General features: G+C 44.4%; 227 protein-coding genes, 1 other RNA gene, 2 riboswitches and 2 other annotated features (1 of these 232 cut by a window edge). Of the genes, 36 read left to right on the plus strand and 192 right to left on the minus strand.

What is annotated here, in order from left to right:
• Positions 1 to 138: 138 nt before the first annotated feature.
• Together EP58_RS10680 and zapA are read right to left on the minus strand one after the other, a co-directional pair.
• Positions 139 to 681, minus strand: coding sequence for a CvpA family protein (locus tag EP58_RS10680; RefSeq protein ID WP_036093279.1), 543 nt, complete (start codon positions 679 to 681; stop codon positions 139 to 141).
• A 1-nt stretch (position 682) separates the two neighbouring features.
• Positions 683 to 949 carry a cell division protein ZapA gene (zapA, locus tag EP58_RS10685; protein ID WP_036077066.1) on the minus strand — a complete coding sequence of 89 codons (267 nt, stop codon included), beginning with the start codon at positions 947 to 949 and terminating at the stop codon, positions 683 to 685.
• A 188-nt stretch (positions 950 to 1,137) separates the two neighbouring features.
• On the opposite strand from zapA, the gene rnhC reads away from it, so the two are divergent.
• Positions 1,138 to 2,064, plus strand: a complete 927-nt coding sequence (rnhC, locus tag EP58_RS10690) for a ribonuclease HIII (RefSeq protein WP_077917911.1) — start codon at positions 1,138 to 1,140, stop codon at positions 2,062 to 2,064.
• 50 nt (positions 2,065 to 2,114) lie between these two features.
• On the opposite strand, the gene EP58_RS10695 is transcribed toward rnhC, so the two are convergent.
• The 9 genes from EP58_RS10695 to EP58_RS10735 all read right to left on the minus strand — a co-directional run bounded on the left by EP58_RS10695 (position 2,115) and on the right by EP58_RS10735 (position 13,329).
• Complete coding sequence (locus EP58_RS10695) at positions 2,115 to 2,789, minus strand: uracil-DNA glycosylase (protein WP_036093281.1); 675 nt, start codon at positions 2,787 to 2,789, stop codon at positions 2,115 to 2,117.
• A gap of 33 nt (positions 2,790 to 2,822) precedes the next feature.
• Positions 2,823 to 3,797, minus strand: a complete 975-nt coding sequence (locus EP58_RS10700; RefSeq protein ID WP_036093283.1) for an HD domain-containing protein — start codon at positions 3,795 to 3,797, stop codon at positions 2,823 to 2,825.
• Between the two features lie 139 nt (positions 3,798 to 3,936).
• Positions 3,937 to 4,524: a VanZ family protein gene (locus EP58_RS10705; protein ID WP_036093285.1), complete on the minus strand. Its 588-nt coding sequence runs from the start codon at positions 4,522 to 4,524 to the stop codon at positions 3,937 to 3,939.
• Positions 4,525 to 4,537: 13 nt separating this feature from the next.
• Positions 4,538 to 4,966, minus strand: coding sequence for a hypothetical protein (locus tag EP58_RS10710; RefSeq protein ID WP_036093286.1), 429 nt, complete (start codon positions 4,964 to 4,966; stop codon positions 4,538 to 4,540).
• A gap of 233 nt (positions 4,967 to 5,199) precedes the next feature.
• Complete coding sequence (locus EP58_RS10715) at positions 5,200 to 8,418, minus strand: MMPL family transporter (protein WP_036093288.1); 3,219 nt, start codon at positions 8,416 to 8,418, stop codon at positions 5,200 to 5,202.
• A gap of 18 nt (positions 8,419 to 8,436) precedes the next feature.
• On the minus strand, positions 8,437 to 8,883 hold the full coding sequence (locus EP58_RS10720; protein ID WP_036093290.1) for a MarR family winged helix-turn-helix transcriptional regulator: 447 nt from the start codon (positions 8,881 to 8,883) through the stop codon (positions 8,437 to 8,439).
• Between the two features lie 100 nt (positions 8,884 to 8,983).
• Positions 8,984 to 11,392, minus strand: a complete 2,409-nt coding sequence (pheT, locus tag EP58_RS10725) for a phenylalanine--tRNA ligase subunit beta (protein WP_036093291.1) — start codon at positions 11,390 to 11,392, stop codon at positions 8,984 to 8,986.
• Positions 11,393 to 11,406: 14 nt separating this feature from the next.
• Positions 11,407 to 12,447: a phenylalanine--tRNA ligase subunit alpha gene (pheS, locus tag EP58_RS10730; protein WP_036093293.1), complete on the minus strand. Its 1,041-nt coding sequence runs from the start codon at positions 12,445 to 12,447 to the stop codon at positions 11,407 to 11,409.
• Between the two features lie 45 nt (positions 12,448 to 12,492).
• Positions 12,493 to 12,727, minus strand: a binding site (T-box leader).
• Positions 12,728 to 13,002: 275 nt separating this feature from the next.
• Positions 13,003 to 13,329, minus strand: coding sequence for a winged helix-turn-helix transcriptional regulator (locus tag EP58_RS10735; RefSeq protein WP_036064644.1), 327 nt, complete (start codon positions 13,327 to 13,329; stop codon positions 13,003 to 13,005).
• 175 nt (positions 13,330 to 13,504) lie between these two features.
• Here EP58_RS10735 and EP58_RS10740 point away from each other — a divergent pair, with 175 nt between their 5' ends.
• Positions 13,505 to 13,849 (plus strand): DUF6054 family protein, encoded by a 345-nt coding sequence (locus EP58_RS10740; protein ID WP_036093295.1) that lies wholly within the window; start codon positions 13,505 to 13,507, stop codon positions 13,847 to 13,849.
• Positions 13,850 to 13,893: 44 nt separating this feature from the next.
• On the opposite strand, the gene EP58_RS10745 is transcribed toward EP58_RS10740, so the two are convergent.
• The 3 genes from EP58_RS10745 to EP58_RS10755 all read right to left on the minus strand — a co-directional run bounded on the left by EP58_RS10745 (position 13,894) and on the right by EP58_RS10755 (position 15,539).
• Entirely contained in the window at positions 13,894 to 14,436 is a 543-nt protein-coding gene (locus tag EP58_RS10745) for a DUF6036 family nucleotidyltransferase (protein ID WP_036093297.1), read from the minus strand.
• Positions 14,433 to 14,699, minus strand: coding sequence for a hypothetical protein (locus EP58_RS10750; RefSeq protein ID WP_036093298.1), 267 nt, complete (start codon positions 14,697 to 14,699; stop codon positions 14,433 to 14,435). The genes EP58_RS10745 and EP58_RS10750 overlap by 4 nt, the downstream gene beginning before the upstream one ends.
• Positions 14,700 to 14,780: 81 nt before the next feature.
• On the minus strand, positions 14,781 to 15,539 hold the full coding sequence (locus EP58_RS10755) for a TrmH family RNA methyltransferase (RefSeq protein WP_036093300.1): 759 nt from the start codon (positions 15,537 to 15,539) through the stop codon (positions 14,781 to 14,783).
• A gap of 146 nt (positions 15,540 to 15,685) precedes the next feature.
• Here EP58_RS10755 and EP58_RS10760 point away from each other — a divergent pair, with 146 nt between their 5' ends.
• Positions 15,686 to 17,032 (plus strand): sodium-dependent transporter, encoded by a 1,347-nt coding sequence (locus EP58_RS10760; protein WP_036093302.1) that lies wholly within the window; start codon positions 15,686 to 15,688, stop codon positions 17,030 to 17,032.
• 44 nt (positions 17,033 to 17,076) lie between these two features.
• Here the strand turns inward: EP58_RS10760 and EP58_RS10765 are convergent, their stop codons facing one another.
• The 6 genes from EP58_RS10765 to EP58_RS10790 all read right to left on the minus strand — a co-directional run bounded on the left by EP58_RS10765 (position 17,077) and on the right by EP58_RS10790 (position 21,033).
• Positions 17,077 to 18,060 carry an NAD-dependent epimerase/dehydratase family protein gene (locus tag EP58_RS10765; protein ID WP_036093304.1) on the minus strand — a complete coding sequence of 328 codons (984 nt, stop codon included), beginning with the start codon at positions 18,058 to 18,060 and terminating at the stop codon, positions 17,077 to 17,079.
• 44 nt (positions 18,061 to 18,104) lie between these two features.
• A complete protein-coding gene (locus tag EP58_RS10770) occupies positions 18,105 to 19,184 on the minus strand; it encodes a M42 family metallopeptidase (protein WP_036093306.1) in 1,080 nt (359 codons plus the stop codon).
• 134 nt (positions 19,185 to 19,318) lie between these two features.
• Positions 19,319 to 19,678 carry a 50S ribosomal protein L20 gene (gene rplT, locus EP58_RS10775; RefSeq protein WP_036062116.1) on the minus strand — a complete coding sequence of 120 codons (360 nt, stop codon included), beginning with the start codon at positions 19,676 to 19,678 and terminating at the stop codon, positions 19,319 to 19,321.
• Positions 19,679 to 19,742: 64 nt separating this feature from the next.
• On the minus strand, positions 19,743 to 19,943 hold the full coding sequence (gene rpmI / locus EP58_RS10780; protein WP_036064633.1) for a 50S ribosomal protein L35: 201 nt from the start codon (positions 19,941 to 19,943) through the stop codon (positions 19,743 to 19,745).
• 21 nt (positions 19,944 to 19,964) lie between these two features.
• Entirely contained in the window at positions 19,965 to 20,480 is a 516-nt protein-coding gene (gene infC / locus EP58_RS10785) for a translation initiation factor IF-3 (protein WP_103035007.1), read from the minus strand.
• 44 nt (positions 20,481 to 20,524) lie between these two features.
• Positions 20,525 to 20,663: a sequence feature (ribosomal protein L20 leader region), on the minus strand.
• A 136-nt stretch (positions 20,664 to 20,799) separates the two neighbouring features.
• Positions 20,800 to 21,033: a hypothetical protein gene (locus tag EP58_RS10790; RefSeq protein WP_036093307.1), complete on the minus strand. Its 234-nt coding sequence runs from the start codon at positions 21,031 to 21,033 to the stop codon at positions 20,800 to 20,802.
• A gap of 132 nt (positions 21,034 to 21,165) precedes the next feature.
• On the opposite strand from EP58_RS10790, the gene EP58_RS10795 reads away from it, so the two are divergent.
• Entirely contained in the window at positions 21,166 to 22,227 is a 1,062-nt protein-coding gene (locus tag EP58_RS10795) for a type I restriction endonuclease (RefSeq protein ID WP_036093310.1), read from the plus strand.
• 51 nt (positions 22,228 to 22,278) lie between these two features.
• Here the strand turns inward: EP58_RS10795 and EP58_RS10800 are convergent, their stop codons facing one another.
• Complete coding sequence (locus EP58_RS10800) at positions 22,279 to 22,674, minus strand: VOC family protein (RefSeq protein WP_036093312.1); 396 nt, start codon at positions 22,672 to 22,674, stop codon at positions 22,279 to 22,281.
• A 109-nt stretch (positions 22,675 to 22,783) separates the two neighbouring features.
• Entirely contained in the window at positions 22,784 to 23,128 is a 345-nt protein-coding gene (gene rplS, locus EP58_RS10805) for a 50S ribosomal protein L19 (RefSeq protein WP_036064629.1), read from the minus strand.
• Positions 23,129 to 23,265: 137 nt separating this feature from the next.
• On the opposite strand from rplS, the gene EP58_RS10810 reads away from it, so the two are divergent.
• On the plus strand, positions 23,266 to 24,030 hold the full coding sequence (locus EP58_RS10810; protein WP_241481017.1) for an MBL fold metallo-hydrolase: 765 nt from the start codon (positions 23,266 to 23,268) through the stop codon (positions 24,028 to 24,030).
• Positions 24,031 to 24,077: 47 nt separating this feature from the next.
• Here the strand turns inward: EP58_RS10810 and EP58_RS10815 are convergent, their stop codons facing one another.
• From EP58_RS10815 to EP58_RS10860, 10 genes are all read right to left on the minus strand, one after another.
• Entirely contained in the window at positions 24,078 to 24,422 is a 345-nt protein-coding gene (locus EP58_RS10815) for a hypothetical protein (RefSeq protein ID WP_036077031.1), read from the minus strand.
• Positions 24,423 to 24,424: 2 nt separating this feature from the next.
• The gene (trmD, locus tag EP58_RS10820) at positions 24,425 to 25,165 is read right to left on the minus strand and encodes a tRNA (guanosine(37)-N1)-methyltransferase TrmD (protein ID WP_036093315.1); all 741 of its coding nucleotides are present in this window, start codon (positions 25,163 to 25,165) and stop codon (positions 24,425 to 24,427) included.
• Positions 25,166 to 25,684, minus strand: coding sequence for a ribosome maturation factor RimM (gene rimM, locus EP58_RS10825; RefSeq protein ID WP_036093316.1), 519 nt, complete (start codon positions 25,682 to 25,684; stop codon positions 25,166 to 25,168).
• 10 nt (positions 25,685 to 25,694) lie between these two features.
• Positions 25,695 to 26,081: a YlqD family protein gene (locus EP58_RS10830; protein ID WP_036093317.1), complete on the minus strand. Its 387-nt coding sequence runs from the start codon at positions 26,079 to 26,081 to the stop codon at positions 25,695 to 25,697.
• A 270-nt stretch (positions 26,082 to 26,351) separates the two neighbouring features.
• Positions 26,352 to 26,582, minus strand: a complete 231-nt coding sequence (locus EP58_RS10835) for a KH domain-containing protein (RefSeq protein ID WP_036072758.1) — start codon at positions 26,580 to 26,582, stop codon at positions 26,352 to 26,354.
• A gap of 14 nt (positions 26,583 to 26,596) precedes the next feature.
• On the minus strand, positions 26,597 to 26,869 hold the full coding sequence (gene rpsP / locus EP58_RS10840; RefSeq protein ID WP_036093318.1) for a 30S ribosomal protein S16: 273 nt from the start codon (positions 26,867 to 26,869) through the stop codon (positions 26,597 to 26,599).
• 78 nt (positions 26,870 to 26,947) lie between these two features.
• Positions 26,948 to 28,594 (minus strand): poly(glycerol-phosphate) alpha-glucosyltransferase, encoded by a 1,647-nt coding sequence (locus EP58_RS10845; RefSeq protein WP_036093319.1) that lies wholly within the window; start codon positions 28,592 to 28,594, stop codon positions 26,948 to 26,950.
• 81 nt (positions 28,595 to 28,675) lie between these two features.
• On the minus strand, positions 28,676 to 30,688 hold the full coding sequence (locus EP58_RS10850; protein WP_036093322.1) for an Lmo1799 family Asp-Ala repeat surface protein: 2,013 nt from the start codon (positions 30,686 to 30,688) through the stop codon (positions 28,676 to 28,678).
• A 583-nt stretch (positions 30,689 to 31,271) separates the two neighbouring features.
• A complete protein-coding gene (ffh, locus tag EP58_RS10855) occupies positions 31,272 to 32,633 on the minus strand; it encodes a signal recognition particle protein (protein ID WP_036093325.1) in 1,362 nt (453 codons plus the stop codon).
• Positions 32,634 to 32,645: 12 nt separating this feature from the next.
• Positions 32,646 to 32,978: a putative DNA-binding protein gene (locus EP58_RS10860; RefSeq protein WP_036093327.1), complete on the minus strand. Its 333-nt coding sequence runs from the start codon at positions 32,976 to 32,978 to the stop codon at positions 32,646 to 32,648.
• Between the two features lie 840 nt (positions 32,979 to 33,818).
• Here EP58_RS10860 and EP58_RS10865 point away from each other — a divergent pair.
• Positions 33,819 to 34,346, plus strand: a complete 528-nt coding sequence (locus EP58_RS10865) for a dihydrofolate reductase family protein (RefSeq protein WP_036093331.1) — start codon at positions 33,819 to 33,821, stop codon at positions 34,344 to 34,346.
• Positions 34,347 to 34,396: 50 nt separating this feature from the next.
• Here the strand turns inward: EP58_RS10865 and ftsY are convergent, their stop codons facing one another.
• The 14 genes from ftsY to EP58_RS10935 all read right to left on the minus strand — a co-directional run bounded on the left by ftsY (position 34,397) and on the right by EP58_RS10935 (position 50,840).
• Positions 34,397 to 35,386 (minus strand): signal recognition particle-docking protein FtsY, encoded by a 990-nt coding sequence (gene ftsY / locus EP58_RS10870; RefSeq protein WP_036093333.1) that lies wholly within the window; start codon positions 35,384 to 35,386, stop codon positions 34,397 to 34,399.
• A 16-nt stretch (positions 35,387 to 35,402) separates the two neighbouring features.
• On the minus strand, positions 35,403 to 38,963 hold the full coding sequence (gene smc / locus EP58_RS10875; RefSeq protein ID WP_036093334.1) for a chromosome segregation protein SMC: 3,561 nt from the start codon (positions 38,961 to 38,963) through the stop codon (positions 35,403 to 35,405).
• Between the two features lie 19 nt (positions 38,964 to 38,982).
• Positions 38,983 to 39,672, minus strand: a complete 690-nt coding sequence (gene rnc, locus EP58_RS10880; protein ID WP_036093337.1) for a ribonuclease III — start codon at positions 39,670 to 39,672, stop codon at positions 38,983 to 38,985.
• A 196-nt stretch (positions 39,673 to 39,868) separates the two neighbouring features.
• Positions 39,869 to 40,102, minus strand: a complete 234-nt coding sequence (locus tag EP58_RS10885) for an acyl carrier protein (protein ID WP_036060159.1) — start codon at positions 40,100 to 40,102, stop codon at positions 39,869 to 39,871.
• Between the two features lie 103 nt (positions 40,103 to 40,205).
• Positions 40,206 to 41,411, minus strand: a complete 1,206-nt coding sequence (locus EP58_RS10890) for an immunity 26/phosphotriesterase HocA family protein (protein WP_077917903.1) — start codon at positions 41,409 to 41,411, stop codon at positions 40,206 to 40,208.
• Positions 41,412 to 41,555: 144 nt separating this feature from the next.
• Positions 41,556 to 42,299 carry a 3-oxoacyl-[acyl-carrier-protein] reductase gene (fabG, locus tag EP58_RS10895; RefSeq protein ID WP_036093342.1) on the minus strand — a complete coding sequence of 248 codons (744 nt, stop codon included), beginning with the start codon at positions 42,297 to 42,299 and terminating at the stop codon, positions 41,556 to 41,558.
• Positions 42,296 to 43,246 carry an ACP S-malonyltransferase gene (gene fabD, locus EP58_RS10900; RefSeq protein ID WP_036093345.1) on the minus strand — a complete coding sequence of 317 codons (951 nt, stop codon included), beginning with the start codon at positions 43,244 to 43,246 and terminating at the stop codon, positions 42,296 to 42,298. The genes fabG and fabD overlap by 4 nt, the downstream gene beginning before the upstream one ends.
• Positions 43,239 to 44,279: a phosphate acyltransferase PlsX gene (plsX, locus tag EP58_RS10905; RefSeq protein WP_036093346.1), complete on the minus strand. Its 1,041-nt coding sequence runs from the start codon at positions 44,277 to 44,279 to the stop codon at positions 43,239 to 43,241. The genes fabD and plsX overlap by 8 nt, the downstream gene beginning before the upstream one ends.
• Positions 44,276 to 44,860 (minus strand): transcription factor FapR, encoded by a 585-nt coding sequence (gene fapR / locus EP58_RS10910; RefSeq protein WP_036093349.1) that lies wholly within the window; start codon positions 44,858 to 44,860, stop codon positions 44,276 to 44,278. The genes plsX and fapR overlap by 4 nt, the downstream gene beginning before the upstream one ends.
• 106 nt (positions 44,861 to 44,966) lie before the next feature.
• A complete protein-coding gene (gene recG, locus EP58_RS10915) occupies positions 44,967 to 47,015 on the minus strand; it encodes an ATP-dependent DNA helicase RecG (protein ID WP_036093351.1) in 2,049 nt (682 codons plus the stop codon).
• On the minus strand, positions 46,999 to 47,898 hold the full coding sequence (sdaAA, locus tag EP58_RS10920; protein WP_036093354.1) for an L-serine ammonia-lyase, iron-sulfur-dependent, subunit alpha: 900 nt from the start codon (positions 47,896 to 47,898) through the stop codon (positions 46,999 to 47,001). Before sdaAA ends, recG begins: the two co-directional genes overlap by 17 nt.
• A 39-nt stretch (positions 47,899 to 47,937) precedes the next feature.
• Entirely contained in the window at positions 47,938 to 48,600 is a 663-nt protein-coding gene (sdaAB, locus tag EP58_RS10925) for an L-serine ammonia-lyase, iron-sulfur-dependent subunit beta (RefSeq protein ID WP_036093357.1), read from the minus strand.
• A 199-nt stretch (positions 48,601 to 48,799) separates the two neighbouring features.
• On the minus strand, positions 48,800 to 50,458 hold the full coding sequence (locus EP58_RS10930) for a DAK2 domain-containing protein (RefSeq protein WP_036093358.1): 1,659 nt from the start codon (positions 50,456 to 50,458) through the stop codon (positions 48,800 to 48,802).
• A 16-nt stretch (positions 50,459 to 50,474) separates the two neighbouring features.
• Positions 50,475 to 50,840, minus strand: a complete 366-nt coding sequence (locus tag EP58_RS10935; protein WP_036093360.1) for an Asp23/Gls24 family envelope stress response protein — start codon at positions 50,838 to 50,840, stop codon at positions 50,475 to 50,477.
• Positions 50,841 to 52,043: 1,203 nt separating this feature from the next.
• Between EP58_RS10935 and rpmB the strand changes: the two genes are divergently transcribed.
• Positions 52,044 to 52,232 (plus strand): 50S ribosomal protein L28, encoded by a 189-nt coding sequence (gene rpmB, locus EP58_RS10945; protein WP_036060116.1) that lies wholly within the window; start codon positions 52,044 to 52,046, stop codon positions 52,230 to 52,232.
• Between the two features lie 198 nt (positions 52,233 to 52,430).
• Here rpmB and EP58_RS10950 read toward each other — a convergent pair whose 3' ends face one another.
• From EP58_RS10950 to EP58_RS11015, 13 genes are all read right to left on the minus strand, one after another.
• Positions 52,431 to 52,934, minus strand: coding sequence for a hypothetical protein (locus EP58_RS10950; RefSeq protein WP_036093367.1), 504 nt, complete (start codon positions 52,932 to 52,934; stop codon positions 52,431 to 52,433).
• Positions 52,934 to 53,293: a DUF1418 family protein gene (locus tag EP58_RS10955; protein WP_036093369.1), complete on the minus strand. Its 360-nt coding sequence runs from the start codon at positions 53,291 to 53,293 to the stop codon at positions 52,934 to 52,936. The genes EP58_RS10950 and EP58_RS10955 overlap by 1 nt, the downstream gene beginning before the upstream one ends.
• 13 nt (positions 53,294 to 53,306) lie before the next feature.
• Entirely contained in the window at positions 53,307 to 53,945 is a 639-nt protein-coding gene (locus tag EP58_RS10960; protein WP_036093370.1) for a thiamine diphosphokinase, read from the minus strand.
• Between the two features lie 737 nt (positions 53,946 to 54,682).
• The gene (rpe, locus tag EP58_RS10970) at positions 54,683 to 55,339 is read right to left on the minus strand and encodes a ribulose-phosphate 3-epimerase (protein ID WP_036093373.1); all 657 of its coding nucleotides are present in this window, start codon (positions 55,337 to 55,339) and stop codon (positions 54,683 to 54,685) included.
• A gap of 1 nt (position 55,340) precedes the next feature.
• A complete protein-coding gene (gene rsgA / locus EP58_RS10975; protein ID WP_036093374.1) occupies positions 55,341 to 56,228 on the minus strand; it encodes a ribosome small subunit-dependent GTPase A in 888 nt (295 codons plus the stop codon).
• 3 nt (positions 56,229 to 56,231) lie between these two features.
• Positions 56,232 to 58,190, minus strand: a complete 1,959-nt coding sequence (pknB, locus tag EP58_RS10980) for a Stk1 family PASTA domain-containing Ser/Thr kinase (RefSeq protein ID WP_036093376.1) — start codon at positions 58,188 to 58,190, stop codon at positions 56,232 to 56,234.
• Positions 58,187 to 58,945, minus strand: a complete 759-nt coding sequence (locus tag EP58_RS10985) for a Stp1/IreP family PP2C-type Ser/Thr phosphatase (protein WP_036093377.1) — start codon at positions 58,943 to 58,945, stop codon at positions 58,187 to 58,189. The genes pknB and EP58_RS10985 overlap by 4 nt, the downstream gene beginning before the upstream one ends.
• 60 nt (positions 58,946 to 59,005) lie before the next feature.
• Entirely contained in the window at positions 59,006 to 60,343 is a 1,338-nt protein-coding gene (gene rsmB, locus EP58_RS10990) for a 16S rRNA (cytosine(967)-C(5))-methyltransferase RsmB (protein ID WP_036093379.1), read from the minus strand.
• Positions 60,340 to 61,284 carry a methionyl-tRNA formyltransferase gene (gene fmt / locus EP58_RS10995; RefSeq protein ID WP_036093381.1) on the minus strand — a complete coding sequence of 315 codons (945 nt, stop codon included), beginning with the start codon at positions 61,282 to 61,284 and terminating at the stop codon, positions 60,340 to 60,342. The genes rsmB and fmt overlap by 4 nt, the downstream gene beginning before the upstream one ends.
• A 12-nt stretch (positions 61,285 to 61,296) precedes the next feature.
• Positions 61,297 to 63,699 (minus strand): primosomal protein N', encoded by a 2,403-nt coding sequence (gene priA, locus EP58_RS11000; protein WP_036093384.1) that lies wholly within the window; start codon positions 63,697 to 63,699, stop codon positions 61,297 to 61,299.
• 1 nt (position 63,700) lies between these two features.
• Positions 63,701 to 64,903 carry a bifunctional phosphopantothenoylcysteine decarboxylase/phosphopantothenate--cysteine ligase CoaBC gene (coaBC, locus tag EP58_RS11005; protein WP_077917912.1) on the minus strand — a complete coding sequence of 401 codons (1,203 nt, stop codon included), beginning with the start codon at positions 64,901 to 64,903 and terminating at the stop codon, positions 63,701 to 63,703.
• A gap of 598 nt (positions 64,904 to 65,501) precedes the next feature.
• Complete coding sequence (locus EP58_RS11010; RefSeq protein ID WP_103035005.1) at positions 65,502 to 66,134, minus strand: nitroreductase family protein; 633 nt, start codon at positions 66,132 to 66,134, stop codon at positions 65,502 to 65,504.
• 1 nt (position 66,135) lies between these two features.
• Entirely contained in the window at positions 66,136 to 66,429 is a 294-nt protein-coding gene (locus EP58_RS11015) for a putative quinol monooxygenase (protein WP_036093391.1), read from the minus strand.
• A 110-nt stretch (positions 66,430 to 66,539) separates the two neighbouring features.
• Here EP58_RS11015 and EP58_RS11020 point away from each other — a divergent pair, with 110 nt between their 5' ends.
• On the plus strand, positions 66,540 to 66,824 hold the full coding sequence (locus tag EP58_RS11020) for an ArsR/SmtB family transcription factor (RefSeq protein WP_036093395.1): 285 nt from the start codon (positions 66,540 to 66,542) through the stop codon (positions 66,822 to 66,824).
• A gap of 46 nt (positions 66,825 to 66,870) precedes the next feature.
• On the opposite strand, the gene EP58_RS11025 is transcribed toward EP58_RS11020, so the two are convergent.
• Positions 66,871 to 67,611: a WxL domain-containing protein gene (locus tag EP58_RS11025; RefSeq protein WP_052164846.1), complete on the minus strand. Its 741-nt coding sequence runs from the start codon at positions 67,609 to 67,611 to the stop codon at positions 66,871 to 66,873.
• 64 nt (positions 67,612 to 67,675) lie between these two features.
• A complete protein-coding gene (locus EP58_RS11030) occupies positions 67,676 to 70,735 on the minus strand; it encodes a pectate lyase-like adhesive domain-containing protein (protein WP_159106224.1) in 3,060 nt (1,019 codons plus the stop codon).
• A gap of 311 nt (positions 70,736 to 71,046) precedes the next feature.
• Between EP58_RS11030 and EP58_RS11035 the strand changes: the two genes are divergently transcribed.
• Positions 71,047 to 71,742, plus strand: coding sequence for a Crp/Fnr family transcriptional regulator (locus EP58_RS11035; protein ID WP_036093399.1), 696 nt, complete (start codon positions 71,047 to 71,049; stop codon positions 71,740 to 71,742).
• Between the two features lie 215 nt (positions 71,743 to 71,957).
• Here EP58_RS11035 and rpoZ read toward each other — a convergent pair whose 3' ends face one another.
• The 3 genes from rpoZ to EP58_RS11050 are packed head-to-tail and all read right to left on the minus strand — an operon-like array spanning position 71,958 to position 73,695.
• The gene (gene rpoZ, locus EP58_RS11040; protein ID WP_036064566.1) at positions 71,958 to 72,158 is read right to left on the minus strand and encodes a DNA-directed RNA polymerase subunit omega; all 201 of its coding nucleotides are present in this window, start codon (positions 72,156 to 72,158) and stop codon (positions 71,958 to 71,960) included.
• Complete coding sequence (gmk, locus tag EP58_RS11045) at positions 72,159 to 72,776, minus strand: guanylate kinase (protein WP_036093401.1); 618 nt, start codon at positions 72,774 to 72,776, stop codon at positions 72,159 to 72,161.
• 43 nt (positions 72,777 to 72,819) lie between these two features.
• Complete coding sequence (locus tag EP58_RS11050) at positions 72,820 to 73,695, minus strand: YicC/YloC family endoribonuclease (protein WP_036093402.1); 876 nt, start codon at positions 73,693 to 73,695, stop codon at positions 72,820 to 72,822.
• 141 nt (positions 73,696 to 73,836) lie between these two features.
• Here EP58_RS11050 and EP58_RS11055 point away from each other — a divergent pair, with 141 nt between their 5' ends.
• Entirely contained in the window at positions 73,837 to 74,274 is a 438-nt protein-coding gene (locus EP58_RS11055; RefSeq protein WP_036093404.1) for a hypothetical protein, read from the plus strand.
• Positions 74,275 to 74,304: 30 nt separating this feature from the next.
• On the plus strand, positions 74,305 to 76,005 hold the full coding sequence (locus tag EP58_RS11060) for an Rqc2 family fibronectin-binding protein (protein WP_036093405.1): 1,701 nt from the start codon (positions 74,305 to 74,307) through the stop codon (positions 76,003 to 76,005).
• Between the two features lie 169 nt (positions 76,006 to 76,174).
• Here the strand turns inward: EP58_RS11060 and EP58_RS11065 are convergent, their stop codons facing one another.
• From EP58_RS11065 to EP58_RS11105, 9 genes are all read right to left on the minus strand, one after another.
• Positions 76,175 to 76,405 (minus strand): hypothetical protein, encoded by a 231-nt coding sequence (locus tag EP58_RS11065; protein WP_036093408.1) that lies wholly within the window; start codon positions 76,403 to 76,405, stop codon positions 76,175 to 76,177.
• A 6-nt stretch (positions 76,406 to 76,411) separates the two neighbouring features.
• The gene (locus EP58_RS11070; protein ID WP_036093416.1) at positions 76,412 to 76,672 is read right to left on the minus strand and encodes a TfoX/Sxy family DNA transformation protein; all 261 of its coding nucleotides are present in this window, start codon (positions 76,670 to 76,672) and stop codon (positions 76,412 to 76,414) included.
• Between the two features lie 84 nt (positions 76,673 to 76,756).
• Positions 76,757 to 78,448, minus strand: a complete 1,692-nt coding sequence (locus EP58_RS11075; RefSeq protein WP_036093419.1) for a phospho-sugar mutase — start codon at positions 78,446 to 78,448, stop codon at positions 76,757 to 76,759.
• On the minus strand, positions 78,445 to 79,512 hold the full coding sequence (locus EP58_RS11080) for a BtaManbiosPhlase (protein WP_036093421.1): 1,068 nt from the start codon (positions 79,510 to 79,512) through the stop codon (positions 78,445 to 78,447). Before EP58_RS11080 ends, EP58_RS11075 begins: the two co-directional genes overlap by 4 nt.
• A 14-nt stretch (positions 79,513 to 79,526) precedes the next feature.
• Positions 79,527 to 80,450: a DUF1861 family protein gene (locus tag EP58_RS11085; protein ID WP_241481018.1), complete on the minus strand. Its 924-nt coding sequence runs from the start codon at positions 80,448 to 80,450 to the stop codon at positions 79,527 to 79,529.
• 11 nt (positions 80,451 to 80,461) lie between these two features.
• Complete coding sequence (locus EP58_RS11090) at positions 80,462 to 81,988, minus strand: alpha-amylase family glycosyl hydrolase (RefSeq protein ID WP_052171444.1); 1,527 nt, start codon at positions 81,986 to 81,988, stop codon at positions 80,462 to 80,464.
• Between the two features lie 12 nt (positions 81,989 to 82,000).
• The gene (locus tag EP58_RS11095) at positions 82,001 to 82,834 is read right to left on the minus strand and encodes a carbohydrate ABC transporter permease (RefSeq protein ID WP_036093426.1); all 834 of its coding nucleotides are present in this window, start codon (positions 82,832 to 82,834) and stop codon (positions 82,001 to 82,003) included.
• Positions 82,821 to 83,699, minus strand: a complete 879-nt coding sequence (locus EP58_RS11100; protein WP_036093428.1) for a carbohydrate ABC transporter permease — start codon at positions 83,697 to 83,699, stop codon at positions 82,821 to 82,823. Before EP58_RS11100 ends, EP58_RS11095 begins: the two co-directional genes overlap by 14 nt.
• Positions 83,696 to 85,018: an ABC transporter substrate-binding protein gene (locus EP58_RS11105; RefSeq protein WP_036093430.1), complete on the minus strand. Its 1,323-nt coding sequence runs from the start codon at positions 85,016 to 85,018 to the stop codon at positions 83,696 to 83,698. Before EP58_RS11105 ends, EP58_RS11100 begins: the two co-directional genes overlap by 4 nt.
• Before the next feature lie 243 nt (positions 85,019 to 85,261).
• Between EP58_RS11105 and EP58_RS11110 the strand changes: the two genes are divergently transcribed.
• Positions 85,262 to 86,266 (plus strand): LacI family DNA-binding transcriptional regulator, encoded by a 1,005-nt coding sequence (locus EP58_RS11110; protein WP_036093432.1) that lies wholly within the window; start codon positions 85,262 to 85,264, stop codon positions 86,264 to 86,266.
• Between the two features lie 59 nt (positions 86,267 to 86,325).
• Here the strand turns inward: EP58_RS11110 and EP58_RS11115 are convergent, their stop codons facing one another.
• The 14 genes from EP58_RS11115 to EP58_RS11180 all read right to left on the minus strand — a co-directional run bounded on the left by EP58_RS11115 (position 86,326) and on the right by EP58_RS11180 (position 102,829).
• The gene (locus EP58_RS11115) at positions 86,326 to 87,570 is read right to left on the minus strand and encodes an esterase/lipase family protein (RefSeq protein ID WP_052171445.1); all 1,245 of its coding nucleotides are present in this window, start codon (positions 87,568 to 87,570) and stop codon (positions 86,326 to 86,328) included.
• A 344-nt stretch (positions 87,571 to 87,914) separates the two neighbouring features.
• The gene (gene pyrE, locus EP58_RS11120) at positions 87,915 to 88,544 is read right to left on the minus strand and encodes an orotate phosphoribosyltransferase (RefSeq protein WP_036093434.1); all 630 of its coding nucleotides are present in this window, start codon (positions 88,542 to 88,544) and stop codon (positions 87,915 to 87,917) included.
• Positions 88,541 to 89,245 (minus strand): orotidine-5'-phosphate decarboxylase, encoded by a 705-nt coding sequence (gene pyrF, locus EP58_RS11125; RefSeq protein WP_036093435.1) that lies wholly within the window; start codon positions 89,243 to 89,245, stop codon positions 88,541 to 88,543. Before pyrF ends, pyrE begins: the two co-directional genes overlap by 4 nt.
• Positions 89,242 to 90,156 (minus strand): dihydroorotate dehydrogenase, encoded by a 915-nt coding sequence (locus EP58_RS11130; protein WP_036093436.1) that lies wholly within the window; start codon positions 90,154 to 90,156, stop codon positions 89,242 to 89,244. Before EP58_RS11130 ends, pyrF begins: the two co-directional genes overlap by 4 nt.
• On the minus strand, positions 90,153 to 90,917 hold the full coding sequence (locus EP58_RS11135; protein WP_036093437.1) for a dihydroorotate dehydrogenase electron transfer subunit: 765 nt from the start codon (positions 90,915 to 90,917) through the stop codon (positions 90,153 to 90,155). The genes EP58_RS11130 and EP58_RS11135 overlap by 4 nt, the downstream gene beginning before the upstream one ends.
• 19 nt (positions 90,918 to 90,936) lie before the next feature.
• The gene (gene carB / locus EP58_RS11140; RefSeq protein WP_036093438.1) at positions 90,937 to 94,140 is read right to left on the minus strand and encodes a carbamoyl-phosphate synthase large subunit; all 3,204 of its coding nucleotides are present in this window, start codon (positions 94,138 to 94,140) and stop codon (positions 90,937 to 90,939) included.
• Positions 94,133 to 95,221 (minus strand): carbamoyl phosphate synthase small subunit, encoded by a 1,089-nt coding sequence (locus EP58_RS11145; RefSeq protein ID WP_036093442.1) that lies wholly within the window; start codon positions 95,219 to 95,221, stop codon positions 94,133 to 94,135. The genes carB and EP58_RS11145 overlap by 8 nt, the downstream gene beginning before the upstream one ends.
• Positions 95,222 to 95,224: 3 nt before the next feature.
• Positions 95,225 to 96,505 carry a dihydroorotase gene (locus EP58_RS11150; protein ID WP_036093444.1) on the minus strand — a complete coding sequence of 427 codons (1,281 nt, stop codon included), beginning with the start codon at positions 96,503 to 96,505 and terminating at the stop codon, positions 95,225 to 95,227.
• A complete protein-coding gene (locus EP58_RS11155) occupies positions 96,493 to 97,404 on the minus strand; it encodes an aspartate carbamoyltransferase catalytic subunit (protein ID WP_036093445.1) in 912 nt (303 codons plus the stop codon). Before EP58_RS11155 ends, EP58_RS11150 begins: the two co-directional genes overlap by 13 nt.
• An 89-nt stretch (positions 97,405 to 97,493) precedes the next feature.
• Positions 97,494 to 98,789 (minus strand): solute carrier family 23 protein, encoded by a 1,296-nt coding sequence (locus tag EP58_RS11160; protein ID WP_036093446.1) that lies wholly within the window; start codon positions 98,787 to 98,789, stop codon positions 97,494 to 97,496.
• A 145-nt stretch (positions 98,790 to 98,934) separates the two neighbouring features.
• The gene (gene pyrR, locus EP58_RS11165; protein WP_036093447.1) at positions 98,935 to 99,477 is read right to left on the minus strand and encodes a bifunctional pyr operon transcriptional regulator/uracil phosphoribosyltransferase PyrR; all 543 of its coding nucleotides are present in this window, start codon (positions 99,475 to 99,477) and stop codon (positions 98,935 to 98,937) included.
• A gap of 624 nt (positions 99,478 to 100,101) precedes the next feature.
• Positions 100,102 to 101,004: an RluA family pseudouridine synthase gene (locus tag EP58_RS11170; protein WP_036093448.1), complete on the minus strand. Its 903-nt coding sequence runs from the start codon at positions 101,002 to 101,004 to the stop codon at positions 100,102 to 100,104.
• Positions 101,001 to 101,468 (minus strand): signal peptidase II, encoded by a 468-nt coding sequence (gene lspA / locus EP58_RS11175; RefSeq protein ID WP_036093739.1) that lies wholly within the window; start codon positions 101,466 to 101,468, stop codon positions 101,001 to 101,003. The genes EP58_RS11170 and lspA overlap by 4 nt, the downstream gene beginning before the upstream one ends.
• Positions 101,469 to 101,545: 77 nt before the next feature.
• Entirely contained in the window at positions 101,546 to 102,829 is a 1,284-nt protein-coding gene (locus tag EP58_RS11180; protein WP_036093449.1) for an NCS2 family permease, read from the minus strand.
• 209 nt (positions 102,830 to 103,038) lie between these two features.
• Here EP58_RS11180 and EP58_RS11185 point away from each other — a divergent pair, with 209 nt between their 5' ends.
• Positions 103,039 to 104,385 carry an MATE family efflux transporter gene (locus EP58_RS11185; RefSeq protein ID WP_036093450.1) on the plus strand — a complete coding sequence of 449 codons (1,347 nt, stop codon included), beginning with the start codon at positions 103,039 to 103,041 and terminating at the stop codon, positions 104,383 to 104,385.
• A gap of 51 nt (positions 104,386 to 104,436) precedes the next feature.
• Here EP58_RS11185 and EP58_RS11190 read toward each other — a convergent pair whose 3' ends face one another.
• The 8 genes from EP58_RS11190 to nadR form a co-directional block, all read right to left on the minus strand.
• On the minus strand, positions 104,437 to 105,345 hold the full coding sequence (locus EP58_RS11190; protein WP_036093453.1) for a metal ABC transporter substrate-binding protein: 909 nt from the start codon (positions 105,343 to 105,345) through the stop codon (positions 104,437 to 104,439).
• Positions 105,342 to 106,181: a metal ABC transporter permease gene (locus tag EP58_RS11195; protein ID WP_036093454.1), complete on the minus strand. Its 840-nt coding sequence runs from the start codon at positions 106,179 to 106,181 to the stop codon at positions 105,342 to 105,344. Before EP58_RS11195 ends, EP58_RS11190 begins: the two co-directional genes overlap by 4 nt.
• A complete protein-coding gene (locus EP58_RS11200; protein ID WP_036093456.1) occupies positions 106,181 to 106,900 on the minus strand; it encodes a metal ABC transporter ATP-binding protein in 720 nt (239 codons plus the stop codon). The genes EP58_RS11195 and EP58_RS11200 overlap by 1 nt, the downstream gene beginning before the upstream one ends.
• Before the next feature lie 443 nt (positions 106,901 to 107,343).
• Positions 107,344 to 107,751 carry a MarR family winged helix-turn-helix transcriptional regulator gene (locus EP58_RS11205; RefSeq protein ID WP_036093457.1) on the minus strand — a complete coding sequence of 136 codons (408 nt, stop codon included), beginning with the start codon at positions 107,749 to 107,751 and terminating at the stop codon, positions 107,344 to 107,346.
• Between the two features lie 12 nt (positions 107,752 to 107,763).
• Complete coding sequence (locus EP58_RS11210) at positions 107,764 to 109,263, minus strand: lmo1851 family serine protease (protein ID WP_036093459.1); 1,500 nt, start codon at positions 109,261 to 109,263, stop codon at positions 107,764 to 107,766.
• 172 nt (positions 109,264 to 109,435) lie between these two features.
• Positions 109,436 to 109,645: a heavy-metal-associated domain-containing protein gene (locus tag EP58_RS11215; RefSeq protein WP_036093460.1), complete on the minus strand. Its 210-nt coding sequence runs from the start codon at positions 109,643 to 109,645 to the stop codon at positions 109,436 to 109,438.
• A gap of 71 nt (positions 109,646 to 109,716) precedes the next feature.
• Positions 109,717 to 110,400: a nicotinamide riboside transporter PnuC gene (gene pnuC / locus EP58_RS11220; protein WP_036093463.1), complete on the minus strand. Its 684-nt coding sequence runs from the start codon at positions 110,398 to 110,400 to the stop codon at positions 109,717 to 109,719.
• Positions 110,366 to 111,640 (minus strand): multifunctional transcriptional regulator/nicotinamide-nucleotide adenylyltransferase/ribosylnicotinamide kinase NadR, encoded by a 1,275-nt coding sequence (gene nadR / locus EP58_RS11225; protein ID WP_052164840.1) that lies wholly within the window; start codon positions 111,638 to 111,640, stop codon positions 110,366 to 110,368. The genes pnuC and nadR overlap by 35 nt, the downstream gene beginning before the upstream one ends.
• Before the next feature lie 143 nt (positions 111,641 to 111,783).
• Between nadR and EP58_RS11230 the strand changes: the two genes are divergently transcribed.
• Complete coding sequence (locus EP58_RS11230; RefSeq protein WP_036093466.1) at positions 111,784 to 112,296, plus strand: YfbM family protein; 513 nt, start codon at positions 111,784 to 111,786, stop codon at positions 112,294 to 112,296.
• Positions 112,297 to 112,351: 55 nt separating this feature from the next.
• Here EP58_RS11230 and EP58_RS11235 read toward each other — a convergent pair whose 3' ends face one another.
• The 11 genes from EP58_RS11235 to EP58_RS11285 form a co-directional block, all read right to left on the minus strand.
• Positions 112,352 to 114,553, minus strand: a complete 2,202-nt coding sequence (locus EP58_RS11235; protein ID WP_036093468.1) for a heavy metal translocating P-type ATPase — start codon at positions 114,551 to 114,553, stop codon at positions 112,352 to 112,354.
• A 23-nt stretch (positions 114,554 to 114,576) separates the two neighbouring features.
• Entirely contained in the window at positions 114,577 to 114,873 is a 297-nt protein-coding gene (locus EP58_RS11240) for a metal-sensing transcriptional repressor (protein ID WP_036093471.1), read from the minus strand.
• A 117-nt stretch (positions 114,874 to 114,990) separates the two neighbouring features.
• Positions 114,991 to 115,863 carry a M15 family metallopeptidase gene (locus tag EP58_RS11245; protein ID WP_103034846.1) on the minus strand — a complete coding sequence of 291 codons (873 nt, stop codon included), beginning with the start codon at positions 115,861 to 115,863 and terminating at the stop codon, positions 114,991 to 114,993.
• A 33-nt stretch (positions 115,864 to 115,896) separates the two neighbouring features.
• The gene (deoD, locus tag EP58_RS11250; RefSeq protein WP_036093473.1) at positions 115,897 to 116,598 is read right to left on the minus strand and encodes a purine-nucleoside phosphorylase; all 702 of its coding nucleotides are present in this window, start codon (positions 116,596 to 116,598) and stop codon (positions 115,897 to 115,899) included.
• Between the two features lie 2 nt (positions 116,599 to 116,600).
• The gene (locus EP58_RS11255) at positions 116,601 to 116,837 is read right to left on the minus strand and encodes a YozE family protein (protein ID WP_036093474.1); all 237 of its coding nucleotides are present in this window, start codon (positions 116,835 to 116,837) and stop codon (positions 116,601 to 116,603) included.
• Positions 116,838 to 116,858: 21 nt separating this feature from the next.
• A complete protein-coding gene (locus EP58_RS11260; RefSeq protein ID WP_052171446.1) occupies positions 116,859 to 117,764 on the minus strand; it encodes a Gfo/Idh/MocA family protein in 906 nt (301 codons plus the stop codon).
• A 199-nt stretch (positions 117,765 to 117,963) separates the two neighbouring features.
• The gene (gene msrB, locus EP58_RS11265; RefSeq protein WP_036093476.1) at positions 117,964 to 118,401 is read right to left on the minus strand and encodes a peptide-methionine (R)-S-oxide reductase MsrB; all 438 of its coding nucleotides are present in this window, start codon (positions 118,399 to 118,401) and stop codon (positions 117,964 to 117,966) included.
• Positions 118,402 to 118,407: 6 nt separating this feature from the next.
• Positions 118,408 to 118,929, minus strand: a complete 522-nt coding sequence (msrA, locus tag EP58_RS11270; protein WP_036093477.1) for a peptide-methionine (S)-S-oxide reductase MsrA — start codon at positions 118,927 to 118,929, stop codon at positions 118,408 to 118,410.
• A 17-nt stretch (positions 118,930 to 118,946) separates the two neighbouring features.
• Positions 118,947 to 119,552, minus strand: coding sequence for a YpmS family protein (locus tag EP58_RS11275; protein WP_236637253.1), 606 nt, complete (start codon positions 119,550 to 119,552; stop codon positions 118,947 to 118,949).
• 15 nt (positions 119,553 to 119,567) lie between these two features.
• Positions 119,568 to 120,359: an SGNH/GDSL hydrolase family protein gene (locus EP58_RS11280; RefSeq protein ID WP_036093749.1), complete on the minus strand. Its 792-nt coding sequence runs from the start codon at positions 120,357 to 120,359 to the stop codon at positions 119,568 to 119,570.
• Between the two features lie 14 nt (positions 120,360 to 120,373).
• Positions 120,374 to 121,210 (minus strand): DegV family protein, encoded by an 837-nt coding sequence (locus EP58_RS11285; RefSeq protein WP_036093752.1) that lies wholly within the window; start codon positions 121,208 to 121,210, stop codon positions 120,374 to 120,376.
• Between the two features lie 234 nt (positions 121,211 to 121,444).
• On the opposite strand from EP58_RS11285, the gene trhA reads away from it, so the two are divergent.
• Positions 121,445 to 122,074: a PAQR family membrane homeostasis protein TrhA gene (gene trhA / locus EP58_RS11290; RefSeq protein WP_036093479.1), complete on the plus strand. Its 630-nt coding sequence runs from the start codon at positions 121,445 to 121,447 to the stop codon at positions 122,072 to 122,074.
• A 42-nt stretch (positions 122,075 to 122,116) separates the two neighbouring features.
• On the opposite strand, the gene EP58_RS11295 is transcribed toward trhA, so the two are convergent.
• Positions 122,117 to 123,205, minus strand: coding sequence for a low temperature requirement protein A (locus tag EP58_RS11295; protein ID WP_036093480.1), 1,089 nt, complete (start codon positions 123,203 to 123,205; stop codon positions 122,117 to 122,119).
• Between the two features lie 157 nt (positions 123,206 to 123,362).
• Here EP58_RS11295 and ccpN point away from each other — a divergent pair, with 157 nt between their 5' ends.
• The 4 genes from ccpN (at position 123,363) to EP58_RS11315 (ending at position 129,655) form a co-directional block, all read left to right on the plus strand.
• Entirely contained in the window at positions 123,363 to 123,980 is a 618-nt protein-coding gene (gene ccpN / locus EP58_RS11300; RefSeq protein WP_103034847.1) for a transcriptional regulator CcpN, read from the plus strand.
• Positions 123,981 to 123,993: 13 nt separating this feature from the next.
• Positions 123,994 to 124,797 (plus strand): pyruvate, water dikinase regulatory protein, encoded by an 804-nt coding sequence (locus tag EP58_RS11305; protein ID WP_036093481.1) that lies wholly within the window; start codon positions 123,994 to 123,996, stop codon positions 124,795 to 124,797.
• A gap of 25 nt (positions 124,798 to 124,822) precedes the next feature.
• The gene (gene ppdK / locus EP58_RS11310; protein WP_036093482.1) at positions 124,823 to 127,459 is read left to right on the plus strand and encodes a pyruvate, phosphate dikinase; all 2,637 of its coding nucleotides are present in this window, start codon (positions 124,823 to 124,825) and stop codon (positions 127,457 to 127,459) included.
• An 825-nt stretch (positions 127,460 to 128,284) separates the two neighbouring features.
• The gene (locus EP58_RS11315) at positions 128,285 to 129,655 is read left to right on the plus strand and encodes an L-cystine transporter (protein WP_036093483.1); all 1,371 of its coding nucleotides are present in this window, start codon (positions 128,285 to 128,287) and stop codon (positions 129,653 to 129,655) included.
• 62 nt (positions 129,656 to 129,717) lie between these two features.
• Here the strand turns inward: EP58_RS11315 and EP58_RS11320 are convergent, their stop codons facing one another.
• The 7 genes from EP58_RS11320 to mntR all read right to left on the minus strand — a co-directional run bounded on the left by EP58_RS11320 (position 129,718) and on the right by mntR (position 137,178).
• A complete protein-coding gene (locus EP58_RS11320; protein ID WP_036093484.1) occupies positions 129,718 to 130,962 on the minus strand; it encodes an MFS transporter in 1,245 nt (414 codons plus the stop codon).
• Between the two features lie 140 nt (positions 130,963 to 131,102).
• Positions 131,103 to 131,396, minus strand: a complete 294-nt coding sequence (locus EP58_RS11325; protein WP_036093495.1) for a hypothetical protein — start codon at positions 131,394 to 131,396, stop codon at positions 131,103 to 131,105.
• The gene (locus tag EP58_RS11330) at positions 131,396 to 131,884 is read right to left on the minus strand and encodes a dihydrofolate reductase (protein ID WP_036093496.1); all 489 of its coding nucleotides are present in this window, start codon (positions 131,882 to 131,884) and stop codon (positions 131,396 to 131,398) included. The genes EP58_RS11325 and EP58_RS11330 overlap by 1 nt, the downstream gene beginning before the upstream one ends.
• An 11-nt stretch (positions 131,885 to 131,895) precedes the next feature.
• The gene (locus EP58_RS11335) at positions 131,896 to 132,840 is read right to left on the minus strand and encodes a thymidylate synthase (RefSeq protein ID WP_036093497.1); all 945 of its coding nucleotides are present in this window, start codon (positions 132,838 to 132,840) and stop codon (positions 131,896 to 131,898) included.
• A gap of 23 nt (positions 132,841 to 132,863) precedes the next feature.
• The gene (locus EP58_RS11340) at positions 132,864 to 134,753 is read right to left on the minus strand and encodes an ABC-F family ATP-binding cassette domain-containing protein (RefSeq protein ID WP_036093499.1); all 1,890 of its coding nucleotides are present in this window, start codon (positions 134,751 to 134,753) and stop codon (positions 132,864 to 132,866) included.
• A gap of 119 nt (positions 134,754 to 134,872) precedes the next feature.
• Positions 134,873 to 136,552 carry a formate--tetrahydrofolate ligase gene (locus tag EP58_RS11345; protein WP_036093501.1) on the minus strand — a complete coding sequence of 560 codons (1,680 nt, stop codon included), beginning with the start codon at positions 136,550 to 136,552 and terminating at the stop codon, positions 134,873 to 134,875.
• A 197-nt stretch (positions 136,553 to 136,749) separates the two neighbouring features.
• The gene (gene mntR / locus EP58_RS11350) at positions 136,750 to 137,178 is read right to left on the minus strand and encodes a transcriptional regulator MntR (protein WP_036078370.1); all 429 of its coding nucleotides are present in this window, start codon (positions 137,176 to 137,178) and stop codon (positions 136,750 to 136,752) included.
• Between the two features lie 259 nt (positions 137,179 to 137,437).
• Between mntR and EP58_RS11355 the strand changes: the two genes are divergently transcribed.
• Both EP58_RS11355 and EP58_RS11360 read left to right on the plus strand, forming a co-directional pair.
• On the plus strand, positions 137,438 to 137,641 hold the full coding sequence (locus tag EP58_RS11355; RefSeq protein WP_036093504.1) for a cold-shock protein: 204 nt from the start codon (positions 137,438 to 137,440) through the stop codon (positions 137,639 to 137,641).
• A 510-nt stretch (positions 137,642 to 138,151) separates the two neighbouring features.
• On the plus strand, positions 138,152 to 138,550 hold the full coding sequence (locus tag EP58_RS11360; RefSeq protein ID WP_077917905.1) for an RNase H family protein: 399 nt from the start codon (positions 138,152 to 138,154) through the stop codon (positions 138,548 to 138,550).
• 19 nt (positions 138,551 to 138,569) lie between these two features.
• On the opposite strand, the gene EP58_RS11365 is transcribed toward EP58_RS11360, so the two are convergent.
• The 10 genes from EP58_RS11365 to EP58_RS11405 form a co-directional block, all read right to left on the minus strand.
• Positions 138,570 to 141,089 (minus strand): MSCRAMM family protein, encoded by a 2,520-nt coding sequence (locus EP58_RS11365; RefSeq protein ID WP_036093507.1) that lies wholly within the window; start codon positions 141,087 to 141,089, stop codon positions 138,570 to 138,572.
• A gap of 294 nt (positions 141,090 to 141,383) precedes the next feature.
• Positions 141,384 to 142,262 (minus strand): 5'-3' exonuclease, encoded by an 879-nt coding sequence (locus EP58_RS11370; RefSeq protein WP_036093508.1) that lies wholly within the window; start codon positions 142,260 to 142,262, stop codon positions 141,384 to 141,386.
• A gap of 66 nt (positions 142,263 to 142,328) precedes the next feature.
• Complete coding sequence (locus EP58_RS11375) at positions 142,329 to 143,633, minus strand: nucleobase:cation symporter-2 family protein (protein WP_036093510.1); 1,305 nt, start codon at positions 143,631 to 143,633, stop codon at positions 142,329 to 142,331.
• Between the two features lie 4 nt (positions 143,634 to 143,637).
• A complete protein-coding gene (locus EP58_RS11380; protein ID WP_036093511.1) occupies positions 143,638 to 144,216 on the minus strand; it encodes a xanthine phosphoribosyltransferase in 579 nt (192 codons plus the stop codon).
• A gap of 114 nt (positions 144,217 to 144,330) precedes the next feature.
• Positions 144,331 to 144,432: riboswitch (purine riboswitch) on the minus strand.
• 95 nt (positions 144,433 to 144,527) lie between these two features.
• Entirely contained in the window at positions 144,528 to 146,048 is a 1,521-nt protein-coding gene (locus EP58_RS11385) for a carboxypeptidase M32 (protein WP_036093513.1), read from the minus strand.
• An 18-nt stretch (positions 146,049 to 146,066) separates the two neighbouring features.
• Positions 146,067 to 147,206 carry a THUMP domain-containing class I SAM-dependent RNA methyltransferase gene (locus EP58_RS11390; RefSeq protein ID WP_036093755.1) on the minus strand — a complete coding sequence of 380 codons (1,140 nt, stop codon included), beginning with the start codon at positions 147,204 to 147,206 and terminating at the stop codon, positions 146,067 to 146,069.
• Between the two features lie 170 nt (positions 147,207 to 147,376).
• An RNA gene (gene rnpB, locus EP58_RS17250) (RNase P RNA component class B) lies at positions 147,377 to 147,761 on the minus strand.
• Between the two features lie 22 nt (positions 147,762 to 147,783).
• Positions 147,784 to 148,116 carry a cell division regulator GpsB gene (gpsB, locus tag EP58_RS11395; protein ID WP_036093514.1) on the minus strand — a complete coding sequence of 111 codons (333 nt, stop codon included), beginning with the start codon at positions 148,114 to 148,116 and terminating at the stop codon, positions 147,784 to 147,786.
• A 415-nt stretch (positions 148,117 to 148,531) separates the two neighbouring features.
• Positions 148,532 to 149,080, minus strand: a complete 549-nt coding sequence (locus EP58_RS11400) for an SLOG family protein (protein ID WP_036093516.1) — start codon at positions 149,078 to 149,080, stop codon at positions 148,532 to 148,534.
• Positions 149,077 to 149,418: a YppE family protein gene (locus EP58_RS11405; RefSeq protein WP_373862722.1), complete on the minus strand. Its 342-nt coding sequence runs from the start codon at positions 149,416 to 149,418 to the stop codon at positions 149,077 to 149,079. Before EP58_RS11405 ends, EP58_RS11400 begins: the two co-directional genes overlap by 4 nt.
• Positions 149,419 to 149,748: 330 nt before the next feature.
• Here EP58_RS11405 and recU point away from each other — a divergent pair, with 330 nt between their 5' ends.
• Positions 149,749 to 150,351 carry a Holliday junction resolvase RecU gene (gene recU, locus EP58_RS11410; protein WP_036093523.1) on the plus strand — a complete coding sequence of 201 codons (603 nt, stop codon included), beginning with the start codon at positions 149,749 to 149,751 and terminating at the stop codon, positions 150,349 to 150,351.
• A gap of 39 nt (positions 150,352 to 150,390) precedes the next feature.
• A complete protein-coding gene (locus tag EP58_RS11415) occupies positions 150,391 to 152,973 on the plus strand; it encodes a transglycosylase domain-containing protein (RefSeq protein WP_077917906.1) in 2,583 nt (860 codons plus the stop codon).
• 85 nt (positions 152,974 to 153,058) lie between these two features.
• Here EP58_RS11415 and EP58_RS11420 read toward each other — a convergent pair whose 3' ends face one another.
• The 17 genes from EP58_RS11420 to EP58_RS11500 form a co-directional block, all read right to left on the minus strand.
• The gene (locus tag EP58_RS11420) at positions 153,059 to 153,553 is read right to left on the minus strand and encodes a YpoC family protein (protein ID WP_036093525.1); all 495 of its coding nucleotides are present in this window, start codon (positions 153,551 to 153,553) and stop codon (positions 153,059 to 153,061) included.
• Complete coding sequence (gene nth, locus EP58_RS11425) at positions 153,546 to 154,205, minus strand: endonuclease III (RefSeq protein ID WP_036093528.1); 660 nt, start codon at positions 154,203 to 154,205, stop codon at positions 153,546 to 153,548. Before nth ends, EP58_RS11420 begins: the two co-directional genes overlap by 8 nt.
• Before the next feature lie 4 nt (positions 154,206 to 154,209).
• Positions 154,210 to 154,935, minus strand: coding sequence for a DnaD domain-containing protein (locus EP58_RS11430; protein ID WP_036093758.1), 726 nt, complete (start codon positions 154,933 to 154,935; stop codon positions 154,210 to 154,212).
• Positions 154,936 to 155,124: 189 nt separating this feature from the next.
• Positions 155,125 to 156,417: an asparagine--tRNA ligase gene (asnS, locus tag EP58_RS11435; protein ID WP_036093530.1), complete on the minus strand. Its 1,293-nt coding sequence runs from the start codon at positions 156,415 to 156,417 to the stop codon at positions 155,125 to 155,127.
• Positions 156,418 to 156,428: 11 nt separating this feature from the next.
• Positions 156,429 to 157,613, minus strand: coding sequence for a pyridoxal phosphate-dependent aminotransferase (locus EP58_RS11440; protein ID WP_036093533.1), 1,185 nt, complete (start codon positions 157,611 to 157,613; stop codon positions 156,429 to 156,431).
• Between the two features lie 29 nt (positions 157,614 to 157,642).
• Entirely contained in the window at positions 157,643 to 158,161 is a 519-nt protein-coding gene (locus EP58_RS11445) for a cell wall elongation regulator TseB-like domain-containing protein (protein ID WP_236637255.1), read from the minus strand.
• An 87-nt stretch (positions 158,162 to 158,248) separates the two neighbouring features.
• The gene (dinG, locus tag EP58_RS11450) at positions 158,249 to 161,026 is read right to left on the minus strand and encodes an ATP-dependent DNA helicase DinG (RefSeq protein WP_036093536.1); all 2,778 of its coding nucleotides are present in this window, start codon (positions 161,024 to 161,026) and stop codon (positions 158,249 to 158,251) included.
• A 60-nt stretch (positions 161,027 to 161,086) separates the two neighbouring features.
• Positions 161,087 to 161,470 (minus strand): aspartate 1-decarboxylase, encoded by a 384-nt coding sequence (gene panD / locus EP58_RS11455; RefSeq protein ID WP_036093538.1) that lies wholly within the window; start codon positions 161,468 to 161,470, stop codon positions 161,087 to 161,089.
• A gap of 1 nt (position 161,471) precedes the next feature.
• Positions 161,472 to 162,317, minus strand: coding sequence for a pantoate--beta-alanine ligase (gene panC / locus EP58_RS11460; RefSeq protein ID WP_036093539.1), 846 nt, complete (start codon positions 162,315 to 162,317; stop codon positions 161,472 to 161,474).
• 1 nt (position 162,318) lies between these two features.
• On the minus strand, positions 162,319 to 163,152 hold the full coding sequence (panB, locus tag EP58_RS11465; protein WP_036093542.1) for a 3-methyl-2-oxobutanoate hydroxymethyltransferase: 834 nt from the start codon (positions 163,150 to 163,152) through the stop codon (positions 162,319 to 162,321).
• A gap of 227 nt (positions 163,153 to 163,379) precedes the next feature.
• Positions 163,380 to 163,802, minus strand: a complete 423-nt coding sequence (locus EP58_RS11470; protein ID WP_036093546.1) for a thioredoxin family protein — start codon at positions 163,800 to 163,802, stop codon at positions 163,380 to 163,382.
• Between the two features lie 17 nt (positions 163,803 to 163,819).
• A complete protein-coding gene (locus EP58_RS11475; protein WP_036093549.1) occupies positions 163,820 to 164,338 on the minus strand; it encodes a GNAT family N-acetyltransferase in 519 nt (172 codons plus the stop codon).
• Between the two features lie 186 nt (positions 164,339 to 164,524).
• Positions 164,525 to 165,499 carry a biotin--[acetyl-CoA-carboxylase] ligase gene (locus EP58_RS11480; RefSeq protein WP_036093551.1) on the minus strand — a complete coding sequence of 325 codons (975 nt, stop codon included), beginning with the start codon at positions 165,497 to 165,499 and terminating at the stop codon, positions 164,525 to 164,527.
• Positions 165,477 to 166,661, minus strand: a complete 1,185-nt coding sequence (locus tag EP58_RS11485) for a CCA tRNA nucleotidyltransferase (RefSeq protein WP_036093553.1) — start codon at positions 166,659 to 166,661, stop codon at positions 165,477 to 165,479. Before EP58_RS11485 ends, EP58_RS11480 begins: the two co-directional genes overlap by 23 nt.
• Before the next feature lie 12 nt (positions 166,662 to 166,673).
• Positions 166,674 to 167,078: a methylglyoxal synthase gene (mgsA, locus tag EP58_RS11490; RefSeq protein ID WP_036078325.1), complete on the minus strand. Its 405-nt coding sequence runs from the start codon at positions 167,076 to 167,078 to the stop codon at positions 166,674 to 166,676.
• Positions 167,079 to 167,095: 17 nt separating this feature from the next.
• A complete protein-coding gene (dapB, locus tag EP58_RS11495) occupies positions 167,096 to 167,884 on the minus strand; it encodes a 4-hydroxy-tetrahydrodipicolinate reductase (RefSeq protein WP_036093555.1) in 789 nt (262 codons plus the stop codon).
• Entirely contained in the window at positions 167,885 to 168,214 is a 330-nt protein-coding gene (locus EP58_RS11500; RefSeq protein WP_036093558.1) for a nucleotide pyrophosphohydrolase, read from the minus strand. It lies immediately after the preceding gene.
• A gap of 147 nt (positions 168,215 to 168,361) precedes the next feature.
• Between EP58_RS11500 and EP58_RS11505 the strand changes: the two genes are divergently transcribed.
• The 5 genes from EP58_RS11505 to EP58_RS11530 all read left to right on the plus strand — a co-directional run bounded on the left by EP58_RS11505 (position 168,362) and on the right by EP58_RS11530 (position 174,718).
• Positions 168,362 to 169,228: a YitT family protein gene (locus EP58_RS11505; RefSeq protein ID WP_036093560.1), complete on the plus strand. Its 867-nt coding sequence runs from the start codon at positions 168,362 to 168,364 to the stop codon at positions 169,226 to 169,228.
• 837 nt (positions 169,229 to 170,065) lie between these two features.
• On the plus strand, positions 170,066 to 170,761 hold the full coding sequence (locus EP58_RS11515) for a response regulator transcription factor (protein ID WP_036093562.1): 696 nt from the start codon (positions 170,066 to 170,068) through the stop codon (positions 170,759 to 170,761).
• Positions 170,761 to 171,741 (plus strand): sensor histidine kinase, encoded by a 981-nt coding sequence (locus EP58_RS11520; RefSeq protein ID WP_036093563.1) that lies wholly within the window; start codon positions 170,761 to 170,763, stop codon positions 171,739 to 171,741. Before EP58_RS11515 ends, EP58_RS11520 begins: the two co-directional genes overlap by 1 nt.
• 240 nt (positions 171,742 to 171,981) lie before the next feature.
• Positions 171,982 to 172,752 (plus strand): ABC transporter ATP-binding protein, encoded by a 771-nt coding sequence (locus EP58_RS11525; protein ID WP_036093564.1) that lies wholly within the window; start codon positions 171,982 to 171,984, stop codon positions 172,750 to 172,752.
• Positions 172,727 to 174,718, plus strand: a complete 1,992-nt coding sequence (locus tag EP58_RS11530) for an ABC transporter permease (protein ID WP_036093567.1) — start codon at positions 172,727 to 172,729, stop codon at positions 174,716 to 174,718. Before EP58_RS11525 ends, EP58_RS11530 begins: the two co-directional genes overlap by 26 nt.
• On the opposite strand, the gene EP58_RS11535 is transcribed toward EP58_RS11530, so the two are convergent.
• Positions 174,708 to 175,826 (minus strand): NAD(P)/FAD-dependent oxidoreductase, encoded by a 1,119-nt coding sequence (locus EP58_RS11535; protein ID WP_036093568.1) that lies wholly within the window; start codon positions 175,824 to 175,826, stop codon positions 174,708 to 174,710. The two genes, EP58_RS11530 and EP58_RS11535, sit on opposite strands and share 11 nt — an antisense overlap.
• Before the next feature lie 132 nt (positions 175,827 to 175,958).
• On the opposite strand from EP58_RS11535, the gene EP58_RS11540 reads away from it, so the two are divergent.
• Genes EP58_RS11540 through EP58_RS11550 form a run of 3 tightly spaced genes read left to right on the plus strand, consistent with a single transcriptional unit; the run spans position 175,959 to position 179,029 of the window.
• Entirely contained in the window at positions 175,959 to 177,593 is a 1,635-nt protein-coding gene (locus EP58_RS11540; RefSeq protein ID WP_036093571.1) for an NAD-dependent malic enzyme, read from the plus strand.
• A 6-nt stretch (positions 177,594 to 177,599) separates the two neighbouring features.
• Entirely contained in the window at positions 177,600 to 178,592 is a 993-nt protein-coding gene (locus tag EP58_RS11545; RefSeq protein ID WP_036093572.1) for a serine hydrolase domain-containing protein, read from the plus strand.
• Positions 178,589 to 179,029 carry a DUF1801 domain-containing protein gene (locus EP58_RS11550; protein WP_036093574.1) on the plus strand — a complete coding sequence of 147 codons (441 nt, stop codon included), beginning with the start codon at positions 178,589 to 178,591 and terminating at the stop codon, positions 179,027 to 179,029. Before EP58_RS11545 ends, EP58_RS11550 begins: the two co-directional genes overlap by 4 nt.
• A 57-nt stretch (positions 179,030 to 179,086) precedes the next feature.
• Here the strand turns inward: EP58_RS11550 and EP58_RS11555 are convergent, their stop codons facing one another.
• From EP58_RS11555 to EP58_RS11690, 28 genes are all read right to left on the minus strand, one after another.
• Positions 179,087 to 180,343 (minus strand): BaiN/RdsA family NAD(P)/FAD-dependent oxidoreductase, encoded by a 1,257-nt coding sequence (locus EP58_RS11555; RefSeq protein WP_036093577.1) that lies wholly within the window; start codon positions 180,341 to 180,343, stop codon positions 179,087 to 179,089.
• Positions 180,344 to 180,397: 54 nt separating this feature from the next.
• A complete protein-coding gene (locus EP58_RS11560; protein WP_036093580.1) occupies positions 180,398 to 181,081 on the minus strand; it encodes a zinc metallopeptidase in 684 nt (227 codons plus the stop codon).
• A gap of 71 nt (positions 181,082 to 181,152) precedes the next feature.
• Entirely contained in the window at positions 181,153 to 181,746 is a 594-nt protein-coding gene (gene lhaT / locus EP58_RS11565; protein ID WP_036093581.1) for a lipoprotein heptaprenylglyceryl N-acetyltransferase LhaT, read from the minus strand.
• Positions 181,747 to 181,844: 98 nt separating this feature from the next.
• Positions 181,845 to 182,378: a ReoY family proteolytic degradation factor gene (locus EP58_RS11570; RefSeq protein WP_036093583.1), complete on the minus strand. Its 534-nt coding sequence runs from the start codon at positions 182,376 to 182,378 to the stop codon at positions 181,845 to 181,847.
• Between the two features lie 30 nt (positions 182,379 to 182,408).
• On the minus strand, positions 182,409 to 183,659 hold the full coding sequence (locus tag EP58_RS11575) for a tetratricopeptide repeat protein (RefSeq protein WP_036093584.1): 1,251 nt from the start codon (positions 183,657 to 183,659) through the stop codon (positions 182,409 to 182,411).
• A gap of 89 nt (positions 183,660 to 183,748) precedes the next feature.
• On the minus strand, positions 183,749 to 184,813 hold the full coding sequence (locus EP58_RS11580; RefSeq protein WP_036093585.1) for a Fic family protein: 1,065 nt from the start codon (positions 184,811 to 184,813) through the stop codon (positions 183,749 to 183,751).
• 118 nt (positions 184,814 to 184,931) lie between these two features.
• Entirely contained in the window at positions 184,932 to 186,206 is a 1,275-nt protein-coding gene (aroA, locus tag EP58_RS11585; protein ID WP_036093588.1) for a 3-phosphoshikimate 1-carboxyvinyltransferase, read from the minus strand.
• A 10-nt stretch (positions 186,207 to 186,216) separates the two neighbouring features.
• On the minus strand, positions 186,217 to 187,317 hold the full coding sequence (locus tag EP58_RS11590; protein ID WP_036093590.1) for a prephenate dehydrogenase: 1,101 nt from the start codon (positions 187,315 to 187,317) through the stop codon (positions 186,217 to 186,219).
• Between the two features lie 13 nt (positions 187,318 to 187,330).
• Complete coding sequence (gene hisC / locus EP58_RS11595) at positions 187,331 to 188,416, minus strand: histidinol-phosphate transaminase (protein WP_036093591.1); 1,086 nt, start codon at positions 188,414 to 188,416, stop codon at positions 187,331 to 187,333.
• 12 nt (positions 188,417 to 188,428) lie between these two features.
• Positions 188,429 to 188,791 carry a chorismate mutase gene (gene aroH / locus EP58_RS11600; protein WP_241481019.1) on the minus strand — a complete coding sequence of 121 codons (363 nt, stop codon included), beginning with the start codon at positions 188,789 to 188,791 and terminating at the stop codon, positions 188,429 to 188,431.
• 7 nt (positions 188,792 to 188,798) lie between these two features.
• A complete protein-coding gene (gene aroB / locus EP58_RS11605; RefSeq protein ID WP_036093595.1) occupies positions 188,799 to 189,884 on the minus strand; it encodes a 3-dehydroquinate synthase in 1,086 nt (361 codons plus the stop codon).
• A gap of 2 nt (positions 189,885 to 189,886) precedes the next feature.
• Positions 189,887 to 191,053, minus strand: a complete 1,167-nt coding sequence (aroC, locus tag EP58_RS11610) for a chorismate synthase (protein ID WP_036093596.1) — start codon at positions 191,051 to 191,053, stop codon at positions 189,887 to 189,889.
• A 245-nt stretch (positions 191,054 to 191,298) separates the two neighbouring features.
• Entirely contained in the window at positions 191,299 to 191,742 is a 444-nt protein-coding gene (gene ndk, locus EP58_RS11615) for a nucleoside-diphosphate kinase (RefSeq protein ID WP_036093597.1), read from the minus strand.
• A gap of 11 nt (positions 191,743 to 191,753) precedes the next feature.
• Positions 191,754 to 192,719, minus strand: a complete 966-nt coding sequence (gene hepT / locus EP58_RS11620; RefSeq protein ID WP_036093598.1) for a heptaprenyl diphosphate synthase component II — start codon at positions 192,717 to 192,719, stop codon at positions 191,754 to 191,756.
• Between the two features lie 9 nt (positions 192,720 to 192,728).
• Positions 192,729 to 193,442, minus strand: a complete 714-nt coding sequence (locus tag EP58_RS11625) for a demethylmenaquinone methyltransferase (RefSeq protein ID WP_036093600.1) — start codon at positions 193,440 to 193,442, stop codon at positions 192,729 to 192,731.
• A 16-nt stretch (positions 193,443 to 193,458) separates the two neighbouring features.
• Positions 193,459 to 194,223, minus strand: coding sequence for a heptaprenyl diphosphate synthase component 1 (locus EP58_RS11630; RefSeq protein WP_036093601.1), 765 nt, complete (start codon positions 194,221 to 194,223; stop codon positions 193,459 to 193,461).
• Between the two features lie 88 nt (positions 194,224 to 194,311).
• Entirely contained in the window at positions 194,312 to 194,878 is a 567-nt protein-coding gene (gene folE, locus EP58_RS11635) for a GTP cyclohydrolase I FolE (RefSeq protein WP_036093602.1), read from the minus strand.
• A 376-nt stretch (positions 194,879 to 195,254) separates the two neighbouring features.
• Positions 195,255 to 195,530, minus strand: coding sequence for an HU family DNA-binding protein (locus EP58_RS11640; protein WP_003720260.1), 276 nt, complete (start codon positions 195,528 to 195,530; stop codon positions 195,255 to 195,257).
• Positions 195,531 to 195,940: 410 nt separating this feature from the next.
• Positions 195,941 to 196,924, minus strand: a complete 984-nt coding sequence (locus EP58_RS11645) for a tyrosine-protein phosphatase (RefSeq protein ID WP_036093759.1) — start codon at positions 196,922 to 196,924, stop codon at positions 195,941 to 195,943.
• 308 nt (positions 196,925 to 197,232) lie between these two features.
• The gene (locus EP58_RS11650; protein WP_036093603.1) at positions 197,233 to 198,252 is read right to left on the minus strand and encodes an NAD(P)H-dependent glycerol-3-phosphate dehydrogenase; all 1,020 of its coding nucleotides are present in this window, start codon (positions 198,250 to 198,252) and stop codon (positions 197,233 to 197,235) included.
• A gap of 197 nt (positions 198,253 to 198,449) precedes the next feature.
• A complete protein-coding gene (gene der / locus EP58_RS11655) occupies positions 198,450 to 199,760 on the minus strand; it encodes a ribosome biogenesis GTPase Der (protein WP_036093605.1) in 1,311 nt (436 codons plus the stop codon).
• A 342-nt stretch (positions 199,761 to 200,102) separates the two neighbouring features.
• Complete coding sequence (rpsA, locus tag EP58_RS11660; RefSeq protein WP_036093606.1) at positions 200,103 to 201,251, minus strand: 30S ribosomal protein S1; 1,149 nt, start codon at positions 201,249 to 201,251, stop codon at positions 200,103 to 200,105.
• 278 nt (positions 201,252 to 201,529) lie between these two features.
• Positions 201,530 to 202,204: a (d)CMP kinase gene (gene cmk, locus EP58_RS11665; RefSeq protein ID WP_036093607.1), complete on the minus strand. Its 675-nt coding sequence runs from the start codon at positions 202,202 to 202,204 to the stop codon at positions 201,530 to 201,532.
• A 22-nt stretch (positions 202,205 to 202,226) separates the two neighbouring features.
• A complete protein-coding gene (locus EP58_RS11670; RefSeq protein WP_036093608.1) occupies positions 202,227 to 203,189 on the minus strand; it encodes an asparaginase in 963 nt (320 codons plus the stop codon).
• 81 nt (positions 203,190 to 203,270) lie between these two features.
• Positions 203,271 to 204,053 (minus strand): LysM peptidoglycan-binding domain-containing protein, encoded by a 783-nt coding sequence (locus EP58_RS11675; RefSeq protein ID WP_236637256.1) that lies wholly within the window; start codon positions 204,051 to 204,053, stop codon positions 203,271 to 203,273.
• Positions 204,046 to 204,639 (minus strand): CPBP family intramembrane glutamic endopeptidase, encoded by a 594-nt coding sequence (locus tag EP58_RS11680; protein WP_036093609.1) that lies wholly within the window; start codon positions 204,637 to 204,639, stop codon positions 204,046 to 204,048. The genes EP58_RS11675 and EP58_RS11680 overlap by 8 nt, the downstream gene beginning before the upstream one ends.
• Before the next feature lie 9 nt (positions 204,640 to 204,648).
• Positions 204,649 to 206,049, minus strand: coding sequence for a RecQ family ATP-dependent DNA helicase (locus EP58_RS11685; RefSeq protein WP_036093611.1), 1,401 nt, complete (start codon positions 206,047 to 206,049; stop codon positions 204,649 to 204,651).
• Entirely contained in the window at positions 206,040 to 207,050 is a 1,011-nt protein-coding gene (locus EP58_RS11690; RefSeq protein WP_036093613.1) for a YpbB family protein, read from the minus strand. Before EP58_RS11690 ends, EP58_RS11685 begins: the two co-directional genes overlap by 10 nt.
• Before the next feature lie 171 nt (positions 207,051 to 207,221).
• Between EP58_RS11690 and EP58_RS11695 the strand changes: the two genes are divergently transcribed.
• Positions 207,222 to 207,470 carry a ferredoxin gene (locus tag EP58_RS11695; protein ID WP_036093614.1) on the plus strand — a complete coding sequence of 83 codons (249 nt, stop codon included), beginning with the start codon at positions 207,222 to 207,224 and terminating at the stop codon, positions 207,468 to 207,470.
• Positions 207,471 to 207,485: 15 nt separating this feature from the next.
• Here EP58_RS11695 and EP58_RS11700 read toward each other — a convergent pair whose 3' ends face one another.
• The 14 genes from EP58_RS11700 to EP58_RS11765 all read right to left on the minus strand — a co-directional run bounded on the left by EP58_RS11700 (position 207,486) and on the right by EP58_RS11765 (position 221,495).
• Positions 207,486 to 208,094: an ECF transporter S component gene (locus EP58_RS11700; protein ID WP_036093616.1), complete on the minus strand. Its 609-nt coding sequence runs from the start codon at positions 208,092 to 208,094 to the stop codon at positions 207,486 to 207,488.
• 249 nt (positions 208,095 to 208,343) lie between these two features.
• A riboswitch (FMN riboswitch) is annotated at positions 208,344 to 208,469 on the minus strand.
• Between the two features lie 64 nt (positions 208,470 to 208,533).
• Positions 208,534 to 209,043 (minus strand): acyl-CoA thioesterase, encoded by a 510-nt coding sequence (locus EP58_RS11705; protein ID WP_373862723.1) that lies wholly within the window; start codon positions 209,041 to 209,043, stop codon positions 208,534 to 208,536.
• A gap of 27 nt (positions 209,044 to 209,070) precedes the next feature.
• Positions 209,071 to 210,852, minus strand: a complete 1,782-nt coding sequence (locus EP58_RS11710; protein ID WP_036093762.1) for a HAMP domain-containing sensor histidine kinase — start codon at positions 210,850 to 210,852, stop codon at positions 209,071 to 209,073.
• 112 nt (positions 210,853 to 210,964) lie between these two features.
• Positions 210,965 to 211,684 (minus strand): response regulator transcription factor, encoded by a 720-nt coding sequence (locus tag EP58_RS11715; RefSeq protein ID WP_036078261.1) that lies wholly within the window; start codon positions 211,682 to 211,684, stop codon positions 210,965 to 210,967.
• Between the two features lie 359 nt (positions 211,685 to 212,043).
• Positions 212,044 to 212,775, minus strand: a complete 732-nt coding sequence (locus EP58_RS11720; protein WP_036093619.1) for a pseudouridine synthase — start codon at positions 212,773 to 212,775, stop codon at positions 212,044 to 212,046.
• A 45-nt stretch (positions 212,776 to 212,820) separates the two neighbouring features.
• The gene (scpB, locus tag EP58_RS11725; protein WP_036093621.1) at positions 212,821 to 213,393 is read right to left on the minus strand and encodes an SMC-Scp complex subunit ScpB; all 573 of its coding nucleotides are present in this window, start codon (positions 213,391 to 213,393) and stop codon (positions 212,821 to 212,823) included.
• Complete coding sequence (locus tag EP58_RS11730) at positions 213,390 to 214,133, minus strand: segregation/condensation protein A (protein ID WP_036093622.1); 744 nt, start codon at positions 214,131 to 214,133, stop codon at positions 213,390 to 213,392. The genes scpB and EP58_RS11730 overlap by 4 nt, the downstream gene beginning before the upstream one ends.
• Before the next feature lie 12 nt (positions 214,134 to 214,145).
• The gene (gene lysA / locus EP58_RS11735; RefSeq protein ID WP_036093623.1) at positions 214,146 to 215,456 is read right to left on the minus strand and encodes a diaminopimelate decarboxylase; all 1,311 of its coding nucleotides are present in this window, start codon (positions 215,454 to 215,456) and stop codon (positions 214,146 to 214,148) included.
• A 211-nt stretch (positions 215,457 to 215,667) separates the two neighbouring features.
• On the minus strand, positions 215,668 to 216,486 hold the full coding sequence (locus EP58_RS11740) for a purine-nucleoside phosphorylase (protein ID WP_036093763.1): 819 nt from the start codon (positions 216,484 to 216,486) through the stop codon (positions 215,668 to 215,670).
• A gap of 32 nt (positions 216,487 to 216,518) precedes the next feature.
• Complete coding sequence (gene xerD / locus EP58_RS11745) at positions 216,519 to 217,412, minus strand: site-specific tyrosine recombinase XerD (protein WP_036093624.1); 894 nt, start codon at positions 217,410 to 217,412, stop codon at positions 216,519 to 216,521.
• Between the two features lie 326 nt (positions 217,413 to 217,738).
• A complete protein-coding gene (gene fur / locus EP58_RS11750) occupies positions 217,739 to 218,194 on the minus strand; it encodes a ferric iron uptake transcriptional regulator (protein WP_036093626.1) in 456 nt (151 codons plus the stop codon).
• Between the two features lie 212 nt (positions 218,195 to 218,406).
• Positions 218,407 to 219,429: a FecCD family ABC transporter permease gene (locus EP58_RS11755; RefSeq protein WP_036093630.1), complete on the minus strand. Its 1,023-nt coding sequence runs from the start codon at positions 219,427 to 219,429 to the stop codon at positions 218,407 to 218,409.
• Positions 219,429 to 220,454 (minus strand): FecCD family ABC transporter permease, encoded by a 1,026-nt coding sequence (locus EP58_RS11760; protein WP_036093632.1) that lies wholly within the window; start codon positions 220,452 to 220,454, stop codon positions 219,429 to 219,431. The genes EP58_RS11755 and EP58_RS11760 overlap by 1 nt, the downstream gene beginning before the upstream one ends.
• A gap of 108 nt (positions 220,455 to 220,562) precedes the next feature.
• On the minus strand, positions 220,563 to 221,495 hold the full coding sequence (locus EP58_RS11765; protein ID WP_036093634.1) for an iron-hydroxamate ABC transporter substrate-binding protein: 933 nt from the start codon (positions 221,493 to 221,495) through the stop codon (positions 220,563 to 220,565).
• A 201-nt stretch (positions 221,496 to 221,696) separates the two neighbouring features.
• Here EP58_RS11765 and EP58_RS11770 point away from each other — a divergent pair, with 201 nt between their 5' ends.
• Complete coding sequence (locus tag EP58_RS11770; RefSeq protein WP_036093637.1) at positions 221,697 to 222,542, plus strand: ABC transporter ATP-binding protein; 846 nt, start codon at positions 221,697 to 221,699, stop codon at positions 222,540 to 222,542.
• Complete coding sequence (locus EP58_RS11775; RefSeq protein WP_036093640.1) at positions 222,526 to 223,524, plus strand: NAD(P)/FAD-dependent oxidoreductase; 999 nt, start codon at positions 222,526 to 222,528, stop codon at positions 223,522 to 223,524. The genes EP58_RS11770 and EP58_RS11775 overlap by 17 nt, the downstream gene beginning before the upstream one ends.
• Before the next feature lie 56 nt (positions 223,525 to 223,580).
• On the opposite strand, the gene EP58_RS11780 is transcribed toward EP58_RS11775, so the two are convergent.
• The 6 genes from EP58_RS11780 to EP58_RS11805 all read right to left on the minus strand — a co-directional run bounded on the left by EP58_RS11780 (position 223,581) and on the right by EP58_RS11805 (position 227,693).
• Positions 223,581 to 224,111: a homing endonuclease associated repeat-containing protein gene (locus EP58_RS11780; protein WP_036093643.1), complete on the minus strand. Its 531-nt coding sequence runs from the start codon at positions 224,109 to 224,111 to the stop codon at positions 223,581 to 223,583.
• A gap of 143 nt (positions 224,112 to 224,254) precedes the next feature.
• Positions 224,255 to 224,860 carry a TetR/AcrR family transcriptional regulator gene (locus EP58_RS11785; protein ID WP_036093646.1) on the minus strand — a complete coding sequence of 202 codons (606 nt, stop codon included), beginning with the start codon at positions 224,858 to 224,860 and terminating at the stop codon, positions 224,255 to 224,257.
• The gene (locus EP58_RS11790) at positions 224,860 to 225,675 is read right to left on the minus strand and encodes an ABC transporter permease (protein WP_036093649.1); all 816 of its coding nucleotides are present in this window, start codon (positions 225,673 to 225,675) and stop codon (positions 224,860 to 224,862) included. The genes EP58_RS11785 and EP58_RS11790 overlap by 1 nt, the downstream gene beginning before the upstream one ends.
• Positions 225,672 to 226,562 carry an ABC transporter ATP-binding protein gene (locus tag EP58_RS11795; protein ID WP_036093652.1) on the minus strand — a complete coding sequence of 297 codons (891 nt, stop codon included), beginning with the start codon at positions 226,560 to 226,562 and terminating at the stop codon, positions 225,672 to 225,674. Before EP58_RS11795 ends, EP58_RS11790 begins: the two co-directional genes overlap by 4 nt.
• A 134-nt stretch (positions 226,563 to 226,696) precedes the next feature.
• A complete protein-coding gene (locus EP58_RS11800) occupies positions 226,697 to 227,128 on the minus strand; it encodes a VOC family protein (RefSeq protein WP_052171447.1) in 432 nt (143 codons plus the stop codon).
• Between the two features lie 16 nt (positions 227,129 to 227,144).
• Positions 227,145 to 227,693 carry an NUDIX hydrolase gene (locus EP58_RS11805; protein WP_036093655.1) on the minus strand — a complete coding sequence of 183 codons (549 nt, stop codon included), beginning with the start codon at positions 227,691 to 227,693 and terminating at the stop codon, positions 227,145 to 227,147.
• Positions 227,694 to 227,897: 204 nt separating this feature from the next.
• Here EP58_RS11805 and EP58_RS11810 point away from each other — a divergent pair, with 204 nt between their 5' ends.
• A complete protein-coding gene (locus EP58_RS11810) occupies positions 227,898 to 228,542 on the plus strand; it encodes a 5-bromo-4-chloroindolyl phosphate hydrolysis family protein (protein ID WP_036093658.1) in 645 nt (214 codons plus the stop codon).
• Entirely contained in the window at positions 228,539 to 229,771 is a 1,233-nt protein-coding gene (locus EP58_RS11815) for a toxic anion resistance protein (RefSeq protein WP_036093661.1), read from the plus strand. Before EP58_RS11810 ends, EP58_RS11815 begins: the two co-directional genes overlap by 4 nt.
• A gap of 61 nt (positions 229,772 to 229,832) precedes the next feature.
• Here EP58_RS11815 and EP58_RS11820 read toward each other — a convergent pair whose 3' ends face one another.
• Both EP58_RS11820 and dinB read right to left on the minus strand, forming a co-directional pair.
• The gene (locus EP58_RS11820) at positions 229,833 to 230,375 is read right to left on the minus strand and encodes a GNAT family N-acetyltransferase (protein ID WP_077917909.1); all 543 of its coding nucleotides are present in this window, start codon (positions 230,373 to 230,375) and stop codon (positions 229,833 to 229,835) included.
• Between the two features lie 74 nt (positions 230,376 to 230,449).
• Positions 230,450 to 230,686 carry the end of a DNA polymerase IV gene (dinB, locus tag EP58_RS11825; RefSeq protein WP_036093766.1) on the minus strand. 834 nt of this gene lie beyond the right edge of the window, so 237 of the gene's 1,071 nt are visible here — the last part of the coding sequence; its start codon lies beyond the right edge, outside the window; the stop codon is at positions 230,450 to 230,452.

A 230,686-nucleotide genomic window follows, 5' to 3' on the forward strand; every position in this document is an offset into this window, starting at 1 on the left:
TAGTTTTGTTCGGTCTTAAAACGAAGTTTTTACTCGAATAACTACTCCTTTTCACTTGACTTACTACCACTAGACTCTAAAAACAAGCAGAAAAGCTGGAACTGAGCAGCCCCAGCTTTTCGCTGACATACATAAAAACTATTTAGGTAGCATTCCCGTCATCCACTTGTAAAATGAATCGGATAACAGCGGTGTATTTTCCAGAATCCACGTAGCGACCGACGAGCCAGTAATCGCATTTTGCGCCCACTCTGCTGGAAAAATCGCGCCGATATACAGAATCAAGAAAATAACCAAGTACGTTTGTAAAACTCCTAACACTGCACCAATCAAGCCATTCACCTGACGTAAAACCGGTACCTTCGTAACGCCTTTAAACAAAGAAGCAATCATGTGCACAACGATAATCGCAACTAGGAAAATCATCAGAAAAGCAATGCTATTATAATACGCATTCTCTGTATGAAGCGCATCAAGTAGCGCATACAAATCACTCGACTTATCCAACTCTGGGTAAGGAATAAATGTAATATGCGGTGCTAACTGTTCGTAATACTTGTACGCCACAAAGAAGCTTAATAGATAACCAATCGTGATAATTAACTGGCGTAAAACACCGTTACGATAGCCGTTGACGAATCCGCCAATCAACAAAATGAGTATAATAGCATTTAAAATCAATTTATTCGCGTCCTTTAATTCGAGCCAGCTCTTTCTCCAACTCTTGATATTTTTCCTCTAATTTCAGATAATCATGTGTGGCATTAACGGCAGTCAACACAGCGAGTCTACCACTGTCTAAGGACCGATTCTGTGCACCAATCTCATGCATTTTTTCATCAACCAGACGCGCAACCAGACGAAGATGTTCGGTAGATTCTACACCAACAATCGTATATTCTCTTCCATATATTGTTGTTGTTAGCTTATTTCTAGTATTATCCGCCATCTGTCTTCCTCCTCATTAATATCCTCAGCACACATTTATCCTACTTGTACCCCATCTTATCATGAAAAGCAACCGAAGAAAAGCGCAAATGTTCTAATCTAGAACGATTTCAGTCTTAAGTATGAAACAATCCCGTGAATTATGGTAAAATAAAAAGCAATGAACCTAAAAGAAAGAAGTTGATTCCAATCGCAAACACCGTTATTCAAGCCACACCAAAACAAATCGAAGCCATGCAAAAAGCTTACTTATCTCATATGTCCGACAAAATACCACCCGGCGCAATTTTTGCTGTGAAAAAAACTGGTCTCTCTATCACCGCTTATAAATCTGGAAAAGTGATGTTCCAAGGCGCAACTGGTGAACGTGAAGCCGCTAAATGGGGCACTGCAACAACACCAAAAGCGAAGTCTACAAAAATAAGCACATCCGTCCTACCAGCAGGTTTCGCGTCAAAAAACGTTGCTGGCTCGGATGAAGTTGGTACTGGTGACTATTTCGGGCCAATGATCGTTGCGGCTTGCTATGTCGATCAGGCAATGATGCCTCTTTTGAAGCAGCTCGGTGTGAAAGATTCGAAAGCGATGACCGATCCAGAAATTTGCGAGATTGCTAAAAAAATCATCCCCGTTGTCCCGCATAGCCTCTTGCTACTGCCCAATCCTAAATACAACGAGTTACAAGCAAAAGGCATGAACCAAGGCCAGATGAAAGCCATTCTACATAATCGCGCATTAGAAAACGTCCTCAAAAAAATAGCACCTATCAAGCCTGACGCGATTCTCATCGACCAATTTGCCGAAAAGAACACCTATTATCGCTACCTTGCCAAAGAAGCCTCCGTCGTTCGTGAAGATGTTTTCTTCGCAACGAAAGCAGAAGGTCTGCATCTCTCTGTTGCCGCGGCATCGATTATTGCTAGATCCCGTTTTGTAGAAGCTTTTCATGAAATGGAGCGAGAACTCGGCTTCCAAATCCCTAAAGGCGCCAGCTCCAAAGTCGATCAAGTCGCGGCGGATATTCTAGATGCCAAAGGAGAAGAAACACTTCAACGCTACACAAAATGGCATTTCGCAAACACTGATAAAGCTCGAAAATTATTGCGAAGAAATTAAATGAATGATATCCTTACCTCGCAATGAGTTGCCAAGTAAGGATATCATTTTTATATGTTCGGAATTTGCCAATTAATCGGCGCGACGCCACTCTGCGTTAAATAATGATTCGCTTTCGAAAAGTGTCGGCATCCCATAAAACCGCGGTTCGCTGACAATGGACTTGGATGTACCGATGTTAATATCAGGTGGTTCGGATTTCGCAACAATGGCTGTTTAGATTTCGCGTTATTTCCCCACAATAAAAACACCACCGGCTCTGTCTTTTGCCCAAGTAACGAAATAATAGTATCCGTCAGCTTCTCCCAGCCTTGATTCGCATGGGAATTTGGCTTCCCTTCCCGAACCGTCAGAACAGTATTTAGCAATAATACACCCTGTTCTGCCCACGGAAGCAAATAACCATTATTCGGTATCACTAGCCCCAAATCATCCGCCAATTCTTTGTACATATTAACAAGTGACGGCGGCGTCTTGACACCCAGCTTCACAGAAAATGACATTCCATGCGCCTGCCCTGCTCCGTGATAAGGATCCTGCCCAAGAATCACAACCTTTACATCTTGATATGCCGTATATTTCAGCGCATTAAAAATATCATACATATCGGGATATACTTTCTGATTCCCATATTCGACTTTCAGAAACGCTCGTAATTTCAAATAGTAATCCTTCATAAATTCTTCTTGTAGTAATGCATCCCAATCATTTCCTAATTGAATCATGTTGTTTCCCCCCACTTATTCTTGATACCACAATTATACATGTATCACTCGAATAAATGAACCGTTTTCATACTTTTTCTGTAAATTTTTAATGCTCGATTTCGCTTCTTCATTTATGGTCGAGATTGGAACAACGCCGTTTATTGTTTGTACAAGCGGATCCACCACTCTCGTTTTTCCTCGCATATGAAAATCGTAATTCTGCTCATTTAGCTCTACCTCAACCTTCGTATGTAAAGCTGCAAGTTCCTTTTGGAGTTTCGCATCTGAAATCCCACTTAATTTCTCCATAACCTCTGCGTCTGTACCTATTTCTAAAAATTTCATGGTTACATAGTCTGAATCTAAGGTATATCGCAAAATCGCCGTCATTTTCCAGGCGCTGTATATATTTTTTTGGTTCAGTAAAACGGCATCGACATACTCTTGATATTTCTGGATATACCAAAGCGCAACATCTTCTGATTGCAACACAAACCGGCCATCCACAACAGACAGGTCATTCAAGAAAAGCGCGACTTCCTCCTCCCTCATATAGCCATATGTCCGCATATCTCTTAAAAAATAATCAATCCGATCGGCACAAAGATGAGGACTTGGCTGTTCTAGCAATTGGTACTGTGCTAGGTTATCCAACGCCAAATCAGTGGTAGCTTCTTTAAGAATTGGAGCAACATCACTATTGCGGATCGTATCTAAAAAAATATGATCATGGTAGCTTTCTGTATTGTCGCCAACGAGATAATCGATGACATGAGAAAAACTAGTATGAGAAATGTCGTGTAGTAGCCCCGCCACTTGTTCTTCTATACTGCCTCCAAAGCGCTGGATAAGCAACATTACGCCAATAGAATGCTCCAACCTCGTTACCGTCCAACCATCATGAATAAGATATGCGGCTCCAGCTTGATGAACGCCTTGAAGTCTCTGCATTGCTTTAGTTGCTATTAAATCTTGCATGACGTTATTCACTTCATACGCCCCGTACAAAATATCATTTCCAATCATTTTCGGACACCTCACCAACAAGAACTTACGTTCGTATTTTATATTAAATTATCATCCATGTCAACTAAAACGCAGACTTGAAATTCGAACTATATCCATTTGCCAAAATAAAAAACTAGCTTCATGGTTTCCCAATTCGCTAGATTTTACTCTTATCAAAAATGATAACCCTCAGTTTTTGAAAAATTGGTTTGCAAAGTCGAAATAATGCGTATCCAATCAATCCGCCACTCACATTCCATATCAAATCATCCACATCAACATATTTGAAAGCAACTTGATAAAATATGTTTTGTAGTAATTGGAGAAGTTCTATAGACACAGACAACGCAACAGCTAACAAAAACATCCTTTTCCAGCTTACTTTATACTTTGAGCATAGTGGATACAGACAGCCCAGCGGTACAAACATAATGATATTCGCCACTACTTGAAAGATACCTTGACTGACATCCATATCTCCACTATACATGTAAATTTCCCAAATAGTCGCAAAAGGGATGATATTAATTCCTGACACACCTTCTCTAAATAATCGAGTATCTTCAATTAACCTACTATTCGTCATAATTGGGAATATTGTATAGCCCACAACCCCTGATATATAAATAAACATACACGATTTAAAAATTATTTTCTCAATTGGCTCTTTCTTCCTAATCCACCGAATTAGAAAGAACGCATAGATAATAAGGGCAACAAGAAGTAGGTCTTTTGCTGTCAGCATATTTTACGCCACCTTATTTATTTTTAATAGTCCCAACACCTTTTGTTGTGTAGTTATTACTCACTTTCTCGGCTTTAATATAAAAATCAGAAGAGGCGCTTCCAACATAATATTCATGTGTCGTCGTTACACTTGCACCACCTTTTCCTTGTATACACGGTCTTACGCCATAATAATCATCTGGACCCCATCTTTCCTTAAAAAGGCTTACATCAATTTTTTCGGTTGATTTTCCTTGTCCGGAAACAGCTAATTTGAGATTAACATACCCTTTACTTAGTTTATGATATTTATTGTTTTTCGCCCCACTAACCACATTATAACTAAACGTAAAGTTTACATTTTGACTAACCGTTGCTTGTACGGTAGCTAATGGTATGGAGATAATCAAAGCTCCCGCCATTAATGAAGTTACTAATCTCCCTAATCTGTTTTTCTTCATAGAATTATTCTCCTTTTTGTTTTCTTTTTAAGCGATTACATATGTTAAATCAAGAGAAGTACTAAGTTGTTCATCCCGTATTTATTTTTCTGCTCATCATAGCCACCCTTTTTTAACATAACTCAACATTATCACACGATTTGTGTTAAATCAACATTTTATTTTACATTTGAATGGATTATTTCTTAACTCCAAAAAGACTGACCAGCTTTTTACACTGCTCAGCCTTCATTCTATTTACGATCTTTCGGGTCGATGTTTTCCTGATGATCATTTTTTCTAGTGATAAACGGCCACCAGTTTGCTTTTCCGAATAGTCGAACCATGACTGGGACGAATAGCGGTAGGACGACGAATGCATAGAGTAGCAGTCCTATGAGCACCACGGAGGCGATTTCTAGTAGGGATAGCACTCCTGCTGGCATCATCGCGGCGAATGTTCCTCCGAGAATAAGTACCGCGGAAAAGATGACGCCACCCATATTTTTCATCGTTAAAATCATGCGTTCGCGAATCGGCATGCCGTGATATTCGTTAAATCGGGTCATCAGGAAGATCGAGTAGTCGATTCCGAGTGCGACAAGTACGACAAATCCGAAGAACGGTGTTGCCCATGTTAGGCCATCATAGCCAATGATTCTGGCGAAGATGATTTCGGCAATCCCAATGGATGCGAAATACGTTAACACGAGCGACGCGATGAGATAAAGTGGCATCACGAGCGAGCGTAACACAACGACTAGGACAATGAATACGCCTGTTAGCACAAAAATTAATACTAATTGGTAATCAGCGCTGGACATGTCTCTCGTATCGTAGTTAATGCTTGTCATTCCGCCAATTCCGATGTTCGCATTTTCGAGCTTCGTGCCTTGTAAACTTGATTTTAGTTGGTCGTTTATGCCATCGATGGTGTCCATTGCTTCATCGGAGTATGGATTTTTTGTTAAAACTAAATTCAGTGAGGCTAATTTGCCATCCGACGACATGTATTGATCAAGTACTTTTTGATAGTCAGCGTTATTTAGTAATTGTTCTGGGATGTAGATGCCTGATTCGTCGTACGGTACATTGGACCAATTTTTCACGAAATCGTTGGCGTCTGTTAAGCCGGTTTGGATTTTGCCTAAGCCATCTGCGCTTTGCTTTAAGCCTGTTGTTAATTGTCCTATTTGACCTGACATTGCGGTGAATCCGGTTTGTAATTGGCCTTGTCCAGCGGCGAGTTGGGAAAGTGCGGATGAGATTTCAGGCATTTTTACCACGACTTGATCTTCGCCTGTCGCTGCTTGATTTAGGCCTGTTTCTAGCTGGGTTAAGCCGGTTTCAATTTGACCGAGGCCATTGTTGAAAGCGCCGAGTCCTTGTGTTATTTCCGCGTTTTTGGCGTTTAATTCGGCCATACTTGAGGCTAATGTTTGGATGCCTTGATTTAGAGCTGTCATTTGTTGTTTCGCTTTTGCCATTTCTTTGTCAATGCTTGCTTGGATTTGTGGCCCTAGCGCTTTCGTTGCTTGACCGAGTTTGGCAAAATCAGCCATGATCGCTTTGAAATCGGGATCGGCCATTGCGGCTGGATGGCTTGCGATGTACGCTTTTAGGGAGCCTTCCATGTTGCTGAACAAGGCGTCTAAAGCAGTTGTGTCAATCGCTGGTTTCGCTGGATTTTGGAAGCTAGATGTTTGATCGGCTACTTTTTGTAAAGCGGTTCCGATTTGGGTATAGCCTGCTTGGATTTGCTTTTGACCATCTTGTAATTTGGCGAGTTGGGCGCGTGCTTCTTGGATCCCTTTTTCTAAATCGCCTGCGCCTGATGCTCCTGCTTTAATGCCAGTCGAAATTTGGGTTAACGCGGCTTGCAGTTGGTCCACGCCATCTTTTGTTGCGACGGTTCCCGCTTGGAGCTCTCCAACGCTTTTAACCGCTTCGTTTAGCTGTGGCTCTGATTTCGCCATCTGTGAACTAGCATCGGATAAGCCTTTTTGAATTGTGCCGACGCCTTGGCCTGCCGTATCTAGACCATCGCCAACTTTGCCTGCTTGGTCTTTGATGTAGATATCATCGAGACGCTTGCCGGTTGGTCTTGAGGCACTCAGAACCATTTCGACGCCGTCCACGTGGGATAAGTCTGTCGAAATTTGTTCGAGTAGCGCCAAATATTCCGTGGTTTTCATGGAATCATCATTTTCCAAATACACGGTGGTTGGCGCGACTTGGCCTGCTCCGAAACTATCGGAAACGACGTCAAACCCTTTTTTGGATGGGTATTTGTCGCTGATTTCGTCGAGGGAGTTGAAGGATAGATTCCCTGTGTGCATGATGATTGGCGGTACGGTGATTGCGGCTACGATGAGAAGGGCGAGAAATGGTCTGGCGAACGCAAATTTGCCTGCTGCGCCCCATAACTTATTTTCTTTGTGCCCAACGTTTTTATTGAGTGGCCAAAATAGCGCCGTGCCAAGCGTTGCCATAAAAAATGGAACGATGGTAAACAGTGCGGCGAGCAACACCACAATGCCGACTGCTACAGCGACTGCCGAGCGGTATAGTTCGAATTGGACAAAGCTGAGTGACGCGAAGGCAACGAGTACCGCGATGCCGCTATAAATAACGGTTTTACCGGCTGTTCGATACGTGGCAAACACGGCTTCTTTCCCTGATAAACCATTGCCGATTTCTTCTTTAAAACGGCTCATCAGTAGAATACAGTAATCTGTTCCGATTCCAAATAGGATACAAACCATGAATATTTGGGTGTACGTCGAAACGGGGAAGTTCCATTGATCGACTAGAAACGCGACCACTGCTTGGCTGGTTAAATAGCTGACTCCAACTGTTAGTAGCGGGATAAATGGCGCCACAACGGAACGGAAAACTAATACTAATACGACTAGAATAAAGACGATGGTGATGCCTTCTGTTTTATGTAAACCGTCTTCGGAACTCTGGACAACATCTTCTTGAATCAAAGCATTACCTGTTAAATATGTGTCCACGCCTTTGATGTCCATTTTTTTATCGATATCAGTGCGGATTTCTTTGACTGGGGTGTCTCCTGCATCCACGTTGAATGTTGCGACCATCGTTTTGCCGTCTTTTGATAGGAATTTATCTTTTAGCTCTGGTTGATTGAAACTATCGACGACGCTCGTAATGTGAAGCGACTTCTTGTTTTTTTCGATATCGCTGAGTGAGTCTTCGATGTTATTTAAGTCTGTCTTTGTGAGTTTTTTATCAGATGTATAGACCGCGATGTAGGCCTGACCTTGTTTATCAGGATTATGTTTTTTCTCCATTTCGGTGGCAAGCGATGACGGATAGCCGTCTGGGAGCTTGATTTCCCCTTTTTCTCGGACTAAATCAGCCATGTTCGGCGCCGTGAAGATGAGCACCGCCATGACAACGAGCCAGGCTGCGACGATAGGCCATCTAAATTTTACAATCCATTTCATTTGATCGAATCCCCCTCTTTATTTTTCGATGACTGACTCCGTGATTTTTTTATACAACGCTAAAAACTGTTCGCTGTCTTCCTCGCCTAGAATTTCAAGCCAGTTAGACACGAGTTCTTCCAATTTCTGTTCGCACGACTGATATACCTTTTCCCCATTATCCGTTACTGTTAACCTAAATCCGCGCTTATCTTCTGCATTTTTCATGCGATGAATGAGATCCTTCTCGAATAGCCGGTTAATCTTCGCTGTGATCGCACTTTTGTGCATGCTGAGCGCCGTCGCCAGGTCGTTCGGACTAGACTCGCCATGCTCCGCTAAATAACGCAATACTAAAAATTGTTCAAATGAAATGCCCTGCTTCCCTAAAATCTGTTCCGCAATCGCATCATGTAGTTGCCGTGTCGCAAATATGTATGTTTCTTCGTAGCTTTTGATTAGTTGCCTTACTTTGTCTTTCTCCAAAAGAAGTTCACCCCCTAAACTATTTATTTACTATACCGCAAATGACCAGTAGGTGCAAAAAAACTGCTCCCCTCCAGTTGGAAAAGAACAGTTTCAATAATTATCGTACTACCGCGTCAAATTTCGTTTCAAGTGCGGTAACAATCGCTTGGTTGGCTTTCGTCACTTCTTCATCCGTCAATGTGCGTTCTGGATCAAGGAATGTGAGCGTGTAAGCCATCGATTTTTTATCTGCACCAAGTTTTTCGCCTTCAAAAATATCGAAAAGTTGGATGTTCGTTAACAGTTTGCCTGCCTGTGCTTTGATTTCATTTTCTAGCGCGGCTTGACTCACTTCTTTGTTCACTAATAAAGCGATATCGCGTGTCATGCTTGGGAACCTCGGAATCGTATGGTACGCCACTGCTTTTTTCGGTGCCGCTAAAAGTTTTGCCGCATCCAGCTCGAACACGTACGTTTCTTTCAAATCAAGCTCCGCGGCAAGAGACGGATGTATTTGCGCTAAATAACCAAGTTCTTCGCCGGCTAGTGAAATGCTCGCAGTTCTTCCAGGATGCAAATCTTGTTTTTCTGTTTGCGTCCATTCCAAAGCGGCCTCAAGTCCAAGTTTTGCAACGACACCTTCGACCATACCCTTTAATAGGAAGAAGTCGACTTTCTTCTCTTGTTTTTGCCAATCGGTTTCCCGCCAGCTTCCTGTGATAAGTCCAGCTAAATGTTCGGTTTCAAGCGGTAAATTATCGCCTTCTGTCGCATAGAAAACCGTACCTAATTCGTATAAAGCGACATTGCTATTTTTACGAGCTACGTTATAGCTTGCGGCTTTCAGAAGTTGTGGTACGATACTTGTTCGTAAATGGCTGTGCTCCTCACTCATCGGCATGGAAAGCGACACGGCTTTTTCTTCTGAAAGCGCTAATTTTGTTGCCGCTTGTTCGGTTGTTAAGGAATACGTTAACGCTTGATTCAGCCCAGCGCCTTCCAAATAGCGACGAATCGTTCTTTTAGCGGCTTGTTCGACTGTCAAATGACCCGCTGAAACGCTGTTCGGCAATGTTGATGGAATTTTATCGTAGCCATAAATACGTGCGACTTCTTCAAAAATATCCGCTTCAATCAGAATATCCCAACGGCGCGATGGAACGGTAATCGTTAACGTATCGCCATCTATAGCCAATTCAAACTGTAATTTTGCGAAAATAGCTTGTACTTCTGTCGGGCTGATTTCGGTTCCTAAAACACGATTAATCCGCGTCAGTGTTGTTTCGATCACGTTATCGGTTTTTGCGCGATTATCAACGGCCGCCAAGCCACCAACAAGCGTCCCACCTGCAAGTTCAGCGATTAACGCCGCGCCATGTTGCAACGCTTTTTCCACCTTCCAAGCGTCGCTACCTTTATCATAACGAATACTCGCTTCGGTTCTCAAATTAAGCTCACGAGACGCACGGCCAACGTAACTACTGCTAAAAATGGCACCTTCTAAGGCAACCGTCGTCGTTGTTTCGATAACCTCAGACGTTTCGCCACCCATCACGCCTGCAATCGCAATCGGATTCGTCCCGTTTGTAATCACCGCGTGCCCAGCATTCAGCGCTCGTGTTTCGCCGTCAAGCGTTACAATTTCTTCTCCATCACTAGCAAGACGAACCACAATTTCCTTACTGCCAAGTCGCGCATAGTCAAACGCATGCAACGGCTGACCGTATTTCAAACAAATATAATTCGTCACGTCAACAACATTGTTATGCGGCCGAATCCCAGCTTTCATCAGCTTCGTTTGCAGCCAAAGTGGTGATTCCCCAACGACAACGTCCTTAATAACGTGCATCCCGTAAAATGGCGTCGTGTCCGCATCCTGCACGCTCACTTGCACATATTCCGATACATCGCCTTGCGTGTCTACTTCCGGAATCGCGTCAAAAACAGGTTTTTGATCCACAATCGCGCCAACTTCATACGCCACACCCGTCATACTAAGCGCATCCGCACGGTTCGGCGTAATCGCCATATCCAAGATTGCATCATCCAAGCCAAGTAGCGCCGTCGCATCCGCGCCAACTTCCACTTCCGCCGGCAATACAAAAATCCCATCAGCCACTGCTTTCGGAATCGTTTTCCCTTCAAATCCTAACTCTTGTAGCGAGCAAATCATGCCTTCTGACACTTCTCCGCGCAATTTCGCACGCTTGATTTTCATGCCACCTGGTAATTTCGCACCAACACGAGCGACAATCACTTTTTGGCCAGCAGCAACGTTTGGCGCGCCGCAAATAATTTGAACAGGCTCCGATTCGCCAACATTCACCGTACATTTATTTAACGTATCCGCATTCGGATGTTTTTCGCATGTGATGACTTCGCCGACTACGACATTCGAGATTTCAGCGTTCAAATGCTCCACGCCTTCTATTTCAATCCCGCCACGCGTAATCCGTTCTCCTAGCTCTTCTGCTGAAACCGCCAGATTTGGAAAATATTCTTTTACCCATTGATATGATACTAACATGCCTCTTCGCCCCCTTATTCTTTCACCGAAAATTGTTTTGTAAACCGCAAATCGTTTGTGTACAGGTGACGAATATCATCCACCGCATATTTCAACATCGCGACACGCTCTGGACCCATTCCAAATGCAAAACCGCTATATTTTTTCGAGTCGATTCCTGACATTTCAAGCACATTCGGATGCACCATGCCAGAACCAAGAATTTCAATCCAACCAGTGCCTTTACACACGCGACACCCTTCACCGCCACATTTGAAACACGAAATATCCATCTCAACAGAAGGCTCCGTGAACGGGAAGAAACTTGGACGCAATCTCACATCGCGCTCTTCGCCAAACATTTTCTTCGCAAGCACCGTCAGCGTTCCTTTTAAGTCGGCTAGCGTAATATTTTCGTCCACAACCAAGCCCTCAATTTGCGTAAACTGATGGGAATGCGTCGCGTCATCGTTATCGCGGCGATACACTTTACCCGGACAAATGATTTTAATCGGGCCATTCGCAAAATCATGTTGCTCCATCACGCGCGCCTGTACAGGAGACGTTTGTGTACGCAATAACGTATTTTCCGTAATGTAAAAACTATCTTGCATATCGCGCGCTGGGTGATCTTTCGGCAAATTCAATGCCTCGAAATTGTAATAATCCTTCTCCACTTCCGGCCCCTCAGCAATCGTGTAGCCCATTCCGATAAACAAGTCCTCAATCTCTTCAATAACTTGCGTCAATAAATGCGCCGTGCCTTCTTTTACAGTCGTTCCAGGAAGCGTTACATCAATCGTTTCATTCGCAAGCTGCTTCTTGATTTCCGCTGCGCCCAATTCCTCTTGCTTCTCTTGAATCGCGCTCGTTAATTGCTCACGAACTTCATTCGCGACGGCCCCCACTTTCGGACGTTCCTCTGCAGACAATTTGCCCATCTGCTTCATAATTTCCGTCATCGGTCCCTTTTTACCTAGATACTTCACACGTAAATCGTTCAACGTCTCTAAACTTTCCACAGCCGCAATTTCCTTCACAGCCTCTTGTTTCAATTGCTCCAACTGATCTAACACACTACTTCACTCCTTATTTTTAGCCAAAATAAAAAACCTTATCCACAAAGGGACGAGGTTATAATCACGCGGTACCACCCTAATAGACAGCCCAAAAAGCCATCCACTTCATTAAAATAACGGCTTCACACCGATCTGTCTTTCATTTTCAAAAATCCCGACAGCGACTCCAGAGCTGAAATGTTCGCACATACGTATCACATGAGGTTATTTGCAGTCTAAGATAACCTCTCCCTAAAAATGAATCCGTAAAGCTACTTGTCTCCTTCAACGTCTTTAAGTATATTTAGTTGATACGTCTCATTATAGTATGTTTGGTTGGAATTATCAAGGTAAAAAAGAAATATGGCGCATAAACATTGTTATGCGCCTTCGAATCTAGCTCCAAAAGCCAACCCCTCGAAATTTTCGTGGCCTCCATAAAAGTCAAAAGCGGACTTTTACTGCGCCTCCTAACAAATAAAAGGTTGGTAGTCTCGCAATGCTCCACTGCCTATTGATTCACTAAATCAAACCAAACAACGGCTTGAAAGTTCATCAACATAGCGGGCTTCCTCAGCTTTTCAATTCAATCCAGTCTTCCGCCCACTCCTGAACTTGAATCATCACTTTCTCCAGGCCTTTACCTTTTTCAGTCAGTACATATTCAATGCGAACAGGTGTCTCTGGGTACACATGGCGCACGACGATTCCGGATTCTTCTAACTCTTTTAAGCGCTCTGCAAGGACACGATCACTCATTTGCGTAATCTCGCCTGCAATTTCCTTAAAGCGTTTCGGTCCATCCAACAAGACATTAATAATCAGACCAGTCCAACGCTTACCAAGTAGCGAAAAGGCATTCTCGAACTTCGGACACATTGTATGCGTTTCTTCTTTCATTGTTCTCACCTCTAAAATTATTATACCATATTCGGAGCTAGAAAGTAACTCATTTAAACTCACTAGCTTACAATTAATAAGCGATTAGATACATTGAAAAATACCTTATTTAAGCGTAAAATAGAGGTATCAGATAAGCTAGCGCAGGAAAACGTCATTGGAGGGATCACAAATCATGACTCAATCCAGGTATGTTGTAAAAAGTAGCGTAGCCGAAACGATGGATTTAATTAAATTATCCCAATCAGCGAACGATCTTAGCTTTGAAGAACTGCGCCAATTCGGTGAGTTCCATCAAGGGATGCTAACCTATGACCAGACATCTTTGCGTCCAGGTAATCATACCGCTTTATTCATCGTCGTGCATGATTTTAACCACGTCACCGAAGTCACGATGATTACGACAGGTGGTTCTGGTACCCTATTTAACATTGATTGGAGTACCGCAAAAGGAATTATGGGCGGTGTCAAATCCGCTTTGAAACCCGTGCTTATTAAAGAAGTGAAGATGCGCGACTAGACAAAAACAGTACGAACCTGATTTTTAGGTTCGTACTGTTTTTCTTATTTCTCAATAATAGACACTCTATCTATATGATTCAATTTTAGGTAAGAATCAATATTATAAAAATTGTAATCCCTATTTTTAGGGTTCAATACAAACGCTTTATAGTCATCTATCATTTCCAGTAATTCGATTATATTACAATGCTTTAAAATTCCAGTCTTCTGCAAGTCTTCCTCATCTTTGACACGAGTACTAAATAGTTTAGTCAAAGCAAAATATTCAATCGTAGGGATATAGACTGTGAGATTAGAAAAACGTAAGACATCCGCAAATTCTATTTCTTCTTTGGGCGGAATTTCCACAACAGTAACCTCATCAATTGAAAATTGGTCTAGCACCTTTCTAAAGCTGTTAGCATCTTCCACTTCCCGTATCATAATATCTATATCAAAAGTTTCTCGAAATTCATCTTGCAAAAGATATTTCCCTAATAAACCGCCTATTAAAATAACGCCCGCACGGACGTTATTTTTAACCATTTCTTTATTCACTTCTTCCAGCAAAGTCTGTAAATATCTATTGGGGCTATTTATCATCATACTGTCAGCTCTTCTTTTGCAACTTTATAAAGTGCATCGTTCTGAACAAGCATATTTAAGTGATTGATATATTTGTTCAGCCAATCTTCATCCCGATCCTGCTTATTTACAGTCAATAATTTACTCGGATGTAGTAAGAGCTTGCGTAAAACCTGCACTTGCTCGCGATATCTCTCCGTATTTTGAGATCCACTTCTTTGTAGATATTTCACCTGCCTATACTGAATAACCAATTTCCGATATGGGTAAACAAATCTGCTCATATCAAATCACTCCTTTCTGCATTATTCTTATTAGTTTCATTATAACACGGTTTAAACAGAACTCGCAATCCAGATAACGGCCTACTTCCTCAACCCATACATCAAAATCCCCGCCGCTACCGCAACGTTCAGCGATTCGCTGGCACCGTATATCGGTATGTACACCTTATGCGTTAGTCGTGTTTGGAGTTCTGTCTGGATACCGTTTCCTTCATTACCAACCATCAAGGCTAATGTTTCGCGCGGCTCCACGTCTTGTAATTTTGTCGCGGTATCGTCTAAAACAGCTCCAAAAATTGGCACGCCTTCTTCTTCCAAGCGCTCAATCCAATTTAACAAATTCGCTTGCAAAACTGGAATATGGAAATGGCTTCCTTGTGTCGATCGAATCACTTTTGGATTGTATAAATCCGCGCTTCCACGACCGAGAACAACGGCGTCATATCCAGCGGCATCGGCTGTACGAATCAAAGTTCCAACATTTCCTGGATCCTGCACGCCATCTAGCAACAAGAATTTCTTACCGAACAGCATCATGATTTCCGGATCTTCCATTTTCACAACGGCGAATATTCCTTGATCGGTGATGGTTTCACTTATGCTTGTCGCCACTTCTTTATTCACATAAAACATAGGGATATTCGTGATATTCCATTCTTCCGGTATCTTCACATCTGGGGCTACAATCAGCTCGGTTACTAAGCCGTCTTGGCGCAACGCCTCTTCCACAAGATGAAAGCCTTCTACCAGATAGGAAAACTCTTGTTGTCTCCCTTTTTTCGTTTGCAATTTACGCCAATTTTTGACGCGGTCGTTTTTCGTTGATTTGATCATTTCCACGATTCATCACGCTCCCATTCCTATCTATTATAGCATAATAATGCATAACTATTCGTGAAAAGCTTATTTTCAGGTTGTTTTCTTCTACGCAAAACTGGTATAATACGTTAAAGATGAAACGCACTAAAGGGGAGATTAAAAGTATTATGCAAACAAATCGGGAACAATGGACATCAAAATTAGGATTTATTTTAGCATCTGCAGGCTCTGCAATCGGATTGGGAGCTCTCTGGAAAATGCCTTACGTGACAGCAAATGCGGGCGGTGGCGCTTTCTTTCTTATTTTCGCTATCTTCACGATATTTATCGGCTTGCCCGTGTTACTTGGCGAATTTGTTATCGGTCGAAACACGCAGAGCGGAACCATTGCGGCCTATCGAAAATTAGCACCTAACACAAAATGGGATTGGACGGGGCGCATCGGTGTTCTCACGTGCTTCTTTATTCTTGCTTTTTATTGTGTGGTTGGTGGTTGGGCGATACTTTACATATGGAAAGCCGCGACCGGAGCACTTCATGGACTGTCTGTGGATGCTTTGACCGAGCTATTTGTAACGACTTCCAATGATCCACTACAGGTTATTTTGGCAACGGTCATATTCATTGCGATTAACTATTTCGTACTGCTAAAAGGGATTACGGCTGGGATTGAGCGCGCGAATCGTTGGATGATGCCTGCCTTATTTCTATTTTTGCTCATATTGATTGTGTACGCATTGACCTTGCCGAACGCGATGGATGGTGTCTCTTACTTTTTACAGCCGAAGTTTGAGGATTTGTCTTCCGATGGGATTTTGCAGGCGCTTGGACAGAGCTTCTTTTCGCTGGCAGTCGGCGTTGGTGGGATGATCACGTATGCTTCCTACTTAAAACGCGATGTATTCTTGCCGAGTAGCGCGCTGACGATTGCCTTGATGAACTTGCTCGTTTCTTTATTCGCTGGACTTGCGATATTTCCAGCTGCTTTCTCATTCAGAATCGAGCCACAAGCAGGACCTGGACTCTTATTTATCGTCTTACCAGCGATTTTCAACCAAGTCCCGTTCGGCATTGTGCTCCTACTATTATTCTTAGTTTTATTCCTATTCGCGGCACTGACATCCAGCTTCAACTTGTTCGAAGTGCCAGTCACAGCCTTCCTCGAAAAACGACCAGAAGCCAGAAAACGCGTACTTCTCATCGTTGTTGCGATTGTAACGTTGCTTGCTGTCCCAACGTCACTAAGTACTGGCGTTCTAGCCGACGTCACACTTTTCGGGAAAAATTTATTCGGTATTGCGGACTATCTTGCATCGAATATCTTACTCCCAATTGGCGCTTTCTTAATCGCTATCTTTGTCGGATTTCGGATGCCACGCCAAGTTTTACTGGATGAAATTACATCAGGCGGAGCGTTTCGATTCAAACTTTTCGCGGCTTGGTTATTGATTTTAAAATATGTATGCCCTATCGCGATTTTCCTTGTATTCTTACAGCAGTTAGGTATCCTATAAACGCAAAAACGATGATGCGCAATCTTGGCATCATCGTTTTTCTATTAAAGAGTCGTAAAAACTTCTTGAATTGCTTTTTCTACATTGTCTGCATGGTAGTCGAGCACGTCTAGCGCCTCGATTGGATTTACGTAAAGCGCTCGTGTTAATAGTTCTGTGTAGGCTACTGGTTCAAAACCTGCCTCGCGACCTGCTAGCTCAATCTCATGCGCCTCTTTCCTTGCTACTGCTTGAAATTCGCGCAATGTTAACGTCTTAATTTTGATATCTGATTGCAACGCGCGTTTGGCTTGCATCAAGAAAGCCTCGTTTGAGATATTGCGCCAACCTAGCGTATAGCTTTTAGGCACGACATCCTCACTCGCCGCTCCAACAAGCGCCTGACCGACCTGTTTTGCCGTCATATAGCACGAACCACCTGTCGCCTTGTTATGATGATCAACGTAAAGCGGAAACTCCCTGCGTTGCAAGCGTTTGGCGTACGTTTGCCAAGCAGAAACACGACCAGGAACTAGCCCCACGACATAAGGTAAGCGCAGCGCAATCGTTTCCAAGCCATTCCCGTTCTCAGCCAACAGACGCATCTCCTGCTCCACACTTGCATAAATATACGGATGAAGCTCTGTCAACTGCATATCAGGCCACAGCGCATGAAAATAATTATAAAACGATGTACAGAGAATAAATCGAGATACCCCAGCCTGTCGCGCAAGTTGCGCCAAATGTTGCACAGGCTCCACATTCGCCTGAAAGAAAAACGCTTTCGCCGGCTTTTTCGGAATATAATGCGCGTTTACCCCACCTGCAAAGATAAAAATATCCTGCCCTTTTAAAAATTTCACAATCTCAGCATCAGACATCTCATTTATATCACCAAAATGATGTTTTGCACGCGCGTCTAGAACGCCATCTTCCGGTACCGGCGGCAAGGAGAATGTCGTCACGCGATAGTCCTCCGTGTCTAGAAACGCTTTTGTTGCGGCGTAACCAATCAAACCTGTTCCGCCAAGAATACATACGGATTTCACTGTTGTAAACCCTCCCAGCTCATCTGTTGTGATGCTAGCTTTTCTTAACCTAAACGAATCTCTTTTACTTTATCCGCATCTAAACGTTTCACAACTTCCGTAATCAGTTTCACCGCATTTGTAAAATCATCACGGTGTAACATGGATGTATGTGAGTGAATATAACGCGTCGCAATCGTGATTGAAAGCGATGGAATCCCATTTCCAGTCAAATGAATCGCACCTGAATCCGTTCCACCAGCAGCAATCGCCTCGAATTGATAAGGAATCTCCAGTTCATCCGCCACATCTGTCACAAAATTCCGCAATGGCGCATGACTGATCATCGACGCATCATAAATAATAATCTGCGGACCCTCACCCATTTTGCTGACTGCTTCTTTCGCCGTCACGCCTGGTGTATCGCCTGCAATCCCAACATCGACACCAAAGGCGATATCCGGCATAATTTGGTGCGCCGACGTTTTAGCACCACGCAAGCCGACCTCTTCTTGCACAGTTCCAACACCATAGACGATATTCGGGTGTTTTTCGCCTTGTAGGTTGCGCAACACTTCAATCGCGATCGCAAGGCCAATCCGGTTATCCCACGCTTTCGCAAGGAGATATTTCTCATTTTTCATCACGGTAAATTCGAACGCAGGAACGATCATATCGCCAGGTTTAATGTCCCAACTCACGACCTCCTCTTTATCCGCCGCACCAACATCGATAAACATATCTTTAATGTCAAAAGCCTTTTGACGCTCGGCTGCACTCATCAAATGTGGCGGCTTCGAACCGATAACCCCTGTAATTTCTTCTCCAGAACGCGTCACAATCGTTACACGCTGCGCTAACATCACGGAACTAACCCAGCCACCGATTGTTTGGAATTTGATAAAACCTTTGTCATCGATTTGAGTCACCATGAATCCAACTTCGTCTAGATGACCCGCAATCATGATTTTTGGACCGTTCGCGTCTCCTGTTTTTGTTGCAATCGCACTGCCAAGTCCGTCCGTTTCAAACGTGTCTGCAAGTGGCTCTATGTAATCCTTGAAGACCTCGCGCACCGAACGCTCATTTCCTGATATTCCTTTCGCGTCAGTAAGCTCTTTCAACATCTCTAACTGTTTATCCATCTTTCGTTCCTCCTCGAAATTACATCTTTTCCTTCTATAGTATACGCGATTTTTTCTGGCAAAACCACTTCTAGGCATAAAAATAAGCGGCGAACAAGAATCAAATTCTCTGTTCACCGCTTATGCAATGTGTCTTATTTAGCTAACGCGTCTTTTGCTTGTGTCGCGATTTGCGTGAAAGCTGCTTCATCGTGCACCGCAAGATCTGCTAGCATTTTACGGTTCATGTCAATACCGGCTAATTTCAAACCGTGCATGAATTTGCTGTAAGAAAGATCATTCAAACGAGCTGCCGCATTGATACGTGCAATCCATAATTTACGGAAATCACGTTTCTTTTGACGACGATCCCGGTAAGCGTATTGGTAAGATTTCATTACCGCTTGGTTTGCTACTTTATATAGTGTATGCTTCGAGCCGTAATAGCCCTTCGCTAATTTAATTACTTTTCTCCGACGTTTGCGTGTTACTGTTCCGCCTTTTACGCGTGGCATATAAATTACCTCCTAATGGGTTTTCACAAAAATAGATTCTGTGTTTTTCCGAATTAAAACTTGCTTATTTCATTTTAGCGACCATTTGGCGAATACGCTTGAAGTCACCTTTTGAAACTAACGCACTTTTACGTAGTTTACGTTTTTGTTTTTGAGATTTGTTTGCGAACATATGACTTGTGTAACCGTGCGAACGTTTTAATTTACCAGAACCTGTTCTTTTGAAACGCTTAGCAGAGCCACGGTGAGTTTTCATTTTTGGCATGAATTTTTCCTCCTCAGAACTTTACTTCTCTTGAATTGGCGCTAGGACTAAGAACATTGAACGTCCGTCCATTTTTGGTCTTTGCTCAATTGTACAAAGGTCTTCGCACTCTTTTGCAAAACGGTCAAGCACCTTTTGACCGATTTCTTTATGGGTAATCGCACGCCCTTTAAAGCGGATAGAGCATTTTACTTTATCGCCTTTTTCAAGGAACTTGCGCGCGTTACGTAGTTTCGTATCGAAATCGTGTTCGTCAATCGTAGGACTTAAACGAACTTCCTTCATTACGATGATTTTTTGATTCTTGCGAGCTTCTTTGTCCTTCTTCTGTTGCTCGAAGCGGAATTTACCATAGTCCATAATACGAGCTACTGGCGGTTTCGCTGTCGGTGCAACTAGAACAACATCCAAATTGGCTTTCTCCGCAATTTCAAGTGCTTCAGCTTTTGTTTTGACACCAAGCTGTTCGCCGTCTTGATCAATCAATCTTAATTCACGTGCACGAATCCCATCGTTTACCAACATGTCTTTGCTAATGGTGAGCCACCTCCATAAATTATTACTCATAACAAGTGAAAGTACGCATAAAAAAAGCGCCGGTTTCATTACAAACCCGCACATCAGAAAATTCACATACGTCATACGTGAATTATAATTCCAATTCTTTGCCTGCAAAAATACATTTACGAGGCGAGAAGCGGGATGCTCCTTCTTTCTTGTCATTCATTAACCAGAAGTTATTGTACCACGGCTAGACTGCATATGTCAAATCACCTACTCATTCGACTACGAGATTTATCATATCAAAGTTTCGTGTGCTTTTCAAGGACTTTCTGAAACTTTTTCAAATTCCCGGCTAGGCGAACAAGATTTTGAATGGGCTGTGGATTGTTTGTTGCATGATTTGCGTCATGATTTCGTCTTTTTCAAGCTGAGAGATTGGCGTGATTTCGTCCGCTTTATGCCAGTTTTGAATCGATGTTGGGTCTGCGATGAAGCCTCCGCGGACGAGTTCACCGTTTAGTTGGAAGTGTTGACCTAATTGGTTTTCGACGGTGATGTGGTTGTTGTGCCCTGTTAATATATACATTTTATTTCTCTCCTCCGCCTAAGATATGTAAAAATGTGTATTCCATGATATAATTGTACTAGCTTTTATAATGAATAAGGAGGCCTTACATAGCACTTTTCGAAAATAGATTGAAATAGGGAGCGAATAAAAATGGAACAAGACCAATTTACCGCAAATGTAAAAGTACTTGGAGACCGTATCACGCAACTGAAAGAATCAATTATCACAGAAGAAGCTACGAAAACCTCATTGATTATGCCATTTTTTCAAATACTTGGTTATGATGTTTTTAACCCTCTTGAGTTCACACCAGAATTTATTGCAGATGTAGGCATAAAGAAAGGTGAAAAAGTTGACTATGCTATTTTGGCTGACGGTAAACCATTAATTTTAATCGAAGCAAAGTCTATTAATGAGAAACTTAAAAAACATGATTCGCAACTTTTCAGGTATTTCGGTACAACATCGGCAAAATTCGGGATACTGACAAATGGTGACGAATATCGTATTTATACAGATTTGGAAGCGCCTAACAAAATGGATCCTACACCTTTCTTCACGTTCTCACTCACTGATTTACAAGATGTACAGATTCCTGAAATCATTAAATTTCATAAAGAAAATTTCGATGTTGAAGCGATTGCTAAAAATGCCTCCGATTTAAAATATTTAGGTCACATAAAAAAATTCATCGAGCAAGAAATTGATAATCCAAGTGAAGAGTTTGTAAAATTCGTCATTAATGAGGTCTATGAGGGTATGAAAACAAAAGCCGTTATTGATAAGTTTACACCTGTCGTAAGGCGCGGTTTCCGTCAATATATTTCTGACCAAGTCAACAACAAGCTGAGTGCCGCACTAAACAATAACGTTAGTTCTTCCGTAGAGGTAGAGGAAATTTTGCAAGATTCCTTAGCAGAAGAAGTTGAAATTGAAACAACACACGAGGAACTCGAAGCATTCACAACTGTAAAACTCCTTTTAAAAGATAAAATTGATACAAGCCGTATTTTCTTTAGAGATAATCGTTCGTATTTCAATATTATACTAGACGATAATATCCGCAAATGGATACTTAGATTACATGTAAACAATAGTCGGAAGTTCATCACGTTAAATGATGAAGCGAAGACAACCATTGATATCAATGAGGTTCTGGATATATATAATCATGCGGATAAAATTATTCCAATACTGGATAACTACCAATAACCATAATATGCAAGGCTTGAATCTCATAAAACGGATTTAAGCCTTTTCTTGTCATTTCTCCCAGTTTAGTTCCCAACTAAATCCAAATTTATCGATAACCTTCGCGTGTACGGCGCCCCAGAAAGCTTCTTGGAGTTCCATTTCGATTGTGCCTTCTTCGGCAAGCGCTGTGTAGATATTGGTAATCTCCTCTTCCGAATCAAATTCTAAACCTAACATGACACTGTTTCCTTCTGTGACAGGCGTTTGGAAAATATCATTGAGATAGAGCGCCAAATTTTCGTTAATGACGATTTCTGCGTGGAGGACTTTATTCGGATATTGTTCAAAACCAGGAATGCCATCTGACATTTGAAAATTTTTAATTTCCCCTCCAAAAATGGCGTGATAATAGTCTACCGCTTCTTTACAGTGGTCCGTTGTTAAATAAGGAATGAGCTTTTTCATCGTTTCGACTTCCTTCCATTATTTGATAGTATCAGAATACGCGATTGGTTCTTTTTTGCAAGCGATACATAAAAAGACGATCAGCGCGATGCCGACCGTCTTTTTATAATTAACGAATTTCTTTAATACGAGCTGCTTTACCACGTAGATCACGTAGGTAATACAATTTCGCACGACGTACTTTACCACGACGTAATACTTCTAATTTAGCGATACGCGGTGTGTGTACAGGGAATGTACGCTCAACGCCAACACTATAAGAGATTTTACGAACTGTGAAAGTTTCGCTGATTCCTGCTCCACGGCGTTTGATTACAACACCTTCAAAAAGCTGAATACGTTCGCGAGTTCCCTCGACAACCTTCACGTGAAGGCGAACAGTATCACCAGGACGGAAGCTAGGTACGTCTGGATTTAATTGACTTTTAGTAATTTCATTGATTAACAAATTCATTACATTTCATCTCCTTCCAACAGACATTCTTTCATTCAACATATGTAATGAAGCGGAACATCGTTATAAAACTGGATCTGTCCAGTTACTAATCTAATTTATCACATTTATCATGGTGTGTAAAGGGTTTTTTCTTGATGGCTAAAATATGGTATGATGATGCTATCTATTCCAAGAAGAAAGGACGTGTTCCAAAGATGAAATCGGTGACGCAAAATAACCTCACACAACTCACCACATTGCCATTCCTATTTCCGGTAAACTGTTATTTGATGAAAGATGAAGATTTCCTCACGCTGATTGATACAGCCTTGCCGATGAGCGCTAACAAAATTTTAAAGCAAATAGCAGCCATTGGTTTACCGCTCCGATATATCGTTTTAACACACGCACACGGCGATCATATTGGGTCGCTACAGACGATTGCAGAAGCTCATCCTGATGCGAAAATTATGATTTCTGACCGCGAATTACAGTTAATCAAAAATCCTGTGCCGTACGCGTTTGAAGCGCAGAAACCAATCAAAGGTTCCTATCCGAAAACATTCCCTGTCAACGTTGACAAAACAATCGTAGAAGGCGATATGATTGGCTCCTTATCTGTGATTGAGACGCCTGGTCATACACCTGGATCCGTTTCCTTTTTTGATAATCGGACGAAAGCTGTCATTGTTGGTGATTTACTACAAACACAGGGCGGCATCGCAGTCGCAGGCGATACGCGTCCACTCTTCCCTTTCCCGACGATGGGCACGTGGGATTTGGAAGCTGGTATTGCTTCCACGGAGAAAATAATGCTACATAATCCGCGCATTCTCGCTGTTGGACATGGAAAAATGATTCTGGATCCGATGCCGTTCCTCGAAAAAGCAGTGACGCGCGCGAAAAAACGCCTCAACTAAACACGAAAGGAGAACCATCACGCATTGGCTCTCCTTCGTTTTTTCTATTAAAATCTCGTAATTTTCGTCATGACTACCGTGCCATAACCGACTTGACTCATGAGTAATTTGCCATCTTCTTCTCGAATGAACTGCTCCTCGAAATGGCAGTTAAGTACCGCATCTCCGCCGAGCTCGTGGGCCTGTTCTTGCAAACCTCGAACGATCCCTGAGAAATCAGATGTCGCGGCCCAGCCTACTTTCGCCTCCGCTTGCACGTAATTACGAACAAAAACAACCTGCACAACATCATGGTTTACCGCTGTCGGGCCAGTCGATACAAGCACCGATTCCACGTCACGATTCAATACATCATCGCGATTTTCAGCCTCTTCATTTTTAAAAATCCCCATGCCTAATCCACTCCTTTTTGTATCTCCTCCAACCATTTTTGCTGCTGGTCAGATAAAGTATAACTTTCAAGTAAGTCTGGTCGGCGTTCCCATGTACGGCGCAATGACTCACGTTCCCGCCATTCTTCGATCAATTTATGATTCCCATTCAAAAGTACTTCCGGAACCCCCATATCGCGAAACTGCGCTGGTCGCGTGTAGTGCGGGTGCTCGAGCAGGCCTGTAGAAAAAGAATCCGTCACAGCCGAATCCGCGTTCCCAAGCGCTCCAGGAAGCAGACGAATCACGCTATCCATCATCGCCATTGCCCCAATTTCGCCACCCGTTAAAATATAATCACCAATCGAAACCTCATCCGTGACCAAAAACTCGCGAATCCGCTCATCATAGCCTTCATAATGCCCACAAATAAAAATCAAATGTTCCTCCTGCGCAAATTCCTCCGCCAATTTCTGGTCGAATCGTTTGCCAGCTGGATCCATCAAAATAATCCGTGGCTTCGTATCTGGCGTTCTTTCCCGCAACGCTTCCACTGCTGAGAAAATCGGTTGTGCCTTCAAAAGCATCCCAGCGCCGCCGCCATATGGATAATCATCGACCGTTTGATGCTTTCCTTCTGCATATTCCCGAAAGTCCGTAATAGAAACATCCACGAGTCCTTTTTCAATTGTTTTTTTGATAATCGAATTCCCGGTCATGCCATCAAACATCGTTGGAAAAATCGACAAAACATCCATTTTCATTTAGTCAAACAATCCTTCCATGACAGAAATCGTGATTTTCTTATCCTTGATGTTGACCGATTGCACGACGTCCGCGATATACGGAATCAGCTTGTCTTTCTGGCCCTTCGTCTGCACAACCCAAACGTCATTCGCGCCAGGCGTCAAGATTTCACTAATTGTTCCGAGCAATTCGCCTTCCTCCGTGTACACCTCGCACCCAATAATCTCGTGGAAATAATATTCGTTTTCCTCCAAATCACCAAGCTGCGATTCCGGCACTTTCAGCATCCCTTCCCTCATTCGCTCGACATTATTAATACCAATAATGCCCTCAAACGTCAACAAGTCAAAATTCTTATGCTTCCGATGCGTCTTGATAATTAGTTTTTCAGGCTTCTTGCTACCTTTTGCGAATAAAAATAATTCATTTCCTGGGGCAAAGCGCTCATCCGCAAAATCCGTCTGCGAAATAACGCGAACTTCTCCCATTAAACCGTGTGTATTCACTATTTTTCCTACATTAAACATCTGCTCCATGCTTTCACCTCTAGCGTATTTCTATTATAACATCATCTTTCACTACAATCGTTTTCGCAAAAATGGTCTCGTCCCAAGCATCGCCAACTGCAACATCTAGGATTGCTTCCAACTCGCGCTCTTTGATTTCACTTCCAATCGGTAAAATTTCGAGCTGTTCGACTTGGAATTCAATAATTTTTACTTTCTCATGTCGCATTTCAATTTCTTTCTCGAAGTAACTATTCACCGATTCTTGATTGAACTTATTTTTGTGCTCCATCTTTTTTTGTTCAAAATGGAGTTGATCGCTTTCTTTTTGTAACGTTTGCCGTTGTTCTAAGTAGAATTGAAATAATTTCTCCTTACTTTTCTCTGTAAGAATTTGTTTCACAGTGACTTTTTGGATAATTTTCATGAGGCACGCTCCTTATCCGTTTGGGGTGTTTGTTTTATTGTAACATATGAAGAGCTGAGGAAGGCAGTTTCATTATATTCCACTGCAACAAAGCTGGATTAGGGCAATATATCAATCGTGATTCACTTATAAGTCCGATCTCTGCGTCCAGTACCAGCCATTGATGGATTACCTGCTCGCTTCGCTCTCATGCATATTGAGGTTCTAATTCAGCATACTACGCTTCATAAGAACCACAACAAAAACCACCTCACAAATACTGTGGGGCGGTCATTCAATGATCTCGAGACGTACTTTCTTCTCGCTACGGTTGCCTGATGCGTAGACAAGCGTACGAATCGATTTCGCGATCCGTCCTTGCTTGCCTATCACGCGGCCCATATCATCTTTGTTTACTGATAACTTATAAAGAAGGCTTGTAGCGCTCTCTTCTACCGAGACAACAACGTCATCTTGATGATCAACAAGAGGCTTTACGATGGTTAGAATTAAATCCTCCATAGCCATGACCTTTATTACTTACCTAGTTTTGAATTGTGGAATTTTTCCATAATGCCTTCATTTGACAACAAGTTACGAACTGTGTCAGATGGTTTCGCACCGTTATGCAACCATTTTAAAACTGCTTCTTCATCGATTTTCACTTCTGCTGGGTTCAATAGTGGATTGTATGTACCCACTGTTTCGATTGAACGGCCATCACGTGGAGAACGAGAATCTGCAACTTGAATACGGTAGAAAGGTTTCTTGTTAGAACCCATACGTTTTAAACGAATTTTAACTGCCATTTATATATACACCTCCATAAAGTCTTACACAAGTATATATATTACCAGTAAAGGATTTGTTTGTAAAGTGTTTTTTCTTTACAGCTTCATTTTTTCTTTCTTTTTATCTGGCAAATCCGCTGTGATTCGGTGTAAATAGCGACAGTAGCCGGAAATATTATGTTCGACATCATCAATGCGAACGCGGAACGAATGGTGGCGAATGAAGAAACTGTGCCGAATACGTGCTGGATTTTTGTAATACATCGCAAGTTCTGGATAGAAAAAACCATTCAGTTGATAGTCCGCGCGTTTTTCGATGGTGCGCTCTAATTTTTCACGATGAAAGCCTTCTAGCAAATACGCTTTGTTTTCCGCTTCAATCCGTTCGCACATATCATGCGTTGCCACAGTCAACTCTAAAAATGTCGGGAATGTCGTTTCGCGGTCATGAATAAAATCCAGACGTCCGAAAGCATTTTTTAGACCGAATTCAAAATAGCGATCTTCCGGCAAGTATTTCGTTATTTCATTCGTACAATAGCTGAGCCAGTGATCATGATTTTTCCAGTACTCGTTTTTAATAAAATGATCAAACGCTTTCGTTGCAACGTCCAGCCAACGTGAATCGCGATCGAGTTCATATAACCGCAGCAAGCCTAAAACCGCTTCTCCATCGTAATAGATAATCCGGAAAGCGTCTTTTACTGCAAGCGTTGGGTATTCAAGAACATGAATAAACCGGCCATCCTCCTGCTGCTGGTCACAAATCGCATGCGCCAGCTTTTGAGAAAGCGCTAAATAGTCGTTATTTTTAGTCACCTGCATATATTTTGAAAAAGCCAAAATCGCCGCTGCATTCGCGCCGAGCTTAACCTCATTGTTATCGCGCTCAATGACATACGCACGGTTTTCCTGCTCCCGAATCAGATCAATCGCCAGAAAACGCAATGCTTTTTCGGCAGCTCGCAAAATTTTCAGATCGCCAGACACTTCATACGATTCCAGCATCGAATACGTGGAACTCGCATGACGCAGACTATTGTAATGTTTTATTTTCTTATCAAAACAAGAGAAGTAACCATAGATAAATTCACCATCCGCACCAACCTGATCTGCCAAATACGCACCAGATTGCTGGATAAGCTCCTCCACTTCTGAAGGCTCCAATTGCGAAATAATGCGTCGCCCATGATTTAACTCCCCACGGTAAAGCGGCCAGACAACATCTCCATCGAAGTAAAACCCAATCGTATCAAAAACAATCACTTCGGAATTCGCCTCGATTTCTAATTTGCCATGTTCCTTATGCGACTGTATCAAATACCGATTCAAGTTCTCCACATTTAGCGCCAAACCATCTTCTTTTGGCTGTATCATTGCATTTCCGTTGACCTCTTGCTCCAACAAAGCCGTACGGAATCCCTTATCAAACGAAACACCGAGACGGCAATAATTCTTCTTCGTATGTAGCGCCATATCGTTCCATTCCGAAAAAAGCATCACCTCGAACTGGTAAGCCACGTCAATTTTAAAATTAGCAGTGTGTTTATTCGTTTCTTTTTTTATTTGCTTAAAAATATAATCGAGTGACGCGTTGCTGTAATTGATAACCGTCGCGCGTTTTGTAAAATGTTCCAGTGATAGGAAGACTTTCCAATTTCCGAGCCAACTCATATTTCCAACTTGTTTTGCCTCATTTTCAATCGCTTTTTTAATTTCCAAAACAGCATCTATACTTTGCATAACCGCCCACTCCTTATTTAGCCTCCCTATTTCCGAAAAATAAGGAGGCCTATTATTGTTACCTGACGTGAAAAACTCGAATTATTCTTGTGGTTTTTTTCTAAACAATCTTAGTAAGAATCCACCAGCCAAAGCGAGCAATCCAGCGCCGAACCATTGCGCAGTAGTGGAATCCTCATCACCAGTAGACGGTAACGATGAGCCGTCAGAGCCAGACATGGAAGTATCTGCACTTATCATACTCGTCGTTCCAGTACCTGTAGTCCCTGTACTAATAGGCACGATCACCGAACCAGTACCGCCCGTACCACCAGTTCCACCTGTGCCGCCAGTTCCTGTATTAATTGGCGTATTAGGATCTGTATCACCATCGGCATCCGCATCGGCGTCAGCATCTGTATCATCGACTAAAGGAAGTACCTCTGTTGAGGCAATGGCGCTAGTTTTAGTAGCTTCTCCTCTAGTTGCAGTTAGATAGGCCGTAATAATATCACCAGCATCCAACTCATGACCAGAGACATTGACAACATAATCCCCATCATCATCTAACGTTACATCACCAATAATAGTACCATCTGGAAGTTGTAGCGTTAACTCCAAATCCGTTCCTTCTGGAAGTTCTGGAGCTAAAGCCTGAGCTCGTTGAATCAAACTATTGATAGGACTAGGCGCATCATCATAGAGCCCATCACCACGGATAAACGTATCACCTTCATGAACAGGATTGATGAGCGGTCTATCGACAATATAGCTCATCCAATCAATGTCCCCGTCGGAATCTGCATCAGCATCGGCATCAGCGTCGGCGTCAGCATCGGCATCAGCGTCGGCATCCGCATCTGCATCAGCATCAGCATCGGCATCCGCATCAGCGTCAGCATCGGCATCAGCGTCGGCATCAGCGTCGGCATCAGCGTCAGCATCCGCATCGGCGTCGGCATCCGCGTCAGCATCCGCATCCGCGTCGGCATCCGCATCTGCATCGGCGTCGGCGTCAGCATCGGCATCTGCATCGGCGTCAGCATCGGCGTCGGCGTCAGCATCGGCATCCGCGTCAGCATCCGCATCCGCGTCAGCGTCAGCATCGGCGTCAGCATCGGCATCTGCATCGGCATCTGCATCGGCGTCAGCATCCGCATCCGCGTCAGCGTCAGCATCGGCATCTGCATCGGCATCGGCATCTGCATCGGCGTCAGCATCGGCATCCGCGTCAGCGTCAGCATCGGCGTCAGCATCGGCATCGGCGTCAGCATCGGCATCGGCATCGGCGTCAGCATCGGCATCTGCATCGGCGTCAGCATCCGCATCGGCGTCAGCATCCGCATCGGCGTCAGCATCCGCATCCGCGTCAGCGTCAGCATCCGCATCGGCGTCAGCGTCGGCGTCGGCATCCGCATCGGCATCCGCATCAGCGTCGGCATCATCCAACGAAACAATAAACGCCGAAGCCGAATTAGTCCCCAACAAATCAATATCCAATAATCCATCTCCAACACGCGCAAAGAAATCCAAGTCATTATCGCCCAGACCTGCTGGTAAAGCAAGCGTCCCAATCGCTGCCAAATCAATTGTCAGCGTAAACACCGATTGCCCACCAACCGAAAGACGTAATCCATTAGATATATCTGCACCAACCGTCCCACCTGTTGGATTCAGTTTTAAAGCACTTCCCGTAACCGTTCCCGTATTATGCTTCGTTGAAAACCCCTGTAAATATGGGATATCATAATCAATTCTTGTATTAGCACGTATAGAAGGATGTGACAAAAGAGGTTTCAATTCATCAGCCAATTTAAAATATGGATGATAATGTTTCCCAATCGCAATATTCACTAATTGATTCCCAGTTATCGTCAAAATCAGCTTACCACCTGAGTAACTCGCATTCAGATTAGCTGAATTCAACAAACTAACCGATGCCGCATCTACCGAAACACCATTTAGCTCTAATCCCCGATCTAGAGCACTATAGTTAATCGATACCGGTGCAGCAACAATAGTTGCCGCTGTAAAAAGAGTCGCTAAAACTTTCGCCTTTTGATTATGCTTACTGTTCATTCTGCGCTTATAATCCACCTGTTGTTTCCCCATCATTATTTCCCCCTCAAGCTTCGGCCTAAACCGAGCTGAAATTAATACAACAAGTTCCATTACTGCCCAACGTCTAAGCTAACCACACAACCTTCTAATTCGAAATATCAACAAAAACTGATTTCTCATCACCTACTTTCTCAAAAAACTGAAAAATAAACATCTTCCAGATTTAGGGATTCATAAAGGTCGAAACTAAATGTTTGTAACAAATGTAATAATAACGTAATAAGTCTCAACCTAACCTCGTATGTAAGACCTTCGACGCATGAAACTACTATACCCAATAAAAAAATATATTATACAAAAAAAGCGAAAGTAACTACATTTGAATATAATACAACGAATAATTCCTAAAATTAGGTTATTATACCTCTTTCTGCATACCGTTAAGAAAAAAATAAAATATTTCTAAATAAAATTATTTTTTCTAATTATTATTACTACTTACCCCAATGACTTTCTTGTTTCTTTATTAACAAACCTATTTTCCGTAAAAAAGGACTATCGAACTGAATGGGATTTATTCACAAAGAAATCCACAAAAAAACACAGCTTTTTCGCTATGTTTTTTTGTAGATATTTTTTAAAACGGCATTTTAAAATTACCTAATCCGCCACGTTTTTTCTTACCTTTTCCACTTCCGCCCATACCAGACATCTGTTTCATCATTTTTTTCATTTCATTAAACTGTTTCAAAAGTCGATTGACCTCTTGAATCGGTCGTCCAGAACCACGTGCAATACGCTTCCGACGATTCGCATTAATGATATCTGGATGGTCTTTTTCCGCTTTTGTCATCGACTTAATGATTGCCTCAATATGCGTCAACTGCTTCTCATCGACGTTCATATTATCGAGACCTTTCATTTTATTTGCACCCGGCATCATTTTTAGAAGCTCATCAAGCGGCCCCATTTGGCGTACTTGTTGCAACTGCTCCAAGAAATCATCCAGCGTCATCGACATATCTTTTACTTTCTGCTCAAGCTCGCGCGCCTTGTCCTCATCGACAGAAACCTGCGCCTTCTCAATCAGCGAAAGCACATCGCCCATGCCAAGAATACGCGACGCCATCCGGTCTGGGTGGAAACTTTCGAGTGCTTCCATCTTCTCGCCCATACCAACAAATTTGATCGGTTTCTGCGTTACGGAACGGATGGAAAGCGCCGCACCACCACGTGTATCCCCATCAAGTTTCGTTAATACAACACCGGTAATATCTAATTGCGCATTAAAGCTTTCCGCTACATTGACCGCGTCTTGCCCCGTCATCGAATCGACAACGAGTAGAATTTCAGATGGATTCGCGATTTCCTTCACCGCTACCAACTCATCCATTAATTCCGTATCGATATGCAGACGACCCGCCGTATCAATCAAAACATAATCCAGATGCTCCTCTTTCGCCTTCGCAATCGCTTGTTTTGCAATCTCGACAGGACTGACTTGATCTCCTAAAGAAAAGACAGGCATATCCAATTGGTTGCCCAGCGTTTCCAATTGTTTAATCGCTGCTGGACGATAAATATCAGCCGCAACAAGAAGTGGTTTACGATTATATTTTTTGCGTAGTAAGTTCGCCAATTTTCCGGTAGTTGTTGTTTTACCCGCCCCTTGAAGCCCCACCATCATCACAACAGTCGGTGGCTTATCGGCAACTGCGATCTTACTTTCCTCGCCGCCCATCAATGCTGTTAGTTCTTCTTGTACAATTTTGATGACTTGCTGACCTGGCGTTAGGCTCTTCATGACCTCACTGCCGACAGCACGTTCACTCACCGTTTTGATAAATTGTTTCACGACTTTAAAGTTAACATCCGCTTCCAGTAAAGCAAGTCGGACTTCACGCATCATTTCTTTTACGTCCGCCTCATTCACTTTCCCTTTTCCGCGGATTTTGTTCATCGTTTCTTGTAATCGGCCGGCTAATCCTTCAAATGCCATGTGCGCCGCCTCCTAATCCATATTTTTAAGTTGTTGAAGCAGACCAGCCACTTCATTGTCTAACACTTGTTCTTCCTGTAATCGCCGTTCCAGACGTTCAATTAATTGCTCACGCTCCTGATATTTCTTTAAAACGCCGAGCTTTTCTTCATAGTTCTCGAGCACTGCCTCGGTCCGCTTAATATTATCATACACCGCCTGCCGACTCACTTCATACTCCTCAGCAATCTCACCAAGCGACAAATCTTCCAAATAATAAAGCGAAACATAGGACCGCTGCTTCTCTGTTAAAAGCGAATCATAGATATCAATCAAAAAATTCATTCGCGTCGTTTTCTCAAACATATCCGCATCGTTCCTTCCCTAGCTAAAACCCGCTTATACTATATAAGAATACGTGGAAAAATGGGGGATGTCAAGCATTGAAAGGCTGAAACGGCTCGTTCAACTCCGAAAAAAACTGGAGCGGCCGCAATAAAAAACCGTACTTGTTTTTTATGGAGGGCGTGAAGTTTTCGAGGAGTTAGCCGTTGAAGCTAGATCGGAGGCACAAGCCATGACGAGTGCAAGGAACGAATGCTCACTCTGTTCGCACTCGTATTGAGGCTCTAAATCAGCGAGTAATGCCTCATAAGAGCCACAACATAGGGGCCCGCAGTGAAAATCCTCTTTTGATTTTTGCGGAGGCCACGAAATTTCCGAGAGGCTGGCTCTTGAAGCTAGCCCGACCATGAAGCAACCGCCAAACGAACGCAGAACATGATTTCCGCTACACTAGGAATAGTATTTGCTCTTTATGGAGACCGCCCCAGTTTTCGAGGAGATAGCTAAAAGGAGGGCAGTTTCATTACATTCTACTGCATATTGAGGTTCTAACAAAGCAAACGACGCTTTTCAAGAGCCACAACAAAGCTAAATCGGAGGCGTAAAATATGACGCTAGGCATGATTAGATGCTTTAAAATATGGCGTTTCAATATTTGAGTTGTGATGGTTTAGGGCTTGGCGGATAAGAGCCACCGATGGATTACCTGCTCACTGCGTTCTCATGCATATTGAGGCTCTAAATCGGCGAGTGATGCCTCATAAGAGCCACAACAAAGTTAGCCCGAGCGTGAAGAAACCTCCAACACCAAACATCTGTGCTATAATAAAACCTATCAACGCGAAAGGAGCGATGCATAACATGAGAAAAGTAGTTTTTTACGGCGCCGTTACGCTAGACGGATACCTTGCCGACCAAGACAATAGCTTAACCTGGCTATTCGAAACAGACACAGGCGAGGGAACAACCTATGAAAAATTCATCCAAAATATTGATGCTGTCGTCATGGGCCGCGTCACATATGAGGAAGTTCTAAAGCTGCAACAAGACGAACCATTTTATCCAAATCAAGAGGTGTATGTTTTCACGCGAGACACAACGAAATCATTTGAAGACACACATACGATTCACGAAAACCCTGTTTCTTTTATCAACAAATTAAAAGAACAAGATGGAAAGCCCATTTGGATTGTAGGTGGCGGCAACTTATTAAAACCACTTCTGGAAGCCAATATGATTGATGAGTGGTGGATTCAGATTACACCGATCCTGCTTGGTAAAGGAAAGCGTTTATTCGAAGATGGCGACTATTTAGAACGCCTAGAGTTAGTTGATACCACTACTTTTGGACAATTTGTCGAACTACATTACCAAAAAATCGAGGAATAGCGAAGAACCCGTTCACCAGAAAAATGATTCTGATGGATGGGTTCTTTTCATTATTCTTTCGCGCCGTCAATCACGTCTGCGAATAGTCCGTAAACATATTCATTCGCATCGAAGGCTTGAAGATCATCCATTTTTTCGCCTAAACCAACGAATTTCACCGGGATGTGTAGCTCATTACGAATCGCAATCACGATACCACCTTTTGCTGTGCCATCTAATTTCGTTAGCACAATCCCGCTTACATCCGTTGCTTCTTTGAACTGCTTCGCTTGCACAAAAGCATTCTGTCCCGTTGTCGCATCTAAGACAAGCAACACTTCATGTGGCGCATTTGGCACCTCACGCGTGATGACACGTTTCACCTTTTCCAGCTCATTCATTAAGTTTACTTTGTTTTGCAGGCGTCCAGCCGTATCACAGAGCAAAATGTCTACGTTACGCGCTTTGGCCGCTTGTACCGCGTCAAACATCACAGCAGCAGGATCACTGCCCTCCGCTTGCTTGATAACGTCCACGCCGACGCGCTCTCCCCAGACATCTAGCTGATCAATTGCCCCAGCACGGAACGTATCGCCAGCCGCCAGAAGTACGCTCTTGCCTTGTGCTTTCAAATGATGTGCCAGTTTTCCGATTGTTGTCGTTTTACCGACACCGTTCACGCCGACAAACAGAATCACAGTCAAGCCTTCTGATTGGATATTTAGCTCTGGCAACTCTTCCTCTTCGCCGTGATAAATCGCGACCAGTTTTTCCACAATAACTTCCTGAACCTCTTTTGGATCTTGAATATTGCGCAACTTCACCTCTTCGCGCAACTGCTCGACAAGCTCCATCACCGTTTCAAATCCAACATCCGCCTGAATCAGAATTTCCTCCAACTCTTCAAAAAATTCCTCGTCCACTTTACGATAACGCGCCACAAGTTCATTCATTTTGCCTGAAAAATTGTCACGTGTTTTCGTTAAACCTTCTTTAAATTTTTCCGTTACAGAATCGGTTTGTTGCGTTAATTTATCTTTTATTTTCTTGAAAAATGTCATCGGGTTTGCAACTCCTCTATTTGATTAGTTCTGCGGTTTCTTCTAAGCGTACCGAAACGAGCTTCGAAACACCGGATTCCTGCATTGTTACACCGTACAACACGTCCGCTTCCTCCATCGTGCCTTTGCGGTGGGTAATGACGATAAACTGAATATTCGTCTCAAATTTCTTCAAATAACGACTGAAACGCGTCACATTTGCCTCATCCAGCGCCGCCTCCACCTCATCCAAAATACAGAATGGCATCGGTCGCACGCGAATAATGGCAAATAATAAAGCAATCGCAGTTAGCGCACGCTCTCCACCCGAAAGTAGACTCAGATTTTGCAACTTCTTGCCTGGTGGTTGCGCTTCGATATCAACGCCTGTCGTTAAGACCTCATCCGGATTTTGCAAAATAAGTCTTGCCTGTCCACCACCAAAAAGCTCGGGGAAAACAATCGCAAATTCAGCTTGAATCGCGGTGAAAGACGCTTCAAATCGTTTCTTCATCTCTTCGTCCATCTCGTCCATCACTTGGAATAACGTGGATTTAGCTTCGAGTAAATCAGCCTGTTGCCCATTTAGGAAATCAAAACGTTCTTTAATCCGCTCAAATTCATCGATGGCGCCAATATTGACCACGCCAAGCTCATCAATCGAGCGTTTTAATAGACGGACTTTGGATCGTGCGTTATCGATATCCATATCTTCCACCATGCGTTCTTTAGCCGCCTCAAACGTGAGCACATAAGCTTCTGATAGGCGCTCTAAACGATTGTCTACATCTGCGTCTAAACGGCTTAGGCTGACCTCTGCGGTTGTTTTTTGCTCCATGTAGAAACTTGCCTGATTATGTTTTTGCTGTAACGCTTCTTCTTGAACTGCCAAGCTCTCTTGTAATGCCGTCCGTTTTTCGCGTAATTGGTCGCGTTTCGTCGCGGCCTGTTCTTTCTCGATACGCGCATTATCAATGATTTCTGCTAGCTCTTCTGTACTCGTATGCACCGTTTCCAGATTCGATTGGAGCATCGCCAGCTTCGACGTGATCGCTTCTTTTTGGTTATAGTAATCAGCCATATCGGTTTCCAGCGTCAACAGAGCTTGTTCCGCCGTCTGAAGCTGTTCACGACTGACTGCCACACGGGATTTCAGCGTAGAATAGCTCTCCTGATCGCTCGCACGATTATGTTCTTGTTCTTTACTTTGCTTCGTCATCCGCTGAATCTCTTCGTCTTTATCGATAATTTCCAGCGCCAGCACCGTCAACTCTTGTTGCAATTTCTCTTTCCGTTCGGTCAATTGTTGATGCTCTGATGTGCCTTCTTCTTTCTCCATATCGTAAATTTGAAGCTGTTTGTTCGCGACGGCTAAGCGTTCTTCCGCGCGTTCTTTTTTACCGAGCAATTCCGTTTCCTGTAAACGCAACGATTCGCCGATAGATCTAGCTTCTTCCAACTGCTCTCGTTTTCCTTTTACTTCTTCTTTCAATGCCGCAAATTGTTTCTCCGTTTTCGCAACAGATACCGTCATTTGTGCAATCGTTTTACTCAAGTTTTCCAATTCATGTTTTCGCGTCATGATCGATGACTTGCCTTGCGCTGTTGCTCCACCGGTCATGGAACCGCCAGCATTCACGACATCGCCTTCCAACGTCACGACACGATAGCGGAAGTTTACCAATTTGGCGAGTACGTTCGCGCCTTTTAAATCCTTCGCCAAAATGGTGGTACCAAGCGCGTTCAAAATCACGTTTTCCACTTGGGCATCGTACGTCAACACATCACTTGCCAATGCGACAAACGCTGGTTGTTGCTCTAAACTGTGCTTTGTTGCCATTGGAATTTGGCGTGGTTGAATCGTTGTCAGCGGTAAGAACGTCGCCCGTCCAGCCCGCGTTTGTTTCAAATAGCTAATCGCTTCACGTGCCGCTTGATCATCACGCACAATGATATGTTGGGCGTTCGCACCAAGCGCAATCTCAAGCGCCTTCTGGTAATGCTCCGGAATCTCGACCAATTCCACAAACGCGCCCATAATCCCGTTCAACTTCTTCTTCGCCTTCAAAACTTCACGAACACCTTGGAAAAATCCAGCGTAATCATCCGCAAGCTCCGCCAATGTTTCCTGACGCGATTTCGCTTGTTGAATCGTTTCATATTGCCGATACATATCACGCTCTTGCTTCGTGAACACCGCTTCCTGCTTCGCCAATTCCTGCTGAATCTCCTGATAATGCGTCATCTGATCCGCCAGTTTAGTCCGCATTTCGTCCACATGCTTCTTCAAAATTTCGACATTCGCAATAATTTCGTTCCGTTCTGTAATATGTTGCTGATTCTCATGATCCAGTTTCTCCGAACGACCTTGCATCTGCGACAACTGACGCTCCAAATAACCAATATCATTTTTCATCGTTGTTTGCGTGTGGCGTAACTCGATATAATCGCTTTTCATGTTCTCGATTTTTTCTTCCGACAAGTTGCTATACTCCGCCAATTTGGCCTCCAGCACTTTCTTTTCTTTCAGGAAAACTTCGAGCGCGGTTTCTTTTTCTAGCTTATCTTGCAAAAGCACTTGTTTCTGCGCTTCAAACGTCTTGATTTTCGCTTCGAGTTGCTGCAGGTTTTCATGCATCGCCTGCTCGTTCTCATTGCTATGTTTCTTCCGCTCTAGCGCCACGTTTCGCTTCCCTTCCAGTTGTTCCAAGCGTTCCGTCACAACGAGAAGTTCCGCTTGCGTCGCGTCCATTTGCGCATCCATATCCGCGAGCATCTGCTTCTGCGCGAAAATCTGCGCTTCTTCCTGCTTAATTTCCGCTTGCATCGCCGTCAAAATCTCGCCATTCTTCGCAAATTCTGCTTTTTGGACCGCGATTTTTTCCGTGAAAGCTTCAATTTCAGCCACGAGTAGCGTCACTTCGTATTTCTCCAACTCTTCCTGCTGGAATAAATAGTCCTTCGCCACGCTCGCCTGCATCTCAAGCGGCTCCAATTGCCCTTCCAGCTCATATAAAATATCCTGCACCCGGTTCAAGTTCTCTTCCGTTTCAAAAAGCTTGTTTTCCGCTTGTTTCTTCCGATGCTTGTACTTCAAAACGCCCGCCGCTTCTTCAAAAATCGACCGCCGTTCCTCTGGCTTGCTATTTAAAATCTCATCAATTTTCCCTTGACTAATAATCGAAAACGACTCGCGTCCAAGGCCTGAATCCATAAACAAATCCACGATATCTTTCAGACGACATGACTGCTTATTAATCAAATAATCGCTATCTCCATTACGGAAAATACGTCTCGTCACCGAAACCTCACTATAATCAAGCGGTAAAAAACGATCTTCGTTCTCAAAAACAAGCGAAACCTCCGCAAAATTAATCGGTTTTCGCGAATCACTTCCAGCAAAAATAACGTCACCCATCCGGCCACCGCGAAGGCTTTTGGCAGATTGCTCCCCAAGTACCCAGCGAATCGCCTCGGTAATATTACTTTTTCCACTTCCATTTGGGCCTACTATCGCTGTAGTGCCCGGCACAAAATCAATTACCATTTTATCAGCAAATGACTTGAAACCATTCATTTCTAATCGCTTTAATAACATGTCCGGACTCCTTCACCGCTTAGTTTTGGCGCAACGCTTGGATAGCGCTTTTGGCGGCATTTTGCTCCGCTTGTTTCTTCGTTTTACCAGTTCCAGCGCCGCGTTTTTCTTGATTGATGGCGACGATAGCTTCGAAAGCCTTGCTGTGCGCTGGTCCTTTTTCATCTAGAATCGTATACGTAATCACGACGTCACGGTCTTTTTGCACAATTTCTTGTAGCTGCGTTTTATAATCGACGGTCTGCTCAAAATAGCCCACATCGATTTTCGGAAACACGACGCGCTCTAAGAAACGCACGACCTTGTCCAGCCCCTGATCGAGGAATAGCGCTCCGATAAAGGACTCGAATACGTCTGCGAGCAAGGCCGGGCGTGTTCTGCCACCAGCGCGCTCTTCCCCGCGTCCAAGTCGCACATACCGCGAGAAGTTCACCATCTCCGCAAAATCGACGAGCGAGGGCTCACAAACGATTGCTGCACGCATTTTCGTCATTTGTCCCTCCGCCATATTTGGAAATTTCGTGAATAAATAATGTGAAACGGTCACCTCAAGCACCGCGTCCCCTAGAAACTCCAAACGCTCATTATCCTCGATTTTCTCCTTGCGATGTTCGTTCACGTAAGACGAGTGCGTAAAAGCCGTTTTTAGAAGATTCGTATCCGTGAATGTAAAACCAACACTTTCCTGTAATTCTTCCCAAAGATTCATCCGTAAAGCCTCCATTTCGATACACCAGAGCTTTATTTTCTAAACATCTTTAAAATAAGAGTCTGCTTAGAAAATAAACTTTAATGTGGAAAAAGAGGATGTCTAGATGCGCGACAGAATTTTTAACCGGAATACCCGTCTAAAACAGTCTGTGCTACCTAGACACCCTCGTTCATTTGTTTAAAACAAGTCGGAATTATGCGTTCGCCTCTATGTATTTCACAGCGTCCCCAACTTTTTCAATATTTGCTGCATCATCGTCTGAAATTTCTACACCAAATTCATCTTCAAGTTCCATAACCAATTCAACAACGTCTAGTGAATCTGCACCTAGATCGTCTTTGAAGGAAGCTTCTAAAGTCACTTTAGATTCCTCGACGCCTAAACGGTCAACGATGATCTTAGTTACTTTCTCTAATACTTCTGCCATTGTTTACTTCACCTCCCTCCAAGTATTATATAGGATTTCTTCGTATTCGTAAACTATTAATTAAAAAATTGTTTAAATTAGCGATATTCCAGGTGCCGCTGAGCTATTTATTTAGGTATATCTCATAGTTTTCCGCGTAGCTTTTCGTTGCATCTAAGCCAAAGTGGGTAAAAATATCCTGTTTTATCTTAGCGTTTTCTGGATGGCGCAAATCACTTTTGTCATCTGCCATATCCAGCTTTCTGCCCAGTAGTTCCGCTCGATTTCGAAACAGGATACTAAAACCAATGGACTCAAATCGATATGGATTGCTACTGTAGTGCATAGCGTCTATTGCCTCGTTTAGATAGCGGTTATAGTTTTTAATATTCGTTTCTAAATAAATCATACCATATTGAAGATAAACCGTATCAGGATCTTGTCCATCAATGCTACGACTATATGAAATTGGAAATTCAAGCTCTGCTGGTTGAAGCGACCTGTTTCCAATAACATTATATTCTCCATAATAGAAAACATTGTCAGCAATAAAATCTGACGGAAAAGCCGGACACGTGGCAAGTTCGTCTAAATCAAAGTTCTCAGTGTCACTGACTTTATTATACACTTTAATGACTATAGGCTTTCCCATCAGATGCAAGCCATAATGCTTTTCTTGTAATATGCCTTTTTCAACCGCTTTTCGAATTGGATCAATAACTAACAAGATTCTGCCTACACCAAATTTTCTTCTCCCTAATTTAAAGGTAAAAAAGTCACCCGCTTGGTATTTTTTACGTTGGCGCTTCATTGATTTAAAGGCATTTAGCTGTTTCAAATCTTTCTCTGTTGAGTCGCGCATCCATTGATTCAACCAGAGTTTTAAATCATCAAAACTCTGCCCTTCCTCTTCATTGCCAAAAGAATTATAGAATGTCGTCTGCGTGGTGAAATTAGCAATTGTAACATAGCCATTGTATCTAAAATAGACACCAACGCCTCGACAATTTTGTAGCGCAGTAAAATTCAATTTCTTCGGTTTTCCTTTTGCTGTCTTTGGAAGCAGGATTGTTCTATTTTCAGAAGTATTTTCATTTAGACTGGTCTCAAAATAGCTATTCTCATGGACATTTATTTGTTTGCATAATGCATCACCATCAAAAAATAGCGTTATGTGTTCATTGAATACGACCCTATCCCAACTATCCTCAATAAGCGTCAGGCCAAGATAGCTCCGCTGTTCATTTGTTAATTCGAACAACATTTTTTCACTCCTAGCTAAGCACTTTTCTGAATTTATTAATTTCACCTTGACTACCTTCCAAATCATCCCCGTACCACCAAACTGCCGGGCGACGAGAAATGCCCAGATTCTAGGCGAAGTCGAGCACCGAAGCGGAGCGTACTCAGGTACGTGAGCATCGGAGCACAGACTTTAACGACGAAGATGGGTATTTCTCGTCGCCCGGCAAGACTACATTGTCATGCCGCCATCAACTGCGATCGTCTGCCCCGTCATGTAGCTTGAAACATCGCTTGCCAAGAACAATACAGCATTCGCAACGTCTTCCACTGAACCGTATTTACCAAGCGGAATTTGTGCTAACATTGCTTCTTTTGTTGCTTCATCAAGCTCATCCGTCATTTCCGTAGCAATGAAACCTGGAGCGACCGCGTTCACGTTAATGCCACGTGTTGCTAATTCACGCGCCGTTGTTTTCGTAAGACCGATAACGCCGGCTTTACTCGCCACGTAGTTTGCTTGACCTGCGTTTCCAATCAAGCCAACAACGGACGTGATGTTAATAATTTTACCGTAGCGCTGTTTCATCATCGTGCGAGAAACGGCTTTTGTGCATAGGAAAACGCCTTTTAGATTCGTATCGATAACCGCATCCCATTCGTCTACTTTCATGCGCATCAATAGGTTATCGCGCGTAATTCCTGCGTTATTGACTAAAATATCGATTCGACCGTATTTGTCGACTGCTTCTTTAAATAAGGCTTGTACGTCTTCCTCCACAGCAACATTTGCTTTCATCGCCGCTGCTTCTCCGCCCGCTGCTACAATCTCGCTAACGATTGCTTCTGCTGCTTCCTGAGAGCCATTGTAGTTAAAAAATACCGTTGCGCCTTGCTTGGCTAGCGTCAGAACGATTTCGCGACCAATGCCGCGCGAACCGCCTGTAACTAGGGCTACTTTTCCTGTTAAAGTCATTGTTTTGCTGCCTCCTTCAATTGTTCCGCTACTTCTTTGACAGAGGCTACATCACCTGCTGCTAGAATCGTTACATCGCGATTAATTTTCTTGATTAGGCCGGAAAGTACTTTGCCTGAACCGATTTCAACAAACGTATCCACGCCTTCTGCTACGAGATTCGTAATGATATCTTCCCACAAAACGGGCGAATAGATTTGTTGTACTAATTTTTCTGGGATCGCGTTTTTATCTGTCGTTGCTTTTGCGTCAACGTTATTCACGACTGGAATCGTGCCGTCTTGGAAAGTTACTTTTTCTAACTCTGCTTGGAATTGTTCGGCCGCTGGAACCATTAATTTAGAGTGGAATGGGCCGCTTACTGCAAGAGGTAACACGCGTTTGGCACCTGCAACTTTTGCTTGTTCGCCTGCTTTTTCAACGCCTGCTACGGTTCCTGAAATCACGATTTGGCCCGGGCAGTTGAGGTTCGCTAGCTGCACGTCATCGCCTTCTGTCGTTACGGAATCCGTTATGGCGCCTAGTGTTTCGCGATCTAAGCCTAAAACTGCTGCCATCGCGCCTTGACCATTTGGCACAGCTGCTTCCATCAATTTACCGCGACGGTGTACTAAATAAATCGCGTCTTCTGCTGACAAAAAACCGCCTGCAACAAGCGCGCTGTACTCGCCTAAACTATGTCCTGCAACGAAATCCGCTTGGACACCATACGTTTCCAATGCTTTTAAAATTGCCACACTCGTCGAAACAAGCGCTGGTTGGGCGTTTTCTGATTTTGTTAAAAGTTCCATTGGACCGTTCTCGATCACGTCGGTGATGGAATAGCCTAATTTAGCGTCAGCTGCTGTATAAACCGCTTTTGCCTCTTGATATTCTGCTGCAACATCTTGCCCCATGCCGACTTTTTGTGAGCCTTGACCGGGAAATACGAATGCTATTTTACTCATCTTTCGTGCCTCCTTCTTGATTTGCTTTATCTTGTTCTGCTTTTAAGTGACCGCTCGCCACTTCGGTTATAATTGTTTCCACGACTTGCTTTTGGACCATATCGCGTGCTTGACGAACCGTTGAAAAAATCGCGTTCGCATTGGATGAGCCATGTGCCTTAATGACTGGGGCTTGGACGCCGAATAAACAAGCGCCGCCGTATTCGCTGTAGTCCATTTTCGCTTTTAGTTCCATCAAATCTTTTTTCAAGAACGATGCAGCGATTTTATTTTTGAAGCCGTTCATTAAGCTCATTTTCATCAGGCTGAAGAATGCGCCGGCTGTTCCTTCGATCGATTTCAACACCATGTTCCCCGTGAAACCGTCTGTTACAATAACATCCGCAACATCCATCATGATATCACGTGATTCCACATTGCCGACAAAATGGTACACGTCTTGATTCTTCATTAACTCAAAAGCGCGCTTCGTCAAATCGTTTCCTTTTGTTTCCTCGGTTCCGATATTGAGCAATGCCACGCGCGGACGCTCGATTTTACGGACTTTCTCCGCGTAAACCGAACCCATTAATCCAAACTGCAAAAGGTGTTCGGGTTTTGCTTCGGAATTCGCACCTAAATCGAGCATCACAAAACCTTTTCCGGTAACGGTTGGCAAAGTTGGTGCAAGCGCTGGGCGATCGATGCCTTTAATGCGGCCAATCACGAACAGACCCGTTGCCATCAAAGCACCCGTGTTTCCCGCCGAAATGCACGCATCTGCCTCGCCATCTTTCACGGCTTGCGCGGCTAAGACCATCGATGCTCTTTTTTTACGCTTCACAGCACGGACTGGTTCATCGTCACTTTCGATTTTTTCGTCCGTATGTATGATTTGAATGCGCGTTTTATCCGCCAAATATTCATTGATTTTCACTTCATCACCAAAAAGGAGGAACTCTACATCTTTATACTGTGCCGCGGCTTTCATAACTCCGAGCACAATTTCTTTAGGCGCATTATCGCCGCCCATTGCATCTATCGCGATTCTCATTTCACGTCACTCCTTTTTTCTTTTGTATGGTACATCTCAAATTTTCCTTTTAAAACCAGTTCATCCCCGACATAGCTGTTAACATCGACAATCGTGATCGACTTACTATCGCGGTCATCACGCACTTTCGCCTTGGCAATCACACGCTCGCCTTCTTTTACGGAATGAATAAAACGGACGGTGGCTTGCGTTGTAAGTGCCAAATCGTTCGGAATAATCGCCGTTGCTAGCGAATTAGCTTGGGCGAACAAATGATGTCCGCGGGCAATTTTATTTCGTTTAAAAACATGTTCTGGACCTACTTCAAAAATCGAAATAGCGCCTTTATTTAATTCAATGTCAATGATTTCACCGATAATTTCTTCGATTGGAAGGGAGCGAACGGCATCTGCGTAGTTTTCGGAAGCCACGTGTTTGATTCGTTCGCGAAGTTCTGGAATCGCGAGTGCGACCCGGTCTAGTCGAACGGTCTGCACGCTGACTTGAAACTTTTCGGCCAATTGTTCGTCGGTGATAAACGGATTGTCTTCAATCGCTTGGACCAGCCGCGTTTGCCTTTCTTTTTTCGGATATTTTTTCATCCGCGTTCCCTCCTTTTCTTTTTTGAATTTTAACACCAGATACTAAGAGTAATATATAAAAAATGCTCTCAACATGCAAGTTATAAGGCTAGGCATGTTTCGGGAATCAGTCTAATTTCTGTTCCCCGAAGACGCCGTTCGCCTCGAAAAAGTCGCGTAATGGAGCGTATTCTGCTTGTTCTAAAAAGCCATCGTGATAAATGATTTCGACGGCGTCTTGGCGGGCAATTTCCAAAACGCGATAGTCATGCACCATATCGGCGACTTTAAATTCTGGGATACCGCTTTGTTTTTTGCCGAAAAAGTCGCCGGGACCGCGGAGTTCTAAATCGCGTTCGCTGACAACAAAGCCGTCATTTGTCTCGGTCATGATGGTCATCCGCTCCTTGCCGACTTCGGTTTTCGGGTCGGCGATGAGGACGCAAAAGGACTGCTCGGCGCCACGGCCAACACGACCGCGAAGTTGATGCAGTTGCGCGAGGCCAAACCGGTCTGCGTCGTAGATAACCATCATCGTTGCGTTTGGAACGTTGACGCCGACTTCGACAACCGTTGTAGAGATGAGGCAATCGATTTTGTGATCGTTGAAGTCCCGCATAATCTGGTCTTTTTCTACCGATGGAAGTTTACCGTGCATCAAGCCCGCCGAGTGCTTGCCTTGCCATTTGCCGTTTAGAATATTATATACGTCAATGGCATTTTGGACGTCTAATTTCTCTGATTCTTCGATAAGTGGGCAGATCACGTAGGCTTGACGCCCTTTCGTGATTTCCTGTTCGATAAAACCGATGACGCGTTCGAGCATTTGATGTTTCACCCAATACGTTTCGATTTGCTTCCGACCGGCCGGCAATTCGTCGATAACGGACACATCCATTTCGCCAAAAGCCGTGATGGCAAGCGTCCGCGGAATCGGTGTCGCTGTCATGAATAGAACATCGGGAAACGCGCCTTTTTCGCGCAAGACACGACGTTGCTCGACGCCAAATCGATGTTGCTCATCCGTGATGACAATCCCTAACTTCTTAAAAATAACCTCGTCTTGAATGAGGGCATGTGTTCCGACAAGAACATCGATTTCTCCTGCTTCCAGCAACGCCAACATTTCGCGCCGCCGCTTGCCTTTGACGCTACTTGTTAGGAGTCCGACGGTGACATCGAAGGGTTGCAATAAATCGACTAACGAATTCGCGTGTTGCTCTGCCAAAATCTCTGTCGGTACCATCAATGCACCCTGAAAACCACTTTTTGCAGCAGCATAGAGAGCGATCGAGGCCACGACGGTTTTTCCAGACCCTACATCCCCTTGAAGCAGGCGGTTCATATGGAAATGCGATTTCATGTCGCCGCATATTTCATTGACCACTCGTTTTTGTGCGCCGGTAAGCGGGAATGGCAAGCTTTCGATATAGTGACGCAGATCATTGACATCATAATCAATCGATACTCCGCCAGTCCGTTCACGCTCTATTTTGCGGAATAGCTGCATTTTCAACTGGAACAACAGGAATTCTTCGTACACCATCCGACGCCGCGCCTGTTTCAGCTCTTCCGGACTTTTTGGAAAATGTAAAAATTGAACCGCTTCCTGCCTTGAAATCAGCTGATATTTTTGCAGCCATTTGTCAGGTAAAATTTCAACGATGGAGTCACTGTACGCGTCAAAAGCAGCGGCCGTGAATTTCAGCAACGTTTTATTTCGAATCGTGCCTTTTAGCCTGTAGACCCCTTCAAGCGCTTCTTCCGAGGTTTGATGTCCCAACTTATATTTACTAGCTGTAATCTGCGCGCGACCTTTATCCCACTTCCCTGAAACCGTCACCGCATCGCCAATCGCCAGTTTACCTTTTATGTACGGCTGATTGAAAAAATCGATTTTCACGACTTGATGCCCCGATGCAACGCGAAAAGACAGCTTCGATTTCTTCCTCCCGTAGTAGGCCAGAGTAGGCTCGGTCAGGACTTCGCCTTGCACCGTCACCCGCTCCTCATGCGCCACTTCGGACAAATCCCGCAACCGATAATCCTCATACCGATACGGAAAATTGAAAAGTAAATCTGCTACTGTCTCTATATCCAATTCTTTTAACGTTTTTGCCGTTTCAGCGCCGACACCCTTCACGTCAGTCACTGGAATATCATTCAGATTCTTCACGTTCCTCTTGCGGCGACAAACCAAAGATCTTTCTTTGTACTGCCCTACCAGTAGGTGTTGCCGCTAGACCTCCTTCGCCGGTTTCACGTAATGAACTCGGCATTTGTAACCCCACGCGGTACATTGCCTCAATCACTTCATCACATGGAATTCTACTTTTGATACCCGCTAATGCCATATCCGCTGAAATCATCGCCTGTGAAGCCCCTAGCGCGTTACGTTTCACACACGGAACCTCAACAAGACCAGCCACAGGATCACAAACAAGTCCTAACATATTTTTCATCGTCATCGCCATCGCTTCAGCTGATTGTTCCGGAGTCCCGCCTGCCGCCTCCACAATCGCAGCCGACGCCATCGCACTCGCCGATCCAATCTCCGCTTGGCAACCACCTGCCGCGCCAGAAATAAAGGCTTTATTCGCCACTACAAATCCGAATGCACCAGCCGTGAAAAGGAAGCGCAACATATCATCACGCGACATGTTCAAACGATCCTTCACCGCGTAAAGCACACCAGGAACAACCCCAGCGCTACCCGCAGTCGGCGTCGCACAAATCACGCCCATCGCAGCGTTGACCTCATTTGTCGCAATCGCTTTAGCCACCGCATCTAAAATCGTCTCGCCGGAGAGCATATTACCTTTCGCGATGTATTCCCGCATGAGAACCGCATCACCACCTGTTAAGCCAGTAGTGGACTCGACGCCGTCCTCCCCGCGCGCAATAGCCTCTTCCATCACAGTTAAATTACGATCCATGACCTCCAAAATAGTTTCACGCGTATTGTTCGTAACGTGCATTTCACGCTCAATCATAATTTCCGAGATTGGTTTATTGTCGCGATTTGCGATATCGATAAGTTCTGCAACTGAATGGAACATTTTCTTGACCTCCTTTACTTTCATGTTTTATTTATAATTTTATAAAACAAAACTAGCCACCTGATAAATGTCTGGTAACCCTTTAATCTCGTCCAAAACAACCTGATCCACGCGCTGGTCTACCTCAAGCACCATCAAAGCTTCGTCGCCTTTTACTTTTCTAGATACTTTCATTTGTCCGATATTAATCTCATGCTTGGCAAAAATTCCCGAAACAGCTGCAATTGCGCCAAACTGATCTTTATGTAACACTAAAACAGCCGGCGACATTCCCGTAAACTCGAGCTCGAACTCATTCAAGCGTACAATTTCGACCTTACCGCCACCGATTGATGCCCCAACCAACGTTGTCTGTTGCATCCCATTTTTAAGCACTAATTTTACCGTATTGGGGTGAGCCGCTTCCTCGCGTTCCTCGATGAAATTAATATGCATGCCCCACTCTTCGGCCAATTTGATCGCGTCCGGCATCCGCTCATCATCCGTCTCAAAACCAAGCAAACCACCAATCAGCGCCACATCCGTCCCGTGCCCCTTATACGTCTTCGCAAAAGAACCATACAAATGAATATCCACCTGCATTGGCATCTCATTAAAAACACTCCGAGCCACAGCGCCAATCCGACAAGCCCCAGCCGTATGCGAACTCGAAGGCCCAATCATCACCGGCCCAATAATATCAAACACACTATTAAATTTCATCTCACTTCACCCCTTCTTAATTAGTATAAAATCTCTCAATCTCTTGTTCCAGTTTGGATACACCGCCAAACCTCAGCGGCGCGGCAAATGTTCATATCCTAGGCAAAGCCGAGCACCGAAGCGGAGCGTACGACTGTACGTGAGCATCGGAGCACAGGCTTTAACGACGGAGATGGACGTTTGCCGCGTCGCTGAGCGACTACTCGACGGAGAAGATGTAAGGGTAGACCGGCTGCCCACCAGAATGAATCTCAAATTCAATCTCAGGATACTGATTCGACACAAGCTCCGCTACTTTTTCAGCATCCGCCTCCGTCACGTCTTCCCCGTAAAGCAACGTCACAATCTCACTATATTCATCGACCATTTCAGAAAGCGTCGCAACTGTAGCTGCTTCAAGGCTTGGATGGCTCACTTTAATGTCGCCTTCCACAATCCCGATATAATCATCTTTCTTAATCGTCACGCCTTCCACCGTCGTATCACGAACCGCTGTCGTCACTTGTCCGCTCGCGATATCTTGAATAGCCGCAATCATCTCATTCGCATTATCCTCAAATGTGAAATCTGCTTGGAAAACAAGCAATGCCGCTAAACCTTGTGGAATCGTTTTCGTCGGAATAATTTTAACCTTATCTTCGCCTAAAATAAGCGCGGCTTGATCTGCAGCCATTTGAATATTTTTATTGTTCGGTAGTACAAAAACTTGCTCGGCATTTGCTGATTCAATCGCCTTCACAATATCTTCCGTACTTGGATTCATCGTTTGACCACCAGAAAGAACGACCGTAGCGCCAACACTTTCAAATAGGCGTTTAATACCCTCTCCAACCGAAACCGTCACGATACCATAAGCCGCTTTTTCAGATGCTTCTGCCGGTGTATCTTTCACGACTTCGCGATGTTGTTCGCGCATATTATCGACTTTCATTTTGATGAGGCTACCGTATTGTTGACCGTAATTGAAAACATTTCCCGGATGCTCTGTATGAACATGGACTTTTGCCACTTCATCGTCTGCAACAACAAGCAAGGAATCGCCCATTTCTGAAAGATCCGCGCGGAATTTCTCTTCATCAAATTTCTTTTGTCCCGGTTTATTTTCATTGATTTGCACCATGATTTCCGTGCAATAACCGTAAACGATTTCTTCTGTTGACATGACATCCTGCACGTGGCGATGATGTTCGGCATTAATAAGCTCGCCCATCGAAGCCGTGTAGTTCGTTATGCCATCTTCATTGCCTGTTAACGCCGCGTAGAATCCCTCATAAATAATAATCAAGCCTTGCCCACCACTATCCACGACGCCAACTTCTTTCAAAACTGGCAACATTTCTTGCGTTTTGGCAAGTACGATTCTACCTTTTTCAAGGATTTGTTGCATCACGAATTCGATATCATCTGATTCATTGGCCGCGATTACACCCGCTTTTGCTGCTTCACGAGCCACCGTCAAAATCGTACCTTCGACTGGTTTCATCACGGCTTTATACGCGGTCTCCACGCCAGCCGTAAACGCAGCTGCCAATTCTTTCGTATTAAGTTCGGTTTTGCCTTCGATAGACTTTGAAAAACCACGGAAAAGTTGGGATAAAATAACACCCGAATTACCGCGCGCTCCCATTAGAAGTCCTTTTGCTAAACTGCTTCCTACTGCGCCAACCGTGCTCATGCTATTTCGACTAACCTCTTGCGCACCGCTCGTCATAGAAAGATTCATATTGGTCCCAGTGTCTCCGTCTGGAACTGGAAAGACATTCAAAGAGTCTACGAAATCTGCGTTCTTTGCTAAATTTTCCGATCCAGCTGCAATCATTGCCGCTAATTTTTCTCCATTCAACTGATACATACTCACGATTACGTATCCTCCCTTATGATTCGTTCGTCACACGGACACCCTGAACATAGATATTCACAGAATCAACTGTGATGCCCAACGTTTTTTCTAATGTATACTTCACGCGCTCTTGTACGTTATGAGCCACTTCGGAAATCTTGGTACCAAAACCAACAATAATATACATATCAATATTTAAACCCTCATCCTCTTGACGAACAATAACACCTTTCGTATAGTTTTCACGACGTAAAATATCAGTCAAGCCATCACGGATTTGATGTTGACTCGCCATCCCAACAATGCCGAAATTCTCCTCTGCCGCACCCCCAGCAAGCGTTGCGATCACGTCTGTTGTGATATCAATTTTGCCAAGTTTTGTTTCCATTTCAATTGTCATCTTTATAGTTCCTCCTTATTATTAAGTAGGTTTTGTGGAAGAAGCCGATTTCTTGCCTGCGCTTCCTGCTATCTTTACTTAAAAAATCACACTAACATTTCTGTTCCTTTCTATTCTACTATAATTAAAGGGGGTTGGGAAGGAGTTTGTTGTTGTGACTCTTATGAAGCGTCTTTTGCTGAATTAGAGTCTCAATATGAGTGTGAGTACAGCGAGCATTCGTTCCATGCCCCTTGCGGAATTAGATTGTCAATATGCATGTGAGCGTAGCGAGCAGGTAATCCATCCGTGGCTCTTAGATGCTGAACTATGATGCTTGCTTAATTAGTATATGAGCTGGAAACTTGGATGAATGAGAATGTAGTGAGCATTCGTTCCTTGTGCTTGGCTAAGAGCATTGCTTTCACTTGAAAAACTTTTCGCCCTGATTTATGCGTGATGCCCAAAACAGCAAGGGCTACTTTCGGCATAGCGTAAGTCATATTCAGCGTTCGTTTGTAGGGTTCTTCACGATTTGTCTAGCTTCAACAGCCAGATCCTCGAAATTTTCGTGGCCTACGCAAAAACCAAGTGCGGGTTTTCACTGCGCCCCCTATGTTGTGGCTCTTATGAGGCATCACTTGCCGATTTAGAGCCTCAATACGAGTATGAGCAAAGCGAGCATTCGTTCCATGTTCTCCACCATCACGTTTTGCACCTTCGGATTCAGCTCCAGAAGCCACATCCTAGAAAACCAAAGGCTACTCTTAACTTAGCATAAATCATGTTCTGCGTTCGTTTGGTGATTGCTTCACGCTCTGTCTAGCTTCAACAGCCAGATCCTCGAAAACTTCACGCCCTCCACAAAAATCAAGGGCGGATTTTTATTGCGGCCGCTCCAGTTTTTTTCGGATCTAACGGGCTGTTTCCGCTTTTCATGGGCTAGCTTCAACAGCCAGCTTCTCGGAAATTTCGTGGCCTCCGTAAAAATCAAAAGAGGATTTTCACTGCGCCCCCTAACAATTTCTGTCGAAGCTAACGGGCTGTTTCCGCTTTTCATGGTGTCAAGTAAAAATTCTTTGCAGGTTTTTCGCTTAAGAGGTTGCAATTGAAGTCTGTTTATGATAAATTATTGTAGTATATGAAAAACAAAAAGCTATTTTTATGCGATAGATGGGTAACTAGCAGCTTTTTTGAAGTAGCTCTGTAAGGAGGGAAATAACGATGGCAAAAGTATGCGTAATCACAGGTCGTAAAACTCGTTCTGGTAACAAACGTTCCCACGCGATGAACGCAAGCAAACGTACTTGGAAAGCAAACTTACAAAAAGTTCGTATCTTAGTAAACGGCAAACCTAAAAAAGTTTGGGTTTCAGCTCGTGCGCTTAAATCCGGTAAAGTTGAACGTGTTTAATAAGAAAATGGATGCAGGTCTTCGGACGCTGCATTTTTTCTTTGTCTAAAAACCGTTCTTGTGAAACGTCCCTAGTCACTTCATTTGCAGTCTTATTCTTACGAAGCTTGAAGCCTAAGTTATCACATCATCCCAGCCCGAACAAAAAAATAGCAGACAAGAACACAATCGTGATCTCACCCACTATTCAACATACTTCTATATCCGCATAAAATTAGCACCACGTTCAAAAATTCGAATATCCTCGCCAGTCCCTTTACCAATCTTATTGTAAATCTCTTTTTCAGTCAGGTCTGTTCCTTTCGTATTCCAAGGAGTAAGCGCCAGCAATTGCCATGCACCATCCACTTTTTGAAGCGTCAATTCTAGTTTTTCCGGCTTTTCTTTATCCATGAATGTGAACAAATAATAAATCTTATCTTTTTGGTAATAGGCGCCATATAAGTAATCTTTGCCCTCAATTATTTCTTTATACGTGCTATTATATGTCGGCAAGTCGAATAATGCATTCCCCACCGTATTTTTCTGGACACTCGTTGCATCTTTAGCAAAAATAGCTTCAATTGTCTGTGTTGCGAGCTTGTCCGCCGCTTCATCCGGACTCGAACTCTTGTTGTCGTTTAAGCCATTGGGAGCTGTCGAACAAGCGGAGAGTGCGAGAAATAAACATACTAATAGCAAGATTTGAAAGCTTTTCTTCATCAGCGTTCGCCTTTTTCTAGTTTATCTACGTTAGAAACGATGACGCCACCAATAAGAATCGCGATTCCAGGGAATGGATTCACAAAAATAGCACATGCGATTCCCGTGATTGTTAACGTTAAGCCAGCTTTGTAATAGCTTTTTTTGATTAGGAAAATCAGTCCAACAACCGCAATAATCATGAAAAAAATCCCAATGTAAGTCATGCTCATCAAGGCATTATATAACGGATTGGTGCTGCTTTTTCCGAGATTAATAAAGGTAGAAATTTGTACGAGAACGCTTAAAATCAATCCGATAATCGTCACAATCAGGGCTATTTTCGATCTTTTTGCGATTAAAGCTGTATTATCTTTCATTGCAATACTCCCTCTAGTCATTACTTTGGATAAATAAAATTAAACCTGTTTGGAATGAAAACGTGCCTTGTTCGTCCAGAAATTCGTTGCTGGAAAGTGCGGCTCCAAATGGGTAGTCGGCTTCGGTTAATGGGTATTTGAATCCTTTTAATGTCAGTTTTGTCACGTCTGCCATCGTTATGAAGGCGGCGTATTTTTTGTCCGGAATTCGAGAAACTGTATATTCGCCTGGCATGTACATTTTGATATAGTTATAGCGATCGATTAGCTCGATTTTAGAGATAACATCCAGATAACGTGGTTGCATGAGCATCATAATGTTCGCAAGTAGGTGATCCAGACGACCACCCGTCGCGCCAAAAATTCGAATGAGGTCTGGTTGTTGAGCGAGCGCCCACTGAAGGCCTATTTCGGTGTCTGTTTCGTCTTTTTCGGCTGGGAATTCGGTTACTTCGGTTAGTGTTTTTAAGTGCGCTAGTTCTGGTTTGGAAAGGGAATCGAAGTCTCCCATCGCGATGATAGGTGTGATACCGCGATTGGTAAGGCGAATGGCACCGCGGTCAACGCCGATCCACGGGATTGTTTTGTCGTATTGTGATATATCAGGGAGTTCCGATTCTGGACCTCCGACCATGATATGTAAGGTTTTCATTGGATTTATCTCCCTCCTTGGTATGCATAGAGATGTTGTGGCTCTTATGAGGCATCATTCGCCGATTTAGAGCCTCAATACGAGTGTGAACAGAGTGAGCATTCGTTCCTTGTACTCCGTCATGACAGGCTCCACTACAAACTTTTCTACAGCTGAACGGCGGACTAATAGTAATTTGGTAGTTATTCATAGTCCAGCAATCTTGTTTGCTGGAACGCTTCGGGTTCTTGACGTATCATCGTTTCCAGATCTAGCTTTGTTGTGGTTCTTGAAAAGCGTTTTTTGCTTTTTTAGAACCTCAATATGCAGTTGAATGTAATGAAACTGCATTCCTTTTAGCCAGCCCCTCGAAATTTTCGTGGCCTCCGCAAAAGTCAAAAGAGGACTTTTACTGCGCCCCCCTATGTTGTGGCTCTTATGAGGCATCATTCGCCGATTTAGAGCCTCAATACGAGTGTGAACAGAGTGAGCATTCGTTCCTTGTACTTCGTCATGACAGGCTCCATTACAAATTTCTCTACAGCTGAACGGCGGACTAGTGATAATTTGGTGGTTATCGTAGTCCAGCAATCTTGTTTGCGGGAACGCTTCGGGTTTTTGACGTATCATCGTTTCCAGATCCAGCTTCAGAAGCCAGCCCCTCGAAATTTTCGTGGCCTCCGCAAAAGTCAAAAGAGGACTTTTACTGCGCCCCCTAACAAATTTTTTCGGGTCTAACGGGCTTCTTCAGCTTTTCGTTATTCCCCCACAATTTCCCGCAGCTTGTCCACGGCTTTCTCTCTGTTCTTATTTCCATAAATATACGATCCTGCGACAAAAACATCGGCGCCTGCTGCTACGCATAGTGGTGCAGTTTTATCGTCCACGCCGCCGTCTACTTCAATCTCAATGTCTAAGCCTTTTTCGTCAATCATTTGCTTCGCGGCTGTAATCTTTGGTAGCACTTCTTTAATAAAACTCTGGCCGCCAAATCCTGGATTAACCGTCATAAATAGTATTAAATCGACTTCTTCCAACACATGCTGAATCATCTCAATCGGTGTCGCCGGATTCAAAACAACGCCCGCTTTCACATCAAATGAACGAATTAACTGCAAAGTACGGTGTAAATGCGGGCATGCTTCTACGTGTACTGAGATGTAGTCCGCGCCAGCTTTTGCAAATTCCGGAATGTATAAATCGGGATTTTCAATCATCAAATGTACATCCAGTGGCAATTTTGTAACCGGTCGAATGGCTTTGACAACACTTGGTCCGAACGTGATATTTGGTACAAAATGACCATCCATCACATCAACGTGAATGTAGTCCGCACCGTATCCTTCCACTTCCTTAATATCTGCTGCTAAATTGGCAAAGTCTGCGCTGAGTATCGATGGAGCTATTTTTCCCATGTTAATACCTCTCTTTTTTGTTTTTGACTTCGGTTAAAATTTGAATGTAATGCTTGTACCGAAAAGCTGCAATTTCACCATTTTCAACTGCGGTTTTCACGGCGCATTTCGGCTCGTTTTCGTGAACGCAACCGCGGAACTTGCATTCGCCGCGACGCCGATCTATTTCTGGAAAGCAAAATTGGAGATTTTCAGTCGTTAATTCGTCCATTTCAATCGAGCTAAAACCTGGTGTATCCGCAATAAAACCGTCGCCGATTGTCATCAATTCCACATGACGTGTCGTATGTTTTCCGCGTCCTAACACGAACGAGATGACGCCTGTTTCAATATCTAAGTTCGGATTCAGTGCATTGAGTAACGTCGATTTCCCAACACCGGACTGGCCTGCAATCACGGCAATTTTCCCAGCGATAACGTCAAGAACAGCTTTTTTATCGATTTCGGTATTCGTCAGCAGCACTTGATATCCCGCTTCCTCATATATCGCTTGGTACTCGGCGATTTCGGCTTTTCGCGCGTCATCCGCCAAGTCCATTTTGCTGATACAAATAACGGGTTCCACGTCTTCCAACTCAATAGCTACCAAGAACCGGTCGGCTAAATTAGCGGAGAAATCCGGCTCCACTGCTGAAAAAACGAGCAATGCTAAATCGACATTCGCAATCGGTGGGCGTACTAGCGCATTTTTCCGAGGAAGTAGGTCTAGCACATACCCTTCTTTTAAATTATCTGCTTGAAAAACGACATGATCGCCGACGAGTGGTGTCAATCCACGTTTTCTAAAATTACCACGCGCGCGACATTGATAGGTTTTGCCCTCGCAATAAACGTAATAAAAACCGCTTAACGCCTTCATAATTTGTCCTTCCAGAAAAGTCACCTTCATTTCTTATGAATTTGGATAATCAATGGTTTCCTCTAAAATAACGGTATTATCGCGAACGACTTTGTAACCGCCTTGTGTGCCTTCTTCAATGTCAAAAGATAGCGTCTCGGTTGTGTCTTTCGTGATATCCATTTCTTTGTAGGCTTTCGTCATACTGTTATTCTTGTCTTGAATATAAATCTGAATATGCTGTGGTACGAGCGGATTCGCAGCTGGATCTTCCGGCTCATACTTGATATTAATGGTTCGTTTGACCGTTTTCACTTCTTTTTCTTTCGGACCTTTACTCATCACAACCGTCACTTTATCGCCTTTATTTAAAGACGCACCTGCTTCTGGTTTTTGCGAGATGACTTGGCCAGCGCCGACTGTATCGGAATATTCTTCACTGCCAACGGAAATAGTAATGTCGTTAGAGCTCGCATAATCGTCTAAGCCGACTTGGTTAAATCCAGATAAGTCTTTTAGCGTTAACGGTTGCGCGCCCTTACTCACCACGAATGAAATCTCTGTATCCGCAGCAACAACCTCGCTTCCTGATGTCGGATCTTGCGAAATAATCACGCCTGAATCGACGGAATCGCTATATTCCTCGGTGTAGCTTACTTTTTTGTAGCCTTGCTGCTCTAATACTTGTTTCACGGTATCGTATGTCTTGCCGGTGTAATCTTCTACCGTGATTTTTTTCGCGCCAATGCTCATGTATAGATTGACTGTTGAGCCTTTTTCTTCGCCTGTCCCAATTTCGGGATCGGTTTCAATGATTTTTCCTTCATCGACTTTATCGCTATTCTTCTCAAACGTTTCTCCGACGACAAAGCCCGCGTCTTGCAGTTTTTGCACGGCGGTTTCTTTCGTATCATTTGCCACGTTTGGAATCTTCACTGTGGCTGGGGGACGACCCATGAGCCAGAGGGCAACGATGATAATCGCGAATAAAAGAACGACGGCGGAAATAATCCAGATTTTCTTTTTGTTGCTCTTTTTCTTTTTCGGTGGTTCGGTAGGTTCTTCTGGTTTTTCAGCGGCGCTGACCACCGTATTATCGAGGTTTTGCATCGCGCTTTTCGTTGCGATAATCGGGATGGTTTTCGTTTCGCCATCGTCCATCGGGAATACGTATTTCGGTTCGTTGCGCCGCTCTGGGTCCAACGCCGTTTTTAAATCTGCTTTCATTTCTTCAGCCGTTTGATAGCGCAAAAATGGATCTTTGGCCGTCGCGCGAATAACGATATTTTCTAAACTTTGTGGAATATCTTGGTTTTGGTCGCGAATCGATGGGATGCTTGCTTGTAAATGCTTGATTGCGATGGAAACCGGCGATTCACCGTCATGCGGGACTTTCCCGACAAGCAATTCGTAGAGGACGATTCCGAGTGAGTAAATGTCTGATTTTTGTGTTGCCATGCCGCCTCGGGCTTGTTCTGGTGACAAATAATGCACCGAGCCGAGTAGCGAATTGGTTTGCGTAATCGATGTTTCAGAAAGGGCCATCGCGATACCGAAATCGGTAATTTTCACAGCGCCGTCATGGTCGATTAAAATATTTTGTGGCTTCAAGTCACGATGGACGATATGTGCACTGTGGGCTACCGCAACGGCTGAAACGATTTGGAGCATGATATCCACAGCTTTTTCGAATGGAATTGGATGGTTTTCATGAATGTACTGCTTTAAATCCATTCCTTCTACGTATTCCATTACGATGTAGTGAAGGTCGTTCTCCTCGCCTACATCGTAAATGCTAACAATGTTTGGATGCACCAGGCTTGTCGCTGATTGTGCTTCTCGCTGAAAACGGCGTATCAAGTTGCTTTCATCTGCTAAATCAATGCGCAATACTTTGACAGCCACATTGCGATCAAGAATCATGTCATGTGCAAGAAAAACATTGGCCATTCCGCCGCCACCGATTGCGCTGACAACTTTGTAACGGTCATTAATTCGCTTGCCGATCATCATGATACATCCCTACCTTTCTCCCTTAAATTCCGCTCCAAAAGCAACACCGTGATGTTGTCCTCTCCACCGTTTGCGTTCGCTTTCGTGATAAAAATGTCCGCTTTTTCTGCGAGCGTTCGTTTGCTTGTGAGAACCGCTTCGATTTCTTGCTCCGTCAGCATATTCGATAAACCATCCGAGCAAAGCAACAGCTGATCCTTCGCTTGAAATGGCAAAATAAAGACATCCGTCTCTACGTTTCCTTCAATGCCTAGCGCGCGTAATAAAATATTTTTGCGTGGATGATTCTCCGCGTCTTCTTTCGTAATCTCGCCTTTACGAAGCAGTTCATTGACGAGCGAATGGTCTTCGGTAAGCTGTTCTAGCACACCATTTTTCATAATGTAACCACGACTATCGCCAACGTTTGCCACGATGATTTGACTATTTGAAAAAACGGCCGCAACAAGTGTTGTTCCCATGCCTTGAAGGGTTGGATCTTGTTTTGCGTGCGCCAAAATTTGCTCGTTCACGGCTTGAATAGCTTCGCGGAACCATGCGTCGATTTCTGCCGCAGACTTCATATCAGCAACATTTTGCCACTTTTCGCTGAGTAAACGAACCGCCATTTCACTAGCAACGTCGCCAGCTCGGTGACCACCCATTCCATCTGCAACGATGACCAGCGGATTTCCGAGTTGATTTTCGAAAATGCCACCGTTATCTTCATTATGATTTCTGATTCTGCCTCGATCTGTTCTAAATTCTGCATGCATATTGCTTACACCTCACACTGCTGGGAAAATTTCAACCATTAAAACCTGTCTTTCCCTTGCTTATTTGTTGGTTATTTTGCGGAATGCGGCGATGAAGAAACCGTCACTTCCTATATCTGTCGGCACTAATTCGAGGTAATCTCCTTGTACGAAAGGACTCATTTTTTCAGGAACCTGTACTTGTTCTAATTGGAATTCCGGGTGATTTTCAAGAAAATTCTCCACAACACCACGGTTTTCCGTTTGGTCAATGGTACACGTACTGTATATTAATATACCATTTTCTTTAAGCAATGCGCCAACCTCAGCTAAAATTGCCTGCTGAATCCGCGCCAAATTCTCGATATCAGACTCCGTTTTACTATATTTAATGTCTGGTTTACGACGCAACACGCCAAATCCGGAACAAGGAGCATCCACCAAAACACGATCAAAGCTTTCTGGTGCAAAAAGTTCACTCGCTTTTCTGGCGTCAAGCACTTCCGTCGTGATGTTCGTCAAATCGAGGCGTTTCGCGGCTTTATTCACTAGTTTCGTTTTATGCGGATGAATATCAAGCGCGACGATTTCGCCGGTATTATGCATTTTTTCAGCGATATGCGTTGTTTTTCCACCTGGCGCCGAACATGCATCGAGCACATGTAAGCCGTCTTCTAGTTGCAAGGCATGCGCGACAAGCATCGAACTCTCATCTTGAATCGTGCAACGACCGTTATGGTAGGCTTGCGTTTCAGCAATCGAGCCGCGTTCCATCATTAAAGCCTCTGGAATATAGGCGTTTTGCTCCGTTTCGATCCCTTGCGCAGAAAGCTCGGCTTGAAGTTCCGCAACCGTCACTTTATTTTCATTAACACGAATGCTTTGCGACGGCGCCTCTAAAAAGGACAACCCAATTTCGCGTGTCTTTTCAGCGCCAAATTGCGCGATCCAACGCTTCACGAGCCATGTCGGCAAACTAGATTCCACAGAGATTTGCGTTGTTTCATCCTGAATGTCCTCGATTTTTGGCACACCTTTACGAATCACATTCCGCAACACGCCATTCACGAATTTCGTCACGCCATCATGCCCACGTTCACGCGCAATTTCGCCGGCTTCATGTAGAATCGCATGCTCTGGCACTTTATCGAGGAACTCCAATTGGTACACCGATAACCGCAACAAATTCAAAACCCAATTTTCAGGTGCTTGTCGCAAAAATGGCGCTAAGTAAAAGTCTAGCGTGATTCGGCGTTGTGTCGTTCCGTAAACGAGCTCGGTTAAAAGTCCGCGGTCCATTGGATTTAAATCGCTATTTTTGAGCGCGTCGTTGATTAGTAAATGACTAAACGACTGGTTATTTTCGATTTTCTCGATTAAGTCCAACGCTATTTCGCGGACTGTTTCTGGTTTTTTCATATCTCACCGAACCTTGTTTCTAGATTTAGATGTTGCCCGGCTCCCGCCATATAGTCAGCAACAGCCATTTTTTGCTTGCCTGCTGGTTGTACGATTTCCGGCACGATGACCGTTTTGTCACCCGTCGCAATCGCAAAATCGTGTTTTGTCGTCCAGACAATTTGTCCAGCTGGGACTTCTTTATTCGTCTTTTCGATGCGCGCCTGCCAAATTTTAAAAGCATTCCCAGCAAGCGTCGTATAAGCAACCGGCCACGGCGAAAGTCCGCGAATCTGGTTAAAAATCGCTCGACCATCACGCGTCCAGTCGATTTTTTCCTGCTCCCGCTTAATATTCGGCGCAAACGTCACACGGCTCGCGTCCTGCGGTTCGGGCGTCAATTTTCCAGCTAGAAGGTCTGGCAAAGTGTCCATCAAAAGCGACGCACCAACCTCGCTCAGCTTCTCAAACATCGTCCCCACATTATCCGCATCCGTAATCGGAATACTGCGGCGCGCCAACATATCGCCAGCGTCCAACTTCTCGACCATGTACATAATCGTCACGCCCGTCTCCGTTTTCCCATCCAAAATCGCATAATGCACCGGCGCACCGCCACGATACTCCGGCAAAAGCGACGCATGCACGTTGATACACCCATGTTTCGGCGCCTCGAGCAACGCATTCGGCAAAATCTGTCCGTATGCCGCCGTCACAATCAAATCCGCGCCAAGTCCGATTAATTCGTCCAATTCCGGCGAACTCCGCAACTTCTCCGGCTGATAAACCGGAATTCCCCGTGCAACCGCAGCTTCCTTCACTGGTGGCGGCGTCAACACACGCTTACGTCCCACCGCACGATCCGGCTGCGTCACAACCGCAATCACCTCATATTTATCCGCGACTTGCTCTAAAACAGGCACCGAAAAAGCCGGCGTCCCCATAAAAATTATCTTCGTCATCCTCATTCTCCTTTACATCATCACAAACGGCTGCACGTCCATCGTAATCGTCAGCCCTTTCACTTGCTCTTTTTGGTAATGCAACAAAATATTTTTCAGTTCGGCCTTCAGTTCCGGCTCCACTTTATATTTAATAATGCACTGATAGCGATATTTATTCTTAATCCGCGCAATCGAACTAGGCACCGGTCCCAGAATAATCGCATCTGGCCCCAACTTCCCTTGCAAAAATTGCGTAATCTCCTGAATCGTCCGAACCGCCTTCATCTCATCCTCGTCGCTCACATTAATCAGCGTCAAATAATAAAACGGCGGATACGAACCAATTTTGCGAACCCGCATCTCGTGGTTGTAAAAACCAATATAATCATGCGTCTTCGCGAACTGGATACTATAATGCTCCGGGTTGTAACTCTGCACAATAACCTCGCCCGTCAACTGATGCCGTCCCGCGCGACCACTCACTTGCGTCAACAACTGGAACGTTTTCTCCGACGCCCGAAAATCCGGCAAATTCAGCATCGTATCCGCATTCAACACCCCTACAAGCGTAATATCCGGAAAATCCAGCCCCTTCGCAATCATCTGCGTACCTAAGAGCACATCCGCTTCCTTATCCCGAAACTGGTTCAGCAGCTTCTCATGCGAACCCTTCTTCGTCGTCGTATCCACATCCATCCGAATCACACGCGCCTCCGGAATCAATTTCGCCAAGCTCTCCTGCACCTTCTGCGTCCCTGTCCCAAAGTACCGAATCTGCTCACTTTCACAGCTTGGACAATGGTTTGGCACGCCTTCCTGATACCCACAATAATGACATTTCATCTGATTATGCGCCTGATGATACGTCAGCGAAATACTGCAATTCGGACATTCCACGACATAGCCACAATCCCGGCACATCACAAACGACGAGTACCCGCGCCGATTCAGAAGCAGCACAACCTGTTCCTTTTTCGCCAGCCGATCCTTGATTTTTTCCAACAACACTTGCGAAAATTCCGTCCGATTCTCGTTGCGCAATTCCTCACTCATGTCGACCACTTCGACCTCCGGAAGCGCCGTATCATTCACACGCGTAGGCAATTCAAGCAACGTATACCGCTTTTTCCCAGCCCGCGCAAACGACTCCAAAGAAGGCGTCGCACTACCGAGCACAACTGGGCAACCATACCGCTTCGCCCGCTCAATCGCCACGTCCCGCGCATGATACCGCGGATTATCCTCCTGCTTATAACTCGTTTCATGTTCCTCATCAATAATAATAATACCGAGCTTCAAAAATGGTGCAAAAACCGCAGAACGCGCCCCAACAACGACCTTGGCTTTCCCCTGCTCAATTTTGCGCCATTCATCATATTTTTCACCCGCCGAAAGCGCGCTATGAAGTACCGCGACAAGCTTCCCAAAGCGGCGTTTAAAGCGCTCCACCATTTGCGGCGTCAACGCGATTTCCGGAACGAGCACAATCGCCTCTTTTCCAGCCGCGAGTACCGCCTCAATCGACTGCAAATAAATCTCCGTTTTCCCGCTCCCGGTCACGCCGTGCAACAAGAATGTCTCCTGTTCTCCTGCCGCGGCCGAAGCCACAATCGCATCCCGCGCCGCCTGCTGATCCGGCAATAATGGCAGCGGTGTACTCGCCTTGAAATCATGATGCTCATAAGGATCCCGCGACACATGCTGATCCACGATCTCAATCAAGCCAAGCGCCGCCACCTTCTGAATCGTCGCATCCGTCGTCTGAACCTTCTCCCGCAACGCTTTCACCGAAATATATTCCTCATCAAAAACCTGGAAAAATTGCAAAATCTTGCTTTGCGCTTTGGCCCCTTTCGAAAGCCCCGCCATCGCGTCCTCCAACTGCTGCACAGACGCAAGCGGTTTGACCACGCGCATCGTTTTTTTCGTCACCTTGTTTTTCACCTGATACACCAATTCGACGATGCCGTCCTTCATCCACTTTTGAAGCGTTGGCAAGGCTCCGAGCTGTTCCGCCCGTTTCCAATCCATCGTTTCATACTCTTCAAAAAGCCGCTGTGCCTCATCATTCGCAGTATCCAGCAAAACAAAATACTTCTCATATTTCGCCCGCAAAGCCGCCGGTAGCATCGCCTGATACGCCGTAATCCGATAAGCCAGCGTCTCCTGCGAAATCCAATCCCCAAGCTCCAAAAGCTCCTCATTTAGAACCGGCGCCAAATCCATCATTTCCCGAATCTCTTTTAATTTCGCGAACTCACTCGTGTCCGACGTACCAACAACAAACCCCTGCAACGCCCGGTTCCCAAACGGCACCGAAACACGCATCCCAGGTCGCACAATATCCTGCCAAGCCTCCGGAATGAGATAATCAAACGGGCGATCAACCTGCATCGCTGGCACATCCACAATCACTTGGGCTACTCTTGCCATCTTACTTTTCCTCCAACAAACGCGCAGCCTGTTCGATAATTTCGCGCGCTACCTCTTGTTTAGACAATAACGGGAAAACCTTCTCCGCATCTTCCTGCCCATAAAAAGTCACCTGATTCGTGTCCACGCCAAAACCAGCACCAATTTGCGCCACATTATTCGCCACAATCAAATCCGCATTTTTCGCATGCAGTTTTTTCAGCGCATTCTCCTTCACATTTTGCGTCTCCGCAGCAAAGCCAATCACGACCTGTTCCGCCTTCTTATTCTGACCAATTTCCGCCAAAATATCCTTCGTGCGCACCATCTCAATCGCGTAATCACCTGGCTGCTTCTTAATTTTATGCTCATGAATCACTTTTGGTGTATAGTCCGCGACCGCCGCGCTCATCACAAAAACGTCCGCCGAATCCTGATGCTTCATGACTTCCTCGTACATCTCCTGCGCTGTTTCAATATAAACCGCCTGAACACCGTGCGGCACCGCAAGTTTCGTAGACGACGTCACCAGCACGACTTCCGCGCCGTATCTAGCCGCCGTTTCCGCGACCGCAAAGCCCATTTTCCCCGTCGAATGATTCGTAAAATAACGCACCGGGTCCAATTTTTCCATCGTTGCCCCCGCCGTCACCACGACTTTCCGTCCAGCAAGCGTCGTATTCTTCTCCGCAAAAAAGCTCGTCAAATGACCCACGATCCGCTCCGGTTCCTCCAAACGGCCACGCCCAACGTACCCGCACGCAAGATATCCCTCGCTCGGCTCAATAAAACGAACACCGTCCGCGTAAAGCTGATTAATATTCCTAACCACGGCCGGATGCGCAATCATGTGCACATTCATCGCTGGCGCTACCCAAATCGGCGCCTCCGTAGCAAGCAGCGTCGTCGTCACCATATCATCCGCAATCCCGTTCGCCATCTTGCCAATCACGTTCGCCGTCGCCGGCGCCACAATCACAAGATCCGCCCAGTCCGCCAAGTCAATATGCGCCACAACACCAGAATCCTTCTCATCAAACGTATCCGTATACACATCATTGCGCGACAACACCTGAAACGAAAGCGTCGGCACAAACTCCTGCGCACTTTTCGTCATCATAACCTTCACATTCGCGCCCGCCTGCGTCAATTTACTCGTAAGCGCCACAGCTTTATAAACAGCGATTCCACCAGAAACCGCGAGTAAGATATTTTTTCCATCCAACATCTAGGTCACCTCTTTCACCTTCCCATCAATTATACCGTTTTAGCGCGGGAAAAAACAGTGCTGGAGGTTAGAAAGGTGAAGAAAAAGCTAGGAATCTCCTTTTGGGTGAGGAATCCTAGCTTTGATATTTTATATTATATACAATGCAGAGCCCCTATCTTTGAGTCTAGATATCAAACTTCTTTCGTAGCGACCGTTATTATCTTGTTGTATTTCTTCCGACGCGTTAATTTATCTGCGTTCTCATTAATAATTTTAAAGGTAAAACTCCTTTTCTATGTATATTTTTAATCTCTGTCTAGCATAAACTTTTACTAATTTCTACGGTAACATAATTATCCAAGGAAAACAATGGGTTCATAGATTATTTTAACATAATCGACTTTATACACAAAAAAACAGGATATCACGAATCCCCATTTTTCTGGGTAAGACGTACATCCTGCTTTAAACAAATCGAGCGAAAGCGTTTGTATTCAAGAGATTCCGTGGAAGCCAGAAGCGGAGCGTACTCGTGTACGTGAGAACCGGAAGTCCGCGGAATCTCTTGAATGCGAGCGCTTGTCGCCGATTTATCTGTCATATGATCCAGACCTTATTTCCAAAATACAGTCTCATCCGTACTCATCCGATACGAACCATACCCCAAGCCGCCTGCTTTCCCAATCGAAACAATCATCACCGGCACATAACGCTCTGTATCCATCCCAAACGCCTCGGCAACTTCCTTCCGCTCAAATCCACCAATCGGATTCGTATCATAACCATAAGCCCGCGCGACCAACATCAACTGCATCGCAACCAGACTACCGTCAATCAACGCCACACGTTCCAATTCCTCACGTGGCGAGTTCGCATAATAAGGTGTCAACGCAGCCATTTGCTTCTCTTTCACATCCGCCGGCATCAATCCTTGCTCCACCGCGCTACTAAAAATTTTCTCCCCATTCTCAAAACTATTCAAGTCACCAAAAATCACAATCATGGCCGACGATGAATCATTTTGCTGCGTATTAAATCGCACAAGCGGACGCAATTTCTCCTTACCTTCTGGACTCTCCACCACAACAAAACGCCACGGCTGCATGTTCACCGATGATGGCGCGCGCATCGCATCCGTCAAGATTTGCTCCATCTCTTCTCTACTAATTTTCACCGAGTCGTCATATGTACGAATCGAACGGCGGTTTTTGATAATATCTTCAAAGTCATTATTTTTATACATAATATTACTTCCTTTCTAATGTGCTGAGTACTTGAATGGTCGGCGGCGCACTCAACATGCTGCCAACACCGGCTTGGAACGCTTGAAAATGCTTGCTTTTATTATGAGCATCAATCGCAGCTAAATCTTCCCACTGCTCGATCATGTAAAACTCGGTCGTATTTTCAACGGCACACGTCAACTTGTAGCTAATGTTGCCCGACTCCGCGCGTGACGCCTCAACCAACGGCTCCACTTCTTTCAAAAAAGCAGCAACCTTATCTTCTTGGACTTCCAACTTCGCTTGAATAACTAGCATTTGTTCGCCCTTCTTCCTTCGATTATATTGTTCGATTTTTTTCGAACTACAATACTTTACCATAACATTTTTTGATAGGCAACTAATATGTAATGTGCTATGATACTTTTATGAAAAATAATAATCCAAATACAGATCAGTTGTTAGTTTTATTCCAAGCTTTAGGTGATCCGATTCGCCTCGATATTTTCCGCTGCTTACTTCAAAAAGGAGAACAGCGCGTGACGAGCGATACCTACGACGTTTCAAAATCCACGATGTCCCACCACATTAAACTGCTAAAGGAGGCCGGTTTAGTCGCCGTTCGAAAAGAAGGCACGACGCATATTTATTCACCCAACCAAGATTTACTCGAACAATATCCAGCCTTTTTCACCATCTTCCACAAAAAATAAGCGATATAACTCCGAATCCCGGAATTATATCGCTTGTTTTTTTCGATCAATCAGGCGTGTCTGTTAATGTCCAAGTCAGTGTTGTCACATATTTCGCATCTTTATCTTTCTTCGTCGCACCTGGAACTTTCAGCGTCACGCTCGCATTTTCAGCATCCGCATCGGCGCCGACCGTATTACCAAACGCGTTCGTCCAAACACCCATTCCAGAATCAACTGGTGCGTTCACAACATCTTGAATCGCGCTATTCCCGTTCAATACAACGTTCTGATTATTCATCGGTTTCGCCGCATTCGCCGAGTTCAATTCCGCATCTTTCAACGTCAATACTGCACCAGTCAACTCGCTCGATCCCGCTTTAAACTGATCATTACTCACTTGCAATTTCCAACCAGCGTTCGTTCCACGATTATCCGTCACTTGCGCAAAAGTCGGTACATATTTTGTGCTACCATCACTTTTCAAAACGACTTCATCATATTTGGCTTTATATGTTGTATCACTACCAGAAATTGTTTGCTCTCCAAAATGAATATTCGATACATAGTCTAAACGAAGCGCACCCGTTGTTGGTGTTGGCGCATCTGGATCTGTTGGCGTTACATCATCACCAGGATTTGTCGGATCGATTGGGTTTGTTGGTGTCGTGCCATCATCCTCTTTAAAAATAATATCACCTTTTGAAGTCGTCGAACCAACCTCCGCCGCGTGTGATGGTGCTGCATAAATCGCCAAACTACTTGCTGCCAAAATACCTACTAGTGCTACTTTACTTAATTTCATCATTTTATATTTCTCCTTCTTGTTTCTAAATTTTTTATAATAAAAGAGTCAAAATTCGACTCGAATATCAGGGGGCATCTTCTAACGTCCATCGAATATTCGTACTGTATTGTTTATTTGCCATAGCAGTTCCTGGTTTCACGTTCATCACTAAGGATGTTTCGCTTGAATTCAAGTCGATTTCCGTTAAACCGCGTTGCATGCGTTCATTAGAGTAGACTGGAATGGCGTGCTCTGTGCTAAGGGGTGTTTCACCTTGTGCGGTCTTCATCGCTAAAGCATCGGTCAAAACTTTTCCGTCAGTCGTTTGTAGTGGTGTTTCAAGTTGCGCACTGACTAGCCAATTAGACGAAACGCTTCTCGTATCACTCACAGAGAGTTGAACGTCATCAATAGGTTTTATCGTTTTTGTCTTAGAAGTAATCATTTGCTCGCCAAACGAAATGTTTTCCGTCACATTTCCGAGCGCTAAAGCACCATCTTGCACCTTCACCTTAATCCGTTTCCCAATACCATCCACAGAAAAAGTGACCGTGTATTCGCCAGGCGTATTCGTTAGGCCGCCCTTATCAACGATAGCGACTTGGCTCGTAATGTCCGTACCACTCGGAATCGCCCAAGCTTTCAAATTAGAACGCTGCCTTATGAGCGTGTTCAATTCCGCTTCGCTCGCTGGATATTCCGCAAGTTGAATCGTGATGTCATTCGCCTGCATCATCGCCTGATCGTTACTAATTGTCCCTGCGTCCTTCACAAAAACTGGCACCGTTATCGGCGTCGTATTTCCGGCCTGATCTTTAAGCGTCATCTCCACAGTCGTATAGCCAACTTTGCTCAAATCAGGCTGTTTGCTGATGGTATAGATGAGGTTATCATCACCATTTCCAGCATTATCATACACATCTGTCAGCAGATCTTTTGCATTCGTCGTAAAAGTGTCACCAACTGTTGCATACTGCGTCACTGGCGTCGCTGTTGGTTTCGTCGTATCCGCTACAATCACGTCTGCCGATTTTTCACTCGTATTTCCCGCAGCATCTGTTGCCACCGCATAACAAGCAATATAAGGCACGATTGGGCGCTCCGATACTGGGACGGCAATGCTATAATGGCCACTACCATCTGCTTTTCCTGTTGCTAAAACAGTATGATCGGCTTTTTTATAAATGGTGACCGTCGCATTCGCTTCTGCATCACCCGCCACGACTGTTGCTTTGTCATTGATGGCATGCAACGTTGGGGCATCCGGCGCGGTTTCATCTTTTACAGTCGTGGTCGCCGTCGCAGATTTACCGTTGAGATAAGAATAGGCAGTGACTTGATTTCCTGCTGTCACGTAACTTCCTGCTGGCAATGTGAACGTATACTTTCCTTCCGCGTCTGCAATAACATGATACATAGTTGCGTCGTTGAAATCTTGAGACGTGATGCTTCCTGTCCCAATCGCTGCGTCACCGGAGAATTTTACGTACGCACCAGGATTAGTGACACCGGTAATCGTATGGCTATTCATCGCCGCCTTGTCATCTGTCAAATCATTGATCGATACCGCCACATCAGGAATTCCTTCAAACAATACCCGTTTAAAATTCTGCGTCCGGAAATTTTGGATAAAGCTCGTTTGCGTCGCCTCATTCACCGAGTTAGCTGTTACCGAACTGACATTGGAGCTACTGTATTTAATATTCATCCCATACATCGGATTCCAAAAATACGTTTGATTCCCGTCTCCGAGCCAATCTGTTCCCGTCCAAGCTTTCACCGATTGCACGTCCACATTAAGTTTTCCAGCAGTGCCGTACATATAAATCAGGCGGCTTCCAGCATTCGTATTGTTCAACTGCAAATTCACTCTTTTAGCATCGGCAAATTGAAAAGTAGACGCGTTACCAATCCGAATCAAATATTTAGAGCCCGTACCATCTGTTTGAACATCAAACGTGCCATCTTTTGCAACGATAAAACTACTATTGTCACCTGTATAAATCGCGGCACCTGTTGATGTTCCAGTATTTTCAGCACGGATATTTAATTTGGCACCGGAATCCACTTTTAACGAGGCACCAGAGGCAATATAAATCGGGTTACGTCCATCTGAACCAGCGCCCAGCGTATTAACGAGCAATTCGGCATTCTTACTAACGTGCAATGAACTACCGCTACTTCCTAATATCACCCCACCAGCCGTACTTCCCGTCTCTGTGCGAATTTGAACATAAGCACCATCATCAATATTTAAATTACCATCAATCCTGAAAGCGCACGTTCCTTCTTCACCAGAACTCCCACCGCGTATCAAGTATACCTCTGCGTTCTTCCCAACCGTCGCTGTTCCTTTATTCCCAAGATTAATGACCGTCGCATTCGTGGTCGATCCAGTATACGTCGAATTTTCTTGAAAATTAATATTCGTTATTTCCAGGTTTACTTGGTTCGTCAAAGCCGCATACGTCACACTATCAAAAGGAGAAACGTAAGAATTCACCGATCTGTTCACGACATTGCCAATAATATTCACGTCTGCCTCATACGAACAAGTAAGTTGGGCGCCAGTATATTCAATATTTTGATAGGTAAGTTGCGTTCCTTTACCCGCCGTTCCCGATAAACGCAGCGGACCCCAGTAATTCCGACCGAACATTTTAATATCCTTGATCACAATATCCACTTTATTCGAGCCAAATGACATTAAATAACCACGACTTCTAAAATCAACCGTATGACCATTTCCGTTTATCGTGATACTTCTCGTTGGAATGCTGAGATTCGATTCCGCCGCACTCCCCGTTGTATAGTTTGAAAAATTGATATCATTCATAATATTGATTTCTGTAACCGTAACATCTTTCATCGCGGCTTCCAGTTGCAAATAATCCGTGACGTTCGCAACATTTGCCGTAGCTTGTAATCGTGATGATTGAAGCCCTTTCCTCTCTTTCGCGACCTCTTGTGTTGCTGATTCAGGCGTCGTTTCCGTTTTCGCTTCGGTTGCTTTTGGTTGCTCTATATTTGCCTCAGCTGCCGTTTCTACCAAGCCCTCTGCACTACTCATGATTGGCGCTACACTCGTTACTACAAAACTACACGCAAGCGTCACTGCCATCGTCCGTCTAAGAAGTTTCATCATTACCACCTCCAAGCCTATCTGGTAAACATCCTGTAAGAAAAATGTGTACCGCTTTTCCATGAACCAATCATACCACGTACCACAATATTCGTTTTTTGCTGGTTTCCGTGATATATTGAACCAAATGAGGGTAAAATAGATACATATAGTTCTATTTTGTGAAAAAATGTTGTTTGTGAACGTCCGAATTGCGTCTTCTTGACAACTTTATGAATTATTATTTCCTAGCTATATCCTGTTTTTAAGTCTTAAAAGCACTCGAAAATCACTATTTTAGGTACATATATACCTGTTTGGAGAGGGGAAAAATCATGTATCACGAATCCGAATTAAACGTTTTTTACTCCGTTGAACAAATTTTAAAATTGTTGCGGAAAAATCCTGTTTTTAATAAATACTGTTATCAGAGGAAGCTAAATAAAGGAGAAGTTATTCGCTTAACACCAACGACTCGCGGTTCTTTTTATATGATCGAAAAAGGAGATTTCTCGGTGTATTATGAATCGAGATTGACCGGGAAAACACTGATTTTCTTTTTTCAGAGGAATGATATGTTTAATTTCCCATTGTTGAAAGAGAGGATGCACCCCGTTTTGGAAGCCGTGGCGTTGAAAGAGGCGCAAGTGTGGATTATTGATTTTAATTTTATGATGTCCACGGTAAAATTGGAGGATCCGCGGAATTATTTGCAACTTAATTTCCTGGCGACAACGCAAATGCAACTCGGTAATGCGTTGATTCGAAAATCGCTAGACTCGAAAAAAAGGATTTTGCACGCTTTGGTGGAATTGACGGAGCATATGGCTTTGTATAATTCGGATAAAGTGCACGAGTTGCCGAGTTTTATGACGTATGAATTGCTTGCGGAAATGGCTGGAACTTCGCGGGGGTATACATCGCGGATTCTGCGGGAATTGCGAGATAGTGATGTGCTGGATTCGTCCAATCGACCGTGGATTGTGAAAAATATAGACTTGTTGAATGATTTACTATATGAAGGAACATAAAAAAATTCCGCGGGGCGACAAGCGCTCATTTTCGTCGTCAAAAGCTCCGTTCCAGTGCTCGCGTATCCTAGTACGTTCCGCTCTGGTACTGCCTTTTTCCTAGAAACTAAAAACTTGTCACCCCGCGGAGGTTTTGAGACACCTCATGAATGGCAATCCTTCTAGAAGCAAAAAGAGTAAGAATTCCAAATCGGAATTCTTACTCTTTTTATCGCTTATTTGTCTTTCCCCATAACCAAATTTCCTGCGTAAATCTCTTCTAGCGCTTTTCCTACCGCTTTGTGCGATTTGAAATCATCCATTGTACCTGGATCGTGGTCTTTTTGCATTTGACGGGCACGACGCGCAGCTACAGTTACTAGCGAGTATTTTGAGTCAATAACTAACAACAAATTATCAATTGATGGATATAACATCTATTCCAACTCCTCCAACATTTTTTCGTATTTATGAATGACGCGCTCTGTTTTTAAGTGCTCGGTCTGAACGATTCCCTTAATTTTTTGAACGGCATTATCTACTATATCATTAACGACGGCATAATCATAGGCGTTCATCATCTCAATTTCACGGCGAGCCTCACTCATCCGCTCCTCGACGACCTCCATAGACTCCGTACCCCGCCCTATAATGCGGTTTTTCAACTCGCTCAAGTCTGGCGGCGTTAGAAAAATAAATATTCCTTCTGGCATCGCCTCGCGTACTTGTAAAGCTCCTTGCACTTCGATTTCAAGAAAAACATCTTTTCCTGCTACCAAAATTTCTTCTACATAATCAAGCGGCGTTCCGTAATAATTACCGACATATTGCGCATATTCTAGCATTTTCCCGTCCGCAATTGCCTGCTCAAATTGTTCTTTCGTGCGGAAATAGTAATCCACACCATCCACTTCGCCTTCCCTGGCTTGGCGGGTTGTCATCGAAATGGAATATTCAAATGAAGTCGTCGGGTCGTCAAAAACTGCTTTTCTAACCGTCCCTTTCCCAACTCCAGAAGGACCAGATAAAACGATGAGAAGTCCTCGATCTGTCATGTTTGCGTTCCTCTTTTCTAATAATTTCATACTGCTTGAAAAATTATTCCACGTTCTGGATTTGCTCGCGCATTTTTTCAAGTGTCGTCTTTAATTCTACCACACGATTCGTAATTTCTAAATGACTAGCTTTCGATCCAATCGTATTTATTTCGCGATTCATCTCCTGAATGAGAAAATCGAGCTTCCGGCCAATCGGTTCTTCGAGTAAGATAATATGCGAAAATTGCTTCACATGACTTCCCATGCGTTCGAGTTCTTCATTGATGTCTGATTTCTCGAGCAAAATCGCAATTTCAGAGAGGACGAGCGCTTTATCGAAATCTTCGCCAACATAGCCAAGCAAGCGGTTTTCGAGTCGTTCGCGGTAGGTCGCTTCCATTTCGGGGACAAACGCTTGAATCTCGTTTAGTAATTTCTCCGTCGTCTCCAAATGATGCTTGAAATGTAGCGCCAACTCGCTGCCTTCTGTCGCCCGCATGTCGTCGAGCCGTTTTGTAGCAGCGGTTGTTGCGCCTATCAGGAGTTCTTCAAGCTCTGAATCCGGTTCATTGCTCTCCACAATTTCTAAAAAGCGCGGATCGAGTAAGAGTTCCTGGATGTTCAACGCGTCTTCCATCTGATAACGTTGCGTTGCCTGGCGCATAAAGCGAATATACTCATCCGCCAAGTCCCAGTTGATAACCAATTTCTCTTTCGTCGCCTTGTTTCCTTCTATTGTAATCGCGCATTCCACCCGGCCACGTTTCACCTGCTCCGCGATGCTCTTTTTTAACTTCGCTTCTAAGTAGGCGAACACCCGTGGCATCCGGAAAACAGTCTCCAAATAGCGGTGATTCACAGCTTTTAATTCTACGGTTACTTTGAAATTCTCTGATTGCTTCCCTGCTCGCCCGAACCCAGTCATACTTTTTACCATTTCGATCAGCCTCTCGCATTCTAATTTCACCTCTTCATTATAACAAAAATAAGGAAATAAAACATCTAAAAGCAAGATTATCAGGCAAGTTTCACCGTTCTTATGGTACAATAAAAGAAAAAATGAAGAGAGGTTCGCAACATGAAGAAGAATGTCTTGATTTTCAGTCTCGTGCTGGTCGCGATTATCGCACTGGCTTTTGTATTACGTTTCGCAGTTTCCGCACCAAAAGAGGATTTTGTCGTCAGCGGAGATAATTATAGTGGCAGCGCATCGTCTGAAATAACGGTTAGCAACGGTGGCAAAGTGGTTGCAACGATTCCAGCGCTGAAAAATGAAACAACGAAGGAAATAAACGTAGAGCCTTTTGACGTGAAATCCGGTGGGTTTGTCATTAGTTACATCGATAAGAGTGGCAAAAAGCATGATGATATTCAATTTGATGTGACATCTGGGAAATCCACGATGAATAGCACGCTTTACATCAGTGTCACCGAGGTAAAAGAGGATGGCACGATGAATATTGACTACAGTTATTCTTCGGTAAACGGGGAAGAAATCTCGAGTCAGACGAACTAAATAATTTTTTTAAGGGAATGAAACAAACGAATGGCATTTGATACAATGTTTTTAAAAGCAATGACCGAGGAACTGACCGAACAGTGCGAAACTGGGCGGATTATGAAGATACATCAACCGTTTGCACATGAATTAGTACTACACGTGCGTAAAAATCGGGAAAACCAACGCATTTTGATTTCGGCACATCCGAGCTACGCGCGCATCCAGATTACGAAAGAAACGATGGAGAACCCTGCGCAGCCGCCGATGTTTTGTATGTTGTTACGGAAGTATATGGAGGGCGCGATTATCGAGTCGATTCGCCAAGTCGCGAATGATCGGATTTTGATTTTTGGGATTCGTGGGAAAGATGAGATTGGCGAAACGCGTTTTTGTGATTTGTATGTGGAGATTATGGGGCGCCACAGTAATGTTGTGCTCGTGGATCGTGAGAAAGAGACGATTGTGGACTGTATCAAGCATGTTTCGCCGGCTTTTAATAGTTACCGGACGCTGTTGCCTGGCGCTTCTTATATTTTGCCGCCGAGTTCGGATAAGTTGGACCCGTGGACGGCGAGCGAGGATGATCTGCTCGCAAAACTGGATTTCAATGCTGGCAAAATGTCGAAGCAAATCGTTTCTGGTGTCGCTGGATTTAGTCCGTTGCTTGCGAATGAGGTTGTTGCGCGAGCTGGATTGGTGAATCGGGAAACGTTGCCGCAAGCCTTTTTTAGTGTGATTGCGGACTGTGCCAAACCGGCGGAACCGGTTTTGTTTACGAAGAATGAGAAAGAGGATTTCTATTTTATGCGTCTTGCGGATACGGACGTGACGGCGGAATCGGATTCACTTGGTGCTTTGTTGGATCGGTTTTATGGCGGGAAAGCAACGCGCGATCGGGTGCATCAAATTGCACATGATTTGGAGCGTTTGCTGGCAAACGAGATTGATCGTGACCGGTTGAAAATGGAGAAATTGGAGCAAACGCTTGTGGATACGGAACGCGCGGATGAGTTTCGGATTTTCGGTGAGTTGTTGACGGCGAACTTGCATTTAGTTTCGCGTGGCATGACGGAGATTGAGGTCCAGAATTTTTATGATGAGAATATGGGAACGGTGAAAATTCCGCTTGATATTCGGAAATCGCCGCCTCAAAATGCCCAGTTTTTGTTTAATAAATACCAGAAATTGAAGAAGGCTGTGAAATTTGTCGAGGAGCAGATGCGCTTGACGGAGCAGGAAATTGCGTATTTGGAGACGGTGCAGCAGCAGTTGGAGGACGCGTCGCCTGAGGACGTTCAGGAAATCCGGATGGAGCTCGCGGAACAAGGATACATCAAGTATAAGCAGAAAAAAGGAAGCCGGAAACCGAATCAGAATCCGACGCTTGAGAAATACACATCAAGTACTGGATTGCCAATTCTAGTCGGGAAAAATAATAAGCAAAATGATTATTTGACGAATAAAGTGGCGCGAAATACGGATTTATGGTTCCATGTGAAGGATTTACCGGGATCGCATGTGGTGATTCAAGATGCGAATCCGGATGAAGCGTCGATTACGGAGGCAGCGATGATTGCGGCGTTTTATTCTAAAGCGCGGTTGTCGGGGTCGGTTCCTGTGGATGCGACGCTGATTAAGCATGTGAAGAAGCCGAGTGGTGCGAAACCTGGGTATGTGACGTATGATAATCAGACGACTTATTTTGTGACGCCGGATGAGGAAACGGTGAAGGGGTTGCGGAATTAGATGAAAAACTGGTTGGCACGGTGCCAACCAGTTTTTCATGTTCCTATTAATCAGACTTAACTATTTTCTTAATATAGTTAGCAGATATTTGTCCCGGATCTGTTTCTTTAACAACTACTGGAGGGCTGAAATAAACTTTAATTTTATCTCCCACGGCTAAATCGCATATTTACATTTTATTCCAATTCTGGTCAAAAATATTAGTAGTACTCTCTAGCTCGTACTTCCCCTCTTGTAAATTTAATTTTTCTCCGCTAATCCATTTTATGTTATCTACACGCAAATTATTAGCATAGATGGTAGCGCTATAGATAGGCGTTTTATTTTGCATTGTTGATGTACTACTGCATGCACCTAGAAATAATAGAATCATCATACACGGGAACATTATTTTTTTCATCGCAGCCTATCGCTCCCCCTCAGATTGATATATTCGCCTTAATTCTCCCCGCTTTTCCTCGGTTAATTCTTTTTTTGGGATATCCTGAATCGCAGCTTCTAGGGCATATAAGAAATGAAGGCAGGCACCGTCATCCACTAGATGTTTGACGCGTAAATAGGCTTTTTCTGTTCCTATGGCTCGTAATTCTTCGGCTGATTGTATTCCGACTGCATTCAGTTTTTCTCCATTGACAGCTCCGAGATTTTTCATATCAGATATTTTCATGTTTGCTGGCCTCCCGAACTTTTTCTTTTATTATAGTAAAACAGTGATGAATAATCTACTTTTAGATTGCTCATCACTGTTTTTTTAGATATTCTTGATTTGATTTAAAACTTGTTTTTCGAGGTTTTGTAAGCGCCCTCTTGCTTCTTCTTCCGTTTCTCCTACACAACTGAAATAGATTTTGCATTTTGGTTCGGTTCCTGATGGTCGGATGCAGAACCATGAGCCGTCTGCCATATAGAATTTCAAAACGTCTGATTTTGGCAGGGCTATTTTTTGTGTTGTTTCTGTCTCTAAGTCTTTCGCCAAGCCGGTTTGGTAGTCTTCTTTTCGGATTGCATCTTCTACTGTTGTTGCGCGCATTGTTTGCATGATTTTCTGGATTTTTGCGACGCCTTCTTCCCCTTTTGCGGTGATCGTGTGCAAAGCTTCTTCGTGATAGCCGAATTCGTCGTAAATCGTTTGCAAGCCTTCGTATAGTGTTTTGCCTTGTAATTGGAAGGATAGCGCGACTTCTGCTGTTAAAAGTGCCGCTTGGATGGCGTCTTTATCGCGGACGAATGGTTCGACGAGGTAGCCGTAACTTTCTTCGTAGCCGAATAGGAATGTGGCTTCTCCTGAGGTTTCCCATGCTGCGATTTTTTCACCGATGAATTTGAAACCGGTTAGCGTATTGTAGGTTTTTACGCCGTATTTGCTGGCGATTTTTTCACCTAGATCGCTGGTCACGATGGTTTTGATGAGCGCGCTGTTTTCTGGCAAGTTCGGCTGGGTGACTAAATAGTGTAGCAATAAAGCGCCCAACTGATTTCCTGTCAAAATTTGATAGGCGCCTTGTTCGTTTTTCACAGCCACGCCAATCCGGTCGGCATCGGGATCTGTTGCCATCAGGATATCGGCGTCACGGCTTGCTTCGATTGCCATCGCGAACGCGGCGTGGTCTTCTGGATTCGGCGACGCAACTGTCGGAAAAGCACCATCTGGAATCGCTTGCTCTGCCACAACGCGGACATTCGTGAAACCTGCCTGTGCCAAACTCTGCGTGACGAGTGGTCCCCCTGTCCCATGAAGCGGTGTGTACACAATGGCAAGCTTTGCGCCGTAATCTTTTGCCAGATCTGGATTTTGCGTCACCGCGCGGACTTTATCTAAATAAGCCGCGTCCGCCTCTGCACCGATTCGAACGAGCAACCCGTCTTCGATGAGCAACGATTCGTCACCTACCGGAATCGCGAACAAGTCGGAGATCCCCGTCAAATAAGCCGTTATTCGATCCGCAACGTCTAGCGTAATCTGGCACCCATCCGCTCCGTAAACCTTGAAACCGTTGTACTCTGCTGGATTGTGGCTTGCCGTAATCACGATTCCTGCCGCCGCGCCCCATTCGCGAACCATGAACGACAACTCCGGGGTTGGGCGTAGCGCGTCGGATAAATAAACCTTGATTCCAGCTGCACCAAGAACGCACGCCGCTTCCAACGCAAATTCCGCTGAAAAATGCCGCGAATCATACGCAATCGCCACGCCATCCGCCTGACGTCCCTGTTCTGCGATATGTGCCGCGACGCCACTCGTGACCCAGCGAATCATGTATGTATTGATTCGATTCGTGCCGCAACCAAGTTCCCCGCGCATTCCGCCAGTCCCAAATTCCAAATAGCGATAAAAATGCTCCCGTTTCGTTTTTTCGTCAGATAATTCCGTCATTTCCTGTTGAAGCGCCGCATCGTCCTTCGACGCCACGCTCCATTTTTGCCAATTTTCCTGCCAAGTCATCGGCTCTCATCCTCCAGCTGCTGCAGAATTTCAGCCAAACTCATCTCGCAACAAGCCATCGACGTATCCGCCACACCGTAGTACATTTTGACAACATCGCCTTCTACAATCGTGCCACAGCCAAAAACAACATCGCCGAAAAAGCCATTTTTCTCATAATCCGCTTCTGGCTCTAAAATCGGCGTTTCTGTCCGCGCCAGCACTTTCATCGGATCATTCAAATCGAGTAGGACCGCTCCCATACAATAGCGATGTTCTTTCGTCGCGCCGTGATACAGCTCCAGCCAACCTTTTTCCGTCTTAATTGGCACGGCACCGCCACCGATCCGGCCGCTATCCCAATAACCATCACGAATGCCGAGCAAATGACGGTGATCGCCCCAACTATGTAAATCAGGTGAAGACGCAATCCAAATATCCAAATTCCCAATACTCTTCAAACTCGGACGATGTAACGCGTAATATTTCCCGTTCACTTTTTCTGGAAAAATCAGAACATCTTTATTCTCCGGTGCAAAAATGTTTCCTTCGTACTCATAACTCACAAAGTCCTTCGTTGAAACCATCGCATCCGCCACGCCCATCTCAGAAACCGCGCTGAAATTCACATAGTAAACGTCGTCGATTTGCGTCACGCGCGCATCCTCAATACCGAATGTTTGATATTCATTAAACGGATACAAAAACGGTTTTTCATCGACCGTAAAGTTGTGCCCATCCTTACTTCGCGCAATTCGAATATAGGAAAGCGACGTCAAATACGTGAAACCTTCCATTTTATCTTTTTCACGAATCATTCGCGGATCTTCAAAGTCATATGTCGGGTCATCCAATCGGAACTCCAAGATATCTAATTCCTTCGTTTCCATATTAAAAATTGGTGCCTTGATAATGTTCGGATCCTCACTAATCGGCTTCTCTGCCACACGTAAAAGCAATAAAGTCTCATCTTTATATTGAGCCACACCCGCATTAAACGCCCCTAAAACTTCAAAATCTGGGCGATGCGGTGCCACATCAGCCGGTGTAATTAATGGATTTTCCTCATAACGATAAATATTCATAATTCCTAATCTCCCTATCCTTCAAATTTCACAAACGGATCACGAATCGTGCGTTTCTGCGCGTCCGCATCACTTATTCCAACATATAAATCAGCTGTTCCAGACACATTCCGAATCAATCCACCGCTGAAAACAACATCTTTCAAATCCGGTCGTTTCGTCGGTCCCGCAAGAAAATCCGCACGTTCGGCGATAATTTCCATTGGGGCCTCGATGGCACCCGTTTTCGGGTCAATCATGCAAATCGCCGCGTAATAATGCCGATCGCCAGCCGCATCAAAATTAGCAATATGGCTGAGCACGCCTAATTTGCCATTTTTCAAAAGGTGCATCTCGTTCGCGCCACCCCATTCGTCTTCCGCAAAATGTGGCGGTAAGAGTGGTGCGCCTTCAATCAAAGCCACCGTCAAATCCTCTACTTTCTGAATCCGACAAAAACCAATTTTGCCACACCCACCTTTTTCACCCTGCGGACGCGTCAAAACGACAATTTCCCCACTCGGCAACTGCTTCAACCGCAAATCCTTCATGCCAACCGGGCCTTCGAAAAACAGCGTCAAATCCGCGATTCCCTTGCCACGATACAAACAAGTCCGCCACGCCAATTTCTCAGGATCTGCTTCACTTGGAAACACTTCCACGCCACCAATAATCAAATCCCCATCGATGCGCGTCATAAACGGATCCTGCAGCGCCAATTTTGGCATATTCGCAAGCCTTATCCACGCCAAGTCCTGTTTTTCAAAAAAGCCGATTTCCGCCATCTCACTGTCCCGCGACTCAATCCGACCCGCAATCACTTCTTTGCCATCCACAACGAACGGCGCCGTAATGTTATACACATCCTTGTCACCAGCGCCAACAAACGCCAGCCGCTCCACTTTTGCAGGCACATTCCCCGCCCGATATTCCTTCAATAAAACCGCAATCTCGTTCATAATAAACTCCTTCATATCTTAAAAATTACCGCCGCAAACGCTGGTAGCATAATCCTATCCGCGTCCACAACCACATCCAAATTCGCTAAAACAGGCGTCAAATCGCCCCACTTGTTCTCCATCTCACGTGCCGCCCCGAAATTAAGGCAAACCAGATGCTCGCCGCGAACATACGTCAACAACTCACCATCCACCTTAAAATCACGATATCCCGGCTCACAAAAATCCGCCGTTTTTCGAAGTGCAATCAACGCTTGATAGAAAGCAAACATCCGCTGTCCACGCGCAAAATCAGGCGTCACTTCACCAATCCAAGCCTCCGTTTTATCCGAAAACCCTTCCGGCCAAGTCATCGGCGCCCTCGCCTTATCCCGCGTCTTCTCCTGCGCCGCGACCAACGCCTCATGCTCCGACTTCCCGTCCTGCAAAGCCAACTCATACGCGTAAACGCCCTGCACATCCCGCATCTCGCGCATCGACTCCGGCACAAAATCTGCCATCCCAATCTCCTCGCCAAAATACACAAATGGAACACCGTGCGCTGTCAACATCAGCATCGAAAGCAACTGCGCCACATCCTCACGCCCGTCCGCCAAACGATTCCACGAACGACTCATATCATGACTCCCGAAAAACAACGTCGGCATCCGACCATCCGCATACACCTGCTGCATCCGCGCAAGCTCCGCCACAATCCCGTCACGGCTCGCCACACTGCCAAAATTAAAGTTAAACGTCACGTCCAGCCCGTCCGACCCAGCGTACCGTTCAATCTCCGCCAAGTTATCCGAACTAATTTCGCCCACCGTGAAATAATCCCCACGCGCACGAATCCGTTCGCCAATCTCCGCCATTTTCGCCATCATGCCCGGCTGATCCTTATCGAAAACGTGCTGTTGCTCACCGTCCACAACCGGATTATCCATAAAGTCCCGCGTCAACGTCAAATTATTAATCACATCGAGCCGGAACCCGTCCAATCCCTTATCCAACCAGAAATCGAACACCTTCCAAATCTCGCGCTCCACCTCCGGATTGGCCCAATTCAGATCCACCTGCTCCGTCGCAAAACTGTGATAATAATACTGCTCCGTCCCCGCGTCCCATTCCCACGCCGAACCACCGAAAAACGATTCCCAATTATTCGGCGCATCCTGCCAAACAAACCAATCCCGTTTTGGATTCGTTCTCGAACTTCGCGATTCCACAAACCACGCGTGCTCCGTCGACACATGATTCACGACCATATCCGCAATCACCCGAATCCCGTGCCGATGCGCCTCAGCCACAAATGCCTCCAAGTCCGCCATCGTGCCATAATCCGGATCCACCGCATAATAATCACTCACATCATAGCCATTATCCACTTTCGGAGACGGGTAAAACGGCGTCAACCAAATCCCACCGACGCCAAGCTCAGCCAAGTAAGGCACTTTTTCAAGCAAGCCCTTAAAATCACCAATCCCGTCCCCATTACCATCCTTAAATGACGGCATATAAATCTCATAAAAAACCGTTTCCTGCCACCATTTCAGCATCTTTCAAACCCCTTATTTCAATGTAAACTGCATACCCTCTTGGAATTTTTTCGAGAAGAATAAAAACAGAATAATCAGCGGTAAAGTCAGCACAACCGACGCCGCATACATCGGACCAGGATACGTTGCGTAAGGTCCAAACATTTGCGATATCAGCACGTTCAGCGTCACCGTCTCATCACTTTTCGTCACGATTAAATCCCATAATAGGTTCGTCCAACGATCCGTGAACAAGAACAAGAAGATAACCGTACTAATCGATTTCGACATCGGTAAAACAACGCGGAATAATATCTTCAAATCGCTTGCCCCATCAAGCTTAGCCGCCTCAATCAACGTATCCGGAATCGCCTTGAAAAAGTTCGTATACATAAAAATCGCCCACATACTCATCATCGTCGGAATAATCATCCCAGCGTACGTATCAAGCAAACCTACATTCGTAATCATCAAAAATTGCGGAATCAATAAAATAATCGCCGGGAAAAACATTTGGAACAAAATCACGTTATTCACGAACATTTTCCCTTTAAATTTCACTTTTGCAAGCGCGTAACCGACCATAATCGCAAATAACAACATCAGTCCCGTCGCAATCGTCGCTACAATAATCGTGTTAATAAACGCTTGAATCCAAGGTGCCGGAGCCGATATCGCCGCATCTCCGAACAACCAACTCCAAGAACGCGTCGTGAACTCAGTCGGAAACAATTTTCGGTCGACCTGATCCCATGCCGCAAACGAGTTGAGTACGAGATAAATAAACGGATAAATCATGACTAATAGAATCAATGTGGTTAACGTATAACGAACCGTCATCCCCCACTTACTTTTACGACCAACCATTTCTCTCGCCCCATTTCTCTAGTCCTTTTTTAATAACACCAATCGATGCAAACGTCACAACAGCCGCCACAAGCGAGATTGCCGAAGCATAGCCTGATTTCAAGTTAACAAATGCTTGGTTATAAATCTCCATTTGCCACGTATTCGTCGCAAAGTTCGGCCCACCGCCAGTTAGCTGGTAAACCTCGGTGAATATCCCGAAACTCACGCCTACCGCCAACACGATTACCGTGAAAAGCGCAGGATACATCATCGGAATAGTAATTTTCCAGAAGGTGCGGAACCTGCCCGAACCATCCATCGCCGCCGCCTCGTAGATTTCTTCGTTAATACTAGATAATCCTGATATCAAAATCAGTGCGTAATACCCTGACATTTTCCAAGCAATCATCAGCGAAATAACGAATAGCGATGTCATCGGCGTTCCTAACCAATCGATATTCAAGCCAAAATTGTCACGCAAAAAGATGTTCAGCGGACTGTTATAAGATAGCAAACCTTTCACGATCAAAGACGTCACAACGCCTGATGAAAGATAAGGCAGGAAAAAAGCAACTAAGTATAAACCTTTGAATTTCGGTAACCCGTTCACAAGTACCGCAACGACCATAGACATAATAATCGCGAGTGGTACGAATACAATCAAGAACTTATACGTCACCCAAAACGAGGCTTTCACCGCTGGGCTTGCAATCGCTTTTGTGAAATTATCCAGTCCAACAAAATTGATATCTGGACTCATCATATTCCAATCTGTCACGGAGAGCCAAATCGCCCAAACGAGCGGAATTAGAAAGAAGATAATCGTGAAGATAACATAGGGGCTGGTGAAAGACCAGCCCAATTTATTGTTTAGCTTCTTCATTTCTGAAGCACCTCATCCTCAGCTTTCTTCATGTCGTTCCAAGCTTTCGCAGGTTTCTTCTCACCACGAACCACTGGATTCCAGGCTTGTTCACCGATGATTTGTTGAATGTCATTGTAATCCGCATTATCCATTGCTGGAATCGCGTACGGTACGTTTTCTGCGTATACTTTTAGCGCTGGGTTTTCTTTGAAGAACTCGGTGAATGTTGCGTTCTCTGTTGCATCATCACGCGCTGGAATTAAGTTTGTTGTTTCGAGGAACTTCAGATCATTTTTATCGTTGCTGTAAACGAAATCTAGGAATTTAACCGCGGCTTTTTTCTCCGCATCTTTCGCTTGTGCGTAGAACACGATTCCTTTTGCATCCGAGTAGGTGTTTACATTCTTCTCATCTTTTAAAGCATCTGGAACTGGCGGTGTGCTAACCGTGTATGTTTCGCCATTTTTTAGCTCTGGGAATTTCTCTGCCCAGTTCGGGAATGACCACGGACCAAGATCAGCCATGATGCTCGTTCCTGTTTCGAATGGATCGGTTGCTTGACCAGCTAATAATAGGTCGTTTTTTTGCAGCTCAGACATGAACGTTAGCATTTCTTTTCCAGCTTTGTCGTCCGCTACAAACTTACCATCTTGTACAAACGGGTTACCTTTTGAAGCCGCATTGTACAGTGGGAAGAAATCAAACCAACGCATCCAAGCTGTCGGATCCGCCAAATCTGCTTTTGCCCAAATCACTTTGTCTGGATATTTCGCTTTTAGTTTCTTACCAGCAGCGAGCACATCACTATATGTTTTTGGCGTTTCATTCACACCAATTTCTTTCAAAATATCAGTACGCCATGCGAAAAGAATCGGGTTAGAGTAAACTGGGAACACATATTGGTTACCATCCGAGAATTTCCAAGCGTCAAGGCTATCAGTCATTTTACGTTTTTCAGCCACTTCTTTCATGCCGTCGATTTCATTGATTGGCACGATGGCTTTACTGTCCGCCAATTGTGCGGCAAAGCTACGATTTATATTTTCCGAAATAGTCGGCGCTGTTTTCGACGCGATAGCCGCTTGCACCGTTGCTTCCGAAGATGGACTTTCTTTCATTTGTGATACTTCTACTTTAATATCTGGATTTTCTTTCTCAAAAGCTGTTGCCATTTCTCCCCAAAACTTCATCTGTGTTGGATTTGGCGCGGCCCAAAATGTTACTTTCGTCTTGCCATCAGCCGACGCGTCATCCTTACTTCCCGAACCACATCCCGCTAGCAAACTCCCTACTAATGCTACGGATAAAACAGAAAACACCACTTTTTTTAATTTCATCTTTCATGTCCTCCTAGTTAGATCATATTGTAATTTTGTAAGCGCTTGAATTACAATTACATTATTGCATTACATTTTTGTAATGTCAACAATTACTTTTTGTATAGAAAGCTTTTAAATACTTCAAGGGCAGTAATTGCACAATTTACAATAACATTACAAATAACATTACTTTTCAATTGCATTCTGTCGCTAATACTCTTATAATGAAATGAGAGAAAGTCCCATCTAGGAGGAAAATGAATGAAAAAAGTCACAATGCAAGATATCGCAGACGCTTTGCAGATTTCAAAAAACTCGGTATCACAAGCCTTAGGGAATAAAAATGGCGTTGGCGAGCAAACAAAGCGGCTCGTTTTACAAAAAGCAGATGAAATGGGATATCAATACAAAAAAGACGTGGTTTACACGCCTACCGACAATCAATTTGCGCTAGTGGCAACCGAATTCGCCCTATCGCAAAAAAGTTTTTTTGGTGAGATTTGTTTGAGTTTAGAGCAGGAAATGACGGCGCGGGGCTTTTATTTAATGACGCTTGCTGTTGGTCCAGAAGCCATTGCTGCGAAACGTTTGCCGCGTGAATTAGAGGAGAAGAATTGGCGAGGAATCTTTATTTTGTCGCATATTAGTGATGTTTTTGTGAAGCAGATTTTGGAATTGGGGATGCCGACTGTGATGATTGACCACCACGATCCACATTTGCGGACGGATACGATTTTATCACAGAATAAAGATGGTGCATTTGTGGCCGTGGAACATTTGATAACGCTTGGGCACGAACGGATTGGCTTTGTTGGCGATGTTGATTTTTCGCCGAGTTATGAGGAACGTTTTGAAGGATATTGTAAGGCGATGCGGCATTACAAGTTGCCGGTGAATTCGCACTATACAATCACGAGTATCAAAGAGGAGCAGGCCGCGTTGTTTCAGGCGTTGGAAGGCTTGGAGGAATGGCCGAGCGCGTGGTTTTGTGTGAACTCAGGACTTGGCTTTATTTTGAATTCCTATTTTCAGTCGAAGGGATTTGCGATTCCAGAACAGGTGTCGATAGTTTGTTTTGATAATACGGAATTCGCGATTTTGGCACAACCACCGCTGACGACGATGTGCACCGATTTGCGATTTATGGGGAGAAAAGCCGCGGAAACAATGGAATGGCGACTGCGAAATCCGAGTGCACCGATTGTGAATGTCGCGATTGGGACGGAGTTGGTTTTGAGAGAATCGACTGGAAAACTGATGGACTAATTCGTTAGTACATAGAACAATAAGGACACAGCGAGTATAAGCCGTGTCCTTATTGCTATTTATTTAGGCAATGCTGATAATTCTTTAGCGATGTCTAGATAAAAGGCATTAACTAGCGAAGAAGATTTATCACCAATACCATTAATGTCTAAGTGGTCCCAGCCTTGTTTAGCCGGATAATAGCTCCACTGGCCTTTCACCGGTTTATTATCTGCTTGTTTTGCCAAAGAATCAAATGGATAGTAGCTAGAAATAACATTGACTAGGCCGTCACTTGCTGCCCAAGAATCGTCTATTTTCATACCATTTGATGCTGTTTTTCTGAAACTGTTCATATATTTTGCGCCCGGAATGATGGCTGGGAACATGGTGAGTACAGGGATTTGTTGTTTGAAAATCGGTGTTTGTGTCGTTGCTTGCCCTGTATGTGAAAAATAGTATACATCGGATTTTGTTTGCATATTTTTTTGATTCGCAATGACGCCTTCCACCGATAAATCGTAACTGGAAATATCTTTTGAATCCCAAATAGAGCTACTGAAAACTCGGTCATGATACGCCGACAAAAGCTCATACGGTTGACGTTTTAGACCAAATTGATCTAATTTGAAATCGTAGACAACCGGATTAAGTATTTTACCACTGAGTGCGCTCATACCAATAATCATATCTTCAATGATTGGCACAAGTGCATTGTTATCTTCGGCAAAAGAGGTGCCATTATTAGGTGTCGCAAGGGTAGTTACACTTTGTACAGAATGCTTTTTGCCAACAAATAATGGAGAAATACCTGCTTCTGGATTTGCTTTATAATATGCTTGTTCTTCTGCGTTTCCCTCTTCCAGCATGCTTGTCAGTTGGCGAATCGTCAAACCTCCCATACTGTGCCCAACCAAATGAATCTTGTTCACATCGCTCCATCGCTGATAAATCCCTGGGTAGGTACGCCCATATCTTGCATGTTTTTCTTTTGCGGCATGTGCCGCGCCATAGTCTACAGTTCCTCCCATGATATACGCGTAGAGCTCTGCTGTACGATCCCAGTTACTAGACACTGGGCCAACTGCGGCTGTATACGTTGGATAACCATTCTGCTTCAATACTTCTTGAATATCGTTTAGTCCGCCCCAATATTTGAAGCCTAATACTTCATTTCGATCCCAGCCAGTCAAACCGTGAACGAGAATAATTGGATAATCGTTTTGTTTTGCCGCTGCTACCGTTTTCTGATTGATCCCTTGAAATGATACACAAACTAGAAATGCAACTACCGCTAAAAAAATAGTGGCTTTACTTTTAAACATGAATTCCCCTCTTTTCTCAAATTTTCGAATTTTTCTCTATTTTCTTTCTAACAAAAACTCCCTTCCTGTTATTAAACTTGGATTATGGTATAGCTTTTGAATATATCTTCATGATGATGCCAAGTAATAACTTTTTATAGTATAAACTGTGTATACATAAAAATCTAGACTTATAAGTATTAATAATCATTAAATAGCGCATTTTTGAGTATAATTTCACTATTTAGTCACAAAATTAGGATATACTTCTTTTTCATGCCCCAATTTGAACATAAATTGAGACAAAAAAAGTAATACCAGACTCGAATATCTAGTATTACGTTTTTTATTAGATTATTTACGTTTTAATTTAACCACTGTTCTGGGGCTTTATTCCATTCTTTCAACGTTGCCATGTCACCTTCTGATACATAGCCTTCGTCCAGCGCGACTTCTAGTAGCGTTTCATAATTCGTAAGTGCCGCAACTTCCACATTCGCCGCGCCAAGCAATGTTCTTCCTTTTTCTAATCCGTATGTAAAAATAGCAGCGATTCCTAGTACTTCGCATCCTGCTTCGCGCAAGGCTTCTACGGCTGTAATCGAGCTTCCTCCTGTTGAAATCAAATCTTCAATCACGACTACTTTTTGACCTTTCTCGATTGGACCTTCGATTTGGTTGCCTTTGCCGTGTTCTTTTGCTTTGGAACGGACGTAAACCATTGGCAGGTCTAGGAGGTCGCTTGCCCATGCGGCGTGCGGGATGCCGGCTGTTGCGGTTCCTGCTAGTACTTCGACGTCAGGAAAGGCGGTTTCGATTTTTTCTGCCAGTGCTTTTGAGATAAATTGGCGTGTTTTTGGAAAGCCTAATGTGAGGCGGTTATCGCAGTAGATTGGCGATTTGATGCCGGATGCCCACGTGAATGGATCGTTCGGTTGGAGGAATACAGCTTTTATTTTTAGTAATTGCTCGGCTACTTGTTTTTCGGTTGTCATTTGTTCCACTCCTTTAAAATGGTTTCGTATGCTTGGTATGGGTCGGTTGCTTTGGTGATGGATCTGCCGACGACGATTGCGGTTGCGCCGATTTCGCGGGCTTGATGTGGTGTTACGACGCGTTTTTGATCGTCCTTTGTGTCGGTGTCTAGGCGAATTCCTGGTGTGACACGTAAAAATTCGGGACGGGTGATTTCTTTAATTTTTCCAGCTTCAAGCGCAGAACAAACGACGCCATCGAGACCTGCTTCGTTCGCGAGATTGCTGTAGTGTAGGACGGAATCCATCAGACTTGCTTGGATGAGTTGGTCAGACTGCATTTCTGCTTCGCTCGTGCTCGTTAGCTGCGTGACAGCGATGAGACGCGGACGGCGGGAAGAGCTGGAACCAATTTCGAGGCCTTCGAGTGCGGCTTCCATCATCGCGCGACCTCCTGCAGCGTGCACGTTGACCATATCGACGCCCATGCGAGCGAGCCCAATCATCGCGCTTTTGACGGTGTTCGGGATGTCATGCAATTTTAGATCGAGAAAAATTTCGTGACCGTCGTGTTTTAAGCGCTCCACCAGGTGTGGACCTTCTAAGTAAAAAAGTTCCATGCCGACCTTGACGGACAGCGTGTCTCCTTTTGGAAATCGTTTTAAAAATGCTTCGACTTGGGCGTATGAGGCGAAATCGAGTGCGATAATTGGCTTTGTCATGCGTTTGTTCTCTCCTTTTTTAAGTCGGCTAATGTCGTGATTCCTAGTTCGTCCATGCGGGCTGGCAGGGCGTCGATTAAGTTCGGGCAAATATACGGCTCGGTAAAATTGAGCGTGCCTACTGCGACGGCATCTGCGCCTGCGATGAGGAATTCGAGGACGTCATCTACGGTTTGGACGCCTCCCATGCCGATGATTGGAATGTTGGAAACGGCGCGTACTTGGTGGATCAGGCGAATTGCGACGGGTTTAATGGATGGTCCTGATAAGCCGCCAGTACCATTTGCCAGTATTGGTTTGCGCGTTTTGAGATCGAGACGCATCCCCAGAAGGGTGTTAATCATCGTGAGTCCGTCGGCGCCTGCTTCTTCGATGGCTTTCGCGACTGGAACGATATCGGTTACGTTTGGCGAAAGCTTTACGTAGATTGGAACACTGGCAACGGCTTTGACTGCTTTCGTGAGTCGATAGGCTACTTCTGGATCGGTGCCGAATGCGATGCCGCCATGCTTCACGTTCGGACACGAGATATTAAGCTCAATCGCCTTGACGTTTGGCGCATCGCCAATTCGCGCGCAAACTTTGACGTAGTCTTCTTCGGATGCGCCGGCTACGTTCGCGATGATTGGCGTGTCGAAGCGCTCTAGCCAAGGCATTTCGTGCGCCATGACGTGATCGAGACCTGGATTTTGGAGGCCAATCGCGTTTAACATACCGGATGGTGTTTCCGCCACGCGCGGCGTTGCATTGCCGTAACGCGGTTCTGGCGTCACTGCTTTTGCCATGATGGCCCCGAGCAGGTTCAAATCGTAAAACTTGCTGTATTCTTTGCCGAATCCGAAACAACCGGACGCGGGCATGATTGGATTTTTTAGTGATAATCCTGGTATTTCAACGGCTAAACGGTTCATATGACTACCTCCCCAGCTCGGAAAACCGGGCCTTCATCGCATGCTTTATAGCTTTTCGTCGGGTCATCGGTGCGCTGACAAACGCAGGCATAGCAAGCCCCAACGCCGCATGCCATCCGTTCTTCTAGCGACAAAAACGTCCGCGGGCCCGCAAATCGTTCGGAAACCACGCGTAACATCGCAGTTGGCCCGCAACTGTACACCGTATCTGGCACAAAATCCAGCGCATCGGTTACCGTCGTTACAAAACCTTGCGTGCCTCGCGTTCCGTCCACCGTTGCGACAAAACAATCTCCCAATTCTCCCATTTCCTTTTCATAAAAAACATCTTTCGCAGAGCTAAAACCTAAGACAAACGTCACGGTCGATCCTTGTGCTACCAGTTCTTTTCCGAGCTGATAAAGCGGCGGAACCCCGATCCCACCTCCGATTAATAAGGCATGTTCGCCAGGTTTCGTTTCCGTCGGTGCAAAGCCATTTCCAAGCGGGGCGATGACATCTAGCGCATCCCCACTTACAAGCTCCGCAAAATCCGCCGTCCCATCCCCGTCCACGCGGTACAATAGCGTGCACTCCTTCGCCTCCTTATCAATCGCACAAATACTAATCGGGCGTCGCAAAAGCAAATCCGCTCGCCGAGGTTTGAGCTGCATAAACTGCCCCGGATTCATCTCCAGAACAATATCCCCTTTTAAAACCAGCTCAAACACCCGATTCGCGATTAACTTTTGACTGACTACTTCCATCTTTGTTTGTCTCACGTTCTTCCACCCCGTTTTCTTAAACTGTTTCGATCACTCGAGCAGGTTGCATAGCTTCCATTTCAAACGACCGTGATTCGAGCACCCGCAAAATTGCTTCTGCTGTATCTAGCGACGTACAAACCGGCACACCGTTTTCGACCGATTCCCGACGAATTTGGAAACCGTCACGCTCTGGTTGTTTTCCAGTCGTTAACGTGTTCACCACAAGCGTTACCTGCCCATTACGGATGTAATCCACAAGCGTTTCTTGATTTTCGCCGATTTTCTTCACTTTAGAAACTGGAATGCCTTGCTCTTCTAAAACAAGCGCTGTTCCAGATGTCGCCATAATCGTGAAGCCGATATTTTTGAAGCGTTTCGCCAGTGCCGTTGCTTCTGCTTTATCACGATCCGCGACTGTCAATAGCACCGTTCCGTAATCGAGCATTTTCACACCACTCGCCACAAAACCTTTATACAGCGCTTTTTCAAGCGTACGATCTTTCCCCATGACTTCTCCGGTCGACTTCATTTCAGGGCCAAGCGACGTATCTACGCTACGCAATTTCGCGAACGAGAACACCGGTACTTTAACAAAAATTTCTTGTTTCTCTGGCGCCAAACCTTCTTTGTAGCCAAGTTCTAACAATGTTTTCCCTAAAATGACTTTCGTCGCCACATTCGCCATCGGAATATCGGTAATTTTGCTCAAGAAAGGTGCGGTACGGCTTGATCTCGGATTGACTTCAATCACGAAAACCTCTTCATCCGCGACAACATATTGAATGTTCAGCATCCCGATGATGTTCAGACCTTTCGCAAGTCGCGTCGTGTAATCAACAATTAGATCCTTGACGTGTTGCGACAAGCTTTGCGCAGGATAAACCGCGATTGAGTCACCAGAATGGACTCCCGCGCGTTCGATATGTTCCATAATACCTGGAATCACAACGTTCACACCGTCACTAATCGCATCCACTTCCACTTCTTGGCCCTGCACATAACGATCGACAAGTACCGGATGTTTCGGATTCACTTTTACCGCGTTGTTCATATAGTAGCGCAACGCTTCTTCTGATTCCACAATTTCCATGGCACGACCCCCGAGCACGTAAGATGGGCGCACCAACACCGGATAGCCGATACTCGTTGCCACCGCAATCGCTTCATCAATCGACGTCGCTGTTTTCCCAGCAGGCTGCGGAATACCAAGTTCCACGAGCGCTTTCTCAAACTTATCACGATTTTCCGCGCGATCGATGTCCTCTAGCGAAGTTCCAAGGATTTTCACGCCGCGTTCTGCCAAACCGTCTGCCAAATTGATCGCCGTCTGACCGCCAAATTGTACCACAACGCCTAGCGGTTTTTCGAGTTCAATCACATGCATCACGTCTTCTAGCGTCAACGGTTCAAAGTAAAGTTTGTCCGAAATACTGAAATCCGTCGAGACCGTTTCTGGGTTATTATTGATGATAATCGCTTCATACCCCGCTTGCTGAATTGCCCAAACCGAGTGCACCGTCGCGTAGTCAAACTCAACGCCTTGCCCAATCCGAATCGGCCCAGAACCGAGCACAATCACGCTTTCCTTCTCCGTACGAATCGATTCATTCTCATCCTCGTAGCTGCTGTAGAAGTATGGCGTTGTTGACTCGAATTCCGCCGCACACGTATCCACCATTTTGTAAACCGGGATAATTTCCGCTTCCTTACGAATATCGTACACCTCAAATGCCGTCATATCCCAAAGTTTCGCGATGGCACCGTCACTGAAACCGTTCCGTTTCGCCGCGCGCAATACTTCCAAATCCCCAACATTCGCCGCGATTTCCGACTCCTGCTTAATGATTTTCTCCAATTTATATAAGAAGAACAAATCGATCTTCGTTTTAGCGTGTAAATCCTCAATTGTCCAGCCTTTACGAAGCGCCGCAGCTAAGAAGAACAAGCGATCATCTTCTGGGAAGCAAATTTTACGTTCCAATTCTTCCAAACTCGCGTTCTCTGCCTCGTCCAAATACAGATGCGTCGTCCCGATTTCAAGCGATCGAACCGCCTTCAAAAGTGACTCCTCCAAATTCCGACCAATCGCCATGACCTCGCCAGTCGCCTTCATTTGCGTCCCTAAACGGCGATCCGCTTTTTCAAATTTATCAAAAGCAAAGCGTGGAATTTTCGACACAACATAATCAAGCGCTGGTTCAAAATGCGCGTAGGTCGTTCCTGTAACCGGATTCTTCATCTCATCGAGCGTCAAGCCCACCGCAATTTTCGCCGCGAGTTTCGCAATCGGATAACCCGTTGCCTTCGAAGCAAGCGCTGACGAACGACTCACACGCGGATTTACCTCAATCACATAATAATCGTAACTATCCGGATCAATCGCGAGCTGCACGTTACAGCCACCCTCGATTTCAAGCGCGCGGATAATTTTCAGCGACACATCACGAAGCATTTGGTACTCGCGGTCCGAAAGCGTCTGGCTCGGCGCCACAACAATCGAATCCCCCGTATGAATCCCGACCGGATCGATGTTTTCCATGTTACAAACAACCATCGCATTGTCATTCGCATCGCGCATCACTTCATACTCGACCTCTTTAAAACCAGCAATACTGCGCTCCAGCAAACATTGCGTCACTGGACTGAGTTTCAAGCCACTCGCCACAATCTCCGCCAAATCCGCGTCATTCAGGCAAATCCCGCCGCCCGAACCACCAAGCGTATAAGCTGGGCGTACAATCACCGGATAGCCAATTTTTGCAACAAAGTTCTGCGCCTCTTCCAAGCTGTGAATAATGTCACTCTCCGGAACCGGCTCGCCAAGCTCATGCATCAAATCACGAAACGCCTCGCGATCCTCCGCCTTCTTAATCGCCACCAAGTCCGTTCCCAAAACTTCCACGCCACACTCATCTAGAATTCCCGCTTCCGCAAGTTCCATCGCCATGTTCAGTCCCGTTTGACCACCAAGCGTTGGCAAAATCGCATCTGGGCGCTCCTTCCGAATAATCCGCGATACAAAATCAAGCGTAATCGGCTCAATATAAACCTTGTCCGCCATCTCCACATCCGTCATAATCGTCGCCGGGTTCGAGTTCACAAGCACCACGCGGTATCCTTCCTCTTTCAAACTCAGACACGCTTGCGTCCCTGCATAATCAAATTCCGCAGCTTGTCCAATCACAATAGGGCCAGAACCAATCACTAAAATAGTTTCAATATCCTCACGTTTAGGCATTTTGTTCCGCTCCCTCCTTCTCCATCATCGCTATAAATTGGTCAAATAAATAATTCACGTCACTCGGTCCAGGATTCGCTTCCGGATGGTACTGCACCGTATAAGCTGGAAACTCCTTGTGCGCCAAGCCTTCCACCGTTCCATCATTCAATTCGATGTGCGTCACGACAATATCTTTTCCAATAAGCGAATTCGCATCAACCGCGTAGCCATGATTTTGCGCCGTGAAATCAACGCGTCCCGTCGCCAGCTCCTTCACAGGATGGTTCGCCCCGCGATGCCCGAATTTCAGTTTAAACGTATCCGCCCCGTTTGCTAAAGCGAAAAGCTGATGTCCCAGACAAATCCCGAACAGCGGCACTTTTCCTTGCAAACCGCGAATCATTTCCACCGCTTCCGGCACATCTTTCGGGTCTCCCGGTCCATTTGAAAGCATCACACCATCCGGATGCATCGCCAGAATCTCCTCCGCCGTCGTATTGTAAGGCACGACCGTAATATCGCAGTCCCGCTTATTCAACTCGCGCATAATGCTACTTTTCACGCCGTAATCCACGAGCACGACGCGTTTTCCTTCACCCGGATTTGTAAATGCCTTGGAACAAGAAACCTCGCGCACTTGATCGACCGGCAAGCGCACCGAACGCAAATGATGCAGTAAATCCTCCCGATTCGCCTTTTCCGGAGCCAAAATCCCTTTTAGCGTCCCTTCCTTACGAATAATCTTCGTCAATTTCCGCGTATCAATCCCCGCGATCCCAGGAATATCTTTTTCCTTCAAAAACTGATCCAGCGTCAATTGGTTGCGCCAGTTCGAAGCAAATTCCGCCGCCTCACGCACCACCACACCTTTTACAGCCGGGTGAATCGATTCAAAGTCGTCACGATTCACGCCATAATTCCCAACAAGCGGATATGTAAACGTGATGATTTGCCCGTAATAACTCGGATCCGTAATCGTTTCCTGATACCCCGTCATGCCTGTATTAAAAACCACTTCTCCGATCGTTTCGCGGTCGCTACCAATGGCCTCACCGATAAAAAAGTTCCCATCTTCCAACATCAAAATCCGTTTTGCCATGCGTTACTCCACCCCTTCTTCAAAAACAAGCGCGCCTTCTGCAAACGTCGCTACTGGCCAACCAACACAACTCCAACCAGTAAATGGCGTATTTCTACCTTTTGATGCAAAATTTTCTGGGTCAATCGTGGCTTCTTTTTCCAAATCAATGACCGTCACGTCCGCAACCCCACCGATTTCAAGCACACCGTACGGAAGATTAAAGCACGCCGCAGGTTTCACCGTCATCCAATCAATCAATTGTTTCAGCGTCCACTCACCCGTCTTCACAAATTGCGTGTAAAGTAGTGGGAATGCCGTCTCCAAGCCAACGATTCCAAACATCGCTTTTTCCATTGGCACGTTCTTCTCCTCTGCCGAATGTGGCGCATGATCCGTCGCGATAAAATCAATCGTTCCATCAAGCAACCCTTCCAACAATGCCGCATGATCTTCCTGAGCGCGCAATGGCGGATTCATTTTCCAATTCCCGTCATTCTCTGGAATATTCGTCTCATTCAAAATCAAGTGATGCGGTGAAACCTCCGCTGTTACGCGAATCCCAGCCCGTTTCGCATCACGAACCGCACGAACCGATTCCTTCGTCGAAATGTGGCAAACGTGATAATGACAGTTCGCCGCTTCCGCAAGCAACACATCCCGTGCAATTTGAACCGACTCCGCAATATTCGGAATCCCAGCCAAACCATGCTCCTTCGCAAAAATCCCGTCATGCACGACCCCACCATACACAAGCGAATTATCCTCACAATGCGCCACAATCGCCATATCAAGCTTCCCTGCTTCCAACATCGCCTCATACATCATGCCCGCCGTCTGCACACCCACACCATCATCCGTGAATGCAAACGCGCCAGCCTCCTTCAAAGCAGCAAAGTCCACCAACTCGTCACCCTTCAAGCTCGACGTAATCGAAGCATAAGGCAACACACGAACCGCAGCCGTTTCCTTAATCCGATCCACAACCTGCGTCATCACTTCCGCCGTATCCGGCACCGGTTTCGTATTTGGCATCGCACACACCGTCGTGTACCCACCACGAGCCGCAGCCGCCGTCCCAGTCGCAATCGTCTCCTTATGCTCCCCACCTGGTTCCCGCAAATGCACGTGCACATCCACGAGTCCCGGTGCGATCAATTTTCCAGCGACATCAATTACGCGCGCGCCTTCACTCGCCTCAATCCCGTCACCAATCGCCGTCACGCGACCATCCTCAATCGCCACGTCCTTCACTACCAAATCCCCAGTTTCCGTCAACACTTTTCCATTTTTCAATACGTACATGTCGTCACCCTCGTTTCTTTGTCTTGGCACACAGCCTCTAAAATTGCCATTCTAATATACACACCATTTGTCATCTGTTCCACAATGCGCGATTTTTCGCATTCTACTAAACTATCTGCAATCTCCACATCCCGATTCACAGGACTCGGATGCATAATAATCGCGCGTTCCTTCATCTTCGCCGCCCGCGCTTCCGTCAAGCCATATTTTTCATGATAATCCGACTTCGTAAAACTCAGCAAACCATCATGCCGCTCCTCCTGCACACGCAAGAGCATAATCACGTCCATCTGCTCCACCAAATCATCCATCGCCATATACGTCCCAAGCTCCGCGCAACTCTCACGCATCCACTCCGGCGGCCCCGCAAAAAACACCTCGGCACCAAGACGTTTGAGCGCCTGCATGTTCGAATTTGCCACTCGGCTATGCACGATATCCCCGACAATCGCGACCTTCAATCCTTTAAAACCGCCAAACTCTTCCTTGATTGTAAATAAGTCCAGCAACGACTGACTCGGATGTTGCCCACAGCCATCGCCACCATTCACAACCGCAATCCCTAATTTGCGAAGTGGCTCATAATAATTCTCGTCCGAATGCCTGATAACCGCTACATCCACACCAATCGCCTGCATGGTCAGCGCCGTATCGTATAACGTTTCCCCTTTTGTCACACTCGATTTAGATGGGTCGAAAGATAAAACATCGATGCCAAGCTTCTTCTCAGCCATTTCAAAACTATTATGCGTTCGCGTGCTGGCCTCAAAAAACATATTTACCGCATACATTTGCTTTTTCGGAGTCCAAATTTCTCCTTGCTTGAAACGCGCTGCTTGCTCCAATAACTCACCAATCTCCGCTACAGAAAGCTCTTCCATCGACACTAAATCCTTCATTCGAACCGCCACCTTTTCTAAAAATTAGATACTATTTATAGGAAAACCTCTAAAAAATTGCGCTTTTTCAGAGGTCTTCGTAGATGTTATTATTTATGTGCTTTAGCCTCTGGTAAGACTAAATTTAAGATTATTCCAAGTAGAGCAGCCATCGCCATACCTTCCAGTTTGAAAGAACCGATTTCAACTAGCAAGCCGCCGATTCCGACAACAAGGACAACCGATGCAATAATCATGTTGCGGTTCACGCTAAGGTCCACGTGACTTTCAATCATCATCCGCAGACCACTCGTTGCGATAACACCGAACAAGAGTAAAGAAATCCCGCCGAGCACCGCTGTTGGTACCGAAGTAATCACCGCATTAATGTAGCCGATAAATCCGAACGCGATAGCCAAAACCGCCGCACCCCCGATAACAAAAACACTGTACACCTTCGTAATCGCCAGCACCCCGATGTTCTCACCGTATGTCGTCACAGGCGGCCCACCAATAAGTGAAGCAATAATCGACGCCGTTCCATCCGCAGCAAGCGAACGATGCAACCCTGGATCTTTAAAAAAGTTACGATTCGTAATTCTGTTCAAAAGTAGCTGATGCCCCATATGCTCCGCCATCGTCACAAAAGCAAGCGGCGCCATCGAAAGCACAACCGTCAGCGTGACAACTGGATCCATATTCACAAACGGAACCGTAAAGTCTGGCACTTGGAACAGGCTCGCATTTTGAATCAATGTATAATCCACTAGCCCAAACGCCATACTCACCAGGTAACCAATGACGAATCCGCATAGTATCGGAATAAGTCCGAAGAATCCTTTGAAAAACATCATCGCGACAATCGTCACGACCAGCGTTATCAGCGCTACCAGCAAGATTTTGTAATCATATTCGCCACCATTATTCGTCCCCATCGCCATCGCCGCAGCGCTCGGTGCCAGTGACAAACCAATAACCATGATAACCGGTCCAACCACGATTGGCGGTAATACGCGCTTAATCCACTCAATTCCCACATAATAAACGAGCAGCGCCACAATCGCGTACACAACCCCAACCGAGAACGTCCCGACCATAACCGCTCCAGGCCCTCCGCCAGATTTCGCCGTGAGTAGCATCGTTATCGGCGCTATAAACGCAAACGATGAACCTAAGTAAGCCGGAATTTTGCCTCGCGTAATAATTAAGTAAGCAAGCGTCCCAAGCCCACTCGATATCAGCGCCACACTCGGATTCAAGCCCGTCACAGTCGGTACAAAGATCGTCGAGCCAAACATCGTGAACAGATGCTGGATACTAAGCACAATCCATTTATTCCAAGCCGGCTTCTCGTGAATATCTAGTACCGGTTTTACGTAATTTTCAGGTGTCGTTTCTTCTGTCATTTTACTCCCTCTTTCCGACTCTAAGTCATAAAAAATACCCCTTGCCAAATTGCGACAAAGAGCAGCTATGTACTGGATTTAGGCTAGACCTATTCTCCATTCATCACCCTTTATCAGCCTCTCTGGACTGCCCATTAAAAGTGTATTATTTAATTATTGTAACAGCATCCGCCGCATGATCGACGTCCGCCAAGTGTACCTCTACCCGTTCTTCACTCGAAGTCGGAATGTTTTTACCAACAAAATCCGCTCGAATCGGTAGTTCTCTGTGTCCCCGATCTGCTAAAACCGCCAACTGAATCCCAGCCGGGCGTCCTACATCCATCAGCGCGTCCATTGCGGCACGCACCGTTCGGCCTGTATACAGCACATCATCGACCAGCACAACCTTCTTCCCACTAATATCAAAAGGAACATTCGTACCATTTAGCGATGGCTCAGAAGACTCATTTTTAAAACTCAAATCGTCTCTGTAAAGCGTGATATCAACGTCACCGACCGGAACCGTCACGTCCTCAATCTCCTTGATACGAGCCTGCAAACGATTCGCCAGGAAAATACCTCGTGTTTTAATGCCGACAAGCGCCAAATCCTTCGTACCCTTATTACGCTCGATGATTTCGTAACTCACCCTTGTAAGCGCCCGTTTAATCGCCGCCTCATCCATCACAACAACCTCTTCTGGCATTCTCTTCCCCTCCCATATCATTTAAACAAAATAAAAACCCTCTGCCAAGAGCGCAGCAAAGGGTATACGTATAGAATCCAATTGGGCATAGAAACTCCCAAATCACGTTACCTTCTTAGCCTCTCTGGACTATGTTAAAGGACTGTTATTTAACTAGGTTCAGTTTATCGTACTAGACTCGGTTTGTCAACTAGTTTTATCTTGTATCGCATAAAGTACAAATATGGGGTTAAAAACCTGTCAAATCAATTAAAATGCGACTTTGGAAATAAGCCCCTTTTCAGGCTATTCCTATGCTATAATAAGCGCACGGAAGTCCTTTGGGCGGATAAGCGTTTCCTCAGAAAGGAGGCGTTGTCATATGACAGTAACGGACATCATTGCGCTTTTTGCGATGCTTTTCACAGGTGGTATATTTCTGCTTGCACTGTTGACATTTTTCTTGCATTTAACGCAAAAAAAATAATCCCCCTAGGCCGCCAAACTTAGTGGATTATTTCTCATCATGAAAGGCTGTCCGCCCTTAAAGCGGATTCCGTACCGTCAGTTGCTTTTCGACTGACGGTTCTTTTATTCACTCTAGTATAACATGGATCTCAAAAAATTAACATCCCAATCACAACTTCATTCTCTTAAACTTTCCAAAGCTTCCTGAAAAACCTCAGGTAACGGCGCCTCAAACTTCATTCTCTCTTGCGTTGTCGGGTGTGTAAATCCAAGCTCTGATGCGTGTAAAAATTGGCCTTCACCTTTAATCGTGTTCTTCAATCCGTATTTTGGATCGCCTGCAAGTGGATGCCCAATATATTTCATGTGTACGCGAATCTGATGTGTACGGCCAGTCTCTAAACGGCATTTAATCAATGTGTAACCTTTAAAACGTTCCAACACTTCAAAATGCGTGCGCGACTCTTTTCCATCATTCACGATACCCATTTTTTGACGATCTTCTTTAGAACGGCCGATTGGAGCGTCAATCGTGCCTTTTTGATGCTTGATAACACCGTGCACGAGCGCTATATACTCTCGATCACTCGTTTTATCGTAGAGCTGCTCGGCCAATGACTCATGCGCTTTATCATTTTTTGCGACCATCAAGAGACCGGACGTATCTTTATCAATACGATGCACGATGCCTGGGCGAATTTTGCCATTGATGCCAGAAAGATCTTTGCAGTGGAAAAGTAAGGCGTTGACAAGCGTTCCAGATGTGTGACCTGCGGATGGATGCACCACCATGCCTTGCGGTTTATTCACGACAAGCACGTCCGTATCTTCATAATAAATGTCGAGCGGGATATCCTCAGCCTCAATATCGAGTTCTTCTGCTTCACGAACGATATACGTGATTTCATCGCCTGTTTTACATTTGTAGTTCGCTTTTGTTTTCTCGCCATTGACTAGAATTGCGTCATCTTTCAGCAGCGTTTGTATGCCAGAACGGGTCATTCCCAATAGTTCTGCGAGACCTTTGTCCAAGCGTTCGTGATTTAGTTTTTCCGGAATAATTACGGTATTTTGCGTCATTTTTTCGTTCCTTTCGATTTGCGATCATCCAAGAACACGTAGACAATGAGTAAAATCACGCCTATCGTCAGACTTGCATCCGCGACATTAAAAATTGGGAAGTAATAATTTCCCCAAATTGTTTGTACAAAGTCAACCACTTCTTGATGGAGAATACGATCGATAAAATTCCCAATCGCACCGCCTAAAACAAGCGCTAAACTTACACCTAAAAGTTTACTATTTTTCGCGTAACGTTGCATGAAGTAAATGAGTACGCCGATCACAACGAGCGTAATCAGATAGAAAAACCACATTTTTCCTTCCAAAACACCCCAAGCAGCACCGGAATTGCGATGCGATGTGATATTTAGAAAACCTGGAATGATTTCCACAACTTCCCTTAGGTCTAAATTTTGCACGATGAGCCATTTGGTGAACTGGTCAATCACGATAATAACAAGTGCGATAAGATAATAATAAATCACATTGATTCCTCTTTTCTTTATTTTATGTAGATAATCTGAGCCTAGAACTGTTTCTAGGCCCAGACCACACTGTATCACTGCACGATAAATTGTATCAAAAATAGCGCGGCAATGATATACATGAGTATCGGGGTACGCGTTCGATTTTTTGAGAATAGTCTCAAAATCGGGTACGCGATAAATCCGACCGCAATTCCGTCGGCGATACTGTAGGAGAATGGGATAATGATGACGATAAGCAGTGCTGCAAAAGTATCCGCCGCGTTGCCAAAGTCCATCTCTTTGATTTCCTGTAGCATCGAAATACCGATAACGATTAGAATCGGAGCAATCGCGCTGTTTGGAATAAATGAAATGTACGGCATTAACACGAGCGATGCCAAGAAAAAGATAGCGACTGTCACAGATGCCAATCCTGTTCGCGCCCCACTTGCCGACATCGAACCACTTTCTAATGCCGAAATTGTCGGGCTTGTGCCAAATAATCCTGACAAGAAAGCTGTAAAACTACTCGCTTGTAGTACGCGTGGCAATTTCTCCATTTGGTCTAGTTGTTTCATTTGACCATGCGTTAAGCCTACCGTTTCAAATACAAGCACCATCGTCAGTGAGAAAACGCTTGTCCAGAACGCGATTTGGCTTACACCAGTGAAATCAGCCTGAAAAAGGACGTCTTTCCAAGGTGCCAAACTGAGCGAATCCTTCGAAACCTCGCCGTGAACACCGAAAAGAACACTGACAACCGTTCCAATCACAAGGCTCCACAAAAAGGCTCCCGGTATTTTTCTGACTAGCAGAATCATCGTGAGTACAAGCGTAATCAACGTGGCCAGCACAAATGGATCATGCATATCGCCAAACGCTAAAATCGAATGTTCTCCACGCGATACGATTTGTCCTTTTTCAAGACCTAGCAATACCAAAAATAGCCCTAATCCGACCGTGATTCCCTGCTTTAAAATCAGCGGGATCGTGTCGTTCAACTTTCTAGCTAACGGTGTAAATGCTAAGATCATGAATAAAAAACCACTGACAACAACGACGGCTAGTGCTTGCTGCCATGACAATCCGAGCGTTTGCACGAAATTGTACGCGAACAGTGCGTTGATTCCCATTCCTGGCATCAAAATAAGCGGTGCATTTGCCCAAAAACCCATCACCAAACAACCTACAACAGCTATAAAAATCGTTGCAAGAATGGCGCCTTGATACGGTACACCCGCTTCTGCCAAAATCGAACTATTGACAACAATAATGTAGACAACGGTGAAGAAACCTATCATTCCAGCTAAAGCTTCCGTTCGAACCGATGTCCGATGCGCTTTCAACTGAAAGATTTTGTCCAAGAATTTTTGCATCATAATTCCTCTTTATTCAATTATCCCTCTCCCAACCCGTAGAGTCTCGCCCCTACCACGAACCCTTATTATAACAGACACAAGCGAATTCGCATAGAGCTTTACTTTCCAGTTAGAGAAAAAGACCTCCACATTTCCGTGACGGCGCACTATTTCCTATGCTATAATCGGGTGTTGAAGTGTTTAAAAAGAGAAAGGGGAGCTCCGTTTTGGAACAAACATTCACGCGCAGTGAAAAATGGCGCCAATTTTTAGTTATTTTCACGCCTGTTGTTATCTCGCAATTGATGCTGTTTTCGATGGCTTTAATTGATACGATGATGTCTGGGCATTATTCCAATGAAGCGCTCGCCGGGACAGCTATCGGGAACTCGTTATGGGGGCCTTTTAACGCTAGTTTATCTGGGTTATTGATGGCCGTGACACCGATTATTTCGCAGCTGATTGGCCGTGGGGAGGGTCATGATATTAAACGAACTGTGAGCAATGGACTTTATATCGCGGTCGGACTCGCCGCCTTGTTATTAGCGCTTAACTTTTTATTCGTTCCTTCGATTTTGAGCGCGATGGGACTTGAGCCTGCCGTTGCCGATATCGCAAAACATTTTTTGAACGGGATTTGTTTCGGTATACCGGCCTTCTTTTTTTATTCCGTTTTGCGTGCGTTTATTGATTCGCTAGGGCTGACGCGAGTTACGATGATGATTACGTTGATTACGGTACCGGTGAATATTTTCTTGAACTATTTATTGATTTTCGGTAATTGGGGCTTTCCTGAAATGGGTGGCGCCGGAAGTGGCTATGCGACTGGAATTACGTATTGGGTCGTGTTGCTTGTGACGATTATTTTGATTCAAAGTCAAAAACGGTTACGCGATTACCATATTTTTTCTGGGTTCGCAAAAGTGGACTGGGGAAAAATACGGGAAATTATCAAACTTGGTGTGCCGAACGGTTTGACGATTCTTTTTGAAGTGAGTATTTTCTCAGCGGTGACGGTGTTTATGGGGCGTTTTGGGACAGATACTATTGCGGCGCATCAATCCGCGATAAGCGTGCCAACATTGCTGTACGCGTTTCCGCTTAGTATCGCGGCCGCGTTAACGATTTTGGTTGGGTTTGAGACGGGAGCAAAGCGCATTGTGGACGCTCGGAAATACCGCCATATCGGAATGATTTCTGCGATCTCTATCGGAGTTTTAAACGGTATACTATTGCTCGTATTTCTTGACCAGATCGCCTTTCTCTACACCTCCGATCCCAAACTCGCAGATTTGATCACGCATTTCTTGATCTACGCTGTTCTTTTCCAATTTGCTGATGCGCTATTGTCACCAGTTCTTGGAGCACTGCGCGGATATAAAGATGTAATGGTGACCTCGGTCGTCGCCTTCATCTCGTATTGGGTGATTGGACTGCCACTTGGATTGATCTTATCGTACACAGATCTCGGACCATTCGGATTCTGGATTGGCCTCAGCGCTGGACTGTTTATCGCCGCGTTCATCCTCTCCATTCGCGTCCGTTTTACAGAACGAAAATTAATGCAACTATAAAAAAGGAATGTGATGACCTCGCCGGTATAGCGATGCATCACATTCCTTTCCTCATTTTTTCAAGCCTTCATGAATCTTATCTATATTCCAACGCATCATTTCCAAATACGAGTCTCCCGTTTCTCCTTTTCTCGCGGTAGAATCTGTGAAAAGTTTAGCCGAAATTGGCACGTCTGTTTCGCTCGACACGCTCTCCATGCTACGCGGATCAACGCTTGTTTCCACGAATAAAACTGGCACTTTCTTCGCGCGAATCGTTTCAATAATCTGCTTCATCTGATTGGGTGTCCCTTGATTCTCCGTATTTATTTCCCAAATATAAGCCGCATTTAGTCCATACGCCGCGCCAAAATACTTAAACGCGCCCTCACTCGTCACCAGCGTCTTATGCTCCAAATCCGCAAATTTTGTCTTCGCTTCTTTGTCGAGCGCGCCTAACTTCGCGATATATTTCTCCGCGCGTTCCTGATAATAATCTGCATTATCCGGGTCTTTCTTCACCAACGTATCCCGTGCATTTTCCGCGTACTTGATCCCATTTTGCAAATCCAACCAAGCATGAGGATCCGTCTCGCTTTCCTTCCCTTTCGCCGTCAAAAACTTCGGCGCCACACCTTCACTCAGCGCTACCGCCTCTTTTTGACCAGAAGAAGCCATCAACCTATCAAACCAGCCATTTCCCGTCTCCAAATTCAGCCCGTTATTAAAAACCAAATCCGCATCCGCCATTTTTTGCACATCTTTTGGCAACGGATCATACTCATGCGGATCCGTCCCAGTTGGCACGATGCTGTACAGATCAATTTTATCGCCACCGACCTGCTTCACAATATCATACAGAATCGAATACGTCGTCACCACCTGCAATTTATCCGAAGCCGCCTTCTTCTCGTTACCGCCACATGCCGTGAGTAAAAAAATGCACAACCCAATCACACTCGCTAAAACCACTTTCTTCATTGTTTCACGCTCCTTCTTCCAAAAATAATGCCTTGTTTCGGCGAAAAGATAAATACGATAATAAATAACGCCGTCGCAGCGAGCACAATCGATGCTCCCGATGCCAAATTATACATGTAGCTAAAATACAAGCCAATAATCGCGCTGACCGCCCCGAACCCCGCCGCCAAAAAAAGCATGACCGACAAGCGATTCGTCAACAAGTACGCCGTCGCAGCTGGTGTAATCAACATCGCAACCACCAGAATAATTCCCACTGTTTGTAGCGATGCCACCGTCACGAGCGTCAACAATGTCATCAGAAAATAATGCAACGTCCGCACTTTTAAGCCATAACTTTCTGCCATCGTCGGATCAAACGAACTCACCAACAATTCCTTATAAAACAGCACCACCAGCAAAATAACCAGCGCACCGATACCAAATGTCATCCACATATCACTGCTCCGAACCGCCAGCACATTCCCGAACAAAATATGATATAAATCCGTCGAACTCTGCGCCAGCGAAATCATAATAATCCCGAGTGCAAAAAACGAGCTAAACACAATCCCAATCGCCGTATCATTTTTAATCCGACTATTTTGATTCACAAAACCTATGCCGAGCGCCGCCACAACTCCAAAAGCCGTCGCCCCTAAGAAAAAATTGATGCCCAACATATAGGAAATCGCAACCCCTGGCAAAACCGCATGAGAAATCGCGTCCCCCATCAGTGACATGCCCCGCAAAATGATAAAGCTACCAATCACGCCAGAGACCACGCCAACAACTACCGAAGTCAACAGCGCCTTTTGCAAAAATTCATATTGCATCAAACCTTCTAAAAATAACATCACTGAACACCTCCCCATCCGAATCCTTGCCCGTATGTTTTTAAAATGTTTGCTTCGGTAAATGTCGCCGCCGTCTCGCCATGTGCCATTACATGCTGATTTAGTAGAATAACATCATCAAAGTACTTGGCCACCTTGTGAAAGTCATGGTGGACAACAATAATGGTCTTGCCGGCATTTCGTAATTTTTTCAATACTGCGACAATCAGTGCTTCACTTGTCATGTCAATCCCGACAAACGGTTCATCTAGAAGAAAGATATCCGCCTGTTGTGCGAGAGCCCGCGCAATGAAAACCCGTTGTAATTGTCCACCTGAAAGCTCACCGATTTGACGTTTTGCGAAATCTAGCATTTCGACCTGCTTCAACGCTGTTCGTGCGATTTCGCGTTCTTTTTTTCTAGGAAGCTTGATGAGGCCGAGTTTCGGATAGGTACCAATGAGGACGGTATCCAGCACTGTGATTGGGAATGTTAAATCCACCGTATTTCTTTGAGGAACGTAAGCGATTTTGGCGCGCATGGCTTCGATGGGCCGCCCTTCCCAAGTTACCGTGCCGGACTCACAGGGGATTAAGCCGATGAGACCTTTTAGGAGTGTTGATTTTCCCGCGCCATTTGGTCCGATGATTCCTGTCATTTTTCTTGGTGATATTTGAAGGGAGATGTTCTCCACGACGCGTTTTTGACCGTATGATATGGATAAATTTTCGACTAGCATTCGTATCACCTTGTTTCTGATAGATTATTTTAGTCGCAACTAAAAATGTTTCCTTAACGCAACTTTATGATTAGTATAGCCTATTTTATTTGGTTTGTAAAGGAGGGAATTTAGAGACAAAAAAAGGATGAGAATCCAGTCTCTCGTTAGAAAGATCGGTTCTCATCCAGGAAACTTATTTTGTTTTTAGAGCCTCAATATGATTGTGAGCGAAGTGAGTATTCGTTCCATACCTTCACCTAGAGGAAGCACGGAGTCCCTTCGTTACTACTCAATGTTCACATTATTTCTAACTCAGCGTTCGTTTGACGCTAGCTCTCAGTGCTGTCTATCCTCAAGAGCCAGCCTCTCGGAATTTTCGTGGCCTCCGCAAAAACCAAGGACGGTTTTTCACTGCACCCCCTAACAAATTCTGTCGAGGCTAAACGGGCTCTTTCGGCTTTTCAGTTTTCAGCTAACTTCTTCAGCAGTTCCTGAAACTGTTCGCGTTCTTCTTCTGTAAAAACGGAGAAGCGGCGGACAATCATTTCTTTTTTCTTCTGCTCAATCGAGGCTACAAAGTCTTTCGCTTCCTCGGTTAACTCAAGCACCACAATACGACGGTCGACTTCGGAGCGGTGTCGTGTGATGAAATTATTCGCAACGAGGGAATCTGTAATCGCTGTGATGTGACTCGCTGATACGTCTAGTTTTTTTGATAAATCTGTCGTGCGATTGATTCCGCTCGAGATAAGACTGAGCACGCGAAACTCGCCACCGGTCAGCTTTCGGTCTAAAATGCCATCGACTTCATGGCGAAAACTGTTAAAAACACGCTTCACAGATGTTTCGATTTCAAGAAAATTATCCATGTAAAGCCCTCCTTACTTCAATTCTTCTTTCACTAACTCAACCGCTTTTTTCTGCTGTGGATCATTGGCTTTTAGTTCTTTCTGAATAGCAGTAATCAAGGCATCTGTGGTTGCACCAGTTACGATACCGTCCACTTTTAACTTGCTTGCTTCTTGGAACGCCTTCACGCCATCTGTTGTATCAGCATCGAATAGACCGTCGACTTTTCCGACATTATATTTAAGTGCAGCAAGCATTGTCTCGATCGTTTTCACATCGTCACCAAAACTGCCTTCTTTATAGGTTTTAGATGCATCTGGAATCGCCATCGTCGCATAGGCTGGTAACGCCACCGCTACGTCAGGTTTAATGCCTTTTTCGTGGATCCATTCGCCGTCTGGTGTTAACCATTTCGCAATCGTGAGTTTCAACAACGAGCCATCGCTAAGTGGTAACGCCGTTTGTACCGTACCTTTACCGAACGATTTCGCACCGACTAGCTTGATATCACCAGATTCACGCGCTGCTGCCGCCAAAATTTCAGAAGCACTGGCGCTACCTTCATCAATCAGCATCGTGACAGGAACCTTCACTTTATAACCATTGTGCGCACTGCTATCCGCTTTAATCGTTTGTTTCGAACCATCTTTCACTTGTTCTTGAACGATCACTTTACCATCTGGCAGGAATAAACTTGCAATATCCACCGCTTGATCGAGTAAACCACCTGGGTTCCCACGCAAATCAATGACTAAGCCTTTCATGCCTTTAGATTCCATATCCTTCAAAGCTTTTTCTAATTCACTGTACGTATTTTCTGAGAAGGTAGTAATTTGAATCGTCGCGATTTTGTCTGCGCCCATTTCTGCATAGACCGTTTCAATCGGAATCTCGTCGCGAACAATTTTCACATCAAACGGTTTATCCGTTCCAGGACGCGAAATCGTTAGTGTAACGCTCGTTCCTTTTTTACCGCGAATTTTCGTTGTTGCTTCGGTGGAAGAAATGCCTTTAATCGACTTGCCGTCCACTTCGATAATTTTGTCATTCGGACGTAATCCCGCCGCTTCTGCTGGAGAGTTCTTGATTGGCGATACAACGGTTATGTAACCATCTTTCTCCTGAATTTCTACGCCAATTCCTGAAAAACTAGAAGAAATCGTATTATCAAATTCCTCTGCTTCCTTCGACGTCATAAACGAGGAATACGGGTCGCCAAGAGATGCCACCATCCCGTTGATAGCGCCTTCCATCATCTTATCTGTATTCACATCTTTAAAATATTTATTCTGAATTTCATCGTACACATCGTAAAGCTTCGTGAATTCCTTGCGTTCAGGAATCGCCACTTTGACATGCTTGTCCCCGCCCACAGACATTACGAGCGCCGTTACTAAAGCCGTTGCAAAAACACAACCGAATAACAGCATAACAAACGGGAATATCTTCATTTTTACCAAGCCTTTTCGAGAGGTAGGCTCTTGCTTCTCTTCGTTTTTCGGCTCATTTGGATTTGTTGGTCCTTGTTCCATTCCTATGTTCACCACTTTCTCACTAAACACCCTAGTTATGATATTTTTAACTTTCCTTTATTCTATCAGCTTTTGCTCCGAATGGGTAGCTTTTGTTGCTATACCCGACAAAAAAGACGAGCCAAGCTGATCCAGCATTGCGGCCTTCCCAGTTCGACTCGTCCTATCTCCTCTACGCAACGACTTCATAACCTGCTTCATCCACGGCTTCTGCGATGGCATCTTGTACATTTTTCCCATCATCATACGTCACTTCCGCCGTGCCCGCTTCGAGTGAAATCACTGCTTTTTCCACGCCCTCGACAGACTCGATAGCCTCACGAACCCGTTTCTCGCAATGCTCACAGCTCATGCCTTCCACTTCTACTACCAACTTAGCCATTTCTCACCACTCCTTTGCTATCTTCTCTATTTTATTATACCCCACCCAGGTAATTATTGCACGATGGATGCCTACGCTTTCTTAGCTTCGGATTCATGCCATTCCAACAACCCATAAACCGCATTAAAAAGGTAAATCGCATATTGCGTCGCGATAATCGGATTTTTCGTATAAATATTAAGCGAAATCACCAAGATATTCATGATAATCCACAAATACCAGTTAAAACTAAACCGCGCAATCATTAAAAATTGAGCCGTCACGCCAAGCGCGAAAATGAAATTATTCAGCATCAATTGATACGGATCATTCGCCACCCCAAGAATCCCCGTCAAATACATATTCACAAAAGAAGCACCAATAATAAACAAAATCGCAATTCCAAAATGGCGTTCCGTCAACTTCCGCGGTTCAAGCGTCGCCTCCGCATCCATATGTTTTTTCCAAGTCACCAGTCCGAAAATATGCGTCACGAAATAGTAAAAACTCGGCAATGCCGCCCCAACATTCCGTCCTAAAAAATTCCCACTCATCTCACTAAACGCTGCCAACATGCCAAACACATTGCCGCTATTCTTCCCTTTTGCCAATAAAATTACGCAAATCAACCCACAGATTGCGCCCACATAAGACAATAAATAACGCCATTCAAAATTGACCAATGGATTCGTCGCTAAAAAAGCAACCGTGACAAGCAAAACACTGATATAAGGGTATACTTTATTCCGACCTATCTTCAAAACGACTGATTTCATCTGAATTCTCCTTTTTATCGTTCAGTAATTGTTCCACAAGCTGGATACTCTCCAGATACCTCTCCTCATAATTCCCCGACGTAATCGCCACATACGGAATCCCGTTTTCCTTCAATAAATGTTCCAACAAATCCTGAAACTCCTTGCGCTTAGCCTTACTTCCAAGATGCCGCAACCCATCGTTCACCCAAGGCGTATTATTCTCCAGCAAAATCACCAAATCAAAACGCTGCGTCTCAATCATCGCCTGCACAAACGGATGCTCCCGTCCCTCATACGTCATGCAAAACGCTTGCGTCGTCACATAATCCGTATCAATAAACGCCACCTTATTCGCATATTTCACCGCAAAATCAATATACTGCGCCTGCCCAAGCGAAATTTTGTCATAATCGGAAAATTGGAGCGCCTTCTCATTCCCACCAAGATGCGAAAAAACATAATCCCGTCCGTACTCCCAAGCACTCGTCGTGTTAAACGTATTCGCAAGCTTGTTGACTAGCGTAGATTTTCCACTCGATTCCCCGCCCAAAATCGCTACTTTCCGAACGAAAAACGGCTTCACCTCGGTTGGAATGTAGTCCCAATAATGAAACGGCTCCTGCCTAATTTGCGTCGCGCTAATATTCATAAACGACCGCTCCGCATCGATAACCACCGTGTTTACGCCCAACAATTCCTGATACCGAATCGCATCCTTAGGTTCACTCGAATAAATCGCGTTCGCCTGAATATGATTATCCGCAAGCAGCTTCTTCGCCCGAATCGCCCACTCATCCCAACCATCCGGATATGGCGGTATCCCATCCTCCGACAAATCATGAATTTTAATATTATCCTGGTACTTAAACGTCTGCAACAACCAGCGCCAGCGATCCTCCACAGTAGGCTGCTTCGTCATCGAACTCTTTTGAAAAAGCTCGAAATCACGCACATCATCATGGCAAAGAATCACGTGAAGCTCATCCACTTGGCTCGCCGCTCGCTGAATTAAATAAATATGCCCCGTATGCAGCGGGTAAAATTTACCGAACACAACACCGATATTTTTTTCACGCGGGGGGTATTCTAAATGAAGCACTTCATGCAAAGCCTGCAATTTTTGAGCGCTTGGTTCCTTGATTTTATTATTGATAAGTTGACTGAGATACCCTTTCGTGACACCAATCCGGTCTGCTGCTTGTTGTAAAGTCAGTCCGTTTTCTTTTAAAGCTAACTTTAAATATGTATACCGTTGCATCTTTATCGCTCCTTATTCGCATTTGTTTATTATATTAAACATTTATCCCGAAAAAGTCAATAGCAACTTAAAAATTCTATCATCATCGCTTTGCAAATCAAGTCATGCTATAATTATTTATATCATTTTGAGGAGTGTTGTTCATGGGTATGATTGGAAACTATTGCAAAATCACGCCAGACCAGTTTCATTCACTAAAAACCGGTCAAATAACCGTTTCAGAATTCCTGTATTCTGACAATCATGTACTAGAAGACGATTTACTAGATATCGATAAAGCTTGGGATTGCATCCATTTCGTTTTAACCGGAAAAGGAATGGTTGATTTAGTTGAACCTGAGTTAGAAATGTCTCCTATGTATCAAATCATTATGGGCGGTCAAGCAATCAGCAACGAAGATATCGGCTACGGCTCCGCTAGATATTTAACCCCCAAAGAAGTAAAGGCATGCCACCAAACCATTAAAAATATTACAGAGCATGATTTCAAAACCCGAGTGACTGCCGAACAATTAGTAGAACATCAGATTTACCCCCTATCGGATCAAGTCGACGAAGATTTTATACCTTACGCATACGAATATTTCCGCGATGTACAAGCATTTTTCGAACAAGCCAATACCGAAGAAAAATATATGTTGCTGTATATCAATTGAGCCATACAAAAAACGCTTAGAAGTCTGAAAATAGATTTCTAAGCGCTTTTTTATATTATTTTAATTTCACACGTTTCAAACGCAGCGCATTCGCCACAACCGAAACCGAGCTCCCCGCCATCGCAAGTCCTGCTACCCAAGGCGCTAACAAGCCAATCGCCGCAATAGGAATTCCTGCACAGTTATAAGCCAATGCCCAGAAAAAGTTTTGCCGGATATTTCGCATCGTTGCTCGGCTCAATTGAATCGTTTGTGGAACGAGCGTCAACTGATGGCCCACAAGCGTCACATCGCCCGTTTCAATCGCGATATCCGTCCCCGTTCCGATACTAATTCCCGTATCCGCCGTCGCAAGTGCTGGTGCATCATTGATTCCATCACCAACGAACGCCACGACATGCCCTTGTTTTTGCAATCCAGCCACGAGGTCACTCTTATCATTCGGCAATTGTTCTGCGTACACATCATCGATACCAAGCTCCGCCGCTATATTCTCCACAACCACGCGCTGGTCACCCGATGCAATCGCCGTCTTAACACCCAGCTCCTGGAGTCTCGAAATCGCTTCCTTTGCCTCTTTTCGCGGTGTATCCAACAAGCCAAACGCACCCGCAAAAACACCGTCAATGCTCATTGCCACAATCGTTTGCCCAGCTTGCATCCACTGCTGCATCACGTCATCCGCTTCCTTCTCGATAGCCACAGACTGCGCGATAAACCGATACGATCCCAACGACACTTTTGCACCGTTCAAAACGCCAACCATGCCATGTCCCGCTTTCGCCCTAATTTTCTCCGCACGTACCTCGTTCTCATCCACATTCTCTAAATATGCCAATACAGCCTTAGCAATCGGGTGTTCTGACTGCGCTTCCATCGCGCCCGCAAAACGCTTGAAATCCACATGATTATCCAGCATATTCGTCACGCGCAACTTCCCTTCCGTCAGCGTCCCCGTCTTATCAAAAATCACCGTATCCACTTTTGCCGTCCGCTCTAAATGCTCGCCGCCTTTAAAAAGAATCCCGCTTTCCGCACCTTTCCCAGTTCCCGACATAATCGCGGTCGGCGTCGCCAAGCCAAGCGCACAAGGACACGCAATCACGAGCACCGCAATCGCCACCTGCAGCGACTGATCGAGCACACCGCCCGTCGCAATCATCCAAATCGCAAACGTCACGACCGCAATCACCAACACAATCGGCACAAAAATCCCTGAAATCCGGTCCGCCAAACGCTGAATTGGCGCCTTCACACCCTGCGCCTCTTCCACCAGTTGAATAATCGTCGAAAGCACCGTCTCGTCCATCCGTTTCGTTACCCTCGCCTGAAATCCCCCATCAAAATTCACCGTCGAACCAATCACCGCGTCTCCCGCCTTCTTCTCCACAGGCACCGGTTCCCCAGAAATCATCGACTCATCAACGCTCGTCTCACCACTCAACACGACCGCATCAATCGGCACTTTTTCACCAGGTCGCACTAGAATCACATCGCCAATCGCAAGCTCATCCACAGGCACTTTCCACTCCTGATTCTCCCGCAAAACAACGGCTTCCTTCGATTGCAGTTTCAGCAAACCAGCAATAGACTGCGTCGTTTTCGATGTCGCGTAACTCTCCAACAATTTTCCAAGCAAAATCAACGTAATCAAAATCGCACTCGTCTCAAAATAATAATGCGCCTCCACATTCGGATTCACAAGCTGCCGCACATACTCCGCCAAGCTATAGAAGTAGGCCGACGACGTCCCCAACGCCACGAGCACATCCATGTTCGCGCTCTTACCACGAAGCGACTTATACGCCCCATCATAAAACCGCCAACCAATATAAAACTGAATCACCGTCGCCAAAATCAGCTGAATCGTTGGACTAATTACCGCATCCACACCCATCGCAAACGCCGTATGGTGCAGATAAGGAATGTGCGTCACCATCGTGAGCAACAACGGCAATGCCAAAATCGCAGACAAGATAAACCGCCGTACTTCACGCTTAAACTGCTTTTCCAATACCGCGTCCTTCTCCTCTTTCGACATTTTCTCCGCTGCATCATACCCCGCATGCTTCACAATCTCAATCAACTGCTCCGGCGCTATTTGCTCAGGATCATAATAAACCGCCGCACTCTCCGTCACCAAATTCACATTCGCCTTTTCCACACCAACCGCCTTATTCAGCGATTTCTCCACACGCGTCGAGCAAGCCGCACACGTCATACCAAACACATTTAAATCCTGTCTCTTCGCTTCCATTTCAAAAATACCCCCTTACTTATTTACGTTTTCGAAAACTGCCGTATCACTTTCAATAACTCATCCATCACTTCATCCGACTCACCATTTTGCGCCGCATCCACTACACAATGCTTCGCGTGATGCTCCAACACCTGCAATCCAACCTTCTTAAGCGCTGAATTAGCCGCCGAAATCTGCACTAGTATATCCACACAGTAACGATCTTCCTCGACCATTTGCTGTATCCCACGAACCTGCCCTTCCACACGCCGCAAACGATTCAACACCTGTTTCGTATCCTCCTCAGACCTTGCTACAATTGGTTTATCATGCGCCATCTCCAACACTCCTTCACTCAACTTTATATCTTCATTATACCTATAGGGGGTATATAAGTCAACTCACTTGTTTCTAACAAAAAAAGAACCCCCACATCACGTGAAGATTCTCTCATCTTATTTCGCCGTTCCACCATCAATTTTCTTCTGCAACGCCTGCACATGCTGGAAAAATTCCTCAAGCGTCCAATCATTCTCATAAATAATTGTCGCCGCATCCTTCCCGACATAGCGATAATGCCAAGATTCATATTGATACTGCGTCACAGCTTCTTTGCCTTTCATATACCGCAAAATAAAACCATAATTATGCGCGTTCTTCTGTAACCATTGCCCCTCAGGCGTCTCACCAAAAGCCTCTGTCAAGTTAAACCCTTGATCACGCGATGAAATATCCATCGCAAGACCCGTCTGATGTTCACTCGTTCCAGGAACAGCAACAGCCTCCTTCGCTTTCGCCTCGCCCTTCGCAGCAACTTCCGCACTAAAAACTTCCTGTTGGCGCTTGTACGAACGGTAGCCCGACACAGCATAAAGCGTTAAGCCATCTTGCTTCGCCGCCGTAAACATCGCTTCTAGTTGCGAGCCCGCTTCCTTACGCATCTGCGCTTTTTCAACCTGCGCATCACCAAACGAGAACGTCACATTCGGACGCACTAAATCAGGTGGTGAATAAGAAGATTGCAACGAATACTCTTTATTCGCAAGCACCAAAATATTTTCCGGGTTCGTAATATACTGAACACCATCTTTTTCCTCTAATTTATTCTGCTGGGCAATATACGGATAAAGCGGATCATTTTGATAATCCTTACCGCCCGTTTCCTTTTCAGTCTTTGTTTCGGTTTCTTTTTCCGCCTCTGTGTTCGTGTCTGTTTTCGCCGTTTCTGTCTCCGCGGCTGGCTTCTCGATATCTCCCGCTAAATAATCAGCTGATGTATGAAAACCTGCCAAACTCAGCGCTATCATGAATGAAATAAAATGCATCATCTTGTTTTGTAACCTTCTTTCGTTAGATTCTCCCTACTTCAACGTAGATTCTAACGCAACCACAATCATATCGTTAAAAGTCGTTTGGCGCTCTTCCGCCGTCGTTTCTTCCCCAGTAAAAATATGGTCACTCACCGTCAAAATCGCCAGTGCTTTACGCCCAAATTTCTGAGCAATCGTGTAAAGCGCCGCCGCTTCCATCTCGATTCCAAGCACGCCATGATCCGCTAATTGTTGCTTATCCAACTGCTCATTATAAAAACGATCCGATGAAAAAACATTCCCCACACGCATCGCTAAGCCTTTTTCAAGTCCCGCATCATACGCATTTTTCAACAAATCAAAATCAGCCACTGGCGCAAAATCAACGCCCGCAAACGTATTGCGATTAATTTGTGAATCCGTTGAAGCCGCTTGCGCAATCACCACATCGCGAACCTTCACGTCTTTTTGAATCGCGCCCATCGTACCCACACGAATCAAATTTTTCACATCATAACTTTGAATCAACTCGTTCACATAAATCGAAATCGACGGAATCCCCATACCAGTTCCCATCACCGATACCCGCTTCCCTTTATATGTCCCCGTATATCCAAACATATTACGAACCTCATTAAAGCAAATAACGTCCTCTAAAAAAGTCTCCGCAATGTATTTCGCACGCAACGGATCTCCCGGTAAAAGAATCGTTTCTGCAATCTCGCCTTGTTTCGCCTCAATATGAATACTCAATCTTAACGCCTCCCATTTTTTTCTTCATCCAAAATATAGTTACCCCATAAATCATCAAACAACGTCATGCTCGGAATATACGAAGCATTAAGCTCCAAATACTCACACAACTCATAATAATCAGTAGACTGCTTCGGAAAACTATGATCTTTAAAAGCATCATTCGCAAATTTCGTCGCCGCATCACGTTTGATGGTATCGCGATAAGTCATTAAATAGTGATAAAACGATCGTCCCAAGCTGTCCATTCCTCTCTTTTGTCAACGCGGCACATGCTGTAAAATTTCTTCACAAATCCGATGTGTTTCAAGCGCTGATTTTTTCGAAACAGGTTCCGCCTTACCTTCACGTACCGCAGTCAAAAAGTCCGTAATAATCGACTCGAATCCGCGTTTATAAAGCGTCGTCTCCCAGTCACCGAAACGCACAACTGAATGACCCGTTCCTTCATAGACATGCAGCTCCGTCACATGCTCCACTTCCCATTTCGCATCCGGCGTAAATACCGTCAAACGCTCCTCGCTCGTACCACTTTCCCGGTTCATCATCGCCGTCGCCGTCCGACCATTCGCCAAAAACTGCACCGTAATCGCTGATAACAAATCCCCACTCATCGTCGGGAAAACCGTCATCTTCTCCACTGGCGCGTCCAACAAATGAAGCACCGTATCCACCACATGAATAAAATCATCAAAGATAAATACCCGAGGCTCACTTGCCTGCGCTTTTCGGTGTTTTTGCATCAAGATCATATTCGTATCCGTTTTCTCCGCCAAAGCCGCATATCGAGGCGCAAAACGACGATTAAAGCCAACCATCAATAACGTATTTTTCGCTTCCGCTAGCTCGATTAATTCCTTCGTCGTTTCATAATCATCCGCCACTGGCTTATCCACATAAACCGGAATACCAGCCTCCAAAAATGCACGAACAATCTCCGGATGGCTTGCCGTCGACGTATGTACAAACGCCGCATCCACCTGCGCACGAATCATCGAATCCACCGAATGATGCGTATTATGAAAACGATATTTCTCACTAATCGCCTTCAACTTCTGAGAATCTCGCGTAAACAAATGCACTTCCACATTATCTAAATGCGCAAACACCGGTAAATAAGCCTTCTGCGCAATCCCACCTAAACCAAGCACAGCAATTTTTTGCATCGTCATTCCTCCTCGAAAAAATACAAACTAATACCCCTACCAATTCTATCACAACTTAGCAGGGGTATTCAATGCTGAAGATAGGACATACGCTCGATTTGCATAAAGCCAAGTACACTCCTACCCAATATATAAGGTGGTATGCAAGTCCTCGGCTTTACGCAAGCTTTTATCCAAACTTCATTAAAAATATGAATTATCACGTAAAAAACGGTAAATATTCGCCATATCCTTCTTCTTCAAGCGCATCTTTCGGTACAAAACGCAGCGCCGCCGAGTTAATGCAATAACGCATGCCACCCGATTCACGCGGTCCATCCGGGAAAATATGACCCAAATGCGAATCAGCATCCACCGAGCGAACCTCCGTCCGAATCATCCCGTGCGACAAATCCCGTTTTTCCAACACCTCAAGCGCATCAATCGGCTTCGTAAAACTCGGCCAACCACATCCCGCATCATATTGATCCAGCGACGAAAACAACGGCTTACCAGACACGATATCTACATAAATCCCTGCCTGATTATTATCCCAAAACTCGTTTTTAAACGGGCTTTCCGTGCCGTTTTTCTGTGTCACTTGATACTGCAATTCGTCTAGTTCTTTCAACCGTTTCGCTTTCTCCTCTTGATTCACAGCAAATCACCCTTTCCAATTGGCATCGATAAATGGGTCACGTCCCGAATGACTGCGGTAGTTCTTATAATGATTCGGATCCTTCTTATAAAAATCTTGATGATACTCCTCCGCCACATAAAATGGCCCAGCCTTCTCGATTTCCGTCACGACAGGCCGCTTAAAACGCCCACTCGCATCCAAACCGGCCTTCGATTTCTCCGCTATCACGCGCTGTTCCTCTGATGTATAGAAAATAACAGGACGGTACGACGAGCCACGATCCACAAACTGACCACCAGCATCTGTCGGGTCCGTCTGTTGCCAATATACCTCCACTAACTTCTCATATGGAAAAACAGCCGGATCAAACGTAATTTCAACAGCCTCCGTGTGCCCGGTCGTCTCACTACAAACCTCTTTATACGTCGGATTCACCGTATGGCCACCCGTATAACCCGCCACAACACTCTCAATCCCTGGTTGCGTATCAAACGGCTTAATCATACACCAAAAACAGCCACCCGCAAAAATTGCTTTTTCACTCATTATCTTACCTCCCCATCTTATTTCGTCGGTACCAATAGTGTAAACGAAATATCGTCTTTCTTCAAATCAAGCGCATCCACACGTACTCGCATGTCACCTTTTAGTTTCAATTTATTCATATCCAAATAAATTTTCTTACGTTTTGGCGAAACCGTTACCCAATCCGGCAATTCCACCTGATTCTGCACATATTTCATCGCAACAGAAACCGGAAGCGGTAACGCCCCAATTCTCAGATCCACTTGCTGCAAAACAATCACGCCATCCTTCCGCAAAGTTGGCGTAAAATTAAGCCCAAGATCCACTGGCTGTCCCAAAAAATGAGCCTCCGCAGTAAAAACAACATCATCCGCTAAATACACGTCATATTTGATATCCGCATCATTATCTTTCTGAAAATCCTGCAAATAATGCGCAATTAAAGCATTCAAATCCGCCTTATTCGTTGATGTTGGAAATTCCACCATATCCTTCGTGCTCACCATCCGCCCCGCATCTTCCGGCACATGTGGCGAAAACCAGAATATCGACATATAAATCCAACCAATGCTGATTATTAAAATCCCGACAAACGTCAGAAACGCCCATTTCCAGTAGTTTGTTTGCTTATCTTTTGACCTCAACAGCCGTCACCTTCTCTACTCTATATTTCCATTTTGAATCGATGTCACCATTTGTTTGTATAAAGCATCCGCCATTTTCTGATAGCCGGCATGATTTGGATGAAACAAATCGTCTGAAAGATTCGGATTTGCCTTTCCTTCTTTCGTTGCAGAACGCTCTTCCAACTGCTTATTCACCGAAATAAAATGCGTATCATTCACCTTTGCCAATGTCTCTTTTGTTGAGGCATTCCACTCGCTAATAATATCGTCAAGCACCTTCATCTCGCTAAAATAAGTCGTATACGGATTATAAATACCAAACAAGTATATCGGCGCATCCGGATTCAAATCGCGAATGTCATCCAAAAGTTTCGTCAAATTGGCGTCAAATTTCTCATTCGCCTTCGTAAAATCGGATTTCTTCGCATCCAATAATTTAGAACGAATGACTTTCACCACATCGTTCCCACCAATCGTGATTGAAATCGCATTGGCAGCTTTCACATCATCTTGAAAATCAGGTTGTGTATCCAAACGTTTCAGCAACTGGTCCACCCGATTACCGCCGACACCATAGTTCTCCGTCGTCACACTTCTCACATCTTCACGCTTGGCTAATTTGGTCTTAATAATCCCGACGTAACCGCCATCGTTTTCCTCATCGCCAGAACCTTCTGTTAACGAATCTCCCATCGCGACAAGATGGACCGAAACACGCGCTTCTTCACGCTTTCTCTCCTGCTCTTTTTGGATAAAATAAAAGGTAAGAATGGCCGCGAGGATGATGATAGCGATCCCCGCGAGCCAATATTTTTTCTTATTCAACGTCTTCACCTAACCTACTCTGTATAGTAAATCATCGCAAACGCGCCGTTTCCAGCATGTGTTGAGATAACCGAATCGGCATTTAACAACAATACTTCCGGCAAGTGGAAAATTTCTTTCGCATGTGCTCTGATTTCTTCGGCCATCTGCAACCCATTCGCGTGTACCACGTTGAATTCCTTGACCTTCTTCGTTTCTGCTTTTAACACGTCCACTAAATAATCCATCGTTTTTTTCTTACTGCGAATCTTAGCTTCTTCAACAAGTGCGCCGTCTTGTAATTTGGCAATCAACTTGATGTTCAAGAGACTTCCAATAATACCCTGCATTCTGCCGACACGCCCACCTTTAATGAGGTTTTCGAGGGTCACAACGCAAATATAAAGCTTTGTTTTCGCGCGAATCGATGATATTTTTGTTAAAATGTCTTCTACCGTATTTGTTCCAGTTTGCGCCATTTTCGCCGCTTCAATAACCTGAAACGCCAAAGCACGGGCGATGTAATCCGAATCGATGACTGTTACTTTGCCATCCACCATATCTGCGGCTTGTTGCGCCGTTAACACCGTACCACTTAGTTTCTCCGTTAAATGAATGGCTAATACTTCACTACCATCCGCTGTTAATTCCTCAAATAAGGCTACAATATTTCCAATTGCTGGTTGCGATGATTTAGGAAGTTGTTTCGAAGCTGCCATTTTTGCCATAAATTCAGCTGGCTCAATGTCCGTCGCATTGTATGTTTCTCCATCAATTTCGACGGTTAACGGTAGAATATGAATGTTATATTTCGCCACTTCTTCTGGCGTTAATCCTGCTGTTGAATCAGTCACAATTTTTATTTTTGTCATTATTTCCACATCCAATTCTAGATTTCTTCTTTCTATTATAGCAAGAAAATCACAATAGTACTATTCTAATAGCTAAATATCAGGCGGAAGTTGTACCTAAGAACGATGGTTTTGGTATTCTTTACACTATCTTAAACTTTCAAGGCTTTTTTTCACTTTCTATTTTCTCGAAAAAGGCGTATGATAAGAACAAGAATAGAAAATTTAATTTTTCAGAAAAGTTTGGTGATAAACATGCACGAAGCGTACAATTGGAAAGAAGAAGTCGCAAATGCGGTCACACATGGCGTTGGTTTTTTACTTAGTATTCCGGCTCTAGTGATGCTCATTGTTTTCGCAGTACAGCGGGATAACCCGATTTATTTAGTCAGTTTTTTAATTTACGGTATTTCATTGATGTTATTGTATTTCTGCTCGACGATGCTACACAGTTTCAAGCCAGGGAAAGCGAAACAATTATTTAATATTTTGGATCATGTCGCCATCTACGTTTTGATTGCCGGATCTTACACACCACTTGTTTTGATCACACTACAAGGATCGCTCGGCTGGACATTATTCGGCGTCATTTGGGGACTTGCCGCAGCAGGAATCGTGTATAAATGCTTTTTGCTCGGAAAATGGAAACTCGTTTCGACGCTTTTCTATCTATTGATGGGCTGGCTCGTCATGATTGCCATTAAGCCGCTCTATTTAACACTGGAACCAGTCGGATTTTGGTTGCTCGTCACCGGCGGAATCATGTTTACCGTCGGCGCGGTTTTTTACAGCATTCCAAAAGTTCCGTACATGCACGCGATTTGGCATTTGTTCGTCATCGCTGGCACTGGATTTATGTATTTCTGTATTTTGTTTTACGTATAATTTTGAAAGAGGCATCCGCGTAAGTGGATGCCTTTGTTTGCTTTATTTGGATGTCATCATTCCAAAAATGAGGAAAAATAGACATAAAACCAATAATACGAGCGCAGGAGAAAGCACCACGAACCAAACGAGAACAAATAAGGCTACGATTAAACTGATAAACAACGCCAAATGTATCCACGCAAGCCGTTCTTCTGGAACCCGATATAGATGAAATGTTCCTGAAAAAGCAAGAACGTACACCAAAACCGAGCTAAACAGGAAGAAAACAACGAAATGGTACGATATATCTGGCAAAACAAGCATTTTGATACCTGCCGCCGTCGTCGAGAGCGATAAAAACAGGAATAAGTGTCCATAAATAATCAGTTGCCCTGCTGTTTGCTGTTCCTTATCTAATTTTTTCTCCAGATTATCGAAATACTGCCACCAAATCAGTAATACCAAAACAATCGCGCAGGCTGCATAAAAGATCAGGCCCGCGTCCATCACTTCCGTCGACAACACAGAAATAATCGCAACAATCGATTCTCCCAACAGAATAATCGTGAATAAACCAAAGCGTTCCAATAAATGCTCCGTGTGAATCGGGACTTGTCGCAATCGCTTTCGCCCTATCAGCGGTACCAGAATATCCAGCACAATTCCTGCGTAAAGCATGATATAACGCCATTCTCCATCTAAAAATAGCGAGATGGAAGATATGAAAATCCCCATCCAGAAATATTTCCCTAGAAAAAGCGCCACATTCCGACGAGCCGCTTTTTCTTTTTTTGCGGCAAAAAGATATTGTATCGCCGTAATCATCCTCAATCCGATATAACCAATGAAAAAAGTGATATACGTCTCATCAAAATGAATATTGAAGCTTGAAATCATTAATAATACAAACATGATTTCGAGTCCAATAAGCAATCGTTGTGGTAACAAATCATTGCCATAGCGATTGATAAATAACGTCTGTCCCGTCCAAGCCCACCATAACGGCACAAACATCAGCACAAACTTCCAAAAAACACTCGCATCGACCACGCCATCTTCTATATAAAGCAGAACATGCGTGACAGACGCGATTGCCCCGACAAATAATAAATCAAAAAATAGCTCCAGCCACGTTACTTTCTTCGGCACAAAAAATCGCCCTCCCTTTTCTTTCGCTAATTATAACGAAGCTCTGCGTCGGAAGCAAAAATAGGAACTCTTATTTTTAATTAGTATGACACATTAAACATTTGCATTCTATTATGTCATACTATATAATAAACAGCATATCCTATATCGAAATGAGGTGAGCCAAATAAAGCTCTCAGCACGACAACTAGCCATCATCGAATTTGTAAAAGTAAACGAACCCGCAACAGGCGACCAAATAGCACGTTCGCTGGAGTTAACGCGTGCCACGATACGCGCTGATTTGTCGATTTTGACGATGACTGGTATTTTAGATGCCCGTCCGAAAGTTGGTTATTTTTATTCGGGGCTCGATTTAAATCCTACTATCTATGAAGATATTCGCCATCTGAAGGTAGCCGAAATTATGACGACACCAGTTTTCGTAACGAAAGAAACCTCGATTCACGATGCGATTGTCACGCTTTTTTTAGAGGATACTGGTAGTTTATACGTGATCGAGGCGACCGAACTGATCGGCATTGTTTCTCGCAAAGACTTGCTAAAAGGTGCACTTGCAGATACCGACAAAAAGGCGACACCAATTGCGACGATTATGACGCGGATGCCCAATATTTTAACTGTCACAAAAACAGACTCTGCCCTCTACGCAGCGCAACAACTCGTGATTCATCAGATTGACTCCTTGCCTGTTATGGATGGCAAAAAAGCCATTGGAAAAGTTTCTAAAACACGATTGACGCAACTTTTCGTGGATACGTTCAAAAATGAATAAATCGGAGGTAAAAATGAAGTCTACTGTCATCATTTATGTTATTTCAGATGCCATCGGAGAAACCGCACAACACCTTATTCGCGCTTCAACTGCTCAATTTACATTGGAAGGTGGCGCTGATATCCGCCGCCACGCCTTTGTTCGAGACGAAGAAGCGTTGCTGGAAATTTTAGAAGAGGCCCGAAAAGCAGATGCGATTATCGTCCAAACGTTAGTGCAAAAGCAGTTAGGCAGCATTTCCAGCGATTATTGTGCACAACACGACATGCCCTGCATCGATCTTGTGTCCAATCTCACCAAAGCTATCGAGCAAAAAACCGGACAGCAATCCAAGGAAGATCCCGGCAATATGCGCAGGCTTGATCAACATTATTTCGACCGAATCGCCGCTATCGAATTTGCCGTTAAATACGACGATTGCAAGGATCCACGAGGTTTACTGGAAGCAGATATCGTACTCATCGGCATTTCCCGCACAAGTAAAACACCGCTCAGCAGCTATCTCGCCAACCAAAATTACAAAGTCGCCAATGTCCCGCTCGTTCCAGAGGTGCCGATTCCAACAGAACTCACCCAAATCCCAAGAAATCGCATTATCGGCCTGACAAACAGTCCAGAAAAACTCTCCGCCATTCGCAAAGTACGCCTAAAATCGATTGGTTTAGACGAAACGAGCAGTTACTCTAGTGAAAATCGGATTTTAGAGGAACTCGACTACGGATATCGCATTTTTAAACAACTCGGGTGCCGTATCATTCAAGTAGAGGACAAAGCTATCGAAGAAACTGCAGCCCTAATCATTGAAAAAGTGAAATAAAAATCTAATGTTAGAGGTGACTATTTTGAGAAAATTTGTGTATCATTTTAATGAAGGTTCGAAGGAAATGAAGTACTTATTAGGTGGAAAAGGTGCCAACTTGGCCGAAATGACGAATATTGGACTGCCCGTCCCGCCTGGCTTTACGATTACAACGGAGGCTTGTAAAGACTATAATGAGCACCATCAATACTTATCGGACGATATTTATGCTGAAATGATGACACATCTACACATTTTGGAGGAAGAGACTGGGAAGAAATTTGGCGATGCTACGAATCCGCTTCTCATCTCCGTACGTTCAGGCGCCCCTTTTTCGATGCCAGGAATGATGGATACAATTCTTAATCTGGGACTGAACGATCAATCGATTCTTGGGCTTGTAAAGGCCACCAATGACGCGCGTTCGAGCTATGATTGCTACCGCCGCTTTATCCAGATGTTCGGCGATGTCGTTTTTCAAATTCCTAGTTACCGTTTCGAGCAAGCGCTTACTGATCTAAAAGCACAGAAAAATTATACGCTCGATACAGAGCTTTCTGCCGAGGATTTGCGGGACTTGATTGCTACGTATAAAGCGCTTTATGTCAGTGCTTCTGGTCGTGATTTCCCGCAGGATCCTTTCGACCAACTGCGCTTGTCGATTACCGCTGTTTTTGATTCTTGGGAAAATCCGAGAGCAGCCATTTATCGTCGCCTCCATCACATTGATAATCAACTTGGAACCGCTGTCAATATTCAATCGATGGTGTTTGGAAATACTGGCGACACGAGCGGAACAGGAATTGCTTTTACACGAAATCCTTCGACAGGCGAAAATATCTTTTTCGGTGAATATTTGTTGAACGCGCAAGGAGAAGATGTCGTTGCCGGGATTAGGACGCCAGAGCCGATTTCACATTTGGAAGATACGATGCCTGAGGTTTACAAACAATTGCTCGACGTTGCTGCCTTGCTTGAACTGCATTATTTGGACATGCAAGATATTGAATTCACCATTGAAAAAGGCGAACTGTTTGTGCTGCAGACGCGAAATGGGAAGCGGACGGCGCAAGCGGCAATCAACATTGCGGTGGACCTTGTGCATGAAGGGAAATTGACAAAAGAGGAAGCGATTATGCGGATCGATACGGCTCAAATTGATCAGCTACTCCATCCTTCTTTTGATGAAGCGAGTTTGCGTGCCGCGACGTCACTTGCAACTGGCCTGCCAGCTTCTCCGGGTGCTGCGACCGGCCAAATTTATTTTAATGCAGAAGATGCCGTTGAAGCCGCTGAACGTGGCGAAAAAGTCGTGCTCGTGCGCAACGAAACCTCGCCCGAAGACATTGAAGGCATGGCGAAAAGTGTGGCGATTTTGACAGCACACGGTGGTATGACATCGCATGCGGCTGTTGTTGCTCGAGGTATGGGGAAATGTTGTGTGGCGGGATGCGATGCGATTGCGATTGATGAAACGAAAAAAATGATGCAAAGCGCGACGGCTACGCTTACGGAAGGTGATTTCCTCTCACTTAACGGTTCGACTGGAAGTATTTATCTCGGTGAAATCCCACTTGTCGAGACAGAAATCGGTGGTCATTTTGAAGAACTGATGAGCTGGGTGAATGAGACGAAGAGGCTTATTATTCGTGTTAATGCAGATTCTCCTGAAGATTTGGAAGTCGGATTGCATTTTGGTGCGGAAGGTGTTGGGCTTTGCCGAACAGAGCACATGTTTTTCCAAGAAGACCGAATTCCACACGTACGTCAAATGATTATCGCGGAGACAAAAGAAGAAAGAATGATTGCCCTAGCCCATCTGAAAGAGATGCAAAAAACGGATTTTGTAGGTATTTTCCGAGCTGCTGATGGAAAACCCGTAAATATTCGCCTGCTTGATCCACCACTACATGAATTTTTACCGAAAACGGATCGTGATATTGAAAAATTAGCTCGGGAAATTGGGAAACCTGCTGAAGAAATTCAGCAGCGCGTCCACGATTTAGCAGAAACGAATCCAATGCTTGGGCATCGCGGTTGTCGTCTGGCTATCACGTTCCCAGAAATTTATATCATGCAAGCCGAAGCCATTATGGAAAGCGCGATTCAGATTCATGATGAAGGGATTGCGGTATACCCTGAGATTATGGTCCCCCTCGTTTCTAGCAGAGAAGAAATCGCGATTATTAAGAACCAGCTGAAAGAAGCGATTCAAACAATATTCCGAAAAGAACAGTTGGTGTTGCCATTCGATATTGGGACGATGATTGAAATTCCTCGCGCATGCGTTACAGCAGATGAGATTGCGGAAGAAGCACAGTTTTTCAGTTTTGGGACAAATGATCTGACGCAATTGACGTTTGGTTTTTCTAGAGATGACGCGAATAAATTCTTGTACGCGTATCAAGAACAGAAAATTTTGCCGACAGATCCGTTCCAATCGATTGATCAAAAAGGAGTCGGTGCGCTGGTGACAACTGCGGTGCAACGAGGACGGATGACAAATCCAGCGCTTAAGATGGGCGTTTGTGGAGAACATGGAGGCGATCCTGCATCGATTCAGTTTTTCCATCGGTTAGGATTGCAGTATGTTTCTTGCTCGCCGTACCGGATTCCGATTGCTCGGATTGCGGCGGCTCAGGCATCGATTTTGGAGGAGCGGGAGAAAGTGAACGTTTAGGAGGATGAGAGCCCCGAGTAGTGATGTGAAAATCGCTGGTCGGGGGTTTTTGTTGAGGGGCTTATGGCGCATTTTGTTTCCTTAGAGTGCCAATATGAGTGTAAGCAAAGCGAGCATTCGTTCCTTGTACTCCAACAAATCTGGACGGCGGACTAATAATGATTTGGTAGTCGTTCATAATCTGGCAATCTTATTCGTGGGAACGCTCCGTGTTTTGACTTATCATCATTTGCAGATCCAGCTTTGTTGTGGTTCTTGAAAAGCGTCGTGTGCTTTTTTAGAACCTCAATATGAAGTGGAATGCAATGAAACTGCCTTCCTATTACCAGACTCTCGGAGATTGTTGACACTCTTAGGAAGCGTATTTTGTTTCCTTAGAGTGTCAATATGAGTGCGAGCAAAGCGAGCATTCGTTCCTTGTGCGCCAATAAATCTGGACGGAGGACTAATAATGATTTGGTAGTCGTTCATAATCTGGCAATCTTGTTCGCGGGAACGCTCCGTGTTTTGACTTATCATCGCTTTCAGATCCAGCTTTGTTGTGGTTCTTGAAAAGCGTCGTGTGCTTTTTTAGAACCTCAATATGAAGTGGAATGCAATGAAACTGCCTTCCTATTACCAGCCCCTCGAAATTTTCGTGGCCTCCGCAAAAGTCAAAGGAGGACTTTTACTGCGCCCCCTAACAAATTTTTTCGGGGCTAACGGGCTTCTTCAGCTTTTCATCCTTGACAAACCTCCTTTTTCCATGTAATCTAATACCAACAAATCTTATCGGAATTATACACTTTCATAATTTCTAGGGTTAAAAAAGGGAGGACTTTTTACATGGACACAGCATTTTTAATTATTAATTTAGTCGTAGCGGCCATCATTATTTTCGTTTTTGGCTGGCTGGCGAAGCGTCATGTTTCATTTTCAAAACGGGTGCTTTTAGCGCTTGGTATCGGTATTATCGCAGGTTTCGTCTTGCAATTTATTTATGGCGCGGCATCTGATGTCACAACGCAAACGACGGAATGGCTAGGAATCATCGGCGGCGGATATGTCAAACTGCTGCAAATGATCGCCATCCCGCTTATCTTCATCTCCATCGTCACTGCTTTTACACGGCTTCAACTAAAAACCAATATCGCAAAAGTTGGTATGTGGATTATCGGCACGCTTGTTATCACGGCTGCCATCGCCGCTTTCGTCGGTATCGGGGCGGCTCTTTTATTCCATCTTGATGCTAGCAATATTTCACAAGGTGCAACCGAAGCAGCTCGTGCAACGGAACTTCAAGATAAATTTGCAGGAATTAGCGATCTATCGTTCCCGCAAAAAATCGTGGAGCTCTTGCCTGCTAATCCATTCCTTGATTTCACTGGTGCGCGTGCGACTTCCACAGTTGCCGTCGTTATTTTCGCAGCGTTTATCGGCGCCGCTTTCCTCGGTGTACAGCGCAAGCAACCCGAAGAAGCCGCTACTTTTGCGAAAGGTGTCGATGCGATTTATGCGATTATTCTTCGTATCGTGAAGCTGATTCTTCGCCTGACTCCTTATGGTGTTTTTGCGATTATGACAAGTACTGTTGCCCTTAGTGATACGTCCGCGATTTTAAAACTCGGAAATTTCGTGCTCGCTTCGTACGCAGCGCTTATCGCGATGTTCGTTATCCATCTCGTGATTGTCGCTTTCACAGGAACTAGCCCGATGACGTATATTCGTAAATCACTACCCGTTTTGACGTTCGCCTTCACTTCTAGAACGAGTGCTGGTGCGATTCCTCTGAATATTGATACGCAGAAAAAATTAGGCGTGCCAGAAGGTATTGCCAATTTTGCGGCATCATTCGGTTTATCTATCGGGCAAAACGGCTGTGCTGGGATTTACCCGGCAATGCTTGCGATTATGATTGCTCCTGCGGCTGGGATTGATCCATTTTCGTGGAAATTCATTTTAACCGTCGTGCTTGTTGTTGCAATCAGCTCATTCGGCGTTGCTGGTGTTGGTGGCGGTGCAACATTTGCCGCAATCATCGTGCTCTCCACGCTGAACTTGCCAATCGGACTCGCTGGTGTCTTGATTTCGATCGAGCCACTAATCGATATGGGCCGTACAGCGCTGAACGTAAGCGATAGTATGGTGGCCGGACTTGTCACAAGTAAAGCTACCGGTGAACTAAAAGAAGAAGAACCAACATTGGCAGAAGCATAAGCAGAAGCATAAAATGAAAATGGCGTTAAATCAAGGACCCAAACCTTGACTTAACGCCATTTTTATATTGTTTTCTGGGTTTTTAATGTCGGTACAATCAATCCTGCTAACACGAGACAAATCGCCAAGTACGTAAAAGTTGTCGCGTAAGAACCTCCTGAAATATCGAGTAATTTCCCGATGAAAATAGGTGATACAATTCCTGCAATTGAGCCTAAGCAGTTCACCACCGATGACCCCGTCGCCATCTGATCTGTTGGCAAAATATCGACGACAATTCCCCAAAAGATACCCTGCGATAAAAATAGGAACCACGCCGTCACACATTGTAGTACAAGCGCTAACTCGATGGAAGGCACTTTAATAATGAAAAATAACGAAACCGCTGCAACCAATATCGAAATCGCAAAAATAAACCGGCGCTGTTCTTTAAATCGGTCCGACATTGCCCCACCAAGAAGCATCGCAACCGTTCCAACAAGATACGGCAGCGCATTATAAAACCCCGTCGCCTGCAAACTCAAGTTCCGCTCATTCATCAAATAAGACGGCAACCAAGAAGTGAAGCCCCAAAAAGTAAGATCAAAGAAAAACCAAACGAGTCCCGCTTTCCAGACCAAACTATTTTTGAAAATCGTCGACATCTTCGCTTTTGGCTTTGTCACATTCACGGTCGGCTCATCTTCCTCTAGCTCCTGCAACGCCTCTGCGCTCATTCGTGGGTTATCTTTCGGATTATCCCGCACCAATCGGTAAAACAAGAATGCCACAACAAAACCCGGAATCGCTAGAAAAATAAATAAATGCCGCCAACCAAAAACACTAATAAAATAAGCCGCTAGCACACTCGCAAAAGCCGGCCCCAACGTGTTGACCGTCGATTGAATACTCGTCATGCGGCCACGAAGCCGTTTTGGATAATAAGTCGCAATCGCTTTATAAGAAGATCCAGGAAGTGGCGCCTCACCAAGCCCGAAGAAAAACCGAACCCCTAAAAATAGAGGATAATAAAAAATAACCCCTGTCAGCATCGTGAATAGCGACCAAAAGCCAACTGCAATACTCGTCATTTTACGAAAGCCAAACCGGTCCGCAAGCATTCCACCTGGAATCTGGAACAGCGCATAACCCATAAAAAAGGTACTAATAATTAGCCCCTGATGCGTGGATGTCAACTCAAAATCCTCCGCTATGTAAGGTAAAGCCACCGTTATGACCATCCGATCTAAAAACGATAACAACCAACAAAACCATAATAAAACCAACACTGTGCCACTAGCTCGCCATTTTGCATTTTTAAAAAACATTGTTACAAATCACCCACTTTTCAATTATAGGAACAATCTCATGTTTTCGATATATTCTTATAATTTAGCATAGGGCTAGATACTTGTAATTATTCATTTTGAACAAGGTTTACAAACGCGTTAGCCGAAATAAACAAGAGCTACGAGTGAGCCCTTGTTATCACGACCATTATCAAAAATAAAACATACGCTACCGGAACCACGACTAGCCAGATGAAAAACAGACGCGAGCCCAGCTCTTTCGCACGCCAAATCCCAATGACACCGACCACCAAACTCAGTACCATGTATTTAGCAAACGAGAACAGCGTCGCGACACTACTCTCCGACGCGCCGCTCGCTCCTAGCATTAGACCTGCACCCACGAATAATAAGGTCACTAAAAAATAACCTAGCACGTGAAATCTAAATCGCATTGCCTTCATCGTATCCATTACTCAACCTCTATTTTTTCATACCATCCGTACCAAAAATCAAGCTCATTTTTAGTATCCCGAACACCGTCCACACGCTTCGTCAACTTCCAATCAGACCACTGAATCACCGGAAAACGTGTATCCCCACCGCAATTGGCTTCCACATGCGTCACAATGAGAGCGTCCGCATCTTCTAAAAACAGCTGATAAATTTCCGCGCCACCAGTAATGAACACCGTTTTTCCAGCTGCCAATTCCAGTACCGCCTCTTTCGAATGCACCACTTTTGCGTCAGGTAATGAATAGCTCTGATCACGCGTCAAAACGATGGTTTCCCGATTGGGCAAAGCTTTTCCAATCGATTCGTACGTTTTACGCCCCATCACAATCGTGTGGCCGTTCGTTTCCTTCTTAAAATGCTGCAAATCAGCAGGCAAGCGCCACGGCATCGTATTGTCCTTGCCAATGTAGCCATCCTTGTCCTGCGCCCAAATAAACGTTAACATCGTCGTCCTCCTCAAACTGAAATCGGCGCTTTAATCGCCGGATGCGGATCATAGCCCTCAAGCGTCACATCCGCTACATCAAACTCAAAAATCGATGCCGGTTTATCCGATAAAACAAGCTTTGGCAACGCACGCGGTTCACGTGATAGCTGCTCCTTCACCTGCTCAATATGGTTATTATAAAGGTGCGCGTCTCCCATCGTATGCACAAACTCACCAACGTCAAGACCCGTTTCCCGTGCAATCAAATGCGTCAAAAGCGCGTACGAAGCAATGTTAAACGGCACGCCCAGAAAAATATCCGCACTTCGTTGGTACAACTGACAACTAAGTTTCCCATCCGCCACATAAAATTGAAACAGCGTATGACACGGCGGTAACGCCATACTCGGCACATCCTCTGGGTTCCAAGCCGACACAATCAGGCGTCGCGAATTCGGATTCGTCTTAATCATCGCAATCAAATCTGCCAACTGATCAATCGTTTCACCAGTCGACGTCCGCCATTCCCGCCACTGCTTCCCGTAAATATTACCAAGCTCACCGTACTGCGCCGCAAAAGCATCATCCGCCAAAATCCGCGCCTTAAAGCTCGCCATCTCCTCCAAATAAACCGCCTGAAACGCCGCATCAGATTCCGCACGCAAACCAAAATCCGTCATGTCCGGCCCCGCATAATCCGGGCTCTTCACCCAACGCTCAAACGCCCATTCATTCCAAATATTATTATTATGCTCCAAAAGGTAACGAATATTCGTATCCCCATGCAAAAACCACAACAATTCACTGACCACCAATTTAAAAGGAACACGTTTCGTCGTCATGATTGGGAAACCTTCCGCCAAATCATAGCGCATTTGGTAACCGAACGTACTAATCGTCCCCGTCCCCGTCCGGTCCCCTTTTTGCGTACCATTCTCCAACACAAACCGCTCCAACTCCAAATATTGCTTCATCCATTCATGCCCCCACTTCTCACTTAATCAGCAAACTGCGACAAATATTCCCAGCGCTCCATCAAACGTTCCAGCTCTGTTTCCGCCTCTAAAAGCGCGCTATTAAGCTCATTCGCCTTCGTAAAGTCCGAACCAACCGTTTCCAAATCCGCGTTAATCCTCGTCATTTTAGCCTCTTGCGCCTCAATCAAACCTTCAATTTCCGCCCACTCACGCTTCTCTTCAAACGTATGCTTGACCTTCGCTTTTGGCTTCTCCTCCACAACAACTTCCTTCTCCGGCTCCATCGCAAACATTTTCGATTTTCCTTTGCGCGACTCATAATCCGTCAAGAAATCACTATACTCGCCCAAATACGTCTCAATTTGGCCAATTCCCGTGAACACGAGCAGTTTCCGAGCAATTTTATCCAAAAAGTAGCGATCATGGCTGACCGTAATAACCGTTCCATTAAACGTCTCCAAATAATCCTCTAAAACCGTGAGCGTCTGCGTATCCAAGTCATTCGTCGGCTCATCCAGCAAGAGTACATTCGGGCGCTCCATCAAAATTTTCAACAAGAACAGACGACGCTTCTCGCCTCCCGATAAACTACCGATTTTCTTCCCGTGCGTAATTGGCGGAAACAAAAAACGTTCCAACATATTGGAAACCGACACAACTTCGCCGTCCGATGTTTTCACGACTTCACTCGCTTCTTGCAAGTATGCAATCATCCGCTGATCCGGGTCCATTTCTTCATTTTGCTGCGTATAATAACCAATTCGAACCGTCTGCCCCGTTGAAATTTCACCAGCATCAGGCGTCACGCGACCAGCCAACATATTGAGCAATGTCGATTTCCCAGTCCCGTTATTCCCAGTAATCCCGATGCGTTCCCCAGGCTGAATAATCAAGCTGAAGTCCTGCAAAACATGCTTCTCCGCAAAACGCTTATCCACATTTTCGAGCGTAAATACTTGTTTACCGAGCCGCGACGTCGCAAAATCAAGCTGCAATTCCGTATCGTCCGTCTTCGATTTCACTTTCCCCTCTAAATCCGAGAAGCGATCTTGACGTGCTTTTTGCTTCGTAGAACGAGCTTTCGCACCGCGACGCATCCAAGCAAGCTCTTTGCGATACAAGTTGCGATTCTTCTCGCCTTCACGCATTTCATTTTCCATCCGAATCGCCTTCGACTCCATAAATTTCTCGTAGTTCCCGACGTAGCGGTATGCCGTACCTCGATCAATTTCCAGCATATGATTCGTCACGCGATCCAAGAAATACCGATCATGCGTCACAAGTAAAACCGCACCACGGAACCGATTCAAATAATCCTCCAAGAACCGAATCGACGTAAAATCAAGATGGTTGGTAGGCTCATCCAAAATTAGCAAATCCGGCGTTTCAATCATCACTTTTGCAAGACCTACACGCTTGCGTTGCCCACCAGATAGCGAACCAACTTTTGCCGTCAAATCCGTAATCCCTAAGCGATCTAAAATCGTTTTCGCATCCGTGTTCACATCCCACGCATTCGTCGCATCCATCGCGTGCTGGGCCTCCGTAAAACGGTCATGCAGCTTCGTATCATCCGGATCAATCGCCATCTCAAGCAGCACCTGCTCATACTTCCTAACCGCCTGAAGCGCCCGCGTCTCCCCTTGGAAAACTTCCTCCAGTACCGTATGCTCGTCCGTCAAAACTGGATCCTGCGCCAAGAAACCAATCGTGTAATCCTTCGCCTTCGTAATCGCGCCCTTATCGCCTTCTTCCATCCCAGCAATAATCGAAAGCAGCGTCGATTTACCAGTACCATTCACACCGATAACCCCGATACGCTCCCCTTCCGTAATCGCAAACGTCACATCTTCAAAAAGGCTTTTCTCGCCGTATGTCTTCGTCAAATTTTCTACTTTTAATTGTTTCATTACTTCCCATCCATTCCGTATATGTCTCTTCTATTTTAGCGAAGTTTCGGCAACTAAGCAACCAACAAAAAAGCTGGGAAATCCACATTCAGATTCCCAGCTCCTTCTCACCTATAAAATTAGAACAATCCCATCGCGTTTCCTTTTTCATCGACGTCCATATTGAGCGCCGCCGGTTTCTTCGGAAGTCCTGGCATCGTCATCACGTCACCCGTCAAAGCAACGACAAATCCTGCACCAAGTTTCGGAATAAACTCACGAATATGAATCACGAAATCCGTTGGGCGACCAAGCATCGTCGGATCATCCGTCAAGGAATACTGCGTTTTTGCCATACAAATTGGATAGCGATCCCAGCCATATTTCTTGAACTCCGCGATTTGCTTTTGCGCCTTGCTCGAAAGTTCCACGCCACGTCCACCGTAAACTTTTGTAACGATCGCGTTTAATTTCTCTTCCATCGAATCCGCATCATCGTACATCCGCGTGTAGTTCGCTTTGCCACTTTCCACCGCTTCGATGACTTTATCCGCAAGTTCAGCGCCACCAGCACCGCCTTTTTCCCAAACTTCCGTCAAGGAGAACGGGATATCATATTCTTTACAAAGCGCTTCCAGTTGTGCCACTTCCGCATCTGTATCCGTGATAAATTTATTAATCGCGATAACATAAGGAAGTCCAAATTGCGTCACCGTATCCACATGTTTTTGCAAGTTCGCAAAACCTTTAATCAACGCCTTCACATTTTCCTCACCAAGTTCCGTTTTCGCAACACCGCCATGCATCTTAAGCGCACGAATCGTCGCTACAATCACGACACAATCCGGAGCTTTATCAAGCGCTGGTACTTTAATATCAAGGAATTTCTCCGCACCAAGATCCGCACCAAAACCAGCCTCCGTCACGACATAATCCGCTAATTTAAGCGCCGTTTTTGTCGCCGAAATACTGTTACAACCATGTGCAATATTCGCAAAAGGTCCACCATGCACAATCGCCGGCGTGTGCTCTAAGGTCTGTACCAAGTTCGGTTTAAGCGCTTCCTTCAATAATAATGTCAGCGCCCCCTCATAGCCCATTTCACCAACCGTCACAGGCTCACGATCATAATTATAGCCAATCACGATCTCACTCAAGCGATGTTTCAAGTCCTTCAAATCACTCGCCAAGCAAATAATCGCCATAATTTCAGATGCCACCGTAATGTCAAAACCATCTTCGCGCGGCACACCTTGAATCGGTCCACCAAGCCCAACAATGACTTTGCGCAACGCCCGATCATTCAAGTCAACCACGCGTTTCCAAACGATGCGACGTTGATCAATTCTTAGCTCGTTTCCTTGCTGCATATGATTATCGATAAACGCCGACAACGCATTATTTGCCGCCGTTATCGCATGAAAATCACCAGTAAAATGAAGATTAATGTCCTCCATCGGAATAACCTGTGCATAACCGCCACCAGTTGCGCCACCCTTAATACCCATTGTTGGGCCAAGCGATGGTTCACGAAGCGCAATCATTGTTTTTTTCTTTTTCGCGAGAGCGTCCCCTAATCCAACCGTCACCGTCGATTTACCCTCGCCAGCAGGTGTTGGATTGATTGCCGTCACCAGTACCAGCTTGCCATCCTCTTTGTTCACAAGCGAGTGAATCGTATCATAGCTCAGTTTCGCCTTGTACTTACCGAACAACTCCAATTCCTCTACACTTAATCCAATTGCCTCTGCAACCTCTGTGATTGGTTTGATTTCTGCTACGGATGCGATTTCAATGTCAGACTTTACTTTGTTTGCCATTTAAATTCCCCTCTCAATATGTAACTATTAAAAAATCCCTGAAAATGCCTTGCACACCGACAAATACTTGCCAACACACAATGTAACGGCTTTCTTTTTGTTGCACCGGAAATAAACCGGCTTAGTACTAGTCTTGAGCCTTCTACAAAAATTGCGCGTAAAAGCCATTAGCACTGACAGGAAATCTTTTCAAAAAATTAATCTTCTGGATATCGCGACACATGCTGCATTCCTTGAAGTTTAGCAAGGGCATCCGGGTTTTCTTCAAAGAACTGGACGACATCCCCAATTCGGTTAATCGAGTTCCAGCTCAAATGATGCTCAATTCCTTCCACATCTTCATAAATGCGCGCCTCTTCCACACCAATAATCCCAAGAAAATTCTCAAGCAACGCGTGCCGTTCCAGCAATCGTTTCCCAATCGTTTTCCCCTTTGGCGTTAAAATTAAGCCACGATATTTCTCATAAACCAGATATTCATCCTTATCCAGTTTCTGAACCATTTTTGTAACAGAAGACGGATGCACTAAAAGCTCCTCCGCAATATCTGATACTCGAGCATAACCTTTGGATTCAATCAATGAATAGATTTTCTCGATATAGTCTTCCATGCTTGGTGTTGGCATTTTCATTTTCCTCCAACCTTGATTTCTTTCACCTCTCCATTCTAACATACCCTGCCAGAATTCGCCTCTCCAAAGGGTTCAATTTTATGAAAAAAAGCAAATCAATGTAAACGCTTTAGAAACAACTTGACGTAGCCACAGCCACAGGTTTATTATTAACGTATCATACTCGCTTGTCTCCACCCCTTGCCGTATGAAAAAAGGTCTACTCTAGTTTCTCTCACTAGCCATTTGACCAAACTTAGGAGGAATTCATTCGATGCAAAATGGAAAAGTAAAATGGTTCAGCAATGAAAAAGGTTATGGTTTTCTAGAGATCGAAAACGGCGAGGACATCTTCATCCACTTCACCGCAATCCAAGGAGACGGCTACAAAACACTCGACGAAGGACAAAGCGTTACCTTTGAAGTTGTGGAAGGCAATCGCGGCCCCCAAGCCACAAACGTAAAGAAATTGGGTTGAGCATACGCCAATGAATCGGCGACAAGCGCTCGTATTGTTGGGGCTGTTCGAAATGAAATGAGTTACAGCCCCAATATGCATGAGAGCAAAGCGAGCATGTAATCCTTCCCGGCTGTTCGAAATGAGTTATGCCTATAAGCATCGCGGATAGGCGGTCCTTCATTATTTAGAACAAGGATGCGGAACATCTTTGCGGTTCTGCTACACAAGAGCCGTTTCGCTTAACTTCTTGCATGGTCGAGGAAACTACCCTCTCCCTGCTTTCAGTCATCACATACACCAGCATGCTCCGCTTTGTTGTGGTTCTTTGAAGCAAAGCGAATTAGAACCTCAATATGCAAAGGAATGGAATGAGTTTGTCATCCTCGCTCCGCCAAACTTATGGAATACAAACGCTTTCGCTCGATTTGTGTAAAGCAGAATTTAGAGCCTACCCGGGAATGACAAGTTCGAGGCTCCATCTTACTTTGCGTTATATCTCGGTATTTTATACATATAGGAGGTCATATTTTGGAAATTTATGTGGATGGTGCCAGTGCTGGTAATCCGGGGCCAAGTGGTATTGGTATCGTGATTACAGCAGATGGCACCCATGAACAAATAAGTATTCCGCTCGGCATTTTGAGCAATCATGAGGTAGAATTTATCGCTATCAAAACCGCACTCACAAAAGCTATTCCTTATAATCCAACTTTTATTCGCCTCTACTCCGATTCAAAAGTCGCCATCGATGCAATTGAAAAACGCTATGCAAAAAATCCTCTATTTCAGCCACATTTAGATACAATCCTTCAGCTGATAGACTCGATCGACCTCTTCTTCATTCAGTGGATTCCCAGCGCTTCTAACAAGAAAGCGGATGATTTGGCACGCCAAGCTATCCAGAAGAGTAAGAAGAAGTCGCTCTAATCATTTCCTATGAATCAAATTATTTATTGCTCTTGCGAAACGCCCATAAGCAAAGTACTAAGCCCGAAAGAACCATAGCAACATCGCCTTTTGTCGTGTCGCCAGTGCTTGGTAGTTTTCTTGGTGAAGTAGCAGGTGTCGTTGGCTTTTCTGTCTCAGGTTTGGCCGGAGTTGCTGGCACCTTGATTACTTTTGATGGCGGCTCGTTGTTTTTTGGTGGTTCTGGCGTATTTTCTGGCTGCTTCGGTGGATTTCCTCCGTTATTTGGCGGCGTTACTGGTGGATCAACTGGTGGCACGATAATCTGTTTCGCTTTCTTTTGATTCAGTTTCTCGACTTCCACACTGTCTGTATTTGCAAACACGATTTGGAACGCGACAGGCTCTACGTCTAACTCATAGCCATCTGGAGCTGATGTTTCGATGAAGTGATAGTCCCCTGGCAATAAATTCGACACGATGATTTTTCCAGATGCATCCGTTTTAAGTCCTGTTTGAATAACAAGCCCATCTGCTCGCCTCAGGGTGAACTTTGCTCCCTCTAATACATCCTTCGTTTCCTTATCTCGTTTTGTCAGAATAACTGAACCAGTCATCGCCTTGTTCGGCACAGTCACTGTAACTTCCTGACTTTCTGTGCTTGAAAAAGTAATTTCTTTCTTCTCGCTAGAAAGTAGATAGCCCGCTGGAGCCGCCGTTTCAGTCAATGTGTACGTGCCAGGAATGACATCCGCAAAAATCAGATTTCCATCCTGATCGGTCGTCCCAGTTAATGTCACACTCGGATCCTCTTTTGAAGCCAATTGGAACGCAGCCCCTGAAAGTTTTGCTCCGGTTTCCTCGTCTACTTTTTGAACGACAAGTTTACCTCGAATTAATTTCTCATTTTTAGCCCATAAAGCAATCGTTTGGTAAGAACTCTCCGTCACTGTGAATGGAATAGGCGTCGCATCCAGTTTATAACCGTCTGGTGCTTGCGTCTCCACCAACTGATAATCCCCAGGTGCCAAGCCGTGCAAAGCTAATTTCCCATCGGTGTTCGTTGCTCCTGTATGCAATGTTTTCCCGCCGCTATTGACAAGTTTAAACTCCGCGCCAGATAAAACTTTTGTCGCATCATCTTTGTCCACTTTATTCAACACGATTTCCCCACTGATTTTCTTCGTTTGCACAACATTAGAATCGTAATACTCACCTTGTAGCATAATCGAAGCACTATTTGGTACAGAATCTCCGGTCGCAAGTTTGCTTGGATCGACGTTAAAAGCAAGTGTTCTGCCCTCGCCAATAGGAATATCTTTCTTCACCGTAATAGTCAACGTGTTGTTATTTTCCTGAATATCGAGCGTGCCATCTGCATCATCCACTATATTTTTGTACGTAAGTCGGCTATCTAACTTATCGACAAACGTTTGGCCTGCCTTGATTGTTCCGGTAATCGCATTCAAAGTCAAGGTGTACTGCAGATTCTTGTCGTTCACCGTCACTATTTTCTTGTCGACCTCTTTTTTCAAGACTTTGTTAAAATTCGCATCGCCATCAATGCGCAAGGTGCTACTACTAGATTTCGTAAATTCATTACTCGTCATCGTCGCTGTATTCAAGTAAGTGTCATAAATGTGCGTCACACTTACTTTATACTCGATAAGAAACATATCATCTTTTGCAATATGATCGAAATGTACCGTTAACTTTTGCGATGCCGCATCAAATTGAATATCATTTGCATATTTTGATGTCACATAGGTACGATTTCCGTTCGAATCATACTTAATAATACGAATCCCGTCCACCATAGATTTATCCGTCGCGTCAACACCTGAGGTCAGCGCAGGATTAGGATTGACTTGAAGCCCATCTGGCATGGTATCTGTGATAGTGACATTATTTAGTTCTACATTCTTATAAATATTCAGCGCTAATTGGAACACATTATATTGCGATTCCACAGGGTCAAGAAGGCTTATCCCATCTTTATCAACACTTGAATGCCACCACTTCTCAAAAAGCGTCGGCGTCCCAATTTGCTGTGGCTGTATTTGTAACGTTTGTACGACCTCTTGCCCAGCGTATGTTGCTTTAAAAATTGGATCTGGAGAAACCGTCGTATCCGCGCGCATTAACACGGCTTGGAAAGATATCGAAAAGGAAGCCGACCAAGCCTTGCCGACATTGAAACTAGCATCCGGCTTCACATAAATCAAAATATGCGTCGGATCTGTCGTTTTATCTGTATGGTCATACGTAAAAGCATCACTATTTAATTCCGTCAAATTCCCTGCCGAATAAATCTCTTTTGGAATACTGACTTCAATCAACCCATTTTCATCTACAATCGCGTCTGCCGAAGCATCCAGCGTAAAATTCATTGTTACTTTTCCCGAGCTGACAATCGGATTGTCATGTACTTGCATGCTTAATTTAAATTTCCCATTACTAGCGCCTACCTTTGTTACAGAAGTATCAGCCTTCGTTGTTGCACCTAATAAAACGCTACTTGCAATCAAAATAATCGCCATAACATATATAAATTTTTTCATCTCGCATCTCCTCTTAAGTATTATATATTATTTAGAAAGAAAATTGTAACAATAATCTGTCCTGCTGAAAGAAAATCACCCCTTCAAGAATTTATCCTCTCATTTCATCGATGTTCCTCCTTTTCCATCTAGCTGGTTTCGCTATTTAGTCTATCATAGGCAAATTCTTTTTCCTAGTCCGTTTTTTTACGTTTTGACACAAAAAATGTTAAAATTTATTGCATCTTGAAACAGCTTCGTATTATGCTGGATTTACTACAAAAAAACCTTGCATCTCTGCAAGGCGTCTACTTTTTATAACATAATATCTCGTCGTAAAGATTTCAACCCATACTTTTCTACAACATCGATGGCTTCTGGTAATAAGCCGCGATACACACACTGCGCGATATCAAACTCTAACGGTACACTCGTATGAATCTCGGCTAACTGCCTAGATAAGCGCAGCATCTCCAAGTCTTCTTTCAATTTCATCTGCTGCCCAGGTTTTAACTCATCCACATGTGCTAAAATACCATCAATTGTCTCATATTGCTGAATCAATTTTAAGGCGGTCTTCTCACCGATGCCACGAACGCCTGGATAACCATCGCTCGTATCGCCCATCAACGCCTTCACATCAATAAACTGCGTCGGCGTAATGCCCCACTCCTCAACAAAAGCCGCCTCATTATACTGCTTATAATTCCCGTATCCTTTTTGCAAAATCCATACATCATTCGTTGGCGCAATAAGCTGCAATAAATCTTTATCCCCGCTCAAAATCGTCGTATCGATACCCGTTCCAGCCATTTTCACCGTCACCGTACCAATACAATCATCCGCCTCAAAACCAGGCACACCAACGTTAATAAAGCCAAACGAAGCCGCGACTTCCTTCACTAAATCGAATTGTGGCATCAACTCTTCCGGTGGCGCTTTACGCTCCGCCTTATATCCGCTGTAAAGCTCATTGCGAAACGTCTGCGAACCCATATCCCAACAAATAAGCGTGTGCGTCGGGTTATTTTGATCGATCGCCGCAAAGAGATGCTTCATAAATCCTTGCACACCATTCGTCGGTACACCGTGTTGATTGACCATGAATTGCTTCGAAACCGCCGTCGCAAAAAAAGCACGGAATAATAAAGCCATGCCGTCCACGACTAATAAATTATCTTTTTGATTCGTCATTTTCGTTCCCCCTAGATTTTCTATGTAAGTCCTTATTATACCATAGAAATCCCCGGTGAACGAACGCTACAAATCAACACGCGCAGGTTCAGTTATATCTTTTTCCTTACGATGCGGAATGATGTTAAAAATAATATTCAAAACAATCGCCGTGATACTTCCAGCCACAATCCCATTGCTCGTAAACAATTGAATAAAGTCCGGCAACACTTTGAAAAGATCCGGAACAACCGTCACGCCAAGCCCGACACCGACCGAACAAGCGATAATCAACAAATTCTCCTGTGACGTAAAATTAACCTTGCCAAGCATCTTAATCCCTTGCGCGACAACCATACCAAACATCGCAACCATCGCCCCACCAAGCACCGGCGTCGGAATAATCGTCGTAATCGCGCCCACTTTTGGCAACAAGCCTAGCACAATCAAAATCCCCGCCGTCACGTAGATCACTTTTCGCGTTTTAATGCCCGACAACTGCACTAAACCAACATTTTGTGAATAAGCCGTGTATGGAAACGTATTAAAAATACCGCCTAACACAATCGCCAAGCCCTCTGCCCGATATCCTTTTGTCAAATCCGATTTTTCCAATTTTCGCTTCGTAATATCAGAAAGCGCAAAATAAACACCCGTCGATTCGACCATACTCACGAGCGCGATCAATATCATCGTCAAAATCGCCGCCCAGTTAAACGTCGGCATCCCAAAATAAAACGGCGTAGGCACATGAAACATCGGCGCATCCACAACAGGTTGCATCGAAATACCGCGATAAATAGCCGCGAACACCGATCCAGCAACGAGTCCAATCAACACCGCAATCGCCTTACTAAAGCCACGTCCAAAACGATACACTAAAATAATCACGAAAAGCGTCCCAAATCCAAGTCCCAGGTTATAAAGAGACCCAAAATCCGCCGCACCTTGTCCACCAGCCAAATTATTAATCGCCACCGGAATCAGCGTCAACCCGATAATTGTGACAACCGATCCCGTCACAACCGGCGGAAAGAATCGCACAACCATCGAGAAAAACGGCGCAATCAGGACAACAAAAATCCCTGAAACAATAATCGATCCGTAAATCGCACCTATCCCATACTGCTCACCAATCAAAATAATCGGCGCAATCGCTTGAACCGCACAGCCCAAAACAACCGGCAATCCAATGCCAAAAAAGCGATTCATCGTTAACTGCAAAAGCGTCGCAATCCCGCACATAAAAATATCAATCGAAACCAAATAAGTCATCTGCGCACTCGTAAAGCCAAGCGCACCACCAATCAAAAGCGGCACAATAACCGCTCCCGCATACATCGCTAATACATGTTGAAAACCAAGTGCCGCAATTCTCCCTTTTCCTAACATCGCGTTACTCCCCCTTCACAAAACGAATTTGCTCATTTTCTAAAGAGGCAATCCGCGCTAAGGAATAAATCGGATAACCCGTTTTTTCAAGTAATGCTCGGCCTTGCTGGAACGACTTTTCAATCACGATACCAATCCCGACGACTTCCGCTTCCGCCTGTTCTGCCACTTCCAACAAACCAAGAACAGCCTGCCCATTCGCCAAAAAATCATCGATCAGCAGAATTTTATCCGCCTTACCTAAGAAATTTTTTGATACCGAGATATCGTTCGTCTCTTGTTTCGTGAAGGAATAAACGCTACTTGTATATAGATTTTCCGTTAACGTCAATGATTTCTTCTTCCTTGCAAAAACAACGGGAACCCCTAACTCAAGCCCCGCAAAAACTGCTGGTGCGATGCCCGAAGACTCAATCGTCACTATTTTTGTAATACCTAGGTTCGCAAACCGATTCGCGAATTCTTTTCCGACCGCCTGCATTAACACAGGATCAATTTGATGATTCAAAAAAGAATCGACTTTCAATACGTTACCAGGCAGCACCGTACCTCGATTTTTGATATGTTCTTCTAATAATTTCACAGCTTGATGACCCCTCTCTAATTTAAAGAGCGCGGGAACTAAAAAAACGCCCACCACTCATACTAATAATGAGAAGTAGACGTAAAAAGGCAGCAACAGTCGCCACCTTCCTTATAAAACGTTACTCTCACTCATAGTCCAGTCATTTACGGTAACTGGGTAGAAACTTGCTGTCCATATCACAGCCTTTATATAAGTGATCTTTCGTGGTACAAAGCAGGAGCTCTGAAACCGCCATATAATCTAGTTATTCCATTATTATAGCCTTCAACAAATCCTGGGTCAACCTTATTTTTAGATGAAAACGCTTTTCACGCCTCATTTAATTTGTAAATAAAATCGTAGCGGTCATTTAGAAGCTGAATCAAGTAATCCGGATTTAAGCCTTCACCAGTCGTATCCTTTAAAATTTCCAGCGGTTTTTTCAGCATTCCGTACTGATGCACATGCTCCGTCAACCATTCGCGAATCGACGAATAATCATCGCTCGCCAGAATTTCCGACACATTTGGAATCTCCTTAGAAAGCGTGGCAAACAGTTGCGCCGCATACATATAACCGAGCGCGTACGACGGGAAGTATCCGAAATCGCCGCCAGACCAGTGAATATCCTGCAAAATACCATCCGCATCCGATTCTGGACGAACACCTAAATACGCTTCATATTTATCATTCCACGCATCACGCAACTCATCCACACCAATTTCGCCGTTCATAATCGCCTTTTCAAGCTCATAACGAATCATGATATGCAGCGGGTACGTCAACGTGTCCGCCTCAATCCGAATCAACGAACTCTCCGAAAGATTCACCGCACGATAAAATTCCTCAACTGAAACATCATCAAACGCAGGCGCCGTAATCTCTTGGAAATCCTTATAATTACTCTGCCAAAATTCAAAACTCGAACCTAGGATAATCTCATAAAATAGCGACTGCGACTCATGAATCCCCATGGAAGCACCATTCGCAAGCGGCGTCCCAACCAGTTTCGGACTGATATTCTGCTCATAAATCGCGTGCCCACCTTCGTGAATAATCCCAAATACCGCCATTTTAAAATTCGCTTCATCGTAACGCGTTGTAATCCGCACATCCCCAATATTGAGCCCCGTCGCAAATGGATGAACCGTATCATCCAAGCGCCCAGCCTCAAAATCAAAGCCCATTTTCGTCAAAATACGCTCGCTAAATTCTTTTTGTTTCGCTTTTGACACCCGTTTATGCAGCAACGTCCCATCAGGCTGGTAACTCGCGGCCTCTACTTTTTTGCGCAGCATCAAAATCGCTTCTCGAAGCTTCGCGAAAACATCGTCCAATACCGCCACTGTCATCCCCGGTTCATATTGATCAAGCAACGTATCATAAGGATTGTCCTGATATCCCCAATACTCCACAAATTGACGCTTACTCGCGATGATTTTCTCCAAATAAGGCTTAAATGAATCATAGTCATTGTTCGCACGTGCCGTTGTCCAAACTGTCTCAGCCTGCGCCACCAATTTCGTATACGCCTCATATTCGTTCGCCGGAATTTTTTTATTCAAATCGTATTCTTTTTTGCACGCTTCCAACGATCGGCGCGTCACATCAGACAAATCCGCTTTTTCTACCCAAAGACCCGCGATAAAAGCCGCCATTTCCTCCGAAACCTTCATTTTGAAAATTTCACCACTCAGCGTACCAATCACTTCCGAGCGTTGCGTCGCGCCTTTTTCCGGTGCACCAGTTCGCAGATCCCAATAAACTAAGCTAAGCGCCTCTTCAAACGCACTGATTTTCTTCACATAATCCAAAAATTCCTGTTCTAGTTCTTGTAAACTCTCCGACATCCTGATTCCCCGCTTTCTTTAATCTTTACGTGGCGGTCTTGGTCCCCAATATTGGTACAAATCCGTCCGCAAATACCCATTATATAGTTTGCGTTTCTTCGTCGCTCGTTTTGCATACACTTCCTCAAACATTTCATAACTCGTCAACACATACACCGACCACGTTGGCATATTGCGATACACCGCGCGCATTTCACGATACAGTTCACGAACCGATTCCTCATCTTCCAAACGTTCCCCATACGGCGGATTCGCAACGATAACACCGTACTCTTTTTCCGTCGTAAAATCAGCCACTTGCATCTGCTTGAACTCAATCACATCTTCCAGTCCGGCCTCAAACGCATTCTGCTCCGAAATCTCAATCATTCGGTGGTCAATATCCGTCCCAGTAATATCTAATGGTTGCTCATGATTCGCCGCAGCTTCTGCCTCTGCACGCGCCTCTTTCCAAATATCTGCAGACATCCAATCCCACGATTCACACACAAAATCCCGACGCAAACCAGGCGCGATATTCCGTCCAATCCAAGCCGCCTCAATCGGAATCGTCCCAGAACCACAAACCGGGTCATAAAACGGACGATCCGGATGCCAACTCGTAAGCAAAACAAGCGCCGCAGCCATCGTTTCCTTCAATGGAGCACCACCTTGCCCAACACGATAACCACGTTTATGTAAACCAGCACCACTCGTATCAAGCGTAATTGTCACTTCATCCTTTAAAATCGAAACCTCCAACTTAAAAAGAGCACCCGACTCCATCAAACGTCCCTGCCTGCGGTACTTCTCGCTCAAACGGCTCACAATCGCTTTTTTCGTAATCGCTTGGCAATTCGGCACACTAAACAATGTCGATTTCACCGATTTCCCAGCAACCGGAAAATTAGCATCCAAAGGCAACAAATCTTCCCATGGTAGCGCCTTCGTTTGCTCAAATAAATCATCAAAAGTCGTCGCAGTAAAACGCCCCACAACAATTTTCACACGATCCGCCACACGAAGCCATAAGTTCGCCTTCGCAATCGCCATTTCGTCCCCTTTAAAATACACTTTGCCATTATCAACTTCACACTCATAGCCGAGTCGACGCACCTCTTTTGCCACAATCGCCTCGAGCCCAGCCGCAGCTGTTGCTACTAATTCAAATTCCCTCATAATCGCCATCCTCACCTCATTAATATCTAAAAAAAGAGCCATTCCAAAAGGCACACGCTCCTAGTCACACACATGGTGCACTAAGTTATGGCATCTCTTAGCATAAGAAATCCGCCATACGTCCGACTTTGAAACAGCCCTCACTTTTTTAATTCATCCTGAAAATAGCGTTTTGTAAGCCATGTTCTGTACTTCTGTGATTACAGGATCACACAAAAGCGGTAATTATCTATCTGCACATAGCGGTGAAGCTATGTACCTCGTCCCTCGTTGTTATTCCTCGGGAAAAGTGCCCCTACCAATATTTGGGTTTCTCGCTCGTGGGGTTTACCTCGTTCCACTTCCACCATTTCTGATGAAACTTCGTCACTGTGGCACTTTCAAGGTTCGAACACCTTATCCGAAGACTTAGGTGCGTCACCTGCCGTCAAACCGGTAATCCGGAGTGCCCTGGCTTATTGTTTCACCAGGCACGATCACTACGGGCAATTTCAGCACCGTGCGAGCATGGACTTTCCTCTGTTTTCATAGGGAAAACAGCAATTACCCAAACGCTACCTCAATCATTCTATCACGTTTATTGGTTGTCGTCTAGCTTATTTCCAAAAACATGTTTTTCGAGATTGCTCAGTCGTTTTAGAATATCGAAATTCGTCGTTCCAGCAGGCTGCGTTGTTTGTTGAAAACTCGGTGCCACAACTGCTTTCGGAGCATCCTCTAATTCAGAACGAAGACGCAAGTTCTCTTGTTGTAGAGCCTCAATTTCTTGTGAAAAAGTACTGTAATCATTAATAACTTTATCTAGAAATTCATCTACATCTTCCGGATTATAACCACGAAGACCTGTTTTAAATTCTTTTTCTAAAATCTCTTTACCAGTCAAATTATATTCAAATTGTTCAGAAGCCATTTAACTTCACCTCTATATCTAGTTTCTGTATGCTAACGTCGCTTCAGCGTGTCGGAAAATACTCATCTTCGTCGTTAAAAGTTCCGTTCCAATGCTCACATACACTAGTATGCTCCACGTTGGTACTCGCTTTTGCCTAGAATCTAAGCATTTTCCGACACGCTGAATCCTGGAAAACACTCATCTTCGTCGTTAAAAGTTCCGTTCCAATGCTCACATACACTAGTATGCTCCACGTTGGTACTCGCTTTTGCCTAAAATCTAAGCATTTGCCGACAAGCTGAGGGTTGGAGCTACGAATCAAATATCGCAAAAAATATTTATCACCTAGCGTTACTTTACGTTACATATCTCCATTTTTTCAAAGTTCGGCGCATTTGTCAATTTATAATCCTTCATTTCCTAAAAAAGACACTTAAAAGTCAGCGTTGAGCGATTCTACTACTTCTTGTAACTCATAAAAATCAATCAACAAAATCGGATAGTCACCGTTCTCCGCGTATACCTTTGCTTTTTCATAGAAGAATTTAGGCGCCCCCTCACGCTCCGTATCATAGACAAGCAACGTCCCATCCGTGTGATCCAGCACGAACTGGTCCTTCAATTGAAACTGGCGCGGATTCTCATACTCCCGCTTCGTCACAGCCGCCACATAGTCCGCCGTGCCAACAATCTCATTATACCACAACTGATTGCCCTCATTCCAATTACTTTCCTGATTCAAAAACGGCGTCAAAACCGCTAATTTCAACGCATATTCTTCTTTTTTAAGCTCGGCTACCACTTCACCAGCCCACAGTTCCACACCCATTTGCCCCGAAATAATCACCCATTCCAAGCCATCATCCATCAGCCCAATCAGCCGCCGCTTCATCGCCTCCTTGATAAATCCCGCTTCTGGCGCATCCCGCTTAAAAATGCCTAATTCAAAATTCTTATAGCCCGACACAAAAATCGATTTCATGGTGCCTTCTCCAATACGCGTTTCAACGTATATTCCACCGACTGATAATGATCGTTAAAATGCTTATAAAACGATTTCCCGTTAAACGCACTGACCGCAATCATCTGAATATTGTCCGCCACTTGTTGCAACTGGGCCTCTCCAAGGTATGTCGGACGCGCCGTATTCACCCACGGAATCACGAGCGCTAGCCAAACATCACACGTTTCCTTGACCCCATCCACAAACGGCTTCATATCCTTATAAAAATCAAATACCTGCTGTTCAGTTCGATTCGAAAGATAAAGTTCCCAAATAGCCTCATTATGACGCAACATTTCTATCGTTAAATCCTTCATTTCACTCATAAAAAACCAATTCCTTCTATATAAAAGTATGAGAACAGCATACCATATTTGATGGCAAACGCCTACTTTTCTAATGAGTAACGTATTAAAATTCACAGTGAAATCCCTGAAACTAAAAAAATATTGATTTTTTTCTGAGCCACACAACCCGATGCGAAGGTACGTTCTGTCTTGGTTTTCAGCGATTTTCCAAATACGCACAACAACCGCATAGGCAGATTTCCCCTATCATTTTCGTTTATATTTGTTATAATAGGTGTTAGTCCAAATTAAGAATGGCGAGTTCTGCCGTTCGATCGATTTAAAAGAGGTGAATCATAGATGGCCATACGATATCCAAATGGAAAAAAGTATCAGCCCAATACACCTACCGCCTCCAACGCACAAAAAAAGACGGTCTCTTACGGAAAACGCGGCATGTCACTCGAGCAAGATCTCAATGACACAAACGCCTACTATTTAACCCATGGGCTCGCCGTCATCCACAAGAAACCAACCCCTGTGCAAATCGTCGGTGTTGATTACCCAAAAAGAAGTAGCGCAAAAATAAAGGAAGCCTACTTCAAAACACCATCAACCACGGACTACAACGGTGTTTATCAAGGAAAGTATATTGACTTTGAAGCAAAGGAGACCAAAAATACAAGCTCATTTCCTCTTAGTAACTTTCATCAACATCAGTTAACACATATGGAAGGCGTCCAGAAGCAAGACGGTATCGTTTTTGTTATCATCGCTTTTCAAACACTTGGTGAGGTCTATCTCATCCCCTTTGAACATTTCCAGCCATTTTGGCAACGAATGCTTGACGGTGGGAGAAAATCAGTGACCCTTCAAGAATTAAAAGACGTAGCGGACCAGATTCCTTATGGTCTAAATCCGAGGCTAGACTATTTAAGCATCATTAGAAAGCATTATTTCTAAATCAGTCAACCCCTCAACATTAAAGGAGAGAAATTTTCTATGGCAGATAAACCGCAGACAAGATCTCAGTACCGCAATAGCCAAGCAAAACAACCTGAGACGAAGAAACCAACTGGGAAAGGTAAACGTATCACTGGAAATGTTGTCAAAGTGGTATTCTTCACCGCACTCTTTCTCGCATTTGCAGGCATTGCTGGTGGCGCAACCGCATTTTATTCGTATGCAAAAGAAGCGCCAAAACTGACAGATTCCAAATTGCGTGACCCTCTTTCATCTAAGATTTTAGATAAAAATGGAGATGTCTATGCAGAAATCGGTAAAGAACGCCGGGAATATATTGAGTATAAAGATATCCCAAAACAGCTAGAAAACGCAGTTCTATCAACGGAAGATTCCCGCTTTTACGAGCATAATGGAATGGACCCGATACGACTTGCGAGTGCGGCAGTCGGCAATATCACAGGCGGCTTTGGTTCCCAAGGTGCTAGTACGTTGACACAGCAAATCATTAAGATGTCCTACCTAGATTACACAAACAAAACGCTTGATCGTAAAGCACAAGAAGCGTGGATGGCAGTGCAACTTGAGCAAAAATACAGCAAACACGAACTCCTAGAAATTTACATCAATAAAGTATACCTATCCGACGGCATCCATGGTATGGAAACAGCCGCCGAACATTACTATGGCAAAAAACTAAAAGACTTAAATTTAGCACAAACAGCCCTAATTGCTGGTATGCCTCAAAGTCCGAACCGTTTTAATCCATTTGAAAATCCTGATTTAGCGAAAAAACGTCGCGATATCGTTTTGACATTAATGTATAACAACGATAAAATCTCGAAATCCGAAATGGAAGCTGCTCAATCGGTTGCCATTACAGACGGATTAGTAGATGAAGCGACACGTAAGCAAAAAACATACGCTTATGATACGTATGTCGATCAAGTTATCGATGAGATTGGTGACAAATACAATCCGTTTACAGATGGTTTAACAATCTATACAGCTCTCGATCCAGATGCCCAAAAGTATACGGAAAAAATGTTAAATACGAATGAGGTTATTAACTACCCAGACGCGAAATTCCAAGCTGGGGTTGTTATCATGGATACGGAAACCGGTCGTGTACAAGCCCTTGGTGGTGGACGCGAAACTGCTGGCACTAAGAAAATATCGCGTGGACTGAACCGTGCAACCGATATTAAACGCCAACCCGGTTCTACCATGAAACCTATTTTAGGTTATGCGCCAGCTATTGAGTACCTAGACTGGTCTACAGCTCATATTTTCAATGATGCCCCTTATCAATATTCAAGTGGTCAAGAATTGCGAAACTATGATTCTGGTTATCTAGGAGAAATTTCGATGCGTCATGCGCTTTATTCCTCTCGTAACATCCCTGCCGTAAAAGCTTCCAAAGAAGTAGGCTACGATCGTGCACGGGATTTTGCGAACAATCTTGGGTTGAACTATAAAGAAGTCTATGAATCAACGGTAATTGGTAGTGGTGAAGCTTCCCCTATCCAGATGGCAGGTGCTTATGGTGCATTCGGTAATGGCGGTGTCTATAACAAGCCACATACGGTTACCAAGATTCTCCTTTCAGATGGCGAAACAGAAGTGAATATGGAGCCTGAATCTGTTGTAGCGATGAAAGCATCAACAGCCTACATGATTAGCGATATGCTAAAAGACGTTCTCACAAAAGGTACTGGTACGCGAGCAAACATCCCTGGTTGGAATATTGCCGCGAAAACAGGTACAACCAACTATGATGAAAGCGTCCGTATCAAAAATGGCATTCCAAGTGATGGTACACCCGATTCATGGTTTGTCGGCTACTCCCCTCGTTACACGGTATCGATTTGGACTGGCTATGACGAACCGAACAAGTACTACCTATCACCGAGTGAAACACGCATTGCAGCCTATATGTTTAAAGCAACCATGGAACATCTCGTTTCCGGTGAGAAAAATCCAGACTTCAAAAAACCTAGCAATGTGAATGAGATTCCGATTATCGTTGGAAGTAATCCAATCACACGTGCAGGATCTGGCGCAAGCGGCGGAAATATCTCGTATGAACTATTCTTAGACGGTACGATTCCAACCAAATCAGCGGCTGAGAAGAAAACAGAGACGAAAACTGACGAGAAAACTGACGCTGAAAAAGAAGCTGAAAGAAAAGCAGCAGAAGAAAAAGAGAAAGAAAAATCCGAAGCAGACAAGCAAAAAGAACAACAAGAAGCTGAGAGAAAAGCGACAGAAGAAGCCGAGAGAACGGCGTTACAAGCACCAGCAGGTTTAAATGGCTCATATAATGCGGCCAATAAAACAATCTCCGCAAGTTGGGCATCCAATGGACCCGGCGTCACATACGATGTTAGTGTCAACGGACAAACTCAGAACTATGGTGTCACATCTATCACGGTAAGTGGCGGATCACCAGGCTCGAGCGTTGTCATTATGGTTGTACCAGTGAAGGACGGCAAACGCGGTTCACCAGCGACAACAACCATTACCATTCCACCTGATCAAACACAGCAAGATACACCTGCAACGGATGGAACTGGCACGGACGGCACACAAAACAATACAACACCGCCACCGGCCAACTAAAATAGCTTGCGACCACTCTGCATATTGCAGAGTGGTTTTTTTATGCAACAAAAAAACGCATTCCAATTTGAAATGCATTTCTTTGTTAAGTCAGTCCTTTCAAAGCTAGCTTCCTCTGCTCCTGTACCAACTCATTCAACTGTTTAAAAGCTGGATATCCACCTGACTTTCCCATAACAAAAGCTAACCGCTCCTGCAAGTTCATCGGAATAAGTTCCAACGTCTCGATATGCTTGTCCAACTCATTTAACTGCACAGGCCTCTCATTGCTCCAAAAAAGCATGGAAAGGTAAATACCTAATCCGTCACGAATAATCGACATATCAGGCTCCTCACGCAATTTAAAAGATGCATCTAACTCTTGCGCAATATTTCGCCACTGTTTTGCCATGCGTCTGCACGCTTGTCCTGGGTCCGTGTGCCAAGGCATCTCTCCCCGCCCGCGCGTATAAAAAAGTTGCTCCTGCCAAAACGGTAACCCTGTCACAAAAATCGATGCTTCGTCTATTTCTTCGACCGCAACATGTGGCGTTTTAAATAAAGGATGTTCCAATTCTTTTGCATACTGAAAATCAGCCATCAAATCCTCTCGCTTTCGCTTGTTTTTTACCTTCTCGGCAAAGGTATAGGAGCGGACATGTAGAGCATTCTGGAGTTCTTGCCTTACAGTGATAACGTCCAAAGAAAATCATATCATGATGCGCATCTGACCACATTTCTTTTGGCAGTTTTCGCATCAATGTATTTTCGACTTCGACCACGGAATCTTTCCACCGGCAAATACCCAATCGTTTAGAAACGCGTTCTACATGTGTATCAACAGCAATCGCTGGAACTCCAAAACCCACGGAGAGCACAACGTTCGCGGTTTTGCGCCCCACACCAGGCAAGCTCTCCAACTCCGCATGCGTCTCTGGTACCTGCCCGCCAAACTCATCCAGAATTTTTCGAGACAGTGCTTGGATATTCTTTGCCTTATTCCGATATAGACCAATCGACCGTATATCATTTTCCAGCTCTTCCACCGGGACTTGGATATAATCCTCAGGTCCATGGTATTTCTCAAAAAGTGATGCAGTTACGCGGTTGACCAAAATATCGGTACACTGCGCAGAAAGTACCACAGCGACCAGTAATTCAAATGTATTCTTATGCTCGAGTTCACAGTGGGCAGCAGGAAACATGTCTGCCATTGTCTCGATGCACATCACGGTTTGCTTGTTCGTTAGCATATGTTCACCCTTTTCTCTTATCTAGCCAATCATAGAGCGGAATCGAATTCTCACTTTTCTTTACCCTCGTCACGTTGCTTTTATCCGATGTATTACCTGCCACTTGCTCATGAAAAGCAGCGGAAGCCACACGCGCCTGCTCCGGCGTTTTGATGTTTTTACGATTCCAATTGAGTAAAATTCGATCCATATAGCGAAAACTCAATTTTTGCGAGAGTACAGCTTCTCTCAGAGCCTCCCGAATCAACTCCGGGCTATTATGATCCTGATCCACCCAAGCAGACAACATTTCCGCCTCCATCGGGGATAACGGACGTCCGAACTCCTTCTCAAACTGCGAATACAAACTCATTTGCTCTGTCTCACGCGACATCATTTTTTGCTCTTGATGCAGATTCTCGAAAAAAAGCATCAGTTTTTCCCAAAGCGGATCCAGCGCATAGCTCTCCGTATAGACTTGCTCACCTTCATTCACTTGTGTAATCATGACAAGCTGTTTGTTAACGAGCGCCTGAATAATTCGAAAAGCCTGTTCCGTACTAAATGTTGTTCGCCCGGCGATTTCTTCCATCGATGGAAAATAGATTCCTTTTTCAAGAAAGGACTGCAGCTGTAAAACAACGACAAACTCCTGCTCATTCATGCCGATTTTAGCGTAGTTCTCGACTAATACTTGCGGTAACGTCACATTTCCCGCGGCTAACCATTTTTGCATTATTTTATTATCCATCATGAAACACCTCATTAGAAATTATACCATGAAAAACGAGGGAAACGTGATGAAAAAACCTTTTTGGGAGAGTTTTTGTGTTTTTGACTTGTCTTGGTAGGATTTTAGCAATATAAAAACAGCCAGAACGCCGCAAAAATGAATTTTGTGGGTACTGGCTGTTTTTATATTCCAAGTAAGCGTCTTTTATTACGGATACAAACGATTCAACAGTCTTGGGAATGGAATCGTTTCGCGAACGTGTTCTGTCCCTGAAATCCATGCAACTGTGCGCTCTAGGCCAAGTCCAAAGCCAGAATGTGGCACAGAACCGTAGCGTGCTAAATCTAAATACCAGCTATAGGCTTCCAGATCCAGATCAAACTCTTTCATGCGCGCTTCTAAAATCGCTAACTCATGAATACGTTCTGATCCACCGATAATTTCACCATATCCTTCTGGCGCAATCAAATCAGCACATAGCACGACTTCACTGTTATTCGGATCTTCTGGCATATAAAACGGTTTAATGGCTTTTGGATAATGCGTGATGAAAACTGGCTTCTCAAAATTATCCGCAATCGCTGTTTCATGCGGCGCTCCAAAATCGTCACCCCATTCAATATCTTCAAAACCTAATTTCTTCAGTAACGTAATCGCTTCTGTATACGTGATTCGTGGGAACGGCGCGACCATTTTCTCTAAATGCGAGACGTCACGGCCCAGACGATCTAATTCTAAGCGACAGTTCTTAAGCACAGCAGCGACAAGGAATGCCACATAATTCTCTTGTACTTTTAAGCTATCTTCCAATTTGTAAAATGCCATCTCAGGCTCAATCATCCAAAATTCGATTAAATGACGGCGCGTTTTCGATTTCTCTGCACGGAAAGTCGGTCCAAATGAGAAAACTTTTCCAAATGCCATCGCCGCAGCTTCCATATACAGCTGACCGCTTTGTGATAAAAAGGCATCCTCTTCAAAATATTTCGTATGGAATAGCTCGGTTGTGCCTTCTGGTGCGCTTCCTGTCAAAATCGGTGGATCAATTTTCAAGAAACCTTCTTCGTTAAAGAATTCATATGTCGCACGAATAATTTCATTACGAATCTTCATAATCGCGTGTTGACGATTCGAACGCAACCATAAATGACGGTGATCCATCAAAAATTCTGTGCCGTGTTCTTTCGGCGTAATTGGGTAATCGACAGACTCACTGACAACTTCAATTCCAGTCACAGCCATTTCATAGCCGAACGGGGAACGCGTATCTTCGTGAATCGTCCCAGTAACATAAAGACTCGTTTCTTGAGACATACCTTTCGCTGTTTGAAACAGTTCTTCACCGACTTCTTCTTTGACAACAACGCCCTGCATAAAGCCAGTTCCATCGCGTAATTGTAAGAAGGCGATTTTACCACTAGAACGTTTATTGCTGAGCCAACCGCCAATTTTTACTTCTTTGTCTACATATTTTGCTGCTTGATTAATCGTAATTTGCATGTTTACACTCCCTAATTTTTCATAAAATCTTTCATTCGGTTAAGCGCTTGTTCAAATAATGCTGGGTCTGTCGCATAGGATATCCGAATATAATCCGGCATACCAAAACCTGAGCCTGGAACAACCGCGACAAAGGCATCATCTAACAAGCTCTTTGCAAAAGCATCCACATCTGCAAAGCCCTTCATACGTGCTGCTTCTGCTACATCAATAAAGAAGTAGAAGGCACCGTCTGGCTTCTTCGGTCTAAAACCCGGAATCGATTCCAACACTGGATAAAACCGCTCCATCCGTCCCTCAAACGCCTTATACATACTTTCAGAAACCGCCTGATCCCCATTATAAGCTTCCACCGCGCCATACTGAGCGTTTGCTGTCGGATTACTCGTCATATGATCGGCAAGTCTTCCCATACTCGCAATAATCGATTCTGCCGCAGCTGCATAGCCAATACGCCAACCAGTCATTGCATACGCTTTGGAAACGCCATTAATCACGATGGTCCATTGATATAACGCGTCACTCAAAGAAGCAATCGAAACGAGATCCTTTTTGTCCCCGTAATATAACTTCTCATAAATTTCATCAGAAACGATATAAATGCCATGTTTCTCCGCAACTTCGCCAATCGCAACAAGTTCCGCTTTCGAGTAAGCCATCCCCGTTGGATTGTTTGGAGAATTAAGCACGATCGCACGCGTTTGTGAGGTTATAGCCTTTTCAAAATCAGCGGCAGTAATCTTGAAATCCGCATCAAAACCAGTCTCAACAAAAATTGGCACACCGCCAGCAAGCTTAATTTGCTCCGGATAAGTCACCCAGTAAGGTACAGGTATAATGACTTCATCGCCAGGATTCAGAATAGCTTGAAAAGCACAATAAAGCACATGTTTCGCGCCAGTTCCCACAAAAATCTGATTCGGCTTATACGCTAAATTCTGATCTTGTTGCAACTTGTCGATAATCGCTTGCTTTAATTCTGGTATCCCCGTTGTTGCTGTATACTTGGTATATCCTTTGTTCATCGAATCCACAGCAGCATCAATGATATTTTGTGGTGTATTGAAATCCGGTTCCCCAGCTCCAAGCCCAATAACATCGATTCCTGCTTGCTTCATTTCTCTTGCTTTTGCTGTAATCGCAAGTGTTGGCGATGCAGCAATTTCTTGGACACGTCTCGATAGCGGTAGGTCCATGCACGTTCCCTCCTAAATTTTAAAAAGTTTTATAAATTCTCAATTGCTCGGTACCATTCGCCTGTTTCAAAATCCAAATCATAATAATTCAAGTTGTTATCCTTGTCTAAATAGGACACTTCCCAAATTGGCACACCTTTATCCATACCAAGCGTCACATTCAGAATCTTAACTGGATTCTTTTCCTGCTTCACTTTAGCAATTGCCTCGTCTTTTGTTATACCATCTTTTGCGTACTTGACGACCACTGTCCCCTTCTTACTCTTAGGAACCCACACAATGATATCTTTCTTCTTACTATTCTTTCCTGTTAGCACGTAGTAGACACCATTCGAGCCATTATACAAATAAAAATTCTCTTGCTCTTTCAAATCTACCTTGCCATCAATGCGTGCAAGTGCGGTCTCTTCATCTGCGCGAACCGGCTTCTGGGCGCTGTAGAAAAAGATGAAAAACCCTGCTATTACAACGACAATCGCGGCAATACTAATCCAAATCCACTTCCAGTAACTTTTTCGATTACTTTTTCGCAACATATCTACTCTCATTTCTATTAGCTTTTACGCTGTTGTCGCCAATTTCAGGCATAGGTTTATTATAGCAATACCCTCACGATATTTGAAGCGAAAAAACGCTTATTCAAAAAATTTCTTCACTTCCTCCAATAATTCCTGTTCTTTGCCTTTTACAATAGGCACCTCAGGAATCGAGTTCAAGAATGCTTTTCCAAAATTAGTCGTATCCATGCGATTATCAAAAACGAACACAATCCCACGATCTGTTTCCCGCCTGATCAGCCTTCCAAAGCCTTGTTTAAAACGAAGAACAGCTTCTGGTAGCGAATAGGTTTGAAATGCATTGAGCCCCATTTTTTTACGCAACGCAATTTGAGCTTTCGTATAGGGATCCTCAAGCGGAGCAAACGGCAGACGCACAATGACCAAACAAGATAAATCATCGCCCGGAATATCAACCCCTTCCCAAAAACTCATCGTCCCTAGTAAAATGGCCTTATCAAACGCGAGGAATTGTTTCGTTAACCGTGCTGGGCTACCCGATGACACACCTTGCGCTAAAATACGATATTCCGCAATAGAGGAATCCTGATTCATTTTTCGGTATGTTTTTTGTAACATATCATGGGCAGTAAACAGGACAAGCATGCGACCCGATGTTTCTTTGGCAATGGCACTGAGATAACCTGCTAACTTGCTCGTGTACTCCTCAACAGGTGTTCCTTTCACTGGTAACATATCAGAAGGAATCAGGATTCGTGCATTCTCTCCATAATCGAACGGTGACTTAATCTGTTTGGTCACTATAGCAGCGTCTAAGCCTAACTCAGCCCGAATATAAGCAAACGAATCATCTACCGTGAGTGTTGCAGACGTCATAACCACTGATTTTTTAGTATCAAAGAAATCCTTCTGTAGCGTATGATTCACCTGCACAATATCTGCTCTAAGCCGTACACTACTAAGCGCCTTATTCTTATCTGCCTCGATATAAAGCATCATCGCCTCTTCCTTCTCGTAAAGCATCCGAGAAAGCTGGCTCTCCGCGCGTTTCCAATCAATTACAAACGAATAAACTTCTTCTAAAAATACCGATTCGCCCTCACTAAATTTCTCAGCCTCTCGCTTACCATGTTCCAAAACATGGTCGAGCGTGTTACTCACTTCACGCATCAGCAATAGTACCTTTTCACCTGCGAAAAACAAGGCTGCATCTAATTTCTCATCGATGACATTCTCAACCAGAATTAACTCCGTAGCATTCTTATTTGCCTTTAGTAACTTCTGCGCCAACAGTAAGAATAGGTTCTCTAACGCCTCTTCTAGCTTTATGATAGCAATCTCAATATCAAAAAGCTGATGTTGTTCCGGAAACATGAGTTCTAACCGCTGTAGCATAGCTTCTTTTCCTAGTGTTCCCAAGCGATTGATAAAAAATTTCATCCGACGATAGGAAAAAACAAAGCTCTGTTGTGCGCGTGCCGCATCTGTGAAATGATGCGCCTCATCAATAACTGCATATTCATAATCTGGCAACCATTTCCCACCACTAAAATGATCCTGTAAAAGTAAGGCATGGTTCACAATAATTAAGTCTGCCGCCTTGGCTTGCCTCTGATTAAACAAATAAAAATCATGGGCTAACCACGGATCTTTTTGAGGAGACAAAAACCATCCGGTATGCTTCATTCGATTCCAGAAAAGCTGACCACCACCAGATAAATTCACCTCATCAATATCCCCAGTCGTCGTTTCCGTCAACCATACAAGAATCTGCATTTTCGTCAAGACAACATCATAGGTTTTATCTACTTCCGATAGCAATTGTTCAAATTTAAACAAATTGATATAATGCTCTCTCCCCTTTAACACAACTGCCTGTATATCGAAATCGGTCAGCGCGGAAAGTAACGGAATATCTTTATGGAATATTTGAGATTGCAAAAGGTTCGTATATGTACTAATCACGATTGGAATTTGGCGTTCCTTCGCAAAATAAATCGCTGGCAAAGAATAACCTAAAGTTTTCCCAATCCCTGTTCCTGCTTCCATAAGTGCATTTTCTTCTTTTTCCCATGATGTCATAACCGTATCCATCATCACAAATTGACCAGCTCGAGGTATTAAAGTTTCATCTGCTTCCTTAAAAAGTGCCGTTTTCTCCTCATCCGTCTTTGGATACCGTCTAGTATCCGCCCGACTATACTGCACTTCTTGTATGCTTTTATTGCGAATCACGAGACCTCTATATTCTGTCCATTTTGTATCAAGCATTGCCAATTCGCGTTCTTTACGCATCTCTATCTCAAAAAGCAACTCCGCAAGGTATCCGGTTAAATGTTGCGAAAGCGTCGTTAGTTTACGAATAGTCGCAAGCGGTAATGTCTCCAATTTCTCTAGAAAAAGCAACATCAATTCAGCCGTAACGCGCGCATCACTATCTGCTCGATGGGGAGCATCATGACCTAGTCCAAACTCATCAGCTAAGTCTTGCAATTTAAAACTATCCACTGTCGGATACATAATTCGCGCTAATTCCACCGTATCAAGAAGCTTCATTTTGAGTGGCACTTCACCAGCTTCATGCATCTCTTTTTGTAAGAAAGTCCAATCAAAACTCACATTATGCGCTACAAAAATACCGCCATCAATCAGCGAATGGATAATCGATGACACATCTTCAAATAATGGTGCATCTTTCACGTCTTTGTCGGCTATTCCCGTCAATTCTTTAATAAAAGGAGGAATCCGCTTCTCCGGATTTAGGAAAGTAGAGAACTGATCTATAATCTTGCCGCCCTCCACAATACACGCCGAAAATTGAATAATTTTATCCGCCTTATTCGCTTGGTTTCCCGTAGTCTCCAAATCGACGACGATATATCTTTTATTTTTCACGATTATCCCCCCTTTACTCCAATCGGGAAGCTAGATTCAAAACCTAGCTTCCTCCACATCTCATAGTGTTGTTCGCGCTTTTTCTTCTGGCAAAGTCTGTACAACACGATTAAGCTCATTCAGAACCACTATTTTAGGTTGATGATTCGCTATCTCTTCTTCCGAAAAAATACCGTAAGCCATAATAATAATCGTATCGCCAACCTGCGTCATTCTAGCCGCTGCACCGTTCAAACAAATAATACCACTATTTCGCTCTCCAGGTATAATATAAGTCTCCAAACGAGCACCATTATTATTATTTACAATCTGTACCTTTTCATTTGGCAACATATCAACCGCCTCCAGTATCGCCTCGTCAATCGTGATACTACCAACATAATTGAGGTTAGCTTCCGTTACAGTGGCCCGATGAATCTTACCATGCATCATGGAACGCATCATGTCATGCACCTCCTATGATTTCATTATCAATTAATCTAGCTTTCGAATATTGCACACAAATCGCAATAATAATAGGTTTTTCCCAATCTTCCACAGGTTCAAACGAAGGATACTGATACATATCTAGATAAACAATTTTTTCATACGAGTTTTTCTGATCTATGGCTGCTCGAATATTTGCCAACACGCTCGCCTTATCTTGCCCCTTCACTTCTTCGCGAGCTTTTCGCAATGCGGCATGAATAACTGGTGCCTCCTTGCGCTCCTGCTCTGTCAAATACACATTGCGTGAACTTTTTGCTAGCCCATCCTGCTCTCTAACAGTCGGAACCACACAAATCTTCAACGGGAAAAAATAATCAGCAACAAAGCCTTGTACTACAGCTACTTGTTGCGCATCTTTCTGACCAAAATAAGCGTTATCCGGTTGAACAAGATGAAACAATTTCCCTAACACCGTCAAAACCCCATCAAAATGCCCTTCTCGAGTCGCTCCATCCAATACAGAAACTCGTTTCTGCGCATGAATCGTTGCCGTCAAACTCTCCGGATACATCGTTTCAACAGAAGGCATGAACAAAATATCTACGCCATTCTGCTCTGCACGTACCGTATCTCGCGCTTCGTCACGGGGATAGCTTTCGAAGTCTTCATTTGGTCCAAACTGTGTTGGATTCACAAAAATACTCATAACTACAACATCATTTTCCATATGAGCCGCTTTCACAAGTGCCATATGACCTTCGTGTAAAAAACCCATCGTCGGCACAAAACCAATCGTTTGCTGCTGTTTCTTGTAAGATCTGACAGCTGCTTGCAAAGCCTCTATTTCGCGTATAATTTTCATATCATTGGCCCCCGTATAGACCCTTAAGCGTTTCTTCGCTCATCGTAAAGGTATGCTCCAAAGCTGGAAAACTACCCGACTTCACATCGCTAACATAGGAGGTCAAAGCGGTATCGATCATGGCATCTACATCTGCGTACGTCTTCACAAATTTAGCTACACGATCCGTTCCGTATTGAATCACATCATGATACACCAGTACTTGACCATCCGTATCCACGCCAGCCCCAATACCAATTGTTGGAATCGAAATAGCTGCTGTTACCTCTTTTGCCAGTTGTCTTGGGATGGCTTCTAAAACGAGCGCAATAGCACCCGCTGCCTCTGCTTCTTTTGCTTGCCTCAATAAACCTTGTGCTGCCTCTTTTGTTTTCGCTTGCACCTTGTAACTACCTGTTAAACCTACCGTTTGCGGCGTCAGACCAAGATGGGCAACAACAGCAACACCACCAGCACTCAGATGCGTGATTTTGGTGAACACATCACCAGCGCCTTCTAATTTCAGCGCATTTGCACCCGTTTCTTGAATGATTTGCCGGGCATTTCGAATCGTTTCCTCTGTCGAACCATGGTAACTTAGAAACGGCATATCTGTAACAATAAATGTATCTGGAGCACCCCGCCGCACCGCTTTCGTATGATGAATCATATCAGCAATCGTCACTGGAATCGTGGAATCATATCCTAGAACAACCATTCCCAATGAATCACCCACTAGAATCATGTCGACTCCCACCTTCTCGGCATTCTTTGCTGACGGATAATCATAAGCAGTTAACATCGTTATTTTCTCCTGTGCTTCTTTCATTTGTAAAAAATCAACAGGTCTTTTCATTTCAATCGGCTCCTTTTGTCTCTGTCCTAATTGGATCAAAGCAAAATATTTTTAAACAAAGAAAACATGTGCCGTTCTTACTCGAAGATACAGCCAATCATTGCTTTCCTCCTTGCTATAGTAACACATTTCAAGCCGTTTCGAAAGTTCTTAAACTGACTATAATTGACAGTATTAGAAAAAGAGCGCATGCCTACCGAAATACTTCGCGACATACGCCTCCCTTTCTATTTACTGTATTTTCCAAACCAACCTTTTAGCGCGGTCTTATCATCATTTCCATCGTATCGCGCCACTTCTTTACCATCTTTCAAGTAGAAAATAACTGGGACTGTCTTTACTTTCATGTCCTGCAAAAATGTTTTTGTATCATCCTCAGCCGTCTCTCGTGCCGCATCTGTATCAAAATAAGCCAAACGCATCTCTTTATCTTTCAAAACACTATCCAACGTTGGTTGAAAAGCCTGGCAATCTGGACAGGTCGGTCTACCAATATACACAAAACCGCTTTCCTTATTATCCAATTTCGCTTGGAATTCTGCTAACGTTATTTTGTCTAATTGCTTACTATCTTCCGTCTTCTCACTACCGCATGCAGCAAGCACTAAAAACACGCCTAACATTCCTAAAAATAATAATTTCTTCATCATTTCAAATCTCCTCTTTTTTATATCGGTAAAATCAAATGAATATCTAGCGGTTCCAGCTCAAATAAATAGATATCTGGTGGATTCGCTAATTCTGCGCCTAGCCTCAAGTAGAAGTCTACTGTATTACGAACTGGTGTCGCGGATATATATAGTTCCTTTGCACCGAGCTCTGTTGCCTCTTGGGAAATAATATCGATAAGCCGCCGACCAAGCCCTTTTCCGCGATAATCATGGCTGACGTATAACATGTCCAGCTTCATCGTCTTACCGTCAATAAGGTAGCTTTCCAAGGACACAAGCCCAACCAAGATACCTTCTTCGTATGCTCCAATAATAATGCCATCTCGGTCAAAAAGCGACTCTAAACGTTGCACATAAATCGTGAGCTCACTCTCGAGCCAGCCTTCGATATCATAGTATTCCTTCACTAATTGCAACATTTGATTCCGAACATAGTAAACTTCCCCAACGAATTCCTTACGATCAATATCCTTCAACTGAGATAATTCATCCCGAACCAACCATTTAAACTCCATCTATTCAGCGCTCCTTTTCAGCAATTTTTCTTAGTATACCTGAGTATCTTCTAAAAGAAAAAACGCTAAAAAGGGATTTCAAATCGAATTTTGTATATCTATACGCGTAAATCATGCCTTATCCTTCTTTTTTCATGCCACACCGTTCGTTTCTGCCAGCCAATTTTCGCCTAAAAAATGAATTTACTAACCGAGCAAAATATCTGCGGAATAAATCTTGTGTTCTTCTCCCACAGCATCTTGAACGATCAGCACACCTTCATCTGATATTCCCTTCACCGTTCCACGAATCTCGCCTCTTAACGTCTTTGCTACGATTTTTTCACTAAAAGGAATGGCTCTTGCTTCCCACAATAGTTTAATCGGCGCAAAACCTTGGTCTAGGAATAGCAAATAGTATTTTTCCAACTGAGAGACAATCTCGCCATATAACGCGCCTCTGGAAATTGGGTGACCTGCTAAAATAGCTAAGGATGTCGCTTTATCACGCAATTCTTCTGGAAAAAAGTCTTGATTCACGTTGATGCCAGTCCCAATAATAATCGCGTTTACCTGCTCTGCCTCGGCTTGCATTTCCGTTAAAACACCGCATACTTTACGTTTTTCGATATAAAGGTCATTCGGCCATTTGATTTGTGGCTCTAAACCTGTGATATTCTCAATCGCCTCAGCAACGGCTAACGACGCGATAAAAGTAAACTGTGGCACTTGTTGCATCGGGATTTCGGGTTTTAGAATCGTGCTCATCCAGATTCCTGTTCCCTTTTGCGAATTCCACGGTCTTGCTAAGCGTCCTTTTCCTGCCGTTTGTTCGTCAGCGATAACGACTGTTCCATCGACCGCTCCTTCGCCAACGAGTTGATGCGCAACGATTTGCGTGGATGTTACTTCTGGATAAAAAGCTACCTGTTGCCCGATGAATTTCGTTTTGGCGCGAAAATAAAGCATGTCTTCTGTGAAAATTTCTTCGGCTGGTTGAATCGCATAGCCACTTCCTCGTTTTGCCTCAATCTCAAAGCCAGCTTTTTTTAACTCTTCTATTTGCTTCCATACGGCTGTCCGACTGCAGTTCAGCGCATCGGCAATCTCTTGACCTGAAACTAAACCACCCTCTGCTGCTCGAAATACATCCAATAATTTACGCCGATTCGTTGATAACATGTTCCACCCATCCTTTAATTTCTGACTGTGTATTCCTTATTTCTCCTTCAATGATGGCTTGATCGAGCCTCGCTAGCAAATCTTTTAGCCAAGGGCCTCCTTTTTTATCCGTCCATGCCATGATGTCATCGCCACTCGCCTGAATCTCGCTTCGTGACTGGACAGGTAATCCGTCAAAGCGTTCGTGTAAAGCCGTCCACTCTGTTTCGCCCGTTTGGATAAATCGTGCTTTTTCGACTAGCGCTACCGTATGCGTTCCTGTTGCAAACAATTCGTAGTCGCTCCACACTCGTTTATCCGCCAAATCATACGCTTTTGAGACCTCACGGATTAGCTTGTTTGGCAATTTCCAAGCGCGCAAAAAGTTTCCTACATTCTCCGGCATCACAGCGAGGACAACGATAAACCAGATTGTTTCGTCATCACGAGCCGCCGCTAAATCCCAAGACGCTAATCTCTGAATCGCGGCATTTTGGCCTACAAATCCAGGTAAATACGGTAACATCTCGAGTTCCTCTACTAATGGCAATGCCGTTTTGACCGCTTCACCCTTCATTAATTTCACAAATTCGACGGCAATCCGTTCCACCGCAATGTTTTTCAGAAGTGCGATATTTTGTTGCATCGCCTCATATGTATCTTTTTCCAGTGAAAAATCTAACTGACTTACAAAACGAACACCGCGCATCATTCTTAGTGCATCTTCGTGAAATCGTTCCCATGGCTGACCGACCGCGCGAATCTGTTTATTTTTCATATCTTGCTGACCGCAAAACGGATCAATGAATCGGCCATCAAGCCCCATCGCTATCGCATTCATCGTGAAATCGCGACGCTCCAAATCCTTCTCCAACGAACGAATAAAAACAACCTCATCTGGGCGTCTGAAATCGGCGTACGTTCCCTCTGTGCGAAACGTCGTAATTTCATATATTTCTCCCGCTTCCAAGACAGAAACCGTCCCATGTTCGATACCAGTATCAAATGTCCGCGTGAAAATCTGCTTTACTTCTTCTGGAAAGGCACTTGTTGCAATATCAATGTCCGCTACTTCACGACCGAGCAACGTATCTCGTACAGAGCCACCTACAAAATAAGCCTCAAAACCAGCCTGTTCTAGTTTCGCTAAAACAGGCACGGCTTTCTTAAAAATTGCTTTCATCCATTAAAACTCCTATTCTTCGTTGCGTCTTAAATCGCGCCAATCCATAAATCCTTCTTGCAAACCGCGCAATAATACTTCTGCCGTTCCGATATTGGTTGCAAGTGGAATTTCATAAACATCACATAATCGAATGAGCGCGGTCACATCTGGTTCGTGTGGTTGCGCTGCGAGTGGATCGCGTAAGAAAATCACCAAGTCCATTTTGTTCTCCGAAATCCGGGAACCAATTTGCTGATCGCCACCGAGCGGGCCTGACTGAAACCGGTGTACCGAAAGTCCAGTCGCCTCCATAATTCGCAAACCAGTCGTTCCTGTCGCGAATAACGTGTGTGGCTCTAAGATGAGTTTATAAGCTAACGTGAGCTCTATCATCAATTCTTTTTTACGATCGTGTGCGATTAAGGCAATGTTCATGTACTAACCACTCCTCATCAAATTAAATTTTCTAAACCGTAGACTAGTGTGTCCAATTCTGCCGTTTTGCGAATCGAAAAAGCAACGCCTGACATGAAAGAAATGCGATCGTAGGAATCGTGGCGAATCGTGAGTCCTTGGCCTTCTGCGCCAAATTGCACTTGTTGGTGCGCAATCAAACCTGGTAGGCGAACACTATGAATCCGCATCCCTTCATAATCCGCACCACGAGCCCCTTTCATCGTTTCCTCTTCGTTTGCCGCACCTTGTTGTTTCGGATCGCGAACTTCCGCCATCATTTCCGCCGTTTTCACAGCCGTACCGCTTGGCGCATCCAGTTTATTATCATGGTGCAGTTCGATAATCTCCACATCTGGGAAGTATTTCGCCGCTTTTTGCGCAAATTGCATCATCAGCACCGCCCCCACCGCAAAATTTGGAGCAATAATCGCGCCAATTTTTTTCGATGCTGCGAGTTCTGTCAATTCCGTAATTTGTTCTGGTGTAAAACCTGTCGTACCAACAACTGGACTCACACCATGCGTCAACACTAATTTTGTATTGGAATAGCCAACTTTCGGCGTCGTAAAGTCAACAACGGCGTCCAGCGTTACACTAGTCAGTAATTTTTCTAAATCATCAAATACGGGTACGTCCAAATCCGAAAATTCCGCAATTTCGTTGATGTTCTTTTCTTTTGGCGCATGGTCAAGTACTGCAACTAGTTCCAAATCTGCTTCACGGAGGACCGTTTTTACGACCTCATGCCCCATTCTACCTTTAAAACCTAATACTGCTACTTTCATTTATTTGTCCTCCTTCTTGGTCCATCTATCGGCGTCACGTTCCTTGAATTTCTTCATGACCGTATCGTGGGCCTCTTCTAAGCTAATATTTAGCGAATTTGCCATACAAATGAGGACAAATAACACATCTCCGAGCTCCGCGGCTACTGTATTCTCTGGTTCGCTGGCTTTCTTCGGTTTCTCGCCGTAATAATGATTAATCTCGCGAGCAAGCTCTCCTGTTTCCTCTGTCACGCGCGCCATCATCGCTAAAGGAGAAAAATATCCCTCTTCGAACTGGCCAATCAACGCGCCTACCTCATCTTGCAACTGCTGCATCGTTTTTGCCATGCTTTGTTTCGCTCCTTTTGTGGTAAACTAACGTAAGGCTTTATTTACCCATTTTACGTCTGTTATAATCATTATAGCTAAGAAGTCCTTGCTACGTCTATAAAAAGGAATTTATACGTGGAAGCAATAAAAAAGGGAGTGATGCCTGTGTGGCAAGATGTTCGTGTTAAAAATATTATCTTTATTTTACTTGGAACAACGATTTACGGGTTCGGACTTGTAAACTTCAATATCGCGAATGATCTTGGGGAAGGTGGATTAACTGGGATTACCTTACTATTACTACATTTCACAGGTATTGATCCTGCGTATTCCAACCTTATTTTAAATATTCCGCTGTTTTTCATAGGCTGGCGCATTCTTGGAAATCGCGCGCTGATTTATACCATTATTGGAACGGTGGGCCTTTCGCTAGCTCTATGGGTTTTCCAACGCGTGCCGTATCGCCTTGATCTGCATGATGACCTTTTACTCGTGGCGCTTTTTGCGGGTGGTTTTACGGGAATTGGGCTTGGTTTTGTCTTTCGTTATGGCGGGACAACGGGTGGTAGCGACATCATTGCCCAAGTGCTACATCGTAAAAAAGGCGTGAGTATGGGACGGACTTTGTTTGCGATTGACGCCGTTGTGTTGACGCTTTCGTTATCTTATTTGGACGTTCGGCAAGTGATGTATACACTCGTTGCGGTTTTCATTGGCGCTCGTGTGATTGATTTCATGCAAGAAGGAGCCTATGCCGCCCGGGGTGCCTTGATAATTTCCGCCCATAATGATAAAATTGCCGACCATGTGATGCTGGCGATGAATCGAGGCGTGACGGTGCTTGAAGGACGCGGCGGCTTTTCGAAAAAAGATCAAGATGTGCTGTATATTGTCGTTGCGAAGAATGAGATTGTGCAGCTGAAAAACATTGTGAACGCGACTGATCCACACGCCTTCGTCTCCGTTTCCGTCGTGCATGACGTGATGGGAGAAGGTTTTACGTTGGATGAGGATAAGAAGCCGTTGATATGAAGAACGAAAGGCTGAAACGGCCCGTTTAGCTCCGAAAAAAACTGGAGCGGCCGCAATAAAAAGCCGCTCTTGCTTTTTGTGGAGGGCGTGAAGTTTTCGAGGAGTTGGCCGTTGAAGCTAGATCCGACGAAAGGCTGAAACGGCCCGTTAGACCCGAAAAAATTTGTTAGGGGCCGCAGTGAAAACCCGCTCTTGGCTTTTGCGGAGGGCACGAAAATTTCGAGGGTCTGGCCGTTGAAGCTGGATCCGGAGGCGCAGAGCATAAAGCAGTGCAAGGAACGAATGCTCACTTTGCTCACACTCATATTGAGGCTCTAAGGAAATACAGGACATTTCCTAAGACCCACAACAAAGCTGAAACGGCCCGTTATGTTGCTAAATCAAACCGTTGTTTGGTTTGATTTAGTGAATCAATAGGCAGCTGAGCAAAGCGAAACTGACAACCTTTTATTTGTTAGGACTCGCAGTGAAAACCCGCTCTTGTTTTTTTACGGAGGCCACAAAATTTTCGAGAGTCTGGCAAATGGAAGGCAGTTTCATTGTATTCAACTGCATATTGAGGTTCTAAAAAAGCACACGACGCTTTTCAAGAACCACAACAAAGCTGAATCCGGAGGCGCAGAGCATGACGCCACACTCGATAAAAAAATGCCACACAACAAACCTAGACCAGCGCACCGTACTAAAAAAATTTTGCGTTACTGTTTTAAAAATAAGTCTTATTTTGCATCCAACGGCCATTTTAAGGAACGAATGCTCACTGCGTTCGCACTCATATTGTGGGCCTAATTCAGCAAAAGATGCTTCATAAGGCCCACAACAAAGGAGCCCAAAACCATGGAAAAAATACTAATCGTTGAAGACGACCCAAAAATCGCGACGCTATTACAAGATTACCTACGCCGATACAATCTAGACGCCCACATCACAACCGACTTCGATGACGTGATGCCTCTTTTCGAAGAACTAACGCCTCACCTTGTCCTGCTCGATATCAATTTGCCGAAATATGACGGTTACTTTTGGTGTCGCAAAATTCGTGAAGTCTCGGTCTGCCCAATTATCTTCATCTCAGCGCGTGATGGAGAACTGGACCAAGTCATGGCGCTTGAAAACGGAGCGGATGACTACATCACAAAACCATTTTCCTATCAAGTCGTTATCGCGAAAGTGCGTGCCCAATTGCGACGCGTCTATGGCGATTTTGCCAACCAATATCAAGAACCTGAATTTCATGAAGGTACACTCTCCTTTTATCCGCTAAAATTCACAATTGAACGCGCTGGCAAAACGCTAGAACTTAGCAAAAATGAAGCGAAACTGCTCGAAGTTATTTGGCGAACTGCTCCAAATGTTGCAAATCGCGATCTCTTATATGAAGAAATTTGGGATGAAGTCACGTTTATTGATGATAATACGTTGAGTGTCAACGTTGCCAGACTCCGTAAAAAGCTACTAGACCTTGGTGTCAAAGATTCGATTAAATCTGTCCGCGGTTACGGTTACCAATGGGTTTACAAGGAGGAATCATAATGCGTTTATTTTTTCGTAGTCACCTATCCTTCCTTCTATTCGCACTCATTTTATCGCTCTCAACTGTGGGCATCTTTTGGCTAGACGGATACAGCAGTGCTCGCCTCACCATCTATGTCCTTTTTCTCTGGATAGTGCTCAGTATCTTGTTCCTAACCGTCCGCTACTTCGGATATCGCCGCGTCTTTAAGCGCCTAGAACAAGCCGATGTCGTAGCATCCGAATTTCATCCTAACGAAGGTTCCCCGTTCACACAAGCCTTCGAAAGCTACTTAGCGCAACAATACCACGCCTACCAAATCGACTTACAAAAATGGCGCGCAAAAGATGCCGATCGCAATATTTTCATCAATCAGTGGGTGCATCAAATGAAAACCCCCGTATCGGTTATCGAGCTGATGACACAAAACCAGTCCGACCCAACGCTTCGTAGCATTCAAGAAGAGACCGATAAAATCAAGCAAGGCCTTGACACGGTTCTTTACACACTACGCCTCGAAACCTTTGAAAATGATTTCGTTGTTGACCATACAGACTTAAAAACGCTTGCCACCGAAGCCATCAACGAACATAAACGGCTTTTTATCCGACATCAACTCTATCCAAAAGTCGACATCGATTCCAGTCTATTTTTAGAAACCGACAAAAAATGGTTCGTTTTTATGTTGGGACAACTCCTGTCCAATGCGATTAAATACTCACCACAAAAAGGAAGTAACATCGAAATAACAGCGATTACAGAGTCCACAGGCTATTTACTGACTATCCAAGATTACGGTATCGGCATCGAAAAATCAGACCTTCCTCGTGTTTTTCGCCCTTTCTTCACAGGAGAAAACGGCCGCAAATACCAGCATTCTACAGGCATGGGGCTTTTCCTCGTATCAGAAATATGTCAAAAGCTTGGGTATCGACTCGCCATCGAATCTCAAATAGGCTCCGGCACAACGATTCTAATTCGAATTCCTATCCAGAAATAAACGGAGAATAACATAAGCCTCCAACTGTGGAAAAACCACCATACATGATTTCACGACAAACCTCTGCGTGGCGACAAATGCTTAATTTCTAGGCAAAAGCGAGTAGCAGCATGGACTATACTATGGAACGGAGCTTTTGCTGAAACTTACAACAACGTAAGCTTTTGTCATTAGAATCGATACCGCACTTTCCCGTTTGTTTGCTAAACTAGTCCTATCAACGAAAGAGGAGGTCTTGTTATGACACTTTTAAAAGTAGAACAAGTCAATAAAATATATACAGGAAACGTGCAATACCAGGCAATTTCTAATCTGGATTTATCGGTTGAAAAAGGAGAATTCGTGGGGATTATGGGCCCCTCAGGTAGCGGAAAAACAACGCTACTCAACATGATCGCTACCATCGACCCACCAACAAGCGGGACTGTGCAAATCCATGATGCAAACCCCTATACATTATCTTTTGATAAACTCGCCGAATTTAGACGGAAGGAACTCGGTTTTATTTTCCAATCATTTAATCTATTGGATACGTTGACCGTCCGTGAAAATATTTTACTACCACTCACACTCGATGGCACCCCACTGGAAACGATGAATGAAAAGTTAGATGTGATTGCTGCAAAGCTTGGCATCACGCCGATTTTAGATAAGCGGACGTATCAGATTTCAGGTGGTGAGTCACAACGGACAGCCGTTGCGCGCGCTGCGATTCATGAACCGAAATTATTTTTAGCGGATGAACCTACGGGAAATTTGGATTCCAAAAATAGTGAGGAAGTCATGCAACTACTTAGCCGATTGAATAAAGAAGAGGAAGCGACCATCCTGCTCGTCACGCATGATCCGCAAGCTGCATCCTACTGCGATCGCGTTGTATTTATTAAAGATGGTTCGCTATACAACGAAATTTATCGCGGCGATAACACGGCTGTCTTTTACCAGCAAATTATGGACACTTTGACGCTACTAGGAGGAAAACAACATGTCATTCCGCCAGTTCGTCATTAATAATGTTCGCCGTAATCCGAAAGTCTATGGTCCTTATTTCTTTACTAGTTTTTTCGCGGTGACGATGTTTTTTGTCTATGCTTTGCTCGTTTTTCACCCTGAATTTAAGGACAGTATTGATTCTTCTAGCGAAACCATGAGTTATTTTGCGATGATTGGTTTTCAAGTTTCACAGGTGATTATCGTTATTTTCTCAGCTTTTGCGATTTTTTACGCCGTTAGTACGTTTTTGAAAACGAGAAAAGCAGAATTTGGTTTACTGCTCATTCAAGGAATCAATAAGAAACAGCTCGTTAAATTGATTTTCTGGGAGAATATGTTAGCAGGGCTTTCTGCGGTCGTTTGCGGGGTTATCTTTGGATTTATTTTTTCGAAGGTCATCTTGCTGATCTGTTCTAAAATCTTAGCGTTAACGGAAACATTGCCTTTTTACTTCCCTTGGAAACCGATTTTGCTTACATTTGGCGTTTTTGGATTGATGTTTTTAGTCATTTCTTTCGTTACTTCTTTTACGATTCGCGTCAATAATCTAAAAGCTCTACTCGCCTCACAGAAGGAGCCGAAAAAGGAAATCAAAGCCGCATGGTATATCGCGCTACTTGCTTTAGTGCTTATTACAACCGGATACGGCATCGTTCTTATTTTTACAAATCGTGAATCGTTCGCTCTCACCCCGCTCTTCACCGGCGTCATTCTAGTCGTCATTGGCACCTATTTCTTCTTTAGTCAGTTGCTTGTTTTTATGCTAACACGTTTGCGTAAGAGAGAACGTTTCTTTTTTAAACGCACAAATCTTCTTACGTTTTCAGAGTTAATCTATCAAATGCGTGATAATGTGAGTACGTTCTTCATCGTGGCGATTATCTCTGCAACAGCGATTACTGCGATGGGAACGAGCTCAGCGATTGGTAGTAGCGGGCTTGCGGAGATGTCGGAAAACCCATATGCGATTACGTATACCGGTTATGGGCAAGACACGATTAGCAAAGATATCATTTCCTATACAGAAAAAACGCTCCAAGGCGATTCCTATAAAAGAGCGAATGGACATTTCTATCAATTCTCTGACGATACCGATGTTTTTTATACTTTCTTGTCCATAGAAGACTATAATGCATTGATGGACTTGAGAAATGAAGCAAAAATAACGACACCACCAGGAACAGTCGTCTTGCTTCCAACAGAAAGTCTCAGTGAACTCCATTTGAAAAGTGATGCTCCTGATAAAATTGAAATTCAGCTTTCGAATCAAAAAACAACGCTACCTGTTGAAAAAGTAGCGCCGATCAATCGTTTCCCGTATGCTTCCAGTTCCAGCAGTGTAGAAATCGGGACAATAATTGCCAATCAAGCAGATATTGATGCGTTATGGCAGGAAGCAGAAGTTCGTTATAAAAACCCCAAGGATAACTATAATTCAAAAATTCCATACACCATTTTTCATATGGTTGACTGGGAAAGCACCGCAGCCTCTGCAAAAAAACTACAAAATAATGTTGATAGTTGGAATGAAAAAAATCAAGACAGTGACAAAGGTATCTATACTGGTTTTGAATCACTCGCTATACAGTGGCAAACTATGCAACAAACCAACGGCCTTCTTCTCCTACTGACCGTCTTATGCGGTGCTGTCTTCTACACCTTCTCGGCCGGATTCATCTACTTGCGCTTGCATAGCGATTTGAAACGAGACGAGCAACAATACAAAATGCTTTTCAAAATTGGTTTAACGAAATCCGAACTGCATAAAATCGTAGCGAGGCAACTACGCGTCATGTTTTTCTTACCGCTTTTCGTGGCAGTTATCCATTCACTCGTAGCCTTCCTCGCCCTACAAAACTTACTTGATTTCAATATTTGGCAAAATGTTGGTATCGTGATTGGTATCTTTATCGCCGTCCAAGCTATCTATTATTTCTTCGTGAAATATCAGTACTTGAAACAGCTACGTCGCATCATGAAGTAATCGCGCTGCTCGGATCAAAGCCAGCAATATCGGTTTTCGGCGTCCTCCCTTGAATCAAATCAACAAGAATTTTGGCAACGTAAGGGCCTGTTGTGAGTCCTGATGAGCCTAATCCATTAGCTACAAAAATATGCTTTGCAGTTGGCAAGGTACCAATAACTGGCGTGAAGTCTGGTGTGAATGGTCGCGTACCTACCCGGATTTCCGCCAGTTTTGCGTTTTTTACAGCCGGAGCAAAGCGAGCAATCTCCTCTAAAATTTCTTCGATGGCCGCCTCGGTTGGTTCCAAGTCAAAACCGCCCTCATTCTCATGTGTGGCACCAATGATTACCCGACCATCATCAAATGGCACGATACTTTTCGCACTCGGTGGCAAAACAACCGGCCATTCATTCGTGTCGATACCCTCCTCAAATTGAAGATGGAGTAGTTGTCCTTTTTGCGGGTGAATCGCGGCTTGTAGTCCGAGCGGTTGCACTAATTCTGGCAACCAAGCCCCCGCTGCGAGTATGATTTTGTCAGCAATAATGACCTCATTTCCGATAGCAACGATGACCGTATCGCCATGCTTCTCGAGTTGCGCTTTATCACGAATGATCTTAGCGCCATGCCTTGTTGCTGCGTCCGCTAACGCCAAAACGAGCAATTTCCCGTCCACGCGCGCGCCACCACTCACAAAAACGCCTCCGAATGCTGGATTTACAATCGGAAATTTCGCTTGCGTTTCCGCTTTCGACAATTGTTTAATATCACCGATTTCTGATGCCTCCTCGTGGCGATCACGGGCAATTTGCTCTAATTCCGCAAGCTTCGTCTCGTCTTCTCGTAAACACAATGCACCAACCATTTTATAACCCGTATTCAGCGTCGTATCTTGCGCGAGTTCTTGCATGAGCGTCGGATAATAGCGCGCACTATCTTTGGCCAGCTCGTACCACACCTTGTTCCGGCGCTTCGATAACCACGGACACACAATCCCAGCCGCTGCAACTGTTGCCTGACCTGGCTCTTTTTTATCGATAACGATGACTTCTTTTTGTTGCTTGGCGAGTAAATACGCAGCCGTCATGCCCACGATTCCTCCGCCAATAATGACGATTTTCTCCATTTTTATGCACCCCGCTTCACCCCTCATTATACAAATTCCGAACATTTCTGACAAGCGCAGGGAAATTAGTCGATTTTTTAGCCACTTCTGGTGTAGAATATAGACAGGATAACTAAAGGAGTAGGATGCAAAATGATGAATGGATATGCACGATTAAATGACCCTTTTCAAAATAAAGGTACAGCGTTTACAGTGACAGAACGCGCGGAATGGGGCTTGGACGGCTTGATTCCCGCGACAATCGAGACGCTAGAACAACAGGCAACGCGTATTTATGCGGCTTTACATAAAAAAACGACACCCCTCGAGAAACATCTGTTTTTGATGACGCTTTATAGTGAGAATCGGACGCTATTTTATAAAGTAGTGATCGATCATGTGACGGAGTTGATGCCGATTATCTATACGCCAACGATTGGAGACGCGGTGATGCACTATCACAAAAACTGGGAAAACCCGCAAGACGCGCTGTTTTTGCAGGCAGATAGTGCGCTCGATTTGGTTTCGCTTTTCCAAAATAATGTTCCGAATCCTGAGAAAATAAAGATGATTGTCGTGACGGACGGGGAAGGCATTCTTGGAATTGGCGATTGGGGCTTGAACGGGGTCAGCATTGCGATTGGAAAATTGGCGGTCTATACGGTTGCGGCGGGGCTTGCGCCAGATTGTGTGTTGCCGATCGTCATCGATGCTGGTACGAATAACAAGGCCTTGCGCGCCGACACTCGCTATTTAGGAAGTCGGACGTCGCGCTTAGAGACACCTGCATATGATACATTCATCGCCCGTTTTGTGGCTGCCGTCAAAACTTGTTTCCCAAAAGCCGTACTTCATTGGGAGGATTTCGGACGAGACAACGCAAGCCGAATTTTAGAAACGTATCGTCAAGAATTATGCACGTTTAACGACGATATTCAAGGAACTGGCGCGATGGTTGTTGCAGCGGCCCTTGCTACTACGCGCGTATCAAATTTACCGCTGAGCGAGCAACGCATTGTGATTTTTGGTGCTGGGACGGCGGGCATCGGTATTGCCGATCAATTGGTCGCAGAAATGGTCGCCAATGAAGGCTTAACCGCCGAACAGGCAAAAGCTCGTTTTTACTTGGTGGATCGCCCTGGCTTGGTGATATCCGACTTGCCAAACCTAACTGCTGGACAGCAAAAATATGCACGTGACACTGCCGATTTTGCAGAGAAATTAACGAACTTACTCGCGATTGTGCAACATGTTAAACCGACGATGCTGATTGGTTGTTCTGGCGTAACGGGCGCCTTTTCAAAGGAGATTGTACTGGAAATGAGTCGCCATGTCGAACGCCCTGCCATTTTGCCTCTATCGAATCCGACAAAGCTTGCTGAGGCTACTGCGCGCGATTTAATCAACTGGACAAAAGGGAAGGCGCTTGTCGTGACTGGGAGCCCTTCTGAGCCTGTTTTGTTTGATGGCCATACTTATTTTATCGGACAAGCTAACAACGCCCTACTTTATCCTGGGCTCGGCCTCGCAGCAGTGATTACCGAAGCTCGCGAAATTACGGACGACATGTTAGCCGCTGCCAGTCACGCCGTTGCTACACAAGTTGAAGATGTCAGCACAATCGGCGCGGCCTTACTCCCACCAGTTGCGACGTTACGCGACACATCACACGCTGTTACACTCGCCGTTGTGGAAAAAACAATCGAACTCGGATTAAACAAACGCGCGATTTCAAATCCACTGGAAGCTGTCAATGAATCAATTTGGCTTCCTCAATATAAGGAGTGAACGCCCATGTTGGATACGCGATTAAAAAAACTAGTCACCGATGGCATTGTGCCAGGCATTTCCTACGCCATCATCACACCTCATCGCACAAAACAACATGTTATCGGTATGAAACAACTCATCCCTGAAAAAGTAATGCTAGAGCCAGACGCCGTCTACGATATCGCATCCTTAACGAAAGTCATCGCAACGACAACTCTAGTTTTGCAGCATATCGAAGCTGGACGCTTGCACCTAGCTGATAAAGTACACGATTTCCTACCAGATTTTCGCTATCCAGAGGTCACGATTTTGCACCTTTTAACACATAGTTCTGGTTTGGCAAAAAATATTCCTGCGTACACCATCGAATCAAAAGAAGACGTCTATCGTTACTGTATAGCGACGCCACAAGCCAATCCTGCGGGAACAAATGTCACCTACGCAGATGCCAATTTTCTACTACTCGGCTATATCGTGGAGCAACTAGGCGACGATTTAGAGGCACAAGTCACACGCAACATCTTGACACCGCTCGCCATGCGAAACACGAGCTACCATCCCACTTCACCAGAATCCTGCGTCCCAACCGAAGACCACCCAAATCGCGGCGTTATCACAGGTACCGTCCACGATTTCAAAGCTTGGCAAATGGACAGCGTCGCAGGTCACGCCGGCTTATTCAGCAATCTCTCAGACCTGATTCATTATACAAAAGCACTGCTTCATGATGGCGAACCAATTCTCAGCAACGAAAGCATCACCAATATCGCCAAAAACTACACACCAGATTTAAATCGTTCACGCGGCCTCGGCTGGGATTTAGTCCCGTCTACGGATCATTTCGCTATGTACCATACCGGTTTCACAGGCACTTTCATCGTCATCGATTTGCAACACAAAACAGCGCTGATCGTCCTCACAAACCGCGTACATCCGAGCCGAGATAATGCGATTTTTCTAGAACGTCGCGACGAAATCGTAGAACAATTCATGCAAGACTTAGGAGGAAAAACATGACAATCGAAGAATATATAGACGACATAGCACCCGATAAAAAAGACGCTTTTGCTAAACTTATGCACGTGGTGGATGCCAACATTCCAGCCGGTTTCGAAAAAGAAATCCAGTATGGCATGCCTTCCTACGTTGTTCCAAAATCCCGTTACCCCGATGGTTACCACTGCGATTCAAATCTTTCGCTTCCCTTTTTCGCCATCGCAGCGCAAAAACAACACATCGCTGTATACCACATGGGAATTTTCGGCAATGAAGCCCTTTTAGACTGGTTCCAAACCGAGTATCCTAAACATATGACCACCAAACTCAACATGGGAAAAGGCTGCATTCGATTCACAAACCCGAAGAAAATCCCATACGAACTGATCGGCGAGCTATCAAGTAAAGTCACTGTGGATGATTGGATTAAACAATATGAAACGACCATGAAAAAATAAAAGTGGAGGCAATCCCAATTTTTCTAGGGGAAACTGCCTCCACTTATTATATTTGTCTTAGCGCAATGCCGCATTGACTCCCGCCAAGCGCCCTGTCACAAGCGCACACGTAATATTATAACCACCCGTGTACCCGTTAATATCTAATATTTCACCGCAGAAAAATAAACCTGGCATCAACTTCGATTGCATTTCTTTCGGCATAATCTCCTTCACAGAAACACCGCCACCCGTCACGAAAGCCTTCTCGAAATCGAGCGTCCCGTTCACTTGGAATGTAAATTTCTTCAATGTTTCGATGAACGCCTGCCATTTTTTCTGTGCAACCGAAATACAATCAGCATCGATATCAATTTCCGCGCGTTCCAATAAAAACAATAACATCCGCTCTTGCATTACCGATTTCAACGCATTTTTGACGGCCTTTTTAGGATTATCCTTCACGAGCCCCATCACTTCCTGCTCCAATTCCCCTTTTGATATATCTGGAAAAAAGTCAATCATCATCGTTAGTTCCGGAACCGCGAATTTCTTCAAACCTTGAATCACGAATTGGCTACAGCGCAATGCTGCTGGACCCGACACCCCAAAATGCGTGAAGATCATGTCCATTTGATGCGTAATAATCGGTTTTCCTTTTGGATTTAGAACCGAGAGCGCCACGTCACGTAGAGAAATGCCTTGCAGCACTTTGCTCTTGATAAAGGCCTCGCGCGATGTAATTGGAACCTCTGTCGGATATAATTCCGTAATCGTATGCCCAGCCTCGCGCGCCCAGGCATAGCCATCTCCCGTCGATCCTGTCCGCGGTACTGATTTGCCACCAACAGCCACAATCACAGCTCGCGCACCGATTTCTTGACCATCCGCAAGCGTAATGCCCACAACCTGCCCTTCTTGGTAGTTCACACGCTTCACTGGCGTTTTCATATAGATTTTCACGTTTAGCTTATCGAGCCGTGAAATCATCGCATCAGCCACTGAACGCGCGCTGTCCGTCACAGGGAACATCCGGCCATGATCCTCTTCCTTCAAAGCCACCCCTAATTTCTCAAAAAAGGCGATGATATCTTCATTATTAAATTCCGAAAATGGACTATACATAAAGCGCCCATTCCCCGGTATATTCTTGATAATTTCTTCCGCAGGCTTGCGATTCGTCACATTACAACGCCCACCGCCCGACAAAATCAGTTTTCTGCCTAGTTTTGGCCCTTTTTCAACGAGCAGAACCCGCTTATTTTTCTCCGCCGCCGCGATTGCCGCCATCAATCCCGACGGCCCACCACCAATAACAATTACATCAAAATCCATCCAATCATCCTTCTCCCCATCAAAAAACGCCCATTACAGAGCGTTTTTCTAATTCTAGTTTCGATTCATACCTGTAAAAATTAAAATCAATCTTAAAAGCTCCAAAACGGCTACTGCCATCGCTGCAACGTACGTCATTGCGGCTGCACTTAACACTTTACGAGCTTGTGGTAATTCGTCTGATTCGACAAGGCCAAGTTGATTGATTTGTACGAGTGCACGTTTTGAAGCGTCAAACTCGACTGGTAATGTAATTAACTGGAACAATACACCGATTGCCATTAAAACAATCCCTATCAACATTAAGTTTGGCAAAGTCGCCAACATCCCGATGATTAAGAACACCCAAGAGGCATTCGAACTAAACATCGTAATTGGGACAAGTGCCGAACGAAAACGCATAAACGAGTAGTTCTCTGCATCTTGAATCGCGTGCCCCACCTCATGTGCCGCTACCGCTGTTCCCGCAATCGAACGACCATTAAAGTTCGCCGATGATAGAAACACCGCTTTTTTACGTGGATCATAGTGATCACTTAGCACGCCACCAGTTTCATGCACCGGCACGTTTGACAAACCGTTTGCATCCAAGATTTGACGCGCCACCTGCGCTCCAGTCAATCCCGTGCGTATTGCCACCTTCGAATAATGCGAATAAGTGCTTTTGACACGATATTGCGCCCATAAAGGTATTAATGCCACAATCAAAAAATAAACGATATACATTTGAATACTCATCTTAAATCCCCATCCTAACTACTACGTATTACCTTAATTATATAGGAGAAAACGCCAAACCTCAACAACTTTTAGGCTTCATGAGGAAATTCTAATTTAAAGGCACCCTTTTTCAGCGTTTTTTCATAAACCGTCCATAAAACGAAAATCGTCAGCCAGAATGTGCAGTATCCAATCGTCGTTATGTACTGGTCAAGCCCTCCATAAATCGGCATCTGGCCAAATAAGTAGTCAATGACATCATTATGTAACACCCAAATCGCTGCGATTGCAAAATGCTCAAACTTAATCCTGTAAAATGGCGCATAAACCAGTCCCTGCACTGCCATTAAACCATGCGACGTAAGCAACATCAAACTCATCGTATCCAAGTACCCCAAATTTATCATGTAAGCAATATTCATCCCAACAGCCCATAATCCGTATTTCACCAAGCAAACAAACGCCAGCGCCTCCATTAGCGGCCAATGTTTCTTCGCCAGCCAAGCCATCAAAACAAATACAAAAAATAAAATCGCCGTCGGACTATCCGGCACAAAAATCCAAAATCGTGGTTCTGTAATTTTCAGTTGAGGAACGTACCAAATATACCCATACACAGCCCCCAACAAATTGACAATGAACAGCAACCGCAAAAACGACCTGTTCGCCAAATAACGATACATCCTGCACCCCCATAAGAACTCTCTTTTCCCATAATACCAGACTTCCTCCTCAAACGAAAAACAAAAGCACCTATCCAAAAGGACAGATGCTTCTCAAATTAGCTATATTGTTTAAACTGCTCCATCAAGCTCTGGAATCGTTCCTCGTCGTGCGCATCCAATGCCTCATCGATTTCAAGCAACAATTTCTCTTTTGAAAAATGTTCCACAACCGTATCCAAGAACTGCGCCGCGATTTGCTTCTCCTTATCCGAAATCTGTAGCTCTTCAAACGGATTATCCTCGCGCACAAAAGCGTAACGAGGAGAAGTCAAGCTTTCCGGGAAATGCAACTGAATATAAATGTCCTCATCCCAATTCAAACGAATATCATGAAACGCCTTCTCTGGATCCGTCGTCACAATATTCCCCTTAAAGAATCGAAACGGCTCGTCATCCACTCCGAGAGCAGTGAGCACAAGTCCACGAGGGCACCCTTCTGCATTATCAACGAAGTGAACATATTTCATAATTTGGTCATGACCTGCAATATAATTTAGAATCCACATCGATTCTCTAATTTTCATTTGATGCTTATTTAACAACCATCTAACAAATTCCTTCTTGTCTTCAATGCTAATTGATGCTTTCATTTCACTCACTCCTTCCCATCAAAGTGGGGATTAATAACCTAATAAACTTAAAATCTCTTCATCACCGGGCTCGAGTGTCAAATACATGGCCAATACTTCTTCCGACTTCGCAATATCGCCGTCTTCGCGTAAAAATAAGCCATATTCCTTCAAGAATGTCGCGTTTTCGCTAAAATGCGGATGCGCTAATTCATAGTTTTCTTTTGCTTTATTATAGATATCCAGCTCCTGATATGCAACACTTACGTCCCAGAAAATTTGCGGTTCCGTGACAATTTCGCGTTCTAACGATTCCACGAGCTCTACAATGCCCTCATGATCATCTTTTTTCAGCAAAATTTTATTCACTTCTAAAATCGCATCGATGAACTCTGGATCAAGCGCAATCGCCTGACGGAAATAATGTTCCGCATCCGCCGCCCGATCGTTTTTCCAAGCCAATTTTCCAGCTTCCAAAAACATTTCTTTATTGAATTCATCCTGCTTCAAACCATCGACCAATGCTTCCAGCGCTTTATCTGGCTCGCCATTTTCCTCGTAGCTCTTAGCAAGGTACGTGTAAAGTGTCGTGAATCCCGGATCGTGCTCTTTCAAGCGTTCTAAAGCTGAGATTGCCTTCGTGTAATCCCTCGCCTGAAAACTCGTCAAACCAAGTCCAAATAGCGTATTAACGTCCTCTTGTTCCGCAATCGCCTTCTCATAATAGCTAATCGCCTCTTCAAAAGAACCACTGCTCGCCAAACTCTCCGCAATCCGTTCAAAAATCTGACTACCCGCAATTTCCGTCACGCCCACATCAAGCACCGCCTGATAACTCTGCACCGCCGACGCAAATCGTGCCGTTGACAAATAAAATTCACCCAATGCAAAATCAATCACAGCCTCATTTGGAAGCAAATTTTTGGCCTGCTGTAACTTCGCTTCTGTCACTTCAAAAAGCCCCTGCATCTGATACAAATCTGCGAGCACTAGCAAGCTCTCCGGGTACGCTTCGTCCTGCGTATTGACCTGTTCCAAATATTCCATCGCCGTCTCGATATCATCCTTCTCAATCGCGACCTCTGCTGCACGAACCAATAATTCCCCTTCGTCCTTATACTTCGCAAGCAAAAGTTCATACAAATCTTCCGCTTCCTCCAAGAAACCCAGTTGCATCAATTGTTCCGCTAACCAATACTGCTCCTCATCCGTTCCATCTTGTAAGGCTTGCTTAAAATATTTCTGCGCCTCAGGCAAGTTTTCCTGCTCTAAAGCCGCTAACATCTGCTCTGCAAATTTCATTAGTAATCTCCTCACATCTATCCTAGTTTCGTAGGCTTATTATAACGGAAAGGTCAAAACAAGTCAAACAGTCTTTCTCCGACCCCCGTTTACTTATTCGCCTGCTCAATCAAGTCAAATAACACTTTATTCTTATATACCCGTTCTCGCCCAATCATTTCCGAAATAAGAAAACCGTGCTCCTCCAACTTTTGCAAATAAGTCACCGCAGTCCGTCGAGAAATATTTAGATGTTGTTCCACATATATAATCTTCGTATAAAATTCATAAAACAGTGTTTCGACTAGCTCCTTTGAGTATAATTTAGGCAACTTCTCCTTCAACGCCTGCCCGTACTCAGCCATTGCCTCCGTAATCGAACGAATGATTTTTAGCGTCTCTTGCGCCGTTTCTTCTACCCCTTTTAAAATATACACCACCCACTCCTCAAAGTAAGCGCTATCCTGCTGTATTTTTAGGAGTAACACGTAATATTCTTTCTTCGTACGCAAAATATACTTGCTCAAATAAAGCACCGGACTCTCGAGTAGTCCCATCAATACAAGGTACAATATATTCAAAATTCTCCCACTACGCCCGTTCCCATCGTAAAATGGATGAATTGCCTCGAACTGGTAATGAATAAGCGCCAACTTGATGAGTGGATCCGTGCCGTCATCCAAATTAATATACTGCTCCAGATCCGCCAGTAAATCTCTAATTTCCAATTCTGATTGTGGTGGCGTGTAGATGATCTCATCTGTCGTTACGTTTTTGATAGCCGTACCAGGGACTTTACGAATCCCCGTTCTGCTATTTTCAATGATGCGTTGGATATGTTCGATGAGAGCCGTTGTGATGATGTCCCGTTTTAAGATATACTGATAGCCTTCCCAAAGCGCGTGTCGATAGTTGAGCACTTCTTTCGTAGCGGCGTCACGCACTTTATCTTTGGACATCGCTTGATATAAATCGTCATGTGTCGTGATAATTTGTTCGATTGCCGAGCTATCTTTGGCTTCATTAAGTGTCATTGCATTAATCAGGATGTACTGATTCGGTATCGTCGCGGAATATCCTTTTAATTCTGCCAAGGCACGATTCGACTTTGCCAATTGCTTATAAATGGTTACTGTATCTGTGTTTACGTTGTGTTTAGGCAATTCTAATAGCATTTGAGTCCGTCCCTTCTCTTTCTTTAAGTATAGCACACAAAGCATAATGCGTGCAAAAAAACTTAATTATTGCACACATTATAAAAACGTGTGCAAAAGTTGCACACGTTTTTTCAACTTAATATAAAGAAGCTACATCCTCAAAAAAAGTGGGATAAGAAACTTTGACCGCTTCGGCATTTTCTAACATTACATCAGAATCTGCAAGCAATGCTGCAATTTGCAACATCATTCCCATACGATGATCGCCGTAGGATTTTACGGTTGCACCATGCAAGTTTTGTTGCCCCTCGATAATCATACCATCTTCTGTCCCAACGAGTGCCACACCCATTTTCGACAGTTCTGTAACGACAGCATCAATACGATTCGTTTCTTTCACTTTCAATTCTTCTGCGTCTTTAATGACCGTTCTTCCCGTCGCTTGGGATGCCAATAACGCAATGACTGGCAATTCATCGATGAGACGCGGAATAATGTCGCCACCTATCTCAATGCCCTTTAAATCACTCGATTCAACGGTAATCGTTCCGGCCGGCTCGTCCCCAACTGCGCTTGTTTTTTCAACGGTAATTTTCCCGCCCATCGCTTGGACAACATCGATAATCCCTGTTCGCGTTGGGTTAATGCCGACATTTTCTAGACGAATTTTGCTGTTGGGAATGATTAATCCCGCGACAATGAAGAACGCTGCGGAGGAAATATCGCCTGGAACAACGACTTCCTGGCCTCGGAATTTCTGACCGCCAGAAACACGAATCGTCAGGTCATCCACTTCGATTTCCCCACCAAATTGGCGTATCATTTGCTCGGTGTGGTCGCGCGTCTTTTCTTTTTCGATGATTGTTGTTTCACCCTCTGCTTGTAGTGCCGCAAAAATAATTGCGCTCTTCACCTGTGCACTAGCAACGGGTAACGTGTATGTCATGGTGTCAAGCTTTGTTCCAATCACTTTTACCGGTGCAAAATTAGCTTCCTTCGCTTCAAAAATCGCACCCATTTCGCGCAGTGGCTTCATCACCCGGCCCATCGGACGTTTTGCAATCGAAGCATCACCCTCGATTTTCGCGTCAAACGAACGCCCAGCTAAAATTCCCAACATCAACCGAATCGTCGTTCCTGAATTGCCTACATCCAGTGTTTCCGCTGGTTTTTGCAAGCCGTCCCAGCCTTTACCTTGCACCACTATTTTTTCTGGCGTTACGTCAATTGTCACACCTAGCGCGCGAAATACGCCAATCGTGCTCAGGCAATCTTCTCCCATTAAAAAGTTAGTCACCGTCGTTGTACCTTCCGCCAAAGCACCAAACATAATGCTTCTGTGAGAGATCGACTTATCTCCTGGAACTCGAATCGTCCCATTTAATCCTTGCTTATTCGTAATTAACTGCATCGTTTTCCCCCTAAAAGTGACATTGGTAATGACTATATTTCTCGATACAACGCTTCGCACGTTCGCGGTCTTTTTCATTTTGGAATGTAATCTGCAAAATCCCCATGATGTCTTCGCGTGTTTCTAGAATTTTAATATTAATCAAGCTAATTTCTTCTTGCGCAAGAAAACCAGTGACCTCAGAAATGACACCTGGATAGTCAGGCACATCGACAAACAAGTCGTAAAAAGATGGAATCGCGCCTTCTTGATGGACCGGCAACGAATCTCGAAACTCTTTCGCCGTATCGAAAAATTGATAAATCGCGTCGCTATCTTCTTTTTCCAGCATATCAATCGCTTCGTTCATACCGTCGCGCCAATTTCCAAGTAGTTCGCGTAACGTGTCTTTATTCGAAAGCGAAATATCCGTCCACATCGTCGGATCAGAAGAAGCAATCCGCGTAATATCGCGAAAACCACCTGCCGCTAAACGAAACGCCGCGGGATGTTCTTGCGTAAAAGCACTCGTCTGATTTACAAGTGCCGCCGCCACAATATGCGGTAAATGACTCAGCATCCCCGTAATATTATCATGCTCCGCCGCCGACAACTCCAAGAATTTCGCATTCGTACCTTCCAACCATTCTCTCAAAAGGGCCACATGCTTTGGGTCCTCGTCCTCACTTGGCGTCAACAAATAATACGCATTCTCAAACAATAACGATTTCGCAGCAGTCACGCCACTTTTGTGCGAACCCGCCATCGGATGCCCACCAATAAATGTATAGCCTGCCTCTTGAATCGCCGTCGCATGTTGCATCACCCGCATTTTCGTGCTACCTGTATCCGTGATGAGCAAACTATCTTTCAGTGGCAGTCCTGGTAACTCCGTTAAAAATTGCTCGGTTTGCTGCACTGGGCAACAAAAAACAAGCAAATCCGCACGCGCAATAACATCCGCCAAATTCGTCGTTCCCTCATCGATAATGCCAAGCGAATCGCCTGCTAAAATCGTTTGTTCTGAAATATCGACACCAATAATATGAGCCTGCGGATGTTTCGCACGAATGCAAAGTGCGATAGATCCACCAATCAGACCAAGTCCGACGATAACGACTGTTCCTTTCATCCTTCAAAACCCCTTACTTTACTAATTGTTGCAGCAACGCAATCACCGCTGCGTTTTCCGCTGCTTTTCCGATCGTTATCCGTACCGCTGTTGGGAATCCAAGCGCCGAGCCAGAACGCACAATATAGCCATTCTTTTCTAAATAGCGAAACACATCGTTTGCCGGTTGCCCGATATCGACTAGGACAAAATTGCCTTGTGATGGGTACACGAAAACCGCTTCATTTTGCGCTGCGAAGGCTTCATATTGTTTTCGACCAGTCGCATTTTCCATACGACATTTCTCAATGAAATCCTGATCCGCCAGTGCAATCTGAGCTAATTTTTGCCCCATTGTCGTCGTGTTAAACGGTGGCCTCACGATGTTAATTTGGCTGATAATTTCGGCGTTCGCAATACCGTAACCAACGCGAGAACTAGCCAGACCGTAAATTTTACTAAATGTGCGCGTAATAATCAGATTCGAAAACTCATAAATCAGCGCTGTATGTGTCTCTGATTGCGGCTCTACGTATTCTATATACGCCTCATCTAGCACCACTAAAACGTCTTTTGGAACTTGACGCAAAAAGTGAATAATCGCATCTAGCGCTATGTAATTTCCAGTCGGATTATTCGGATTGCAAATCCAAACGATACTCGTCGTTTCATCGATAGCCGCAAGCATTCCTGGCAAATCATGATCACCATTTTTCGTTAACGCGATTTCTCGGACTTCCGCGCCTTCAATGCATGCGTTTTGACGATATTGCGGGAATGTTGGCGCGGCCATGACCGTGCTCGTCGAAGGAGACAACAGCGTGCGCGATAGTAACGCAATCAACTCATCGACGCCACTCGTGAAAATCAACTCGTCCTCTTTTACACCATGATACGCTGCGAGTTGCGTTCGTAAATCAGACGCCCAGCCATCCGGATAGATTTCCACACTCACATCCACGTGCTTCAAGTAATCCGCTACTTTTTCAGAAACGCCATGTGGATTTTCATTCGAAGACAGTTTTGTAATTTCCGTCAGGCCTAGTTCCGCCATGACTTGCTCTTCCCGTTTTCCTGGTTTGTATGAATGTAAGCCGTTTAATGTTGTTTTCCATTTCATTCCTGTTACCCCCTACTTCGCCAAATCTGGTCGTAAAACCCGTGCACCTTCTAAATAAATATGAGCCACATCTTGTTGCCCGACTTCGCCAACCTCCGCGTTCACCATTAAGCGAATACACATCGCCAGTGCCCCTGCTACTGGAATTTCCATCACACCCATAATTGGTACAAACTGAAATCCAGCTAATTCACGAATTGGTTTGGCAGGAAACGCCGCATCAATATCACCCGTTACCGATGTCAAAACAGACGATATCGCATCTGGTTTCAAATCATTTTCCGTCACGATTGCCTGAAATAACTCGATTGTTGCCTTGTAAATTGCTTCCGGCGTATTCTCCGTCACTGTTGTTGCCCCTCTAATACCTCTGATCATTTCTCTACGCCTCCTGACTCACTCTTCTAAATGTTGCCTCTATCACATCATCCGACACTTTTTGAATTTTCGGTTTGCCAATTTCTTCAAGCAATATCATTGTTATTTCGTTAAATGTCGTCTTTTTATCATGCTTCATATTTTCTAGCAAAACAGCAAAATCAAGATTCGCCGGTAAGTGTACATCATATCCCAACGCCGCAAGCCATTTGAGCAGTCCCTCTTTATCAAAAGTCAGACCTAACAACTGCTCACTCATGTCCAGCGCGTAAACCATCCCGAACATAATCGACTCCCCATGAAGCCATTTGCCAAATTCGCCGTACGCCTCAATCGCATGCCCCATCGTATGCCCAAAATTCAAATATGCGCGCACCCCTTGCTCCGTCTCATCCTGCGACACAATCTCCGCTTTAATCTCGATACCGCGCGCAAGATAGTTCGTCAAATCCACGCGATACAAATCCATCGGCGTTTTGTACGTTGCCATCAATTCCACAAGCAACGCCGGATCCTGAATCAACGCATGCTTCACCAGCTCCGCAAAACCAGAACGCATCTCCCGCTCCGAAAGCGTCCCCAGTAAAGACGTATCATAAATCACGGCCTCCGGTTGATAAAAATTCCCAACCATGTTTTTGCCTAGCGGATGATTAATCGCAACTTTCCCGCCAACCGCACTATCATGCGCCAAAACGGTCGTCGGAATTTGATAAAACGCAATGCCTCGCATATACGTCGCCGCAACGAAACCACCAAGGTCTCCAATCACGCCACCACCAAAAGCAAGCAAGACCGATTTGCGATCCAGACCAATCTCAATCGCCTTCGTCATAGCATCCTCATACACCGCAAATGTCTTCGCTTCTTCACCAGCAGGCGTCACATAATACGAAACCTTTTCAAGTGGCGCCAACAATTCGTTCATTTTTGCCATATGAATTTCCGCGACATTCGCATCCGTCATCACAAACACCTGCGAAAAACGGCTCAGCTCTGCAACCAAGCTTTCCGCCTGCTCACGTAGCGCATTCTGACTGATATAGACCGGGTACACCTTATCCTTCGTCGTCACCGTGATTTCTGCCATTTTTAAAACTCCTTCGTCATAGCGCGATGCTCTTCCACATGCGCCCGTAGTACGTCAAAACGATCGCTATCAAATTTCTCCAAAATCGCTTGCGCTACTTCCCATGCAACAACCGCTTCCGCGACAACACTCGCCGCAGGAACCGCACAACTATCAGAACGCTCCACACTCGCGTTAAATACTTCCTTCGAGTCAATATCCACACTTTGAAGAGGCTTGTATAACGTCGGAATCGGCTTCATAACACCGCGAACCACAATCGGCATCCCGTTCGTCATTCCACCTTCAAAACCACCAAGATTGTTCGTGCGTCGCGTATAACCATCTTCCTCCGACCATAAAATCTCATCCATGACCTCACTACCAGGTTTACGCGCCGCTTCAAAACCAACGCCAAACTCCGCGCCTTTAAACGCGTTAATGCTCACGATTGCCTGCGCAATTTTTGCATCGAGTTTGCGATCCCATTGCACATAACTTCCAAGCCCCGCAGGCACGCCGCCAACGACAACTTCGACAATGCCGCCAATCGTATCGCCATTTTTCTTCGCTTCATCGATTTTCTGCTTCATCTCTTCCTCTTTTGCCGTATCCAAACAACGCACTGATGACGCCTCAGAAATCTCTTGAATCTCCTTGATTGAGTAATCACGCGTCAATTCCGCACGCACGCCGCCAATTTCGAGCACATGTCCAGCGACTTCGATACCAAGCTCAAGCAATAATTTCCGAGCAATCGCGCCAGCGGCCACACGCACCGTAGTTTCGCGAGCCGAAGAACGCTCCAATACATTACGCATATCACGATGTCCGTATTTCATCCCACCAACCAAATCTGCATGACCTGGGCGTGGACGAGAAACTTTCCGCGACGCCTCTTTTTCCGCAGGTACCGGCTCAATACTCATCACCGTTTCCCATTTTTTCCAGTCTTTATTCTCCACAAAAATAGCAACAGGCGAGCCCATCGTTTTACCGTGACGAACACCTGCTGAAATTTGCGCACGATCCGTTTCAATACGCATCCGCGCCCCACGTCCATGTCCACCTTGACGTCGCTTCAAATCCCGATTAATATCCTCCGCCAAAAGTGGCATCCCCGCTGGCAATCCCTCAATAATCGTCGTAAGTCCTGGGCCATGTGATTCTCCCGCTGTTAAATATCTCATTTTTCAACTTCCTCTCCATCTATTTAATCTTTCCTCTATTTCAAAAATAAGCATCGTCATTTTAGCGCTTTAAAGTGTATGTGTAGTATCATATCATAATTTGCCACCCACGTAAACAGGAAAAGCGTCAAAACGCACGAAATACACAAAAAGCGCTCCTATTTGGAAGACTTGCGAACTTCCGGCTCTTTCCGTACATTCCGGTTCACTCCAATCTCCAAATACAAACGCCTTCGCATCATTACCTATAACCACACATCTATTGCTTTATCATACGACAGCAACTCTTCTGCTTTGAAAAACAAACCAATCTCGCGCACCGCACTTTCGACCGAATCCGAACCATGAATCACATTCCGATTCATATGTACCGCGAAATCCCCGCGAATCGTTCCCTGCTCAGCTTCAAGCGGATTCGTTTTGCCCATCATGAGGCGCGCAATCGCAACTGCCTCGTCGCCTTCCCAAACCATCGCAAAAACTGGACCAGACGTAATAAATTGCAAGAGGTCTGGAAAGAATGGCTTACCGACATGTTCCGCGTAATGTTGTGTTGCCAATTCTTCATCGATGCGCATCAACTTTGCACCAACTAATTTGAGTCCTTTTTTCTCCAAGCGCGCCACGACTTCACCAATCAAGCCACGCTCGACACCATCCGGTTTTACCATCAAATACGTTCTCTCCATCTTCCTACCTCCTAGTATTTTCTCTTATCCAAAAATTGCACAATCTGCTTCAACGGTTTCAGTTCCTTCGACGGCGGAAACTCCTCTAAAATCGCAATCGCCTTTTGCAAATAGCTCTCCGCGACCGCTTCTGATTTCTTAATCGCTCCGGATGCCTTGATTTCCGCAATAAACGCTTGCATCTCATCCTTTGTCGTCTGCTCCGTAATCCCGCGCAACTTCACCCGAAAAGCCTCGTCCTCCATTGCAAAAAATACTGGCAACGTAATATTCCCTTGTCTTAAATCGTCCCCAGCTGGCTTACCAAGTGACTTCTCTGATCCAGTAAAATCAAGAACGTCATCCGTAATTTGGAACGACATCCCGACATAATACCCAAACAAAAACAGTTTTCGATGCATTTTCGGATCCAGTTGTGCTACAATTCCACCCAGCTGGCAACTCGCCGCAATCAAAAGCGCTGTCTTTCGCTTAATCCGGCGCAAATACGTCCGCACATTTTGATTGAAATTATATTTGGCGCGCAATTGTTCAATCTCACCAACAGCGAGCTCCACAGTCACATTCGAAAGCACTTGATGCGCCTCTGGATTCAGGATTTTTGTCATATATTCCAGTGACTTCGCAAACAAGAAATCTCCTGTATACATCGCAACATGGTTTCCCCACTTCGATTTGATTGTTGGTCGGCCGCGCCTCACATCCGCATCATCCACAACATCATCATGCACGATCGAGGCCATATGTATTAACTCTACTGCCACCGCCGCCTGCTCTACCTGATTCCATTCAAACTGACCAAGTCTCGCTGTGAGGCACACAAAAATCGGTCTAATCCGTTTTCCGCCAGCATCTAGAAGTTGTAAAGCCGCCTCCTCAATCAAAGGGGCCTGTTCGGATGCAACAGCTCTGCGCAATTCCTCTTCGATCGCTGCAACATCCGCCTGAATATTAGAATATAGAAAATTAAGTTTCATCTGCCCCACCTATTGTTCTTTCTTTTTGTACCCAAAATGCGTCGCGCTTGCCCCACCACTATGCGGAACGTAACGGACATGATCGAATCCAGCGTCTTGGAACATATCAGCTAATTTTTTCATACCAGGGAAACTTCGTGTTGATTCTTCCAACCACGCATATTCCTCATAGCTTTTCGCAAACAATTTACCCATCAAAGGCATCATATGGCGGAAATAAAAGAAGAATAACTGATTGTAACCTGGAATCGTCGGCGTTGATGTATCCAAACAGGTCAACAAGCCACCTGGTTTCAACACCCGATACATTTCACGCAAAACCGTCATATAATCCGGCACGTTACGCAAACCAAAACCAATCGTCACGTAGTCAAACGAATCATCCGCAAACGGCAATTCCATCGCATTCCCGTGCATTAGCGTAATATTAGAATACGGCGAGTCCAGTACTTTTTCTTGACCGACCGCCAACATATTCTCACTAAAATCCAGACCAATAACCGAACCTTCCACACCTACCGCTTCCGCCATCGCAAGCGTCCAATCCGCCGTCCCACAACAAACATCAAGCGCTGAGGAACCAGCCTTCACGCGCATAAAATCCATCGTTGTTTGACGCCATTTCGCATGTAAATGAAAACTAATCAAGCTATTCATTCGGTCATAGCTAGGAGAAATTTTTTCGAACACATTATGAACTTTCTCTTCTTTCGTCTCTATCATACCCATCATTTCTCCTCTATTGTCCGAGTAGCTCTTGCAAACGTTTCTCTGTCATGTCAGAAATAACTAACCCGTCTATATTTGCCTTGATTTCAGCCTTCAATGTCACAATCAAATCCTCTAACCACATTGCAAAATCAGCCTGTGCATTTAACGCCATATAGCCGTGTTCATAGGCCGCCTCAAACAGCGAGCTCCCAGTCACCAACCAATTTTTGCGTTCTTTCAAAAGGTATGTTAACAGAATCGCGCGTGCTCCAACAAACGTAAAAGTCTCATCGCACTCGAAATAAGTCGCAAACTTAGAAAAAATGGCCGCTTTTGACATCACTAAATGCGCTAAATAATCCTCATCACCAGTAATATGCAGCTGATAAAGGTTGACCTTCGCCTCATTCGTCTCCTGAACACCACGCTGTAAAGCCGCCAGCAAGTCAATCATGCCAAAATCAGCCAACGCCCGATAATACAGGCTACTATAGAAATCCCCAGCAAGCACCGTTAACTGCCGTTCTTGCCACGTCTTTTGCCTCACATCACTCGGCTCATCAATCCCATCATGCGTATCATGAGCTAAAATCACATATAGCGTCGCACCAATCACTTGCTGAGCCACACTATCCTCTAAATCAGTCCCTCTAATCGCCTCATGTAGCCACAACATCTGATCCTTGTCCATTTTTGGCCCATCAAAATTGTCACCCAAAAACCGATAAGCTGTCTGATCTAAAACAAGTGCCTCTACCTGCTTCAACTGCGCTACGCCACCTTGATAACTCATTTACAAAATCCCCTTCAAATCTCGTTTATCCTGTACCTTAAATTATACCATAACTCCTTCAAAAATCGCTATCAGCTTGGTTAGCCGTTTAATTCTTAATGAGCGCCATAACCTCACTACGCAGCTTATCATCGTTTCTAAAAGCCCCACGAACAGCGCTTGTAACCGTTCTAGCACCTGGTTTATTGACACCACGGATAGTCATACACATGTGCTCCGCCTCTAAAATAACCATAACACCAAGCGGTTTTAATTTATCCATCATAATTTCTGCTACCGTTGTCGTAATACGCTCCTGCAATTGCGGCCGTTTACTCACATCATCCACCACACGCGCAAGCTTACTAAGCCCAGCCACTCGACCATTTTGCGGCAAGTAAGCCACATGCGCCACACCAAAAAACGGTACTAAGTGATGCTCACACATCGATGAAAACCGAATATCTTTCACTAAAACAAGTTCCTCATGCTGCTCCTCAAAAACCGTATTAAAATGAACGGAAGGATCCTTTTGCAATCCAGAAAAAACTTCTTCATACATTCTTGCAACACGCATTGGCGTATCAAGTAATCCCTCACGTTCCGGATTCTCTCCAACCGCCTCTAAAATAACTTTGACTGCATCCGCAATCTTTTGTTTATCTATTTGCTCCATAATAATCCCCTTTATAACCAGTCTTTATCTACCTCGTTATTTTAACATAGCAAGCAAACCAGGTAAACGTTAATCACTCATAGTCTTGTTGCGACAACAGATAAACCGGCGACAAGCGCTTGCAATCAGCAAATGTAGTAGACTTCCGGTTCCTACATACAAAGGCATGTTCCACTTTGTTATGGTTCTTTGAAGGGAAGCCAATTAGAACCTAAATAGGCAAAAGAATGCATTGAATTTGCCATCCTCGTTCCGCCAAAATCGGGAAATACAAACACCATTGCTCGTTTTTTTGTGAACTAGTAAACTTGAATTTTAGCAACAAAAAAAGGAATTCCGAGGAACTCCTTTTTTTGTGCTTAAAAAGTGTATGTAGTTATTTAACAGCTTCTTTAAGCGCCTTACCTGGTTTGAATGCTGGAACTTTGCTTGCAGGAATGTCAATCTCTTCCTTCGTACGTGGATTGCGTCCTTTACGGGCAGCACGTTCACGAACTTCAAAGTTACCAAATCCGATTAATTGAACTTTTTCACCTTTAGATAAAGAAGTTTGGATAGTTTCAAAAACAGCTTCTACAGCTTTAGCAGCGTCTTTTTTAGAAAGATCTGCAAGTTCTGCTACGCTATTTACTAAATCAGTTTTGTTTGCCATTGTTTTTTCACCTCCTTAAGAGAATAATACCAAATGAGCAGGTCTTCCTTAACACTTGTATTATCCATTTTCCAAAATAAGCTAAACTTCTATGGAAATTCTAAGAAGAATTTCGGCTGGAATGGCGTTTTATCGCCGTTTCAGTGATTCTGATAAAAGATTATCACATTATCCTTACAACTGCAAGGATTTAGAAGCGAAAAGCTTTATTTTTTACAAAAAAGTCTCTCCATCATTCTCCTAGTCCTAGTTCTGGAAACGTGATTGTATCAAGCTGTTAAGCATAATACTAACGCGAGAGACCTATAATAGCAAGTAAAAACACACCAAATAAGAAAAATAGTTCAAATTCCTTAAAAAACGAGCGAAAATCGGCGCTTTTGCCTGACAACTCTAGGTTTCAACTACTATTATCCTTCTAACATCATAGACTGGAATTTTGCCTTTTTGGAAGCGCTAATCCCAATTCCTTTTTCTAAATAAGCATCTACTGAACCATATTCTTTTCGCATCTCATCAAATGCAATTTCTAAATAGGCGGGTTTTGCTTCTGCCATTGGTCGGAAATTCTCTAGTTCTATTTTTTTGGTACTCCCAGAGAAAGCCTCCACCAAACCTTGCATCTCACCTAAAATGGCATCCGCATATTGGTTCGTAAGCTCGTAATCCGCTAAAATCGTCTTTTCTGGTACATCCAGCAACTTCAGTAAAAGTGCGCCTAAAACGCCTGTGCGGTCCTTTCCAGCTGTGCAATGGAATAGAAACGGCAAATCCGCTTGATCGATAACATATTCCAAAATTTCGCGAAAACCATCTTTAGACTGCACGAAAACGCGATAGCTTTCTCCCATCAACGGTTCATAAACACGATGATCCTCTGGAATATCCATTTTTTGCGTTTCGCTCGACTCATTTTTAGCCGTTCCAATCGGAATATGACGGTTCGCAATGCCTGGAATAGACGGGGATGGTTTCGCCGTAATCTCGGACGTACTACGCAGATCGCAAATCCACTTTATTCCCATCGTTTCGAGCGTCTTTTCATCCTTAGCCGTTAAATTCGTGAGGAGCGAAGAACGGTATAATTGCCCCCATTTCACTGTTTTTCCAGCTGTATTCACGTAGCCACCTAAATCTCGGAAATTGAAACAACCCTCTAGTGGAATAATTCGCTCCCCGATGACTTCCGTTGCACCATCTGGTTTTTGAATTGTGAAAAAGACTGGTAAATCCTCTGTTAAAAGTAGCAGATGTGTCTCTTGGTCGGTGACTAATAATTGTTTTTTGGAAGCGCTAGGCTCTGCTGTATGGCCCTGAAAAATCGTTGAACCGACTGGAATATCGCCTGGTGACCACGTAAGCGACAATTGCGTTCCTGTTCTTTGGACTTGTATCATTGTTATCCCTCCGAATTTGTATAGATTTTAACTCTATAGTAACATAAAACCTCCTACAAACGAATCTGCAGGAGGTTTTCAGCGTGTCGACAAACACTCATTGTTGGGGTTGTCCGAAGTAGAACGAGTTACAACTTCAATATGCAGGAGAACGAAGTGAGCCTGTAACCCTTGTTCGTTAAAAGCTCCGTTCCAGTGCTCTCGTACCTAAGTACGCTCCGCGCTGGTACTCGCTTTTGCCTAGAAACTAAGCATTGGTCGACACGCTAAAGTTTGGAGAAATATCGTATAAAGCAGTTTCTTCATCAATATTCTTCTTTTTCAAGCTTGCGATCGCGCCCCATCAGGCGGTCAACGGCAATCTGAGGGTCTTCTTTTTCAAATAGGACTTGGTAGATGGCTTCTGTGATTGGCATGTCAATATCAAGCTTTTTCGCCCATTGGTGAACGGCTTTGGCTGTGCGTACGCCTTCCACGACCATTCCCATATTTTCGAGCACGCGTTCTAAGCTCTCACCTTTACCAAGCATATTCCCTGCGCGCCAGTTTCTCGAATGCACGCTCGTACACGTAACAATCAAATCGCCAATTCCGGTCAGTCCATAAAATGTCTGTGGATCAGCACCAGCCGTTACGCCAAGTCGCGTAATTTCAGCCATACCGCGCGTCATGAGAGCCGCTTTAGCATTATCGCCGTAACCAAGGCCATCTGTGATTCCAGCGCCAAGTGCGATAATATTTTTCAAAGCACCTCCGATTTCAGCACCAATCACGTCTTCATTCGTATAAATCCGCAAATTGTTGTTTAAAAAGGCATCCTGCACAATTTCTGCTGCTGCTAAATCTTTACAACTCGCGCAAAGTGTCGTCGGATGATGACGGACAACTTCTTCGGCGTGGCTAGGTCCAGATAAAACAATGAGTGCAGAACGTTTCTCAGGTGCAATTTCTTCCTCAATTACTTGCGTCATCCGTAAGTTCGTATCAGGCTCGATACCTTTACTCACGTGTACAAGCAATGTCGGTTCTTTTAAGGCATCATTTAGTTGACTACAAACAATCCTCATAGCGCTCGTCGGAATCGCAATAACGACCATCTCTGCGCCAGCTAGGGCTTCCTCCAATACGAGCGTTGCCCGCATCTTCGGCGAAAGCGTCATATCAGGAAGATAATGTTGATTGGTATGCTTTGTATTCAGTTCCTCAACCACTTCTGCGTGATTTCCCCAAATAACAACATCATGCCCATTTTCAATCAAAACTAGCGCCAACCCAGTGCCCCAACTTCCAGCACCAAGAACAGCAATCTTTTGTTTTTTCGTCATTAAACCGTCACTCCTTTACATTGATCAAGTAGGAGCTACACTTCGCTTTATACAAATCGAGCGAAAGCGTTTGTATTCAGGAGATTCGGCGGAAGCCGGAAGCGGAGCGTACTGGTGTACGTGAGAACCGGAAGTCCGCCGAATCTCCTGAATGCGAGCGCTTGCCGCCGATTTACATAGTGTATGCTCTACACTAGTTACTTTCTTTGGCGTGCTATTAAGCGAATTGGCGTGCCATCAAACGGGAAGGCTTCGCGAATTCGGTTTTCTAGGAATCGTTCGTAAGAGAAATGCATCATTTCTGGTTCGTTTACAAAGACTACAAATGTTGGTGGTCTAACCGCAACTTGCGTCGTATAGTAGATTTTAAGTCGTTTACCTTTATCCATTGGTGACGGGTTCATCGCAACGGCATCCATGATTACATCGTTCAATAGACTTGATTGTACGCGTAAAGAATGGTTGTTACTGATGTCGTTAATCATTGGGAATAGGTTGGTCAAGCGTTGTTTCGTTACCGCTGACACGAAAACAATCGGTGCGTAAGATAAGAACAAGAACTGCTCGCGAATATCTTGAATAAACGCGTTCATTGTTTTCTCGTCTTTTTCGATAGCATCCCATTTATTCACGACGACTAAAATACCGCGCCCTGCTTCGTGTGCATAGCCTGCAATTCGCTTATCTTGCTCACGAATGCCTTCTTCCGCATTTAGCACAACTAAAACAACATCGCTTCGTTCAATCGCTCTCATCGCACGTAGTACGCTATATTTTTCCGTTGATTCATAGACTTTTCCGCGTTTACGCATCCCCGCCGTATCAATCATCACGTACTCTTGCCCTTCAAATTCATAAGGCGTATCAATCGCATCACGCGTCGTTCCAGCAACATCCGAAACAATGACGCGTTGCTCACCTAATAAAGCGTTCAAAATGGAGGATTTACCAACATTCGGACGGCCGATTAGAGAGAATTTGATAACATTCTCATCGTATTCTTCTTCCTCACGTTCTGGGAATTTCTTAAATACTTCATCAAGTAAATCTCCAAGCCCCAAGCCATGCGATCCCGAAATTGGGAATGGCTCGCCGAATCCAAGCGAATAGAAATCATAAATCTGATCACGCATCTCTGGATTATCGACTTTATTAATCGCTAAAACAATCGGTTTTTTAGATCTGTATAAAATTTTGGCCACTTGTTCATCGGCATCTGTTACGCCTTCACGACCATTCGTAATAAAAATGATAACGTCTGCTTCATCAATCGCGATCTCTGCCTGCGCCTTGATTTGCGCTAAGAATGGCTCGTCTCCTAAATCGATTCCACCTGTATCAATAATATTAAAATCACGTCCAAGCCAATCAGCCGAATTATAAATCCGGTCCCGCGTGACACCTGGAATATCCTCCACAATCGAGACACGTTCGCCAACGATGCGGTTGAAAATAGTGGATTTGCCGACATTCGGACGACCGACAATTGCTACTACTGGTTTAACCATTATTTCACCTTCTTTTTCTTTAAATTACTTCAGACTTTCTTTAGTTTAACAGTAAACACGCCTAGTATCAACTTAAATTTCACAAATAAAAAGCGGGGAGCTCGTAACACGTAAACAATACGTGATACGAGCTTCCCGCCCTAGCGGATAAAAAACTTTCAGCGTGTCGAGAAACACCCATTTTCGTCGTTAAAAGCTCCGTTCCGCTGCTCACATACCAAAGTATGTTCCGCTTCGGTACTCGCCTTTGCCTAGAAACTAGGTATTTCTCGACACGCTGAGGTTTGGTAGAAAATCATGTCAAGCCGTTTTTCTACAATCCGAAAGTTAACACTTTATCGCTTATTTATCGTCTGTTGTCTTTAGATTCTTTAATTTGTCACCGATTAAATCTCCAAGTTGGAATCCAGTGTTTTCTTCTGGCAACTCATAATCAGCAACCTCAGCAGGCGCTTCTGTCAACTCTTTAATGCTAAGTGACAAGCGTTTGTCTGCCTCATTCACATCTAGCACTTTCACTTCAATTTCTTGGCCCTCTTTTAATACTTCTTGAGGTGTACCAATATGTTGATGCGAAATTTGAGAAATATGGACTAATCCTTCGACACCAGGGAAAATTTCCACGAAGGCACCGAATGTCACAAGACGCGCTACTTTACCTTTTAGAACAGAACCAACTGGCGCTTTTTCAGAGATATCATCCCAAGGGCCTGGTTGTGTTTCTTTAATAGATAAAGAGATGCGTTCGTTTGCTGGATCGACACCGATAACTTTTACAGTCACTGTTTGTCCTTCTTCTAAAACATCAGATGGTGCCGCGATATGTTGGTATGAGATTTGGGAAATGTGAACCAAACCGTCAATGCCGTTCATATCAACGAAAGCGCCGAAGCTAGTCAAGCGTTGAACCGTACCTTCGACAACATCGCCTTCTTTAATTTCATTCAAGCGTTCTTGCTTCTTACCTGATTTCTCAGCTTCGACAACAGCACGATGCGATAAAATCACACGGTTATTCTCTGGCTCAAATTCTACCACTTTAAACGTCAAAGTTTGGTCTTTATACGACGCAAAATCTTCTACAAAATGGTCTTCTACAAGGGATGCTGGCACGAACGCACGCACGCCAAGATCTACTACTAAGCCGCCTTTGACAACATCATTCACGACTGCTTCGAATACTTCACCGGATTCGAATTTTGCTTTAATATCATCGACAGATTGAAGCGCGTCTACTTTACGTTTTGATAATACCAACACATCGTCTTCTACTTTCAAAACGATTAAGTCTAACGTATCGCCAACACTCGCCACATCAGATGCTTGCTCAATATGAACATTAGATAATTCACTGATTGGGACAACACCATCTAGTTTGGAATCAGGAATACCAACGTAAACCTGTTTATCCTCTACACTAGTAACAGTACCAGTGACTTTGTCGCCTTCTTCAAAATTTCTAACTTCTACATCATTTAATTCTTCAGACATGCATAGCCCTCCTCTAAAAACGTTTATCGTAAGCTAGGATTCCCCAAGATTGACTGTTTCAAAAATAAGTAAGCGCAAAAAAGCGATGAAATAAGCATGAATACGACTTCAATCTAAAATGGGTTTTCAAAAATCCTGTTAACGAGATAAATTCTCTCTCTACTAACTTCCTACAAATACGTTCATTTGTCAAGTTTTTTAGGTCGAATTCACGTGATTTTTCTTACTAAAAATAAAAATAAACTGTATATCTAGACTTCCGCAGAAAATGTATAGACTTACTCGGTGATTTTTTCTTCCGCTAATTGGTGAATTGCTGTTGCTACTTCCGCAATTGTCATTGATGTCGTATCTAGCTCAATCGCGTCTTCTGCCTTCTGTAATGGCGAATGTTCTCTCGTATAATCAAGATGATCGCGCTCTTCTATCTCTTTTTTTAATTGCTCCAAATTGCTCGGGAACCCTTTGGAGACATTCTCTTTATAACGACGCTCTGCGCGCTCATCTACGCTCGCTAGTAAGAATATTTTCAGCTCTGCATGTGGTAACACGGCTGTACCGATATCACGACCGTCCATCACAATCCCGCCTTCTGCCGCGAAAACTTGTTGCCGCTTTTGCAGCTCTTCTCGAACAACAGGATGTGCCGCCACTTCGGATACGTTCGCCGTTACTTCCAACGAACGGATCACTTCCGTCACGTTTTCTCCACCAATAAATACTTGCTGTACTTCCCCCGGCTCAAAGCGAATCGATGTCTCCTGCAACATGTTCCCTAGCGCCGCTTCATCATTCAAGGCCACTTTTTGCGAAATCGCAGCATACGTTACAGCGCGGTACATGGCGCCTGTGTCGATGTAAATATACTGCAATTCCTTCGCGACAATTTTTGCCACCGTACTTTTTCCCGCAGCAGCAGGTCCATCAATCGCGATACAAATCTTTTTACTCATTTTATGGTTCGACTCCTTCGTCTTATCTGAAATTAGTTTGGCAAATTTCTTCTTCCGCAGCGATTAAAACTGCTAATTTCATGCGTGCCTTTTTGCTATCATAATCTTTTCCAAGAATGACTCCTTTTTTATAGAGATCGTACGTGCTGCCTTCGTAATCATAAGTCGTGTAAACATTGCCTTCTTCCGCGCTTGTTGAAATAACGATTGGAATTTCTGCAGCTAACGCACGCTCAATTGCTGGCATCATCCTAGGCGCCACTTGACCACGCCCCACGCCTTCCAACACGATTCCATCCGCGCCAGCTTCACGTGCGGCATCAATGAACAATCCATCCGCTTCCAAATAGCATTTCACGATGTAAATCGAGGGCATCGCGCGTTTAATAAGGTAAGATTCATGCTCCACAGGCTTCTGATATAGAAAAACTTGATCGTTATCGATGATGCCTAAATAGCCAAATCCGAATGCACCGAATCCTTGAATATTGGACGCGTGCACTTTCTTGACATAACGCGCTGCAAAAATACGCTCATTAAAAACAACAACCGTCCCAGTATCCCGCAATTCTTTCACGCTCGCCGTATAAATCGCATGCCGAATATTAATATACGCATCTGACCCAGCTTCACCAGGCGCCCGCTGCGATCCCGTCACGACAACCGGTCGCGCATCACTAATCGCCAAATCCAGAAAATAAGCCGTCTCCTCCAGCGAATCCGTGCCGTGCGTCACAACAATCCCGTCGTATGTATCATCCTCGAAAATTTGCATCACCAAGTCTTTTAGCGACAACAAATCTTGAAACGAAATATGCATCGATGGCAACTGAAACGTCGAAAAAATCTCAACCTGAATCTCTGCCGGTAGTTCACAAAGCTCCGCCAATTCTTGCCCCGAAAGCTCTCCTGAGGCCAAACGTCCCGACTCCGTCTTCGTACTAGCAATCGTTCCACCAGTCGTAATCAAAGCTACTTTTGCCAAAAAACACACCTTGCTTCCCAGAAAAAAATCGAGAAAAACGGTTCACTGTCATTCTCGATTCTTCTTATTTTTTTCACATGCTTATTGTGGAATCTTAAGCACTGTTCCAATCGGCACGTTATCATTCGTTATGCCATTCGCTTGCTTAATTTTTGCGACATTCGCGGCCACGTTTGTATTACCGTAAGCTTGACGCGCAATTTTGTAAAGGGTATCCCCAGCAGCAACCGTGTGAGACGATGCAGCCTCATTTGCAGCTTTCTCTTCGGCATCCTTTTCTTTTTGCCTTGCTTCAGCTGCTAGACGATCTTGCTCTGCTTTTTTCGCAGCAGCAGCTTCGGCTTCTTCTTGTTGTTTACGCGTTTCTTCTGCTTTCGCAGCGGCAATGCGATCTTGCTCCGCTTTTGTAGCGGCGGCTTTCTGTGCTTCTTCTTCCTTCTTCTTAGCCTCTTCTGCCTGTTGTTTCTCGAGCGCTGCCTTCTTATCCGCTTCTTCTTTCGCTTTTGCCTCTGCGGCCGCCTTTTCTTTGGCTTCTTTTATTTTTTCTTCATTGCTCGAGATATTGACTTCTTTCGTCTTCGTTGTCTCCGTTTGGGCATTCTCCGTCGTCACTTTGTCATCACTATTGGAGCCAAAATTAAGCACGAACAAATACACACCTAAACACACAATCGGGATGAGCAAAAAGAAAATAATTAATAAATTCAATATTGGATAGCGGAAAATAGCTTTTTTTGATTTATTAGCGCGTCTGCTTTGGGAACGTGATGGGATCGAATCAATATAATCATCATCGTACTCGTCACCTAATTGTTTAAATTCTTGATCGTCTTTTCCCATGTGTTCGTCTTCTTTCTTAACCACGCGCGACCCCTCCTTCATTCTGATATCTATTTCTCATATCTAGTGCACCAATAAAATTGAATACGATATGAAACATTATTACGGCAATTAAATTCTGATTACTGAATTGAAATAGTCCTGCAATAATTATACTAGTTATTATAACATTGAACAACAAATATCCTTTATTTAAATAGCGAAAATGCACAAGCACGAACAAAATCATACTCGCCCAAAAACCGAAATAAACTTGGATAATACCACGAAAAATAAATTCCTCCGTCACGCCAATCAAACAACAAAGCAAAAATATATCTAGCGGTTTCCGGTTCCGAAAAATAAGCCGATTCAGCCCACCATCATCCGTTAAGCGTTCTGGCAACAAGCGATCCAACCAAGCATTAAGTCCCCCAAACACACACGCCAAAGCGACGCCTAGGAAAACAGAAACCCAATCAAAGCGCAATTGCCCCATCCAATTTAAAATACCAGTACTGATAAAAATAATACCAATTCCGAGTAAAATTAACAACCCATTTTGCAATAAAAAAACGCGCGTTATTTCTTTTTTGGACATATTTTTCATCGTTTCTACCGCATTGGCCATACGTTGCCCTCATTTCAATAAGTATTCCAAATATTTCTGCCAGTCCTGCTGCTGCTCAATCGTTTCATTCTCCCCCTCAAAATCCGCGTAATCCACACCACAAACATCGCAACAATCGGAAACTGCCTCCTGTTTCGCTTCTTCCTCAAAATAATAACGAACAAACTGGCGCCGACACGTAATTCCTTTTATAAAATTCAAAAAGGTATAGAGATTTTCTCGTTTCCAACGCTTACGAAACTGGATTTTTTCCTTGATTTGGTTGGGCGTTAAACCCAGTTCCCGATAAAACTCCAGAAAGCGCCGCTCCGTTATTGGCAACTGCTCCGTTAAAGCAGGACTCAGATGCACCAACTCTTCTTCCGGCAAATCACGATCCTGCAATTGCAATTGAATCGCCTCATCCCCGTCCGCGTACAACAAAATCGCAATACTCGGCGCACCATCTCGCCCAGCGCGACCAATCTCCTGCAAATACGCCTCCAAATCCCCCGGCATATGAAAATGAATCACATAACGAATATCCCCTTTATCGATGCCCATTCCAAACGCACTTGTCGCACAAATAAGGTGTAGCTGATTCTGAATAAACTGCTGCTGAATTGTCACACGATCCTCACCGCTCATATCTCCGTGATAAAAAGCCGTACGCAATCCATGCTGTTCCGCAATCTCAAACGCATAACGCTCCGCCAATTTCTTACTAGAAAAATAAACAATACCAGGCCCTTTCAACGAACCAGTTAACTTCAAAAGCTGCGCTTGTTTCTCAAGCCTCGAATCCAACTTTTGCACATCCAACGCGATATTCGGTCGATCCACAGAATGAATCACACCCATACATGCCTTCAAACGCAACTGATTTTTAATATCCGCGCGTACTTTCTTCGTCGCTGTTGCCGTCAAAACGAGCGTCACCGGAGAGCCAAGTTCCTCTCTAACAGCGCCAAGCTCCAAATAATCCGGCCTGAAATCATGCCCCCACTGCGAAATACAATGCGCCTCATCAACCACAAAAAGTCCAATCGTTAAACGCTGAATCGCCATCCGAATCTGCCTGTTAGCAAGCATTTCTGGGGAAACAAAAATAAATTTATACGCCGATAAATCCTCGAGCGCATGCTGTTTCTCCTGCAAACTCAAAAAACTGTTCAGCGCCACCACACGTTTTTCGCCATTGGCCCGCATCCGCTCCACTTGGTCTTGCATCAATGACAAAAGCGGCGACACAATAAGCACCGTGCCATCTAGCAAATACCCCGACAACTGATAACATACCGTTTTTCCAGTCCCCGTCGGCAGCATCGCAAAACAATCTTTCCCATCTAGCACATGCGCCACCACTTCACGCTGACCTACTCTAAAATCACGAAACCCTAAAAAACGCTCTAATTCCTGCTCTAACTGCATATGACGCCACTCCTTCTAGCAATCAGCGCTACTCTAATTTGAAAATAATCCAATGCTGGAAAAGCCTGCTTAATATCCTTTAACGATCGCCATGGCTGCTGTGACATCGCCGTAATCATCGCGCTATCCACCCAAGAGCCCACATTGAATCCCGGAATCGTCGCCGCAATTTCCACAATATGATCTTGAATCGTACTCTCCTTCAAATGCCTAATCCCCGCCATATTCTCAAACAAAACACCTTGTTCCGCCAATTGCCACGTTTTCCGAGCCGAACTCGTCAATCCTTGCGCTGCATCCGGCATTAGCCCATTTAAAAGCGGAAAATCCAACACCAACCGACCAAACAAGCAATGTAAACCATTCAACCATGCAAAATAATACTGCCAAGGTGTCACGCCTAGTTCTGAAGCCACTTGAAGCGCCGTTTTGCCGATGTAATCCCCACCAGAAAAACGCGGCACATAAAGCGCACCATCCACCTGCTCTAACCACTGCTCCAATTCCGCATAAAAACGCCCGCGCACAGCCTCTTTTGTATCGCCTACCAAATGATCAGCCAGCCAACGTTTCACCGCCCACTGCGCCGCCTCATCCCGAACAATCGGCAAATAATGCTTCTGCTCATGTTTAAAATTACTAAAAACCTGTATCGCCAACAGCAATCTTTCAAAAAAAGGCCCCGTCCGATTCTGATACAAAAACCCATCTATGTACGGAAAACGCATCCTAAAAGGCGTCTCGATTTCCGTCACTAAACCAACACCATCTTCCGTTATCTCGAGCAAACCATCCTCCTGCATCCGCTCCAACCTAGCGTCAAAACTCACCTGTCTTAGCGTCGGCACACAGCCAAATAAAGGCGTCACTTCAAATAAATGCGAATCCTGCACCGCCTGCCCCGTCCGTTTCCCCGTCGCAACCGCAAACAAAAAAGCTGGTTTTCGTTTCAATGGAAATGATGCAATAATCGCCAACAAATAATGATCTAATTCATCCATCCCAACCAGCCCCTTCCCGTTCTTTTCATCTATTCTAACACGAAAACATTTGTTCGACATCCCTATTTGCCAAAAAAGTTTTTTAACCCCTTATTAGACACTTTCTCCAAATGGTTCTATAATAACAAGGAGAAGCGTTTCCCAACTAAAAATCAGGAGGTGTCAAAAAACATGAAATATACCATCGTCGACCAGTCTACATGCATCGCGTGCGGCGCCTGTTCCGTCCACGCTCCCGCTATTTTCGACTACAACGACGAAGGCCTAGCCTACAACACACTCGATCACAATAGCGGCAATACCCCTATCCCCGCGCAGCTCGAAAACGACGCCACCGACGCCGAACAAGCCTGCCCATCGCTCTCCATAAAAATAGCGGACCACCCATTTCAAGGCGACCCGCTAAAATTTGAACCCTAATTATCTCAAAAAGCATTACACAACGCCGTGGTGCTTTTTATCTTTCTTCACTCTTAATTTTACAATCGTATTTTTCAAAATCCACGATCGCATTCTACCGTAAACAAGGATGAATACCGCTCCTACAACGACACCTTTTAGCAAGTTAAACGGTACAATCGCCGTCGTAACAAGCGCTGCAATATTCGTTCCTGCAGGCAAACCACCGACCGTGATATAAAACGGTAATAAGATAAAGTAATTAAACAACGACATCATGACCGTCATTGTCACCGTCCCAATCCCAGCACCTAAAATCATCGCTTTCGTCGAGCGTGTGTAGCGGAAAACATAGTAAATTGGTAGCACGAAACAAATACCAGATAAGAAATTCGCTAATTCCCCGATTGGAACCCCAACAAAACTCCCCGTCACTAAATACTCCAACACATTCTTCACAAACTCAATCAACACAATCGCGAGCGGTCCAAATAATAAACCGCCAATAATAGCAGGAATATCACTGAAATCCAATTTTAAAAATGGTGCACTTGGCAATAGTGGAAACTGAATTAACATGATGACAAACGCCACCGCTCCCAATACTGCAATACTTACAAACGCCTTTAAAGAATACTTCTTCATCAAAATCACTTCTCCTTAGATGTTCATCCTAAGAATCTGCGGTTTCCCTTTATTAATAACCACACGAACACGAAAAAAATCCCTTCGAAAATGCAATCGAGGGATGGTATGTGAAATTCCAAACAAGCATAGTACATTCAAATAAGACTCCAGAAAACCACGCTAAAAAACCGTAGCTCAAAAACGTCCCATCCAAAAAGACCATAACTAGCCAATTTTTCAAGTAAGTGCGCCAAAAAGTAAGCGAACCAACATCTCCTCCCATCCAGACTATACTGTCGGTTTTGGAATTACACCAAATCAACCATCTCAAAAAGAAACAGTTCGTGGACTTTAACCACCGGTCGGGAATTACACCCTGCCCCGAAGATGAACTATATTTTATTGTATTACGTTCGTTATTGTACCATAAGCCGTGCCATCATGCAAAACCACTTGCTTATCCCCAAGGAATTTCGGTCGAAAGGGAAGCCGCAAGTTCCCGACTCTGCGTCAGACGCTTCTTCCTTGCCAAACTACGCTCTTGCGCGTCACGGCTAATCATTTTCTCCTCATCCGATTGCGCGACAACGGTTGGAACCTCAACTGTTTTGCCATTATCATCAATCGCGACAAACGTTAGAAATGACGTCGCCGCCAAATAACGATCGCCATTTTTCAAGTTTTCCGCAATCACTTTCACGAAAATTTCCATCGACGAGCGTCCCGTTGAAGCCACGTAAGACTCTAAACATACCGAGTGATCATTTTTGATAGGTTGCAAGAAATCGACCGAATCCGTCGAAGCTGTCACAATCCCCGTCCGGCAATGACGGGAAGCGCTGATAGATGCTGTATCGTCAATATAGGTCATCAGACGCCCACCGAAAAGCGTATTATGATTATTCGTATCGGATGGAAATACCCGACTTGTCTTAATTACCAATGAATCTTTACAAAATTTTTGCATGCGTTCTGTCAATTTCATCAAACTCCTTTATATATCTGTGGAAAGCGGCAATGTGACAATAAATGTCGAACCAATGCCTAGATGACTCTCCACCGTTATTTTACCATTATGCGCTTCGACGATATTTTTTACAATCGATAAACCTATACCCGTACCCGTTTTCCCGCGCGTTCGTGCTTTGTCCGCTTTATAAAAACGCTCAAACAAGAAAGGAATATCGGCCTCTGGAATACCGCTTCCGTTATCAATAATTTTAATCACGAGCTCATCTGAGTGGAAATCCGCCGTTTCATGCACTTCCACAACACCCTCGTAGTCCTCTCGCCCCGTGTGGCGAATCGCATTCATGATCAAATTCACCAATACCTGCTCCATTCGATCTGGGTCAAATGTATACTCCAAATCATGATCATCCATCACCAACTGCAATTTCACATTGTTATCCTTCGCCAACACTTCAAAATTGGAGACGACTTTCTCTAAGAACGGCGCTACCTGCAAGCGCTGTTTATCCAACTGCTCAAAACCAGCTTCCATCCGCGCTAAATCCAACATATCATTCACAAGGCGGCCAATGCGCAGCGACTCATCATAAATAATTTGCGCAAATTCACGCACCTCTTCATCCGTCTGCGCCACACCATCAATAATCGCCTCACTATAGCCTTGAAGCATCGAAATCGGCGTCCGCAGCTCATGCGACACATTGTTCACAAAATCCGTCTTCATCTTCTCCAGGCGCTTCTCCTCCGTCATATCCCGGATTACCGTTACGATACTCCGAATGTCGTCCCCATTATAAAGCAACGTCAAAATTGCGACATAAGTCTGGTCTCCAAACACAATTTCCCCAACCTGCTCCTCACGCGTCTCTAAAATATTCGTCAGCATTAAATCCAAGTTTGGCGGGATCAGCACTTTGTCCTCGTTTTCCATCGAAAAGAACCAATCATGCAAAAACTGTTCCGCCGGCGGGTTACTCAAAATAATCGTCTTATCGATGTTAAATTTAATAACACCATCCGCCATCCCAACTAAAATATTGGACAACTGCTCCTTCTCCTGCCTCAGCGCACTAATATTGTATTTCAGTTGTTGCGCCATCTTGTTAAACGCAATCCCCAAATCTCCAATCTCATCGTGCGTATACGTCGGCACCCGATTATCAAAATTCCCCTTCGAGACCGCAATCGCGACCTTCTTCATTTCCCTGAGTGGGTAAGCCATGCGCGACGATAAAATAAACGACAAGACAGACGTCACTAAAATTGCCACAATCCCAGATATGAGCAACGTTTTCGTCACTTGACCTGTCAATCTCAAAATATCATCATACGACCTATACACATAAACCGTATTAATATGACCGTCTAACGTCTTAAAACGCTGGGCCCCCATATGTACCGATTCATCATTACTTTCACCGTAGAAATTATATTGCTCCAGGATAAATTTTCCCTCAGCTAAATGGTCATTCATTTTCTTGTCCGCGAATAAATGCGAATACGCTCCACTATCCAAATGCATCGATGTCTGTTTAGAAGCCACCACTTTCCCATTCTGTTCGACGATGACACCTATCGACTTATCCAATAATTGAAAAGCAGATGAAAGCGTGTCAGTATCCGTACCCTCCTCAATTAAATTCCCGATATGCTCCGTCGTCGCCTCAATGCCACCAGTTATTTGCTCTGTATTCTGGTCTTCATAAACAATCGCAATAAAAAATCCGGTTGCCACTAGAACTCCCGTTAGTAGAAGAATAATCGTTCCCCATATTTTTCCAACGATACTATGCCAAAATCTCATTGTCACCAGCCCTTTAATCCGAATTTCAAGCACCTCGTTGCTTGCTGTTTTATGTAGTAATATCAAGAAATAGATAGGCATTGTTAACCTATCTATTTCTATATGGACTATTTTACTCTGTTTCTGTCACTTCAAACTTGTAGCCTAAGCCCCAGACGGTCACAATCATTTTAGCTGCTTCCTCTGAAACATCGAATAATTTCTCGCGGAGACGTTTCACGTGTGTGTCAATCGTACGCAAATCCCCGAAAAATTCATAACGCCAAACTTCTTTTAGTAGCGATTCCCGATCAAACACTTTGTCTGGCGATTTCGCTAAGTAATATAATAAATCATACTCTTTCGGTGTCAAATTGATTTCTTGGCCTTCCACAATAACTCGGTGCGCCTCATTATCAATTTTTAAGTGTGGGAAAGTAATAATATCACCTGGTACGCTCGTTGCAACAGGTTGGCTATGTTGTTGCGCGCGTCTTAGAACAGCTTTGACACGTAGGACAACTTCGCGTGGGCTAAACGGTTTCACGATATAATCGTCTGCGCCGACCTCAAATCCTTGCACGCGATTTGCTTCCTCGCCTTTCGCTGTCAACATAACAACCGGAGTCGCTTTATATTCACGCAATTCACGACAAACCTCAATGCCGTCTTTTCCTGGCATCATCAAATCAAGCAAAATGACATCATAACTATTATCAATTGCGAGCTGTAACGCTTGATCTCCATCACTAGCTTCTTCAATTTTATAATTCTCACGTTCAAGATACATCTTAAGTAAACGCCTGATCCGGTCTTCGTCATCCACAACGAGAATTTTAACTTGCTCACTCATAGGTAATCATCCCCTTACTCGTTTCTCTAAAAAAGGAAACTTATTTCGGTATGTATTCATATTCCCTAGTCTTTCGTACCTTTTTATTGTCATTTTGTTCACAACTTTACTATAGCACAGACAACCCCAAATTAAAAAAAGAAAGCTACTATCTTGGACAAATTATACATGCTTTTTTTTATTTTAGCTATTTTTAAGCCTTTGTTTGTGAAAAATAATGAATACTTTCAATAAAACGGCAACAAAAAACTAGGGATATAGACACACATTCCCTAGATTTTCATTGAAAAAGTAATATTATCTGTTATTCTCTACTGCGGTTATATTTCCCCTGAACTCTAAGCTATTCATTTGACTCACTATTTCTTATCACCAAACTGTGTCAACGCTTTTAATTTCTTCACTTCATGATGGGTCAATTCTCTGCGTTCGCCAGCATTCAATCCCTTTAAATCAAGGAAAGCATAGGCTTCGCGTGATAATTTCTGAACTGGATGTCCAATCGTGTCAAACATCTTGCGGACTTGGCGATTACGCCCTTCATGAATGATAATCTCGATGATAGCTTTTTCTTTCTTCTTATCAAAAGTTTGCAGACGGACTTTCGCTTTTGCCGTTTTGCGGCCTTCGATCATGACGCCATTTTCTAATTTGCGCAGGGCTTCTTTGGACGGAATCCCTTTCACGCGCGCGATGTATTTCTTTTCAACTTCATATTTTGGATGCATTAATTGATTGGCAAAATCGCCATCATTCGTCATGAGTAGTAAACCAGAAGTGTCATAATCAAGACGCCCAACCGGATATAACCGTTCTGGAATGTCCACGAAAAAGTCAGACACAACGCGACGTTTCTTATCATCCGACACAGCGGACATCACACTACGCGGCTTGTACAATAGAAAATAGCGTTTCACTTCTTGCGTTAGCTCAATGCCGTTTACCTCGATTTTATCCGAGTTGCCAACCTTAAGACCTAACTCTCGAACCACTTTTCCGTTGACCTTCACTTTTCCTTCTTCAATCATCACTTCGGCTTTCCTACGCGACGTGATGCCTGCATTCGCAATTACTTTTTGTAACCGTTCCATCTTGCACCTCTTTTTAGCTATTCACTAATTATTATTCCATCTATCCTATTTCCCACCAAAACGATCGAAAAATAAGTCCATCTCATCTTGAATCATTTCCTCAGAATCTATGTTGTCCATCGATGGTAAATCCTCTAATTTATTCAAGCCGAAGCAATCCAAAAATTCGGATGTCGTTACATACAGTTTAGCACGACCAGCACCTTCTACGCGACCTTTATCCATTATCAAACCCTTCGCAATTAGCGTATGAATCGGACCATCCGTTTTCACACCACGGATATCATCAATCTCCATCCGCGTAATTGGCTGGCGATAAGCAACGATAGCTAGCGTTTCAAGCGATGCCTGAGAGAGCGTTGTGTTACCAGGTACTTCGACTAATTTTCGCAAATAGGTCGCATGCTCTTTTTTCGTCGCTAATTGAAACGTCCCTGCGAGCTCTAACAGAACAATACCACGTTCTGCCGATTTTGCATAGTTATCACTGAGCGTCTCCAACAAATTCAGCGCTTCAATATGACTGATTTCCATGACCTCTGTCAGTTGCTTCGTGCTCAGACCTTCATCCCCCGCCGCAAATAGCAAGCTCTCAAGGATTCCTAATTTTTTACTCACAGCTCTTCTTCACCTCTACTAAAAACATATAGCGCCGCAAAACTCCCCGACTGCTCCACACTAATTTGGCGACGTTTCATCAGTTCCAACACAGCCAAAAAAGTCACAATCAGGTCATCTTTTGTCGCCGCATCAAATAAATCTTCAAACACAACCCGACCGCGCGTAGCCTCAATCCGGTCCATCACATCATTCATCCGTTGGTCAATCGAAATTTCTTGCTTCGTAATACGCGTATGAAGTGGCTGACTCAATTTTTTCCGGCGAAGCATCTTGTGGAAAGCCCCCAGCATATCATTGAGTGACACGTCTAAATTCGCCTGTTTGCCAGACATATCGTATTCCCCCAAATCCATTGGCGCCTTCCCAAAATAAAAATTGCGCTCCGACTCTTTTTCTTTCAATTGTTTCGCAGCTTCTTTAAAACGCTTATATTCCATCAATTTCTCGACTAATTCATCACGCGGATCGACAGAATCATCGAACTCAAAATCCACCTCAAGCTCTTGCTTTGGCAGTAACATTTTACTTTTAATCGCTAAAAGTGTCGCCGCCATCACAAGATATTCGCTAGCCACATCGAGTTCCATCTCTTTCATCAAATGGATGTATTCCAAATATTGATCTGTAATATCCGCCATTGGGATATCATAAATATCGATTTCCAGCTGTTGAATCAGTTGCAGAAGCAAATCGAGTGGCCCTTCAAAAGCCTCTACTTTAAAATTAATTCCTGTCATAGAAAACCCACCTTAATGGAGCGGTAAATCCAGTTGCACCAGATTTTCATAAGTTTCTCGCGCAACAACCAGTTTATCTTCCCCATTCTCTACGAAAACAACCGCAGCACGAGGAATCCGATTGTAATTGTTCGCCATCGAATACCCGTAAGCCCCTGTACAAAATACTGCCAGAACCTCACCCGCATCCGATTTTGGAAGTGGTAGATCCCAAATCAGCATATCGCCAGACTCACAACATTTCCCAGCAATCGATACTGTCTCAGCCGGCTCTTCTAACGGACGTTCCGCGATAACAGCATCATATTTCGCCTCATATAAAGAAGGTCGAATATTGTCTGACATCCCGCCATCCACAGCCACATAGCTACGAATCTCAGGCACCTCTTTGCGCGAACCAATCGTATAAAGCGTTGTACCAGCCTCACCAACGAGCGAGCGACCAGGCTCAATCCAAATCTCCGGCATATCCAAATTGTTCGCCATCGCAACTTCACGCACATCCGCAATAATTTCGCGCACATACTGAGATGGTGGCAACGGTTGATCATCCGCCGTATAACGCACCCCAAAACCACCACCGAGATTGAGCACATCCGCATGAAAACCTAGTCCATCACGCCAAATAACTAACTGCTCCATAATCCGGTGCGCCGCCAATTTGAAACCAGTCGTCTCAAAAATTTGCGACCCAATATGGCAATGCAACCCAATTAATTGGAAATCATCAATGGCCAACACGCGCTTAATCGCATCCTCCGCCTGACCATTCGTCAAACCAAATCCAAATTTAGAATCATCTTGCCCAGTCAAAATATAATCATGCGTATGCGCCTCAATACCAGGCGTTACACGAATCAAAACAGACACAGAAGCCTCTTTTTCACGCAAAATTTCCGCGAGCAGTTCAATCTCATAAAAATTATCAATCACGATACAACCAATACTGTACTCAATCGCCATTTCCATCTCATGTCTTGTTTTATTATTGCCATGAAAATGAATCCGCTCCGCTGGGAATCCAGCTTGCATCGCCGTATATAATTCGCCGCCCGAAACAACGTCCAACGACAGACCTTCTTCCTGCATCAATTGATAAATCGCAATCGCCGAAAAAGCTTTACTCGCATAAGCAACCTGCGCCTTCACACCAAGCTCCTCAAACGTTTTCTTAAAACCACGAGCACGCTCTTTGATCAACGCAACGTCGTATACATAAAGCGGTGTGCCATATTTTTGCGCCAGCTTCAAAGTGTCCACCCCTCCAATTTCTAGATGTCCAACTTCATTCACTCGCATAGTCCCAAATGATTCAAACGCCACGTCAATCCCACCTTTGCTAAATTAATTACACCATTCTTCGCATTTTCTAATGCACAAAGAATGTATAAAAGTTCTTTTATATAGTAGCATACAAGCACGTCGCAGAACAATAGCCAATATTATGTTTCCCAATTTTTTTAAGCTTTATGTACTACCAAAAAGGAGCCTGATGCCCAATTCGTAAGTGTTGCACCAGACTCCGTTCTTATTTTTATTTCACATTTCCAACGAGCGCCTTCACGTACGTCAAGAACGTTTCTTTCACATGTTCCGTCGTTTCAATAACCTCTTCGTGACTCAGCGGCTGATCCAAAATTCCTGCAGCCATGTTCGTGATGCAAGAAATACCGAGGCAACGCAGGCCACAATGATTCGCAACAATGACCTCCGAAACAGTCGACATACCGACAGCATCCGCGCCAAGCGTACGCATCATCCGAATTTCCGCTGGCGTTTCATACGTTGGCCCAGTAAATCCTGCGTAAACACCTTCGCGAACTTCTATTTCCAAATCCTGTGCCAACAGACGCGCTTGTTTCCGTAAATCTAAACGGTACGCGTCCGACATATCTGGGAAACGCGGTCCGAAATGCTCATCGTTTTGCCCGATAAGTGGGCTCGTTCCCGTGAAGTTGATATGATCCGAAATCAGCATCAAATCACCTGCATGGAACAACTCATTCACGCCACCCGCCGCATTTGTTACAATTAATATCTCAACGCCCAGTTCCTTCATAACGCGCACAGGGAACGTCACATCTTGCATCGAATACCCTTCGTAAAAATGGAACCTCCCCTGCATCGCCACTACTTCTTGATGCTCCAACTTACCAAAAACAAACTGCCCAGCGTGCCCCTCTACTGTCGAAACTGGAAAATGCGGCACATCCTTATATTTCATCACGGTCGGCTCTGTAATTTCGTCCGCCAAAACGCCTAGCCCTGATCCCAAAATAAGTCCGATTCTCGGCTTCCCGCTATAGGTTTCCTTGATTTTTTTGACCGCTTCCATAACCTTTGTATAATTCATTTTCAAAATCGCTCCTTTTTCATTATCCAACCTTATGCACGCGGATGGTATTGCTTGTAAACATCCTTTAAACGCGCTTTTGTAACATGTGTATAAATCTGCGTCGTTGAAATATCCGCATGACCCAACAACTCCTGCACAGAACGTAAATCCGCCCCGTTTTCCAGCAGATGCGTCGCAAACGAATGCCGTAATGTATGCGGTGTAATCGGCTTATCAATTCCTGCCTTCGCCGCAATCTGTTTCAAATTCTTCCAGAAACCTTGTCGTGTCATACCGCGCCCATGATGATTCAAAAACACAAAGTCATTGCGTTCTGACACCCGTCGCAATTTCGGACGACCAAACTCCAAATAACGCTCCAAAACCGTGGTGGCCGTTTTGCCAAGCGGAATAATACGCTCCTTATCCCCTTTTCCAATCGTCTGAATAAAGCCCATCTGCAAATGCAAATCGTCCATCTGAAGGCGCACCAACTCTGTCACCCGAAGCCCCGTCGCATACAAAACTTCCAACATCGCTTGATCTCGCATACCTAGCGGATTTGCCCCATTCGGCGCCTCCAACAATTTTTCCACATCATTCAGATTCAAAATTTTGGGCAATGCCTGCGCTTGTTTCGGTGTCTCGATTTGAATCATCGGATCCCGATCCGCCAGTTTTTCATGCAACAGAAAATGAAAAAAAGAACGCAATGAGGCAATGTAGCGCGCAATCGTTCTCGGTGATTTCCCCTCTAATTTAGCATAAGCCATAAAGCTCACAATATGTATCCGTTCTACGTCGCGAATCGCTAGCGCCCCCTGTTCTTCCTCCAAATAACGCGCAAAAAAACGCAAATCCCGTTCATAAGCAACCAACGTATTCGCCGACAAACCCTTCTCCACCTGCAAAAAATGTAAAAAATCAAGTATCAAATCATCCATACGTAATCTCCTCAAATCGACGTGCCACAATTACTAAATCCCTGTACATTGTCACTGTCCCACCAGTATACCAAAAGCGAAATAAATTAACAAATGTCCAGCAAAGCTCTTTACCTCCACCACTGAACCCCAGCGGGCCGACAAATGCTCAGATCCTAGGAAAAAGCGCTTAAAGGACGGCAGTCTCACTTCTTTCTACTGCATATTGAGGCTCTAATTCGCTTTACTTCAAAGTGCCTCAACAAAGCGGAATGTACTAAAGTACATGAGCATCGGAGCACAGCTTTTAACGACGGAGATGAGCGTTTGTCGGTCCGCTGGTTGATTTATTCGGCTTTTTTGATGTTGCTTTTGCACACCGTACAGATGCCTTGAAACGTTAGACGGTGATCCTTCACAAGGAAATCCCATTTCTGCTCGACAATTTTCTCCACGTCATCCAGCAAATCCTCTTGAATTTCCTCAACAGATCCACATTCCAGACATACCAGATGGTGGTGGAAGTGCTTTGCGCCTTCTTTACGAAGATCATAGCGCGCCACGCCGTCTCCAAAATTAATTTTGTCGACCACGCGTAACTCCGTCAAAAGTTCCAGCGTGCGATAAACCGTCGCTAATCCAATGTCCGGTGAAATATCTTTGACACGTAAATAAACGTCCTCTGCGCTCAGATGGTCCTTCTCATTTTCTAATAAAATGCGTACGGTTGCTTCCCTTTGTGGCGTTAATTTATAACTTGCTTCATGCAATTGTGATTTAATCCGCTGAATACGGCCTTCCATTTTATGCCCTCCCTCGGGAACAAACAATCATTCTCAATTAGTAGTTTATAATAATTCTAAATAAAAATCAAGTCTACTTACTCATCCTTTAACTCACTAAAACAATTGGAGTAAGTGGTTTTTATATCTATTTAAAGATAGCATAAAAGTTTTGAAAAGTCTATCCAGATTATCAATTACAAGGAGGATATTTATCTTTTTTATAATCATTATCATTTAGTTCTCGCTAATAAGTATAAGAAGTATGGTGCTCCAATTACCGCAACCACGATACCTGCAAAAATTTCTGATGGTTGCACAATAATCCGTCCAATTGTGTCCGCAACAAGAAGCAGTAACGCACCAACGAGCGCCGAAATCGGCAGGACCCATTTATGTCCACTACCAACGAGCCTCCGTGCAATGTGAGGACCGATTAAGCCGATAAAAGCAATACCACCACTGACAGAAACGCAAGCCGCTGCTAAAGCTACAGCAACAAGGAGTAGGATGACTTTTTCTTTTTCCGTTTTGACGCCTAGCCCAGTTGCTACTTGATCACCAAATCCTAGAATGTCGAGGGTTTTTATTTTGAACATCGCCACACCAACCAAAACGATAAGCCACGGAATTAGTGCGAAAACGTATTGCCAGTTACTGGCCCAAATGTTTCCCGCAAGCCATTCCGCCACAATTTGATAATTTTCAGGGTCAAGGCGAATGGTTAAGAGTGTCATCAGCGCTGCGACTGCGGCTGAAACCGCTACACCTGTTAGTACGAGGCGATTCGGCAACAACCCTTCTTGGCGGCTGTAGGATAAGCCATATACGACAAAAGCTGTTAGAATCGCGCCTGTAAAGCCAACGAAAGGCATAAACATAACAGGTACATCTAATGTCGACGGGAAATATGAAATATAGAGCATAACTGCAAGCCCTGCACCATTGTTTATTCCCAATATCCCCGGATCCGCCAAACTATTTTGCGAAACTGCTTGTAATAGTGCGCCTGAAATCGCAAGCCCCGCGCCAACGAGCACTGCCACGATAATACGCGGTAACCGGAACTGCGAAATAATCAATGTATCTTGCGGCGAGCCTTGTCCAAATAAAGTTTTGATAACATCTAGAAATGGAATTTTTGAGAAACCTGCGTTGACACTGTAAACGAACGTGCCCACAAGTAAAATCGCGAGTAGAATCAAGATTAGCCAGCGTTTTCGCGTGACTTTTTGTTCCGTTGTCGTTCCCATCATCACAGACTCCTCCTTTCTTTACGCGCCACATAAAGGAAGAAAGGTACACCAATAAGGGCAAAAATAACACTAATCGGTGTCTCATACGGCGGGTTCACCATCCGCGCACCAATGTCCGCATACAGCGTCAAAAGCGCACCAACAATAGCCGAGCACGGAATAATCCAGCGATAATCCACACCGACCATATAACGAACCAAATGCGGCACGATCAGGCCGATAAAACCAACTGGACCAACGACCGAAACCGCAAGTCCCGCCAAAATCAGCACAACAAGCATCGATAGTAATTTTGTCCGCGTCGTATTTTGTCCGAGTCCAATCGCAATGTCATCACCAAGGCTCAGAATTGTTACCGCCTTACTGAGCAACATCGCCGCAATCAGCGCACCGATAAGCCACGGCCAGACCACTGCGATTTGCGACCATTTCACGCCTGCGACACCACCTGCAAACCAAAAAGCCAAATCTTGACTCAGCTTAAAATAAATCGCGATTCCTTCACTTAATGCCGTCAACAAAGAAGCTACCGCTGCACCTGCCAAAACTAACCGCGTTGGAGATAAGCCTCCTTTCACAAGCGCACTCACGCCAAAAACAAGGACGCAGCCAAGCGCAGCACCAAGGAAAGAAAAGAAAATCAAATAATTATAGCTAAGACCAGGTAAAAATGCGAAACACACGGCAATCATAAACGCTGATCCAGCATTGAGACCAAGCAACCCACTGTCAGCGAGCGGGTTTCGCGTCATGCCTTGCATCACAGCACCCGCAACCGCAAACGCAGCTCCCACCATCATATCCGCAAGCACGCGAGGAATACGCAGCTCCCAAATAATTTGATGTGTCGTTAAACTTTTATTGTAATGAAACAACGCGTCCCAAACCGTCGCTATATCGATATCCGCCGCACCCACAGCAATACCAATAAAAGCAGAAACGATAAGTAGCGCAACGCCAGCCGTCAAAATCACAGTAGCCATTGCTGGTCGCGTTTTTAATTGGGAAAGTTCCTTTGTTTTCATCGTACCCTGATCCCCTCATAATATGTATTGGTTCGATGCGGGAAAATGCAGTATCCAGCTTTCCAACTAATTCCTGCACTCCGCCTGAACCGTCGTTACTTCTAGCTTTTATTTATTACTATTCACGATTTTATTCACAATCAAATCCATTTGCCCCTCTACCGCAATCGGATCGTAGTTATACATTTCATCAAAATCCATCGTAAAAATATGATTTGCCTTATATGCCGGCAAGTCTTTCCAAATGCTCGATGCTTCTATCCCATCAAGCGCCCCATTGCGAGTATCCCCATGCTTAAATCGTGTCACAAACATATAGTCTGCCGCGAAATCAGGTAGCACTTCTAGCGAAATCTGTTTGTAGCCATCGCCTTCAATGACCTCATCTTGAATTTTCTTAGGCGCCTTTAATTGTAATGCGTTATAAAGAACTTGTCCACCCCGACCCCAATTATCTCCAAAAACATAGAAATTTTTATCATCGCCTTCATATAACCCGACCGTCGCATTTGGAGCTACCACACCTTTTATTTTCTCCCGTGCTTTCGCGGCTTTCTTATCAAAATCAGCGAGCCAATCTTTTGCTTCCTGTTCTTTCCCAACAATTTCAGCAATCGCCGTTAATTCATCCTGCACGCTTTTGTATGTATTGTACGGTATTAAAATCGTCGGCGCAATTTTCTTCATCTGATTAAACTGATCCTCACCCGATACGATGATTAAATCTGGTTGTAGTTCCGCCACTTTTTCAACAGAAGCCGGGTCACCGATATCTTCCACCCCTTTTTTATAAGGATCCAAATAAGGATTTTTCAATACAAACGATGTAGCACCAATCGGTTTAATACCTAAAGCTGAGAGCGATCCCATATACTCCGTTACAACGATTTTTTTCGGATTATTCGGGATCTCTACTGTTTTCCCGTTTGGTATCTTGTACGCGTGCGTCTCCGCCTTCCCCTCCGCAGCTTCGTCATTACCACACCCAACTAAAACAACTGCCATCACAGCGGTCAACATTAAAAACACTACTTTCTTCATGTTACTCCTCCTTTTTAATTGATAATGATTATCAATCTCAAACGAAATTATAGCAAGACGATTCCTAAAAAGCAAGACTAAAAATGGCTCTAGCGCAAAAAAATACGAATAATAACGCTTAGCTATTGCAACTTTCTCCAAAAGATTCTATACTAGTCATGAGAATGATTATCAATCGCGAAACTAAGGAGCGATGTATAAATGAACAATTTAAAGACAGACGGCTTACAAATCGCCTACGACAAGCGTGTTATCGTAGACGCTTTAAATATCGAAATACCCAAAGGCAAGATTACGGCACTAGTTGGCGCTAACGGCTCGGGTAAATCTACCATTCTAAAAACAATGTCCCGCCTGATGAAACCTTCTAAAGGCAACGTTTTCTTAGATGGAAAAGCAATTCACCGCCAATCCACAAAAGAAATCGCGAAACAACTAGCGATTCTGCCACAAAACCCAACGGCGCCTGATGGTCTGACCGTGACCGAACTCGTTTCCTACGGCAGATCTCCTCATCAAAGCGGTTTTAAATCGATGTCTGTCAAGGATCGCGACATGATCCAATGGGCTCTTCGTGTGACGAGTCTAAACGATTTCGCTGACCGCCCCATTGATAGTTTATCTGGCGGACAACGACAACGCGCTTGGATTGCGATGGCGCTAGCACAAGAAACCGATATTTTATTCTTAGATGAACCAACGACATTTCTTGATATGACTCACCAGCTGGAAGTCTTGATGTTGTTAAAACAGTTAAATCTGCAAGAAAACCGCACGATTGTCATGGTCGTTCATGATTTAAATCACGCCTCGCGCTTCGCTGATCATATGATTGCTATTCGCTCTGGCCAAGTCATTTCCGAAGGCTCACCAGTCGACGTGATGACCGAGCAAACACTAGAAGACGTTTTTGGCATTAAGGCCGATATTATGCTCGACCCACGTACTGGCGTTCCACTATGTTTACCATACGAAACGTGTCAAGCCTGTGAAATTAGACAAGTCGCAACCAAGTTAGCAGGTGAAGTCGTTGTCAAACTTGTATGACGTAACGATTATCGGAGCAGGACCAGTTGGCTTGTTCACAACTTTTTATAGCGGTTTGCGTTCCCTAAAAACGAAAATCATCGACGCCGAGCCAGCAGTTGGCGGTAAGATTCGCTACTTCTTCCCAGAAAAAATCATCCGAGACATCGGCGGTATTCCAGCCATCGAAGGACAACAACTTGTGAAAAACTTACATGACCAAGCAAAAACGTTCCAGCCTACCATCGTGTGCGGCGAGCGTATCACAGAACTCAATCGACTAGCAGACGGCACCTTCCAACTAACCGCAGAAAATGGCAACAAGCATCACAGCAAAACCGTCATTATCGCAGCAGGAAGTGGCACGTATGAAGTCCACCCTTTAGAAGTATCCGGTAGCGAAACATTTGCCAGCAGCCTCTTCTATGACATCAAAAACCTAGCCAGTTTCCAACATAAAACCGTCGTTGTTTCAGGTGGAGGCAATGCCGCTATTGACTGGGCACAGGCGCTAGAACCCATCGCAAAAGAAGTCCATCTCGTCTATCGCGGCGAGAATTTTAAAGGACACGAAGAACGCGTCAAAGAAATGCATGATTCCTCTATTTGCGTCCATGTCAACCACGAAATAACAGCGCTACAAGGCGATTCAACCCATCTCAAAAACTGCGTGATTCACTGTAATAAAAACGGCAATACAACAAAAATTGACACCGATGCCATCATTGTGAACCACGGTGTAAAAGTAAATCTCGGCTCCATGCTCGACTGGGGATTCGACACATCCGAATACGGCATCCTAGTCAATCAACAAATGGAAACGAGCGTCCCCGGCATTTATGCATGTGGTGATATCTGCACCTACCCACGCAAAATGCGCATCATCGCGGCTGGCTTACACGAAGGCCCTATCGCCATCAACAGCGCTAAAAACTTTCTAGATCCAGCTGCCGAAGAAGTCGCCATGGTCAGCACACATCACGAAAGCTTTACCGAAGTTTAACATACCAAAAAGCCAGCATCTGAGCGTATAGGATGCTGGCCTTACTTTATCTATTTTCAAGAAACGCCTTGCTTCTTCTCCTCACAAGCCACCTTGAAATTCTTCCAACTACCAAAATAATAACGCACCAATCGGTAATCCTCGAATTCGCTCATCGTCGGAAATCTCCGCATAATTCGTTCCATTTCCAAAATGTCGCGAATCAATTTTTCCTTCACTTCTTTACCTTCCTCTTCCCCCGCAAACTTCGTCAAACCAGCTCGCTCAAGAAAGGCTTCCCAAGAATCATAATACTCCATCACAGACATATAAAGCGGGAACTCATGCGGTCCACTAATCGGCGGACGTCCCAACTCCTGCGAAATTCGCTTAACCTCTGCAATCAAATAATCCTCCTTGTAAAAACGTTTCGGCTCATTCTCCAAACCCGCTGCTTTTAATGCATCCGGCCATGAACCAAATAATTGTCGTGCTTTTTCAAAATGATTGTACATGCTACGCCTCGGCACACGCCCCTGTTCCTGCGCCAATTGTTGTAATTCGGCAATAATCTGTTCTTTTGTCACAACAGCTATATCGTCCATCATCTTTCCCCTTCTCCTGTGTAGTAACTACATTTGCATTACAATTATGTTGTATCATAAAAAAGCAAGCGAAACAACTGAAAAATTTTCCAATTTACAAAAAAACAAACCTAAATCACAAAATCTAGGCTTGTTTTCCCATTTATTCATGTTTTTTGAATCATGCCACGCTCCACAATAGCCATCATATGCATAAATTTATCCACAAGCGGTTGCATTTCCTGCATCGTCGCATTCGGGTTTTCCCTAATATAATCCGTCGCTATTTTAATTGTATAATCGAACAAAGCACGAATCACATCATGGGCATCCTCCAAAACAACATCCGCACGCAATGTCACCCGCTCAAAAATCTGATTCATATACACATCTTGCATTTGCAACATCTCCGTATAATAAGCATGTAACCGCTCCGCAAGCGCCGCCGGAGGATTCGCGTAAGACTGCATAATCAACTTAAACGCAGCCGGATAATTCTTGCTAAAATGCAACTTCTGCTTCGTCGACCAAATCGCACCTTCCATAAAGTTCTCCGTCGGCATCTCCCCAATCGGTACTTCCTGCATCGCTAAATCCACCGAATACGTCACCGCTGCGGTATACAATTTTTCTTTGGAGCCAAAATAATGGAAAATCAACCCCTTCGAAACACCAGCAACCTCTGAAATCCGATTCGTACTAGCCGCCTTATACCCATGATCCGCGAATTCCTCCACCGCGACCTTCAAAATTTTATCCCGTTTATCCTCCATCACACCCTCAAATCCTTTTTCCGGTACAATACGAAAGTCAGCACGACGAACACAACTATCGAAATCACGCTAATCCACACATTCACACTCTCCATCGAAGCTTTGATCATATCAGACGGAATCGCAAAATTGATCGGCGAGAAATATTTAAAGAAGTCCACCTTATCGTTCAAACCAGCAAGAATCCCTAAAATATAAGTCAGAAAAACGAGGCCCAATGCCACCGGTGTCGCCTGTTTTGCCGAATGAACAATCGCTGAAAAACAGAACCCAGCACTCATAAACAACAAGGCCACCAGTAACTCATTTGAGAAAACCCGCACCAGCGACTGCACCAAATCCCCCGTATTCGCCCCGTCCTGCTTCAAGAAAACAACCAATACCGTTGAAACAACAAACGTGATAGCCCAAAAAGCAATAAATGAAATCGCGTTCCCGACCATTTTCCAAGCTACTAACTCCGAACGCGTAATCGGTTGCGCATACAAAAACTCAATCGTCCCATCCGTCTCTTCCTTCACCAACGCCTGCGCCCCAATCATAGCTGCATATACACACGCTGCAATAAAAATATACTGAAACACATACGCAAAGTACGCATCAATTTTTGTTAAATCCGCCATCGAACTAATATGCAAAACATTCATCATTTCTTTCGGTAAAGCATTCATTTTCGTGTTCACTAATTCTTGCATCCCGCTTGACTGCATACTAGGAAAGAACGCCATGAACATACCGAGCACTAGCGCCACAACCCCCGACCAAACGAGCAAACTCTTAATATGCGTTTTCCATTCAATCTTTAAAATAGTCATTTTGCCTTCCCTCCTTCATAAAGCGTCATGAATTTATCTTCCAACTCTTGATTAGTGATCGACAAATCCTTAATTCCCTCCGCTGCAAGAATCGGCAAAACCGCTTGCACATTACCATCAAACGTCAATCTCGCACTCGTTTCCGTCGTTTCCACAACTTTAGCGCCAGCATTGACAAGCTCCGTCACCGGCAACCGATCCCCTTTCAAAATAATCACTTTCCCCGACATTTCCTGATCCGCAATATTTTCCAGCGCTACAATTTCACCCTCACGAATAAAAGCAGCTCGCGTACTATACTCCTGAATCTCCCGCAAATTATGACTCGACAAAAAGATTGTCATGCCGTCCTCTTGATTTTGGCGCGTCATCTCTTTAAATAAGTGATGCTGCATCAAAGGATCCAACCCATTCGTAGGCTCATCTAAAATTAGCAACTTCGGCTTCGTAATAAGCCCGGCCACAATCGCAACCTTCTTTTTATTTCCAAGTGACATATCCCCAAAACGCTTATGCGGATCAATATCAAACATCTCATAATAACGCTTCATCTGCGTCTGCGCCTGATCAATATGATGAAACTTCGCCGCGAATCCAATAATATCATTCGCCGTCATTTGCGGATAATAACGCACCTCGCTCGGCACATACCCGACCATCTTCTTAATTTCCGCCGAATTTTTCACAATATCCTTGCCAAGTATCGTCGCATGGCCTTTCGAAGCATAAATGAAATTCAGCAACAGCTTGATTGTCGTCGATTTACCAGCACCATTTGGCCCAATAAACCCAAACAATTCCCCCTCTTCCACTGACAAATTCACACCTTCAATCGCCCGTTTCTTATGATAGAACTTCGTCAATTCATTCGTCTCTATCGCTTTCATTTTTGACCCCTCCAATTCACAATTGACCATCTAGTCAATGCGATTATACTCCCGCCTGACCACCTAGTCAATCAATAACCATCCACATCAAAAAAAGCGCACCAGAAAGCCATCCGATACGCTAATCCATTTTCTTATTTCGTCAAAACATCACGATAACTAAAGTGCCACTGCGTCCCAAATTTGTCAGCAATCATGGCATAGCCCTTACTCCAAAACGTTTCTTCAAGTGGCATATAAATCTTACTGCCTTTTTCAAACTTGGCAAAAATCGCTTTTAAGTCTTCCAAATCATCGCTTTCCACAACAATACTAACATTATCACCTAGAGTCGCTGGAATACCGTCCGGCATATCCGACATCATCACGCGCAAACCCCTGACATCGATTTCACTGTACATAATTTTATCAGCGTTCCCATCTTTATTTCCGCTAGTATTCGGATTCGACGGCGCCTCACCATATGTCACTATCTCCTTTGGCTCGACTTCAAAAATTCCCGCATAGTAATCCAAAGCCTCACGACAATTTCCTGTAAAATGCAGAAAAACAGCAGTCATCTTCATCTACTTCCTCTCTGAATTATTTAGTCGCCTCAAGCAACTGCCAATATTGCACAGCGTATACCGTTTTAGCATCACAAATAACCTTTTCTTCTATTAATTGTAACGCCTCATCCAAACTTACTTCCACAATATTCACGAACTCGTCCTCATCTGCCTGAAGCGGGTTTGCTTGCTTCTTCAAATCTCCCGCAAGATAAATATGTAGTAACTCATCCGCGAAACCAGGCGATGTATAAAAAGACACAAGATGCTTCAAATCATCCGTTTTGTATCCCGTTTCCTCCTCCAGCTCGCGCCCAGCCGTCAATTCCGGAGCCTCATCTGGTTCAATTTTACCAGCAGGAATCTCGACAATTGCCTTCTCGAGCGGTTTCCGATATTGTTCCACCATCACCATTTTGTTTTCAGGCGTAATCGCAACAACCGCCACCGCACCAGGGTGCTTCACGATTTCACGCTTACTCGTTGCACCGTTTGGCAACACCACATCATCCACTACTAATTTAATAATTTTCCCATCAAAAATCGTCTCACGCTTCACCGTTTTTTCCTCTAACGAATCCATGCCACCACTCCATTTCTAAGTCTTTTTTATCATTATACCATAATCAAGTCTGAGGGGAATTTACATCGCACGACTGATAACATCTTTTCCTCCAATATGGTATGATATACTCAAATCAGGTTAGCCTTTTCAGATGATTTTCTAAAAAATTTTCACAAATACTTAATCCTTAAAAAAATAAGGAAGCCTAAGGAGAAGATAGACATGGTAGTTTTCAAAAAATTTATGGCCTTCACTGGCTCAATCGTTTTAACACTCATTTTGTTCGGCATCTTGGCAAACATCTTTGTGAACAACTGGTTACTTATTAGTGTCGTAACACTTGTCGTGGCCGCCGTCCTGTTCTTCTTTTCTGCAAAAGCGGGAGACAAAGCACATGCCATACAGACTGGGCTTACAAAAAAAGAATACAAATACATTCGCACAAACTTAGAAGAATCGCGAGCTAAAATACTGCGTCTCCAAAAAATCACGTCCGCTCACCGTAATCTTTTTACATTCCAGGAACGCGACAAAACACTCTTACTTACAAAACGCATCTACGGTATTGTGAAAGAAGAACCAAAACGCTTTTATGATGCAGAGGATTTCTTTTTCTCCCACTTGGACTCTTTGGTAGAGCTAACAGAAAAATACGCTTTCCTAAACAGCCAACCTGTGAAGGACAAGAAGATTTACCAAACACTTTCTGACACTCGTGCCCTTTTGAATGATTTAGGTCGCGTTATCGAGAAAGACCTCTTTGCACTGCTTAACAAGGACGTATCGAGCCTTGATTTCGAGCTAGAAGTTGCAAAGAATTCCATCTCCAAACAGGAAAAGAAATTTGAAAGGAGAACACCCAAATGACCGAGAACCAAAAGCCAAACGAACCTGAATTAAAAACAACAGAAACACCAACATATGAACAACCGAAAGCAGAGGTTATCGATGCTAATTTCAACAAGACATTAGATGATTTACTCGCCGATCCATTCGGCACAAACGGCTCACAAACCGTACAAGAAATCGTGAACAACGAAACAGACAAAGCTCCCCGCTTGGTTGACATGCTTCCAGAAGCGAACCGTCGCCAAGCAGTGGAACTTGCCAAACAAATCGAGCCTGGAAATCAAGCGGCTATCCTCGGATACGGCGCACCAGCACAAGCAAAGCTACATGACTTCTCCCACTCGATGCTCAACCAAGTTCAAAAGCAAGACGTTGGTCCAATCGGCGAAATCATCAGTGACTTGATGTTCCGCCTGCAAGAAGCCGATCCAGATGAACTTGCCGCACGCAACAAGAACGTTTTCACAAAAATGTTCTCCCGTGTGAAACAATCCATCAACGAGATCACATCCAAATATCAAAAAATGGGCACACAGATCGATCGTATCGCCCTGAAATTAGAACATGCCAAAAAACGTTTAATGGAAGACAATTCCTTCTTAGAACAACTCTACGATAAGAATAAAGACTACTTCCAGGCGTTAAATATTTATATCGCAGCTGGTGAATTAAAACAAGAAGAAATCAATACGAAGCTTCTTCCTGAACTTCGCAAAAAAGCAGAACAATCCGGTGATCAAATGGATTTCCAAGAAGTAAATGATCTCACACAATTCGCAGATCGCCTGGAAAAACGTGTGCATGACTTGAAACTTAGCCGTCAAATCACTATTCAGCAAGCACCACAAATTCGTCTTATTCAAAACACGAATCAGGTTTTAGCTGAGAAGATTCAGTCATCGATTATGACAGCTATCCCATTATGGAAAAACCAAGTCGCCATCGCGCTTACCTTACTACGTCAACAACAAGCGGCAGAAGCGCAACGCCAAGTATCGGAAACCACAAACGAGCTTCTAAAACGCAATGCCGATATGCTAAAAACAAATGCTATTGAAACAGCGCGCGAAAACGAAAGGGGTATTGTTGATATCGAAACACTAAAAGAAACGCAATCAAGCCTCATCGAAACGCTACAAGAAACCTTGAAGATTCAACAAGAAGGCCGTGCAAAACGCGCCGTTGCAGAAAAAGAACTTGTAACTATGGAACAAGAATTAAAAGATCGCTTACTAGAAATGAAATAATCTTTATCTACGAAGAAAGGTGCAGTACCTGTTGGTCATATCCACAGAAACTGCACCTTTCTTATTTGCTATTTTTTTCAAAAGCCGTTCTGAATTCAGCCTCCAGCATACTAAAAACAGCTAAGTCATGATAAGCCTCGTGAAAAAATTCATGCTCCCGTAATATCCCATCTTGATGGAAACCTAGCGAGTGCATCATATTTAATGATCGCTCGTTAAATGTATATACTTCACAATAAACCTTATGTAAATGTAATGCATTGAAAGCCACGTCCAACAACTCTAAGATAGCTTCTTTTCCGTAACCTTTTCCCCAACTTGATCGTTCCCCAATAACGATACCAAAAGCTGCCTGGCCATTTTCTCGGTCAATTAAGCCTAGTTCGGCACGCCCAATGACTCTTCCATCTAAAACAATACTGTATAGTTGTAACGATTGGTTGACGTTAAAAAAATATTTCTCATACATCGTTTGAAAAACCTCTAAAGATCGTGGTTTCGTAATACCGCTTGCCATGGCAATTTCTTCATCAAGCTCCCAGACATGCATTCCTTGTATGTCTTCCCGCCTGATTGGTCTAATTCTCCCTGACTCCCTTTTCATTAACTAACAACTCCCAACAATCATTATCGAACTTAAGTATAACAATGATATGCCATAATAAACAAGATTTTTCTTTAAAATCCTTCTAGTTTCAAATTTTCAAAGTGCAACGGTTTCAGGTTCGTTACCGTCAGGCCAACTAAGCGAACGCTCTCTTCTCCACTATATACATCGCTTAATAAACTGGCCCCAGCATCATAAATAACCCGTGCATCTCGTGTATATTCCATTAATGATAACCTCCTAGTAATGGTACTAAAATCACTGTATCGTAGCTTTAAAACCACTGTCTTACCGTGCTTGCCAATGCG

The organism is Paenilisteria newyorkensis (assembly GCF_000766145.1).
Classification (GTDB): domain Bacteria; phylum Bacillota; class Bacilli; order Lactobacillales; family Listeriaceae; genus Listeria_A; species Listeria_A newyorkensis.

Bases quoted from the DNA above. Each gene is read 5' to 3' on its own strand.
- zapA (WP_036077066.1), bottom strand. From the start codon at position 949: ATGGCGGATAATACTAGAAATAAGCTAACAACAACAATATATGGAAGA.
- EP58_RS10695 (WP_036093281.1), bottom strand. From the start codon at position 2,789: ATGATTCAATTAGGAAATGATTGGGATGCATTACTACAAGAAGAATTT.
- EP58_RS10700 (WP_036093283.1), bottom strand. From the start codon at position 3,797: ATGATTGGAAATGATATTTTGTACGGGGCGTATGAAGTGAATAACGTC.
- EP58_RS10705 (WP_036093285.1), bottom strand. From the start codon at position 4,524: ATGCTGACAGCAAAAGACCTACTTCTTGTTGCCCTTATTATCTATGCG.
- EP58_RS10710 (WP_036093286.1), bottom strand. From the start codon at position 4,966: ATGAAGAAAAACAGATTAGGGAGATTAGTAACTTCATTAATGGCGGGA.
- EP58_RS10715 (WP_036093288.1), bottom strand. From the start codon at position 8,418: ATGAAATGGATTGTAAAATTTAGATGGCCTATCGTCGCAGCCTGGCTC.
- pheT (WP_036093291.1), bottom strand. From the start codon at position 11,392: ATGTTAGTATCATATCAATGGGTAAAAGAATATTTTCCAAATCTGGCG.
- EP58_RS10735 (WP_036064644.1), bottom strand. From the start codon at position 13,329: ATGAAAGAAGAAACGCATACAATGTGTCCGAAGTTCGAGAATGCCTTT.
- EP58_RS10740 (WP_036093295.1), top strand. From the start codon at position 13,505: ATGACTCAATCCAGGTATGTTGTAAAAAGTAGCGTAGCCGAAACGATG.
- EP58_RS10745 (WP_036093297.1), bottom strand. From the start codon at position 14,436: ATGATGATAAATAGCCCCAATAGATATTTACAGACTTTGCTGGAAGAA.
- EP58_RS10750 (WP_036093298.1), bottom strand. From the start codon at position 14,699: ATGAGCAGATTTGTTTACCCATATCGGAAATTGGTTATTCAGTATAGG.
- EP58_RS10760 (WP_036093302.1), top strand. From the start codon at position 15,686: ATGCAAACAAATCGGGAACAATGGACATCAAAATTAGGATTTATTTTA.
- EP58_RS10770 (WP_036093306.1), bottom strand. From the start codon at position 19,184: ATGGATAAACAGTTAGAGATGTTGAAAGAGCTTACTGACGCGAAAGGA.
- rplT (WP_036062116.1), bottom strand. From the start codon at position 19,678: ATGCCACGCGTAAAAGGCGGAACAGTAACACGCAAACGTCGGAGAAAA.
- rpmI (WP_036064633.1), bottom strand. From the start codon at position 19,943: ATGCCAAAAATGAAAACTCACCGTGGCTCTGCTAAGCGTTTCAAAAGA.
- EP58_RS10790 (WP_036093307.1), bottom strand. From the start codon at position 21,033: ATGTATATATTAACAGGGCACAACAACCACATCACCGTCGAAAACCAA.
- EP58_RS10795 (WP_036093310.1), top strand. From the start codon at position 21,166: ATGGAACAAGACCAATTTACCGCAAATGTAAAAGTACTTGGAGACCGT.
- EP58_RS10800 (WP_036093312.1), bottom strand. From the start codon at position 22,674: ATGAAAAAGCTCATTCCTTATTTAACAACGGACCACTGTAAAGAAGCG.
- rplS (WP_036064629.1), bottom strand. From the start codon at position 23,128: ATGAATTTGTTAATCAATGAAATTACTAAAAGTCAATTAAATCCAGAC.
- EP58_RS10810 (WP_241481017.1), top strand. From the start codon at position 23,266: ATGGCTAAAATATGGTATGATGATGCTATCTATTCCAAGAAGAAAGGA.
- EP58_RS10815 (WP_036077031.1), bottom strand. From the start codon at position 24,422: ATGGGGATTTTTAAAAATGAAGAGGCTGAAAATCGCGATGATGTATTG.
- trmD (WP_036093315.1), bottom strand. From the start codon at position 25,165: ATGAAAATGGATGTTTTGTCGATTTTTCCAACGATGTTTGATGGCATG.
- rimM (WP_036093316.1), bottom strand. From the start codon at position 25,684: ATGGAGCAGATGTTTAATGTAGGAAAAATAGTGAATACACACGGTTTA.
- EP58_RS10830 (WP_036093317.1), bottom strand. From the start codon at position 26,081: ATGAAAATTATCCAAAAAGTCACTGTGAAACAAATTCTTACAGAGAAA.
- EP58_RS10835 (WP_036072758.1), bottom strand. From the start codon at position 26,582: ATGGAGGATTTAATTCTAACCATCGTAAAGCCTCTTGTTGATCATCAA.
- rpsP (WP_036093318.1), bottom strand. From the start codon at position 26,869: ATGGCAGTTAAAATTCGTTTAAAACGTATGGGTTCTAACAAGAAACCT.
- EP58_RS10845 (WP_036093319.1), bottom strand. From the start codon at position 28,594: ATGCAAAGTATAGATGCTGTTTTGGAAATTAAAAAAGCGATTGAAAAT.
- EP58_RS10850 (WP_036093322.1), bottom strand. From the start codon at position 30,688: ATGATGGGGAAACAACAGGTGGATTATAAGCGCAGAATGAACAGTAAG.
- ffh (WP_036093325.1), bottom strand. From the start codon at position 32,633: ATGGCATTTGAAGGATTAGCCGGCCGATTACAAGAAACGATGAACAAA.
- EP58_RS10860 (WP_036093327.1), bottom strand. From the start codon at position 32,978: ATGTTTGAGAAAACGACGCGAATGAATTTTTTGATTGATATCTATGAT.
- EP58_RS10865 (WP_036093331.1), top strand. From the start codon at position 33,819: ATGAGAAAAGTAGTTTTTTACGGCGCCGTTACGCTAGACGGATACCTT.
- ftsY (WP_036093333.1), bottom strand. From the start codon at position 35,386: ATGACATTTTTCAAGAAAATAAAAGATAAATTAACGCAACAAACCGAT.
- smc (WP_036093334.1), bottom strand. From the start codon at position 38,963: ATGTTATTAAAGCGATTAGAAATGAATGGTTTCAAGTCATTTGCTGAT.
- rnc (WP_036093337.1), bottom strand. From the start codon at position 39,672: ATGAATCTTTGGGAAGAATTACAGGAAAGTGTTGGTTTTACATTCACG.
- EP58_RS10885 (WP_036060159.1), bottom strand. From the start codon at position 40,102: ATGGCAGAAGTATTAGAGAAAGTAACTAAGATCATCGTTGACCGTTTA.
- EP58_RS10890 (WP_077917903.1), bottom strand. From the start codon at position 41,411: ATGATTTGGAAGGTAGTCAAGGTGAAATTAATAAATTCAGAAAAGTGC.
- fabG (WP_036093342.1), bottom strand. From the start codon at position 42,299: ATGACTTTAACAGGAAAAGTAGCCCTAGTTACAGGCGGTTCGCGCGGC.
- fabD (WP_036093345.1), bottom strand. From the start codon at position 43,246: ATGAGTAAAATAGCATTCGTATTTCCCGGTCAAGGCTCACAAAAAGTC.
- plsX (WP_036093346.1), bottom strand. From the start codon at position 44,279: ATGAGAATCGCGATAGATGCAATGGGCGGCGATAATGCGCCTAAAGAA.
- fapR (WP_036093349.1), bottom strand. From the start codon at position 44,860: ATGAAAAAATATCCGAAAAAAGAAAGGCAAACGCGGCTGGTCCAAGCG.
- sdaAA (WP_036093354.1), bottom strand. From the start codon at position 47,898: ATGTTCCATTCAGTTGCAGAACTTATCGATATCGCAAATCGCGACAAT.
- sdaAB (WP_036093357.1), bottom strand. From the start codon at position 48,600: ATGAAATTTAATAGTGTGTTTGATATTATTGGGCCGGTGATGATTGGG.
- EP58_RS10935 (WP_036093360.1), bottom strand. From the start codon at position 50,840: ATGACAATTGAAATGGAAACAAAACTTGGCAAAATTGATATCACAACA.
- rpmB (WP_036060116.1), top strand. From the start codon at position 52,044: ATGGCAAAAGTATGCGTAATCACAGGTCGTAAAACTCGTTCTGGTAAC.
- EP58_RS10950 (WP_036093367.1), bottom strand. From the start codon at position 52,934: ATGAAGAAAAGCTTTCAAATCTTGCTATTAGTATGTTTATTTCTCGCA.
- EP58_RS10955 (WP_036093369.1), bottom strand. From the start codon at position 53,293: ATGAAAGATAATACAGCTTTAATCGCAAAAAGATCGAAAATAGCCCTG.
- EP58_RS10960 (WP_036093370.1), bottom strand. From the start codon at position 53,945: ATGAAAACCTTACATATCATGGTCGGAGGTCCAGAATCGGAACTCCCT.
- rpe (WP_036093373.1), bottom strand. From the start codon at position 55,339: ATGGGAAAAATAGCTCCATCGATACTCAGCGCAGACTTTGCCAATTTA.
- rsgA (WP_036093374.1), bottom strand. From the start codon at position 56,228: ATGAAGGTGACTTTTCTGGAAGGACAAATTATGAAGGCGTTAAGCGGT.
- pknB (WP_036093376.1), bottom strand. From the start codon at position 58,190: ATGATGATCGGCAAGCGAATTAATGACCGTTACAAAGTTGTCAGCGCA.
- EP58_RS10985 (WP_036093377.1), bottom strand. From the start codon at position 58,945: ATGCATGCAGAATTTAGAACAGATCGAGGCAGAATCAGAAATCATAAT.
- rsmB (WP_036093379.1), bottom strand. From the start codon at position 60,343: ATGAAAAAACCAGAAACAGTCCGCGAAATAGCGTTGGACTTAATCGAG.
- fmt (WP_036093381.1), bottom strand. From the start codon at position 61,284: ATGACGAAGATAATTTTTATGGGGACGCCGGCTTTTTCGGTGCCTGTT.
- priA (WP_036093384.1), bottom strand. From the start codon at position 63,699: ATGGCAAGAGTAGCCCAAGTGATTGTGGATGTGCCAGCGATGCAGGTT.
- EP58_RS11015 (WP_036093391.1), bottom strand. From the start codon at position 66,429: ATGCTAGTTATTCAAGCGAAGTTGGAAGTCCAAGAAGATAAGGTTGCT.
- EP58_RS11020 (WP_036093395.1), top strand. From the start codon at position 66,540: ATGAAAAATAATAATCCAAATACAGATCAGTTGTTAGTTTTATTCCAA.
- EP58_RS11025 (WP_052164846.1), bottom strand. From the start codon at position 67,611: ATGATGAAATTAAGTAAAGTAGCACTAGTAGGTATTTTGGCAGCAAGT.
- EP58_RS11030 (WP_159106224.1), bottom strand. From the start codon at position 70,735: ATGATGAAACTTCTTAGACGGACGATGGCAGTGACGCTTGCGTGTAGT.
- EP58_RS11035 (WP_036093399.1), top strand. From the start codon at position 71,047: ATGTATCACGAATCCGAATTAAACGTTTTTTACTCCGTTGAACAAATT.
- rpoZ (WP_036064566.1), bottom strand. From the start codon at position 72,158: ATGTTATATCCATCAATTGATAATTTGTTGTTAGTTATTGACTCAAAA.
- gmk (WP_036093401.1), bottom strand. From the start codon at position 72,776: ATGACAGATCGAGGACTTCTCATCGTTTTATCTGGTCCTTCTGGAGTT.
- EP58_RS11050 (WP_036093402.1), bottom strand. From the start codon at position 73,695: ATGGTAAAAAGTATGACTGGGTTCGGGCGAGCAGGGAAGCAATCAGAG.
- EP58_RS11055 (WP_036093404.1), top strand. From the start codon at position 73,837: ATGAAGAAGAATGTCTTGATTTTCAGTCTCGTGCTGGTCGCGATTATC.
- EP58_RS11060 (WP_036093405.1), top strand. From the start codon at position 74,305: ATGGCATTTGATACAATGTTTTTAAAAGCAATGACCGAGGAACTGACC.
- EP58_RS11065 (WP_036093408.1), bottom strand. From the start codon at position 76,405: ATGAAAAAAATAATGTTCCCGTGTATGATGATTCTATTATTTCTAGGT.
- EP58_RS11070 (WP_036093416.1), bottom strand. From the start codon at position 76,672: ATGAAAATATCTGATATGAAAAATCTCGGAGCTGTCAATGGAGAAAAA.
- EP58_RS11075 (WP_036093419.1), bottom strand. From the start codon at position 78,448: ATGACTTGGCAGGAAAATTGGCAAAAATGGAGCGTGGCGTCGAAGGAC.
- EP58_RS11080 (WP_036093421.1), bottom strand. From the start codon at position 79,512: ATGAATATTTATCGTTATGAGGAAAATCCATTAATTACACCGGCTGAT.
- EP58_RS11085 (WP_241481018.1), bottom strand. From the start codon at position 80,450: ATGAACGAGATTGCGGTTTTATTGAAGGAATATCGGGCGGGGAATGTG.
- EP58_RS11090 (WP_052171444.1), bottom strand. From the start codon at position 81,988: ATGCTGAAATGGTGGCAGGAAACGGTTTTTTATGAGATTTATATGCCG.
- EP58_RS11095 (WP_036093426.1), bottom strand. From the start codon at position 82,834: ATGGTTGGTCGTAAAAGTAAGTGGGGGATGACGGTTCGTTATACGTTA.
- EP58_RS11100 (WP_036093428.1), bottom strand. From the start codon at position 83,699: ATGAAGAAGCTAAACAATAAATTGGGCTGGTCTTTCACCAGCCCCTAT.
- EP58_RS11105 (WP_036093430.1), bottom strand. From the start codon at position 85,018: ATGAAATTAAAAAAAGTGGTGTTTTCTGTTTTATCCGTAGCATTAGTA.
- EP58_RS11110 (WP_036093432.1), top strand. From the start codon at position 85,262: ATGAAAAAAGTCACAATGCAAGATATCGCAGACGCTTTGCAGATTTCA.
- EP58_RS11115 (WP_052171445.1), bottom strand. From the start codon at position 87,570: ATGTTTAAAAGTAAAGCCACTATTTTTTTAGCGGTAGTTGCATTTCTA.
- pyrE (WP_036093434.1), bottom strand. From the start codon at position 88,544: ATGACAACCGAAAAACAAGTAGCCGAGCAATTACTAAAAATAAAAGCT.
- pyrF (WP_036093435.1), bottom strand. From the start codon at position 89,245: ATGACAAAGCCAATTATCGCACTCGATTTCGCCTCATACGCCCAAGTC.
- EP58_RS11130 (WP_036093436.1), bottom strand. From the start codon at position 90,156: ATGAACCGTTTAGCCGTTGAAATACCAGGATTATCACTAAAAAATCCA.
- carB (WP_036093438.1), bottom strand. From the start codon at position 94,140: ATGCCTAAACGTGAGGATATTGAAACTATTTTAGTGATTGGTTCTGGC.
- EP58_RS11145 (WP_036093442.1), bottom strand. From the start codon at position 95,221: ATGGCAAAACGGATTTTGATGTTGGAAGATGGGAACTTTTTTATCGGT.
- EP58_RS11150 (WP_036093444.1), bottom strand. From the start codon at position 96,505: ATGTACGTATTGAAAAATGGAAAAGTGTTGACGGAAACTGGGGATTTG.
- EP58_RS11155 (WP_036093445.1), bottom strand. From the start codon at position 97,404: ATGAAGGATTTAGTGTCGATGGAAGAGCTTTCTGTAGCGGAGATTGGT.
- EP58_RS11160 (WP_036093446.1), bottom strand. From the start codon at position 98,789: ATGACAGAAGAAACGACACCTGAAAATTACGTAAAACCGGTACTAGAT.
- pyrR (WP_036093447.1), bottom strand. From the start codon at position 99,477: ATGCCAGAAGAGGTTGTTGTGATGGATGAGGCGGCGATTAAACGGGCG.
- EP58_RS11170 (WP_036093448.1), bottom strand. From the start codon at position 101,004: ATGACGCAAAATACCGTAATTATTCCGGAAAAACTAAATCACGAACGC.
- EP58_RS11180 (WP_036093449.1), bottom strand. From the start codon at position 102,829: ATGCAAAAATTCTTGGACAAAATCTTTCAGTTGAAAGCGCATCGGACA.
- EP58_RS11190 (WP_036093453.1), bottom strand. From the start codon at position 105,345: ATGAAGAAAGTGGTTTTAGCGAGTGTGATTGGGTTGTGCATTTTTTTA.
- EP58_RS11195 (WP_036093454.1), bottom strand. From the start codon at position 106,181: ATGTTATTTTTAGAAGGTTTGATGCAATATGAATTTTTGCAAAAGGCG.
- EP58_RS11200 (WP_036093456.1), bottom strand. From the start codon at position 106,900: ATGCTAGTCGAAAATTTATCCATATCATACGGTCAAAAACGCGTCGTG.
- EP58_RS11205 (WP_036093457.1), bottom strand. From the start codon at position 107,751: ATGGATAATTTTCTTGAAATCGAAACATCTGTGAAGCGTGTTTTTAAC.
- EP58_RS11210 (WP_036093459.1), bottom strand. From the start codon at position 109,263: ATGGAACAAGGACCAACAAATCCAAATGAGCCGAAAAACGAAGAGAAG.
- EP58_RS11215 (WP_036093460.1), bottom strand. From the start codon at position 109,645: ATGGCTAAGTTGGTAGTAGAAGTGGAAGGCATGAGCTGTGAGCATTGC.
- pnuC (WP_036093463.1), bottom strand. From the start codon at position 110,400: ATGAAATCAGTCGTTTTGAAGATAGGTCGGAATAAAGTATACCCTTAT.
- nadR (WP_052164840.1), bottom strand. From the start codon at position 111,640: ATGCAACGGTATACATATTTAAAGTTAGCTTTAAAAGAAAACGGACTG.
- EP58_RS11230 (WP_036093466.1), top strand. From the start codon at position 111,784: ATGGGTATGATTGGAAACTATTGCAAAATCACGCCAGACCAGTTTCAT.
- EP58_RS11235 (WP_036093468.1), bottom strand. From the start codon at position 114,553: ATGGAAGCGAAGAGACAGGATTTAAATGTGTTTGGTATGACGTGTGCG.
- EP58_RS11240 (WP_036093471.1), bottom strand. From the start codon at position 114,873: ATGGCGCATGATAAACCAATTGTAGCAAGGTCTGAGGAGGATACGAAA.
- EP58_RS11245 (WP_103034846.1), bottom strand. From the start codon at position 115,863: ATGATGCATTTTATTTCATTCATGATAGCGCTGAGTTTGGCAGGTTTT.
- EP58_RS11260 (WP_052171446.1), bottom strand. From the start codon at position 117,764: ATGCAAAAAATTGCTGTGCTTGGTTTAGGTGGGATTGCGCAGAAGGCT.
- msrA (WP_036093477.1), bottom strand. From the start codon at position 118,929: ATGAGTGAAAAAGCAATTTTTGCGGGTGGCTGTTTTTGGTGTATGATT.
- EP58_RS11285 (WP_036093752.1), bottom strand. From the start codon at position 121,210: ATGACAAAAATAAAAATTGTGACTGATTCAACAGCAGGATTAACGCCA.
- trhA (WP_036093479.1), top strand. From the start codon at position 121,445: ATGCACGAAGCGTACAATTGGAAAGAAGAAGTCGCAAATGCGGTCACA.
- EP58_RS11305 (WP_036093481.1), top strand. From the start codon at position 123,994: ATGAAGTCTACTGTCATCATTTATGTTATTTCAGATGCCATCGGAGAA.
- EP58_RS11315 (WP_036093483.1), top strand. From the start codon at position 128,285: ATGGACACAGCATTTTTAATTATTAATTTAGTCGTAGCGGCCATCATT.
- EP58_RS11320 (WP_036093484.1), bottom strand. From the start codon at position 130,962: ATGTTTTTTAAAAATGCAAAATGGCGAGCTAGTGGCACAGTGTTGGTT.
- EP58_RS11325 (WP_036093495.1), bottom strand. From the start codon at position 131,396: ATGGATACGATGAAGGCAATGCGATTTAGATTTCACGTGCTAGGTTAT.
- EP58_RS11330 (WP_036093496.1), bottom strand. From the start codon at position 131,884: ATGTTAACGTTTATTTGGGCGCAGGACAAGGATGGCTACATTGGCAAG.
- EP58_RS11335 (WP_036093497.1), bottom strand. From the start codon at position 132,840: ATGAAGCAATATTTGGAGTTGGAGCGGTTTGTGTTGGAGAATGGTACG.
- EP58_RS11340 (WP_036093499.1), bottom strand. From the start codon at position 134,753: ATGAAACAATTAAAAGTAGAAAATTTGACGAAGACATACGGCGAGAAA.
- EP58_RS11345 (WP_036093501.1), bottom strand. From the start codon at position 136,552: ATGGCAAACAAAGTAAAGTCTGACATTGAAATCGCATCCGTAGCAGAA.
- mntR (WP_036078370.1), bottom strand. From the start codon at position 137,178: ATGCCAACACCAAGCATGGAAGACTATATCGAGAAAATCTATTCATTG.
- EP58_RS11355 (WP_036093504.1), top strand. From the start codon at position 137,438: ATGCAAAATGGAAAAGTAAAATGGTTCAGCAATGAAAAAGGTTATGGT.
- EP58_RS11365 (WP_036093507.1), bottom strand. From the start codon at position 141,089: ATGAAAAAATTTATATATGTTATGGCGATTATTTTGATTGCAAGTAGC.
- EP58_RS11370 (WP_036093508.1), bottom strand. From the start codon at position 142,262: ATGACGAATCAAAAAGATAATTTATTAGTCGTGGACGGCATGGCTTTA.
- EP58_RS11375 (WP_036093510.1), bottom strand. From the start codon at position 143,633: ATGTTAGGAAAAGGGAGAATTGCGGCACTTGGTTTTCAACATGTATTA.
- EP58_RS11385 (WP_036093513.1), bottom strand. From the start codon at position 146,048: ATGTCGGAGAGTTTACAAGAACTAGAACAGGAATTTTTGGATTATGTG.
- EP58_RS11390 (WP_036093755.1), bottom strand. From the start codon at position 147,206: ATGAGGGAATTTGAATTAGTAGCAACAGCTGCGGCTGGGCTCGAGGCG.
- gpsB (WP_036093514.1), bottom strand. From the start codon at position 148,116: ATGGCTTCTGAACAATTTGAATATAATTTGACTGGTAAAGAGATTTTA.
- EP58_RS11400 (WP_036093516.1), bottom strand. From the start codon at position 149,080: ATGAAATCGATTTTTGTGTCGGGCTATAAGAATTTTGAATTAGGCATT.
- EP58_RS11405 (WP_373862722.1), bottom strand. From the start codon at position 149,418: ATGAAGGATTTAACGATAGAAATGTTGCGTCATAATGAGGCTATTTGG.
- recU (WP_036093523.1), top strand. From the start codon at position 149,749: ATGGCCATACGATATCCAAATGGAAAAAAGTATCAGCCCAATACACCT.
- EP58_RS11415 (WP_077917906.1), top strand. From the start codon at position 150,391: ATGGCAGATAAACCGCAGACAAGATCTCAGTACCGCAATAGCCAAGCA.
- EP58_RS11420 (WP_036093525.1), bottom strand. From the start codon at position 153,553: ATGGCTGATTTTCAGTATGCAAAAGAATTGGAACATCCTTTATTTAAA.
- nth (WP_036093528.1), bottom strand. From the start codon at position 154,205: ATGCTAACGAACAAGCAAACCGTGATGTGCATCGAGACAATGGCAGAC.
- EP58_RS11430 (WP_036093758.1), bottom strand. From the start codon at position 154,935: ATGGATAATAAAATAATGCAAAAATGGTTAGCCGCGGGAAATGTGACG.
- asnS (WP_036093530.1), bottom strand. From the start codon at position 156,417: ATGCAAATTACGATTAATCAAGCAGCAAAATATGTAGACAAAGAAGTA.
- EP58_RS11440 (WP_036093533.1), bottom strand. From the start codon at position 157,613: ATGGACCTACCGCTATCGAGACGTGTCCAAGAAATTGCTGCATCGCCA.
- EP58_RS11445 (WP_236637255.1), bottom strand. From the start codon at position 158,161: ATGAGAGTAGATATGTTGCGAAAAAGTAATCGAAAAAGTTACTGGAAG.
- panD (WP_036093538.1), bottom strand. From the start codon at position 161,470: ATGATGCGTTCCATGATGCATGGTAAGATTCATCGGGCCACTGTAACG.
- panC (WP_036093539.1), bottom strand. From the start codon at position 162,317: ATGAAAATTATACGCGAAATAGAGGCTTTGCAAGCAGCTGTCAGATCT.
- panB (WP_036093542.1), bottom strand. From the start codon at position 163,152: ATGAAAAGACCTGTTGATTTTTTACAAATGAAAGAAGCACAGGAGAAA.
- EP58_RS11470 (WP_036093546.1), bottom strand. From the start codon at position 163,802: ATGATGAAGAAATTATTATTTTTAGGAATGTTAGGCGTGTTTTTAGTG.
- EP58_RS11475 (WP_036093549.1), bottom strand. From the start codon at position 164,338: ATGGAGTTTAAATGGTTGGTTCGGGATGAATTATCTCAGTTGAAGGAT.
- EP58_RS11480 (WP_036093551.1), bottom strand. From the start codon at position 165,499: ATGTTATCAACGAATCGGCGTAAATTATTGGATGTATTTCGAGCAGCA.
- EP58_RS11485 (WP_036093553.1), bottom strand. From the start codon at position 166,661: ATGAAAGCAATTTTTAAGAAAGCCGTGCCTGTTTTAGCGAAACTAGAA.
- mgsA (WP_036078325.1), bottom strand. From the start codon at position 167,078: ATGAACATTGCCTTAATCGCACACGATCGTAAAAAAGAATTGATGATA.
- dapB (WP_036093555.1), bottom strand. From the start codon at position 167,884: ATGAAAGTAGCAGTATTAGGTTTTAAAGGTAGAATGGGGCATGAGGTC.
- EP58_RS11500 (WP_036093558.1), bottom strand. From the start codon at position 168,214: ATGGCAAAAACGATGCAGCAGTTGCAAGATGAGGTAGGCGCGTTGATT.
- EP58_RS11515 (WP_036093562.1), top strand. From the start codon at position 170,066: ATGGAAAAAATACTAATCGTTGAAGACGACCCAAAAATCGCGACGCTA.
- EP58_RS11520 (WP_036093563.1), top strand. From the start codon at position 170,761: ATGCGTTTATTTTTTCGTAGTCACCTATCCTTCCTTCTATTCGCACTC.
- EP58_RS11525 (WP_036093564.1), top strand. From the start codon at position 171,982: ATGACACTTTTAAAAGTAGAACAAGTCAATAAAATATATACAGGAAAC.
- EP58_RS11530 (WP_036093567.1), top strand. From the start codon at position 172,727: ATGTCATTCCGCCAGTTCGTCATTAATAATGTTCGCCGTAATCCGAAA.
- EP58_RS11535 (WP_036093568.1), bottom strand. From the start codon at position 175,826: ATGGAGAAAATCGTCATTATTGGCGGAGGAATCGTGGGCATGACGGCT.
- EP58_RS11540 (WP_036093571.1), top strand. From the start codon at position 175,959: ATGATGAATGGATATGCACGATTAAATGACCCTTTTCAAAATAAAGGT.
- EP58_RS11545 (WP_036093572.1), top strand. From the start codon at position 177,600: ATGTTGGATACGCGATTAAAAAAACTAGTCACCGATGGCATTGTGCCA.
- EP58_RS11550 (WP_036093574.1), top strand. From the start codon at position 178,589: ATGACAATCGAAGAATATATAGACGACATAGCACCCGATAAAAAAGAC.
- EP58_RS11555 (WP_036093577.1), bottom strand. From the start codon at position 180,343: ATGGATTTTGATGTAATTGTTATTGGTGGTGGGCCGTCGGGATTGATG.
- EP58_RS11560 (WP_036093580.1), bottom strand. From the start codon at position 181,081: ATGAGTATTCAAATGTATATCGTTTATTTTTTGATTGTGGCATTAATA.
- lhaT (WP_036093581.1), bottom strand. From the start codon at position 181,746: ATGTATCGTTATTTGGCGAACAGGTCGTTTTTGCGGTTGCTGTTCATT.
- EP58_RS11570 (WP_036093583.1), bottom strand. From the start codon at position 182,378: ATGAAAGCATCAATTAGCATTGAAGACAAGAAGGAATTTGTTAGATGG.
- EP58_RS11575 (WP_036093584.1), bottom strand. From the start codon at position 183,659: ATGAAATTTGCAGAGCAGATGTTAGCGGCTTTAGAGCAGGAAAACTTG.
- EP58_RS11580 (WP_036093585.1), bottom strand. From the start codon at position 184,813: ATGCTATTAGAATTGCCTAAACACAACGTAAACACAGATACAGTAACC.
- aroA (WP_036093588.1), bottom strand. From the start codon at position 186,206: ATGCAGTTAATTACGAATAAGCAAGGATTAAATGGGACGATTCGAGTT.
- EP58_RS11590 (WP_036093590.1), bottom strand. From the start codon at position 187,317: ATGAAAGGAACAGTCGTTATCGTCGGACTTGGTCTGATTGGTGGATCT.
- hisC (WP_036093591.1), bottom strand. From the start codon at position 188,416: ATGAAATGGAAAACAACATTAAACGGCTTACATTCATACAAACCAGGA.
- aroB (WP_036093595.1), bottom strand. From the start codon at position 189,884: ATGGCAGAAATCACGGTGACGACGAAGGATAAGGTGTACCCGGTCTAT.
- aroC (WP_036093596.1), bottom strand. From the start codon at position 191,053: ATGAGATATTTAACAGCGGGAGAATCACATGGCCCAGGACTTACGACG.
- ndk (WP_036093597.1), bottom strand. From the start codon at position 191,742: ATGGAGAGAACGTATTTGATGGTAAAACCGGATGGTGTCGAGCGTGGC.
- hepT (WP_036093598.1), bottom strand. From the start codon at position 192,719: ATGAAACTTAATTTTCTATATTCTAATATTCAGGCGGATGTTGCAGCG.
- EP58_RS11625 (WP_036093600.1), bottom strand. From the start codon at position 193,442: ATGATAGAGACGAAAGAAGAGAAAGTTCATAATGTGTTCGAAAAAATT.
- EP58_RS11630 (WP_036093601.1), bottom strand. From the start codon at position 194,223: ATGAGTTATCAAGGTGGCGTAGCGCAGTTGAAGCAGGTAGAGGCACTT.
- folE (WP_036093602.1), bottom strand. From the start codon at position 194,878: ATGGAGCAAATAGATAAACAAAAGATTGCGGATGCAGTCAAAGTTATT.
- EP58_RS11640 (WP_003720260.1), bottom strand. From the start codon at position 195,530: ATGGCAAACAAAACTGATTTAGTAAATAGCGTAGCAGAACTTGCAGAT.
- EP58_RS11650 (WP_036093603.1), bottom strand. From the start codon at position 198,252: ATGACGAAAAAACAAAAGATTGCTGTTCTTGGTGCTGGAAGTTGGGGC.
- der (WP_036093605.1), bottom strand. From the start codon at position 199,760: ATGGTTAAACCAGTAGTAGCAATTGTCGGTCGTCCGAATGTCGGCAAA.
- rpsA (WP_036093606.1), bottom strand. From the start codon at position 201,251: ATGTCTGAAGAATTAAATGATGTAGAAGTTAGAAATTTTGAAGAAGGC.
- cmk (WP_036093607.1), bottom strand. From the start codon at position 202,204: ATGAGTAAAAAGATTTGTATCGCGATTGATGGACCTGCTGCTGCGGGA.
- EP58_RS11680 (WP_036093609.1), bottom strand. From the start codon at position 204,639: ATGGCCAATGCGGTAGAAACGATGAAAAATATGTCCAAAAAAGAAATA.
- EP58_RS11685 (WP_036093611.1), bottom strand. From the start codon at position 206,049: ATGCAGTTAGAGCAGGAATTAGAGCGTTTTTTAGGGTTTCGTGATTTT.
- EP58_RS11690 (WP_036093613.1), bottom strand. From the start codon at position 207,050: ATGGATGAATTAGATCATTATTTGTTGGCGATTATTGCATCATTTCCA.
- EP58_RS11695 (WP_036093614.1), top strand. From the start codon at position 207,222: ATGAAATATACCATCGTCGACCAGTCTACATGCATCGCGTGCGGCGCC.
- EP58_RS11700 (WP_036093616.1), bottom strand. From the start codon at position 208,094: ATGAAGAAGTATTCTTTAAAGGCGTTTGTAAGTATTGCAGTATTGGGA.
- EP58_RS11705 (WP_373862723.1), bottom strand. From the start codon at position 209,043: ATGCAAAAATTTTGTAAAGATTCATTGGTAATTAAGACAAGTCGGGTA.
- EP58_RS11710 (WP_036093762.1), bottom strand. From the start codon at position 210,852: ATGAGATTTTGGCATAGTATCGTTGGAAAAATATGGGGAACGATTATT.
- EP58_RS11715 (WP_036078261.1), bottom strand. From the start codon at position 211,684: ATGAGTGAGCAAGTTAAAATTCTCGTTGTGGATGACGAAGACCGGATC.
- EP58_RS11720 (WP_036093619.1), bottom strand. From the start codon at position 212,775: ATGGAACGGTTACAAAAAGTAATTGCGAATGCAGGCATCACGTCGCGT.
- EP58_RS11730 (WP_036093622.1), bottom strand. From the start codon at position 214,133: ATGACAGGAATTAATTTTAAAGTAGAGGCTTTTGAAGGGCCACTCGAT.
- EP58_RS11740 (WP_036093763.1), bottom strand. From the start codon at position 216,486: ATGAATTATACAAAGGTTATGGAAGCGGTCAAAAAAATCAAGGAAACC.
- xerD (WP_036093624.1), bottom strand. From the start codon at position 217,412: ATGGATGATTTGATACTTGATTTTTTACATTTTTTGCAGGTGGAGAAG.
- fur (WP_036093626.1), bottom strand. From the start codon at position 218,194: ATGGAAGGCCGTATTCAGCGGATTAAATCACAATTGCATGAAGCAAGT.
- EP58_RS11755 (WP_036093630.1), bottom strand. From the start codon at position 219,429: ATGATGGGAACGACAACGGAACAAAAAGTCACGCGAAAACGCTGGCTA.
- EP58_RS11760 (WP_036093632.1), bottom strand. From the start codon at position 220,454: ATGAAAACAAAGGAACTTTCCCAATTAAAAACGCGACCAGCAATGGCT.
- EP58_RS11765 (WP_036093634.1), bottom strand. From the start codon at position 221,495: ATGAAGAAAGTAGTGTTTTTAATGTTGACCGCTGTGATGGCAGTTGTT.
- EP58_RS11770 (WP_036093637.1), top strand. From the start codon at position 221,697: ATGAACAATTTAAAGACAGACGGCTTACAAATCGCCTACGACAAGCGT.
- EP58_RS11780 (WP_036093643.1), bottom strand. From the start codon at position 224,111: ATGATGGACGATATAGCTGTTGTGACAAAAGAACAGATTATTGCCGAA.
- EP58_RS11785 (WP_036093646.1), bottom strand. From the start codon at position 224,860: ATGGAGGATAAACGGGATAAAATTTTGAAGGTCGCGGTGGAGGAATTC.
- EP58_RS11790 (WP_036093649.1), bottom strand. From the start codon at position 225,675: ATGACTATTTTAAAGATTGAATGGAAAACGCATATTAAGAGTTTGCTC.
- EP58_RS11795 (WP_036093652.1), bottom strand. From the start codon at position 226,562: ATGAAAGCGATAGAGACGAATGAATTGACGAAGTTCTATCATAAGAAA.
- EP58_RS11800 (WP_052171447.1), bottom strand. From the start codon at position 227,128: ATGAAGATGACTGCTGTTTTTCTGCATTTTACAGGAAATTGTCGTGAG.
- EP58_RS11805 (WP_036093655.1), bottom strand. From the start codon at position 227,693: ATGGATTCGTTAGAGGAAAAAACGGTGAAGCGTGAGACGATTTTTGAT.
- EP58_RS11810 (WP_036093658.1), top strand. From the start codon at position 227,898: ATGGTAGTTTTCAAAAAATTTATGGCCTTCACTGGCTCAATCGTTTTA.
- EP58_RS11815 (WP_036093661.1), top strand. From the start codon at position 228,539: ATGACCGAGAACCAAAAGCCAAACGAACCTGAATTAAAAACAACAGAA.
- EP58_RS11820 (WP_077917909.1), bottom strand. From the start codon at position 230,375: ATGAAAAGGGAGTCAGGGAGAATTAGACCAATCAGGCGGGAAGACATA.